Genomic DNA, 227,333 nt, shown 5'->3' with positions numbered 1-227,333 from the left:
TTCGCCGAAGCGGTGGGCGATCGAGGAGACGCTGAGCAGCTCCGGACCGGTGAGGTTGATCACGAAGGGGTCGGTGGAGGCATACACCAGGCTGCGCAGCACGACCTCGTTCGCGTAGCCCTGCCAGATCACGTTGACGTTGGCGGTGGCGACCGAGACCGGCTCGCCCGCGTGCACGGCGCTGCCGATGTCGGCGAGCACCCCGTAGCGGAGGTCGACGGCGTAGTTCAGGCGGATGATCGCGACCTTGGTGCCGCGCTCCTGCGCCCCGAACTCGAAGACGCGCTCCCGTCCGAGGCAGGACTGCGCGTACTCGCCGATCGGCGCGGGCGTGGTCTCCTCGGCGGCACCGCCCGAGGCGGCAGGGACGAACGGGTACACGTTCCCGGTGGAGAGCACCGAGATCGCGCTGTCGCGGTACCGGCGGGCGATGCGGTCGGGAAGGGCCGCGTTGACCTCCCACGCCCAGGAGGCGTTGGTCGCGGCACCGAACTTCGCGCCCACCATGAACACCACGTTCGGGGCGTCGGGGAGACCGGCGAGGTCGTCGTTCTCGATGAGGTCGAACGGCACGACGCGGACCCCCGCGGCCTCCAGGCGCTCGCGGATGGCGGCGTCGCCGAAGCGGGAGACCGCGTACACCGCGTCGTCGGTGCGTCCGGCGGCGTCCAGGCCGCGCCGGGCGAGCATCGCCAGGGTCGGTCCCATCTTGCCGCCGGCGCCGAGGATCACGAGGTCTCCGGAACCCTGGGCGAGGTCGGCCACGAGCCCGTCGCTCGGGGTGGCCAGCGCCTCCTCGAGCTCGGCCTCGGAGGCGAATGCGTACTGCGTCATTGTCGTGCGGTTCCCTTCTTCTCAGCCCTTGATCCCGGTGCCGGTGACGCCCTCCTGCACGTACCGCTGAGCGATGAGGTACGCGAGGAAGATCGGCAGCAGCGCCACGACGGAGCCGGCGAGCATGGTGCTGAGCGGCACATCCTGCTGCTGCAGCGACGAGATGCCCACGGTGAGGGTGAACATCGAGTTGGACTTGGCGATGATGAGCGGCCAGAGGAAGTCGTTCCAGTGCCAGAGGAAGACGAAGATCCCGAGCGTCGCGAGGATCGGCTTGCACAGCGGCAGCACGATCCGCAGGAAGATGCGGAACTCGCCGGCGCCGTCGATGCGGGCCGCCTCGAACAGCTCGTCGGGAAGGCCCTGGATGAACTGGCGCATGAGGAAGACCGCCTGCGCGTTCGCGAGCGTCGGCAGGATGAGGCCCCAGTAGGTGTCGATGCCGCCGAGGTTCGCCATGAGGATGAACGTCGGGATCAGCGTCACGTGGAACGGCACCATGACCATCGCCAGGAACGACCAGAACATGACCTCCTTGCCGCGGAAGCGCTTCTTGGCGAAGGCGTACCCGGCGAGCGCGGAGAGGAACAGCACCGCCACGACCGACACGAGCGAGTAGACGAGCGTGTTGAACAGCCAGACGAGGATGTTCTGCCCGGCGAGCACCTGCTCGTACGCCTCGAACGAGATGTCGTTCCAGGGGAGCAGCGAGCCGGGGAGCTCGACGAGCATGCCCGGCTTCAGGCTCAGCACGACCATGGCGTAGAAGGGGAAGAAGCTGAGGATGCCGGCGAGGCTCAGCCAGATCCAGCGGACCGCGATGCCCCAGCCGGTCGGCTCGAGCGCGCGGAACGAGCGGCGTTTCCGCGCGGCGGGACGCGTCGCGGGCGGCGTCGTCTGCGTCGGCGGCTGCAGGAGGGCGGTCATTTCTGCTTTCCGATCACGAGGCGCTGGATGAGGGCGACCACGAGGGTCATGACGAACAGGGCGACGCCCACCGCGGCCGCGTAGCCGTAGTCGAAGTAGCGGAAGCCCTGGTCGTAGAGCATGTAGACGAGCGAGTAGCTCGCGTTCGCCGGCCCGCCCTGGGTCATCACGTAGATGACGTCGAAGACCTGGAAGGCGGCCGTCGTCTCGATCACCGCGAGGAAGAAGAAGGTCGGGCGCAGGTGCGGGAGGATGATCCACCGGAAGCGCTGCCAGGCGTTCGCGCCGTCGACCAGCGCCGCCTCCTCCAGCTCGCGCGGCACGTCCTGCAGGGCGGCGATGAGGATCATCATCCCGTAGCCGAACCGGGACCAGACGCCCACGACGACGATCGCGGGGATCACGAGCACGGTGCTGCCGAGCCAGGAGCCGCCGAGACCGAGCGGGGCCATCAGCGCGGACCACGGGCCGTTGGCGGAGAAGATCCAGACGAAGATCGAGCCGGCCAGCACGAGCGAGGTGATGACGGGGAGGAAGAAGATCGAGCGGAAGAACCGGGCGCCGCGGAAGGCGCGGCGCACGCCGAGGGCCATGATCGTCGACAGCACGAGCGCGATCGGCACCGCGAAGACCGTGTAGATGAGAGTGGTCCCCAGCGCCCGCCAGAACAGCGGGTCGGCGACGAGGCGCTGGAAGTGGTCGAGGCCGCGCCAGGCGATCTCGCCGGAGATGTCGTAGTCGAAGAAGCTCAGCGCCACACCCGCGATGCTCGGGCCGAAGCGGAAGGCGATGAACAGCAGGAAGGCGGGGAGCACGAACAGGAACGCGACGCGCGCTTCCCGTCGGGCGAGCACCCGGGCGACCCGTCCTGCGGGCTTCGGCGCCGTGGTGGCCGTCGTCATTGTCGATTCCTCACGTGGGGGGCGGGAGAGAGGGGGCGTGCGGCGGGTACCCGCACGCCCCCGGGTGTCACTTCTGCAGCAGCGGGGCTGCGGCGGCCGCGGCGTCCTTCAGGGCGTCGGCCGGGGACTTCTGGCCCAGCAGGGCGGCCTGGATCTCCGGCGAGAGCACGCCCATGAGCGCACGGGAGCTGGCGTCGAGCTCGCCCACCGTGGTGTCGGGGACGTACTTCTCGACCTCGCCGAGGAGCGGGTCGTCGGCGTACAGCGGCTCGGTGGTGCTGAGCGCGGAGAAGTAGCCGGCGGCCTTGAGGTACGGCTCGACGACGTCGGCGCCGGTCGCGAACTCGGCGAACGCGGCTGCGGCCTCGGGGGCCTTCGAGCCCTTGAGCACGGACAGCGAGCCGACGGTGCCGTAGGCCACGGACTCCTCATCGGTCAGCGGCGCGAGGACCTTGACGTTCTCCTCGCCCCAGAACGGCGCGACCTCGGTCACGGCGTTGTTCCAGGTGCAGGCGACCTTGCCCTGGGCGATGGCGGTCTGCTCCAGCGGGACGTTGGTGGTGAGGGCCTCCGGGTCGAGCGCGCCCTCCTCGGCCAGGTCGGTCAGGAAGGTGAGCGCCTCTTCGCCGGCCTTGCTGTCGAAGCCGACCTCGCCGTCCTCGGTGTAGACCTCGCCGCCGGCCTGCCAGAGCAGCGGGTAGTAGGTGAGGTTGAGGGTGTTCTCGGCCGACGCCGGGTAGTTGAGGGCGTACATGCCCTTGTCGATGAACGCCGGAGCCATCTCGGCGATGTCGTCCCACGTCTCCGGGTACTCGGTCACCCCGGCGCCCTCGAACGCGGCCGCGTTGCAGATCAGCGGCTGCGCGCTGGTGAGGATCGGGGCACCGAGGATGTCGCCGCCGAGCGTGACCGACTCCTTGACGTTGGGGAGCAGGTCGCCCTGGCGCTCCTCGCTGAGCAGGTCGTTCAGCGGGGCGATCGACTTCTGGTACGCCGCGAGCTGGTCGGGGATGAGGTAGACGACGTCCGGTCCCTTGCCGGCGGCGATCGCCGTCTGCAGGGCCTCGTCACGGTTCGCCCACGGGAAGATTTCGTACTTCACGTTGACGTTCTCGTTCTCCTTCTCGAACGCCTCGATGGTCGAGTCCCAGAAGTCCTTGTGCACCGCCTCGTCGGCGATGACGGGGTAGAGCCAGACCGTGATGTCCTGCTCGCCCTCTGCGGTGTTGCCTCCGCCGGCCGAACATCCGGCCAACAGGGTGGCGGCCGCGACTCCCGCGACGACGCCGGTGATCTTGCTGACGCGCATGGTGCTCCTTTGCGTAAACCGTGCTGAGTACGGTTCATTATGACATTGGCTTTGGATAATTCGTCAAGCATAAGTTCTCAGAGCCTTGTTTCCGCCGTGTTTCTCGGCCGTGAACAACAATCCCCGATCTGAGAATCGGGTGTGCTAATTTGATCGCACCAACGGCGGAGACGAAGGAGGGACCCGATGGGCGCGACCAGTCCGCTCTCGATCGTGGCGCGGTCCGCACTCCGGCTGCGCGATGCCGGACCGGCGACCGTCAGCGACCTCTCCCGGTCGCTCGAGGTCTCCCGCACCTCCGTCGAGAACGCCGTGGCGGTGCTCTCCGACTCCGGACTCCTCGTCGACGCCCCGGCGCAGAACGGCGGCGGCGCGGGGCGCCCGGCCCGCCGCTACTCCTTCCACGCCGCCGCCGGTGTGGTGGTGGGCGTGGACATCGGCGTCGCGAGCGTGCGGGTCGTCGTCGCGGACCTCGCGGGGGTGGTCATCGCCCAGCGGGCGTTCCCCGGCGTCGCGGAGCAGCCCGACGGCCCGGCCAAGCTCGCCGCCGTGATCGACGACGTCCGGGGCACTCTCGCCCCGCTCTCGCTGCCGCGGACCGGTCTGCGGGCGATCGGCGTCTCCCTGCCCGGCATCGTCGACGACGACGGACGGGTCACCACCTCGGTCGTCATCCCGGAGTGGTCCGGTATCGACATCGGCTCGCAGTTGCGCCAGGCGTTCGGCTGCCCCGTGGCGGTCGACAACGGTGTGCGGCTCGCGGCCGTTGCGGAACATCACCTCGGCGTCGCGCAGCTCGTCGACGATGTCATCTACCTGTCGGTCGGCAACCGCATCGCCATGGGCCTCATCCTCGGCGGCCGTCCGCGGCGCGGCATCCACAACGCGGCGGGAGACATCGGCCGCCTCGCGTTCCGGGGCCTGAACACCGAGACCGGGCAAATCTCGTGGCGCACCGCCCCGACCGCCGCCGAGGTGTTCGCCCTGGCGCGCAGCGGGGAGCAGGCCGCCCGGCAAGAGCTCGACGGCTTCATCGACGAACTCGCCCACGGGATCGCGACGCTGATCATGACGGTCGACCCCGCCATGGTGGTGATCGGCGGTGGACTCTCGGCCGCGCACGAGCAGCTGCTCGACCCCCTGCGCGCCGCCCTGCCCGGCCACCTCGGACTGCCGTTCCAGGTGCCCGTCGCGGAGGCACGGCTGGGTGCGGAAGCAGCCGCCCACGGCGCCGTCGTGCACGCGTTCCAGCGGCATCCGGGCGACATCTACGGCATCGAGGACATGCCCGCCCCACCGATCACCCCCCTGCCGCACGACCCCGCGGCCGGCGTCGACCCCGAGGAGAAGCAGTGAGCACGTTGAAGGTCGGACTCATCGGCGCGGGCGGGATCTCCCGCGTGCACGCCGACGCCTGGCGGGCGCTCGGCGTGCAGGGCTTCGTCACCTCGAAGGAGGGCGCGGAGGAGATCGCCGCGGAATACGGGTTCGAGGTCGTGGCGGACGTCGACGCGCTCCTGGAGCAGGTCGACGTCGTCGACATCGTCACGCCGAGCAGCACCCACGCCGACTTCGCCCTTCGGGCCATCGCCCGGGGGATCGACGTGATCTGCGAGAAGCCGCTCGCCGCGACCGCGGAGGCCGCCGCCGAGGTGACCGCCGCCGCAGCCGCCGCGGGAGTACGGCTGTTCCCCGCCCACGTCGTGCGCTACATGGGGGAGTACGCCCGGATCAAGGCCGGCATCGACGCCGGGCAGATCGGCACCCCTGCCGTGCAGCGCTTCCGTCGCCTCGGCGCCGCACCCCAGGCCCCCTGGTTCTTCTCGGAGCGGGCGGGCGGCGGCGTCATCCGCGACCTCATGATCCACGACATCGATCAGGCGCTGTGGTTCGCCGGGCCGGTCGACAGCGTCTACGCGGTGCAGAACCCGCCGACGGTCGACGACCGCGTTCCGGCCCCGGTCACGGCGCATGTCGTGCTCACCCACCGCAACGGGGTCATCAGCCACGTGCACGCGAGCTGGGTGCAGCCCGGCATGCCGTTCCGCACCAGCGTCGAGGTCGCCGGATCCGAGGGGCGCCTGCGCTACGACAGCGCCGAGGACCACACGCTGCGCACCGACGCCGTGCTCGTCGAGGGCGCGACCGACTACCTCCCGCCGATGTCACCCGAGGAGAGTCCGTACTACGCGGAGATCGCCGACTTCGTGGCCGCCATCGCGGAGGGACGCGATGCCGCCGTCACCCCGGAGGACGGCATCCAGGCGGTCGCGGTCGCCGAGGCCGCCTACGCCTCGATCGCCTCCGGAGCCCCGGTCGCCCTCCCCGCTTCGTCCCCCGCCGTCGCCGTCGCCGAGGAGGCCACCCGATGACCGCTCCCCGCCCGCTGCGGATCGCCGTGCTGTCCTTCGCGCACACGCACGCCCTCAGCTACGTGCACGCGCTGCAGCAGATGCCCGGTGTCGAGCTGATCGCCGCCGACCCCGACGGCGCCTCCGCCCCGGACGACGCTCCGCGCGGTGCCGCCCTGGCCGCGGAGCTCGGGGTCGCGTACGTCGAGACCTACGACGAGGCCTTCGCGTGGGGCCCGGACGCGGTCGTGGTGGCCGCCGAGAACTCCCGTCACCGCGCCCTCGTCGAGCAGGCCGCCGCGGCCGGCGTGCACGTGCTGTGCGAGAAGCCGCTGGCGACGACCGTCGAGGACGCGATCGCGATGCGCGACGCCTGCGACCGGGCGGGCGTGCTACTCATGGTGGCGTACCCGGTGCGCTTCTCCCCCGCGGTGCGCGACGCCGTCGCCGAGCTGCGCAGCGGACGCCTCGGGAAGATCCTCGGCGTCACCGGCATCAACAACGGCAAGCTCCCGCAGGACCGGGCCTGGTTCACCGATCCCGCGCTCGCCGGCGGCGGTGCCCTGGTCGACCACGTCGTGCATTGCGCCGACCTCCTCGACGAGCTCCTGGGTGAGCGGGCGCAGACCGTCCGCGCGGTGTCGAACAGCATCCTGCACGGGGAGCGCGACCTCGCGGTCGAGACCGGGGGCCTCGTGACGATCCAGTACCCGAGCGGGGTGATCGCCACGATCGACTGCTCGTGGAGCTGGCCGCTGAGCTCGCCGACCTGGGGCGGCCTCACCCTCGAGGTCGTGGCCGAGCGCGGGACCGTGACCGTGAGCCCCTTCGCGAAGGGCGTGGCCGGACACGATGCCCACGGCGAGACCTGGACCCCGGTCGGGGCCGACCTCGACGCCCTGCTGCTCCAGGAGTTCGTGCAGGCCGTGCGTGCGGGCCGTCAGCCCCAGCCCGACGCCGGTGTCGGCATCCGCACCGTCGAGATCGTGAAGGCCGCGCAGGAGTCCGCGTCCCGCGCCGGCACCCCCATCCCCCTCTAGCCCCCGCGCCCCGCACCCCGCCCACCTCGCGGGATCAAAATCGCTCCCACTCCCGTCCCCCCAGGCCCGTTTCCCGTCCCGCACGCGGTCTCGTCCCGCCGTGCGGGATCAAAACCGCGCCTTCCACTCCCGTCCCCGGCCCGTTTCCCGTCCCGCACGGAGACGGCATGTCCCACTCCCGCCCCTCCCGTGGCGGGGAGCGGGCGGGCATGAAACCGGCGCGGCGGGCGTTGTACCCGACGCCGCAGCGACACGGAGGAGACATCATGCGCATCGACCTCGCCGGGAAGACGGCCCTCGTCACGGGTTCGACCCAGGGCATCGGACTCGCCATCGCCACGACTCTGGCCGATGCGGGAGCTCGGGTCGCCGTCAACGGCCGGAACCCCGAGACCGTGTCGTCGGTCATCGCCGCGCTGCAGGAGGAGAACCCGGACCGGAACCTCGTCGCCGCGCCGGGCGACGTCACCACGGAGGACGGCGCCGCCCGCGTGCTCGCCGCCACCGGAGACGTCGACATCCTCGTGAACAACCTCGGCATCTTCGGGGCCACCCCCGCGCTCGACATCTCCGACGACGAGTGGCGCCGGTACTTCGACGTGAATGTGCTCGCCGCCGTCCGGCTCATCCGCGCGACCCTGCCCGGCATGAAGGAGCGCGGCTGGGGTCGGGTGCTCGACATCGCGAGCGACTCGGCGGTCGTGATCCCGGCGGAGATGATCCACTACGGGATGTCGAAGACCGCGCTGCTCGCCGTCTCCCGGGGGTTCGCGAAGGAGGCGGCCGGCACGGGTGTGACGGTGAACTCGGTGCTCGCGGGCCCGACCCACACCGGCGGCGTGGAGGACTTCGTCTACTCGCTCGTGGATCCGCAGCTGCCGTGGGAGGAGGCCCAGCGCGAGTTCATGCGCGTGCACCGCCCCCAGTCCCTGCTGCAGCGGCTCATCGAACCGGAGGAGATCGCGAACATGGTCGCGTACCTCGCGTCCCCGCTCGCCTCGGCGACGACGGGTGCCGCCGTCCGGGTCGACGGCGGCTACATCGACGCGATCGTCCCCTGACCCCTTCGAATCGCGCACTTCGCGGCATCTGCGGCCGGAATGGGGCCATTCGGGCGATTCGAAACGGAGGAGTAAGCTGGCCCCGGAGAAGCACGGAAAGGCGGTGATGGCGATGTCCGACGATAGTAACGACGCCGCCCTCGCTGCGTCGCGCTTCCCGGCACCCACGCGTTGAGCTCCTGCTCCGCGTCCGTGCCTCTCGCCTCGCAGTCATCGGCGGCGTCTCCCGCCCCCTGACGAATCCGCACGCGAGACAAGCGTCTGCGTGCGCCCGCGAGAACGGAGCCGCATCATGGCGCTCATCGACAACGGCGTGTACGTCCACGGACGTCGCGTGGAGACCCCGAAGAACCTGGACGAGACCTACCGGATGCTGGACGCCGCCGGCGGGATCGCGTGGATCGGCCTGTACCGACCGAGTCCGGAAGAGGTCGCGTCCGTCGCCCGCGAGTTCGATCTGCATCCGCTCGCCGTCGAGGATGCGCTCTCGGGGCATCAGCGCTCCAAGGTGGAGCGCTACGGCGACACGCTCTTCGCCGTGCTGCGCCCCGCCCGTTACCGCGACAAGGAGGAGTCGATCGAGTTCGGTGAGCTGCACCTGTTCATCGGCCCCGACTTCGTGGTGACGATCCGCCACGCGGAGTCGCCGAACCTCGCCGCGGTCCGCCGCCGGATGGAGGCCAACCCGGAGCTGCTCGCGATGGGACCGGAGGCGGTCTTCTACGCGATCCTCGACGAGGTCGTGGACGAGTACGAGCCCGTCGTGGCGGGCCTGGAGAACGACATCGACGAGATCGAGGACCAGCTCTTCGGCGACAGCGACGACGACGCCCTCTCCCGCCGCATCTACGAACTCTCCCGCGAGGTCATCAACTTCCAGCGCGCGGTGCACCCGCTGAGCGGCATGCTGGAGTGGCTACGCCGCGGGTCGGAGAAGTACCGCATCGACGAGGAGCTGCAGCGCTCCCTCCGGGACGTGCTCGACCACACGATCCGCGTGAACGAGCGCGTCGACTCGTTCCGCGCGATCCTCGAGAACGCCCTGACGGTGCAGTCGGCGCTGGTCGCGCGGCGGCACTCGGAGGCGGGGCTGGCTCAGAACGACGAGATCAAGAAGATCTCCTCGTGGGCGGCCATCATCTTCGCGCCCACGCTCGTCGGCACGGTCTACGGCATGAACTTCGACGTGATGCCCGAGCTGCACTGGGCGTTCGGGTATCCGATGGCGATCGGGGCGATGGCCGCGTTCGCGGTCGGGCTCTATGGAGTGTTCAAGTACAAGAGGTGGCTCTGACACGCAGGCCGTCACGCCGGTTCAGGCCATCGCTTCCGGAAAGCGCCTGAACCGGCGTGACCGCCTGTCTCATCGAACAGCGATCACGGGGAAGGCCGGCTCGTCGCCGGAGGTCGCGGGGATCTGCAGCTGGGCCTTCTCCGCGGATTCCAGCGTGAGGGTCCATCGCAGCCCGCGGGCCGTCCGCTCGACCTCGCCCACCGTCGGTACCGGGACCTCGACGTCCCCGAAAGCCGTCAGATCGATGTCGACGACCGCCCGTCCGCCCGCCGCCCCGGCGTTGGCGAGGTCGAGGAGGATGAGCGTGTCGTGCGTAGCCCCGGGCTGCGGGGAGAGCTCGACCGAGTAGCCGATCGCCGACTTCGTGTGCACCGAGAACCGCACGGGCGCCGTGAGGGCCGAGGTGTCGCCGCCGACGATCGTCCTGGCCACGACCTCATACGTCCCCTGCGTCAGCGGTGCGTCCACGGTCCAGGTGCCGTCGTCGCGCACGGTCACGAACCGCAGGAACGGCGTCAGCTCCCCGTCGCGCACGTCCACGCGGACCCGGGAGCCCGGGACGCCGGTACCCGAGATGGTCGTCGTGGTCGCGGTGATCGTGGCCCCGGCCTTCGGGGTGAGGATGGTCGGCGCGGCCGGGGAGGTGCGGATGACGATGGGAGCCCTGGCCTCGCCGGCGATCAGGGTGCTCGGCCCGGCCGGAGCATCCGCGGGGACGGGGAACACGGTCGCGAACCGTCCCTGCGCATCGGTCTGCACCGGCATGGTGGCGGTGCCCACGCGGAGCTCCACGGTGCTCCGCGGCGCATGCCCGCTGCCGGTCACCCGGAAGGGCTGCCCGGTGAGCGCCACGCGGGAGTAGACCCCGACAGCGGGGACGGAGGTACCGATGTCGGCATCCATGAGTCCGGCGCCCACCCGATCCGGTCCCTCGTCGGCGACGCCGTCGGCCGTGGCCCTGATGCGACGCGTGACCTCGTCGGGAGTGAGCGTCGGGTCGGCGGCGAGCATGCGAGCGGCGAGCCCCGCGACGTGCGGCGAGGCCATGGACGTACCGGGGAACAGGGCGTAGATCGAGCCGTCGTCCTGGCGGGTCACCGCGGACCAGACGACTCCCGGGGCGGTGACGGTCACCTTGCCTGCGCCGTAGTTGGAGAATCCGGCCATGACGACGGCGCCGCTGGTCTCGTCCTGATCGGCGGCGGCGACGGAGATCACGTCCGGCAGCCCGGCAGGGGCCTTCAGGCAGGAGGAGTCGACGGCACGCGGCTCCGGGGCCCCGTCGTCCGGGCTGAGGACGTCGGTGGTCATGGTGGCGAGGTCCTGGCTCTCGTTCCCCACGGCGGCGACGTTGACGACGCCCTGCTCGTGCGCATAGGCGTACGTGCGGCGGAGGGCTTCCAGCGCGGCGGACTGCGTGTCCTCGCCGGCGCACCAGACGTACCAGGGGTCGACGTAGTAGCTGTGGTTCACGACGGGGATGTCGTGTCGGACCGCCCACATCGTCGCGCAGATGCTGGCTTCGGGGTAGATGTGCCCGGTCTGGTTGTCGACCTTGATGGCGGCGACTCGCGCATCCGGGGCGATGCCGCGGACGCCGGAGCCGTTCGCGGCACCGGCGATGCTCCCTGCCACATGGGTCCCGTGGGCACCGACGAGCCCCGCGCCCGGCTGCCACGCGGCAGGCCGGGTGTCCGGGACGCCGTTGACCCCGCACCCGACGGAGAGCGCCGGGTCGATGCGGTCGGCGAGGTCGGGATGCCCGGCGTCGATGCCGTTGTCCGCGACCCCCACGACCACGCCTGCGCCGCCCGGGGTCGTCGCGCCGACGGCGACGGTGTCCCACGCGGTGCCCTCGGCGGGCATGGCCTCCGGCTCCTCGGTGACCCCGGCTGCCGATACCGCCGGCTCGGGAAGGCGATCCGGCGTGGTCGACGTGCGGGTAGGGCCGACGGACTGCACCCACGGCTGAGCGCGGAGCTGCGCCGCGAACTCCCCCTCGGGCGCCCGGACGACGGTGACCCCGATCTCCGGGTACGAGATCAGCAGCGTCCCTCCCGCGTCGGCGATGGCCGCGCGCAGCGTCTCGTCGCTCGCCGCACCGGGGGCGGTGTTCACGACCCAGTTCAGGGCGGGGGCGTCGGGGGCGACCTCCGCCGCCGCCGGAAGCGCGGATGACGGGATCGCCAGGGCGAGAACGGCGCCGACGGCGAGCGCGACGCCGATGCAACGGGAGAGGGGACGGGTCACAGCAGCCTGCCTTTCGAATGCGGCCGGGGGCCGTCGAGTCGGGATGGTCCGGTGAACAAGAGGCGGAGGGGGCGGATCGATTACGCGCGTCCGAGATTCCGGTCGCGGAAGAACCAGGGCCCACGGCGGGCGAGATGCGCGAGACTGGAAGCATGGCGCTCGATCTCCTCCTGTCCCGCATCGTCGAGAGCGGTCTGCTCGAAGACCCCGTGTCCGAGAACGGTCTCGTCTACGGCCGGGCGAGCCTGGATGCCGCCGGCACCGTCGTGAACGTGAACGTCGACCCCGAGCTGGAGGGCGACGAGACCGCGGAGGACCTGGATCCGGACGAGCTCGTCGCGGCCATCGCGCGCGTGCTCTCGATGAGCGAGAAGCGCTGGCGGGCGATCGTCGAGGAGGTCGCGCTCGACATCGAGGACGCGGTGCAGGACGAGCCCGTCGTCGAACAGATCGACCTGCGGGACGACCTCGAGGCCACGTCGGTGGTCGTGTTCGCGGACGCCGTGCTGCTGGCGTTCGTCGCCCCCAAGCAGTTCCCGGAGTCGCGCATCCTGGTGCAGCTCGATGAGGAGCTGGAGGTCGACGGCATCGAGGTGCGCGAGCCCGACGGCACCGAGGTCATCGACGTCGACACGCTCGACGAGCTGATGGACCTCATCAGTCGCGCCGACCGCGACTGACTCACTCACACGCGGAAACAGGCGAACGCGCGAGCACAGGCCACCCCCAGAAGAGGGGCCTGCACCCGCGCGTCCGCCTGAGTGCCGGCTAGCGCGCGCTGCCGTAGTAGGTGACGTTCGGGAAGGCGAAGCCGTCGCCGTTCCCGTTCCAGACACCGGTGAAGGTGATCACGACCGTCTCACCGGAGGCGAGGGGTCCCTTCCAGTCGATGCTGTCGCCGCTCACGGTGACGGTGCCGCGGTTGGCCGTCACGCTCGACGGGTTCCAGCTGGAATCGTCGAGGATACCGGCCAGCGTGTACGCGATCTCCGCGTTCGCCGAGTCGACATTGCCGTTGTTGCCGAACTCCATCCGATACGTCACGGCCTGACCCGGCGTCGGGTCGGTCGGGTTCGAGTTGAACGTGTACTGGAAGAACTCGCGCTTGACGGTGTCGGTGTCGGTCGCGCAGACGTTCGCCGCGTTCCCGGCGACCGCGCAGGCCTGGTTGGTCAGCGCCCCGGGAGGAGCCGACTGGTTGACCTTGGCGTTCACCTTCAGCGTGACCGACTGCCCGGGCGCCAGCGTGCCGAGGTTGGCGGTCACGTTGCGCCCGGAGGCGCTCACCGTCACTCCCGACGGGCCGCTGCCCGAGACGAAGTCGAGACCGGCCGGGAGCGGGTCGCTGACCACGACGTTCGTGGCTGCGCCGTCTCCGGTGTTCCGCACGACGATGTCGTACGTGAGGTCCTGGCCGAGCTTCACATCACCCTGGCCGTCGTCCTTGCTGATGGTCAGCACCGGCGTCGTCTTCTTGGTGATGGTGGTGTCGTCCCAGTCGCACGCCTGGTTCGTGGAGGTCGCCACGGCGCACGCGTTGTTGCGCAGGTTCCCGATCGGCGTCGCATCGCCGACGGTGGCCTTCACGGTGATCGTCGAGGACGCCCCGGGAGCGAGCGACGGGATGGTCCCCTGGACGCGCTGCCCGCTGACCGAGACCGTCCCGGTCGTGCCGGCGGTGTACGCGGCGGTGATCCCGGTGAGCCCGGCCGGCAGGTCATCGCTGACGACGACGTTGCTCGCCGCACCGGTGCCGGTGTTGCGCACCACGATGTCGTACGAGAGCTGGTCGCCGATCACGGCCGTGTCGCGGTGGTCGTTCTTGTCCACCGTCAGCGCGGGCGCCGTGGGCTTGTCCACGTCGATGTCGATGCTGTGCAGGTCGCTCGGCACCTTCGTCCACGTCGGCACGAGCCCGAGGAACGCGCCCTTCGAGCGCATGCTGAGCTGGAACTCGACCTTCGAGACCGTGCCGTTGACCTGGACCGTGCCGGTCTTGGCGGCGAAGGAGGTCGAGGTGATCGTGTTCGACGTCACATCGAGGTTCCCGCTCACGGTGCTCAGGCTCACGCCGGAGGTCTTCAGCGTGTACTTCGCCGACGACTGCACCACGCCGCCGATGGAGTAGACGTCGCCGCCGAGGTTCGCGAGGGTGATCTTCGGGTTCGTGACCTGCTGGCCGAAGTCGATCACGACGTTCCCGCGGACGCACTCGATGCCGTTCTTGCAGGGGAACCCCTCGTTGAGACCGATGACGTTGAGGCCGAGCTCTCCGCCGTCGCGGACCGTGGCGAGGTTGACGACGTCGCCGGAGCCCTTGATCTGCACCTTGTCGGTGGTCGTGATGCGGGCGGTCGCGCCGGCGGCCGACGCGGTACGGGTGTCTCCCGATCCGCTCCAGCCGTTGACGTCGGCCGCCGAGGCGGCGGGGGCACCCGCGAGGGCGCCCGCCGCCAGAGCGGTGAGCACCCCCACGGTCAGCGCACCCCGAAGAAAGGATGTCTTCTTCACAGGTCTCTCGTCCTCCGTTTCTGTCCGGCGCCCGTCACCGGTTCGCCGAGGGACGACGGCGCAGCGCGAACGCGCCCGCGGCTCCGACGGCGATCACACCGGCTCCGGCCAGCCCGACGGCCGGATCGGCCAACGGTACCGGGGGACGCTCGGCGAAGGTGTGGCCGTAGTTGTAGGTGAAGCGGTGGTCGTCGGTGAAGACGCCGCCGGTGTAGAGCACCTTGGCGCTGTTGGTGATCTGCGGACCCCAGTAGTCGGCGTCGACGGTGAACGTCGCCATCGGGGTCACGATGCTGGCGCCTCCGTCGTGCGTGACGTTGAAGGTCCAGACGACGTTGCCTCCGACGAGCTGACCGCCGCTGGTCGCCGATGCGAAGGTCGTGTGCGCCGGCACGGGCAGGATCACCTTGTAGACGCCGTCGATCTGCTCGTCGTTGACGAGCTGCACGATGGCGCCCTCCTTGATCTCCGATCCCGGCGTCACGCCCGTCGCAGCCGTCTGGGTGGCTCGACCCAGGTAGCCGCGGGTCGAGGCCTGGCCGTCGACGTCTTCCGTGCTGCGGACCGAGGAGACCCCGCCGCTCGACGTGGTGCTCGGGGAGTCCGGCTCGTCGGCGGCCATGGCCCCCTGCGTGCCGAGGAGCGAGCCCCCGACGATCAGCAGGCCGACACCGGCGCTGCACGCGGTCTTGAGGATGCTCTTCATGATGAAGCCTCTTTCTTGATGTGGACACGACGAGCAGAGTGCTTCGCCGCGAATGAGACGGAGGGGGCGACGGTCGATTACGTCCGGGGACGACGAGTATTCCGGCGCTGAGGGGCACGGACTCCGATGATCAGGAGCATGACGACGAATCCGACGACGTAGCCGAGCACGCCGACGAGCGACCCCACGAAGACATGGCTCACCTTGTACCCGGGATCGAGACCCCAGGTCTGGGTGGCCCAACCGATCAGCACGAGCCGCAGCATGTTGACCGCGAAGACGATGCCCCACATCGCCGCGAGCCCGCCGAAGAGCCGGCTCCACCGCACGCGGGTGAAGGCGAGGATGACCGCGGCGACCACGGTGAGGGGGAGGCCGATCAGGAGCGCCGTGCACTCGACCGTGATCTGCAGGGCGATCAGGTCTCCGGTCGGGGTCCAGACGAGGTAGTGCTCGCCGATCGCTGCACGCTGTCCCTCGACGAACGGCGAGAGCAACCACGTCGCGGCGACCGCCTCGATGGCGCGGAAGGAGGTGTTGACCGCCAGGAGCGCTCCCCCCGCGGCGAGCATCAGCAGCGCCACGACCACGCGCGCGGCACGGTTCGGCGGCGACACCCGATCCAATCGGCGAGCGCGGAGGGCGGGCAGGGTTTCGGTGACGGCGGTCATCAGGCCTCCACGGCGACGGATCCGTTGACGACGACGTGGGCCTCCGCATTGCGGCGTGTCTTGGCCCATCCGTTCTTGCCCCGGACGATGCGCAGGAACGCCCGCGCGATGCAGATGTACATGTAGTAGACGTAGAGCCACACTCCGAGCCCCCACCCCAGCGCCGTCAGCCAGCTCGCCTGGGGTTCGCAGCGGATCTTGTAGACGAACCCCCAGACGGCGAACGGGGCGACGGAGAAGGCGAACAGCAGTCCGAGGACGCCGAGGGTGTCGCCGAGCGCGACCTGGAAGAGCTCCGGCTGCTGCACCCAGTACCCGACCTGGGCCCCGAAGAGGATGAGGAACGAGAGTCCGCCGAGCATCTGGAGGAACGGCAGCACGAGGTAGTACACCGTCTCGATGACCCCGGCGTTGTCGACGTACGGCGACTTCACCACCTCGCGGATGTACTTGACGCACTGGATGTTCCCCTGCGCCCACCGGGTGCGCTGCGTGAGCAGGCGACGGATCGACGGAAGCGCCTCCTGGTTCACGTGCGTGTCGTAGACGTGGCGCACCTGGTAGCCCGCCAGCACGACGTGCACGCCCAGCTCGTAGTCCTCGAGCAGGGCGCCGTGCCACGGTTCGCCGAACGTGTCGCCGATCGCGTCGAGCACGGAGAGCCGGGTGAACTGCCCGTTGCCTCCCAGCCCGACCGTCCCCGTCTTGGCCCGCAGCGACTGCATCGCGGCGATCGTGGTGCGGAACTCGAGATCCTGCATCCGCAGCAGGAACCGCGCGAACATGTTCGCGAACCGACCACTGTGCGGGTACGGCTTCGGGTCGTCGCGATTCTTCATCCACACCGCGATCTGCGCCGCCCCCACGCTCTCGTCGCCGAAGATGTCGTCGGCCGCGCAGATCTCGAGGGCGTTGGGCTCCATCTCGCCGTCCGCGTCGATGACGACGACGACGATCCGATCATGGTCGGCGTCGGCGGGGAGCCAGCCGAGGAGCTGATGGTAGGCGGCGTTGAGGGCATCGCCCTTGCCGGTCCGCGCCTGGGGTCGCCGCCGCTGGACGAGATGCACGTGCTCGTCGGCGTCGGCCCAGCGGGTGACGATCGCCGCCGTGGCATCCTCGCTGTCGTCGTCGATCACCCAGACGTGGGCCCCGGGGAAGTCCCGCCGCGCCCGCGACACGGTGGTGTCGATGACCGCTTCCTCGTCCCGACACGGGATGAAGAAGTGCCATTCGAAGTGCGCGGGGTCCCCGGGAACGGTCTTCGGATAGCGCAGATAGGGGATGAGGATGAACAGGACATACGTGACGAACGCGACGCCGAGCAGGACCGTGAACGCGTTGAGCACCGGGAACATCAGGGAGTCCTCCCCCGCACGGGATCCTCTTCCGGCGCGACGGATCGGCGGATCGGGCGAGGAGCCGGCGACGATCGCCGCAGCAGGCGGGTGCGCAGGAGCAGTCCCGCCCCCACGGTCACCGCGATCCCCGCCGCCATGACCACGGTGGTCATGGATTCCGGCCCGGTGGCGGCAAGGGCGCCGACCGTGGCGAGCGGAGTGGTCAGGGCGTTGCTGTACATCAGGACTCCTCGGGGCGGGGCGGGGCGACGGTGGTGCGGATATGCGCCGCGATGCGCGCAGTGGCCTGGCCGTCACCGAAGGGCGACGGCACGGTGGCGAGTCGGGCGAGGGTCGGCTCCACCGCATCCAGCAGGGTGGCGGCCGCAGCGGCGAGCTCCTGCGGTGAGACCAGCCGCGTGAAGGAGCCCAGCGCCTCGGGGCGCTCGGTCGAGTCCCGGACAACGAGGACGGGGCGCCCGATCACCGTCGCCTCCTCCTGGATACCTCCGGAGTCGGAGACCAACAGGGCGGCATGCGCGGCGAGCGCGAGGAACCGCTCGTAGGGAAGCGGCTCCTCGGCGATCAGCGCGTCCAGGAGATGCGTGGCGTCCAGCGTGGTGAGCATCGCCCTGGTGCGTGGGTGCACCGGGAACACGACGGGCCACCCCGATGCCGCGATGGCATTGAACGCACGGAGCGTGGCCAGGAGGTTCTCCGGCGTGTCCACGTTCTCCTGGCGGTGCAGAGTCGCGAGGACGTAGCCGGCGCGAGTCAGTCCGAGCTCGGCGAGCACCTCGGCATCGCCGTCCGCCCCGGCGCGCTGCGCACGCACCGCCTCCACCACCGGGTTGCCGGTGACCAGGATGCGGGCATCGTCGATGCCCTCGGCGAGGAGGTTGGCGCGGTTCGCCTCGGTCGCCGCGAACAGGTCGTCGGCGATGTGGTCGACCATCACCCTGTTGTGCTCCTCGGGCATCCGGCGATCGTTCGCCCGGAGTCCTGCCTCCACGTGCCCGAGGCGGACTCCGGCGGCGTTCGCGGCCAGAGCGGCGGCGAACGTCGCGTTCGTGTCCCCCTGGACCACGACGTACCGCGGCTCGAAGCGCGTGACGGCCTCGGCGATCTGCTCGGCGGCCCGCCCGATCTGAGCGGCCCGCGGGAGACCTCCGACGTGCAGCTGGAGGTCGACCCGCTCGATCCCGCAGGCCCGGAGGAACACCCGGGACATCCCCGGGTCATAGTGCTGACCGGTATGGACGACGAAGGCGGCGTCTCCCAGTTCCCGGACGAGGGGGGCGAGTTTGATGATCTCGGGACGGGTCCCGAAGACGATCATGACGGAGCCTTTCGGCAGCGGAACGGACGAAGTGGACTGTGAGAAGTGCATTTCTGGGTACCTCGATCAGCCCCCGGAGGGAGGTCCCCCGTGGCTGACGCGATCAGTGGTTATCGGTGGGTCGCGCGACGCGCGGAGACGATGAGGAGCAGAGCCCCACCTGCCAGCAGCGCGATCGCGGGGAGGACGGAGAGCGGCGTGCCACCGGTCTGGGCGAGCCCTGCGGCCGCAGGGGCACGGACGACGGTCGCTGCGCACGACCACTGCGCGTCGTCCGCGCAGGCGTGCGCCGCCGACAGCGGCGGCAGCGCCGGAAGGCCGGACAGGTCATCCGGGACGGCGATCCCGGCCTGGACCGCTGCCGCCCGCAGACCGGCGATCATCGACTCGTCGTAGGCCACGGTGGCGCGGTTGACGATGGTGCCCTCCGCGTCGCGCGGCAGCTGGGCACGCAGGGTCATCGTGGCGGACTCCCCCGGTCCGAGCTCGGGCACCACCCAGCCCACACGGTCCTGCACCGCGACCCCGCCGGTCGAGGCGGCGATGAACCGTGCGCCGTCCGGGAGATCGTCGACGACGGGGACCTGGGTCGCGGTACCGGGGCCGACGTTCGACACGGTGATCGTGTAGTCGAGGATGGATCCGGCGACCGCCGCGGATTGCGCGACCGTCTTGTCGATCTCGAGCGAGGCGAGCGCGGCCACCGCGGTCAGGGCGCACGCCTGCTGCGGGTCGTCAGGGCACGGGGTGGTCACCGTCGGCGCCGGGGTTCCGGCGGGCGCATCCGCAGGGTTCTGCACGGTGGCGCGGTTGAGGAGCTGCGCCTCGTCCAGGCCCCCCGGGGTGGTTCCGGTCACGTGCAGCGCGACCTCGCCCCCGGCGGGGACCTCGGGCAGCGTCCAGCGGACGGTGCCGTCGGCGACCACGCCGCCCTGATCGGCCGAGACCGCCGTCAGGGCCGGCGGCAGGAGGTCGGTCACCGGGACGTCGTTCGCCGGACCCGTGCCGGCGTTGGCGACGACGAGGGTGTATGTCAGCACCTCATCGTGCCCGGCGACCTGCTTGTCGACCGTCTTCGCGAGCGACAACGCCGGCAGGGCGGCGACCGTCGTGGCGGCGCAGGCGGCACCCGCGTCGTCCGCACACGGCGTCGCCGACGTGGGTGCGGGCGTCTCGGCCGGGGCATCGGCGGGATTCTTCACCACGGCGCGATTGACGAGCGTGCTGCCCGCACCCGCGCGATCGACCGTCCCGAAAACATGCAGGGTGCTCGTGCCGCCGGCAGGAAGGGCGTCGATCGTCCACGTGACCGTGCCGTCCGCGACGACGCAGCCCTGATCGGCCGTCACATCACGCAGCCCGGCGGGAAGGGTGTCGGTCACGGGCACCTGCCGGGCGTCCGCCTCGCCGGAGTTCCGGACGGTGATGGTGTAGTCGAGGGTCTCGCCGGGCGCGGCGGCCGCCTTGTCCACGACCTTCGCGATCGAGAGACCGGCGAGCTTCGGGTCCGGTGTGGCGGTGGCCGTGATCCCGAGCGCGTAGCCGTCGGTCGCCGTCGTCTGCATGCCGCCGAGGGCGAAGCGGGCGACGTCGAAGACGATGCGCGTGATCTTGGTGCCGGGGACGGTGAAGCTTCCGCAGCCTCCGGGGCGGGAGGCTGCGGTGCAGGAGATGCGGAGGTCGCCACGGACGTACCCGTCGCCTCCGTCCACGAAGGTCGCGCCGTCGGAGACGACCGCGCGGGTGGCGCCGCCGTCCGCGGAGGCGAAGCGCATGCCATCCGCGATGGCGATCCCGCCGAGCCCGGTACCTCCGGTCCCGGCGCCGAACTCGGCGATGTGGATGGCGGGATCGTCGACGGGGCGGTCGAACGTGATCGTGAGCTGTCCCTCACCGCACCGCGACGCCGTGCCGCAGTTCGCCTTCGAGTGCACGTCGAGCGTCGCGAGGTCCTTCGCCGAGACACCGGCGGCGTACATCGCGTCCGTGCCACTCCAGGAGCTCAGCGTCTTGCCCTCGCCCCCGAAGATGCGCGAGCCGCCCGACAGTGTCGCCGTGGCGACTGTGCCGTCCGGCAGCGTGAACCTGCCGGTGTTCGCGTCGACGATGGTCGCCGCTCCCGACGCGGCGGTCGCGGGGGCCGCGGCGACGACGGCACCGAGGGCGAGCAGCAGTCCGAGCACGAAGGCGCCCGATCGTTTCCTCATGGCGATGTGATTCCAATCTCGATCTCTTCATCCGCTGGTATCCGGAGATGGCGGACTCCTACAGGACAGCGAGGCGCAGGGGTGATTACGCGCGGTTCCGAAATCAATCCACGATGACCACCTCGGCCGTCGCGGCCCCGGAGACTCCGGCGATGTTGGACTGCGCGAAGCTCAAGGTCACCGCGGTCCCGGCCGGGACCGGGTAGGCGTCGACCTCGAAGCTCGCCTGCCACCGTTCGTTCGCCGCGCAGGTACCCGCCGCGAGCGTGGCGCCGTACGCGGACACCGTCAGGTCGGCGCCGGCCTCGCAGGCCACGGTGACAGACAGGAGCTTGGTGCGTGAGACCTGGCCCGGGACGGAGATGAGGACCGGCGGGCTCGGCACGGTCGCCTCGGGAACCGGGTCCGGCGCCGGCTCCGGATCCGGATCCGCCGGAGGCTCCGCCGGGGCCGGCGGCTCGGATTCCCCAGGCGGCTCCGTCGTCTCGGCAGGCGTCGCCACCGGGGCGGGGGCCGCCGAGGGCGATGCCGTCGGGGTGGGCACGCTCCACGTCACGACCTGACTGGCGGCGGGGGTCGCGACCACCGCGGTGCCGCCCACGACCGTGGCGACGACGGTCGCCGCCAGAGTCGTCGCGGCGACCGCGGTCACGATGGCGACGGTGGCCTTCGCCGCGGCGATGCCCGCGACCGGAGCAGCGATCGCCGGCGGCAGCGGTGCGGCGCTGGCGGAGAGTCCCGCCGAGGTCAACGACTGCCAGATCTGCGCGCCCGCCCCCACGGCGATGCCGGCGGGGAACAGGACCGACAACATGCGCGAACTGGCGTGACGGGCTTCGTCGGCCTTCGCGCGGCAGTCGGCGCACTCGTCGAGGTGGGCGTGCACGCGGGCGGTGTCTCGAGAGGTGAGTCGCTGGCGGGCGTGCGCGCCCAGCTTCCCCATCGTCCACTGGCACTCTCGCGATGCCGGCGGACGAGCGGCGACGTGCGCGGTGATCCAGGCCTGCCGGAGCCCCTCTCTGGCGCGGAAGGCGAGGACCGCGGCGGCGCGCTCGCTGATGTCGAGGCGCTTGCCGATCTCGTGCATCGACAGGTGCTCGACCTCGCCGAACCACAGCACGTCCTGCCACCGCTCCGGCAGGGCCAGGATGGCCTGGGAGACGAGGGAGGCGTCGAAGTCGGCGTCCGCGGCGGCGTCGGTGCTGTTCGGATCCTCCACCGCCTCGATGTACTCGATCGGCACTTCGCGGCGGGCACGGCCCCAGCTGATGGCGAGGTTGCGCATGGTGGCGAACAGATAGGGCTTGAACGCGGCCGTCGGCCCCTTCCCTGCCTGGATCGCCTGGTAGATGCGGGTAAACGACTCCGCGACGAGGTCGTCGGCATCGGCCGACCACCAGTAGCTGCGCGCCACAGCCGCGGCCGCGGGCGCGTACCGCTCCCACAGTTCCGCATAGGCCTGCTCGTCCCCCCCGCGGACGCGGCCCAGCAGGTCGGCATCGCGTTCTCTGTCTTCGTCTCTGCGTTCGTCGCTCATGGTGTTCCCTTCCCCCAGGGCATCAGTCGGCGAGGTGACGGACCTCGCCCGTGCGTTCTCGCGCCGACGCGGGGTGCGGCCGACAGACGTCGGCCGCACCCCGCACGGCACGTGCGATCAGCGGTTCCCGCGGCGTGCGCGTCGCGCGGCCGCCAGGGCACCCCCCATCCCCAGCAGCAGCACCCCGGCGACCAGACCCGTGACCGCGATCTCCCCACCGGTCGAGGCCAGCGATTTGCCCGGAGTTCCCGGCGTGGTCGGCGTGCCGGGCGTCGTCGGAGTGCCCGGCGTCGTGGGCGGCGTGGTCGGAGTGCCCGGCGTCGGCGGCGTGGTCGGCGTCGGCGGCGGCGGCACGACGGACACCGGGTTCTGCACACTCACGGCGACCGTCTCGTCCCCTACGGTGAACCGCTCCGGACTGATCGTCGGAGTGCCCCAGGCGATGCCGGCCACCGACTCGGGCGTGCGCTCGCGGACCGTGACCTCCGCACCGACCGGCAGCGCCGGGCTCGTTACCGGCGATCCCGCCTCGAGCGTGAGCACCCCGGAGCCCGCCGGGAAGCCCCGGCCCGCCGGATACGCGTACTCCAGCACATACCGGGTCTCGGCAGGGATCCGCTCGGTCGCGGCCGCCTCACCGTCGAGGGTCTTCAGCGCCGTGAACCGCCCGACCCGCGTGCCGTTCCCCGTCCCCGAGCCCCCGTGGCGGGTGACCTCCGACGTGACCGTCGACGAGGTCTCGGTGCCGACCCGGATCTCGGCCGCGTTGCGGTAGCTGCCGGCCGCGCCGTCGTCGGTCACGCGCGAGAGATAGTGCACGTTGTAGAAGGCCCCCTCGCGGGCGGTGAAGGTCACGGTGGTGCCGTCCGCGGAGACGGTGTAATCGGAGGCCGGGGCCTCGGTGATCGGCCCCGGCACGACAAGACCGCTGGGGAGCGTCTCCAGGCCGGTGGCCACCCAGAGCGACGGGTAGCGCTCGCCGGCGGCGGATTCGCGCAGGAGTTCCTGATCCGGACCGATGATGTCGGTGACGACGACCTCTTGACCCGCGACCATGCCCTTCGCTCCCGCACCGACGGCGACGTCCCAGGCGATGGTGTCGGAGGAGTTCTGATACTCCCCGCTCTTGAAGTCGGTCCGCCCGCGGAAGTCGCAGTCCGTCGAGCAGGCGAAGGGGTCCGGCTTCACGTCCACGGCGGCCGTGACGTCGCCGAAGTCGTAGGTGACCGTGGTGGTCTCCGTCACCTCGGTGGTCACGGTCGCCCAGAAGGAGAAGCCGCCGGAGAGACCGACGGGGTGCTCCTGCAGGTAGGTGCCGTCGATGTCGCAGACGAGCTGGGCGGCGGTCGTGACGCAGCTCCCGGCCTCCTGGCCATCGTCGTCGAGCAGCGGGAACGCGTCCGGCAGCCCGCGGAGACCCTCGGGGAGATCGACGACGAACCCGGCTGGTGCCACGGGGTCGTCCGGCAGAGACCAGCTCCCGGTGAGCTCGGCCTTCGTACCGCTCGCGACGGCCTTCTCCGTGAAGGCGAGCGACGACACCGTCGCGCTGGTCGTGTACGGCGGCGCCGCCGTCGCGACGACGGGGGCGAGCAGGGCTCCGACGATTCCTCCGACGATCACGGCGAGGGCGGCGACGCGGCGGGCGACGCGGCTCCTCCGCCCCGAGCGGGGTCGGACGGGTGGCGAATGGGTCAGCATGTGTTCCTCCGGTGACAGCCGCGCGCACGCGACGTGGGCACGGTCGAAGATGAGACACGTCGAAGCCCGGCGTACTACGCGCGCTCCGCAGGATTGCGGAACCCGACGACGCTCGCCGCGCGCGTCTCCACGCCGCACGCGAGCGGCGCACCCTTGCTCGCGGCGATGCCGCGAGCTCTCCCCCGGCCCGCAAGGTTCCCCTCCCTCGAACAGGCCGCGAACGACGGTACCCCTCATGCGGCGGATCACAGGTGTTCGCAGCCGCGCGTATATCGGCGTTCCGGAATGGGTCGACGGAACGCCCCCGAGACCGGGGATGTGCGGCGGGCCGGGGGAGCAGCCCGCCGCACGAGGGACTCGATTTCTCCACATCGTCGGGTTGGGGATTCGACGATGTCCTGGGCCGCGGATCCCGTCCGCGCTCACATGCCCAGCCTCGCCCCTCGGGAAACAGGACGGGAACGATGCCGGGGCATTACGCCACCCCGTCAGGAAGCAGGTCGCGGGCGACGGATAAGCTCTGAGGCGTGCCGATCGCCCCCTCCGCCTCCCCCGCCACCGCCTCCGCCGACCTGGGCCGCCTCGCCGCCGCCCTCCGCGACCCCGCACCGTTGAACTGGATCATCACCGGCGACTCGATCACCCACGGCCTGGTTCACACCCAGGGTGGGCGCAGCTACCCGGAGCACCTCCACGAGCTGGTCAGGGGCGAGCTCGAGCGCGTCCGCGACATCGTCCTCAACACCGCGATCAGCGGCAACCGGATCGTCGACATCCTCGACGACTGGGAGCGTCGGGTCGCGGGCTGGCAGCCGGATGTCGTGACCCTCATGGTCGGCACCAACGACGCCTCCGACGGCGGACCACGACCGGTCATCTCGCCGGAGGACTACGCCGCGTCTCTGCACGACTTCGTGCGCCGGGTACGCGGGCTCGGCGCCATCCCGGTGCTCCAGACGCCGCCCGCCATCGACGTCCGCAATGCTCCGGAGCGGGCGCGGATCGCCGACTTCGCCGAGGCCGTCCGCCGGGTCGCTTCCGCGGAGGACGTGATCCTCGTCGACCAGCACGCGCACTTCGCGGAGCTGGGGAACGGCGGCGTGCCGTGGGGCCTCATGAACGATCCGTTCCACCCCAGCGCGGTCGGCCACGCCGCCCTCGCCCTCGAGCTCGCCCGCGTGCTCGGCATCGCGCCGGAGGGCCCCCGCGCCCGCACGACCGCCCTCCTCGAAGGCATGGTGGGCACGGCCCGCGTCTTCGGCTGAGTGGCCCGGATTCACCCGGCCAGGGTGACCGCTCTGGACGGCGGTGACGGCGCGACGCTAGGTTGAGCGCATTCACATCCGACAGTGAGGTGGGGGCATGTCGCACGTCGTCGCAACCGGGGCCGGCAAGGCCATGATGGAACGTCGGAACGATCCGACGCACGAGTACATCCTGAAGCTCACCGGCAAGGAGCGTCCCCGGGTCCTCTTCGTCGGGACCGCGACCGGCGACGACACCGCCTACATCGTGAGCTTCTACTCCACGTACGACTCCGACAGATGCGCGCCCCATCATCTGCCGCTGTTCCACCGCGCGGTCGACGACCTCGCCGGCTTCGTGAAGGGCTTCGACGTCATCCACGTCGGCGGGGGGAACACCGCCAACATGCTCGACGTCTGGAAGCGTCAGGGGCTCGACGTGGTCATGCGCGAGATGTGGGAGGACCCCTCTTCGAACGTCGTGTTCACCGGAGGCAGCGCAGGCGGCATCTGCTGGTTCGAGGGCGGCACGACCGACAGCTACGGCCCCACGCTGCAGGTGCTCCCCGAGGGCCTCGGGTTCCTGCACGGCAGCTTCTGTCCGCATTACGACGCCGAGGACCAGCGCCGGCCCCTCTTCCACGCCTCGCTCCTCAGCGGCGAGCTGTCGACCGGGTACGCGGTGGGCAATCTGCAGTCGCTCCACTTCGAGAACGGCGAGTTCGTCACCGCGGTCAGCCCGGTCGAGAACCCTCTGGCGCTGAAGGTCCAGGCGGTCGACGGGAAGATCGTCGAGACCGAGCTGCCCGTGCAGGTCCTCGCCGGATCCGCGCCGATCGTGAAGGGGCCCTCGTCGTGAACGACAGCGTCTGGATCCTCGTCGCGGAGCTCATCGTCGTCGTCCTGGCGATCTTCATGGGCACCCGCACGAGCGGGATCGGCCTGGGCGTGTGGGGCCTCGTCGGCGTCGCGGTGCTCGTGTTCGTGTTCGGGGAGGCCCCCGGCAACGCCCCGGTCGATGCCGTGTTCATCGTCATCACGGTCATCACCGCGGCCTCGACCATGCAGGCCGCTGGCGGCATCGACTGGATGGTGTCGGTGGCCGCCAAGGTCATCCGCAAACGGCCGAAGTCCGTCGTCTTCCTCGCACCGGCGATGTCGTTCCTCTTCACGGTCGGCGCGGGCACCGGCAACATCTTCTACCCGCTGCTGCCGGTGATCCACGACGTCTCCTACCAGCAGAAGATCCGACCGGAGCGGGCGCTGTCGGTCTCGGCCGTCGCCTCGCAGGTCGGCATCCTCTGCTCTCCGGTCTCCGCCGCCACCGCATCGATGGTCGTGCTGCTCGCGCCGCAGGGCGTCGACCTCGGCGGCCTGCTCCTCATCATGTGGCCGGCCTCCATCGCGGGCCTGCTCGTGGCCGCGCTGGTCATGATGCGCCACGGCAAGGACCTCGAGGACGACCCGGAGTACCAGAGGCGCCTGGCGGAGGGACAGATCAAGCCGCCCGTGGTCGACGCGCACGAGAACAAGCTCCCGGCGACCGCCGTACTGTCGGCCTCGCTGTTCCTCGCCGGTGTCGCGGTGATCGTGTTCTTCGGCCTGTTCGAGAACCTCCGTCCGGTCATCGGCACCGACGACGACGGCGATCCGCTGCGCCTGAGCGTCACCGTGATCATCGAGGTCGTCATGGGCATCATCGCCGCACTGATCTTCGTGTTCTGCAAGGTGAAGGCCGCCGACGTGCCGAAGCAGTCCACCTTCCCCGCGGGCATCGTCGGCGCCATCGCCCTGTTCGGCATCGCCTGGCTCGCGAACACGTTCGTCGCCGCGAACCAGACCCTCATCGTCGACGGGCTGGGCTCGGTCGTCTCCGGCTCGTCCGCCTTCCTCGGTGCCCTGCTGTTCGCGCTGGCGCTGTTCGCGGTCGCCATGCTCACGACCAGCCAATCGAGCGCCACGAACGCGATCGTCCCGATCGGCATCACGATCGGGCTGCCCGCCTCTCTGCTGGTGGGGCTGTGGCCGGCGGCGATGGGCATCTACACGCTGCCCGCCAACGGCAGCCAGGTGGCCACGGTCGCGTTCGACCAGACCGGGACGACGAAGATGGGCAAGTTCGTCCTCGACCACTCGTTCCAGCTGCCGAACCTCGTCTACGTCGGCACGGCCATCATCGTCGGGGTGGCGCTGTCGTTCCTGTTCTGGTGACATGACCGACGTCGTCGACCGTTCGGCGCTGCGGCAGTTCCTGCTGGGGTTGGCGCAGGGGATGAACGCGTCGGCGGAGTCCGTCGACCGCATCCGGGACACGATCGCCGAGGTCGCCACGGCGTCGGGCGGAGACGGCGCCGACTTCGTCGTCCTGCCCACCATCATCATCGTGGAGACGGGGGACGCGGAGGAGCAGCGGGTCGCGTTCCGCTCGGCCACGAACGCCTCGTTCCGCTTCGATCAGATCGCCGCGCTGTACGACCTCATCGCGCAGGCGAAGACCGGCGACGTGGACCCGCTGGACGGCATCCGGCGGCTCAACGAGATCGGGGCGATGCGTCCGCGCCTCGGCTGGTTCACCCGGACGCTCGGCCACGCCATCCTCACGACCGGCCTGGCGCTCCTGCTCGCACCGACCTGGCAGGGCGCCCTCGTCGCCTTCGTGCTCGGATTCGGGATCGGCCTGCTCAAACTCGTGCGCTCCCCCACTCTGCAGCTCGTCATGCCCATCGCCGCGGCCTTCGTGTGCGCGGCTGCGGTGTTCCTCCTCGCGGAGGTCATCGAGATCGGCGACCCGATCCGGCTGTTGATCGCCCCGCTGGTCACCTTCCTCCCCGGTGGTGTGCTGACCACGGCGACGGTTGAGCTCGCGGCCGGGCAGATGATCTCCGGTGCATCCCGCCTCATCTACGGCTTCGTGCAGCTCGCGCTCCTCGCCTTCGGCATCCTCGCCGCCGGTGCCGTGGTGGGCGTCTCGAGCGATTCGTACGAGGCCCTCGACGCCTCCTCGTCGTATCTGCCCTGGTGGGTGCCGCTGCTCGGCATCCTCGTGTTCGCACTCGGCAACTACCTGCACTTCTCCTCCCCGCCGTCCACGTTCGGGTGGGTGCTGCTCGCCCTGGTCGTCGCGTACCTCGGCCAGTGGGCGGGAACGGAGTTCATCGACCCGGCAGTGGACGGGTTCGTCGGTGCGGTCGCCGTCACCCCGGTGGTGTTCTGGATCGCCGGGCTGCGTCACGGAGCCCCCTCGCAGCTCACGTTCCTCCCGGCGTTCTGGCTGCTGGTGCCCGGCGCCGCCGGGCTCGTGGGGCTCACCGAGGCGGTGGCGACCGACAACGGCCTCGCCGACTTCACCGCGGCCCTGGTGTCGGTCATGTCGATCGCGCTCGGCGTGCTCATCGGCACGGCGCTCTATCGCGTCGTGCACCATGGCGCGGAGGAGTTCGTCCAGTTCGCCGTCGCCCCGCCTCCCACCGAGGACGAGGAGCCCGCGCCGACCCTCTGGCACCGCCTCTCTGCTCCGCTGCGCCGCCTGCGCCGCCGCGACGGCTAGCGGTACACCTCGCGACGGTGGCCGGCATGCACGACGACGATCGTCAGGATCCCGTCCTCGATCCGGTAGAGCACCCGGTAGTCGCCCGTCCGCACCCGCCACTCCGGTCGGCCGGTGAGCTTGCGGGCCGCGGGGGGCCGCGGGTCTTCGGAGAGGAGCTCGATGACGGCCTCGATACGTCGCCTCCCCTCGGGAGGGAGCTTGCGGATCGCCCGCACGGCGACCGGCAGGACCTGGACGTCGTAGGTCACGGCACGAGCCCGAGGTCCCGCTTCACCTCTTCCCAGGGGATCGGCGTCTCGTGGAGCCGCGCGGTCTCGTCCCAGGCGGCATCGACCGCGCGGATGTCGGCCAGTTCCTCCGCATCTTCGAGGAGTCGCTCCAGCAGGCTGGCATCGACGACAGCGGCCACCGGGACGTTTCGTCGGGTGAGGTAGACGGGCTCTTCACGCGCCTCGTCGATGATGGACGCCAGCCGCGCCCTGGCCTCCGTGATCGCGATCTCGCTCATGGGTACATGATAGTGCGAAATGTACAGAACAGCGCGGAATGGACAGATCGCGCACGGGCGACGGGCCCCGCGTCGCCTGCGCGACGCGGGGCCGGCTCCGATCAGAGCGTGGCGAGGATCTCCTTCATCTCCGCGATCTCGGCGGTCTGCGCGTCGACGATGTCCTGCGCGAGGGCGACCGCGTCGGCGTTCTCGCCGTCCGCGACCTCCGCCTCGGCCATCTCGACCGCGCCCTCGTGATGCGCGATCATCTGCTCCAGGAACAGTCGGGACGCCTCCGCGCCCGCGGCGGCCTCGAGCGCGGCGAGGTCGTCGTCGCTCATCATGCCGTCGCCGTGATCCATGTCGGCGGGGTCACCCGCCTCGGCACCCCAGTCGTCGAGCCAGCCCTGCAACTGCTCGATCTCGGGCCCCTGAGCGGCCTTGATCCGCTCGGCGAGGTCGGCGACCCGCGGATCGACGTCCTCCTTCGCGAGCACGATGTCGGACATCTCCACGGCCTGCTCGTGGTGGACGACCATCATCGACGCGAACATCGCGTCGGCCTCGTTCGCTCCGGTCAGCGGGGCGTCCGAGGTGGTGTGATCCATACCGGAGTGGTCGGCCGGCCCGGCAGGTGCGGTCGAGGCGCACCCGGCGAGGGCGAGGGTCCCGGCCAGCACGAGGACGGCGGCGGCAGTGGTTCGATTGGTCATTTCTCTCTCATCTCTGTCTGTCGGAAGGGCGTCCGCGGTCGCGGCGCCCGGGCGCATCGGCGCCGATCAGGTCCGACTGATGCAGAGGATGTGGAGTGAGGGAGGACGAAGCGGGGCGGCGGCCGGCTCCACGGGCGAGCGGAGAGCGCGGAGCAGGGGTCCGGTCAGGAGAGCGCGAGAGGGGCGCAGCAGCAGGAGGAGCCCGCCGAGCAGGGCGAGGACGCAGGCCGCCCCGCCATCGTGCACAGGATCACCCGGGACGACGGCCTCGTCCGCTCCGCCCGCCTCGTGCGCTGCCGACGCTGCGGGGTGCGCGGGGGCCGCGTGCCCCGCGACGGCGTGCGCCCCCGGGGTGCCGTGGGTGTCGAGGGCGTGCATGCCGAGGAGGCCGAGGAGGACGCCGCCAACGAGGAGGACGGCGAGCATCGCTCCCTGGAACGCGCGACGACCGACCATGTGTCCATGGTACCCGGTGGGGGTATGTCGACCGGCATGCCGGCTCAGCGGGCGACGCCGGCGCGCCGCAGCAGCCGGCGGACGGCGAGGACGACACCGGCCACCGCGAGCTCGCCGACCACCCGCCCCAGCAGCGTGCCGATGAGCACCGGCGGAACGAGGTGCTCCGGGGAGAAGACGGGGAGGGCGACGACGAAGAGCACCGCACCGGTCACGGCGCCGGCGAGCAGGACACGGGCCGGGCGGACGGGGGCGTCGCGCCGGAACGGCAGCGCCAGGTCGAGGACCACGCCGCCGAGGACGAGCGGAACGACGCCGAGCAGCCCGATGGGCGACACCGCGACCGTCAGCACACCGGTCACGAAGGCGGCCAGCGTCGCCATCCCCGGCACGCGGGTGACGACGCGCGCGAGGAAGGGCAGTGCGGTGTGCACGGCCGCGACCAGGGCATACGCGGGAGGGGAGGCGGCGGCGAGCACGCTCGTGATCGGCACGACGGCCAGGAAGACGAGGGCCTGGACCGCGCCGAGCGCGGCGCTCACGAGGAGGGCGCTGGTCGGCACGCGGCGGGAGGACACGGGGGCTGTCGGACCACTCACCCCTCCGAGCCTAGAACCGTGGGCGGGTTGGATATCGTAGGGGTGGGGATGCGTACCTGGGGAGGGACGATGCCGGCTTTCGGCGCGCAAGGGGACAAGAGGTTGCCGCGGGTTTCCGCGCACGTCATCGGACGTCCGCGGGTGAACGCCGCGCTGGACGACGGAGCTCCGCTCACACTGCTGCGCGGAGCCGCGGGCTCCGGGAAGACCACCGCCTTGGTGGGCTGGGCCTTCACCTCCCCCGACCGCGTCGTCTGGCTCACGGCCACGCCCGCGCTGGCGACGAGCGCGGCCCTCGCCGCCGCCCTGCTGCGGGTGCTGCGCGGCGCGGGGGAGGCCGTCGGCGGCGGCCATCGTGCCGCGGACACCGGGGAGGGGTGGCCGGCCGTCGCCCAGTACCTGTGCGATCACCAGGAGCCTCTCGTCCTCGTGCTCGACGACGCCGCCGCGCTCGACCGGGATGCGGTCTTCGACCTGTGCCGCACGGTCGCCGTCCCGCCGCACGTCCGCCTGATCGTCGCCACGAACCGCCCCAGCCCGTTCGACAGCGAAGGCATCGGCCTGGTGATCGACACCGCGCTGATCTCTCCGGAGGACCTCGCGTTCGACACGGACGAGATCCGTCGCGCGCTCGACGTCGACGGGGACACCGCCGTCGCCGTGCGGGAGGCGACCGAGGGGTTCGCGGCGGTCATCCGCGCCGTCGCCCTCCGCGGCCGAGTCCCCGACGGCGCGACGATCGTGGAGGTCGCGACCGCGGCGGTCGACGACTACCTCCGCAGCCGCATGGAGGAGGGCACGTTCGGCGCCGGCGTCCTCGAAGGCCTGATCCGGATCAGCATCACGGACACCGTCGATCTCCCGTTGGCCCAGGCCCTCAGCAGTGATCCCGACATCGGCGCCGCCCTCGACGAGGCCGAGGCGTTCGGCTTCGGGCGGTGGTCGACGGAATCCGGGCGCCGGACCTTCACGATCGCCGCGCCGGCTCGCGCACTTCTGCGCCGCGACCTCCTGGAGCGCTTCCCGGCCGAGGTCCGCCTGCTCCGGCGCCTCGCGATCGAGGGTGCGCTGCGGCGCGACGCCCCCTTCGAGGGGCTCCGCCTGGCGATGGAGGAGGACGACCTCCACCTCGCCGCCCACGTCATCATGTCGGGCTGGAGCCACCTTCTGGATCACGACGGCCGCCGGGTCGTGGCGCTGCTGGGCGACCTGCCCCTCGCGCGGCTCAAGCAGGAGCCGCTGGTGGCGATGCTGCTGGGCATCTGCCTCAACGCCAACCGACTCCGCCGGGTGCGCGGCCTGCAGCTGCTGCGGATGGCGATCTCCGCCGCGAACGCCCGGCGGAGCGCCCTCTCGCCGACGGAGCGCCTGTTCATCTGGACCGCGGAGAGCGCGGCGCTGCGGGTGGTCGGGATGCCCGAGCGGGCCGGGCAGGTCGCGGCCCGCGCGCTCGCGCTGTACACGGAGACCTCGGAGTCGCAGTGGCAGCAGTACGCGATCGAGATGCCGCTGCTGTGCACGCACCTCGGGATCTCGCTGTACTACGGCGGTCGCCGCGATCAAGCCCTCCGCCTCTTCGACGAGGCCGCCGCCCTCGCCGCATCCCAGGGCACAGGCAACGCCTTCCACGCCGTGAGCCTGCTCAGCGGGATCCACGCCCTCAACGGCGACCTCCCGGAGGCGCGGCACTACGTCGAGATCATCCGGGACGGCTCGTGGGACCCCGCCCTGCTGGACGGGTACCGCGGCACGTTCTACCGCGTCGCGGAAGCGATGCTCGCCGTGGAAGAGGGCGACCTCGCCACGGCCAAGCAGCACGTGCGGGCCTTCGAGCCGCACCGGGCGACGAGCGAGCACTGGACGACGATGGCGACCGTGGAAGCCTGGATCGCACTGCACGACGGCGACGCCGCCGCCGGACTGGAGCGTCTGGAGTCGTTCGGGAGGATGCGCGGGCGGGAGGCCGGAGCGGCGTCGGCACGCCAGGCATTGAGTCGCCCCCGGATCCTGCTGCACCTCGCCCTCGGCGACGTCCGCGCCGCGCGCAGCGTCAAGCAACGCGACGCCGGGACGGACCGGTTCGGCACCCTCCTGGAACGGGCCAGGATCGCCCTGATCGACGGTCGCGCTCCGGACGCGGTGCGACTGCTCGCCACGACGCGCCTCGAACCGACGACCTCCCGCGAGCGCGCCGAGGCCGCCGCGGTGCACAGTGCGGCGCTCCACCGCGTCAGCCCCGCCGCTGCGCAGGCTGTGACAGAGGCGCTGCACGCCCAGCTCGCCGATCGGGACCTGCGCACTCCGCTGGCCCTGCTCGGCGCCGAGGACTTCGCCGCCGTCCGGGCCGACCTGGCTCCGGTCGGCGACCCGCCGCCGCCCACCCGCTCGGCGTTGCCGTCGTTCGCGGCGCGCCCGAAGCTCTCCTCGCGGGAGCAGGTGGTGCTGCACGCGCTCACGACCGGGGCACCGCTGCCCGAGATCGCCGCGGAGCTGCGGGTCTCGCCGAACACCCTGAAGACGCAGCTCCGCAGCATCTACCGCAAGCTCGACGCGGCCAACCGCACGGAGGCGCTCGAGCAGGCCGCCCGGCACGGACTCCTCCCGGGATGACGAAGGCCCCGCCCGTCGGACACGACGGGCGGGGCCTCCTTCTTCGGAACCGTCAGCTCTGCATGCGGCGACGTCGCACCACCAGCAGCACCGCGCCGCCGATCAGCAGGGCGATCGCGAGGCCGAGGATCCACGGCGCCAGCTGTCCGCCGGTGAGGGCGAGCGGCGTCAGCACCCGGTTCTCGGTCGTGCTCGTCGGCGGGGTGATCGTCTCCCCGCCGGGAGGCGTGGCCGAGGCGGTGGCCACGTTCCGTAGCGTCGCCCCCGCCGCGTCGGCGTGCACGGTCACCGCGTAGGTGATCACGACGCGCACTCCCTCGGCGAGGCTGCCGGTCCAGCGCAGCGTCGTGCCGTCGATCGTCGGCGCGGCCACCACACGGTCACCCACCGTGGCGGTCGCCGTGCCGCGGAGGTCGGCATGCCGCAGCACTCCGGTCAGGTCGTCCGTGACGACGACCTCGTCCAGACCCGTCTCGCCGGTGTTGGTGCCGGTGAGCGTGTACGTCACGACGCTGCCCGTCGCGACGGCGGAGCCGGATGCGGGGTCGGACGACTTGACGAACGTGAAGCCCGGGGTGCCGACGGGGTTCTCCGTCGTCACCGGCGGCGGGGTCAGCTCGGCGCCGCCGGGAGGCGTGGCCGTGCCCTCGACGGTGTTCGCGATGATCGCACCGCCGGCGTCGCCGTGCACGGTCACCGAGTAGGTGATCGTGACGCGCTGGCCGACCGCGAGGTCACCGGCCCAGGTGAGCTCGTCGCCCGCGACGACGGGAGCAGACGTGGTGCCGTCGCTCAGGGTCGCCGTCGCGTCGCCGTTGTAGGCGGCGTGGGCGAGCACGGCCGACAGGTCGTCGACGATGCGGACCGGAGCCAGCGCCGTCTCCCCCGTGTTCACGCCGGTCACCGTGTAGGTGACGACGCTGCCCGGGTCGACCCGGGTGCCGGACGCGGGATCGGCGGACTTGCGCAGCTCGAAGCCGGGCTTGTTCACGGGATTCTCGGTCGTCGCCGGCGGCGTCTCGATCGGCGACACCCCACCCGGCGGGGTCGCCGAGCCGGAGGCCGAGTTCTCGAGGACGGCGCCGCCGGCCTCGGCGCGCACGGTCACCGAGTACGTGATCGTGACGCTCTCGCCGACCTGCAGCGCACCCGTCCAGGACAGCCGGTCCTCGGCCACCGTCGGCGCGGTCGTCGCCGTGCCGCCGATCGTCGCGGTCGCGTCGTCGTTGTACTCCGCGTGCGCCAGGACACCGGAGAGGTCGTCGGCGATGGTGACGGGGTCGAGAGCCGTCTCGCCCGTGTTCACACCGGTCACCGTGTAGGTGAGGACGCTGCCCGGGTCGACCGCCGTGCCCGCAGCCGGGTCGACGCTCTTCGAGACGGAGAATCCGGGCTCGTTGACCGGGTTGGTCGTGACACCGGGCGGCGGCGTGATCGTCGATCCTCCCGGCGGGGTCGCCGTCGCGGACGCCGCGTTCTCGATCACAGTGCCGACGCCCTCGGCGCTCACGGTCACGGAGTAGGTGACGGTCACGGTCTGGCCGACCGCGAGCGCCCCCGTCCACGACAGCTCGGTGCCGTCCAGGGTCGCGGGAGCCGCAGCGGCACCCGCGATGCTCGCCACGGCATCCGCGTTGAACGTCGCGTACGGCAGCACACCGGACAGGTCGTCGGTGATCGTCACCGGGTCGAGCGCCGTCTGGCCCGTGTTGGCCGCGGTCAGCGTGTAGGTGAGCACGTCACCCGGGTCGACAGCGGTCCCGGCGGCGGGGTCGACGGTCTTGGCGAACGTGAAGCCGGGCTCGTTCACCGGGTGCTCCGTGCTCGACGGCGGCGGCGTGATCGGCGTGCCGGGAGTCGTGGGACTCTCGGGGTCGCTCGGGTCGGCGGGGATCAGCGGGGTCGCCTCTCCGGTCGCCGTGTTCGCGATGGTCTCGCCGCCGGCGGTGGCGTCGACGGTCACCGAGTAGGTGATCACGACGTCCTGGCCGGGACGCAGCACGCCGTTCCACGAGAGGGCGCCGTCGGCCACGCGGACGTCGCCGCGGGTGGCGGACACGTCGTCGTTGTACGACGCGTGGGCCAGCGCCGCGCGCAGGTCGTCGCCGATCTCGATCGGGTCGAGGACGGTGTCGCCCGTGTTGCGGCCGGTCACGGTGTACGTGATCACGCTGCCGGGGTCGACGCGCGTGCCCGTCGCCGGGTTGGCCGTCTTGGTGACGGTGAACCCGGGCGTCGCGACGGGGTGCTCCGTCGTCGCCGGCGGGGCCTCGACCGGGGTGCCCGGCGTGGTCGGGCTCTCCGGGTCGGTCGGGTCGGTCGGGATCAGCGGGGTGCCCTCACCGGACACCGTGTTGCGGAGCAGCACGCCGGTCGCATCCTCGTCCACCGTCACCGTGTAGGTGATGTCGACGCGGTCGCCGGGAGCGAGCGTTCCGGTCCAGGTGAGCGTGGTGCCGGAGAGCGCGACGGATCCGGACGAGGCCTTCGCGTCGCCGCCGTACTCCGCGTTCGCGAGGACGGCCGAGAGGTCGTCGACGATGGTCGCGGGGTCGAGGACCGTGTTGCCGGTGTTGACGCCCGAGACCGTGTACGTGAGGGTGTCGCCCGCGCGGACGGCGGTGCCGGAGGCCGGGTCGGCCGACTTCGAGACCTCGAAGCCGGTGTCGACGACGGGGTGCTCCGTCTCCGCCGCGGGCGGGACGATCGGGGTCCCCGGGGTCTTCGCTCCGGAGGGGTCGGCGGGGTCGGTCGGGATCTGCGGCGTGGCCGATCCGGTGACGACGTTGTGCAGCAGGGCCTTCTCGACACCCGCATCCACCGTCACCGTGTAGCGGATCGTGACCGATTCCCCGCGCGGGATGGCCCCGGTCCAGGTGAGGGTGGCGTCGGCGACCCGCACGGAGCCGCGGTCGGCCGTGACGTCGTCGTTGTAGCCGGCGGAGCCGAGCACGCCCGACAGGTCGTCGACGATCTCCGCGGGATCGAGGTCGGTGTCGCCCGTGTTGGTGCCGGTGATCGTGTAGGTGATCGTGTCGCCCGCGGACACGGCCGTGCCGGAGGCGGGGTCGGCCGACTTCGAGATGGTGAAGCCGGAGCCGATCACGGGGTGCTCGGTGGTGACCGTCGGCGGGACGATCGGCTCACCGGGAACCTGCGGCCCGGTCGGGTCGCCGGGATTCGGGGTGGTCGGCGTACCCGATCCGGTCACGCTGTTGCGCAGGATCTCGCCGGAGGTGTCGTCGCCCACGGTCACCGAGTACGTGATCGTCACGGTCTGTCCGGGCTGGAGCGTTCCGGTCCAGGCGAGGGTGTTCCCGGTCAGGGTTGCACCGCCCGTGGTCAGGGTCGTGCCGCCGACCGTGGTCGTGATGTCGTCGTTGAAGGCGGCGTTCGCGAGCACGCCGGAGAGGTCGTCGGTGACGGTCACCGGGTCGAGGACGGTCGCGCCGGTGTTCGTGCCGGTGACGGTGTACTCAATGGTCTGGCCCGGCTCCACCACGGTGCCCGCGGCGGGGTCGGAGGTCTTCGCGACCTCGAAGCCGGCGACCGGGTGCTCGGTGGTGACGGCCGGAGGCGTGGTCGGGGGCAGCCCCCCGGGCGGGGTGCCGGATGCGGTGACGCGGTTGGCGATGCGCTCGCCCTCCACGCCCTCGTCGACAACGACGGAGTACGTGATCGTGAGCACCTGCCCGGGCTCGAGAGCACCGGTCCAGGCCAGGTCGTCGTCCGTGACGGTGGCGGCGCCGGACGACACCGGGTCACCGTCGATCGCCGTCGCCACGTCGCCCTGGTACTCGGCGTTGGCGAGCACACCCGACAGGTCGTCGGTCACGGTGACCGGGTCGAGGCGGGTGTTGCCGGTGTTCTCGGCCTGCACCGTGTAGGTCAGTCGCTGGCCAGCCTGCACCGCAGTGCCGTCGGCGGGGTCGGAGGTCTTGCGGAGAGCGAGGTCCGGCGCGAGGCGGACGTTCGTGTACGTGCACGTGACGTCGGTGCCGAGCGGCCCGGCCGGCTGGGTGACCTGCCCGTCCGCGGTGACGGCCACCGGGGTGGTCGAGCCGTCGGCGTTCACCTGCCGGCAGACGAGGGAGGCGTCGTACTTCGTGAGGTCGGTCGAGCCCGCCGCCGATTCGGACAGCCGGAAGGTGTCCCCCTGGTTCGTGAAGACGGGGCCGGCGTAGTCCGGCTGCAGACCGGAGCGGTCGCCGCGGGTGACGGCGTCGGTCTGCGCGACCTGGTAGCCGGCCGGCGACTGCACCCGGAGGCCGAACTGATCGGTCGCCGCGTGACGGCCCTCGGGGAGGTCCTTCTTCAGCGTCAGCGTGTTCGGGAACGTGCAGCTCGCCATGTCGGTCGGCGAGAAGGTGCCGAGCTGGGTCGTGTTGACCGTCTGCCCGCGCGGCAGGTCGACCTCAATGATGCGGTTGCCGCCGCCGGAGACCGAGACGAAGATGTGGCCGAGGTTGCCGAACGCGATGCCGTTGCCCTGCACGCCGGCGCCCATGTCGTGCACCTGCTTGGCGTCGATCGTCGCGGTGCTGGGTTCGAGCGTGGCCGGGAGGTCGGAGGAGTAGATGAAGTTGTCGGCGACGAGCACGAGCTGACCGGAGGCGCTGAAGGCCATGTCGCCGTTGGCGCCGAACGCGCTGCTGCCCGTGGTCGGACGGAGGGTTCCGACCTGCACGTAGTCCTGCGGCGTGACCTTCTCGTTCCACGCGTAGAGGTTGATGGCGCCGTTCACCGTGCCGCTGGCGAAGTAGTAGACGCCGGTCACGGGGTGCACGGCACCGCGCAGCACCGAGGAGTTCAGCGTGAACGTCGTCTGCGCCGTCGTGTCGGTGACGCGGTCGTGCTTGGCCAGCGTCTTGGTTCCCGCGGCATTGGTGACCGTGTAGGCGTACCGCCCGGTCGAGGAGAGCCCGAGGGCGTTGTTGGAGTGGTTCGCGCCGAGGTTGATGGAGCCGAGCGTGCCGCCGTCGCCGGGGGCACCGCCCTGCTCGTTCACGGCGAACTCGCGCACCTCGGTGGCGCTCTGCACGTACACCGCTCCGGGCGTGCACAGGAACGGCTCCGCCGCGGCGGCCGGTGCGGCGGTCAGCGTCCCGCCGACGACGATCATCGACGACGCGACGAGCGCCGTGCTCACGGCACCGCCGATCAGCCTCTTCGTCCGGCCCCGCCAGCGGCTGTGCCGCTCCGGCGGAAGGCCATCGGACGTGCGGTCCTTGCGGGCAACACGGAATCCCATGACTGCTCTCCCCATTCATCGCGTTCCGGCACGCATCCGCGCACACGGAAGCCCCCGCCCCCTCAGGCGACCGCCGAGCACCCTTTCGGGCAGGGTGGACTCGGTCCGGGCCTCCGCCAGCCTGCCGGTCCGCCGCGGAGCCCTCCGGCCGAAGCGGGGGAATTCACCCCTCGTTTTCACCCCGGGCGCACGCCGGAGGGCGCACCGGGATCCCGATGCGCCCTCCGGTGGTCGCGGAGCTACTCGCGAGAGCCGATCTCCTCGATCGGACGACGGCGCAGCGCGGCCCCTGTCGCGACCCGCAACGCGACGAGGGCCAGGGCCCCCATCCCGCCGATGATCGCGAGGGAGCCGAGCACGGGCATCGCCGGGAGCGGCTGCCCGGAGATGCCGTAGCTCATGCCCATCAGCGGCGGGATCGCCACCAGCACGCCGAAGACCATCGAGAGGACGGCGATCATGATCGCCTCGGTGCGCATCGTGGCGCGCACCTGGCCCCGGGAGGCGCCGATGAGCTGCAGCAGGGCGAACTCCCGGGACCGCTCCCCCGTCGCCATCACGAGGGTGTTCACGACGGCGATCGCGATATACCCGAGGATGACCAGCAGGCCGATGAGGCTCACCCACCCCTGCTGCGAGACGGCACCGGTCGCGCTCGCCTTCTGCCCCGACCCCGGGGCCACCTGCAGACCGTCGGCGGCGAGGGCGTCGGCCGCGCCCGAACCGTCCACCGACACGAGCGCGAACGAGTCGAGTCCTGCGGAGGTGTGCGCGCGGATGTGGTCGGCGGCCATGGTGAGATCCCCGAAGCCGAGACCTCGTTGGTAGATGCCGACCACGGTCGCCTCCAGGGGTGAGCCGTCGCCGAGCGCGCCCGTCACCGGGTCGCCGATGTCGAGGCCGAGCGTGTGGGCCATATCGGCGCTGACGGCGACGGTCGCACCGCCGTCGAGGGCGGCGAGAGACCCTTCCCGCACCCGCAGGTCGAGCAGGCCGTCCACCGTCGCCGGGTCGACACCCTGCAGCACGTACTCCGTGCGTTCGACCTTGCCTTCGATGTCGAGCGAGTCGATCACCGCGGTGCTGACGACCACGCCGGTCGCGGCAGTCACCCCCGGCTTGCCGCGCAGCCCGCCGACGACGTCGGGGGAGAGCCCGGCCGGGGCCGCCACCCGCAGGTCGGCGATGACCCCGGCCCTCGCCTGGGTCGCCGCCTCGTCCGCGACGATCGCCGGCCCGCCGATCTGCACGAGACCCAACCCGATACCGAGGGCGATCGGGAGGACGGCGGCCGCCATGCGCCGGCTGCCCGCGGTGGTGTGGGCGGCGGCGAGGAATCCAGCCGCCGAGGAGCGGCGCAGCACGGGGCCGACGAGGCGCACGCACAGGGCGACGAGCCACGGCCCCAGCAGCGCGAGAGCGACGATGAGCAGGATCGCCGCACCGGCCGACGCACCGACGGCGGCGTCTCCGCGGACGGTCAGAGGGACGGTGGAGACCGAGACGCCGGCGGCGGCGAAGACGATCCCGGTGATGACGCGGGGCAGGCCGATCGGACCCGGACCCGTCGACGACTCGCGCAGCGCCTCGATGGGATCGAGGCGGGCAGGACGCCGCGCGGCGATGCGCGCCGCACCCCAGGCCGAACCGAGCACCAGCACCAGGGCGGCCAGTGCCGGGAACGGGCTCAGCGCGAGGGCGAAGTCGCCGGGGATCACGCCGCCCGCGACGAACGCCGACTGCAGCGCGGAGGACAGCAGGTACCCCGGAGCGATCCCGAGCAGCGCGGCAACGACCGCGATCGTGAGCACCTCCCTGGCGATGAGGGAATGCACCTGCGACGAGGTGGCCCCGACGGCACGGAGCAGCGCGTACTCGCGCCGACGCGCCTGCACCGACAGCGACAGCGTCCCCGCGACGATGAAGAGGGCGACGAGGATGCAGGTGCCCACGAAGGCGCTGCCGATCGCGACGAGCAGGGTGCGTGCCGCCGCCGAGTCGAGGAACTCCACGTCGCCGCGGGCGTCTCCGGTCCGGGCGACCAGCTGCGGGAACGCCTCGCGGATCGCGGTCGCCACCGGTTCGGGGTCCCCGTCGACGAACACGCCCAGCGCCTGCGGGGCGCCGCCGTGCGGGTCGAGGTCGCGGATGCGCTCGTCCGTCAGGAACACCGGTACCGCGCGCTCCGGCACGCTCTCCGCGGACACCAGACCGACGACCGTGTACATCGCCGCGATGCCGCCGTGGGCGAGCGGAAGGGTGTCGCCCACGGCATGGCCGGCACCGGCGAGCACCACGGCCTCGTCACCGGCAGCGGGTTCTCGGCCCTCCGCGAGCGTGAAGCCGGTGAGCGCCGTCGCGGACCAGGGGTGCGCCTCGACCACGGCATCCGTCGTCCCGTTCCGGAGCGCCAGGGGCACGGTCACGTCGGCGACCACGGCCTCGACTCCGGGCAGCGCGGCGATCTCCCGCGCGGCGTCGTCGGGAACGGGGGCACGCTCACGCAGCGGCACCGGCAGGTCCTCCGGCACGTCGACCTGCTGCGCGGCCCCGACGACCACCTCGGCGGCGGTGTAGCGCTGCGGGGCGAGGCCACCGCGGATGCCCGACTCGACGAGCACGCCGAGCCCCGTGACGAGCGCGCTCGCGACGAAGATGGCGACGAACACCCCGGCCAGACTGCGCCGATGGTGACGGAGGTCGGCGCGGACGATGCGCCCGAGCCCGAGGGTCGAGGCGGACATCACCACTCCCCCAGCGTGCTCATGCGATCCGTGATCTGCTGCGGGCTGCCGCCGTCGAGATGTCCGGCGAACGCCCCGTCGGCGAGGAAGATCACCCGGTCGGCGTGGGAGGCCACCACCGGGTCGTGGGTGACGACCACAACGGTCTGGTGCAGCTCCTTCGCGGTGTGGGCGAGGAGATCGAGGACCTGCTTCCCGGTGCGCGAGTCCAGGGCGCCGGTGGGCTCGTCGCCGAACACGACGTGCGGACGCGTGATGAGCGCCCTGGCGATCGCGACGCGCTGCTGCTGTCCGCCGGAGAGCTCGGCGGGGCGGCGGTGGCGACGGTCGGTGAGGCCCACCGCGTCGAGCAGGGTCTCCAGCCAGCGATGATCCAGGCCCTGCCGGCCGAGGCGCAGCGGGAGGGTGATGTTCTCCTCCACGCTGAGCGCCGGAAGCAGGTTGTAGGCCTGGAAGACGAACCCCACGTGGTCGCGGCGGAAGGCCGTGAGCTGCCGGGGCGCGAGCGCGGAGATCTCGGTGCCACCGAGGTGCACCGTGCCGCTGGTCGGACGGTCGAGCCCTGCGGCACTGTGCAGCAGGGTGCTCTTGCCCGAGCCGGACGGCCCCATGATCGCGGTGAACGAACCCCGCGCGATGACGAGGTCGATGCCGCGGAGGGCGGTCACCCGGGCGCTGCCGGAACCGTAGGTCTTGACGAGGCCGCTGAGGCGCAGGGCCTCGGCCGGTGCCGCTTCGACGAGCGGCGGAGAGGAGAGGAAGGTCATGCTTCGACGGTAGGAACGCCGGGCGACCGCCCCCATCCCGCACGGCCCCGCATCGATGGTGGAGCTGGCTCTACCGCGGGCGGCGGGACGCTCGGGCAGACTTGCAGGGTGAAGGACGGATGGATGCGCCGCTGGCTGCGCGGATGGCTGCCCGATGCGCGGTTCCTCGCCGTCGAACTCGGCGCCTCCGTCGTGTCCCTCGCGCTGTTCTGCGTCATCCTCGTGCTGCTGCCGCTCATGCTCATCACCGGCGGGGTGCTGTTGCTTCCGCAGGTCGTGCAGGTGCTGCACGCCTGGAGCGACCGCGCGCGGCGACGGATCGGACGACGACGCGGGGAGGATCTGCCGCCACTCGGGCGCACGCTGCCGCGCGGCGCGACGATCGACGAACGGCTCCGCTTCGCCTTCTCCCGCACCACCGCCCGCGACGCCCTGTGGCTCACCGTGCACGCCTTCCCGGTGATGTGGCTGTCGCTGCTGACGCTCGCGCTGCCGTTGTCCGCCGTCAATACACTCGCGGTCACCTGGTACTGGCAGTTCGCGCCCGCCGACGACCCGGTCGGCTCGCCGTACCCGGTCACGTCGTGGGAGCTCGCGTGGACCATGCCGCTCGTCGCCCTCGCCTACGCGGTGGCCGCGCTGTTCCTCGTGCCGGTGGTCGCCCGACTTGTGGCCTTCGTCTCGGCGAGGCTCCTCGCGACGCCGCAGAAGTCGCGCCTCGCCGCCCGCGTCGACGCGCTGACGCTCAGCCGCGCGGCCGCGCTCGATGCCCACGCCGCCGAGCTCCGGCGCATCGAGCGCGATCTGCACGACGGCGCCCAGAACCGCCTGGTGAACGTCGTGATGATGCTGGGGATCGCGGAGCGCGCCCAGGAGACCGGCGGCGATGTGATCGAGCCGTTGCACCGTGCGCAGGATGCCGCGGCCGATGCCCTCGCCGGCCTCCGGCGCACGGTGCACGACATCTATCCGCCGATCCTCGACGAACTGGGTCTCGAGGGGGCGCTGGCCTCGCTCGCCGGGCGCAGCGTCGTCCCGTGCACGCTCGACGCCGCGGACATCGGCCGGGTGCCGGCGGCGGTCGAGTCGGCGTCGTACTTCGTGGTCGCGGAGGCGCTGACCAACGTGAACAAGTACAGCGCCGCCACGCGAGCTGCCGTGCGAGTGGAGCGGGAGGGCGAGCTGCTCTTCATCGCGGTGGAGGACGACGGGGTCGGCGGCGCGATCGAGCGTCCGGGCGGAGGTCTCGCCGGGATCCGGCGCCGGGTCGAGGCGTTCGAGGGCACGATGGAACTGTCGAGTCCCGCCGGGGGACCCACCATCCTGCGGACGGAGCTGCCATGCGGATCGTGATCGCGGAGGACGACACCCTGCTGCGGGAGGGCCTCGCGCTCCTGTTGCGCAGCGAGGGCTTCGACGTGATCGGCGCCGTGCCGGACGCGGACGGGTTCCTCGCCCTCCTCGACGAGGCCGATGCGGCGGTGGTCGATGTGCGGATGCCGCCGACCTTCACCAGCGAGGGGCTCAAGGCCGCGGCCGAGGCGAGAGCCCGCCGCCCCGGCTTCCCGGTGCTCGTGCTCTCGGCGTATGTGGAGGACCGTTACGCGGGGGAGCTCCTCGCGGCGGGGGCGGACGGCCTCGGCTACCTGTTGAAGGAGCGCGTGGGCAAGGTCGCGGCGTTCGTCGACGCGCTTCGCCGCGTGGCAGCCGGCGGCACGGTCATGGACCCCGAGGTCATCTCGCAGCTCATGAGCCGACGTCGCGCCGACGACCCCGTGCAGACCCTCACTCCGCGGGAGCGTGAGGTGCTCAGGCTCATGGCCGAGGGCCTGGACAACACCACCATCGCCGCACGCTTGTTCGTGACGGAGACCGCGGTGAGCAAGCACATCGGCAACATCTTCGCCAAGCTCGGGCTGGCCGCCAGCGACAGCGGCCACCGCCGCGTCCTCGCCGTCCTCGCCTATCTCCGCGGCTGACGCTTCCGCTCCCTCCCCTCTTTCGCTGAGACCCCGGGTTGTCGTCGACACCCCGGGGTTTTCGCGTCTGCAGCCCGGGGTCTCGCCGCGTACCCGGGGTCCCGGCGAAAAGATTCAGTATTCGGTGTTGCTAAGTACCGGTACTCAGTGTTACTTTGTACCGGTACCCAGCAATACTGAGTACCGAACGGAAGAAACAGGAACGAGAGGAGGGGACGATGGGCAAGCAGATGACCGAGATGCTCAAGGGAACCCTGGAGGGCATCGTGCTGGCCCTCCTCGCCGAGCAGCCGGCCTACGGGTACGAGATCACCGCGCGCCTGCGGGAGCACGGATTCACCGACACCGCGGAAGGCACCGTCTACGCCCTGCTGGTCAGGATCGAGCAGAAGAAGCTCGTGGACGTCGAGAAGGTGCCGAGCGAGAAGGGCCCGCCCCGCAAGGTGTACACCCTCAATGCGCAGGGCCGACAGGAGCTGGAGGAGTTCTGGACGACCTGGGACTTCCTCCGCACGCACATCGAACGACTCAACACGAACACCACGGACAAGGGGAACTGACATGGCCGCCAAATGGATCGAAGCGCTCACCGGATCGCTCGAGCAGAAGAAGCAGTACAAGCAGGCGAAGGCGCGGATCGAGGCTCTGCCGGAGCCGTACCGCACGGTCGCCAACGCCCAGCACCGCTACACGATGTATTACGGGGGGATCACCGACGGGGACACCCTCGTGCAGATCTTCCTCGACCTCGCCGACCTGTGGGAGCGCGCCGCGATCGACGGCACCCCGATCGACGACATCATCGGCGACGACCCCGTGGAGTTCGCCGAGAACTACGCCGAGGCCTACGGCGGCACGCAGTGGGTCGACAAGGAGCGCGCGCGGCTGAACAACGCGGTCGCGGAGGCGAGGAAGAAGGAGGACGAGTCATGACGACGCCGGCCCTCTCGGTGCACGGCATCGAGAAGTCGTACAAGGATCTGCACGTGCTGCGCGGCGTCGACTTCGAGGTGGAGCGGGGATCGATCTTCGCCCTCCTCGGGTCGAACGGCGCGGGAAAGACCACCATGGTGCGCATCCTCTCCACGCTGCTCACGGCCGACGCGGGCACGGCGACGGTGCAGGGCATCGACGTCGCGGCGAACCCGGTCGGAGTGCGCGAGCGCATCAGCCTCACCGGACAGTTCGCCGCGGTCGACGAGATCCTCACCGGACGCGAGAACCTGGTGCTGGTCGCCAAGTTGCGGCATCTCCCCGACGCCGGCGCCGTGGCCGATCGGCTTCTCGCGCGCTTCCGGCTCACCGAGGCCGGGGGCCGCAAGGTCGGCACGTACTCCGGAGGGATGCGGCGCCGGCTCGACATCGCGATGAGCCTGGTCGGCGACCCCGAGGTCATCTACCTCGACGAGCCGACCACGGGCCTCGACCCCGAGTCGCGCATCGAGGTGTGGGACGTCGTGAAGGAGCTCGCGGGCGGCGGCACGACCGTGCTGCTCACCACGCAGTATCTCGATGAGGCGGAGCAGCTGGCCGACCGCATCGCGATCCTGCACGAGGGCCGCATCATCGCGAACGACACGCTCGCCGGACTGAAGCGGCTCCTTCCGCCCGCGAAGGTCGAGTACGTCGAGAAGCAGCCCACCCTCGAGGAGATCTTCCTCACCCTCATCGGCCCTTCGACAGGCTCAGAGACCCAGGCCGGGACCCGGGCGGGGACCCAGGTCCAGAGAGGAGATGCAGCATGACCACGCACTTCGCCGCCGACACGGCGACGCTCACCGGCCGCTCCATGCGGCACATCTTCCGCAGCCCCGACACGATCATCACCACCGCGGTCACCCCGATCGCCCTGATGCTCCTGTTCGTGTACGTCTTCGGCGGCGCGCTCCAGCAGAGCACCGGCGCCGAGAACTACGTGAACTACCTGCTGCCGGGGATCCTGCTCATCGCGATCGCGTCGGGCATCGCCTACACGGCGTTCCGGCTGTTCACCGATATGCAAAGCGGCATCTTCGAGCGGTTCCACTCCATGCCGATCGCCCGGTCGAGCGTGCTGTGGGCCCACGTGCTCACGTCCCTCACGGCGAACGCCATCACCCTCGCGATCATCTTCGGGGTCGGGTTCCTCATGGGCTTCCGCACCGACGCGAGCGTCTGGGCCTGGCTCGGCGTGATCGGCATCCTGATGCTGTTCACGCTGGCGCTCACCTGGTTGGCGATCATCGCGGGCCTGAACGCGAAGACGGTCGACGGCGCGAGCGCCTTCTCGTATCCCCTGATCTTCCTGCCGTTCATCAGCTCGGCGTTCGTGCCGACCGACACCATGCCGGCACCGGTGCAGTGGTTCGCGGAGAACCAGCCGGTGACCTCGATCGTCGACACCATCCAGGCGTTGTTCGCGGGGGAGCCGGTCGGGTCCGACATCTGGGTCGCTCTCGCCTGGTGCGTCGGGATCCTCGTGGTCGCCTACGTGTTCGCGATCATCTCGTACCGGAAGAAGGTCAGCTGATCGACGTCAAGCGAGACGGAACGCTCCGACCGGGGACTCTCCCCGGCCGGGGCGTTTCGCCGCGCTCGGCGGCCGTCCGAATCGCCCGAATGGCTCCATCCGGCCCGGATTTGCCGCACAGCGCGCGACTCGAAGTCAGCGGAGACCGACCGGACCGAGCACCACGCGCCGACCGGTCCGCACCCAGACAGCGCCGTCGACACGGTGCTCGGCGCGGGTCGTGAAGCGGTAGCGGTACGACACGGCGCGCACCCACCGCGGCCGCTCGCCGTCGAAGGGGTCCACGCGCAGCATCCGCAGCGTCGGGGCATCCGCCTCCAGGAGCCGCACGAGGAACACGGAGAACCAGTCGTCCAACGAGTGGCCGAGCGGCAGGAACCACATCAGCCAGTCCAGCCGCAGGTGATACGGGGCGAACTGCCGCGGGATCCGCCGCACGTCCCCCGGCTTCCCGCGGAACTCGTACTCGCGCCAGTGCCGGCCCTCCTCGTCGTCCGACCCCTCCACGACGATCTCGATCCGCTCCCGCGTGACCGTGCCGAAGGCTCCGTAGGCGTTGGCGAGCTGCCAGCGGTGAAAACTCGCGTTCATGAGCTGCCGTCGCGCGAAGAGGTTGCGCACGGCGGGCACGCTCAGCACGACGAACAGCACCCCGACCGCCGAGGTCACCACGACCCACCACAGCGGCATACCCGACACCGTCCACGGCAGCGAGGTCTCCGGCGCCCGCTCCGGAGTCCCGATGCCGGGGAGGCCGATCGCGGAGAACCCGAGCACGATCGTCGCCCAGTTCAGCCACGCGAAGTTCCCGGTGAGCACGAGCCACAGCTGCGTCGCGATCACGATGCCGCCGGCGACGGCGCCGACCCACGCGACCCCTTCGACCCCTTCGACAAGCTCAGGGACCCACGCGCGGTCGGGGAGCCACAGCGACAGCAGCGGGGCGAAGAGGAAGAACGGCACGACCAGCTGCGCGACGTGGTTACCGACGACCTCGAGCTTGTGGAACCACCGCGGCAGCAGATGCGCCTGGCGGCTCAGCGGCCCGGGCATCGGCTGGGTCTCGTGGTGGAAGGTCATCGCGGTGAGGTCGCGCCACTCGCGTCCGCCGCGGATCTTGATCATCCCCGCACCGAACTCCAGCCGGAACAGCAGCCACCAGAACAGCACGATCACCACGGTCGGCGGCGGCTGGTCGTTCGAGCCGAGGAAGGCCGCGAGGAACCCCGCCTCCAGCAGCAGCATCTCCCACCCGAAGGAGTAGAACGTCTGCCCGATGCTCACGACCGACATATAGCCGAACCACAGGGCGAGGAAGGCGAGCATCGGCACCCACGGCGGTCCGAGCTGCGGCACCCCGGCGATGAGCAGGGCGGCGATGACGATCCCCGCCCCGCACAGCGCGACCAGGCGCCGGTCGGTGTAGCGGACGCGGGTGAAGAGCGTGGGGTGCAGCAGCTTCCGGCGCTCGCGCTTCTGCGCCACCCAGTCCAGCAGCACGGGCGCGGGCAGGAGCCCGTGCTCACCGAGGAGCGGACGGAACTGGTTGAGCGTCGAGACGAATGCCACGAGGTACAGCGCCGCGATGCCCCGCTGCAGGACCTCGCGGGCGAACCCGAAGTCGACCGCCGCGAACCCGTCCACGGCCACAGGCTACGCCGCGGCCGCCCGCCCGATGAGGGGGTTGCGCGGAGCGGAGATCAGTTCTGCATCGCGATCTGCTGCCCCTTCACGAGCGGATACGCCGCGAGCTCGGACCCGTCGAGATCCTCCTTGTGCATGTCCACGCCGGTGATCTGACTGTTCTCGTAGGTCGTGTAGTAGTACACGCCCGTGGCGGTGTTGGCGCACGACGAGTAGATGGTGATCTCGTACTTCTCCTCATCGCCGACCTGCACGCACCCGCGCTGCTGGGCGACAGAGCCGAGGATCTGGAAGAACTGGCTGATCGACTCCGACTCCGTCGTCCCGCACACCGAGTTCATGCGCGTGAACACCGCCTTCACGAACCGCGACGATGACGACAAGTCGCCCGGCAGCCCGATCCCTCCCATGCCGCGACTGTAGAGGTCCATCGGCACGTCCGAGGCGAACGTGTTCTCCGGCTGCCGCTTCGAGAGGTGCTGATAGTCGTTGAGCCGGAAGCTCTGGATGTCGAACGTGGGGTTGTTCGTGAGCACGCCCCAAGGGTTGTCGTAGACCTTGAGGCCGCCGCGCACGCTCTCGACCGTGATCGATGCGCTCTTGTCGGCGATGATCCAGTGCAGCGGCGACAGCGGGAACTCCGGGCTGAAGTCGATGTCGACGAGACTCACCGACCGCAGCGCCTCTTTCACCTCGGCCACCGTCTCGAACTGTCCGAGGACCCAGGGGATGAACTCGAACGGCGTGACCTCGGTGTCCCCCGACCCCGGCGCCGGATAGTGGGCGTTGTCCGGGAAGTTGAGCCCCGCCATGCCGAGCCCCTTCTCGTTGACCGCGTCGTAGTAGAGCGGGTAGCCGTCGGCGATCGTGGCGATCCCGATGATCGCGTGGTGCGTCGGCAACGACGGCAGCCGGTGGAACGGGAACGGGAAGTTCCGCGGTGTGACGGTCACGGTCTCGTTGTACGAGAACTCCAGATCGAGATTCCTCCCGAAGTAGTGGTCGGCGGTCGTGAAACTCAGTCCTGTGCACATGGTCGTGTCCCCCCATCCGCGGGCCGGTCGACCCGCCGGTTTCGCGCCATGCTTCCACCTCCCGTACCGGAATGTAAGTGGGGTCACCCACGACGAAGGAGGGCCTCCCGGCGCGGGAGACCCTCCTTCGAGACGTGCGACGGGTGTCAGCTGGTGACGGTCCAGTCGAACTGGTCGCCGTACTCCTCGAGCCACGCGTCGACCGCGTCGGCTTCCTTGCCCTCGCCGTACTCGTTGACCACGAGGTCTTCGAGCGCGCCGTACTGCTCGTCGTCGAGCTTGATCTTCTCGATCAGCTCGGCAGCCTCGGGGAACTCGTCCGCGAAGCCCGCGGTACCCAGGAAGTGCAGGGCCTCGGCCTCGCCCATGGCGCCCTTCGGGTCTTCGAGGTCCTTCACGGGGAAGGCGTCGTTGGCCCAGAACGGACGCCACAGCGTGACGACGATGTCCTCCTTCTTGTCGGTCGCGGTCTTCAGCTCGGTGAGCATCGCCGCGGTCGACGAGGTGACGAGCTCGTACTCGCCGTCGAGGCCGTACTCGGGCATCATCTTCTGGGTCTGGGCGGTCAGGCCCGCACCCGGCTCGATGCCGTAGATCTTGCCGTCGAAGTCGGCGCCCTTGCCCGCGAGGTCCTCGATCGAGGTGAGCTCGGAGTACTCCGGCACCGCGAGGGTCAGCTTGGCGTTCTCGTAGTACTTGCCGAGGTCTTCGATGTCGTCGCCGTACTTGTCCATGTACGAGGCGTGGGTGAGTTCCGGCCACGCCGACGGGTAGATGTCGACATCGCCCTGCGCGAGCCCGGTGTAGAGCGGGCCGGCCTCGGTGAGCGTCTTCATCTCGACCGTGTAGCCGATCTTCTCGAGCTGGTCCTGCAGGAGGTAGGCGGTGCTGAGGCCGTCGGTCCAGGAGGGCAGGAACCCGAGGGTGATGGTGCCCTTGTCGTCGGCGCCGTCGCCGCCACCGCTCGTGCCGCCGGCGCCGTCGCCGCTGCATCCGGCGAGGGTGAGCGCTGCGGCAGCCCCGAGGGCGGTGATGGTCAGGATCTTCTTCTTCATGTGACTCTCTCTCTTGCGTTCCGTATGTGATTCAGGAGGTGCGGACGAGGCCGCGGGACAGCTGTGCCGGGATCGAAACCGTGCCGGGATCCGCGCCCCCGCGCCCCTTTTCCGTCCCGCACCGGACGAAAGGGGGTGGGGGACGCGGGGGCTCAGGCGCGGGCGAGCTCGGATTCGGTCGAAGCCTCCTCGGCGGGCGCGGAGGCTGCGGGCTCCGACGCCACGGGGGCGGAGGGCCGGGACGAACCGCGACGCTTCAGCATGCCGAGGAGCGAGGAGCGATTCTCGCCGGGGGCACCCAGAGCGGCGGTCACCCGGTCGAGGAACACGGCGATGAGCACGACGCCCAGTCCGGCCTCGACACCCTTGGGGATGTTGATGGTCGAGATCGCCTCGACGACCATCTTCCCGAGCCCGTCGGCACCGGCCATGCCGGCGATGACCGCCATCGACAGGGCGAGCATGATGACCTGGTTGACGCCGGCCATGATGGTCGGCATCGCGAGCGGGAGCTGAATGCCGCGGAGGATCTGCCCCGGCGTCGCTCCGAAGGCGTGGCCGGCCTCGACGGTCTCCGCGTCGACGCCGCGGATGCCCAGCTCGGTCAGGCGCACGCCGGGAGGCAGCGCGAAGATCACGGTGGCGACGAGTCCGGGCACCACACCGATGCCGAAGAACACGATCGCCGGGATCAGGTACACGAAGGCCGGCATGGTCTGCATGAAGTCGAGCACCGGCTTGAGCGTCGCGCGCACGGTCGCATTGCGCGCCGACCAGATGCCGAGCGGCACCGCGATCAGCACGGCCACGACCGCGGCGACGAGCACCAGGGCGAGCGTCTGCATCGCCGGGACCCAGAGGTCCATGGCGACGATGAGCCCGAACGACAGGATCGTGCCGATGGCGAGCTGCCACGAGCGCACGAGCCAGGCGATCAGCGCCGCGATCACGATGATGACCGCGAAGTGCGGCGTGAGGAGCAGGCGGGTGAGGCCGTCGACGAGGAAGCTCACCACGAACGAGACCGCGTCGAGCAGGCCGTCGAGGTTGGCTGTGATCCAGTCGACGCCGGCGGCGACCCAGTCGCCCACGGGGATGCGGAAACCGTCCATCAGCGCACCTCCTCCGTGTCGACCTGGGCCCCTGAGGCGAACCCGCCCTGGGTCCCTGAGGCGAACCCGCCCTGGGTCCCTGAGGCGAACCCGCCCTGGGTCCCTGAGGCGAACCCGCCCTGGGTCCCTGAGCTCGTCGAAGGGCCGGGCTCGGCCGTCCACCCGTCGTCGAGCACGGCGTCGATCTCGGCCTGGGGCATGGGGGTCATCGGCAGCAGGATCTCCTCGGTCGCTCCGGGCCCGGGACCGAGCGCCGCGAGCAGCGTGACGCGCGGGATCACGCCCGCGAGGCGGCCGTCGGCATCCGTCACCGCGAGGGGCAGCGGCGACTCGACGGCCGGGACGAACAGGTTCATGAGGACGTCGTCCTCGCGGACGCTCTGCAGCACCGGCTTGATGATCGAGTCGAGGCGCGTGGCGCCCTGACGGACGAGCTTCACGGCGTCGCGATCGGTGACGACGCCCACGAGCTGGCGGTCCTTGCCGACCACGTAGGTCGCCGACATGTAGGCGTCGCGCATCTGGCGGAGCGCAGTGCGAGGACCGGCCGACTCGGCGACGACGGGGCGCGGACGCTCCATGACGTTCGCGGCGGTGAGCACGCGGGCACGGTCGACGTCCTGCACGAACTGCTCGACGTAGTCGTTCGCCGGGTCCATGAGGATGTCCTCCGGCGTGCCGATCTGCACGATGCGACCGTCGCGCATGACGGCGATGCGGTCACCGAGGAACATGGCCTCGTTGAGGTCGTGCGTGATGAAGACGATGGTCTTCTGGAGCTTCTGCTGCAGCTCCAGGAGCTGCTCCTGCATCTCGCGGCGGATCAGCGGGTCGAGCGCGCTGAAGGCCTCGTCCATGAGCAGGATGTCGCTGTCGGCGGCGAGGGCGCGGGCGATGCCCACGCGCTGCTGCATACCGCCGGAGAGCTCGGAGGGCAGCTTGTCGCCCTGACCCTCGAGCCCGACGAGGGCGAGGATCTCCTCGGCCTTGGCCTGGCGCTCGGCCTTGCCGACGCCCTTGAGCTCGAGCGGGTAGGCGACGTTCGCGGCGACCGTGCGGTGCGGCAGCAGCGCGAAGTGCTGGAACACCATCGAGATGCGGTCGCGGCGGATCTCCCGGAGGCGCGCGGCAGGGATCCCGGTGATGGGGTCGCCCCCCACGGTGACGGTGCCGGCGGTGATGTCGTGCAGGCCGTTCAGCATGCGGATGATGGTCGATTTGCCCGATCCGGACAGGCCCATGATGACGAAGATCTCACCGCGGTTGACGGTGAAGCTGGCGTCGATGACGGCGGCGGTCCCCGCGTCGGCGACGGCGGCACGGCTCTCCCCGGCCTTCAGTCGACGGACGGCGGCGCTCGGATTCCTCCCGAACACCTTGTACAGATGGCGCGCTTCGAGTGCTGTTTCGGACACGTTTCCCCTGCGGCTCGGCCTTCGGGTGGCTGAGCCTGCTTCGGTCACGTCCGGGTGATCCTCACGAGGCCGTTCGACGTCTTCGCTGTGGCGGCACAGGCGGCGGATTTCGGATCCGCCGCAGAGGGGATCGACCGTACGCCCACGCCTCTTCGCCGCACAGCTCATCGAAGGAAGGACGTGACCGCGGACTGGTCTATGGGCCGTCAGGCCCGCCAACCAACGTAACGAAATGGCCGGTCAGCGGCAAATCCTGCGCCACGGAGCCGCCCGGGTTTCCGCCGCTGACCGGGGGATAGTACGAGCGTCTAGCAATCTCGGCGCACCGCGTTCACGGGCGTCGGACGGTGCGAGTCACGGTGAACTTCGGGGTGCGCCGGAGCTGCTCGGTGGGGCCGAGGAGCCGGGTCAGCTCGGCCCGATAGCCGAGGCTCGAGTTGTACACGGTGAACAGCTCGCCGCCGGGGCGGAGCAGACGCGCGGCGGCTTCGAACAGGCGGGTCGCGGCGCCGGTGTGCACGCTGGCACCGAGGTGGAACGGCGGATTCAGGAGAACCGTATCGAAGCTCCCCGCGGCGAGCGCCGAGCCCGCGTCGTCGTGGGTGACCTCGACCCGATCGGCCACCCCGTTCGCCGACGCGGTGCCACGGGCGGAGGCGACGGCGGCGGCCGAGCGGTCCGTGGCGACGACCCGGTCCCGCGGGGAGGCGAGTGCCCAGGACGCGGCGAGCGCGCCGGTCCCGCAGCCGAGGTCGAGGACGCGGCGCCCGCCGTTCACAACTCCGGAAGAACGGCTGCTCTCGCCGCCGTTCCGCTCGTTCTCGGCGCGTGTCACCTCTGTTCTCCTGAGTTGTGGACCGCCCAGGCCGAGCACCTCGAGCAGGACCCGGGTGCCGATATCGAGGCGGGACCCGGCGAAGGCGCCGCCGTGGGCCACGAGGACGAGGTCGCCGTGCCACGCGGAGACCGGGAACGGCGGCGACTCGGGCACCGGGAGCGGCTCGGAGGCGACGAGCAGCCGCGACTTCCGCTCGGCGCGCTGCGCCTGTACCTGGGCGAAGCTCCGCGCCAGGACATCGTTCTGCGCCAGAGTCATGTGCTTCACTCGACCGCCGGCGACGAGCACCACGTCAGGCGCAGCCCACCGGGCGACCGCATCCGCGATCTCCTCCAGTTCGGCGAGGGCCTTCGGGAGCTGCAGCAGCACCAGTTGTGCACCGGCGAGCAGGCCCTCGTCGAGTTCGTGCGGGGTGAACCCACCGCTCCCGAGCTCCTCGGCGTTGCGGGCGAGCGCGCGGCGTCCGGTCGCGAGGTCCTGGTGCACCCGGATCCCGCGCCGCCCGGCCGCCGTGAGAGCCAGCGTGATCGCGCCGTACTCGTCGCCGATCACGACCGTCTCGGACCCCGGCACGTCGAGCGCGAGTGCGCGTTCCACGAGCAGGAGGTCGGTCGCATCGTGGGCCTGGAGGTTGTCCGCCTCGACGTCGGGCCAGCGACGCAGACGACTGTGGGGGAACTCCGGCACCAGCCCACTGTACGCGGCCTGCCTCACCCCCTCCCCGTGCACAACTTCGGAGCTGACGGCCGACACGCCGCCAGAACCGACCGACGGGCGGCATGTCGACGGAGATCTCCGAAGCTGCGCCCGCCCACATACAGAGGGATTGACACCGTGGCTGGTTCCGTGGTTACTTAGTCAAGTAAGTAACCCAGCGACCACGGAGGACTCGTGATCGAAGAAGGCAAGCCGCTCTTCCTCCAGATCGCCGAGCAGATCGAGGACTCCATCCTCGACGGCTCGCTGGCCGAGGAGGCGCAGGCCCCTTCGACGAACGAGCTCGCCGCGTTCTACCGCATCAACCCCGCCACTGCCGCGAAGGGAGTCGCCATGCTCACCGACAAGGGAGTGCTACACAAGCGCCGAGGCATCGGCATGTTCGTCTCGGAAGGCGCCAGGGACCTGCTCCTCGGCGAGCGCCGCGCGGCCTTCGCCGACCGCTACATCGACCCGCTCCTCGCGGAGGCCCGCACGCTGGGCCTCGGCGCGGAAGACCTCGCGGACCTGCTCCGTCAGCGCGCCGCATCCGCCCCCACCCCAGAAGGGAAGAACCCCGCATGACCGCCGTCATCGAGGTGCAGAACCTCACCAAGCGCTACAAGGAGAAGCGGGCGCTCGACAACGTGTCGCTCGCCCTCGAGGGAGGCTCGATCTACGGGCTCCTCGGCCGCAACGGCGCCGGGAAGACGACACTCATGTCGATCCTCACGGCCCAGAACTTCGAATCCTCCGGCACCGTGAAGGTGTTCGGCGAGCACCCGTACGAGAACGCGCATGTGCTCGGCCGGATCTGCTTCGTCCGGGAGAGCCAGAAGTACCCGGACGACGCGACCCCGCGGCACGCGTTCGCCGCCGCCCGCCTGTTCTTCCCGCACTGGGACCAGGGCCTCGCGGACGAGCTCATCGCGGAGTTCCAGCTGCCGATGAAGCAGACCATCAAGAAGCTGTCCCGCGGGCAGCTCTCCGCGGTCGGCGTGATCATCGGCCTGGCCTCCCGCGCCGAGATCACGTTCTTCGACGAGCCCTATCTGGGACTCGACGCGGTCGCTCGGCAGATCTTCTACGACCGCCTCGTGGAGGACTACGCGGAGCACCCGCGCACGATCATCCTCTCCTCGCACCTGATCAACGAGGTCGCGAACCTCATCGAGAAGGTCATCGTGATCGACAACGGCCAGATCCTCCTCAACGAGGACACGGATGCCGTCCGCGACCGCGCCGTGACCGTCGTCGGGGATGCCGCGAAGGTCGACGCCTGGGTCGGCGATCGCGAGGTGCTGCACCGGGACGAGCTCGGTCGCGTCGCCTCCGTCACCGTGCTCGGCGCCCTCACCGCCGACGATCGCGCGGAGGTGCGGGCCGCCGGCCTCGACCTCGCCCCCGTCTCGCTGCAGCAGCTCATCGTCCGCCTCACCCAGAAGGCGGAGACCCGCACCGGCACCAGAGCCGACGCCACCACGGAAGGAGTCCGCTGATGCGACGCACACTCAACGTCATCCGCCTGCAGCTCATCAACCGGCAGACCTTCGTCTGGGTGCCGCTGATCATCCTCGCTTCGGCTGTGGTGATCTCGGTCCTCATCTACGCGATGATTCCCGGCGACGCCCCCAAGTACGGCGGAGGCGGCCAGGCACCGCTGTGGTACTTCTTCGCGATCGGGCTGTCGGCCATGACGCTGACCTTCCCGTTCTCCCAGGCCATGAGCGTCACCCGGCGCGAGTTCTTCATCGGAACCCTGCTGACCGCGATCCTCGGCAGCGCGCTGCTCGGTCTGCTGTTCCTCCTCGGCGGCGCGATCGAGCTGGCCACGAACGGGTACGGCGTGAACGGCTGGGTGTTCCACCTGCCGTGGCTGTGGGAGGCCGGACCGCTCGGAGCCTTCGTCGTCTACTTCACCCTCGCCCTGTTCTTCTTCGTGGTCGGGTTCACCGGCGCGACGATCTACAAGAGCTGGGGCCCGATGGTGCTCACCATCGTGGGCGTCGCCCTGGCGCTCCTCCTCGTGGGGGTCGTGTTCCTCGTGACGCGGCTCGAGCTGTGGGGCGACGTGTGGCTCGGCATCCTCGACCTCGGCGCCGTGGGCCTCGCCCTCTGGGGGCTCGTGGTCGTCGCCGTCCTCAGCGCCGTCTCCTTCCTCGCGTTCCGCCGGGCCACGCCCTGACGCGACGACCGGAATCCGCCGATGCCGCGGCCGCGCACCCCGCGCGGTCGCGGCATCCGCGTTCGGCCGCCCTCTACCCGGCGACCCGAGGCGGGGCAACCCGGTGGCCGCGCGCCGCCTACCGCCCTATCCTCGCCAGAGATGGACCACCCGACCGCCGCGAGGAGAGGATGACGTGACGCCCGACCTTGCGCGCCTGCGCGTCCGCGAGCGCCGCTCGTACCTCGCCCGCACCGTCCGTGAGGCGGTCCGCCCCGCCCGTCTGCTCCTCGTGGTCAAGACGGCGCTCGCCGTCGGACTCGCGTGGACGATCGCGCCGCACATGCCGGGGGTCACCGACGAGTACCCGTATTACGCACCCCTGGGTGCGCTCGTGAGCATGTACCCCACACTCATGGGGTCCATGCGGTCGAGCCTGCAGACCCTGTTCGGTCTGGCCACCGGTATCGGTCTGGCCGCGGTGATCGTGCTCACCGTCGGGCCGACGTGGTGGACGATCCCGCTCGTTGTCGGGCTCGGAGTCCTCGTCTCCGGCACCGGCTGGTTCGGCGTCGGCAAGGAGTACGTCCCGATGGCGGCGCTGTTCGTGCTCATCATCGGCGGTCAGAACGCGGACGACTACTCCCTCGGCTACCTCGCCCAGATGGGGGTCGGGATCGTCATCGGTCTGGTGGTGAACCTCCTCTTCGCCCCCGCCCCGCTCATCGGATCCGCCGAGGCGCGGGTGGAGGAGTTCCGACGACAGCTCGCCGGGCACCTCCACGACATCGGCTCCGCGGTCTCGGAGTCCTGGCCGCCGGAGACCGCACAGTGGGCCGACGATGCCGCGGCGCTCGCCGAGACCACCGCCGACCTCCGTGCCGCCCTGGCCGAAGCCGACGAGAGCGTCCGCTACAACCCGCGCGCGCGACGCCGGCATGCGGGCACTGCCCACATCCACGAGCAGCTCTCCACCCTCGACCGGATCGCGCACCTCATCCGGGACATCGCCGACGCGACGGCCGACACGATCTGGGAGCGTCCGGCGGCCATGCCCCTGGATCCTGCCCTGCCCGAGCCGTTGTCGGCGGCCTGCCACGCCGTCGCCGACGTCATCGCGGAGGACGACCCCGCCTCGAGCGCGGCGCATCGCCGCCGCGCGGAGGCGGCGCGCGCGATCCGGCTGCTGCTGGAGAAGGTCGACGACCGCACGTTCGACGTGCGCAGCTCGATGGGACCGGGCGTGCTGACGGCGATGCACCTCCGCCGCATCCTCATCCTCAGCGGCGAGCGCCTCGACGACGAAGACGAGTGAGTCAGATGGTGTCGTCGGCGACGACGATGTCCAGCTGCCAGTGACGGCCCGCGGGGTCGGTGTCGTCGTGCGCGTCGTCGGCGGCGGAGAGCACGTCATCGATCTTGTGCATCACGTCGTCGAACTCGGCCTCGGTCAGTCGGATGGTGCGCTGCACGAACGACGCGTGCACGTCGGCGGTGCGACCGGACACATACTCGGGCGTCCAGGCCACCACACGGCGGAGCAGGTCGACGTGGTCCTCTGCGAGCGCGGCCACCACCGCATCGCCGAGCGCCTCGTCCGCGACCGGATTCTCCGGACCGCCGACGGTGAGGGCGCCCTTGCGTCCCGTCCACACGCGGTCGCGACGGTCTCTGGCCTGCTCCGGAGCCTCCTCGATGAGTCCCGCCTCGGCGAGCACCCGCAGGTGGAAGCTGGCGCTGTTGGCCGGCACGTCGAGCGCGCCGGCGATGTCCGCGGCGCGCAGGAAACCGCGGCGCGCGATGAGGCGGAGGATCTGGCGGCGCAGCGGGTGTGAGTAGGCCTTGAGCATGGCCGACGTCATGAAGGCGGCGTCCTCCCGAGAGGTCTTCTCCGCGTCGTCAGCCATTCCCCGATCCTAGTCACGCAAATGCGCACGAACAGTTGCGCAATTATTCTTGCGGAACTATCGTCGAGCCATGAGCACGACGAGCACTCCGCACCGCCTGTGGCAGAACACGCGCTACCTCACCTGGCTCGTGAGCGACACGAGCAAGGGGCTCGCCTCGGCGCTCTTCGGGTTCGCGGTCCCGCTCCTCGCGCTCGTCATCACGAACGACCCCGCACAGGCCGGCATCATCGCGGGGGCGGGCATGGTGGCGCGTGTGCTGCTCACCCTCGTGGGCGGGATCATCGCGGACCGGCACCAGCGCATCGTGCTCATGCTCGTCGGCTCGATTCTGGGGATCGTGCTGGCCGGGGCCTTCACCCTGCTCGCCCTCGGCGGCGCCCTCACCTTCGCAACTCTCCTCGTGATCGACGTGCTGCTGGCCGCGCGGAGCGGCCTCTTCGACGTCGCCGGGGAGAGCGCGCTGAAGGAGATCGTCCCGGACGACGCGATGGGGCGCGCGCAGGCCGCGAACCAGGGGCGCGATGCGGCCCTTCAGCTCGCCGGCGGCCCGCTGGGCGGGCTGCTGCTCGGCGTAGGCGGCTGGCTCGTCGGCGCGGTCATGACCCTGTGCCACCTCGTCGCCGCCGTGACCGCCGGGCTCCTCGGGCGACAGGTCCGGCGCGCGGGCATCGCCGACGTCGGCGCCCTGGACGAGGACGACGGCGGCGCGCCCCCCGCGCGCCCGAACGCCTGGCGGGAGTTCCGCGAAGGCTTCGGCTGGCTGCTGTCCCGTCCCGACCTCGGCGGCGTCATGCTCATCATGACCATCGTGAACCTCGGCTTCAACGCCGCGATCACCACGGCCGTCTATGCGCTGCAGCAGGCAGGCCATTCCGAACTCCTCATCGGAACCGTCAGCGCGGCCATCGGCGCCGTAATGCTCGTCGGCGCGATCGTCGCCCCGCTCCTCGTGCCCCGGATCCCGGCGGGCGTGCTCACGATCGGCGGGCTCGCAGTGGTCGCCCTCGGCGCCGTCGTGCTGTCGTTCGCGTCGGCACCGTGGACCGTCTCCGCCGTCCTCGGTGCCACGGTGCTCCTCGTCCCCGCCCTGAACGCCGGGATGATGGGCTACTTCATGGTGGCCACGCCATCACGTCTGCTGGGGCGCGCGAACAGCGCCATGGGGGTCCTCGCGATGGGCGCGATGCCGCTCGCCCCGCTCATCGCCGGCTTCGGCCTGGCCGGGCTCGGACGACAAGGCACCATCCTCATCTGCGCGGCCCTCTGCGTGGTGGCCGCCGCCCTCGCGATCGGGAACCGCGCCCTCCGCAGCCTCCCGGTCGAGTCTCGCTGGGCCGCGCACGCCGCCCGGTACGAGGGGGACTGAGGTGGAGACACTGCGCTAGGGCGCGACCGCGAGCACGGTGATCCCCGCCGCCGCGGAGGCCACGGCCAGCACCAGCGCGATCGCGATGAGGATGCCGTGCACGCGGAGGAACGGGGTGGCCTTGCCGTTCTCGTCCCTCGCACGCGGGTCCTTCGCGACGCGGGTGTAGAACCGCGGCCAGACCAGCACGTTGAAACCGGCGTTGAGGAACAGCACGACGACGAGAGCGATCACCCCTCCACGCTAGCGAGGGCGGCGTCGCACCACGGATCCGGCCGTCGGAATTCTTGGACGGCGACATGTATCACCGAGCCCTTGCCGTGCTCCTAGTAGGTGTGATCACAATGGGCTTCATGATCGACGGTGCCCCCGGCGCCGCCTTCGATCCGGCATCCGACGACGGGCGTGCACGCTGGGAACGCGCCGCGGACCTGTTCGATGCGTGGCGCGATGGCGACGGCCGCTCGATGGACGACCTGGTACGGCTGATGACGCCCGTGCTCTGGCACGTCGTGCGCGCCTACGGCCTCGAACGCACCCTCGCGGAAGACGTCGTGCAGACGACCTGGCTCCAGCTCGTGCGTGGCCACGGCGCCATCGCCGACTCGCGTGCCGTCTCCGCCTGGCTCACGACCACCGCCCGCCGCGAGGCCTGGAAGGTCGGCAAGGCCGTTGGTCGCGTCGACACCGCGGAATCCGACGACCTGGACGCCCTGCTTCCGGAGCAGGCGTCCGCGGAGGAGCACGCCGCGCTCGACGACGAGAACCGCCGACTCTGGGCCGCCGTCCGCCGCCTTGCCGAGCGCTGCCAACGACTGCTCCGCGTGATCGCCTTCGAGGACCGTCCTGACTACGCCCGCCTCGCCCGCGACCTCTCCATGCCGGTCGGCAGCATCGGCCCGACCCGCAGCCGCTGCCTCGCGAAGCTCCGCGACCTCCTCGACGCCCCGGCCACCCGGACGGAGGGACAATCATGAGCGATGAGGACGACGCCCGACTGTTCGCCCGCCTGCGCAGCCTCTGGAGAGAGGTCGATCCGGTCCCTGCCGGGCTGATCGACCGGATGGTCGCCGCGGTCGCCGCGGACGGGCTCAACCGCGAGTACGCGCTGCTCACGCTCGTGGAAGGCCAGCTCGGCGCGGTCCGCGGCGAGACCGACGCCCTCACGCTGCAGTTCAGCGACGGCAGCACGAGCATCCTCCTCCACGTCACGACGACCGCGTCCGGGCGACGGCGGATCGACGGCTGGGTGGACACCGCCGCCGCGGAGATCCTGTTGCTGCAGGGCGAGCGCGAGCGCCGCACGACCCCGGCGGAGACCGGCCGATTCGTGTTCGACGAGGTGCCGTCCGGGCTCAGCCGCGTGCGCCTGACCGCGACGGTCGGCGACGAGACCCGCACCCTGGAGACCCCGCAGTTCGAGTTGTGACCCCGCGTCGCCGGCGCCGTCGCCGGCGATGCCCACGGAGAGGATGACCGATGGAGCAGCCCCAGGGATGGACCTGGCAGGACCGCGCGGAGGGATCGATCCGCCGCGGCACCGCCCTCGACCCCAGCACGGAACCGGTGGACGGGATCCGGGCGTTCCCCACCGCGTACCTGCCCGAGCGGCTGCTCATCACGCGCGCCCTGGACGAGCAGGAGGCGTACGACCGCGAGCTGCGCGCCTTGAGGGATGCCGCGGACTCCTTCGGCTGGCGGCTGGAGGTGGAGTCGCCGGAGCGCGAGATCGGGAACGGCGAGCTCGTGCCGGGTGTCGCGGGGTTCCTGCGGGCACGCCTGACCACGCCGGATGAGCCGACCAGGGGCGAGTCCCCCGTGGCGCCCGACGCCTGGCGGGTGCTGCAGCGCGCGCGCCGGCTGTCGCGCTCGACCATGCCGCGGACCAGCCTGGAGCACGTGCTCTCGATCGACCCGGTCGGACTCAACCCGTTCACCCGGACGAACCCGTTCACGCGGACGAACCCGTTCACGCGGACGAACCCCGTCCGCGGTGCCGCTCCCGGCGGAGGCGGCAGCGACGACTACCTGGAGCCCGGACGCGGGGCGCGGCAGCCGGTCACCTGGCTCGGCCCCGCTCCGGCTCGAGCAGCCGCTCCGAAGCGCGGACGACGACCGGTCGTGGCGATCCTCGACACCGGCTGCGGGGAGCACGCCTGGCTGCCGTCCGACATCGTCACCCGGCACGTCGAACTCGACGGCGTCCCCGTGGGCTTCACGGACGACGCCGACCCCGAACGCTACCCCGACCTGTACGGGCAGCTCGACGGCGAGATCGACGCGGTGGCCGGTCACGGCACCTTCATCGCGGGCCTCGTGCGTCAGGCCGCCCCGGACGCCGACATCCTCTCGATCCGCGTCGCCGGGGCGCTCGGGGTGGTCGACGAGAGCACGCTCCTGGAAACCGTGGCACAGGTCGTGGAACTGCTGCGGCGGCACCGCGAGGACCCGACGACCGGCTACCCGATCGACGTGCTCAACCTCTCCCTCAGCTACTACCACGAGACCCCGACCGACGGACTCTTCAGCAGGACTCTGTACGAGCTGCTCGCGAAGGCCAGGGAGCTCGGCTGCGTGGTCGTCTGCTCGGCCGGCAACGACGCGATCGATCGGCCCTCGTTCCCCGCCTCGCTGTGGCCGTGGCCGGGCGCCGACAACGGGCTGCCGTCCGACGACGGCGCTCCGCACGTGTCGGTCGGCGCCCTGAACCCGTCGGCGCACTCCGTCGCCCTGTTCTCGAACGTCGGCCCCTGGGTGCAGGTGTTCGCGCCGGGCGCCGCCGTGGTCAGCACCTCGCCCGCCTTCGTCGGCGGCGCGCAGGCCGCGACCCGCGCGGACATCGACGGGCTGCCGCGCGAGACGCTCGACCCGGACGACTACCGCGGCGGCTTCGCGGTGTGGAGCGGCACCTCCTTCGCGGCTCCGTACATCGCCGGTCGGGTCGCGGCCCAGCTCGGCGCCGTCCCGGCCGCGGGGGTGAAGCCCGCCGTCGCCGGGAAGGCCGTCGCCGCCGTGCTGAAGTCGCTGCCGACGCCGCACGAGCGGCTCTGACCCCTCGCACCCTTCCGCACGACCGCTCCGGCACGGCATCCTGGACGGATGCCCCTGTCCGCGAGCGCGCTGCACCGACGCGGCGTCGAGGCGGCCAACGCCCGGCAGTTCACCCGTGCCAGGCGGGAACTGGAGAAGGCCGCCGCCCGCACCGACGACGCCGACCTCCGCGCCCGCATCGACGGGACGGCCGCCTACGTGCTCGCGCAGACCGGCGAGCCCGCGGCGGCGGAGGCGCTGTGCCGGGAGGCGCTGGCCAGGGACGGGCTGCAGGCCGAGACCATCGCCCTCCTCGGCGGGCAGCTCGGCGCCCTCCTCATGCACGGGGGCCGGATGGAGGAGGCCGAGGCGAGCCTGACCGCCGCGATCGACGCCCTGGCCGCGACCGGGAGCGAGACCCCCGCGCTCGCCAACTGCCTGATGAACCGGGCGGTCGTGCGGATGCAGCGCCATCACCTGGAGACCTGCATGGCCGACCTCCGTCGTGCGATCGGGATCTACGAGGCGCACGACGAACGGGACTCCCTCGCCGAGGCCATGCACAACCTCGGTTACGCCGCGCTCCTCGGCGGCGACCTCGTCTCGGCGCTGCGCCTGATGGCCGAGTCCCGGCCGACATTCGCCGCCACCAGTGCCCTCGCCACCGCCATCAGCGACCTCGACCGCGCCGAGGTGCTCCGCGACGCCGGGCTGACGACCGAGGCGGAGGCGCTGCTCGCCCAGGTGGCCGTGCAGTTCGGCGCCCAGCGGATGCGTCAGGCCCGCGGGGAGGCGGAGTTCCACCTCGCCCGCTCGCTCGTCCGCCACGATCCGCGGGCCGCGGCGCGGGCGGCGCGGACGGCCGCCCGCCGCTTCACCGCCCTCGGCAGCAGCGGCTGGGCGGCCCGCGCCGCGGCGGTGGAACTGGAAGCGCGACAGCGGATCCGGCCCGATCGCCCCCTCGACGCCGCCGCGTGGGAGCAGGTGGCGCAGGAGCTCGACCGGAGCGGCTTCCGCACCGAGGCCACGGCCCTGCGGTTGAGCGCCCGCCGCGACGGCACCGGTCGTCTCCCCCGCATCCCCGCCTCGGCCCCGACGCCGCTGCGGCTCCGCGCGCAGGAGGTGCGCGCGGCCCGCGCCGCCGGACGCGGTCGCGACGGGGAGGCGCTGCGCGCCGCGGCCACCGGGCTCGACCTGCTGTCGGCGTGGCAGCGGTCGTTCGGCGCCCTCGACCTGCAGGCCTCCGTCGCCATGCACGCCAGCGACCTCGTGTTCACGGGACTCGCCGCCGCCGTCCGCCGCCGCGACCCGGCCACGCTCTTCGAGTGGTCCGAGCGCGCCCGGCATCTCAGTCAGCAGGTCGCCCCGGTCCGCCCGCCGCACGACGACGCCCTCGCCGCCGACCTCGCCGAGCTGCGGATGCTGCGCGCCGACCTCGCGGGGGCGGACTGGACGACCGACCCCACCGTCCGCGCGCTCCGCGACCGGGTGCGGGAGCGGCAGTGGTCGGCCACCGGCTCCGGGGCGATGCGGGAACGTCGGACGCTGACCGAGGCCTCCGCGCTCCTGCCGGCCGACACGGCAGTCCTGGCCTACGTCTATACCGGCGCCGACCTGCACGGGGTGGTGGTGCAGCCGGACGGCGCGACCCTCGTCGCCCTGTCCTGGCCGCGAGTGCGGGCCGCTCTCGACGGCCTGCGCGCTGACCTCGACATGGCCGCTCTCACCCGGGACGGCGCGATGGGGCCGGTGACCGCGCGCGCTCTGACGGCGCGTCTCGCTGTCCTCGACGAGGAGCTGCTCGCGCCGATGCGCCGGGCCGCCGCGGGCGCCGCGCGGTTCGCGATCACCGTTCCCGGCATCCTCGGCGGGGTGCCGTGGGCCATGCTCCCCGGCATGCACGGAGTGCCGTTCACCCTCGCGACCTCGGTCTCGCGCTGGCTCGACGGGGAGGCTTCGGCCGCCTCGACCCCGCGCGTCGGGTTCGCGGCGGGACCACGGGTGGCGCGGGCCGCGGAAGAGGTCCAGCGCGCAGCGGAATCCTGGGCGAGACGAGGGACGACCCGGACGCTGCAGGGCCCCACCGCGACCGTGACCGCCGTCACGGAGCTGGCGGCCTCCGTCGACGTGCTCCATATCGCTGCGCACGGACGCCACGCGGTCGACAATCCGCTGTTCTCCGGGTTCGAACTCGCCGACGGGGTGCTCTTCGGCTACGACGTCGACCTCATCGCCCGGGTGCCGCGGACCGTGATCCTCTCGGCGTGCGAGCTGGGTCGCTCCTCCGTGCGCTGGGGCGAGGAGGCCCTGGGCATGACGCGGGTGTGGTTGCACGCGGGCGCGGAGGCGGTGATCGCGGCCCCCGTCACGGTGCCGGACGACGACGCGTGCGAGCTCCTGACCGCGGTCCACGAGGGTCTCGCCGGCGGCGCGTCCCCCGCCGACGCCCTGGCGAGCGCCGCGCTCATGACGGGGGTTTCCGCCCCGTTCCAGTGTCACGGCAACGGATTCTGACTTTTTTCCCGGATCGAGGTATCAGAATCGCACCCGCCTTCTCCTGTTCTTCGGAAGGTGTCGAGCGAAAGGCCTCGAAGGGAGAGGCACGAGGGAGGCGCCGTCGGTTCTGGGGAAACGCCGCTGGGGAGCGGGAAGACGAGACGGACACCATCTGCTCCGGGAGCGTCGCGGTATGCAGCCGCGATGCTCCCGCAGGGCCTCGGCGATCTGGGGACGCCGAGGCCCTCGGGGCGTCCGCGTGCGGCCGGAGGGCCTCAGGCGAGGAGGACGGAGTACCCCGCGGCACGCAGCGCGTCGACAGCGGCCTGGTCGGCTCCTCGATCGGTGATGACCGTGGCGAAGAGCTCCGGCCCGCCGACGGTGGAGAAGGCCTCGGCCCCGAGCTTGCTGCCGTCGGTCACGACGACGGCCCGCCGCGCGCGCTCCGCCATCATCCGGTTCACCGCCGCCTCGCGCTCGTCCTGCGTGGTCGCCCCGGCTGCCGCGTCCATCCCGTTCACGCCGATGAACGCGAGGTCCAGCCGCACCCCGCGGAGCAGCTGCTCGACGAACGGGCCGACGAGCTCGTAGGTGCGCGAGTGGATGACCCCGCCCGTGACGACCACCTTGATCTCCGGCCGGGTCGCGAGCTGGGCGGCGATGTTCACGGCATTGGTGACCACCGTGATCCCGCCCTCCGCCGCCAGATCCTCGCGGGCGGCGAGCGCGGCCGCGATGGCCGTGGTCGTCGTGCCTCCGGAGAGCCCGACCACCATGCCGGGGGTGACGAGCCCCGCCGCGGTCTGCGCGATGCTCTCCTTCTCGTGCGTGCGGAGATGGCTCTTGTAGCGGAGGGGCAGTTCGTAGGCGACGGTCTGGGCCACGGCACCGCCGTGCGTGCGGGTGAGCAGCCGCTGCTCGGCGAGGGAGTCGAGGTCGCGGCGGGTGGTGGCCGGGGAGGCCCCGAACCGCTCCACCAGCTCCTCCACCGTGACCTCTCCGTCCGCCGCGAGGAGGTCGAGGATCGCGTGCAGTCGGGCCGCGCGCTTCACCGGTCGTCGTTTCGCGTCGAGGTCGCAGCCGTGCCCGGAACCTCTGCGACCGGAGCGGGATTCTCCGACGGCAGCAGGGCGAACAGTCGCAGCATCCGGGCGGCTTCGTCCGCGAGGGCGGCGCGTGCGGGAGCGAGGTACTTGCGGGAGTCGACGAGACGCTCGTCGGCGGCGAGCACCTCGCGGACCGCCCGCGTGAAGAAGCCGTTGAGATGGGTGGAGACGTTGACCTTCGTCATCCCGGCGCGCACGGCATCGGCGATCACGGCGTCGGCCACCCCGGACGAGCCGTGCAGCACGAGGGGCACATCCGTCCCGTCGGCGGCGGCACCACGCAGGGCCGCACGCAGGCGGGCGATGAGGTCGAGGTCGAGGGAGGCGGTGCGGTCGGTCATGGCGTGCGAAGACCCCACGGCCACGGCGAGGGCGTCCACACCGGTGGCGGCCACGAACGCCCGCGCCTCGCCCGGATCGGTGCGGACACCGGGGGCGTGGGCGCCGTCCTTCCCGCCCACCTCGCCGAGCTCGCCCTCCACGTACACCCCCGCCGCGCGGGCCCGGGCGGCGACCTCGGCTGTCAGCGCCACGTTCTCGTCGTAGGGCAGCGCGCCGCCGTCGAACATCACCGAGCCGAACCCGAGGGACACGGCTTCGTCCACGAGCTCCGGTCGCTCCGCGTGGTCGAGGTGCACCGCCACCGGGGTCTCCGCGCGTCGTGCCGCGGCGAGCGTCGAGAGGGCGATCGGCTCCAGACCGCCGTGGTAGTCGGCGCAGTTCTGCGAGATCTGCAGGATCACGGGGAGCTGTGCGAGCGCGGAGGCTCGGACGAGGCCCTCTGCGGTCTCCAGATGGATGACGTTGAACGCGCCGATGCCGGTGCCGGCGGTGGCAGCCGCGGAGACGAGCTCCCGAGCGGAGACGAGGGTCACGAAGGGTCCTTCCGGAAGGAGGCGGGGTCGGGGCGGGAGACGCGGAGCCGCTCCTCGAGCGCGCGCCAGCGGGGGGAGATGTCGCCGGCGAGCGGCATGAGGACGGCGGCTGCCGACCACGCGGTCGCGCGACGGAGGATGACCTCGGGGTTGCGCTCGCCCTCCGCGGTGAGCACGGCGCAGGCCGCGACCGCGGCGTCTCCGGCGCCGGTCGGGTTGCCGGAGAGCGGCTCGTCGAGTCGGGCGTGCAGGAGATCGGTCGGGGTGACCGCGAGCATGCCGTCGGCCCCGAGCGACAGGAGCACGAGCTCGGCGCCCCGGGCCAGCAGCGACCGCGCGCCCTCGACGGGGTCGCTGATGCCGGTGGCCTCGGCGAGCTCGGCGGCGTTGGGCTTGAGCACGGCGGCGCCGGCGTCGGCGGCGCGCAGGAGGGCCGGGCCGGAGGTGTCCACGATCACGGGGACGCGGGCGTCCGCACCCACCGCGACGAGCATCGGCACGAGCGAATCCGGCGCTCCCGGCGGAAGGCTCCCGGAGACGACGAGGACCCCGGCGCCGGGAAGCCGGTCGACGATCTCCGCGAGGAGCCCGCCCCACTCGGCATCGGTGGGGTTCACCCCTCGCTCGTTGACGATCGTGGTGTCGCCCGCGGCCTCGTCGACGAGGGCGATGCTGCGACGCGTGTCGGCCGCGACGGGCACGAGCACATGGGGCACGCCGCTGGCCGTGAGCTCCGCGGCGAACTCCGCGCCGACCGGACCGCCGGCCGTGGTCAGCGCGAGGACGGACGCCCCCTCGGCGTGTGCGACCCTGGCGACGTTGAGGCCCTTGCCGCCGCCGCGGGACGCTCCGGTCTCGGCGCGGTGCGTCCCGCCGGCGACGAGACGGTCAACCTGCCACGTGAGGTCGAGCGCGGGGTTCGGGGTGACGGTGAGGATCATGCGAGCTCCCTGGCGCGAAGGGCGGCGCCGATCAGTCCCGCGTTGCCGGACAGCTCGGCCGGGACGAGTGCGGGGAGGCGGTGGAAGCTGAGGCGGGCGGCGAGGCGGGACCGCAGCTCGTCGAAGAGCGCGCCGCCCGCCCGCGACAGTCCGCCGCCGATCACCACGGCCTCGGGGGCGACCACGGCGGTCAGCTGCGCGAGCGACAGGGTGAGCGCGTCCAGCGCCGAGTCCCAGATGTCGGCGGCGACCCGGTCCCCGGCGGCCGCTCGGGCGATGACGTCCTTGGCGCCGTCCGGCGCCGTGCCCGTCGCCTCCCGGTAGCGGCGCGCGATGGCTCCCGCCGAGGCCACGGCCTCCAGACAGCCACGGGCACCGCACGGGCACACCGGTCCGTCGGCGATCGGGGAGTGCCCGATCTCACCGGCATAGCCCCCGGCCGTGTAGGGGCGGCCGCCGACGAGCAGGGCCCCGGCGATCCCGGTGCCGATCACGAGGATCACCGCGTCGTCGTAGGCCCGCGCGCCGCCCAGCTCGTGCTCGGCCCAGCTCGCGGCACGCACGTCGTGGTCGAACGCGACGGGGAGGCCGAGACGCTCCGCGGCGAGCGCGCGCAGCGGCGCGTCCCGCCAGCCCATGTTGCTCGCGAACACGCCGATCCCTGCCGCGGCGTCGACGATCCCCGGCACCACGAGCCCGGCGGCGCGGGGCACCACGTCGGGATGCTCGTCGCGGAGCTGCGCGGCGAGCACCTGCAGCCGGTCGAGCAGCGCGGGGGTGCGGTCGCCGTCGGCCGTGGGAGTCGGCGTGCGGCGGAGGCCGAGCGCCCGTCCTTCCGCGTCGAACAGTGCCGACTTGATGTCCGTCCCGCCGACGTCGAAGGCCAGGACCGGCGACCCGGCGCCGAGCGTGCGCACCGCGGCGAGCTTCTCGCCGGCCTCGTCCCTCGCGACGTCGGGGATGGCGTCCGCGGCGTCGTTCGGGGTCATCGCTCGGCTCCGGGGATCGCTGGCGTCATGCATCCAGGATGACGGATCGCGTGAGGTTGCGCGGCTGGTCGGGGTCGAGCCCACGGGCCACGGCACGGTCGAGGGCTGTGCGGTGCAAGCGCACGAGGTCGGCGAGCGGGTCGATCGCGCGGTGCTCGAAACGGGCGCCCGTGGCGCGCACCTCCGCGGCCAGTCCTTCTGGTGCCTCTCCGAACTGCCACGTCACCCGGCCCGGCGCGGCGATGGCGATCGGACCGTGGCGGTAGTCCATCGACGGGTACGCCTCGGTCCACGACTGCGACGACTCGCGCAGCTTCAGGGCGGCCTCGTGGGCCAGGCCGATCGTCCAGCCCCGCCCGAGGAACGTGTACTGCTCGGCGTCGCGCAGCTCGGTGTCGTCGCCCTCCTCGGCGAGCACGGCCGTGGCGTCGGCGATGGCCCCGGAGAGGTCCTCGCCCAGCGACGCCCGGAAGAGAGCGAGCGCGGTCGTGGCGAAGCGCGTCTGCACCACCGACTGCTCGTCGGCGAACGGCAGCAGCACGGCGTCGTCGACGAGCGAGACGAGCGGGGAGTCGGGGTCGCCGATCACGCCGATCGTGCGGGTGCGCCCCTTGATGCGGTCGACGAGTTCCAGCACCTCGGTCGTGGTGCCGGAACGGGTGAGGGCGACGACCGCGTCGTAGCCACGGTCGATGAAGGCCTCGGACGCCGCGAACGCATCGGTCTCGCCGTGACCGGACGACTCGCGCAGCGCGGCGTACGACTGGGCCATGAACCACGAGGTGCCGCAGCCGACGACCGCGACCCGTGCCCCGCGAGCCGGCAGCAGCGCCTGCTCGGCGGTGAGCTCGGCGGCGGTGGCCCACATCTGCGGCTGGGAGCGGAGCTCTTCGCGCATGTGCGCGCCGGGCAGCGAATCGGTCATGATGAGGCCTTTCGGACGAGTTGTTGCGTACTTGTGATTGTTTCGAGCTTGATCCGATCATAGTATTTCGTCCCAAGAGAGCAACATCTTGATTTGTTTGTTTGCCTGACAAATAATCGGGACGAGTTCCCCCGAGCCCCCGCTCGGACGATCGCGACCACCTCGGCGGCGTGATCATCACGCACCGTCGCGTGGAGTGTTCTGCGACTGTGCACCACCCCCCTCTCCGGAGAGCGGATCCCGCCCGCTGGAGCAGCACCCACAGTGAGGAATGCAATGCCCATGAACAAGTCACGGCGATACGGGGCCGCAGCGGTCGCGGCCGTCGCCACGCTGTCGCTCGCATCCTGCGGTTTCGGTGGATCGGGAGGAGACAGCGGCGGCGACGACGCCAGCACGCTCGACCTGCTCGTCCCCAGCTACTCCGACGCCACGAAGGGCCTCTGGGAAGACGTCATCGACGGTTTCACGAAGGACAACCCCGACATCAAAGTCAACCTCGAGGTGCAGTCGTGGGACAACCTCGAGAAGGTCATCTCCACGAAGGTCCAGGCGGGCGAGGCGCCCGACATCTACAACGGCGGCCCTTTCGCGGGCTTCGTCGAGGACGAGCTGCTCTACCCGGTCGAGGAGGTCGTGTCCGACGACGTCTACTCCGACTTCCAGGACTCCTTCCTCGCCAACGCCGAGGTCGATGGCACGGCCTACGCCCTGCCGATGATCGCCTCCGCGCGTGCCCTGTTCGTCAACAACGAGCTCCTGTCCCGGGCAGGCGTCGAGGCGCCGACCGACTGGGACTCCCTGCTCGACGCGGCGACCAAGGTGTCCGGGCTCGGCGGCGGTGTCGCGGGCTACGGCATGCCGCTCGGCTCGGAGGAGGCGCAGGCCGAGGCCGCCGTGTGGCTCTGGGGCGGCGGTGGATCCTTCGGCGACGCGTCGGAGATCACCATCGACACCCCGGAGAACCTCGTCGGCGCCGAGCAGATCAAGAAGATGATCGACGCCGGGGCGACCCAGGCCGACCCCGGCTCCACGCAGCGCTCCCCGCTGATGGACATCTTCATCCAGGGCAAGATCGGCATGCAGGTCGGCCTGCCGCCGACGGTCGGCCAGATCGCCGACAACAACCCGGACCTCGACTACTCGATCGTGCCGATCCCGACCAAGGACGGCTCGCCGTTCACCCTCGGCGTCATGGACCAGCTCATGGCGTTCGAGAACGACGGCGACAAGCAGGAGGCGATCACGAAGTTCCTCGACTACTTCTACTCGCCCGAGGTCTACGTGCCGTGGGTGCAGGCGGAGGGCTTCCTCCCCGTCACGAAGTCCGGCGCCGAGGAGCTGTCCGGCGAGGAGGCCCTCAAGCCGTTCCTCGACGTGCTGCCCGACGCGCAGTTCTACCCGTCGACCAACCCGAAGTGGTCGGCAGCGGACGGCGCCTTCAAGTCGCTGTTCGGACAGATCCAGGATCAGCCGGCGGCGGACGTGCTGAAGCAGATCCAGGACCAGGTGGACGCGGGCTGACCCGCGGAACGGAGAGGTTCGGGAATCCCCCATGAGCCAGACGACAGAATCCTCGAACCTCGCGGGGGCGGCCACCGGCCGCCCCCGCACCCCGGACGCCGGGACGGCCGTGCGCGGTCGCCCCGGCGGGCGGGACCTCCTCCAAGCGCTGCCGTGGATCGCCCCCGCGCTGGTGCTCATCATCGGCGTGGTGCTGTTCCCCGCCGGTGTCATGTTCTTCAACTCCACCCGCGACATCTCGCTCTCGGGCCTGGACAAGGGCTCGGTCGGCTTCGACAACTTCGTGACCGTCTTCACGTTCCCGGAGTTCTGGCCGATCTTCGTCCGCACGATCGTCTGGGTCGTGTCGGTGGTGCTGTTCACGGTCGTGATCTCGCTCGGCCTCGCGCAGATCCTCAACAAGGCGTTCCCGGGGCGCCAGCTCGTGCGGATGGCGGTCATCGTGCCGTGGGCCGCGTCCGTGGTGATGACCACGATGGTCTTCTACTACAGCCTCGAGCCGTACTTCGGGGTCTTCAACAAGTTCCTCTACGACATCGGGCTCTCCGACGACGCGGTGGGCTACGGCTGGACGAAGAACCCGACGACGGCGTTCGCGTGGTCGATCGTCATCGCGGTGTTCGTGTCGCTGCCCTTCACGACCTACACGATCCTCGCCGGGCTCCAGGCGGTCCCCGCCGACGCGATCGAGGCCGCGAAGATGGACGGCGCCGGGGCCGCCCGCACCTACTGGTCGATCGTCCTGCCGCAGCTGCGCAGCGCCCTCGCCGTGGCGATCCTCATCAACATCATCAACGTCTTCAACTCGCTGCCGATCCTCAAGGTGATGACCGGGTCGATCCCGGGCTACGGCGCCGACACGATCATGACGCTCATCTTCAAGTACATCGAGCTGCAGAAGAAGGTCGACGTCGCGAGCGCCCTGTCGGTCGTGGCCTTCCTCATCGTGATCGCGATCGTCGCGGCCTACGTCAAGATCGTCAAGCCCATGAAGGAGGTCTGATCATGACCGTGACCGAGACCGCCCTCGTGACCACCGCCGACTCCCGCGGACGACGCACCCCGCCCATCCCCGGCCGCCGGCGCCGCTACACCGCGGATCAGGTGTCGCTGCCCCGCGTGATCCTGCGCACCGCCGCCGGGTTCCTCGTGCTCGCGATCTTCGTGCTGCCGTACCTCATCATGTTCTTCGGATCGGTGAAGACGAAGGCGCAGATCCGCTCGGTCGACCCGACCTACCTCCCGGTGGAGTGGCACTGGGAGAACTACCTCACGATGTGGTCGACGCCCGAGACGCCGCTGCCGTACAACCTCGTCTCGACCATCGTCATCTCCGTGTTCGCGACGCTCCTGGTGCTGCTCGTGTCGCTCCCCGCGGCGTACTACACGGCCCGGTTCCGCTTCCCCGGCCGCATGGTGTTCCTGTTCCTCGTGATCGTGACGCAGATGCTGCAGCCGGCGGTGCTCACGTCGGGTCTGTTCCGGCAGTTCACCGTCCTCGGCCTCGGCGACACCTGGACCGCCATGATCTTCATCAACGCGGCCTTCAACCTGTCGTTCGCCGTGTGGATCATGCACTCGTTCTTCGCCGGCATCCCGAAGGAGGTCGACGAGGCGGCGCAGATCGACGGCGCCGGACGCCTCACGGTCCTGTTCCGGATCAACCTCCCGCTCGTCTGGCCGGGCATCGTCACCGCGATCGTGTTCACGTTCGTGGCCTGCTGGAACGAGTTCGCCGCTTCGCTGGTGATCCTGTCGACGGACAAGAACCAGCCGCTGTCGGTCGCCCTCACGAAGTTCGTCGGTCAGTACGAGACGAGCTGGCAGTACGTGTTCGGCGTCTCGATCGTGGCGATCCTGCCGGTCATCATCCTCTTCATGCTCATCGAGAAGCGCCTGGTGGGCGGCCTCACCGCCGGCAGCGTGAAGTAACCCAGTAACGCGTCCGGAACACCTGCACGACCGCGGCATGCGTGCAGGGGTTCCGGACGGGTCCGGTCGTGCACCCGTATCCGGGTCGTGCAGCCGGAACGTCGGGGACGGCGAGGTCAGGGGCGGGGGCCGCCGGCGCGGAGCTGGTCGGGACTCCACCGCACGCCGAGGACGGCGGTGAGGGCGGCCTGCGCGGTACCCGCGGACGGGGTGACACGCGGATCGGCATATCGGATGGGGACGTCGGCGGTGCCGCGGGCGGGATAGCCGCTCTCGGCGCGGACCCGCTCCAGGAACCGGGGGCCGAGCTCCGTCGCAGGACCGCCGATGACGACCTCGATGGGATCGAGCAGCGCCCCGATGAGTTTGATGGCGCGGGCCAACGCGCGGGCCCCATCGTCGATCAGTGCCTGATCCGCACGGGAGACGAGAGCGCGGACGGCCGGCACGTCCAGCGCGTCCGAGAACTCCTCCCCCAGCATCGGTCCCATCGCAGCCGCCGACTCCAGGCAGCCGCGACGGCCGCAACGACAGGGACGCGCGGCATCGCCGAAGACGACCTGCACGTGACCGATCTCCCCGGCCCGATCACGGGGCCCCGGCGCGAGCTCGCCGTCGAGGGTGACGGCGGCGCCGATGCCGCCTCCGCTGTGGATGAACAGCCGGTAGCCCGAGGGCGCGGCATCCAGCCCCGCCTCCGCGATGGCCTCGGCGTCGACGTCGTTGACGAGGAGGACCGGGACGCCGGTGATGCTCTCGAAGCGGTCCGCGAGCGGGACCTCGTGCCACTCCAGCTGCACGCTCTCCAGCACCGTGCGGCCGTCCGTCGTCCCCGGGACCTGCACACCGACCGCGAGCAGCCGTTCCCCGGAGGTCGCCACGACCTCCGCGACGGTCTCGTCCAGGACCCGGTCGCGCGTCTGCACGGTGTACGCGATGCTGCGGCGGGCGACCTCGGAGCCGTCGAGGGCGACGAGCGCCAGGTACGCACTGGTCGGCTGCACGACGAGCACGAGGATCAGATGATGCTCCGCGTCGATGCTGAGCGTGGTCGCGCGTTTGCCCCCCGTGCTCACCGCCTGCTCGCCCTCCGCGATGAGCCGGTGCTCGATGAGTTCCGCGACGAGGGACGATGCGGTCGCCGCTGTCAGGCCGGTCGCCCGCGCGATCCCTGCGCGCGTCTGCGAACCGGACGCCTGGAAGACGAGTTGGAGCGCCCGCCGCAGGTTCGCTCGCCGAACCGCCGCCTGGGTGTCCAGCGCGTCGTCGTGGGTGAACATCTGCGAGTTCCTTCTCGGGGCCGAGGTCCGTCGATTGACAGCGCGCGTACCGCTCCGTACGCTCGGTCCGTTAGTTTATTCATTGAACTTAGTCAGCCCGAGCGTCGATCGGGAGGAGCATCATGCGCTACCCCCAGATCCTAGAGCGCCCCGCCGATCGGGCACGAGCCGCGCAGGCGTCGTCCAACGGCCACGCTCGCGGCATCCGGGAACGCAACCGCGCCCTCGTCCTGCGCACGCTCATGGAGCAGTCGGCTCTCAGCCGCGCGGATCTCTCCCGGCTCACCGGCCTCGCCCGCCCCACCGTCTCCGACGTCGTGCGCGATCTGCTCGCCGACGGCGTGATCCGGGAGAGCGGACCCAGTCAGGAGTCCCGGCCGGGAAAGCCCGCCGTGATGCTCGAGTTCGACCAGCGGGCCGTGCAGGTCATCGCGCTCGACCTCTCCGTGCCCGGTGAGGTCATCGGGGCGCTGGCCTCGCCCGACGGCCGCCTCTCGCATCGCCTCCATCGGCCGCGTACCCCCGACGCCGCGGAAGCCGTCGCCGGTCTCGTCGCGGAACTGCGCAGCCTCACCGACGGGCCCGCGCTCGGGATCGGCATCGGTGTGCCCACCGGCTCCTCCGCGCTGCTCGGTCTCGGACCGCGACTCGCGGAGATCCTCGACGCCCCCGTGCACCTCTTCGACGACGCTGATCTCGTGGCCGACGCCGAGCAGCGGTTCGGTGCCGTCGGCACCGACTTCCTCCTCGTCCGCCTCGGGACCCGCATCGGCACCGCGATCCGCGTCGTCGGCGACGACGGCGCCCCGGTCGAACGATCCATCGGCGCCCGTGAGCTCGCGCACGTCGGTGCGGGTGGCGACCCCGGCGAGCTGTGCCTGTGCGGCCGCGACGGCTGCGTCCATGCGTGGGCCGCGGCTCCCGCGATCGCCCGGCGCCTGGAGACCCCGGGCGCAGACCACGCGACGGTGCTCACCGCCGCCGGCGCCCGGCTCGGCACGTCGCTCTCGGTCATCGCCGCCGCCGTCGACCTGCCCACGATCGTCCTCAGCGGTCCGGACGGGATCGTCTCCCCGGAGTTCGTGGACGCGACGGCCGCCGCGGTCCGTGCCGCCTCGCACCCCTCGCTCGGACCGGCCGTGGTGCCGAGCGCGCTCGACGACGCCGTCCTGCTGGGCGCGGCGACCCGCGTGGTGGCCGCCGAGTTCAGCCCGCGCTGACGGACGCGCCCGTCATCCGTCCTCTCCCGCCCGGAAGGGATGGGAGACTCGATCCCGCGGGGCGGCGACCCGTCGCCTCGGTCCGTCCTGGGAGAGGAATCCGCATGAAGGCACTCGTGATCGGCGCGACCGGCAGCATCGGCGGGGTCGTCGCCGCCACCCTCGACGTTCGCGGACACGAGGTCGTGCGGGCGTCCCGCTCCGGCGAGCAGAGCGTGGACGTGACCGACCCCGCCTCCATCCGCAGCCTCTTCGAGCGGGTCGGCCCGGTCGACGCCGTCGTGGTCGCCGTGGGCTCCGTGCCCTTCAAGCCGCTAACCGATCTCGACCGCGACGACTATCTGTCCGCCTTCACCGGGAAGACCCTCGCGCAGCTCGACGTCGTGCGGATCGCCCTCGACCACGTGACCGACGGCGGCTCCCTCACCCTCACCAGCGGCGTGCTCGCGCGAGAGCCGATCGCGTCGGGAGCGGCGGCGGCGATGGCCAACGGCGCCCTGGAGTCGTTCGTGATCACGGCGGCAGCCGAGGCCCCGCGGGGCATCCGCATCAACGCGGTCTCGCCCGACGTGCTGGCGAACTCCCCCGGGTACTTCTCGACCTTCCCCGGGCACCGCCCGGTCACCGACGACGAGGTCGGCCAGGCGTACGTGCGCGCGGTCGAGGGCATCGTCACGGGGCGGGTGCTCACCGTCTGATGGCGCTCTCCCTCACTCCCGTCCCCGCTCTGTCCACCGAGCGACTGGACCTCGTGCCGCTCGGACCCGAGCATCTCGACGGCACCTGGGCGGCGCTGCAGGAGCCCGAGGTGCTGCGGTTGACCGGCACCCACGCGCGCTTCACCCGCGAGGGCGTCGAGACCTGGCTCCGGTCGCTCGACGACCGGGACGACCGGGCGGATTGGGCGATCCTCCGTCGCGAAGACGGCGCGCACATCGGCGAGGTGGTCCTCAGCGACCTGGACGAGGACAATGGCTCGGCCGGTTTCCGCATTGCTCTCGCCGGCCCGCAATGGTTCGGCGCCGGATACGGGACGGAGGCGACGCGCGCGGTCATCCGTCACGCCTTCGACACCGTAGGACTGCACCGCGTGGAGCTCGAGGTGTACGCGTTCAACCCGCGGGCGCAGCGCGCCTACGAGAAGGCCGGGTTCATGGTCGAGGGCCGGCGCCGGGAGGCGCTGCGCTGGGACGGCGAATGGGTGGACGCGATCGTCATGGGCATACTCGCGGACGGGTGACTGCACGCCGAGCGGTGGTGAGCGCAAGGGGGAGGCGGAGCACAGGTCCATGTCGGAGGATGAGGGCATGACCGACGCGCCGCTGTCTTCCCGTCCCTGGCTCCGCTCCTATGCCGAGGGCGTGCCGGCCGACATCGACGAGCCGACGCAGACCCTGCCGCAGATGCTTGCCGCCGGCATCCGGCGGTACTCGCGTCGCCCCGCCCTCGAGTTCTTCGGCGCCGTCACGAGCTATCGGGAGCTCGGCGAGCAGATCGACCGCGCCGCGGAGGGACTCCGCCACCTCGGGGTCACGAAGGGCGACCGGGTGGCGCTGGTGCTGCCGAACTGCCCGCAGCACGTCGTCGCGTTCTACGCGGTCCTGCGTCTCGGCGCGATCGTCGTCGAGCACAACCCGCTATACACCGCGCGCGAGCTGCGGCATCAGTTCGAGGACCACGGGGCCCGCGTCGCGATCGTGTGGGACAAGGTCGCCGATACCGTCGCGGGGTTCCCCGACGATCTCCGGGTCGGCCACATCGTGAGCGTCGACCTCACGGCGGCGATGCCCCTGTCGAAGCGCCTCCTGCTGCGACTCCCCGTCCCGAAGGCCCGGGCATCGCGGGCGAAGCTGACCAGCACGCCACGCGCGCGCCACCTGACGCCGTGGAAGAAGCTCGTGTCGCACCGGCGGCTCCCCCGCCGCACCCCCGGGCCGTCGCTGGGCGACACCGCCGTCCTGCAGTACACGAGCGGGACGACCGGGCTCCCCAAGGGCGCCATCCTCACCCATGCGAACCTGCGGGCCAACGCGATGCAGGGGCGGGCCTGGGTGCCCGGACTCCGCAACGGCGAGGAGACGTTCTACGCCGTGCTGCCGCTCTTCCACGCCTACGGACTCACCCTGTGCCTCACGTTCGCGTTGAGCATCGGGGCGAAGGTGGTGCTGTTCCCGGCCTTCGATGTGAGCCTGGTCACAGACGCCGCCCGCACGAGCCCGCCGACCTTCCTCCCCGCGGTGCCGCCCATCTACGATCAGCTGGCCCGCGCGGCCGGACGCGGAACGGTGGACCTCTCCACGGTGCGGTTCGCGATCTCCGGGGCCATGAGCCTCCCCGTGGCGACGGTGCGACGCTGGGAGGAGGCCACCGGGGGACTGCTGGTCGAGGGGTACGGGATGACCGAGGCCTCCCCCGTCGCGCTCGGAAACCCGATGGGTCCGACGCGGCGCCCCGGTACCGTCGGCGTCCCGTTCCCGAGCACGGAGATCCGTGTCGTCGACCCCGACGACCCCGATGTCGACGTACCCACGGGTGAGCCCGGCGAACTGCTGCTGCGCGGACCGCAGGTCTTCCAGGGGTACTGGGGGCGCCCCGGCGAGACGGCCGAGACCCTGTTGCCGAACGGCTGGCTCCGCACCGGCGACATCGCCGAGGTCTCTCCCGACGGGTTCGTCACCATTGTCGACCGCCGCAAGGAGCTCATCATCACCGGCGGCTTCAACGTCGCGCCCAGCGAGGTGGAGAGCGCGCTGGAGGCCCACCCCGACGTCGTCGCGGCCGCCGTCGTGGGGCTCCCTCGGGCGAGCGGCGGCGAGGAGGTCGCCGCCGCAGTGGTGCTCCGCGAGGGCGCGGCGGCGGACATGGACGCGCTCCGTGACTTCTGCCGCACCCACCTGACCGCCTACAAGGTGCCGCGCCGGATCACCGCCGTCGACGACCTCCCCCGGTCGCTCATCGGCAAGGTGCTGCGGCGCGAGGTGCGCGACCGGCTGCTCGCCGAGCGCGGGGCCTGACGCGCGGGCTCAGCGCCCCTCGGCGGCCTCGGTGTGGTGGCGGATGACCTCGGCCACGACGAAGTTGAACCACTTCTCCGCGAACTCCGGGTCGAGGTGGGCGTCCTCCGCGAGCGCGCGGAGCCGAGCGACCTGCTGCTCCTCGCGGTTCGGGTCGGACGGCGGCATCGCGTGCTCGGCCTTGAGGTGTCCCACCTGCTGTGTGGCGCGGAACCGCTCCGCGAGCAGGAAGATCAGGGCCGCGTCGATGTTGTCGATGCTCGCACGCAGCCGGAGCAGTTCGGCCTTCGGATCCTCAGCGGCAGTCATGCCCCTACTCTAGAGCCGCGGATCACCCGGCCTCCGACGAGGGGCACCGCTATCGTGTGCTCATGAGCAACGACCAGTCGCCGGCCTCCGCTCCGCATGACGGCCAGGGCGGTCCCGCCCCGGACTCCGTCCCCGCCCCCGTCGACGCCGCGCTGGTCGGTGCCGCGGTGGAGGCGCCAGACGCCGCCGCGAAGCCGTCCGTCCCCGTGGTGATCGAGCCGACCACGCCCAGTCGCTCATTCTGGACGCGGATCGATCGGCCGTTCGTCTTCGGGTTCCTCGTGACCCTCGGCGGTCTCGGGGCGATCGTGATCGGCAGCGCGCTCTACAGCCTCTCCACCGTCCTCATCTACATCGCTCTCGCCCTGTTCGCCGCGCTCGGTCTCGACCCGGCCGTCCGCTTCCTCGAGCGTCGCGGCATCTCCCGTGCGCTCTCCGTCGTCGTGACCATCCTCGCCCTCATCGTCGTCGTCGCCCTCGTCCTCTGGATGATCGTGCCCATCGTCGTGGATCAGATCGCCGGGTTCGTGAAGTCGGTTCCCGGCATGATCCAGGACTTCACGAAGTCCGACCTCTACGCCACCCTCGACGACCAGTTCGGCGACCAGTTCCAGGACCTCGTGTCGGAAGTGGAGGATTTCCTCTCGGACTTCAGCAATCTCGCGACGATCGGCGGCGGGGCGCTCCAGGTCGGCGCGTCCATCGCGAGCGGTATCTCGGGCGCGATCGTGGTGCTCGTGCTGACGCTGTACTTCCTCGCGACCCTGCCGGCCATGCGCCAGGGGCTGCTGCGCCTGGTCCCGGCCCGCGACCGCGGCCGCGCCGGCGACATCTCCCAGCAGATCACCGACTCCGTGGGCGGCTATGTGATGGGGATGGTCGTCCTGGCGTTCTGCAACGCGACTCTCGCCCTCATCCTCTACACCGTGCTGGGCTTGCCGTTCCCGCCGCTCATGGCCGCGATCGCCTTCTGCGTCACGCTCATCCCGCTCGTCGGCTCGGTGCTGTTCTGGATGATCGGCACCATCCTCGCGCTGTTCACGAACCCGATCGCCGCGCTGATCTTCGCCGCCGTCTACCTCGTCTACATGCAGATCGAGGCGTACGTGCTCACCCCCCGGGTCATGAACAAGGCGGTGGCCGTGCCGGGCTCGCTCGTCGTCATCGGCGCCCTCGCCGGCGGCACGCTCCTCGGGCTGCTCGGCGCCCTCGTGGCCGTGCCCGTCACCGCCTCGATCCTCATCATCGTCAAGCAGGTGGTCGTGCCGAAGCAGGACTCCCGCACCTGATCCCACCCCCGCCCAGGGCACAACTTCGGAGATCCGGGGCGACACACCGTCAGGCCGGGGTCCTCCGCGGCGTGTCGGGCGCGATCTCCGAAGCTGTGCACGCCGGCGGTCGAGGACGACGAAGCGCCCGCCCCCTGAGGGCCGGGCGCTTCGCGGGGAGACGATTCAGACGAGGTCGTTGTCCGTCAGCCACTGCTTCGCGATGTCCTCCGCCGACTTCTGGTCGACCGTGCTCTGCACGTTGAGGGCGACGAGCTCCTCGGCGGTCAGCTTGGCGCTGATGCCGTTGATGACGTCGGCGATCTCGTCGGCCACGTCGCTGGAAGCGATCGGGACGACGTTCGAGGCCAGGATGATGTTCTCCGGGTCTTCCAGCGCCACGATGTCCTCGGTCTGGAATGCCGGATCGGCCGAGTAGATGTCCGCGACCTGGATCTCGCCGGCGAGCAGCGACTCCAGCGTCGTGGGACCGGTAGCGGAGAACGCCAGGTCGACGCCGTAGACCTCCTTGGCCGCCGCGGGACCGTACGGACGCTGCTCGAACTCGGGAGCCGCGCCGATCGTGACCGGGGTGGTGACGTCTGCGAGGTCGGCGATCGAGGTGAGGTCGTTCTCCTCGGCGAAGCTCTTGAGCACCGTGTAGGTGTCCTGGTCGGAGGCCTCGGCGTAGTCCAGCGCGGTGAGGCCGTCCGGGAGCGCGTCTTTCAGGGCCGCGTAGACGTCGTCCGGGCTGGTGGCGGTCGCATCCTTGTCCAGGTACTCGAGCAGGTTGCCCGTGTACTCGGGGAACAGGTCGATCGCCCCGGACTCGACGTCCGGCATGTAGGCGTCGCGCTGGCCGATGCTGAACTGGCGGTCGACGTCGAAGTCGGCGGCCTCGAGCGCCTGCGCGTAGATCTCGGCGATGATCTCGTTCGAGTAGTAGGCCTGCGAGCCGATGACGATGGTGTCGCTGCCACCACCGTCGCCGGCGTCGTCGGTGGGCGCGTCCAGCGGGTTGCTGTTGGCGCAGCCGGAGAGGGCGAGGGCGGCGGCGAGCGCGACGCCGCCGGCAAGGGCGAGGCGGGACTTTCGTGCGGTGAACATGGACTTCCTCTTCTCTGGGGGACGATGCTGTGGTTCAGGCGGGGGCGGCCGCGGGGGCGGTCGCCCGAGCGCGGCGTCGTTGCGGACGGGTGCGCACACCGCGGGGCACCGCGGCGTGCTGGGCGAGCGCGAGCAGGAGGTCGACGAGGAGCGCGAGCACCGCGACGAGGATCGCGCCGCCGAGCACCTGGTCGAAGCGGCGGAGCGGGATGCCCTGGATGATCGGCCAGCCGAGGCCGCCGAGGTTCACGTAGGCCGCGATCGTCACCGTGGCGATGACCTGCAGCAGCGCCGAGCGGAGGCCGCCGACCAGCAGCGGCATGCCGAGCGGCACCTCGACCTTCCAGAACACCTGCCAGCCGGTCATCCCCATCGCCCGCGCGGCGTCGATGGTTCGGCGGTCGACCGCCTCCAGGCCCGTGTAGGCGCCGGCCAGCAGGGACGGGATCGCCAGGACGACGAAGGTGATGATCGCCGCGAGGGGCGTGCGCAGCACCCCGAGCAGGAGCACCAGCAGCACCATGAGGCCGAAGGACGGGATGGCGCGGGCCGCTCCGGAGACGGCGACCGCGATCTCCCGCCCTTTCCCGGTGTGCCCGATGAGCCAGCCGAGCGGTACGGCGATCACCGCGGCGATCAGCACGGAGATGACCGTGTAGAAGACATGCTGGCCGAACAGGACGGGGAGGGAGTACGTCCCGACCCAGCGGTCGGGTGAGAACAGCCAGGCGAAGGCCTCGGTGAACACGTTCATGCGGCCGTCCTCAGCGTGATCGTCCGCCGCGCAGCGGCAGGGGTGGCCGCCGCCCGCGTCCACGGCATGAGGGCCCGCCCGAGGAGGACCAGCAGGAGGTCGATGACCAGGGCGATGACGACGACGGCGACGATGCCGGTGAAGACCTCGGCGAGGATGCGGCGCTGGAGGCCGTTCGTGAACAGGTAGCCGAGGTTCGTGACGCCGACGAGGATGCCGACCGTCGCGAGCGAGATGGTGCTCACCGCCGCCACTCGGAGGCCCGCGAGGATGACCGGCCCGGCGAGCGGGAAGTCGACCGTCCAGAAGCGGCGGAACCCGCCGTAGCCCATCGCGACCGCCGACTGCCGGATCGCGGGGTCGACCGAGTCCAGGCCGTCGGATACCGCGCGGACGAGGATCGCGATCGCGTAGATCGTCAGGCCGATGACGAGGTTGGCCGGGCTGCGCGCCGGGTAGCCCGCCACCGACGGCAGCAGGATGAGGAGGGCGAGGGAGGGGATCGTGTAGAGCAGCCCGGTGAGGACGATGACCGGACCCTTCACGAGCTGATAGCGCCAGGCCACCCACCCCAGCGGGAGCGCCAGCACGAAACCGAGCACGATCGCGATCGCGCTCTGCTGCAGGTGCACCGCGGTGAGCTCGAGGATCAGCCCGAGGTTGTCGCCGACCCAGTTCACGGGGCCGCCCTCACCGTGTCGGCTTCGTCGACCGCGCCCTCCGGCGCGTCGACGATCGCTCCCTGCGTGCGCCCCTCGGAGTCGACGACGACGGTTCCCCGCGGAGTCTGCTTGAGGTGCAGCGCACGGCGGCCGCGGTCGGCTCCGATGAAGGACGAGACGAAGTCGTCGGCCGGGTTCTCGATGATCTCGCTCGGGCTGCCCACCTGCACGATCCGGGCGCCCTTGTCGAGGATGACGACCTGGTCGCCGAGGAGGAAGGCCTCGTCGATGTCGTGCGTGACGAACACGACCGTCTTGTCGAGCTCGTGCTGCAGCCGCAGGGTCTCCTGCTGGAGGTCGGCGCGCACGATGGGGTCGACCGCACCGAACGGCTCGTCCATGAGGAGGATGTTCGGGTCGGCGGCGAGTCCGCGGGCCACCCCGACGCGCTGCTGCTGACCACCCGACAACTGACTCGGATACCGCTCGGCGAGCGCCTGGTCGAGGCCGACGGTCGTGAGCAGCTCGCGAGCACGCTCATGCGCCTGCTTACGCTTCACCCCGTTCAGCCGCAGCACGGTGGCCACGTTGTCGATGACGGTGAAATGCGGCATGAGCCCGGAGTTCTGCATCACATAGCCGATGCGCCGGCGCAGGGCGACCGGGTCGCCCGACAGCACGCTCTCCCCGTCGATCTCGACCTCCCCCGACGTCGGCTCCACCATGCGGTTGATCATCCGGAGCAGGGTGGTCTTCCCGCAGCCGGACGATCCGACGAACACGGTGGTCTTGCGGGAGGGCAGCACGAGGCTGAAGTCGTCGACGGCGAGCGTCCCGTCGGGGAAGCGCTTCGTGACGTTGCGGAACTCGATCATGAGGGTGTCTCTCCGACGGTCGTGCGGACGTGCGGTCGTGCGTCGTGCGGGACTAGGCCGAGACCTCGACGCCCGGGGCGAAGGCGACGTAGCCGGAGAAGTCCTTGCCGACCCGGTCGAACGCCGACGGATACGGATGCGGATACGACCACGCGAGATCCTTGTGCAGCTCCCCGTCGACCTGGACGGAGTAGTACTGGCACTCGCCCTTCCACGGACACGTGTACGGGGTGGGGCTCTCGACGAGGGCGTCCGGCGCGACGGATGCCGGCGGGAAGTACCAGTTCCCCTCGATGCGGATGAGGTCGTCCTGGTCGGCCTCGGCGATGACGTTTCCTGCGAGTACAGCCTTCATGGTCCTGCCTCCTCGGATGTGGGTTCGAGCGTATAAGACGGGTGCGACATCCGGCACCGGGTTGCGCGCGGGGTCGTCAATCTGGGACACAATGCGCGTTCTGTTCGTCACGCGACCGGAATCGGATTGCCCGGATCAGGCCGAGTCGCGGCCGTAGCCCTCCAGCAGGCGCAACCAGATCTCGCTGATCGTGGGGTAGGAGGGCACGGCGTGCCAGAGTCGGGCGATCGGGACCTCACCGACGATCGCGATGGTCGCGGCCTGCACGAGCTCGGCGACCTCGGGGCCGACGAACGTCGCACCGACGACGACGTCGCGGTCGGTGTCGACGACCAGGCGCGCCTGCCCGGCGAAGCCATCCTCGTACAGGCTCGCGCCCGCCACCCACCCGAGGTCGTAGTCGACGACCCGGACGGCGGTGCCGGCGCCCTTCGCTGCCGCCTCGGTGAGGCCGACAGACCCGACCTCCGGGATCGAGAAGGTGACCTGGGGCACCGCGGCGTGGTCGGCCGTGGCGGCGTGACGCCCCCAGGGTGCGTCATCCACACTCTCGCCCTTCGCCCGCGCGACGATGACGTCACCCGCGGCACGCGCCTGGTACTTGCCCTGGTGGGTCAGCAGCACGCGGCCGTTGACGTCGCCCACGGCGTAGAGCCAGTCGTGCCCGGGGACACGGAGGGTGTCGTCGGTCTCGATCCAGCGGCCCGGCTCAAGGCCAGCCACGTCGAGCCCGATGTCGGCGCTGCGCGGAGAGCGCCCGGTCGCGACGAGCACCTCCGCCGCGGTCACCGTCTCCCCGTTGTCGAGGGTGATGGTCACCCGGTCCCCGTCGCGGTGCACCGCCGTCGTGCCGGTGTCGGTGCGGACGTCGACGCCGAGCTCACGCAGGCCGTCGGCCACGCGCTCTCCGGCGAAGGGCTCCATCCCGCCCAGCAGCCCGCTGCGCGCGAGCAGCGTCACCGACGAGCCGAGCGCGGCGTACGCGGTGGCCATCTCGACCGCGACCACGCCGCCACCGATGACCGCGAGACTGTCGGGCAGCTCCTCGGCGCTGGTCGCCTCGCGGCTCGTCCAGGGCGAGGCCTCCCGCAGGCCCTCGATCGGCGGGATCACAGCATCCGAACCGGTGCTGATGGCGACGGCATGACGCGCGCGCAGCACCCGGGTGCCGCCGTCCTGGTCGGTCACCGTGACCTCGCGCTCCCCGGTCAGCCGGCCGTGACCCCGGGCGAGGTCGATGTGGGCGGACTCCAGCCACTTCACCTGCCCGTCGTCGGACCAGTTGCTCGTGAAGGAGTCGCGGCGCTCGAACACGGCGCGCACATCGAGGGCCCCGGTCACGGCCTGCGCGGCGCCCGCGACGTGCTGCGCGGCACGGAGCGCCTGGGCCGAGCGGAGCAGCGCCTTCGACGGCATGCACGCCCAGTAGGAGCACTCCCCGCCGACGAGCTCGCTCTCCACGATGATCGCGGTGAGACCGCCCTGCACGGCACGGTCCGCCACGTTCTCCCCGACCGGACCACCGCCCAGCACGATGAGGTCGTATTCGTCGGTCTTGTCGGCAGCAGTCATGCTCGCCCCTCTCGTGGCCGCGGCGGTCCGTGGCCCAGTCTCGCTCATGAGGAACGTCGAGTCACGGGTGAGTTGTTCCCGTCCGCCGATATGCCCGTCCTTCGCGGTGTCGGATCCGGTTTCCGACCTTCCGGGTGCACGACGGGGAGTCGACGGGACGAGCAGGGGCGGCCCGAGGGTCAGGCGACGACGGAGGGGACGGTGCGGGGGTCCGCGAAGGCCCGGGGATAGGCGCGACGGAGGGCCATGACGATGAGGGTGGCTGCGGTCACCTTGATGAGGTCGCCGGGCAGGAAGGCCAAGGTCGAGAGGGCCGTGAGGTCGAGGGGGACGCCGGTGACGAGAGCCTGGACGGGGATGCCGAAGGCGTAGACGACGAGCACACCGCCGACGAAGGCCGCGAGCGCGGTACGCCACCAGGTCGGGCGACCGGTGCGCATCAGCAGTCCGATGACGACGACGCCCACGATCCAGCCGAGCAGGTACCCCGCCGTGGGGCCGACGAAGACCCCGAGACCTCCGCGCCCACCCGCGAGCACGGGGAGTCCGACCGCCGCGAGCAGGAGGACGAGGGCGACCGACCACGGTGCGACCCGCGGGCCGAGGACGAGACCGGCGAGCATGACGGCGAGCGTCTGTCCGGTGATGGGCACCCCGCCGGGCAGCGGGACGACGACCGTGCCGAGCACGATGATGAGCGCGGCGAAGACGGCGACGCGGCCGAGGGTCGCGGAGGTGTCGCGGGGGGTGGATGCCATCGGGTGTTCCTTCCTGAACGGTGTTCACCTGAACACCGTTCACCAGGGTAGAGGTGCCCGCACAGCCCGCGCAAATCACTCCGCAGCGGGCTCCGTGCTCCTTGTCCGCGGGGCGAGGACGGCCGCCGCCGCACCGATCACCGCGGCGAGCGCGAAGACTCCCGCGAACGCATCCACGCCGGCTACGGCCCCGAGCGTGACGAAGAGCGAGCCCGTGACGGCGAGGGCGAGCGCACTCCCGAAGGAGTCGGCCACGGTCATGGCTCCGCTGTTGAAGCCCTGTTCCGCCGGGGAGGACGTCGCGAGGACGAGCGCACTGGATCGCGGGCTCATCAACCCCATGCCCGCACCCGCAACGACCCAGGCGAGGGCGGCGAGCAGCGGGGCGGCCTGCGTGACCGTGATCACCAGGATCAGGGCGATCCCGACGACCACGAGGATCGTCCCCGCCCGCACCGCGGTCACGCTCGACAGGCGCTCGCCCATTCGCCCCTGGACAGTCGCCGCCGCCGACCAGGCCAGCGCACCCCCGGTCAGCGCGAGCCCGGCGAGGGTCGGCGACAGCAGGTACCGATCAGTGAGCAGGTACGGCAGGTAGATCTGCGCCCCGAAGAACGCCGCCGCCCCGAGACCACGGACGAGGATCACCGACGGCAGGCCCCGGCGGGCGACGAGCGCGCCCCGCGGAAGGAGCGGGCGCACCGCCGCGATCGCAATCACCACCGCGGCCGCCGACAGGAAGGGCCCGGCGACCGGGACCTCGCCCACGAGGTCGAGGGCGAGCACAGCGGCGGCGGCGAGCACCGACCACCCCAGCCGCCCGAAAGCCCACGGCGTGGTGGCGTCTCCGCTGCGCGCGAGCCCGCGGAGGGCCGGGACGACCATCAGCAGCGCGAGCACGACGAGCACCACGACCCCGAGGAAGACCCAGTGCCAGCTCCACACCTCCGTGACCGCACCCGCGATCGTCGGACCGATCAGGGAGGGGACGACCCACGCGGCGGCGAACCCGGCGAAGATCGCCGGATGCAGGGACGTCGGGTACACCCGGGCGACCACGACGTAGAGAGCCACCATGCGTCCGCCGTTGCCGAGACCCTGCGCGAAGCGTCCCGCGACGAGCACCTCCATGGTCGGCGCGAGCCCCGCGACGAGCAGCCCCACGGTGAACAGGGCGACGGAGGCGTACAGCGGCACCACGGGACCCCGCCGATCGGACCAGTTGCCGGCGACCACCATGCCGATCACGCTCGTCGCCAGCGGTCCGGCGAAGGCCAGCGCGTACAGCCGCTCGCCGTCGAGATCGGAGCTGACCGCCGGCATCACGGTGGTGACCGCCAGCGATTCGAAGGCGCCGAGGAACACGAGGGCGCACGCGCCGATCGTGATCCAGACGTACTCGCTGCCGAGGATGCGGGGCGGAGCGGGCGTGGACGGCGCGGTGCACCCGGTCTCGGTCGTCATGAGGACGACGCTAGAACCTCAAGAATGGTTGAGGTCAAGCCTCTAAAGAAGAGTACGACCGGCCCGGCGTCAGCGGAGCGGGAGGATGCTCGTCGGCGCGGGAGCCTGCGCCTCGTGCCGGATTCCGAGCGGGACCCCGGTGCGGTCGTCGAGGTCGAGCAGCGTGACGGTGTCGGAGCGCTGACCGGCGACGAGGAGCTTGCCCTGGTAGACGAGGTGGTGTCGCGGCCAGTCGACTCCGGAGTCGGCGAGCGCGACCGGTTCCAGGGCCTCACCGCTGCCGCGCACTCGCAGCGCCGCGATGGTGTTGCTGCCGCGGAGGGCGGTGTAGAGGAACTGGCCGTCCTTCGAGCGGGCGAGCTCGGCGGGGAAGTCCACGCCGATCTGCGCGATGGGGCTCGCCGGAGCCGAGGAGACGACGCCCCAGGTGCCGTCGGCGGCCGCCGCAAGTGTGAAGACCTCGCAGGAGTACTCGGTCACGACATGCAGGTGACCACTCGGATGCACGACCATGTGGCGCGGACCGGTGCCGCGCGGAAGCACGACCTCCTGATCGAGGACGAGCCCGGTGCCCTGCAGGCGCCAGAACCGGACGAGATCGAAGCCGAGGTCGGTCGTCGCCACGCGCCCGTCCGGCAGGAAGGCTGCGGCGTGCGCGTGCGACGCGCGGCCCGCGTCGCCGTACGGGTCGACCGCCGCGACGCCGTCCCCGGCGGGAGTCGCCGGTGCCGCATCCGGATCGCCGTCGCCGAACAGGGCGGCGCGCAGGGCCGCGGCGGCGTCCTCCTTGGCCGGCACGAGACGACCATCGGCGGCGAGTGCGAACCGGACGACCCGCCCGTCGCCGTAGCAACTGGCGACGAGCGTCTGGCCGTTCGGCGACACCGCGAGATGACAGACGCCGTCCCCCGTCGCCACCGGATCGCCGAGCGGCGTCAGCGCCAGCTCCCCGGTGCGCGCGAACGCCTGCACGGCGGCATCGCCCTCCAGCGCCGCGTACACGACGTCGAGGGACGGATGCGCCGCCAGCCACGACGGCGACGGCGTCTGCGTCACGGGCCCGCGGTAGGCCAGCGTCGTGGCCTCCCGACCCTCGTCGCCTGCCAGCACGCCGATCCCCTCGGCGGAGCCCTCCATCGCCGGGCCGTAGCCCCCGAGCCAGAACCGCGTCATGCCGGTCAGTCGAGCAGGTCGTGGCGCACGATCACCTGATCGCGCTCCGGACCGACGCCGATCACCGAGATGCGCGTGTTGCTCATCTCCTCCAGCGCGAGCACGTAGTCCTGCGCCGTCTGCGGAAGGTCCTCGAAGGTGCGCGCGGTCGAGATGTCCTCGCTCCACCCGGGGAAGTACTCCAGGATCGGCTTCGCGTGGTGGAAGTCGGTCTGGTTCACCGGCACCTCGTCGAACCGCTCCCCGTCCACGTCGTAGGCGACGCACACGGGGATCTTCTCCAGGCCCGTGAGGATGTCGAGCTTCGTGAGCACGAGGTCGGTGATGCCGTTGATGCGCGTGGCGTACCGGGTGATGGGGGCGTCGTACCAGCCCACGCGGCGGGGACGCCCGGTGGTGGTGCCGAACTCGAAGCCCTGCTTGCGCAGCCAGTCACCCTGCTCGTCGAACAGCTCGGTCGGAAACGGACCGGAGCCGACGCGGGTCGTGTAGGCCTTGACGATGCCCACGATGCGGTCGAGGGCGCCGGGGCCGACCCCGGAGCCGGTCGAGGCGCCACCGGCCGTGGCCGAGGACGAGGTGACGAACGGGTAGGTGCCGTGGTCGATGTCGAGCATCGTCGCCTGACCACCCTCGAACACGACGACCTCGCCGCGGCTCAGGGCCTGGTCGATGAGGTAGCCGGTGTCGGCGACCATCGGACGCAGACGCTCGGCGTAGGAGAGCAGGTCGTCGACGATCTCGTCGCAGGTGACGGCGCGGCGGTTGAAGACCTTCACCAGGAGGTGGTTCTTCTGATCGAGGGCGCCCTCGACCTTCTGGCGCAGGATGTTCTCGTCGAAGAGGTCCTGCACGCGGATGCCGACGCGGTTGATCTTGTCGGCGTAGGCCGGACCGATGCCGCGGCCGGTCGTGCCGATGTTGCGCTTGCCGAGGAAACGCTCGGTGACCTTGTCGAGCGTGCGGTGGTACTGGGTGATGATGTGCGCATTGGCGCTGACCTTGAGCCGCGAGACGTCGATGCCGCGGGCGGACAGGGCCTCCAGCTCGGAGAAGAGCACCTCGAGGTCGATGACCACGCCGTTGCCGATGACCGGGTTTACGCCCGGCGACAGGATGCCGGAGGGCAGCAGGTGCAGGGCGTACTTCTCATCGCCCACGACGACGGTGTGCCCGGCGTTGTTGCCGCCGTTGAACTTCACCACCCAGTCGGTGCGCTCACCGAGCAGATCGGTGGCCTTGCCCTTTCCTTCGTCGCCCCACTGCACGCCGACGATAACGATTCCTGGCATGGGTAACCCCCTGGATGATGCCTCTCGCCGGGATTCCACCGGCGGATGAGCTGGCCCGATCGGGCTCTCCCATCCTATCGGCAGGCCTCCGACAGCCCTCGGAAGCGCGATACGGGACGGAATACGCACCGGCCCGAGGCCCTGGAGGCGCGGTTTCGATCACGTATCAGGCGCTGGCGCGCGTTCGTCGACGAAGGCTCACCGAGGACCAGCACTTCCGCTCACGAGGAAGGGACTCGTAGCGATTCCGGCACGACCTTCGCCTGTGCGATCCCACGGGGACCGCCTGGTGTGGTGTGGACCGAGCCCACGAGATCGGGTGGCGGCCATGTGGTGCGGCGATCTTCGCCAACTCACGAGGGCTCACTCTCACGCTCCCGAAAACGTCAAGATCGTATGACACCTGTCTTCTCCCCTCGCACTGGCCAGGAAGCTTGCCCTCCGAGCGGCCCCACCGACGCTATCGTGCGAAAACTCGCGTTCACCGGACCTTGACGAAGTAGTCCAATGACAGGAGCGCGACGGGCATCTCGCTCGCGCGAGCCGTCGATTTGCGGGGATTGTCAGGATCCGCCTGAACAGGAACGAACTCGGAGGGGACCCAGGCCCCCGGCTCCGTCCATGAAGCGCTGACGCTCGTCGCGGGCATGTTCGAGCGATAGACCATGCCGCCGCTCAGCTCGCGATGCGCACCCGCGGTCAGATGCGGGCGGACAAGGTCGGCGTACTCCGTGGAGAACCAGCTCAGCCACGGAGGGCTCTGCGGCAGCCCCGGCCACTCACCCCATTGCGGCAGCGCCATCGTCGGTGAGAAGCGGGACTGCGTGACCTCGGCGTACGAGAAGAAGCTGCTCGAACGCCGTGCCAACTCGATGAAGAAGCTCTCGAAGGCACTGACGAACCGAGGCTTGGAGAGCGCCGCCGCGTCGAAGACGAGCCGGACGCGCTGCTGTTCAGCGATGGACTGATCGGACCACCCACTGACAAATCCCGAGATGAGCGGCTTCCGCCCTCGGAGGACCAGTCTGCTGCGGTCACCATCCTCTCGGTAGATGCGGTCGACCCCTTCCGCCCCCTCCGCTGCGAGCTTTCCTCGTAGTGGCTCGCTGAACCCGAACACGGTGGGCAGTGCGGCCGGAAGATGCTCCTTCGCCGACTCGAGATACATCTGGGCAAACGAAGGGCTTTCCTCGTCGAAGCGCCGGAACCACTCGACGTGCAGGAACTTCTCGCGGCTGGGCCCGGTCCTCCGTGACACGTATCGAGGGTCGGACGTCTCCTCCACGACGACCTGTGGGTCGTGCACGACCCCTCCCACCACCCCGGCAAGCTCATCCGCGAAACGCAGCGCGTGTCCGATATGCGGCTGCGCAGAACCTTCGACGACGACTGCGTACCGGAAGCGCACGTTGTCGGGGAGACCGGTGGGAACACTGTCCATGTCTTCGCCGCCGACGTCGTGGGGCCCGTCGACGATGAAGCAGTACTCCCCTGAATCATGAGTGAAGGCCTGAACGAGCCCCTCGCCAGCGATCTCGCTCGCTGTGACTGAACTCGTCCCGGTCTGCACCTCGGACGGTGCGAGCCGGAGCTTTCCATACACTTCGATGTCGTACGACATGACTACCTCCGGCGGGTCCGTGGCCTTCGTGACGCCATCTCGACCATCATTGCCGAAGCTTGTCCGCCGGGGAAGCGCGATACGGGACGGAATCTGCTCCTCCCGGGGTCGCCGGAGGCACGGTTTCGATCCCACACCCGGGGGGGGGGAGGCACGGTTTCGATCCCGCTACAGTGGCGACGGAGGTGGCGATGATGCGGTGGTGGCCCTACATCCGACTCGCGGCGGCGGCGCTCGCGGTGGCGGCGATCGTCGCGCAGCTCGTGCGCACCCTGGAGATCGCCCTCGCCGCAGACACCGCGTGGGGCGCGCACCTGCCCACCGTGTTCGCGAACTTCTTCAGCTTCTTCACGATCCTCTCCAACGTGCTGGCAGCGGTGGTGCTGGCCGTCGGCGGGGTCTGGGGGCTGACGCACCGCGACGCGAGAATCGAACCGACGTGGCTGGCGACGCTGCTCGTGTGCGCGAGCACCTACATGATCGTCACGGGCGTCGTCTACAACACGCTGCTCCGCGGGATCGCGCTGCCGCAGGGGGCCACGGTCGCCTGGTCGAACGAGGTGCTGCACGTCGTCATCCCGCTCGTCCTGCTCGCCGACGTGCTGTTCGCGCCGCGTCGTCGTGCCCTCGGCCGGGGCACCGTGGGGATCGCCGCGCTCTTCCCGATCGTGTGGGTCGTCTACACCCTGCTCCGCGCGAACCTCGTGACCGCACCCGCGACCGGGAACCCGTGGTGGTACCCGTACCCCTTCCTCGATCCCTCGTTGAACGGCGGCTACGGCGGCGTCGCGCTCTGGGTGCTCCTCATCGCCGCGATCATCCTCGCCACCGCCGCGCTCGTCGTGGGGATCGGGCGGCGTCGGGCCAGGCCGTGAGCCACCCCTTTCCGTGCGCCCCACCCCCTTGCGAACGTACGAAAAGGGGTGGGACGGCCGGAAGGGGGTGGGTCGGCGATCAGACGAGGAGCGCGTCGGCCTCGAGATAGCGCTCGAGGGAGTCGTCGAGCTCGTCCAGCCACGGGGTGTGGTGTGCGGCGGCGAGCGTCCCGGTCATGACCGAGGGGTACACGCGGTCGCGGTAGCCCATGATGTCGGCCTTCTTGTCGTGCTTCCAGGCGAGGAAGATCTCCACGACGCGATCGAGGTCGAACGCCGGATAGTCGGTGCACTCCAGCAGGTCGCGGATGTAGTCGGCCTGGAAGCGGATCTCTGTCGCCGCCGAGTCGATCTCAGCGAACCGCTTCCGCCACGCGGCGATGGACGCGGCACGCTCGCCCTCGTCGGGGAGGGCGATCCGGCCGAGGATGACGTCGCGCACGAACCAGGCCTGCGCGTCGAACATGTTGAAGGTGAACCACTGGTCCTGCGCGCCGAGGTAGGCCAGGCGCGGGTTGCCCTGCCAGAGCACCCCCCGGTACAGCCCGTCGGGGTAGACGTTGTTCGGCGAGGACAGGGCGAGCTCCGCGGGCAGGAACGGGTACTTGTGCAGGTAGCCGGTGCAGAGGATGACCGCGTCCACCTCCTTCGAGGTGCCGTCGGCGAAGTGCACGGTACGGCCCTCGAAGCGCTCGACGCACGGACGCTCCTCGAAGCCCTCCGGCCAGTCGTATCCCATCGGCGCGGTCCGGTAGCTCGCGGTGACCGAGCGGGCGCCCATCTTGAACGCCTGGCTGCCGATGTCCTCCGCCGAGTAGCTCGACCCGATCACGAGCACGTCCCGCCCGGCGAGGGCCTCCGCGCCCCGGAAGTCGTGCGCGTGGGCGACGGATCCGGGGAAGGTCTCGATGCCGTCGAAGTGCGGCACGTTCGGGAAGGAGAAGTGACCGCTGGCCACGACGACCCGGTCGAACTCCTCCGTGGTCGTGCGTCCGGTGGGCAGGTGCTCGCTGGTGAGGCGGAACACCTCACGCTCCTCGTCGAACTCCACCCAGCGCACCGCGGTCTCGAAACGGATGAGGTCGCGCACCTGCGTCTTCGCGAGACGCCCGGCGATGTAGTCCCACAGCACCGGACGCGGCGGGTACGACGAGATCGGCCGTCCGAAGTGCTCGTCGAAGGTGTAGTCGGCGAACTCCAGGGCCTCCTTCGGGCCGTTCGACCACAGGTTGCGGTACATGCTGGAGTGCACGGGCTCGCCGTACTCGTCCAGCCCGGTGCGCCAGGTGTAGTTCCACTGGCCGCCCCAGTCGGCCTGCTTCTCGAAGCAGACCAGTTCGGGGATCTCCGCCCCCGCACGGGCCGCGGACTCGAAGGCCCGCAGCTGCGCCATCCCCGAGGGGCCGGCGCCGATGATCGCTACTCGTTCACTGTTCGTCACGTATCGTCCTCAAACTCTTCCGTCATGTATCGGGCGCAGCCGTATCCGGGAGAGGAGGACAGTTCTTCCCCGGTGGGAGCGGAACGCTCGACCCGCCCGGACAGTGGCTGCTCTTCGACGTTAGCAGTGCCCCGCGGCGACGCTGGCGGGAATGCGACGACGGCTGTCGCTTCCGCGCATGGCCGATGTCGGCGGCCGGTGCCAGGATCGGACGGTGCGACAGGACATCAGGGCATCGGAGCGGCTCGACCCGCAGGGCTCGCCGGCCCGATCGCGCGGCGCCCTGGTCCTGCTCGCGGCCGCGGTGACGGTGGTGCTCTGGGCCTCGGCCTTCATCGGGATCCGTGGCGCGGGGCCGCACTACGACCCCGGGGCCTTGGCGCTGCTGCGCATGGCCGTGGGCACCCTCGTGCTGACGATCATCGCGCTGCGGCACGGCATCCGGCTCCCGGAGCGCCGCCGCTGGCTGCTGATCGCCGTGTGGGGCGTCGGATGGTTCTGCATCTACAACCTGGCCCTCAACAGCGCCGAACGCACCCTCGACGCCGGAACCGCCGCGATGGTCGTGAACCTGGCGCCGCTCATGGTCGTCGTCTTCAGCGGTCTCTTCCTCCGGGAGGGATTCCCCCGCCCCCTCGTGATCGGCGCCCCCATCGCCTTCCTCGGGGTGGTCCTCATCGGCATGAACTCCACCAGCAGCACCGGCCCCGACCTCACGGGCCTCCTGCTGGCCCTTCTCGCCGCGGTCATGTACGCGGGGTGCACCCTGCTGCAGAAACACCTGCTCACCTCGGGGGCCGACGCCACCACGCTGACCTGGCTCGGGGCGGCCGCCGGCACGATCGCCCTGCTTCCCTGGCTCGGCGCGTTGATCGCCGACGTGCAGACGGCGCCCCTCGACGCGACGCTGTGGGTGGTCTACCTCGGCATCTTCCCCACCGCGATCGCCTTCACCACCTGGGCGTACGTGCTGCAGCGCAGCACCGCGGGGAAGACCTCAGCGACGACGTACGTGGTCCCGGCCCTCACGATCCTGCTGTCGTGGCTGATCCTCGGGGAGGTGCCCACCCCGCTCATGTTCGTGGGGGGCGCGCTGTGCCTGCTCGGCGTGCTCATCACGCGTCTGCGATGGCACCCGCGGACAGGGGAAGCGGTTCGACCTGGTCGAACTCGCTCCTCCGGGGAATAGCTCCGACCGCCCTGGAGAGCGCAGCGGCCACCGCCGTGCCCGCGAGGATGGCGAGAGGCACCCCGACCGCAAGGTAGTAACCGGCGTACTCCAGAAGCGCTCCGGCCAGCAGAGGCGCGGCACCGCCGGCGAGCGCTCCGAGCAAGGACGAAAGCGACAGCACGCGACCGCGGATCTGGTCGGGGATGATCAACGCGAGGTACGACCCCTGCACGGCGTTGAGAGGTATCAACGGCATCGAGGCGACGAAGCCGATGACCGCCACAGCGGGAACGCTCTGAGTAACGAGAAGAGCGGTGAACGCCAGAGTGATCATGCAGATCGATAGGCGCACGATCGCGCGCCCGCTGTATCGGCGGAGTATCCATCCCGCGACGGCTCCACCTGCGAGCACGCCTGCGCCCTGCATGGTCTGGATGGTTCCGATCTGCCACGCGGGGGTGCCTGTCTGTTGCTGGCTGAGCACGATGGTCATTCCACAGGCACCCAGGCAGAAGTTGACCAGCACGATCAGACCGATGAGGGTTCGCGGTTGACGCCACACCGCCAGCCAACGACGACCTGCGGCGAGCGATCGCACCCCCGCTCCGTCACCGAGGCCCTCGGGGCTGAGGTCCTTGCGTATCGCGAGGGCGGATCCGACTTCTCCGAGCCGAGCGACCGCCGAGACGATCAGCGGCAACGAAGGGTGCACACCGAAGAGCAGCCCCGATACCGGTGCCGCCGCAAGCCGGATGGCTGCGTCGCGAGACTGGTTGGCTGCGGATGCCTCGGCCAGGAATCGCTTCCCGACGATGCGCGGGAGCGCGACGTCCGTGACCGTGAAGAAGAGCCCCACGACGAGCCCCTCTCCTGCCGCGATGACGATGAGCGCAGCTGTCGTCAGCGTGCCCGTGACGTACATCGCCGACAGCCCTGCGTAGATTGCGAACGCGGACGCGCCCGACCAGATCATCAGCCTTCGGGCGTCGAACCTGTCGGCGAGAACGCCACCAGGAAGGGTCGACACCGCCCGCGCGACGGCCGAGACAGTGCCGATCAGCCCTGCGAGAAAGGCGTCGGATGTGACGTAGTAGCCGAGAAGAGTGAAGGCGAAGGCCCCGATGCTCAGGCCGACTTGGGTGAGCGTGTCACCGGCGAACCACGCCCGATAGTCGCGGACGCGCCAGAGACCCAGCCGAGGCGGATTCACAGCGGGTCGGCATCGAAGATGTAGTCGAACTGGGAGTCGCCCGATCCGCACGTCGGGCAGCCCGGGTGTCGATCCCAGTTCATGATGATGCGGAGCGCTCCTGAGATGTAGTTCACCTCGACCTGTCGGCCGAGACCCAAAGGGGCCGCGTATCCGGTGATCAGGCGCATCGCCTCGTCCACGCCGAAGGACGTGAGCCTCTGAATGTGCGGCGCAATCGCCGCGGTCGCCGCGTCTCTCGCCGGCGACATCAGTGCATGGAACTGCCGCAGGAAGCCATCCGTGTTGAGTTCGTCGAAGATGTGCAAGCAATCGAGGCAGCCGGACTCTCGCGGAACCACCGAGAAGAAGCGGCCGCTGGTGTGCTGAGTGAGCATGATGACGACGGGGATTCCGAGCCGCACCGCCGCGGCGTTCGCACGGCGTTGGGCAATGAACCGAGGCTCATCGATGGCGCAGATGATGACGTCGGCTCCCCGCGCGACCCGAATGATGTCGTCCACCGAGGCGACCTTCAGATCGAACACCTCGACATCGACGTCCGGAGCGAACGCTCGACAATACTCTGCGCTTACGTCGGTCTTCTTCCGCCCGATATCACTCGTCCGGAACAGAGTCTGCCGGTTGAGGTTGCTCTCATCTACGACGTCGTAGTCGAGGATGGTGAGCTTACGGAGGCCGCACGCCAGAAGCTGCGGGAGGCTTGCGCTTCCGCCCCCTCCGAGCCCGAGCAGAACGACATGAGACTCGCGGAGAACGTGCTGGGCACGATTCGCCGCTGCCTGCGTATTCTCGGCGGCGGCCGCAAAGAACGTCTGATTGGCCTCCAGCCGAACGGGCAGGCTGTCGTAAGAGCACGCGTCCTCGATGAGGCCGCTTGCGTCGAGATACTGGATCCCCTCGCGCACGTCGTCTTCAGACAGGTCGACGAGGGCTTGGCACGCCTCTCGAAGGACGTCGCCGTACTCACGCCTGCCGTCGAGCAGCGGTAACAGGACGCGCAATTGGCCCTGCGGGTCGGTGAGCTCCTTCGTGATCCCCTGCTGCGCGCCGATGCGGACGACATCGTCAGCGAGCCAATAGATGGGTAGCGCTCTTTTGATCTGCGGTCGCATGAAGTTCCTTCCGGCCCCGTATCGCTCGACCGAGGAGGCCGAGCGATACGGGGTGGCGTGCGCGTTCTCAGAGAACACCCCAGCTGATGTCACGTTCCTTGGTTGCCCGAACTGTGAACGACATAGCTCCTCCTCTCGCATAGTCGGGTCGGTATCTAACGAGCCAAGTATCAGCGGGTAAAACGTTGCATGTCAATGGAGGCGTTGGAGCAGACTCATCCGGCCGCTTAGCGGCGACCTCCGCGCAGGTTGCGATTACGCTGGTCGGCGGAGGGGCGCGCCGTGCGGGCCCGCGTGTGACCGAGGGAGACGAAGACCGATGACCGACGCCGACGCGCCGACCCCGCCGACGATCTCCGCACCCCCGCCACCGCCCGCGTCCGCCGCGCCGATCGCCGCAGCGGCCCCCGCCGCCGCTCCGACCGACGCCGAGATGGCGCGCGCCGGTTCCGTGCTGCAGACGATCTCCGACGCGTACTCCGCGAAGATGGTGGGCCAGGAGCGCCTGCGCACCAGCCTGCTCGTGGCGCTCATCGCCGGCGGTCACATCCTCCTCGAGAGCGTGCCTGGCCTCGCCAAGACCACTGCCGCCAGCACGCTCGCGGACACCGTGAAGGCGAAGTTCAAGCGCATCCAGTGCACGCCCGACCTCCTGCCGAGCGACATCACGGGCAACCAGATCTACGACGCCGCGACGGGCAGCTTCCGGACGGTGCTCGGCCCCGTGCACGCGAACTTCGTGCTGCTCGACGAGATCAACCGCTCCAGCGCCAAGACCCAGAGCGCCATGCTCGAGGCGATGCAGGAGCACCAGACCACCATCGGCGGCGAGATCCACCCGCTGCCGAAGCCGTTCCTCGTGATCGCGACGCAGAACCCCATCGAGCAGGAGGGCACGTACGAGCTGCCCGAAGCGCAGATGGACCGGTTCCTCCTCAAGGAGATCGTGGAGTACCCGAGCCCGGCGGAGGAGTTCGAGATCCTCAGCCGCATCGACTCAGGCGTGCTCGACCCCGACCGGCACGTGCACAGCGCCGTCACGCTGGACGACGTGCACCTGCTGCAGGACGTCGCGAGCCGCATCTACGTCGACCCCGCGATCCGCAACTACATCGTGTCGATCGCGTACGTGACCCGGAATCCCGCGCCGTACATCGGGGACGAGCGCGCCCGCTTCATCAAGTACGGCGCGAGCCCGCGGGCCAGCATCGCCTTCCTCCAGGCCTCGCGCGCCCTCGCCCTCCTCAGCGGCCGGACCCACGTCCTTCCCGAGGACATCCGCGCCCTGCGACACCTCGTGCTGCGGCACCGCGTGCTGCTGACGTTCGAGGCTGACGCCGAGGGCATCCGCAGCGAGGAGATCATCGACCAGATCTTCGCCGCCGTGCCCACCCCCTGACCCGTCGACACGTTCAGGGATCCCGCGCCAGATGCCCAGCCTCATCACGCAGGTGAAGAGCAAGCTCTTCATCCACTCGAACCGCAAGTCGCTGCACGCGCTCGACGGCGCCTACGCGTCGTTGCTGCACGGGCGGAGCCTCGACTTCGAGGACCTGCGCAAGTACGAGTACGGCGACCAGGTGCGCGACATCGACTGGCGCGCGACCGCCCGCCTCGGCACCCCGTTGGTCAAGCGGTCACGGGCCACGCGCATGCACACGGTGATGTTCGTCGTCGACACGGGACGCTCTATGACCGCTCTCGCCGCGGACGAGCGCTCGAAGAAGGACCTGGCGATCCTGGCGACCGGAGCCCTCGGCGTGCTGACGCTCCGGCACGGCGACGACTTCACGGTCGTCTACGGCGACGCCTCCCGCGTCCGTCGCCTGGCACCGGGGCGCAGCGAGGGCGCCCTCGAACACGCGCTGCGGACGATCGACCGCGCGGTCGACGACGCGGCGGCCCCCAGCGATCGCGACGCCCTGCTGTCCTTCGTCACGCGGACGATCGCACGGCGCATGATCGTGGTCGTGCTCACTGACGAGGCCCCGGTCACTACCGAGACCGAGCGCCTGCTTCGCCGCCTGCGGGTGCAGCACGACGTGCTCTGGCTCACCCTGCGCGACGCCGAACCGGTGCTCAACCACCGTTCCGCCCGGCTGCGCGCCGACGTCGACAGCCTCTGGGAGGTCCCCGATTTCATCCAGGGCGACCGGGCGATCGTGAACGAGCTCGGTGCGCAGCGGGCTGCCGACGCCGCCCGGCTCGCCGACCTGCTCACGCGGATGGAGATCAGTCACGGCGCGCTCGACGGTCAGGACGACGCCGTTCCGCAGCTGCTGCACCTGTTGAACCGGAGGTCCGATGCCCGGTTCTGACGAGCTCTACCCGCCCGCGCAGTACGGGTGGGGATGGATGCTGCTCGCGCTCGGCATCCTCGCCCTGCTGATCGTCGGCGCGTGGCTGCTGTTCCGGCTCACTCGCCCCCGCACCGCCGCCTCCGGAGCGGCCGCGGATGCCGGTCAGCCGTCCACGCTCGACGTGCTGTCCGCTCTGCGCTCGGAGTACCTCGACCGCATCGATCGCGTCGAGCACGACTACCGTGACCGCCACCTCTCCGCGCGGCAGGCGAACCTGGAGCTGAGCCGCGTCGTGCGCACGTTCGTCAACGAGTACAGCGGCCTGGAAGCACCGGTGCTCACCCTCGACGACCTCGTCTCCCGCGGCGTGCACCCTGCGCTCATCGACGCGATGGGCCGCCACTACTATCCGAGCATCTTCCGGCAGGGGCCCGCCATCGATCCGGCCGCCGGCGCCGAAGCCGCCAGGACGGTGGTACGCGCGTGGCACTAGCGAACGTCTGGATGCTGGTCCTCGCCGCGGCGGTCGTCGTCGCCGCGGTGGCGATCGGTCTCGCGGTCGGCCTGCGCCGCCACCGGGACCGGCGCGCCGCGGACACCGCTCGCGTGGCCAGGGCGGAGCGGCTGCGAGCGCTGCCGTCCTTCCGCCAGGCGCTATCCCGTCGCGCCGTCGCCCTGACGGGTCTGCTCGCCCTCGGTGCGGGGGCCGCGCTGGTCGCCGGCGTCGTGGCCGCGCGTCCGATGTCCGCCCAGACCGTCCAACCCGTCGACACGAGCCGCGACATCATGCTGTGCCTGGACGTGTCGGGTTCGATGTCGGAGGTCGACGTCGAGGTGCTCTCCGTGTTCGACGAGCTGCTCGACGGCTTCGAGGGCGAGCGCATCGGCCTGACGATCTTCAACAGCTCTCCCGTACAGATCTTCCCCCTCACCGACGACTACGACTTCATCCGCGAGCACCTCGCGAGCATGATGTCGAGCTTCGACTACGTGGATGAGATCCCGGAGCACTGGCTGGGCACGCTCAACGGCGACGGCGCCTCCCTCATCGGCGACGGACTCGCGGCCTGCACCATGGGCTTCGATCACCCGGACGACGACCGGTCCCGGTCCGTGATCTTCGCGACGGACAACGAGATCAACGGCGCCTCGATCGTGACGCTCGATGAGGCCGCGGCGTATGCGGCCTCGAAGGATGTCCGGGTGTTCGCGATCAACCCGGTCGAGGGCAAGGACGCCGCCGTCAGCGCCGAGCTGGCCGCCGCCGCCGAGGCCACCGGGGGCGCCGCCTACGGGCTCCGCGACACGACCACGGTCGGGGACATCATCGACGAGGTGCAGAAGCAGGAGGCCACGGCACTGCGCGGCGAGGCGCAGGTGGTCTGGACGGACACTCCGAACCTGTGGATCGCCGTCCTGTCGGTCCTCGCGCTCGGCTTCGTCGTGCTGGTCTGGAGGGTGCGCCTGTGATCTTCCAACCCGTGCTCCCCGTGTTCCTCATCCTGCTGCTGTGCGCCGGTGTCGCCGGCGTGGCCGTCTGGATGCTCGTGCGTGCGCCGCGTGCCGGGGGCGAGGTCGTGACCGACCGACGCGCTCTCGCCGTGCATCGGTCCCTCTGGGCGCTGCGCCTCGTGATGGTGCTCGCCTGCGCCGTGATGCTGCTGCGGCCGGGGCTCCCCGGCGGCTCCACGCAGACCCTGGCGACCGACACCGACATCGTGCTCGTCGTCGACACCACCGCGAGCATCGTGGCCGAGGACTGGGACGACGGCGCTCCCCGGCTCGACGGTGTGCGCGCCGACGTGCGCGCGCTCGTGGAGGAGTACCCCGGAGCCCGCTTCGCCCTCCTCACCTCGGATGCGGCCGCCGAGCTGCGGATCCCGCTGACCACCGACACCACCGCCCTGCTCGGCTCACTCGACGTGCTGCGCCCCGAGGTCACGAGCCAGTCGCGCGGCAGCTCGATCGGCGTGGCCGCTCCGCTGCTGAGCGAGACCCTCGCCGCCGCGGCGGAGTCGTCGCCGGACCGTTCGCGCATGGTCTTCTACTTCGGCGACGGCGAGCAGACCACGGGGTCCGCCCCGGAGTCCTTCGCCGACAGCGCGCGCTACACCGACGCGGGTGCCGTCTTCGGGTACGGCACGACGGAGGGCGGTCCCATGCGCGTCACGACGGGCGGGCTCGACCAGAACGGCTCCGAGTACATCCAGTACCAGGGTGCGGATGCACTCTCCGTCATCGACGAGGGAAACCTCGAGACGATCGCCGGGCAGCTCGGCGTCGGGTACGAACACCGGGAGGCGGATGTCGCCCCGTCGCTCCCCGCCGCACCGTCGAGCACCACCGCCTACGCCGACGCCGGCGAGGTGGGGAACGTGATCGAGCTGTACTGGGTCGCGGCACTCGTGGTCCTCGCCGCGCTGGGGGTGGAACTCACCCGCGCGACGATCCTGGTCGCCCGACTCCGAGGTCTTCGCGCGCCTCGCGCGGGGCGGCCCGCTCCGCTCGACGCCCCCTGACAGCACGCGAGACCCCAGGATCCCTGCGGGTACGGCGTGTACTCCGCTCCCGGCGATGGTATTGTGTTACCCGTCGGAGGCTTCTGCGCCTTCGACGGGGGTTCGTCGGAACGAACCGCCGCGGTCCGAGCATCTCTGGGGGAGCTCTCGCGGTCGGTCGTCCGACGATGACGTGCCGACGTGGGGTCGGCCATCGAATGACTGGGGAACACACATGGGGAACAGTGCTGTCTGGAAGAGCGCGCGCACGGGCGTGGCCGGAGTGATCGCGGGGGTGATGGTCGCCGCGGGGCTGGTAGCCCTCGGCGGCGGAGCCGCCGCGGCGGCCGACGATCCGGGCGGGATGCCTCCGCTGCTGCAGCGGGACGAGAACGTCGTCACATCCGATCCGATCCCGACCGTGCAGATCGACAACGGGTATGTCTGGGCCCAGACGGCGATCGGGTCCATCGTGTACGCGGTCGGCAAATTCGACAACGCCCGCGAGCCGAAGGCCCCTCCCGGGACCGCACTGACGGCACGCTCGAACGTGCTCGCCTACAACATCGACACCGGTGCGCTGCTGCCGTTCGCCCCACAGGTGAACGGCGTGATCAAGGCCGTCGCCGCCTCGCCCGACGGCTCCCGCATCTACATCGGCGGCTCGTTCAACAAGGTCAACGGCAAGGACCGCTGGAACATCGCGGCGATCGACGCGAAGACCGGTGAGCTCGTCCCGGGCTTCGTGCCTTCCATCGGCGGATCCGGCGTCTACGCGCTGGCGACGTCGGGGACGACCGTCTACGCCGGCGGCCTCTTCACCCAGGCCAACGGCACGCCGCGGAAGAACCTGGCCGCCTTCGACACCACCAACGGCGCGCTCCGTCCCTGGGCTCCACAGACCGACCTCCAGGTCGATGCCATGGTCATGGACCCTGCGGGCGCGGACACCATCGTGGGCGGACGCTTCTCCCAGGTCAACGGCAACACCGAGATGCGCGGCAGCGCCTCCGTCGACAAGACCACCGGAGCCCTGAACACCGAGTGGGAACTGGCCAAGACGGTCAAGAACGGCGCCGGATCGGGCATCTACGCCGGCAAGGCCGGAACCTTCGGTCTCGCCACCGACGCGACCGGCGTGTACGGCACCGGCTGGGGCTTCGCCGACGCCGCGACGGGCAGCCTCGAGGGCACCTTCGCCGCCGAGGCCGGCACCGGCAAGGTGCGCTGGATCGCGGACTGCATCGGCGACCACTACGGCGTCTACTCCACCGGCAAGGTCGTCTACACCACCAGCCACACCCACACCTGCGTGACCCTCGGGCTCCACCCGGAGCAGGCTCCTCGCATCCACCGCTACTCCGAGGCCTACACCGCCGACGCCAGGGGGACGCTTGCTCCCCAGCCCGCGGCACCGGGCCGCAAGGACTGGGGCGGCACGCCGGCGCCGTCGCCGTACGCGTGGTCTCCGGACTGGGCGGTCGGCGTGACGACCGGTCTGGGTCAGGCCGGCCTCTCCATCACCGGCACCGGGAACATGATCTCCATCGGCGGCGAGTTCCGCTCGGTCAACAACGGGCAGTTCGAAGGACTCGTGCGATTCTCGACGACTCCTCCCGGCGGCCCGAAGGACGGACCCCGCCTCTCCGGAGACAAGTGGGAGCCGACCGCGACCTCGCTCGTACCCGGCCACGTGAAGGTCTCGATCCCGTCCAACTGGGACCGGGACGACCTCACGCTCACCTATGAACTGCGCCGCGCCGGCTCGACCGCGCCGGTGTTCACCACGAAAGCGGACTCCACCTGGTGGAACCTGCCCGCCATCACCTTCGAAGACACGACGGCTCCGGCCGGCTCGCAGCAGAGGTATACGTTCACAGCCACGGACGGCGACGGCAACACGGTCACGAGCAAGACGGCGACCGTCACGGTGGCCGGTTCGACCCCTCCGTACTCCGACGCCGTGCTCGCCGACGCACCGCAGCTCTACTACCCGCTGGGAACCGTCGGTCAGGACGTGGCCGGCACGAACAACCCCATCTTCCGCGCGGGGGCGAAGCCGTCGACGTCGGGCGTGCCGAAGGGAGTGGCGGGTGCCACGGCCCTCGACGGCACCGAGACGGGGCGCGTCGACACCACCACCAAGATGCCGACGCCCGGGGCGTACTCGGCCGAGATGTGGTTCCAGACGTCGACGACCAGCGGCGGTCTGCTGTTCGATTTCGAGAGCTCGGCCGCGGGCTTCTCGAGGAACCACGATCGCAACGTGTACATGTCGAACGACGGGCGCCTGAACTTCGGGGTGTACAGCGACGGCACGAAGGTCATCACGACGAAGTCGGCATACAACGACAACCAGTGGCACCACGTCGTGGCCTCGGTGAGCCCGGAAGGCATGAAGCTGTTCGTCGACGGGCAACTCAACGATCAGATCACCGGAGTGACCAAGGGCCAGGACTACGAGGGCTTCTGGAAGATCGGCAGCGGCAAGCTCGCCAACTGGCCGAACACCCCGAAGTCGGTCTCCCTCACCGGCAACGTCGACGAGTTCGCCGTGTACCCGTACGGACTGAGCGCCGCCCAGGTCAAGACGCACTACCTGGTCGGCAAGGGCTCGACAGCTCCGGTCGCCGCCTTCACCACAGCCGTCACCGGGCTCGATGTCGCCTTCGACGCGAGCACCTCCGTGCCGCCGGGGAACACCACGATCTCGGACTACCGCTGGGACTTCGGGGACGGTACGACGGGTACGGGCAAGACGCCGTCGCACGCCTACGCGAAGCCCGGCACGTACGTGGTCAAGCTCACGGTCACCGACAGCCAGAATCTCGTGGGCTCGGTCGCGAAGCGTGTCGTCGTGCAGGGCGCCAACGCGCTGCCCACGGCTTCGTTCACGCTCTCGGCCTCGGGGCTGACGGTGTCAGCCGACGCGTCTGCCTCGACGGACGCCGACGGCACCATCCGCAGCTACCGCTGGGACTGGGGTGATGGCACGACCGGTGAGGGAGCATCGGCGACGCACACGTACGCGGCGGCCGGGACGCGCACGGTCACCCTCACGGTGACGGCCGACATCGGCGGCTCTGCCACAACCACGCGGGAAGCCGTGGTGGCGGAACCCGCGCCGCTCGCGAGCGACGAGTTCGACCGCACGGCCGGTCCCGGCTGGGGAGAAGCCCTCACGGGCGGAGCATGGAAGATCGCCGGCGGGTCCGCAGCCGCGGCCAGCGTCGCCGAAGGCTCAGGGCAGCTGAAGCTGGCCGCGGGAGACACCCGCCACGCGACGCTGAACGCACCGTCGGTGCTGAACCCGGCGCTGGAGACGACGTTCCGCGTCGATCAGCCGTCGAGCACGGGAGGCTCCTACATCGGGGTCATCGCCCGCGACTCGTCCGCCGGCCGGTACCTCGTGCGCGCGTGGCTCCGCCCGGACGGCACGGTCTGGCTCGTGGCGCACAGAGACGGCACCGTCCTCGCGACCCGGGCCCTGAACGGCGTCACGGTCACCCCGGGCACCACCTACACGCTCAAGGCGGCCGTGACGGGGGCGGACAAGGCCTCCCTCGTCGCGAAGCTCTGGACGAGCGATGCCGCGGAGCCCGCCGACTGGCAGCTGCGGGCGACCGACGCCGCCCCGCTTCCGGCGGGTGGCGTGGGTCTCAGCGGCAGCCGCTCGGCGAGCGCGACTGCGCCCCTCGGCGTGTCCTTCGACACGTTCCGCGTCAAGGCGGCGGAGTAGCCGGACGGGCACTCCCCGTCACGAACGCCGGCCTCGATCGGGGCCGGCGTTCGTCGCACACGCCAGCCCGGACGGACCGTCGCGGATAGGATGTTCAGACGCCGACGACAGGGGAGGAGGTGGGTCGTGACGCTTGCGCAGGACGACGCCGCCGCAGCCCTCCTCCGCTCGAACCGCCGTCGGCGCCTCATCCGCCGCTGGGTCGCGATCGGGACGATCCCGCTCACCCTCGCCGCCCTGCTCTTCGTGGGCAAGCTGCTGAGCATGTACGCGTTCGCCCACCAGGCCATCACCGCGTACGTCGTCGACGACTTCGCCGGCTCCGCGGCCTCGGCGCGCGGACAGGACGTCCTGAACTGGTTCGAGCCGTACAAGGCGCCGTACAACATCGGCACCGCGATGGCCGGCGCCGAGGAGCTCCCTGCCGCCCGCGCGGAGCTGGAGCGCTCACTCGACCTCGCGACCGGGCTCGAGGTGTGCCCGGTCCGGATCAACCTCGCCCTCGTCATCGAGCGGATGGGCGATGCCGCCAGGGCCGAGGGAGACGGCGCCGCCGCGACAGCTCTCTACGGCGAGGCGCTGACTGTCACCGTCGAGACCCCGGAGGAGTGCCACAGCGAAGAGGCGCAGCAGCAGTCCCCCGATCCCGAGCGCGACATGGCGGACACCCTCGACAGCACCGAGGACCGCCTCAAGCAGAAGCAGCAGGAGCAGGAGCAACAACAGCAGCCCCAGGAGGAGCAGGAACAGCAGGAGGAGCCGCAGCCGTCCGAGGACAAGCTGCAGGATCTCCAGGACAAGCTCGAGCAGGGGACGCAGGAACGCGATCAGCAGCAGGGCGACGAACCCGGCGGCACCGGAGCGGACAAGCCGTGGTGAGCGATCACGAGCGACAGCGCGCCCGGTATGTCGGCGGCACCGAGGGCGCCCCACCCGTCCCGCCGCCCGGGGGCTATCGCGGCGCCCGGCGGCAGCAGCAGATCGGTCCCACGCGGCCCGTCCTCTCCCCGCTGCCGCCCCAGGAGAAGAAACCAGCGGCGAACGCCCTCGGCTGGATCGCCCTGGTGGCCGCGATCCTCTTCGTCCTGATCCTGTTCGGCACGCTCGTGGTCGGCGGCACCGACCTGCTGTACGGCGTGACGATGATCACACTGCAGCTCTTGGTGCTCGGCGTGATCGTCGCCGCACTCGTCACCACCGGCGGGCGCCGCCTGGGCATCGTCGCCCTCGTTCTCACCATCTTGTTCAACGTCGCGACCGTCGGGGCGCTCAGCGCGCTGCGCACCTCGGCATCCGGCAACTACGAAGGCGTGAAGACCGCGGAACAGCGGCACGCGGAGGCCTACCCGGGCATCAAGGGCACGGCCCCGCAGGAAGCGCTCACCCAGCAGTCCATGGAGGAGGTGCGCGCCGAGGCCGACGCTCTCTTCACGGACATCCGGGAGCGGCTCTCCGCCGACTTCGGGTTCACGTGGGTTCAGGTGGGTGACGAGGACATCCGGCCGGAGCGCAACGGCTACGGCGGGGAGTCGATGCTGTCCGAGTACACGTCCGCGGCCTGGGCGACCGAGCAGCCCGTGCAGGGCTACGCGCGCAAGCTCGAGGTGATGGCCGCGATCGACGAGGTGGTGGCGGCGCACGGCCTGTGGAACCTGTACTCGTTCAACGACCCCGCGAACTCCGGCATCGACCCGTCCATGATCGCCAAGCTCTACGGCAGCGACGACCCGCGCACGCAGACGACATGGGAGTACTACACGGAGAACTACCCCGATCCCTTGCGCTTCTACGCGAACATCTACGATCTGTCGAACGATGCCGACGGCGGCTTCCGCGCGTCGCGGGAGGCACAGAGCGCACGCACGGGCGAGCCGGTCGAGGGGCTCCAGCTCGTGGTCATCGCCGGCAAGGTGTTGAGCGAGGCCGACCGCGCGGAGTTCGAGAAGCGGCTGCAGGACTACCCCGGCTTCGAGTGATCACCCGCCCGGTGCGAGGATGACGGGATGAGGCAGGGAGCGGTCGGCGCGGTGCGGCTCGTCGAGCGCGGCGGACGACGGCTGGTCGAGAAGCGCCTCGCCGATCCGGCACGGCACCAGAACGAGCTTCGGGCCCTCCGCGGTCTCGTCGGCTCCGGACTCCCGGTACCCGAGGTGGTCGAGGAGCGGCCGGGCGCGATCCTCATGACGGAGCTCCCCGGCGCCCGCCTCGACGACGCCGACGCCGAGGCCCGGCTCGCGGGCCTCGGGGCATCAGCGCCCCTGCTCCGTGCCCTGCATCGGCTCGCCGCTCCGGACGACCTCCTTCCCGCACCCGACGATGCGACGATCATCGAGCGGTACCGCGCCGCCGGCGGGCCTCGCCTCCCGCTGCGCATCCCGCCGTCGTCCGGGGTCGTCTTCTGCCACGGCGACTGGACCGACGGCAACCTGCTCGCGCAGCACGGACGTGTCTCCGGGGTCGTCGACTGGGAGGCGGCGCACTGCGGCGACCCGCTGCGGGAGCTCGCCCGAGCCGCGTGGGGAGCCGCCAGGAAGGACCCGCGGTCCGAGCGGGCGCTCATCGATGGCTACGGCGCCGATCCCGACCGTGTCCGCGCGTGGTACCCGGTGATCGCTGCGGAGCTGTGGCTGTGGTTCGCGGAAGCCGGCCCTCCCGCGTACCTCGCTGCGCTCACCGCCGAGCTGGAGGCATGGTCGTCCTGACACCTCACCGGGTGATTCCGGTCGGGCGCCCTCGATGATCTGCGGCGCCGTGGCTACACTGGCGGCACAGGGGGAGGGAGTGTCCGCATGATCCACGAACTCGACGAGCAGCAGTCCTACGAGTTGCTGGCGACCACCACGGTGGGCCGCATCGGATTCGTCGACGAGGGCCTGGTACAGATCCATCCGGTGAACTTCGTCGTCTCGGGGCACGAGCTGCTCCTGCGCACGTCACCGGACGGCCACCTGGCGACGCTCTCCCGCGAGTCGGCCGAGGTCTCGTTCGAGGTCGACTACCACGATCCGATCGGCGGCCTGGGGTGGAGCGTGCTGATGCACGGTGTCCTGTCGCAGGTGCCCGAGGAGGACGCTGCCGGGGCGGCTGCGCGGGTGCACCCGTGGGCCGGAGACGACCGGGACCTCCCGCTGTCGTTCCGTATCGAGCGCATCACCGGCCGCAGCGTCCGTCGCGACGCCCGCACCGGCGGCGTCTGAGCCGCAACCCCCTCGATCCGTTCAGGACGCGAAGGCGAGACCCGCGGCGAGCGCGAATCCGAGGACGGTCGCCAGCCCCGTGGACTCCTTCGCCTTCGACTGCGCCTCCGGGACCATCGAGTCCACCAGCATGACGAGCAGGGCGCCCGCGGCGAAACCGCTCGCCCCGGAGCGGAAGACCTCGCCGGTCACGCTGGCCAGTGCGAATCCGGCGACGGTGGCGAGCGCGCACACCACGGCGACCCCGGCCCACAGGAGCAGCACCCTGCTCCGTCGCATGCCGCCGTCGAGCAGGTCGGCGGCGGAGCCGATGGACTCCGGGAGGTTCGAGACGAGGATGGCGACGACGAGCGCGATGCTCACCGGCTCCCCCGAGGCGAGACCGATGCCGAGGACGAGCTGCTCCGGGGTCCCGTCGAGGAGGGCCCCCACCGCGAGCTGACCTCCCCCAGCTTCGCCCTTCTTCCTGGCAGCCCTGGCGTCGAGGATGCGGGCGGCGATGTAGTAGCTGAGGGCACCGAGGGCGACGCCGGTGACGAGCGGGATGGGACCGCCGCGGTCGAGCCCCTCCTCCCAGAGCTCGAAGGCGATCGAGGCCATCAGGGCTCCGGCGCCGAAGCCCAGGACGATGCCCAGCCACCGCGGCGGCCAGGTGCGCAGCATCGCGAGCACCGCACCGACGAACAGCGGCGCCGCCGCGACGGCTCCCCACAGAATCGCTCCACCCATGCGCCCATCTTCCCGTCGACCCACCCCTTTTCGCGCGAGCCACCCCCCTGCGTGCGTGCGAAAAGGGCCGGAACACACGAAAGGGGGTGGGTCGCGCGCCGATAGACTGGGAGCCATGTCCAAGGTCCTCCAGTCCCTGCCCGTCGGCGAGCGCGTCGGCATCGCCTTCTCCGGAGGACTCGACACCTCCGTCGCCGTCGCCTGGATGCGCGACAAGGGCGCTGTGCCCTTCACCTACACCGGCGACCTGGGGCAGTACGACGAGGACGACATCGCCTCGATCCCCGGACGCGCGCTGGAGTACGGCGCCGAGGCCTCGCGCCTCATCGACTGCAAGACGGCGCTGGTCGAGGAGGGCTTCGTCGCACTCTCCTGCGGTGCCTTCCACATCCGCTCCGGCGGCAAGACCTACTTCAACACCACGCCCCTGGGCCGCGCGGTCACCGGCACGCTGCTCGTGCGCGCGATGCGCGAGGACGGCGTCGACATCTGGGGCGACGGCTCGACCTACAAAGGCAACGACATCGAGCGGTTCTACCGCTACGGTCTGCTCGCCAACCCCCGCCTGCGCATCTACAAGCCCTGGCTCGACGCGGACTTCGTCACCGAGCTCGGCGGTCGGCAGGAGATGAGCGAGTGGCTCGTCGCACACGGCTTCCCCTACCGCGACTCGGCCGAGAAGGCCTACTCGACGGACGCGAACATCTGGGGCGCGACCCACGAGGCGAAGACGCTCGAGCACCTCGACGTCTCGCTGGAGACCGTCGACCCGATCATGGGCGTGAAGTTCTGGGACCCGTCCGTCGCCATCGAGACCGAGGACGTGTCGGTGACGTTCGAGGGCGGCCGTCCGGTCGCGATCAACGGCGTCGAGTTCAGCGACCCGGTGGCCCTGGTGCAGGAGGCGAACGCGATCGGCGGGCGCCACGGCCTCGGCATGAGCGACCAGATCGAGAACCGCATCATCGAGGCGAAGTCGCGCGGTATCTACGAGGCCCCGGCCATGGCGCTGCTCTTCATCGCGTACGAGCGCCTCGTCAACGGCATCCTCAACGAGGACACCCTCGCGACGTACCACGAGCAGGGTCGCCGCCTCGGCCGCCTCATGTACGAGGGCCGCTGGCTCGAGCCGCAGTCGCTCATGCTCCGCGAGTCCATCCAGCGCTGGGTCGGCTCGACGATCTCGGGCACCGTGACGATCCGCCTGCGCCGCGGCGACGACTGGACGATCCTCGACACGGTCTCCCCGAACCTGTCCTACGGGCCGGAGAAGCTGTCGATGGAGCGCGTCGGCGACGCCGCCTTCGGCCCCGTGGACCGGATCGGCCAGCTCACGATGCGCAACCTCGACATCGCCGACTCCCGTGCGCGCCTGGAGCAGTACGCGGGCCTCGGCCTCGTCGGCGGCGCGACGGGCGAGCTCGTCGGCCGGGTCACCGCCGGCGAGTCCGCCGAGATCACCGAGTCCGTGCACGGCTCGATCTCGGAGGCCGACGAGAACCTCGCGGACGCCGTCGACACCGCTTCCGAGCGCGCGGCCTTCGACTCCGGCACCGACTGAGCACACGGGACGGGCGCCGGGGTCACCGGGGCGCGCGTCCGGCGATCAGGACGCCGCGGCGAGCGGGAGAGCCGGCGTCACCGCACGGTCCACGATTCCCGGCAGCACATCGTCGAACAGGTCCATGAGGGCGGTGCGCATCGCCGTGGCGTCGCGTTCGGCGAGCACCACGGCGATCCGGGCGACCGACGTACGCACATCCGACCAGTCGAAGACGCTCCCGGCACGACGGGCGACGCACTCGAGAAGCGTCCCGAGACTCCCGACGAGCTCAGCCCGCTCCGTGTTGCCCTCGATCCGGGCGAATGCGACGGCGAGAGCGCGCAGGCCGCTGCCGAAGGCCGAGCCGTCCCGCCACCGCACCGCCAGCGCCACATCGTCGACGAGCTCGTCGAGATACGCGAGGTCGTCGGTGCGGAGCAGCGCCATCGTGCGCCGGACCGAGCCGATCCAGACGTCGCCGAACAGAGCCACCACATCGCGCGCCCGGTCGCCATCGAGCGCGGTCACCCACCGTGTGCCGTCGCGGCGCACCGCGATGAGGCCGGCGGCGGCGAGGCCGTCCAGGGCCCGGAGGACCTCTGCCGGCCCGGCACCGAAGGCGGCCGCGAGCCCGCGCTCGTCCACCCGTGTCCCCGGAGCGAGCGCGCCCGAGACGATCGCATCGGTCAGCCTGCCCTGCAGACCACCGTGCCGATCCCCCGCCGGTGCCCCGCTCCCGGCATGCACGTCGTTCTTCTTCTCGATCATGGCGTCCCCCCGCCGTTCCAGGACCGATCCCGCCGGAGTCCCGGTCCGGACCGGTCTCTCCTCTGAGAATGCGCCGAAGCGCGACGCGTAACATACCACGGTGCACCCCTGAGGAGACCCGACGGCCGGCCGCGGGAGCAGCACACTGCGAGGTTGCTGAATTATCTTGCACAGCTCTGTGCATGTTATTACCATGGACGGATGACCACTCGCGCCCTTCGTCGCGACGCCGCGGAGAACCGCGCCGGCATCCTGTCCGCCGCCCGCAGCGCCCTCGCCACCGACCCGCACGCCTCCCTCGACGCGATAGCCAGGGCCGCGGGCCTGTCCCGCCGCACCCTCTACGGGCACTTCGAGGATCGGGACGCCCTGATCCGGGAGCTCGTCTCCACCGGCGCCCAGCGCTTCAACGCCATCGCGGCCTCCATCGACGAGCCGGACGCCCGCCTCGCCCTGGCCCGACTGGCCGCCCGGCTCTGGGAGGAGGCGGCGCACATCCAGGTCGCCGCCGCGCTCGCCCTCGACGAGGCGCACGTGGAGCACACCGCCGCCGCCCTGGCGCCGCTGCGCCGGAGTGTCGCCGCCCTCGTGCGAAGGGGGCAGCAGGACGGCAGCTTCCGGACGGACCTCGCCGGCCCCACGCTCGCCCGACTGATCGAGGAGATGGCGCGCACCGTCGTCTCCCGCACCGACGTGCAGAGCAGCGGCGCCGAGGACCTCGCGGTCCGGGCCGTGCTCAGCATCGCCGGACTCTCCTGGCGCGAGGCGGACGAACTGCTGAGCGCCCATCCGGACATCGCCGCCGACCATGAGGAGGTCCGCGCATGAGGATCACACTGAACGGCGTCAGCAAGGGCCGCGCCGGCCAGGCGCTTCCGTCCATGAGTCTCGAGTTCCACTCCGGCGCCGTCCGCTACGCGCTCGCGGAGACCGAGCAGCGGCCGACCGTGCTCGGCCTCATCGCGAGCGGGCGGATGCGTCCGGACACGGGCCGCGTCACGATCGATGCGGCGGCGAGTCCGAAGGAGCTGCGCCGCCGCGTCGCCCTCGTGGACGCCCCGGACGTCAGCGATCCGCACCCGGACATCACCCTCGCCGGGGTGGTCGGCGAGGAGCTGATGTTCGCCGGACGTGGCGCGACCCCGCTTCACGCTCGCCGCTGGCTCGGGCGGGTCGGATACCAGGAGCTCGCCTCCGTCCCCATCGGCTCGGTCGACCCGGCCGCCCGCGTGCGCATCCTGTGCGAGCTCGCCGTGCTCCGCGAGGGCGTCGAGGGCATCGTGCTCGTCGCCCCGGATCGTCACGGCGGCAGCCCGGACGGATGGTGGCGCATCGCGGCCGAGTTCGCGGACCGCGGGTACGCGATGCTCGTGATCGTCGGCGGTTCCGCCGCCGTCGCCCTCGAGCGCATGCACGAGTTCGATGCGATCAACGCGTCCGGACCGATCGAGCCTCTGGTGCTCGAGCGTCCGGAAGCGACCGACGATCCCGAGGAGAGCGAACCCGCGCCGGACGAACCAGCGACCGAAGACGAACCCACGACCGAAGACGACCCCACGACCGAAGACGACCCCACGACCGACGACGAACCCACGACCGACGAGGAAGGAGAAGCGCGATGAAGGTTCCCGCCATGATCGCCGCCGAGCTCCGCCGCCTGACCGCGAGCCGGATGGGCATCCTCGCCCTCGTGGCCCTCATCTGCGTGCCGATCCTCTACGGCGGCCTCTACCTCTGGGCGAACCAGGATCCGTACGCGAAATTCTCCGAGGTCCCCGTGGCCCTGGTGGTCGACGACGAGGGCGCTCCCGCCCCGACGACCGGCACGGAAGCGGCGACCGATGAGACCGTCAACTACGGCGAGGACGTGGCGGAGAACCTCATCGAGGGGAACGCCTTCGACTGGCAGCGTATGACCGAGGACGAGGCCGCCGATGCGCTGCGCCACGGCGAGGTCGATTTCACCGTGACGATCCCCTCGGACTTCTCCGCCGCCCTCACCTCCGCCGCAGGCGACGATCCGCATCAAGCCCGAATCGAGCTGGAGACCAACGACGCGAACAACTACCTCGCCTCGTCGATGGGATCGCAGGCCGTCGAGAAGATCCGCAGCTCCGTCGCCGAGATGGTCGGCAGCGAGGCCGCGGAGCGACTGCTGACGGGCCTCAGCGACGTGCGCGACAACCTGATCTCCGCGACCGACGGCGCCACACAGCTCGTCGACGGCGCACGCAGCGCCGCCTCCGGGAGCACGACGCTCGCCGAGGGCACCGCGAAGCTCGCCGATGGCTCGGCACAACTCGCCTCCGGCGCCAAGACGCTCGCCGACGGTGCCCAGCAGGTGAGCGCGGGCAACCGCCAACTCGCCGACGTCGCCGATCGGGCCGGAGCCGCGGTGCAGGAGGCGACGAATGCGCTGCCGCAGGTGCGCGCGGACATCACCGACGTCCTCACCGAGCAGGGACTCGCACCCGAGGAGATCGATGCGGTGCTCGCCCGCCTGGACCCTCTCGGCGCCCGGATCGAGGAGGGCAACGCCCAGGTGCAGGACGCCGTCGGGAAGGTCGACCAGCTCGCCGCCGGGTCTGCGTCCGTGGCATCGGGGGCGAGCGAGCTCGCCGGCGGCGCCGGCACCCTCGCGACGGGAGCGGCCGCGGCGAACTCAGGCGCCGCCCAACTGCGCGACGGCCTGCAGACGCTGTCCTCCGGTACCGCGGAGCTGCGGGACGGGCTCGCCGACGGCGTGCAGGCGATCCCCGCCTCCACCCCCGGCCTGCGCTCCCTGCAAGCCGACACGATCGCGGACCCGGTGAAGGTGTCCAGCGACAAAGTCGCCTCCGCCGAGGACTACGGCGCGGGCCTCGCCCCCTTCTTCGCCGCCCTCTCCGCGTGGATCGGCATCTACGCGCTGTTCCTCATCGTGAAGCCGATCTCCCGTCGCGCCGTCACGGCGCTGCACTCCCCGATCCGGATCACGCTGGCGGGCTGGCTGACCCCGGCGATGCTCGGTGCCGTGCAGATGCTCGGGTTGATGGGCATCCTGGCGCTGACGCTCGGTTTCACGTTCGACCATCCGCTCGGCACGCTCGGGGTGATGATGTTCGCCTCGGCCACGTTCGCCGCGATCATCCTCGCCCTCAACGTCTGGCTCGGCTCCGTGGGGCAGTTCCTCGGCCTCGTGCTCATGGTGCTGCAGCTCGTCACAGCGGGCGGCACGTTCCCCTGGCAGACGCTGCCCGCCCCACTGGCCGCGCTGCACCATGTGCTACCCCTCGGCTACGTCGTCGACGCCATGCGACAACTCATGTACGGCGGCGACTACGCCCGCGCGGGCTGGGACCTGGCGGTGCTCGGCGCCTGGCTCGTCGGAGCGCTGCTGCTGGCGATGATCGGGGTGACCCGCATGACGCATCGCCGGACGCTCCGCGATCTGCAGCCCAGCCTCATCGGCTGAGCCCTCCCGCTCGCCGCGGACCGTCCCGCGGCGAGCGCGGGGCGGCTATGATGCGAGAGCGCGTACCCGTGAAACGCGTACTGGGGCTCGGTGGGACTGAGTCCCACCTGGCTACCCGAAAGAGTTCTCGACGATGATGACCGATTCGACGGCGTCCGCTGTTTCCCCGCGTCCTTCTCTGGCCGCCCGCATCGGACGCATCGCGTTCGTCGTGATCGCCGCGCTGGTGGTGGTGGCCGTCGCAGGCGCGTTCTTCGTGACCTGGACCATCCAGCGCTCCTTCCCGCAGACCTCCGGGTCGACCGCGCTCGCAGGGCTGAAGGCGGACGTCACCGTGCAGCGCGACGCCAGCGGCGTGCCCACGATCACCGCCGACTCCTCGGACGACCTCTTCTTCGCCGAAGGTTTCGTGCACGCGCAGGACCGGTTCTTCGAGATGGACTTCCGCCGACACGTCACCTCCGGCCGAGTCGCCGAGCTGTTCGGCGCCTCCCAGGCCGGTACCGACGCATTCCTGCGCACGCTGGGCTGGCGCACCACCGCCGAGGCCGAGGTGGAGGCGATGGACGACGTCACCCGCGGCTACTACGAGGCCTACGCGGACGGCGTCAACGCCTACCTGTCCTCCCGTTCGGGCGCGGAGCTGTCGCTCGAGTACGCCGTCCTCGGGCTGCAGAACCCCGACTACGAGCCGGAGCCGTGGGAGCCGGCGGACTCGGTGGCGTGGCTGAAGGCGATGGCCTGGGATCTCCGCACCAACGTCGAAGACGAGACCGAGCGCGCACTGCTCGCGGGGCAGCTCGCCGACGACCCGGACGCCGACGTGGACGGGCTCCTCGGCACGCTCTACCCGGACTACCCCTTCGACCGGAACCCGGTGATCGTGCCCACCATCTCCACCGTCCCGCCGCTGGAGACCGGCGCCGAGCCCGCGGCGTTCACGGTGTCCGAGGGCGACGGCGAGGCGCAGCAGGCGCTCACCACGGTGGAGTGGAAGGAGACGGCCTCCGTCATCGAAGCGGCGAGCGTGCTCGTGGGCGATGTCGGCGAGGGCATCGGCTCCAACTCCTGGGTGGTCTCCGGTGACCTCACCGAATCCGGCATGCCGCTGCTCGCCAACGACCCGCACCTCGGCGCCTCGCTCCCGTCGGTCTGGTACCAGGTGCAGCTCAAGTGCTCGACGGTGGACGAGGACTGCCCGTTCGACGTGGGCGGTTTCTCGTTCTCCGGCCTGCCCGGCATCGTCATCGGCCACAATCAGCGCGTGGCGTGGGGCTTCACCAACCTCACCACCGATGTCACCGACCTGTATGTCGAGCGCATCGAGGGCGACTCCTACTGGCGGGACGGCGAGCTCGTGCCGCTGGAGGAGAGCACCGAGACCATCGAGGTCGCCGGCGGGGACGACATCGAGCTCACCATCCGGTCCACCGTGCACGGACCGATCATCTCCGGCCTCACGGGCGACTTCACGGCGATCGCGGACGATCCGACGCCTGGGCTCACCGCCGGGGGCAGCGTCCCCGCCGTCCCGGGCTCCGATGCCGCCGAGTACGCCGTGAGCCTGCGGTGGACGGCGCTCGACCCGGGCACGACCGCGACGGCGATCTTCGCGCTGTCGACCGCCCAGGACTTCGAGGACTTCCGCCGCGCGGCCTCCCTGTTCGACGTGCCGGCGCAGAACCTCATCTACGCCGACGTCGACGGCAACATCGGCTACCAGACCCCCGGCCGCCTCCCGATCCGCGGAGCCGGCGACGGCTGGATGCCGCAGCCCGGCTGGGACAGCAGCTACGACTGGACCGGCTACATCCCGTTCGAGGAGCTGCCCGTGTCGTACAACCCGAGCTCGGGGTACATCGTCACCGCCAACAACGCCATCGTCACCGACGACTACGAGCACTTCCTCTCCCGGGACTGGGACCAGGGCTACCGCGCCGCCCGCATCGCCCACCTCATCGAACGACGCGCCGCCGCCGGCCCGCTGACTGCGCAGGACATGCGCGACATCCAGATGGACGGCGAGATGTGGATCGGCAAGCAGCTCGCCGCCGCGATGGGGGACATCGAGGTCGAGGGCGAGGGACCGCAGCAGGCCGTCGAGCTGCTCCGCGGCTGGGATGCGCAGAACAGCGCCTCCTCGGCCGGAGCCGCGTACGCGAACGTGCTGTGGTCGAACCTGGTGCAGAACATCTTCGCGGAGCGCGAGCAGCCCCTGCCCATCGACGGCCAGGGCCGCCTGTTCACCGTCGTCGGAGCGATGCTCGATGACCCCGAGGACCCGCTGTGGAGCAACCCGCGTCTCGACGTCGAGGGGCGAGACGCGATGCTCGCGCTGTCGGCTGAAGAGGCGTACGACGAGCTGTCCGGGATCCAGGGCACGGATGTCGCCCGATGGAACTGGGGCGACCTGCACGCCCTGACACTCACCAGCGACACCTTCGGGTCGTCCGGCATCGCGCCGATCGAGGCCCTGTTCAACCGTGGCCCGTATCCGGTCGGGGGCGGGGCTTCCGTGGTCGATGCGACCGGGTGGCAGCTCGGCGTCTCGTACGCCACCACCACCGTCCCGTCCATGCGGATGGTCGTCGACCTCGCGGACTTCGACGACTCGACCTGGATCCACCTCACGGGCGCCTCCGGCCACGCGTTCCACGAGCACTACGTCGATCAGACGAAGGACTGGTCCACGGGAGTGCAGCGGCCATGGGCGTTCACTCCGAAGGCCGTGAAGGCGGCCACGGTCGACACCCTGACGCTCACCCCCGCCGGCTGAGAGGCGCGTGGAGGGTGCTCGGCTAGCGTGGACAGGTGCCCACCAGCTACCTCGCCCCGAAGGGGACGCCGGCCACCCTCCTCGAGTTCGAGCACGCAGGAGCGACCCTGATCGCCGAGACCTTCGGCGACGGACCGCCCACCTACCTCCTGTTGCACGGCATCGGCATGGGCCGCAGCGTCTACCTCGACCTCACCCAGCGGCTGCAGGGGCGGGTGATCGCGCTCGACCTCCCGGGCTTCGGTGAGGCCCCCGAGCCGACGCGCACGCTGACCATGCAGCGGCACGCCGACCTCGTGGCCGCGTACCTCCGTCACGTCGACGCGGATCCGGTCGTGGTGATCGGGCACTCGATGGGGAGTCAGATCGCCGCGGAGCTCGCCGCCCGGCATCCCGAGCTCGTCGCCGGCGTCGTGCTGGCGGGACCCACCGTCGACAAGGCGGCCAGGAACGTCGGCGCGCAGGCCCGATACCTGCTCCAGGACCTCCTGGGCGAACGGCCGCTCGTGATCTGGCGCGGCGCCCGCGAGTACCTCCGCGGCGGCCCGCACCTGATCCGCAAGATGCGGGCGACCATCGTCCACAAGCCGGAGAAGGCCTTCGTCCGCATCGCCTGCCCGGTCCTGGTGCTGCGCGGCGAGGACGACCCGCTGGCCCCGATGAGCTGGTGCCAGGTGATCCTGGATGCGATCCCCGGCGCGGAGCTGGCCGTCATCCCCGACCACGGCCACGGCACCCTCATCAGCGACTCCGAGCCCGCCGCCCGCCTCATCGAGGCCTTCGCCGCCCGCACCTGACCCTTCGAATCGCTCACTGTGCGGCATCGGCGGCCGAAATGGAGCACAGTGCGCGATTCGAAAGGGTCAGCCGGCGGCGGGAGGGGTCTGCTTCGACTCGGCGAGCTCGTCGACGACGAGACCCCGCTGCTCGATCGTGCCGTTGCGGTAGGCCTGGCGACCGACCATGTGCGCGGACAGAGGCGCGGTCGCGAATTGCATGAGCACCACGGGGGCGACGAGCACGAGGCCGAACAGCACACCGCCGACGGACCGCTGCGACAGGGCGATCGCGACACAGATCAACAGCAGTCCGAGCACCTGCGGTTTCGTCGCGGCGTGCAGTCGCGTGGGCACGTCGCGGAAATGCAGGAGCCCCACGGAGGCGGAGAGGCAGAGGATCGCCCCGAGCAGGATGAGCACGAGCACCGCCACGTCGACGACGGCGTCAGGGATCATCAGACCGAACACGTTCATGGTGTCGTGTTGTCCCTTCTCGCGACGAACCGGGCGACCGCGATCGATCCGAACACACCGACCGCCGCGATGATGAGGAGCACGGGGATGTTGCGGGTGTGGCCGTTGATGGCCATCTCGGCGCCGAGCACGCACATGACCTCGGTCAGCAGCACGTCGGCGGCGACGGCACGGTCGAGGATCGACGGACCGCGGACGATGCGGATGACGGCGAGGATCGCGGCCACACCGAACACGGCGAGGATGATGAGGAGCAGGGTGTTCATCGGGCACCGCCGATCGTCGCGGGGTCGATGCGGCCGGCACGCTCGTCGGCCTTGAGCGCCCGGTACTGGGTCGGATTGCCGAGCGCCCGGACGATGCGCTTCTCCCAGCCGAGCACGCCCTGCCGCTGCTTCTCGACATCCTCCCGGTTGCGCACGCCGATCACGTGCAGGTAGAGGATCCCGCGGTCGCGATCGGCCTCGACCACCAGGGAGCCCGGGATGAGCGACGACACCACGGCGACGTGCGTCATGACGAGGTCGTCGGCATAGCGAAGCGGCACCGCGATGATGGCGGTGCCGGGCTGCCGGCGGAAGTCGAACACCTGCACGGTCACCGAGAGCGCGCCACGGAGGATCGCGAAGAGGAACTGCACGACGAACAGCGCGCCGTACCAGAGGTTGATGCGCCCGGAGAGCTCGACCGTGGGCAGGCGGAACACCCGCGTCACGAAGATGGCCACCACGAGTCCCGTGAGGAAGGACAGCACGGTGAACTGGGCCCACAGCAGCATCCACAGCACGATCAGCCAGGCGAGGAACGGCAGCTGCATGCCGATGTCCCGCCAGACGCTCTTGGTCTCGGGGCTCATCCCTCCACCTCGTCTTCCAGCTGGACGAGGTTGACCGGCTGCAGCAGGCCCGCCCCGATACGGTCGCACAGAGCGTACAGCGGTCCGGCGAAGATCGTCAGGGCCACCGTCACGGTGACCATCCCGGCGGTGGCCACGGTCATGATCCTCGGGATGTGCCGGCGCTCCTGCTGCTCATCCGCAGCGGGGGCTCCGGTGAGGTACGAGATGCGCCCCTCGGTCTCGGTCGAGTCCTCCTCCTCACGCCAGAACGCGAGGTTCCAGGCCCTCATGAGCGCGTAGAGGGTGAGCAGCGACGTGATGATGCCGCCGAAGATGAGCACGATCATGAGCGGAGTGCCCACGGAGGCCGCCGCCTCGAACAGGGCGAACTTGCCGATGAACCCGGAGAACGGAGGCAGACCACCGAGGTTGATCGCGGGGATGAAGTACAGCAGGGCGATGACGGGGGCGATCTTCAGCAGGCCCTTGACCCGGAGGATGGAGGTGCTGCCGGCCCGGCGTTCGATGAGCCCCACCGCGAGGAACAGGGTGGTCTGCACGACGATGTGGTGGACGATGTAGTACACGGTCGCGCCGATCGCCGCCGGGGTCGCGATCGCGAGACCGAAGATCATGTAGCCGACGTGGCTGACGAGCGTGAACGACAGGATCCGCTTGAGCTCGGCCTGCGCGACGGCGCCGAGGACACCGACGATCATCGTCGCCAGCGCGATGATGAGCAGCAGCGTGTCGATGCTGTTCGAGGCGAAGAGCTGGGTCTCCGTCCGGATCAGCGCGTACACGCCGACCTTGGTCAGCAGGCCGGCGAACACGGCGGTGACCGGCGCGGGGGCCGTCGGATAGGAGTCGGGCAGCCAGAACGACACGGGGAAGATCGCGGCCTTGATCCCGAAGGCGACCACGAGCATGAGGTGCAGGACGAGCTGCGTGTCCTGCGGGAGCTCCGACATCCGCTCGGCGATCTGGGCCATGTTGACCGTGCCGAGGGCGCCGTAGATCATCGCGATCGACGCGAGGAACAGGATCGACGACACGAGCGAGACGACGATGTAGACGGCACCGGTGCGGATGCGGGACTCGGTGCTGCCCAGGGTGATGAGCACGTAGGAGGCCACGAGGAGGATCTCGAACCCGACGTACAGGTTGAACAGGTCGCCGGCGATGAACGCGTTGAAGATGCCGGCGGCGAGGATCAGGTACGAGGGGTTGAAGATCGAGATCGGGGTCTCATCCGCCCCGTCGGCCACACCCTGACCGATCGAGAAGAGGAGGACCGCGAGCAGCACCACGCTGGAGACGAGCACCAGGAGCGCGGCGAGACGGTCGACGTAGAGGACGATGCCGAACGGCACCGGCCATCCGCCCACGGAGACCGCCAGAGGGGAGCCCGCGTCGACGACGACGAGCAGCACGGCCGCGATGACGGACACGACCGCGAGCGTGGCGACGGTGACGAACACCTGCAGGCGCGCGTTGCGACCGAAGACGAGGGTGATCGCCGCACCGAGGAGCGGCAGGGCGACGAGGAGCGGGACGAGCGTGGTCATGGCCTGCCCTCCCCGTCTGTCGTGTCGTCGTCCCGGTCTGCAGCGCCGTCGGGTTCGGGCTCCGGCTCGGGCACGTAGGGCGCGTCATACGGCGCGTCATCGTGGATGGCCGGGTTGTCGCGCATGTGCAGGACGGTGATCGGCGCGGTCTGCACGCCCACGAAGTCGGTCGTGGCGTCGTCGTCGTCCGTCTCGGACTCGTCGTCCATGAGGTCTTCGTCTTCGTCGGTGCGCGCGCGCAGCGCGATGTCGGCCTCGTCGTCCTCGACCGTGTCCGCCTGGCCGAGCTGCCACGACCGGTAGATCAGCGCGAGCAGGAACGCGGAGACCGCGAACGTGATGACGATGGCGGTGAGCGTCAGGGCCTGCGGCAGCGGGTCGCTCAGATCGCCCTCGGTACCGAAGAACGGCGCGTTGCCCGGCACGCCCATCACGATCAGGAGCAGCAGGTTCGTGGCATTGCCGAGCAGGAGGAAGCCGATGAGGACGCGGGTGAGGCTGCGCTCCAGCATCGCGTACACGCCGCAGGCGAAGAGCACGGCCATGATCGCGATGAGGGCGAGCGAGACGTCCATCAGCCGTTCCCCCCGGTCCGCGAGGAGAAGTCGACGGCGGTGCTCTCGCCGGGGCGGAGCGCCGCCTGCCGGTCGACCTCCGCACCGAGGCTGCGCAGCACGTCGAGCACGAGCCCGATCACGACGAGGTAGACGCCGATGTCGAAGATCGTCGAGGTGACGAACTCCATGTGCCCGATGCCGGGGATCTCCCACTCCCAGAAGGTGCTGGTGAGCGGTGCGAGGCCGAAGAACAGCGGCACGACCGCGGTGCCCACGGCGAGGATCAGGCCCGTGCCGAGGAGGCGACCGGCATCGGTCGGCGCCGCGGCGCCCAGCTCCCAGCGCCCTCCCGCGATGTAGCGCATGACGAGCGCCATGCCGGCGACGAGCCCGCCCGCGAAGCCGCCGCCGGGGAGGTTGTGCCCGGCGAAGAGCAGGAAGATCGACACGACGATGATCGTGTGGAACAGGATGCGGACGATGACCTCGAGCAGGATCGACCGGTTCTCCGGCTTCATCTTCTGGCCGCCGACGAGCCAGGCGCGCGGCGCCGATCGGTTCTCCGCGGTCTGGAAGCGCACGCCGTCCGTGGTCTCCACGAGTGGCCGACTGCGCGCGGACTTCCGCACCGAGCGTGGCAGCGTCTTCGTGGCGGCGAGGAGATCGGCGCGGTGCGTGACGAACACGAGTGAGGCGACACCGGTCGCGGCGAGCACGAGCACGGAGAGCTCGCCCATCGTGTCCCAGCCGCGGAGGTCGACGAGTGCCACGTTCACGACGTTCTTGCCGTGGCCGATCTCGTACGCGATCTCCGGGAAGATCGCCGAGATCGGGTCGGCCACGCGGGACTGGGTCGCGACGACGGCCACGAACGCCATGGTGAGGCCGACGCCGATGCCGAGGAGAGCGCGGGGGATGCGGCTCACGGAGGCGTTGTGCTCGCCCATGCGTGCCGGCAGTCGGCGCAGGACGAGCGCGAAGGTCACCATCGTCACCGTCTCGACGAGGATCTGGGTGAGCGCGAGATCCGGTGCGCCGCTGGTGGCGAAGAGGACCACCATGCCGAGACCGGTGACCGAGGCGAGCACGACGCCGGTGTAGCGCTTGCGGGCCCGCACCGCCACGACGCCGGCCACGGCCATGATCGGGGCGACGGCGAGCTGGGCCGGCGTGTGCCACAGCGAGAGCTGATAGCGGTCGATGTCGCTCGCCACGAGCGCGGTGACCTCGGCGGCGACGAAGACGACGAAGATCGTCCCCACGTACACGGGCAGCGAACCGCGCTGGGTGAGCGTCGTGCTCAGCACCGACAGCCGGTCGATGCCGCGCATCACCATGTAGTAGGCGTCGGCGGCCGTGAACGGCAGCAGTCGCGGGCGCCGGTCCCACCCGGTCCGCCTCGTGAGGAGGAAGAGCCCGATGCCGAGCAGGATCGAGAGGATCGAGATGCCGAGGGCGGGCTCGAGGCCGTGCCAGAGCGCGAGGTGCCCCGGTCCCTCGACGGCTGCCCCCTCGTGGTCGAGTCCCGGCGTCGCGGTCAGCGCATACGGCTGGAGGGCGACGTCGAGCGCGGGGGCGCCGATACCGGCGGCGAGCGTCACTCCGGCGAGGATGATCGGCGCGGAGAGGAAACCCACCGGGGGGTCGGGCCAGACCGTGTCCGGCTGCCGCCGTCCTTCGGCATCGCGCTTGGTCCAGAACGCCCCCCAGAGGAAGCGGACGCCGTATGCCGCAGTGAGCATGGATCCGAGAGCGACGCCGATCAGGGCGACGAGGCCCCACGCCGACCCGCCCAGCGCATCGTCCAGCAGCGCCGTGAGCGTCGACTCCTTCGCCACGAATCCGATGGTCGGAGCCACTCCGGCCATCGACGCCACGGCGATGAACGCGGCCGTGGCCATGACCGGTGCCTGGCGGCCGACGCCGGAGAGCTCGGTCACGTCACGCGTGGAGAGCTGCCGATCGATCACGCCGACGATGAGGAAGAGCGCCGACTTGAACAGCGCGTGCCCGATCACCAGCGCGAGGCCGGCGAGCGCCGCCGCCTGCGTGCCGTAGCCGACGACCACCGCGAAGAAGCCGAGCTGGCTCACGGTGCCGAACGCGAGCACGCGCTTGAGGTCGGTCTCCCGCAGCGCCTGGATGCCACCGAGCAGCATGGTGAGGATGCCGAGCGTGAGCACGATCGGCCGCCACGTCGGGCTGAAGGCGAAGATGGGCGCGAAGCGGGCGATGAGGTAGATGCCGGCCTTCACCATGGCCGCGGCGTGCAGGTAGGCGCTGACCGGGGTCGGGGCCGCCATGGCGCCGGGAAGCCAGAAGTGGAAGGGGAACAGCGCCGACTTGCTGATGGCGCCGATCAGGAGCATGACGATCGCCGCATCGACGATCGGGCCGGTCGGCGCGATGGCGAGGATCTCCCGGATGCTCGACGTCCCGGTGTCGACGACGAGCAGCACGACGCCGACGAACATCACCAGTCCGCCCAGGGTGGTCACGAGGAGGGCCTGCAGCGCGGCACGGCGGCTGGCGGCGCGGCGACGGTAGTGACCGATGAGGAGGTAGGAGAGGATGCTCGTGGCCTCCCAGAACATCACGAGCATCACGAGGTCGTCGGTGAGGACGAGGCCGTACATCGCCCCCGCGAACGCGAGGAGGACGCCCGCGAACTGCCCGATGCCGGCGGCCTCGTCGTGGAAGTACCAGCGGCAGTAGAGGAGCACGAGCGCGCCGACGCCCGTGACGATGAGCGTGAGAACCCACCCGAGGACGTCCATGTTCATGGACAGGTTCAGTCCGAGCTGCGGGATCCACGGCACCGAGACGAACGGCACGGGGCCGTCGAGCACCTGCGGCGTGAGCACGAGCGCGTGCACGAATGCGGCAGCCGGGACGAGGGCGGCGACGGCGAAAGCCTGAGCTCCCAGCCAGCGCACCAGAACGGGCATCAAGAGCGACCCGAGAAGGAACACTGCGAGGAGCATCAGCATATACGCGGCTCCTCGGGGCTCGTCGGCCGTGCGGCTCAGGCGGGCGGTGTCGGTCCAGTTTACCGGGCCGAGACGCCTGTCGGCCCCGCGAGCTCCGAGATCGCATGTCAGAGTGGTCGCATGCGGCGGGTCTGGGGACGCGAACTGGCGGGGTGGGCGGCCGCGCTGGCGCTGGCGCTCGTCGCCGTCGGACACCTCGCCTCCTCGCCGCGCTCGGTCCTGATGTTCGACGACGGGGACTCGCTGATCGTGGCCCTCGTCGGCCGATCGGTCCTGGATGGGGGCGGGGGCTACTGGGCGCTGTCCAGCGTGCTCTTCCTCCCCGAGATCGCGGTGTTCACGGCCCTCGACGCCGTGCTGCCGTTCGACGTGAACGGCGTGCTCGCGGCCAACGCGGTGGTCAACGTCCTCGCGCTCTACGGGGCGATCCGTCTCGCCGCCGGGCGGCGCGTCGAGGGTCGCGCACCGGTCGCCTGGGCGGTCGGCGCCCTCGCCGTGTTCTGTCTCCTCATCGTCACGGAGTCCTCGCCGTCACGAGACGCGCTCGAGCTCGCGTCGCTGGTGCTGACGACGACGTACTACTCCGCGACCGTCGTGGCCGTCGTACTGGCCGTCGGCCTGTGCCGGCGGTTCCTCGATCGCCCTGCCGGCACCGTCGCGCTCCCACTCGGACTCGGGGTGGTCGCGGCGGTGGCGACCCTCAGCAATCCGCTGTTCGCCGCCTGGGCCACGGTGCCGCTCTCCCTCGTTCTGGGCGGCCTCTGTCTCACCACGCTCGCGATCCGGCGCCGCGGTCTCGCGCTGATCGTGTCGCTGGTCGGCGGCAGCATCCTGGGCTTCCTCGGTCGCATTCCCTTCTCGGCATGGATCGCGAACTCCGGTGCCGGCTACATCCAACCGGCGGAATGGATCCACTCCGCCGCGTACTACGCCGACCTCGCGATCGATCGGCTGCCCTCCCCCGGCGGGGTGCTCGGCGCGATGGCCGTGCTGGCGCTGATGGTCCTCGCGGTCGTGCGGTCGGCCCGCTCGTCGGACGCGGGTGACCGCCTGGTGACCACCGCCGCCTGGGCACTCCCGCTCGTCGTGCTCGTCGGCGGCATCGCGGCGGGAACCTACGCAGCGCGGTACCTGCAACCTCTCGCCTTCGCCCCGGTCCTCGCCCTCGTCACCCTGCCGCGCGTCCGGATGCGGCGAGCCACGCTGCCGCGGGTCGTCTCCGCCGTCGTCGCCATCGCCCTTCTCGCCGGCGGCTCCGTGTCCGTACCCCGCATCGTGCAGGCGGCGAGCGCGCCCGACGCGGACCTCGCCTGTGTGACGGACTGGGTGGATTCGTCAGGGCGCACCGGTGCCGGACAGTTCTGGACCGTCCGGCTCCCCAAGCTGCACGCGGCCGATCCGGCCCGGCTCGTGCAGGTCGATCATGAGCTCCGCGGTTACGCGTGGCTCGTCGATCGTCGCGACTTCGCGGCGGGGGAGGTCTCGTTCCTCATCGAGGATGCGCAGACGGTGGCGTGGAACCTGCCGACCGCTGCGGCCCCGACAGCCGTCATCGCGTGCGGGCGGTATCGCATCCTCGACTACGCGCCGGCGACGCTTCCTCTCGGACCCGCCCACTCCTGACCGGTGCGCGCCGTCAGCGCGACGGAGGCGGTGCGGTCGTGGTGCCGGCGCGGAAGACGCAGTGCAGGTCCTGCGTGACGCCCGGCTCACCGCGCAGCATCCGGGCGACCTGCTCTCCCGCCGCCCTGCCCTTCTCCACCGCCGGCTGCACGCTCGTGGTGAGGGTGAGATCGCCGAGGCCGTCGAGGGGGATGCCGTCGAAACCCGCGACCGAGAGGTCTTCGGGAACGCGGAGTCCGAGCTCCTCCGCGGCGCGGATCACTCCGACGGCCAGCAGGTCGCTCTGCGCGAGCACCGCGGTCGGGCGGGTGTCGGCATCGGTGAGCAGCATCCGCCCGACGAGGATGCCCTCGTCGATGAGGCTGCCCGAGGCCGAGATCGCCGGAGCGTCAGGGAAGACCTCCCGCATGCCGGCCAGGCGGTCGACCGTCACGTCGACGGTGGCGTGGGCCAGACGCTCCGGCGTGATGAGGGTGCGCTCGCGCTCGGCGTCCAGCGAGAGCGTGACGAGCGCGACGTCCCGGTGTCCGAGGTCGCGCACGTGGCGGGCGATCTCGGCGGAGGCGGCGACGTTGTCCAGGGTGATGCGCGGGACGTCGAGCCCCGCGTCCCCCTCGATGACGACGACGGGGAGACCCCGTCCACGCACGATCTCGAGAGACGCGCGGGTACGGCCCGAGCAGCCGATGAGCACCACCGCGTCGACGGGGGCGCTCGCGATGGCCGAGCCGTCCTCGCCGGGCTCGTCGCGCATGAGGAGGATGCCGGCGCTGAGATCGGCCAGGCCGTCGGTGAGGCCGTCCATCATGGCGGTCGTCACGGGGTCGAGGAATGCCGCGCGCAGGTGCCCCTCGAGGACCACCGCCACGATGCCGCTGCGACCGCGACGGAGGGAGGCGGCGCGCGGGTCGGGCCCCGTGTAGCCGAGGTCGGTCGCGGCGGCGAGCACCCGGTCGCGGGTGGCGGGTGCGACCTTGGCCTTGCCGCTGAAGACGACCGACGCGGTCGAGGTGGCGACCCCCGCCTCGCGAGCCACATCGGCGATCGTGGGCCGGCGCGGCGTCTCCCTGGTCATACTCCGAGGATAGCCCGGTTCGGTCGCGCAAGGTCGAATCGATTCGATAGGCTGTCCGCCATGGACACCGCCCTCACCCGCTCGCAGTTCGTGCGCTGGCGCACCGCGATCTTCGCCATCTTCCTCGCCAGCGGACTCTCGATTGCGACCTGGGCGTCCCGCGTGCCGGGGATCAAGGAGGCGCTCGACCTCGACAACGCGCAGGTCGGCCTCATCCTGCTCGGCATGGGCGTCGCGTCCATCCTCGGCATCTCCACGAGCCCTGCCGTGATGGCGCGGACCGGTGCGCGGCGCGGCATGCTCCTGGCGATGCTCACGTTCGCCACGGGCATCGCCCTCGTCGGCCTCGGCGCAACCGTCTTCGGGTCGGTGCCTGTCGTCCTCATCGGCATGGTGCTCTTCGGCTTCGGCAACGGCTGCGTCGACGTCATGATGAACGTCGAGGCCACCGCCATCGAACAGCAGATGGGCCGCACCATCCTGCCGGTCTTCCATGCGTTCTTCAGCTTCGGCACCGTGCTCGGCGCCGGCATCGGCGCCCTCGCCGCTGCCCTCAAGGTCGACGTCGGCACGCACGCGGTGTCGATGGGCGTCCTCATCGCCGTCATCGCCGTCGTCTGCTTCTTCCAGGTGCCCGTGCGGGAGGCCGCTCTCGACCCCGAGGACCACGAGAAGCCCCCGTTCCGTCAGCGGATGCACACCGCGCTCGAGGCCTGGCGCGAGCCGCGCACGTACCTGCTGGGAACCGTCATGCTCGGCATGTCCTTCGCGGAGGGCGGCGCCAACGACTGGATCGCCCTGGGCACCGAGCAGGGACACGGCTTCGCGGAGGGCACAGGGGCCGTCGCCCTGGCGGTCTTCTCCGTCGGCATGACCGTGGTCCGCCTCTTCGGCGGGCCGCTCGTGGACCGCTTCGGCCGGGTGCTGGTGCTGCGCATCCTGGCCGCGACCGCCGCCACCGGAATCCTCCTGTTCATCCTCGCGCCCACGCTGCCGCTGGTCCTCGTCGGCGCGGCGCTGTGGGGCATCGGCGCGTCGCTCGGCTTCCCCCTCGGCATGTCGGCCGCGGCGGACGATCCGGCCAAGGCCGCCGCACGGGTGAGCGCGGCCGCGACCATCGGCTATGTGGCGTTCCTCGGCGGCCCGCCGGTGCTCGGGGTCATCAGCGAGCACATCGGACTGCTCAACACGCTCTTCGTCCTCGTCGCGCTCGTGGTGCTCTCGGGTCTGTTCTCCGGCGCCGCCCGACCGCTGCGCGCCGAGGAGAAGGCTCCGGCGGTCCCGACCGTCGAGCGCTGACTCAGTCCTCGACCCCGCGGACGAGCGCGGCCGCGTGCGACCGGCTGCGCGCGCCGAGCTTGGTGAGGACGTTCGAGACGTGCGTCTTCACCGTCGGGATGGAGATCCGCAGGCGCGCGGCGAGCTGGGCGTTCGACCACCCCTGCAGGATCCCGTCGAGGACGTCGCGCTCCCGGGGCGTCAGCTCCGGCAGCGCGAACGTCGTCATCGGCGTGGGCTCCGGAGCGGACGCCGCCACTGCCGCGAGCGCGCGGCGGGTGACCCGCGGGTCCAGCGCCCCGTCTCCGACGGCGACGGCGCGCACCGCCTGGAGGAGAGTCGGCGCATCGACGGTCTTCAGGAGGAACCCGACCGCTCCCGCCCGGATCGCCGCGAGCACGAGCTCGTCCTCGTCGAAGCTCGTCAGGACGAGCACATCCCCCAGTCCGCGCTCGACGATCTCGCGGGTGGCCGAGACCCCGTCGCGCCCCGGCATGCGCAGATCCATGAGGACGACATCCGGCCGGAGCGCTGCGGCATTGCGCACGGCCACCTCGCCATCCGCGGCCTCCCCGACGACAGTGATGTCGTGCGTCTCCAGCATGATGCGCAGGCCGGCCCTGATCGCGCCGTGGTCGTCGGCGAGCAGCACGGTCGGTGCGGTCATGACCGGCCCCCCACCGGCAGTCGCGCCTCGACCAGCCAGCCGTCGGGTTCCGCACCGGCGCGGAACGTCCCGCCGAGGGCGGTGATGCGCTCCCGCAGCATCTGCAGCCCCCACCCCTCGCCGCCGTGCCCGGCGGTGACGGTCGGCGCGCCGCCCCGCGAGCGCACCGCGACGCGGGCCTGCTCGTCGACCGGGCCGATGGTCACCTCGACCACGGCACCGTTGGCATGGCGGACACAGTTACCCAGTGCCTCGCGCACCACCCGCACGACTGCCTGCTCTCCGCCACCGCCGAGCGCACCCGGGTCCTCGACGGCGAGGCGCACGTCCAAGCCCGAGCGTCGGGCCTCCGCGGCGAGACCCGCGAGGTCGGCCCATCCCGGGGTCGGCGCGAGCGCCCCGTCGCCGCGGCGCAGCACCCCGATCATGGTGCGCAGGGCTCCGTGCGCGTCCAGCCCGGCATCGCGCACGGCCTGCAGAGCGGCGCGATCGTCCGCCCGCGTCGGGGGCGCGGCGAGCGCCGCCTCCGCCCGGATCGCCATGGCCATCACATGCCCGGCCACCACGTCGTGCAGTTCGCGCGCCATCGCCTCGCGCTCGCGCTGCACGGCCTGCGCCCGGTCCCGGGCGGCGGTCGCTGCGGCGTCCTCCGCCCGCTGACGGTGCAGGTCGGCCAGCTCGTGCGCCTGCGACACCGCCACCGCCCACCAGTAGTCCGTACCGAAGATCGCGCCGAACTGCACCGCGAACAGCACCGCGACCGCGGGAGTCGCCGCCGAGACGAGCAGGGCGGCGAGGAAGAGGGCGACGGTCGCCACGCCCAGGAGCACGAGCAGCACGCGGCGCCCGCGGGGGCCGGCGAGGAAGGCCGCCGTCCACAGCACGTCCAGCAGCACCACGAGCGTCCCGACGCCGCCGACGGTGAGGAGGTCGGCGACGAAGAGCCCGGCGACGAGCGCGAGCACCGTCCACGGATGACGCCGCTTGCCGAGGGCGAGAGCGCAGGCCGGGATCGCGAGAACCAGCGCCCACCACGGCGAGACGTCCTCCGGCAGCAGGGAGAACGGTCCCCAGATGCCGTGGAACCCGAGCGCCGCCATGACCGTCGCGAGACCGGCCATGCCCAGCGGGTCCACCCACCACCGGTGCCGCCGGTACCAGGCGGCGGGCCCTCCGTCGGCCGGATCGTGCATGCCCTCATGCAATCACGGCGCGGACGGCGTCGCATCCGACCAAAGGATGAGAGCATCCGGACGACCCCGACTTTCGCCCGATCCGCGCATGCCGAGCCGTCGCAATCGTGGAGGCATGGAACTCTTCGGCGGGCTCCCGCTGCCCCTCTCCCTCGCCGTGCTCGCGCTCATCGACGGCCTGAGCGTCGGGACGCTGCTCATCCCGGTCTTCCTGCTGCTGCATCCCGGCCGGGTGCGCGCCGGACGGATCCTCCTCTATCTCGCGACGATCGCCGTGTTCTATCTCGTGGTCGGCCTCCTCTTCCTCTGGGGCCTGGTGAACCTCGTCGACGTCGCCTCCGCCTTCCTGAGCTCTCCCGCGGGCATGATCACCCGTCTCGTCGTCGGCGCCGCCCTTCTCGTCACCGCCTTCGTGATGCCGACGAAGCCTGCGGAAGCGGCGCCGGGCGGAGCGCACGGGGCCACCACCGCGGCGACCGGCTCCGGCGACCCGGGCAGCGAACCGCTGTCCGGGTCGATCGCCCCGGCACACCCACCCGTTCCCTCGACCGCCACTGCGACGACCGCACCGCGTCCCGGTCGGATCGCTCGGTGGCGGGAACGCCTGCTCGACCCGCAGACCCGGGGGTTCGCGGTCATGGCCGTCGCCATCGCGGCCGGGCTCGTGGAGGTCGCGACGATGCTCCCCTACATCGTGGCGATGACGATGCTCGCGGACGCCGGCGTCGACACGCCGCTCCGGGTGCTCTCCCTCGCCGGGTACTGCGCGCTGATGATCCTCCCGGCGCTCGTGCTCCTCGTGCTGCGACTGGTGGCGGCCCCGCTCGTGCAGCGCCCGCTGGAGCGCTTCGCCGCCTGGATGGAGCGGACGGGCGCCGAGAACACGGCCTGGATCATCGGCATCATCGGCTTCCTCATCGCCCGGTCGGCCGCCACCGAGCTGGGACTCTTCGACGCGATCTTCTGACCGCGACCCCGGCGACGACGAAGTAGGCTCGTCGGGTGCGTCTCGTCATCGCCCGCTGCTCGGTCGACTACACCGGCCGACTCAACGCCCACCTTCCGCTCGCCACCCGCCTGCTCGTGCATAAGGGTGACGGGAGTCTGCTCGTGCACTCCGACGGCGGCAGCTACAAGCCGCTGAACTGGATGAGCCCGCCGTGCGTGCTCGCGACCGAGGAACCGGGCGAGGAGGAGGCCGGCGCCGGCGTCGTCGAGGTGTGGCGCGTGACCCACAAGAAGACCGGCGATGCCCTCCGCGTGCAGATCTACGAGGTCATCCACGACTCCAGCCACGAACTCGGGATCGACCCCGGGCTGCAGAAGGACGGCGTCGAGGCCGACCTGCAGCGCCTGCTCGCGGAGCAGGTGGACCGCGTCGCCGAGGGCGCCACCCTGGTCCGTCGCGAGTACCCCACGGCCATCGGCCCGGTCGACCTGCTGGTGCGCGACGCCGACGGCGTGGCGATCGCGGTCGAGGTCAAGCGCCGCGGCGACATCGACGGCGTCGAGCAGCTCACCCGTTACCTCGAGCTCCTGGGACGCGACCCCCACCTCGCCCCGGTGCAGGGCGTGTTCGCCGCTCAGGAGATCAAGCCGCAGGCCCGCGTGCTCGCCGAGGATCGCGGTATCCGCTGCCTCGTGCTCGACTACGACGACATGAAGGGCATCGAGTCGGGCATCCCCCGCCTCTTCTGACCCTCAGCGCGTCGAGACCAGGCGCGGCCGCGGGCCCTCCAGCCGCGCGATCGCGATCTTCACCTCGGTGAGCTCGTGCTCGATCCGGTCGAACTTCGCGTCCTGGATCGCGAACCTCGCGTCCACCGCGGCGAAGCGCGCGTCCATCCGACCGATCATCCAGCCGAATCCGCTGATGATCGCGACGAGAGTCGTCGCGGCCGTCGCCAGCATCGTGATGACTTCCACCGACACGTACATGGCCCCCATTCTCACCCGTGATCCCGCCGCTGTCACGACTCTAGATCGGCGTGAAGGGCCTTCCCGCGTTCGGTGGATGAACCCGTTTCGTGCACACCTGTGCAGGACGGGCGGGCACCCGTTCGCGGGACCCTAGGCTGGAGGCATGCCCTCTTCGCCTTACTCGTGTGTGCTCTGGGACGTCGACGGGACCATCGTTGACGCCTCGGTCGGGATCCTGCGTCGCCTGAACATCGCCCTGACGCACTTCGGCCACCCGGCGCCGACGCGCGAGGAGCTCGTGCACTGGATCGGCCCTCCCATGTTCCAGTCGTTCCAGGACCAGGCGGGGATGACGCCGGAGCAGTCGGCCGAGGCGGTGGCGTTCTACCGCACCCTCGGCAAAGCCGACGGGTACACGACCGACGTGCAGACGTATCCGGGCGTCGCCGAGCTGATCCATGACCTGCACGCGGCGGGCGTGCCCCAGGCGACGGCGAGCTCGAAGCCCGAGAACCAGGTCGACGCGCTGGTCGATCACTTCGGACTCCGGCCGTCGTTCCTCACGACCGTGGGCGCCACGCCGGACGAGGCCACGCTCGCGTCCAAGACGGACATCGTGGCCGAGGCGCTGCGACGGCTGCGCGCGCTCGGTGCCGACACCTCCCGCCCGGTCCTCGTGGGCGACCGGCACCACGACGTCGAGGGCGGTCTCGCCAACGGCGTGCCCGTGATCTTCGTCGGCTGGGGCTTCAGCGACCCGCACGAGGGCGACGACGCGGCGTTCCGCGTCACGACCGTCGACGAGCTGCGCGCACTCCTGCTGCCCTGACCGGCTCCAGGGCCATCAGGGAAGACGAAACTCCCCGCCGGGTCAGCGCCTGCGCGTGGATCCGACGGGGAGTTCCCGGTGTTGCTTCCGCCTCAGACGGGGCGGATGTTCTCTGCCTGCAGGCCCTTGGGACCCTGCGCCACATCGAACTCGACCCGCTGGTTCTCTTCGAGAGAGCGGTAGCCGGATGACTGGATGGCGGAGTAGTGCGCGAAGACGTCAGCGCCTCCGTCGTCGGGGGAGATGAAGCCGAAGCCCTTCTCCGAGTTGAACCACTTGACCGTGCCCTGGGTGCTCATGTACTGCCTGTTCTGCTGATGTAGAAGCCGACGCAGGGGTGCACCGACATCGCTAACGCTAGTGGAGGGGACCCCCGGCGGAATAGCCGTTGCGAGAAGGTAATCCAAATGTTGCATGAGCGGATGCGCCCGGAAAATGGTGTGGCCCTCACCGCGGGGGGAGCGATGAGGGCCGAAGACGACCGGAGGGTGCGTCAGGAACAGCCTAACCCCTCCGCGAGCTTCTTGTCCCCCTTTTGGGGGACAAATCTGAAAAAACTTCGTGGCGAGCAGCCGGAGAGCGGCCCTCTCGAGGAGTCCATTGGGGACTGAACTACTCGAGAGGGCCCAATCGCATGCACGGATCGTCCGGCCCGTGGGGAGGGCCTCCGCCTCCTGGGGAGAGGCGTAGACGATCGATCCCCTTGCATGCACTTTCACCCTAGGGGAGGAGGCGATCTCCCGCCATGGACCTTGACAGACTCGGGGGTAGCCTGATTCGGTGACCATGCTGAACAAGGACATGACGCTCTGCATCTCGCTGTCGGCACGGCCGAGCAACAACGGCACCCGCTTCCACAATCACCTGTACGAGGCCCTCGATCTGAACTGGATCTACAAGGCCTTCGCCCCGACCGACCTCACGCAGGCCATCGCGGGGGTGCGCGGCCTCGGCATCCGCGGGTGCGCGATCTCGATGCCCTATAAAGAGGACGTCATCGAGCTCGTCGACCGCATGGACCCCTCGGCGCAGGCCATCGACTCCGTCAACACGATCGTGAACGACGACGGCGTGCTCACGGCCCACAACACCGACTATGCGGCGATCGCTCAGCTGATCACGGAGAACGACCTCGACCCGGCGTCGTCGGTCCTCCTCCGGGGTTCGGGCGGCATGGCGAAGGCGACGGCCGCCGCGTTCCGCAACGCCGGCTTCACGGACGTGACCATCGTCGCCCGGAACGAGACGGCGGGCCGCTCCCTCGCCGAGCTGTACGGGTTCGCCTGGCGCGCCGAGGTCGGAGACGCGAGGGCCGACGTGATCGTGAACGTCACCCCGATCGGCATGGCCGGGGGTACGGAGGCCGACGCCCTCGCCTTCCCGGAACAGGCCATCGACGCCGCCGAAGTCGTGTTCGACGTCGTCGCGCTGCCCGCCGAGACGCCGCTCATCGCCGCCGGCCGAGCCGCGGGTAAGACGGTGATCACGGGAGCCGAGGTCGCGACCCGGCAGGCGCTGGAGCAGTTCGTCCTGTACACCGGCATCCGTCCGTCCGCGGAGCAGGTGCGCGCCGCCGAGGAGTTCATGCGCGCCGGAGCGTGACGCGCTGAGCGCGTGTCAGGACGCGCGGCCCTCGGCGAGGTAGCCGAGACGGTGCAGCGTCTCCGCATTCCGCCAGCGGAGCATCGGCGTGGTCAGGAATCGGGGCAGGATCGTCGCCGGGCCCTTGACGGGCTCCTCGTCGATGCGCACCTGGCATCCCGTCGGGGTCGTCCGCGCGCGGATCGTCACCTGCGCCTCTCCCACCGGCCAGCCGCGCGCCCGCATGACCGCACGGTGCGGCGGGTGCCACTCCACCAGTTCGGTGGTGTCGTCCAGGAGCGCGGGCCACGTGCCGACCGAATGGTGCAGCTGGGCCCCGGCCGCGGGCCAGGAGTCGTCCACGTCGCGCATGCGGGAGGCGCCGACCACCCACGCGGGGTAGAGCCAGCCGTTCGCCAGCACGCGGAACACGTCATGGGTGGTGCACGTCAGGTCGCGGGTGTTGGTGGCCATGGTTCCTCCGTTCTGCCCCCATCCTGCGCGCCGCGAACCTCACTCGGGCAGGTGCTTGACATCGGCGACACCGACCGTCCCGGCTAGCACAATCGGTCCGAGGACGCCTCCCCCTTGGGCTGCCGCACGGGCGCGTGACAGGGTCGGATCATGCTTCAGCGACTGACTTCCCGACTCTCCGACGGTGTCGACGCGGCCCTGCACGAGGACTCGCCGGCGCTGCTCACCCGCGGCTACGACTTCGGCGAGCGCATCTGGCGCCGAGTCCGCCCCGGCGCCCGGTCGGCCCCGATGCGCCTTCTCGGGCACCCGGCGGCCTTCGTCCGCGGTGCCGAGGGTGTGGAGCTGTTCTACGACGAGAGCCGCATCGCCCGTGCCGGCGCCATGCCGGGGATCGTCCGCGAGCCCCTGTTCGGGCACGGTTCCGTGCACGCGCTCGACGGCACCGCCCACCGCCACCGCAAGGCCACCTTCGTCCAAGCCGCGTACGAGGACGCGCAGGTCGAACGGCTCACACCGTTCCTCGAACGGGAATGGGCGGCCGAGCGCGAGGACTGGCGCGCCGGCGGCACCCGCAGCGCCTACGACGCGGCCGTCGGCGCCTTCGGGCGCGCCATGATGCGCTGGGCCGGGCTCCCGGGCACGCCGGCGGCGCAGACCCGCTGGGCCGCGCGCCTCGCGCAGATCGTGGACGGGTTCGGCGCCCCCTACTCCCCCGCCTACGTCGAGGCGTTCGCGAACCGGATCTTCTCGGACCGTCACGCGCGCCGCCTCATCGAAGCCGTCCGCGCCGGCGACCTGGCGGCGCCGGAGGGCACCGCGCTCGCCCTGTGGGCCGCGCATCGCGACGAGAACGGCGAGCTTCTGCCCGCCCAGGTGGCCGGCGTCGAGCTGCAGAACAGCATCCGTCCGATGATCGCCGCCGCGCGGTTCGTGGCCTTCGCCGCGAAGCAGCTGCACGACCACCCCGAGTGGCGTACCCGGATCGCAGCGGAGACGACGGAGCGCGGCGCCCTGGTCGGGGGCACGCTGGCCGTCCTGTTCGCGCAGGAGGTGCGGCGGACCGGACTGTTCGTGCCGATGCTGCCTGGTCGTACCATCGCCGAGGTCGAGATCGACGGCGTCACGGTCCCGGAGGGCGGCCGGGTCGTCCTCGACATCCTCGGCACGAACACCGACGAGCGGTCGTGGTCCCACCCGGAGCGCTTCGCCCCCGAGCGGTTCACCGACGTGGACGACTACGAGGAGATCACGACCTTCGTCCCCCAGGGCGGGGGCGACGTCGCCTCCGGCCACCGCTGCCCCGGCGAGAAGCTCGTCATCGCCGGGCTCTCCGCCGCCGTCGCCGTCCTGAGCGACCCGGAGCTGACGGTGCTCGACGAGGGGCTCGACGTGAATCGCCGCCGCCTGCCCACCAAGCCCACGTCCGGAGCGCGGGTGCGCGCCTCCGGCTCCGGGCGCGGCTGCCCCTTCCACTGAGTCCCGGGGATCGCACGTCGTCCACGGCCTGTCAACCGGGTGGCCATGCTGCGGCGCGCCCGAGAGCGTGGAGGGACGACGGACATCGAGACGTGGAGGACATGATGAAGGCACTCACCTGGCAGGGCAAACGGAACGTGACGGTGGAGGAGGTCGCCGACCCGGTCATCCAGCAGCCGGCGGACGCCATCGTCCGGATCACCTCGTCGGCCATCTGCGGATCCGACCTGCACCTCTACGAGCTCCTGGGGCCGTTCCTCGACCGCGGCGACATCCTCGGGCACGAGCCGATGGGCGTCGTGGTGGAGGTCGGCGCGAACGTCACGAAGCTGAAGCCCGGTGACCGCGTGGTGATCCCCTTCAACATCTCCTGCGGGGTGTGCTTCTTCTGCCTCCGCGGGCTGCAATCGCAGTGCGAGACGACCCAGGTGCGGAAGTACGGCAGCGGCGCAGCTCTCTTCGGCTACACCAAGCTCTACGGCCAGGTCCCCGGCGGGCAGGCCGAATACCTCCGCGTGCCGCTGGCGGACTACAACCACATCCCGGTCGCACCGGACCTGCCGGATGAGCGCTACCTCTTCCTCAGCGATATCCTGCCGACGGCCTGGCAGGGCGTGGAGTATGCGCAGCTTCCCGAAGGCGGGACCCTCGCGGTGATGGGCCTCGGCCCCGTCGGGCAGTTCGTCAGCCGGATCGCCCGGCACCGCGGCAACCGCGTCATCGCCGTCGAACCGGTGGCGGAACGACGGGCGATGGCGGAGCGGCACGGCATCGAGACGCTCGACCTCACCGACACGACCGTGGAAGAGATCCGCGACGCGACCGAGGGACGGGGTGCGGATGCCGTGGTGGATGCGGTGGGCCTGGAGGCGCACGGCAACAGCGGTGTGGAGTTCCTGCAGAAGGCGGTCGGCCTGCTGCCCGATCCCGCAGCGCGGCAGATGCTCGACAAGGCCGGGGTGGATCGGCTCGCTGCCGTCTACGCCTCGATCGACGCCGTCCGCCGCGGCGGGACGATCTCGCTGAGCGGTGTGTATGCGGGCGATGCCGACATCCTGCCGATGAAGACCCTCTTCGACAAGCAGATCAGCCTGCGGATGGGCCAGTGCAACGTGAAGAACTGGATCGACGATCTCCTCCCGCTCGTCGAGGACCCGTCGGATCCGCTGGGCGTGATGGATCTGACGACGCATCACGCGGCGCTGGAGGACGCCCCGGAGCTGTACCGGACGTTCCAGGAGAAGAAGGACGGCTGCATCAAGGTCGTACTGCACCCCTCCGCCGCCTGACGGGTCGGTCGAGGGACTCCTCGAGCAACCGCGGTTGACAATCTGCCCGTCAGCAACCTAGGTTGACAGCATGGAGTCCCTCGACATCGCCCGCGCCGCCGCGGACACGACCGATCCGCGTGCCGGGCTGCGCGCCGTGGCCTCGCTGCGGACCCTCGCCGACGCTCTCGAGCTGCGGCAGGTGGAGGCCGCCCTTCGCGCCGGGATGAGCTGGCAGACCATCGCAGACGCCCTCGGCGTCACGCGACAGGCCGCGCACAAGAAGCACAGCCGCCGCATCGACCCGACCATCCCGGTCCCGCGGCGGAACGCATGAGCCGCTTCACGGACGCCGCCGCGGCCATGCACACCCTCTCGCTTGCGGCGATGGAGGAGGCCTCACGCCTCGGACTGCGCGACGCGGACATCGACCACCTGCTGCTCGCGCTCACGATCGACGCCGACACCGGCGGACAGGTGCTCCGACGGGCCGGCGTCCGCCTCGATGCCACCAGGGCCGCTGTCGAGGCGCAGCACGCGGGGCAGATCCTCGCCATGGGGATCGACGCTCCGGCGGTGGGTCCAGGGCGCATCGTGTTCCATGAGACCGACGGCTACGACTGGACCGAGCGTGCCCTCGCCGTGCTCCGAGCCGCGTCTCAGGGAGGTCGCCGCGGGGACTCCGCCGCCGTGCTTCGTGCCCTGCTCGCAGAACCCAGCGGCCTGATCGCCGCCATCCTCGGTCGGCTCGCCGTGACGGAAGACGACCTCACGGCCCAGCTCGACGAGGTCAAGGGCACCGCGCGCTCGCCTCAGCCGGGCCGAAAGCCGGCCGCCGGGGGGATCACCGGGTCCCGCTCGATGTTCGTGCCGGCCGCGGAATCCGAGGTCCGGGCGGTGCTCGCCGATCCTGAACGGCTCCCGGAGTGGGAGCAGAGCGTCGCCGGCGTCCTCCCCGCCGGGAACGACGGTCCCTGGGAGGCATTCGCCCCGACCACGGCGCCGGACGGACGACCCCTGCGCCGCAAGCCCGAGTTCCATCGCCTCTGCGTGATGCGGGAGGAGGAGTCCGGGGCGCTCACCTGGCGTTTCGAGTACCCCGACGCGCCCCATGCGAATCCGCGCGCCCTCACGATGGCACTCGAACCGGCCGCGGGCGGGACGCAGCTCCGCGCGACGATGACGTGGGAGGCCAGGCCGCGCGGTCCGGTGCGACGGGCACTGCGGGCACCGCTGCTTCCGCTCTGGCGCGGCCTCGTCTTCATCCAGCTCGCGCAGGTCGAGAGCGGGATCAGCCGCCTCTTCCGCTGAGCGTCGGCTCAGTCGCCCTCGTGCCGCGGACCGACGCCCGGCTCCTTGCTGTGGGTCGACTCGTAGGCGGGCTCCGGCGGGTTCTTCGACGACGGGTCGACGCGGGCCGCGTTTCCGGCCCCGGCGTCCGCACCGGCGCCGCCGGCGGGCACGTCCTGCAGGGCGTCGGGGTCGTCGCCGCCCCGTTCGGCGAGATGTGCCGCGATGCCCTCGCGGGACGGTTCCTCCTTGGACTCGGCGGCGGCGTCCTCCTCCGCGAGCCGCAGAGCCTCCTCCGACAGCAACGGCTCGTCCGGGTACATGAAGGCTTCCGGATTCGACATGACGCGCTCCTCTCGTAGCGGAGACTCCAGAGTGCGTCGGATCCGCGCTGAGGACAAGGCCCGTTGACAGCTCGCCGTCGCCCCGGTATCCCCGGTGGGCGCAGCGGAGGACCGCCACGCCCACCGGGCCGGAGCCCTCAGCTCTTCGCGCCCTTGCGAGGCTTGAGGAACTCGTCCGGGGCGTTCTTCGCGCGCTTCGCCGCCCGCTTCTCCTTGAGCGAGAGCTGCGGCGCCTTCTTTCCTGCGCGACCCGGTGTGGACTTTCCTGACATGGCGCTTCCCCTTTGTGACTGGCTGGCGTAACCCCCGACCATACCCGGAAGCACAGGGAAGTCAAATTTCCCGCTGAACGGGAGAAAAACGCGCCCGGGAATCGCTCAGGACCCCACTCGACGAGCGGATGACCCAGCCACTTCTTTTGAATGACTCAAAATAACGTGGTACCGTCGAAGGACAGCAACCGGCCAGGCCGACCGCTCCGCACGCCCCTCACCGGGCCGCCGGCGGAGCGCGCCACCGCACCACGCGCACCGACCCCGGGGAGACCACCCCGCCGTCCGACGTGCGTCTCGCGAGGGACCCCCGTCCCTCGGCGCGAGCCTGCCCATACGCCCCGAGAGAGGAACACTCATGCCAGAGACACGACCCACCGAGCAGCGCAGGACGGGGTTCACCTCGATGCCGCACGCCCTCGGCCGCGGCGGCCGCGAGGACATCGTCTGGGAGGCGCTCGAGCGGGTGGACGGCAAGCCGGCGCCCGCGATCGGCGTCATGCAGGCGGCGATGGGCACGGAGGCGCAGATCCGCCTGACCGCGGACGTGATCCGCGCCTACCTCGATGCGCACGGCCTTCGGGACACCCGGGAGTGGGCGGCACGCCAGGGCGGTGCCGCATGAGGCGCCGGCTCCGCGCGGAGACCCAGGAACCGGCCGACGCCGTGCTGCGGCTACAGCCGGCGGAGCTCCATGACACGGCACCGTTCGCCCCCGGTGGCGATCGCTTCGTCGCCGAGCTCGCCTCCCCCGGCCTCGGGGCGTGCTCGTTCGTGCTCGGCCCGCAGGGCACGCCCCCGCCCGCGTGGATCGTGCTCGACTACGCCGACGGGCAGCAGCGACGGTGGCGACGCGCGCGGCGCGCGGGCGGTCGGCACTTCTTCACGCTCGCGGAGGACACGGCGAGCGCGGGATACGTCACTACTGTTGCCTGAGGCAACTTTGAGGCGTACCATGGACACATGACCACCGGCGAGGACGTCGCCGGCATCCACCTGGCACTCGTCCGCGTGGTGTCGGAATGGAGTGAGAGCGACCTGCAACGTCAGGTCGCGGAAGCCGTCGACGTCGCCCTCGATCCGTCCGCCATCCGCGCGCTCTACCTGCTCGGGATGAACGGGGGTGCGATGGGCTTCGGCGACCTGGCCGCGCACGCGACACTGTCGCGGCCGACCACGTCGAAGCTCGTCGCCCGCATGGCGACGCAGGGCGTCGTCGACCCCGTGCGCTCGGGACGCACGGTCGAGGTGCGCCTCACGGACGCAGGCCGGACGGCCTATGCGCGCCTGGTCGAGGCAGGCCATCGCATGGTCGACGATGCGCTCGCAGGCTGGTCACCGGACGAGATCGACGGATTCCGCCGCCAGCTCGGCCGCTTCGTCACCGCACTGTCCGGCACGCCGCCGGTCGTGTCCATCAAGGAGGAAACCCCATGACCCGCACCTATGTCGTCACCGGATCCGCATCCGGGATCGGCGCCGCCACCGCCGAGCTGCTCCGCTCCCAGGGCCACACCGTCATCGGCGTCGACCTCGCCGGCGTCGAGGTCGACGGAGATCTTTCCACCCACGAGGGGCGTCTGGCCGCGGCGAGCGCCGTGGTCGAGGCGGCCGACGACGGGATCGACGCCGTCATCGCCTGCGCCGGCATCTCGGCTCCGATCTCGAAGACGATGTCCATCAACTTCTTCGGCGTGACCGAGTTCCTGACCGCGCTCCAGCCCACGCTGAGTCTGGCCGACGCACCCCGCGCCGCCGTGGTGTCGTCGATGGCCTCGCTGCAGCCGGTGTCGCCCGAGCTCGTCGACGCCGCCCTCGCCGGCGACGAGGCGCGCGCGATCGAGATCGGCGACCGCCTGGCCGCGACGCCCGAGGCCGGGTTCCTCAACTACTCGTCCAGCAAGCGCGCCCTCTCGCGCTGGGTCCGTCGCGAGAGCGTCACCCCGGCGTGGGCGGGAGCGGGCATCCCGCTGAACGCCGTCGCCCCCGGAACCGTCACCACGGCGATGACGGCTGGCCTGCTCGACTCGCCCGAGGGCCTGGCCATGGTGGACGCCGCCGTGCCGATGCCGCTGAACTACCACCAGCCGGCGTCCTCCATCGCCGAGCTGCTCGTCTGGCTGACCAGCCCGGCCAACACCCACATGGCGGGACAGACGATCTACTGCGACGGCGGGGCCGACGCCGTGCTGCGAGGCGACGACATCTGGTCCTGGAACGACGCACCGCAAGGCTGAGTCCGGCTCTGCTCAGCCGCTGTTCCGGGAGCGCGGGTATCCTGGAGGTGTCTCCGGCACCCGGAGCAGCGGACGAGGGAGCAGTACCCGCACACGACGACTGACTCATGAAGGAGTCCGTCATGATCCGGTCGTTCATCACCCGCACCGACGTGCTGCGCGTGGCGCTGGGGTGGGCCGCGTTCGCCGCCCTGCTGGCCCTGCACCCGCTGCTCGCGCCGCCCGTGCCCGGACCCCTCCTCGTCGTCGCCCTCCTCGTGATCGTCGCCGTCATCCTCGTGTGCGCGTTCGGCGTCGTGAAGCAGGCGGAGGCCCTCGCCCACCGGCTGGGCGATCCCTACGGCTCCCTGGTGCTGACGCTGTCGATCGTGCTCATCGAGGTGATCCTCATCTCGGCCGTCATGCTCGGGCCGGGCGAGCACGCCACGATCGCGCGGGACTCGGTCATGGCCGTGTCGATGATCATCCTCAACCTCGTCATCGGCCTGGCCCTCCTCCTCGGTGGCCTCCGCCATCGGGGGATGGCGCACAACCGCACCGGCACATCCGCGTACCTGTCGATGCTCGTGGTCCTCGTCGCTCTGGCGTTCGGCCTCCCCGGTCTCATCGGCGACAACGGTGCGTACACGATCGGGCAGGAGATCCCGATCATCCTGCTCACCCTCGCTCTCTACGCGTTCTTCCTGTTCCGGCAGATGGGTGCGCAGGCCGACGACTTCACCGAGGTGGACGAGCGACTGCGGTCGGGGGCCCGCGCTTCCGAGGGCGCGGCGGCGCCGCGGACCCCCATCCGCGAGGTGCTCGCGGCCCACCGCGTCGAGGTGCTGACCCGCCTCGTGCTCCTCGTCGTCACGGTCGTCCCGATCGTGCTGCTCTCGCACGACATGGCGGCCCTGCTCGACGACGGTCTCGGCCGGCTCGGCGCTCCGGTCGCCCTGGCGGGACTGCTGATCGCGGGCATCGTGTTCCTCCCCGAGTCGATCACCTCGATCCGCGCGGCCCTGAACGGCGAGGCGCAGCGCGTGAACAACCTCTGCCATGGCGCGCTCGTGTCGACGGTCGGCCTCACCATCCCCGCTGTCCTCCTGATCGGCATGCTCACCGGGCAGGAGGTGGTGCTCGCCGAGTCGCCGGCGAACCTCCTCATGCTCGCCGTGACGCTGCTGCTGTCGGTGACGACGTTCGCGGCGAAGCGGGTCACGGCGATGCACGGCGCCGCGCACCTGGTGACCTTCGCCGTCTACGTCCTCATCCTCTTCAGCTGAGCCGCCTCAGCGGGTCAGGATGCCGCGCCCGCTCCGCGCAGCGCGCAGCGGAGGTCGCTCGGCGGCACGAAGTCCGCGGTGAGGGACCAGTCGGCCTCCTCGCCGGCGGGGACCTCCACCGTCACCTGACCGGACCCGACGACCGTGGCCGCATCGGTGGTGAAGAACACGGTCACCACGTAGGCGGCATCCTCGTCGGTCGGATTGCCGACCACGCCCTCCGCCGTACCGCCGTCATCCTCCGTGGTGCAGGTCGTGATCTGGGTGCCGGCGCGCACCTCCGGAGCGTCCGGCACATCCTCCGGCACGCTCGTCGCTCCGACGACCCCCTCGTCTTCACCGGGGATCTGCGGCGCCCCTTCCGCGGCCGTGCGCGTCGGGGCCGGATCCTCCGCGGCGGGCGTGCAGCCGCTGAGAAGGAATCCGAGAATCAGGATCGGGGCCGCGAGGCGGGCGATGCTGCGGCGGCGTGTGGACATCATGGGCTCCTCCTTCGACCAGGAGCGGCCCGTGGCGGGCGATCACCCGCCACGGGCCGCCTCTCGGTCAGCGCTGTTCCTGCTCTTCCTCTCGCCGTCGCATCCGCGTGAGGCCCAGGCCCAGTCCGGCGAGGACCATCACCCCGCCCAGCAGCAGGCCGCCGGCGGCGAGCGTGCCACCCGTGACCGCGAGTCCGGTCGGCGGCGTCGGCACCACGCGGGTGACCGTCTGCGAGGTCGGCGGATCGATCGGCCCTGCCGGCGTGTTGCCGGTCACGGTCGCGACGTTGCGCACCTCACCGCGACGCACGTCCGCGGCGTCGATCGTGTGCGGAGGCACCGTGCACGTCATCTGCTCCCCGGAGGCGAGGCTCGTCGCCGGGCAGGTGACCGCACCGGCCGTGGGATCCGACACGACGATGTCGGAGACCGTCTGCGCCCCGGTGTTGGTGACGATGATCGTCCACTCCACCCGGTCGCCGAGGTCGATGAGCCGGTTGGCGTTCACGTCGACGGTCGTCGCCCGCTTCTCGATCGCGAGGGAGTTGGTCCCGTCGAACGGCACCTCCACGGTCGAGGGCGGTGACACCGGCGGTTCACCCGAGGGCGGCGTGCCGGTGGCCGTCGCGGTGTTGGTCAGCCGTCCGGAGTCCACGTCCGCTTGTGTGGTCGTGTAGGTCGCCGCGCAGGTCACCGTTTGGCCCGGAATGATGCGGGCGGCGTCGTCCGGGCAGGTGATCGCCGACAGCTCGCCCTCACCGGAGAAGTCCGTGTCGTCCACCGCCACGTCCGCCAGGGTGACATTTCCCGTGTTGGTCACGACGAAGGAGTACTCCAGAGTCTCCCCCACGGTCGTCATCACGGCCGGGGTCGCCGACTTCACGATGCTGAGGCCCGGAGTCGACAGCGCGGGGACGCGCGCCTCGGACGGCGGCGACACCGGGGGCTGCAGGTCCCCGGGCGGCACACCGGTGGCGGTCGCGGAGTTCGTCACCTGGCCGGCGTCGATGTCCTCCTGCGTTAGCACATACGTCGCCGTGCAGATGAGCTGGGCACCGGGGGCCATCGACGCGGTCCCGGGCGGGCAGTCGATCGCCGACAGCGGACCCGTCCCGGAGAAGTCGCCCTCGGTGATCGTGACGTCCGTCAGCGTGACATTGCCGGTGTTGGTCACCACGAAGGAGTAGGTGATGTCCTGGCCCACGACGTAGGCCGCTGCCGTGTCAGGGCTGGCCGACTTCACCACGGCGATCGCCGGGTTCCGGTCACCGGGCAGTTCCACCGTCGACGGAGGCGTGAGCGGCGGCTCGCTGGTCGGCGGAGCCGTCGGCGGCTCTCCCGTCGCGACGGCCGTGTTCGTGAGCTGCCCTGCATCGACATCCGCCTGGGTGACCACGTACGGCGCCGTGCAGGTCACGGTCGCACCGGGGGCCAGCGAGGCGGCCGCGGCCGGACACGTGATGACCGGCGCGGTTCCCGTCCCTGAGAACGACACCTCGTCCACGCCGACGTCCGTCATCGTGACGTTGCCCGTGTTGGTGATGAGGAACGAGTACGTGATCGTCTGCCCTGCGGCGCTGATGCGCGTGAGGTCCGCGGTCTTCGCGACCGTGAGGGCCGGCAACCCCTCCGAGGGCACCTCGACCGTCGACGGCGGCGAGACGGGTGGCTGCCCCGACGGCGGTGTCCCCGTGCCGGTGGCGGTGTTCGTGACGCCACCCGCATCGACGTCGGCCTGGGTCACGACGTACGGCGCGGTACACGTCACCTCCGCTCCCGGAGCGAGCGACTCCGCTCCCGCGGGACAGGTCACCACCGGAGCCGTGCCGGTGCCGGTGAAGGAGACCTCGTCCACACCCACGTCCGTCAGCGTGACGTTGCCCGTGTTGGTGAGGAGGAAGGAGTACGTGATCGTCTGGCCCGCCGCGGTGATCTCGGTGCGGTCGGCCGTCTTCGCCACGGTCAGCGCGGGTGCCGGGTCGCCGGGGACCAGCACGGTCGAGGGTGGTGACACGGGGGGTTCGCCCGAGGGCGGCGTGCCGGTCACGGTCGCGGTGTTCGTCACCCCGCCGCCGTCGAGGTCGGCCTGCGTGACCACGTACGGCGCGGTGCAGGTGACCTGAGCACCCGGCGCGAGCGACGCGGCCCCCGCCGGGCACGTCACGACCGGAGCCGTGCCGGTGCCGGTGAAGCCCGTCTCCTCGACCGTCACGTCGGCGATCGTCACGTTACCCGTGTTGGTGACGAGGAACGAGTACGTGATCGTCTGACCCGCTGCGGTGATCGTCGACCGGTCGGACGACTTCACGACCGACAGGCCCGGCGACGGCTCCGACGGCACCTCGACCTCGGAAGGCGGCGACACCGGCGGCTCCCCCGACGGGGGAGTACCGGTCGTGGTCGCGGTGTTCGTCACACCACCCGCATCCACGTCGGCTTGCGTGACGACGTACTCCGCCGTGCAGGTCACCTCGTCCCCGGGAGCGAGCGACGCCACCGCGGCCGGGCACTCGATGACCGGCGGGGTCCCGCTGCCGGTGAACGAGGCCTCCGTCACCTCGACGTCCGTCAGAGTGACGTTGCCGGTGTTCGCGACGAGGAAGGAATAGGTGATCGTCTGGCCGGCGGCCGTGATCTCGGTCCGGTCCGCCGTCTTCGACACCGACAGGCCCGGCGACGGCTCCGACGGCACCTCGACCTCGGAAGGCGGCGACACCGGCGGCTCCCCGGACGGCGGCGTGCCCGTCACGGTCGCGGTGTTGGTGACTCCACCGGCGTCGATGTCCGCCTGCGTGACGACGTACTCCGCCGTACAGGTCACCTGCGCACCGGGAATCATCGTGGCGGCACCCGCAGGACAGGTCACGACCGGAGCAGGACCCGTACCGGTGAAGGTGCCCTCCTCCACCGTGACGTCGCGCACCGTGACATTCCCGGTGTTCGTCACCAGGAACGAGTAGGTGATCGTCTGTCCCGCTGCCGTGATCTCCGTCCGGTCAGCGGTCTTCGCCACGGTCAGCGCCGGGGCCGGGTCACCGGGGATCTCCACCGTCGTCGGCGGCGACACCGGTGGCGTCCCCGACGGCGGTGTGCCCGTCGCCGTCGCCGTGTTCGACAACTGCCCGGCGTCGATGTCGGCCTGCGTCAGCGTGTACGTGGCGGTGCACTCGACCTGCGCCCCCGGTGCGAGCGATGCGGCCCCCGCCGGACACGAGATCGCCGACACCTCTCCCGAGCCCGTGAACGCCGTCTCGTCCACCGTCACGTCGGTGAGGGTCACGTTGCCCGTGTTCGTCACGACGAACGTGTAGGTGATCTCCGTCCCCACCGTGTAGCCGGCAGCGGTGGAGGGGTCGGCCGACTTCACGACGGTGATGCCCGGCGTCTCGATCGACGGCACCTCGACCTCCGACGGCGGCGACACCGGCGGCTCGAGGGTTCCGGGCGGGTCGCCCGTCACGGTGGCGGTGTTCGTCACGCCGCCTGCATCGATGTCGGCCTGCGTCACCTCGTAGGTCGCGGTGCACGTCACCTGAGCTCCGGGTTCGAGGGACGCGGCCGCTGCGGGGCAGGTGACGACGGGAGTCGCACCGGTACCCGAGAACGACACCTCGTCCACGGTCACGTCCGCGATGGTCACGTTGCCCGTGTTCGTCACGAGGAACGAGTAGGTGATGACGTCCCCCGCGGCGGTGATCTCCGTCCGGTCGGCCGTCTTCGCGACCGTGAGGGCGGGCGCGCCGGGCACCGTGACGATCGCCGTGGAGGGTGCGGACACCGGCGGCTCGAGGTCGCGCGGCGGCGTGCCCGTCGCGGTGGCGGTGTTGGTCACCTGACCCGCGTCGACATCCGCCTGCGTCGCCTCATAGGACGCGGTGCAGGTCACCTGGGCGCCCGGAGCGAGTGTCGCCGCGGCGGCCGGGCAGGTGATCTCCGGCGCCGTGCCCGTGCCGGAGAACGCGGTCTCGGTCACGGTGATGTCGGTGAGGGTCACGTTGCCCGTGTTCGTCACGAGGAAGGCGTAGTCGACGGTCGCCCCGGCGGCGGTGATCGACGTCGGATCGGCCGTCTTGACGAGGGTGATCGCGGGCGTCTCGTCCGCGGGGACCACCACGGTCGAGGGCGGTGACACCGGTGGTTCGCCCGTGGGCGGCTCCCCGGTCACGGTCGCGGTGTTGGTCACCCCGCCCGCGTCGATGTCGGCCTGGGTCACCACGTAGGGTGCGGTGCACGTCACCTGCGCGCCCGGGGCCAGGGAGGCGGCGGCCGCGGGGCAGGTGACGACGGGGGCGGTTCCCGTTCCGGTGAACGACGTCTCCGTCACGCCGACGTCGGCGATCGTCACGTTCCCCGTGTTCGTGATGAGGAACGAGTAGGTGATCGTCTGTCCGGCCGCGGTGATCTCCGTGCGGTCCGCCGTCTTCGCCACCGTGAGCGCCGGGGCGGAGGTGACGGGGATCTCGACCGTGGACGGCGAGGACACCGGTGCCGTACCGGTCGGCGGCGTGCCCGTCGCGGTGGCCGTGTTCGTGAGCGCCGAGGTGTTGTAGTCCGCGGCCGTCACGGTGTAGCTCGCGGTGCAGGTGACCTCGGCCCCCGGCACGAGGGAGGCGGCGCCGGCGGGGCAGGTCACGTCGAGGGCTCCGGTGCCGGAGAAGGACTCCTCGTCGATGCCGACGTTCGTCAGGGTGACGTTCCCGGTGTTGGTGACGAGGAAGGAGTAGTCGATCGTCTGCCCGGCGCCGGTGATCGCGGTCGTCTCGGAGCTCTTCTCCAGCGAGATCGCCGGAGCCGGGTCCACCGGCACGCGCACGGTCGAGGGCGGAGACACCGGAGGCGTCAGCGACCCGGGCGGCACACCGGTGGCGGTCGCCGTGTTGCTGACCGATCCCCCGTCCACGTCCGTCTGCGTCAGGGTGTAGCTCGCACGACAAGTCGTCTGCGCACCCGGGGCGAGGGGGCGACCGGGCACTCGATCGTCGACAGGGAGCCGGAACCCGTGAACGCCGTCTCGTTCACCGCGATGCTCGAGACGGTCACGTTGCCCGTGTTGGTGACGATGAACGAGTAGTCGATCACCTGTCCGACCGTGAAGTCGTCCGGTCCGGACGGGGTCGCCGACTTCACGACCGTGAGCGCCGGGGTGCGGGTCGTGGTGACCGTCGCGGTGCTCGGGTTGCTCTCCACGCCGGTGTTGGCCTCGGAGGTTCCGGTCGCGAGCGCGGTGTTCGTCACCGTCCCCGCGTCGATGTCCGCCTGCGTCAACGTGTACGCCGCCGTACAGGTCGTGTTCTGCCCCACGGCGAGCGTCGTCGCCGCACAGTTCACCGCCCCGAGCGTCCCCGTGCCGCTGAACGCGGACTCGCGGATGCCGAGCCCCGAGACGGCGACGTTGCCGGTGTTCGAGACCGCGAACGAATAGGTCACCGTGTCCCCCGCCGCGCTGGCGGTGGTCGGCGTGACCGTCTTCGTCAACGCCAGAGAGGGCGCCGGAGCCGTGATCGTGACGGCGTAGTCCTCCACCTCACCCGGACCGCCCGTCCCCGTCGGGGTCGCCGCGGTCAACCCTGTCCCGCTCTGGATGCGGAATCGGGCGAACGTCTGCCCGCCCACCGTCTGCGAGGCGATGCCGGACCAGTTCAGCGTCACCGACGAGCCGTCCGCCGTGCCCGCCGGGACCGTCGCGGTGGCACCCTCGTTCGCATCGAACACGCCGTTGCGATTGAAGTCGATCCAGCCGACCAGGGTCGCCGGCACCCCCGGCACCTTGTTCGACGCCAACACCGACACCGAATAGGTGTTCGTCACGCTGGCCATGATCGGCCCGAACGACGCCACCCCCGTCTCGTCGTTGATGGTCTGGTTCGGGGCCGTGCCGCCGACCACGTTGTCGCCCGTCGCGTTCGCGCTGTACTGCATCGCCGTCTCGGCATCGGCCGACCACCCCAGATACGTCGCCGCATTCAGCTCATGGGAGACCGAGCCGTAACTGGCCGGCGCATCGCCGAAGTCGTCGGGAATCGTCGTACAGGAGGGGTTGAAGCCGTCGATGCCCTCGCCACCGCTCTGCGCGCGGTAACCGCGCACGACGATGTCGCTCGTCCCGGTCGTGTCCCCCGGACCACAGCGAGGAGTCGGCGTATCGAGACCGCCGTTGGTGTTGAAGTTCTCACCCGCGGTGAGGACGGTGGGGGTCGCCGCGAGGTTGATCCGCAGCTCCCCCGCGGCCGTGAAGGTCATCGGGCGGCACGTGATCTGCACGGAGGATGGCCATCGAACGCCCTGGCCGACGAAGGTCGTGCCGGTGATGCGATGCGCGAAGGTGTTCGCCGGACACGTCGCGGTGGACACATTCCCGCGGCTCTGATCGTAGACCGGCCCATCGATCCAGGTGGGGTTCACCGTTCCCGTCACGACGCCCGTGTTGCTCACCGTGATGGTCGAACACTGCAGCGCGAATCGAGTGAGGATGGCGTTCGCTCCGGACGGTGCCTCCGCGGTCCTGTTCTCCGTCCGGACGCCGGTGAGTACCGAGTTCGCCGGGCACTCCGTCGGTGCCGTCAGGTCCTTGTCCGTACCGACGATCGGACCCTCGTAGGAGACGCCGAGGTACAGCTGCGCCGGGTCGCCCGGGGCCGCCGTCGCCGGGAGCACGGGCGCGACGAGGGATCCCAGCACGAGGGCGAGCATGGTCGCCACCGCCCACGGGCGTCGCGGCGACAGCAGCCGCCGTCGCGTTCTCCGGTCCTTCTTCTCTTCGCGCTCGGAATTCGTGTGCAGAGAGAACTGCATGAACACTCCCCTGTTCCGTGCCCAGTCCACCCACCCCTCCGAACTGGGATACGGCTGAGAGTAGGGCGGCGCTTGACGGAACTCCAGGCCACCTTTCGTCGCTAAAGGATGAGGACTTTGGTCACTGACCGGGAGAGGAAGGCGACTCGAGTCGACGGCGCAGAGCCGTCGCGCGTTCCTCGAGTTCCGCACGGATCTCGTGGGCGGCGAGCGAGCCGCCGGAGAGGAAACCGGCCTCCAGCGCCTCCCGCCACCGGCGGTTCACCTCGTCCAGCTCACGGGTGAGGCGCTCCCTCTCCTCGGCCGAGATCGGCTCCGGCGGGACGGCGCCCTCCGCGTCGTCCTCCGGCACGACGTACCACCGGAAGTCCTCGCGACCGCGGGCATTGTTGAGTCGCCAGAGAAGGAGGAGGGAGAGAAGGAACCCCGCTCCCCCCGTCGCGATCATCACCCACGCGAACCCGGGCGTCTCGTCCAGCATGCCGAAGCCGTACCAGAGGAGCAGCAACGCCGTCAGCGCCAGGGCCCCGGGGAAGACGATGCGGACGACGATCAGTCCGACGGTGTGCATCCAGGGGCTCATGCGGGAGACCGTTCGTGGGTGTTCGCGGGGAAACAGAAAGAGCCGGTCAGACTCTGACCGACTCTTTCATGAATGTCTCGCTGTGCGCGAGGGGGGACTTGAACCCCCACGTCCATAAGGACACTGGCACCTGAAGCCAGCGCGTCTACCATTCCGCCACTCGCGCGAGCGTCTCGTTCCGAAGAACTCAACTTTCCGAGGATATCACGCGTTTTCGACCGCGATGCACACCCCGGCAGGGGCGTCGGCGGCGTTCCCCCAGGTCACCTGGCTACGATGTCCCTACCGGTCGGCATGCCAGAGGAGCCCAGTGGGACTACTTGACAGCTTTGAGAAGGGTCTCGAGCGCGCAGTGAACAGCGCGTTCGCGAAGACCTTCCGCAGCGGCATCCAGCCCGTGGAGATCGCTTCGGCGCTGCGACGCGAGGCGGATACCACTGCGGCCGTGGTGAGCCGCGACCGCATCATCACGCCCAACAACTACGTCGTGCGCCTCAGCCCCGACGACGCGGAGCGCATGCGCGGGCTCGGCGGCGCGCTGACGGACGAGCTGCACGCCCTCCTCACGAAGCACGCGAAGTCGCAGGGGTACAGCTTCGCCGGCCCTCTGTCCATCACGCTCGAAGCGGACGACAAGGTCGCCACCGGCACCGTCCGCGTCACCTCGGGCACCGTCGAGGGACGCGTGAGCTGGCAGGCCGTGGTCGACGTCGACGGGCGCCGGCACACCCTCACCCGTGCCCGCACGGTGATCGGCCGCGGCTCCGATGCCGACATCACCATCGCCGACGCGGGCTCGAGCCGTCGTCACGCCGAGATCCTCTGGGACGGCGAGCGCGCCATGCTCCGCGACATGGGGTCCACGAACGGCACGAAGGTGGACGGGCAGAAGCTCCGCGAAGCCGCCCTCCCCTCCGACACCACGATCACGATCGGTCGCACCGATCTCGTGTTCCGCATCGTCCCCGTCGCCACCCCGTCGCGGTCGTCCCGACCGGACGACGACGCGACCCGCGTGTTCGGAGCCCTCGGATGAGCGAACTGGTCCTGCTCCTGCTCCGCGTCGGCTTCCTCGTGCTGATGTGGTTCTTCGTGTTCGGGGTCGTCTACTCCCTGCGCGCCGACCTGTTCGGAGTGCGCGCCCGCAAGCTCCCCGCCGAGGCGACCGCGGGAGCACCCGCCGCCGCTCCTGCCGCGGCCCCGGCCGCCCCGCCCCGTCCCTCGTCGGCGCGACCGTCGACCGGTCCCGCGACCGTGGCGACGGCGAAGCGCCTGGTGATCACCTCCGGACCGAAGGCGGGTCTCGAGCTCCCCCTCGGCTCCGACGCGATGACGATCGGCCGCTCCAGCGAATCCGCCCTCGTGATCCGGGACGACTACACCTCCAGTCACCACGCCCGACTCCTGCTCCGCGGTGACACCTGGGCGATCCAGGACCTCGACTCGACGAACGGCACGTTCGTCGCCGGCCAGCGGGTGACGGGCGGTCCGGTCTCCCTGAGCCTCGGCACCCCGGTCAAGGTCGGCGCGACGACGTTCGAGTTGAGGGCCTGACGCCGGCATGGTCTTCGAAGGCTCGAGCGCCGCGATCTCCCACACCGGGAAGGTCCGCTCCAACAACCAGGACTCCGGGTACTCCGGGGCGAACCTGTTCGTCGTCGCCGACGGCATGGGCGGACACGCGGGCGGCGACGTCGCCTCCAGCATCGCCATCCAGCGCATGGAGCCGCTGGACCAGCCGTACTCCTCCACGGAGGACGCGCAGGCCGCCCTGCAGGCCGCGGCCACGACCGCCGCGGGAGACCTCATCCGCGCGGCAAAGGACCGCCCGGAGCTCGCCGGACTCGGCACCACGCTCAGCGCCATCATCATGGTCGACGAGTACGCCGTCATCGGCCACATCGGCGACTCCCGCATCTATCTCTACCGCGACGATGCGCTGACGCAGATCACCGCCGACCACACCTTCGTGCAGCGCCTCGTCGACTCCGGCCGCATCACCCCGGAAGAGGCCAGGTACCACCCGCGGCGCTCCGTCCTCATGCGGGTGCTCAGCGACATGGACGCCGACCCCGAGCTCGACATGTTCGTCATGCACGCGCAGCCCGGCGACCGCTGGCTGCTGTGCTCCGACGGTCTCTCGGGAGTGGTGGACGAGGCCCGCATCCTCAAGGCCATGCAGCTCGGGCTCGCGCCGGGGCGCACGGCCGACAACCTCCTCAAGCAGGCCCTCGACGGCGGGGCCCCCGACAACGTCACAATCGTGATCGTCGATGTGGGCGGACAGCACCCCGTCCATTCCGGCACCGCCACGATCGTCGGCGCGGCGTCGAACCCGTCGGGTGTCTACGTGCCGCCGGTGCGGGCCCCGCGGAGCAACTGGCTGCACCCGGTCCGCCAGGCTGCGAACGAACCGAGCCACTTCGAGCCGGCACCCGAGTACCTCGAGGAGCTGATCGAGGAGGACCGCCGTCGCGCCAAGCGCCGCCGGCTGGGCTGGATCGCCGGAACGCTCGTGGTGCTGGCCATGCTGGGCTTCGCCGCGTTCGCCGCCTACAGCTGGACGCAGACGCGCTACTTCATCGGCGCGGATGAGGACAGCGTCGTGATCTTCCAGGGTGTGCAGCAGAACATCGGTCCGATCACGCTGTCGACACCGGTCGAGGACACCGAGATCCTCCTCGCCGACCTGCCCCCGTACCAGCGGGCCTCGGTCGAGCGCACCATCAGCGCGCGCTCGCTCTCGGACGCCATGGCCATCGTGGACCGTCTCCGCACGGGCGCCGAGGCGAACATCATCGAGCAGACCCCGTTGCCCACGCCGCTCCCCTCCCCGAGCGCGACGCCCTCGGGAGGTGCGGGGTGAGCACCGACGTCCAGGCCGACACCACGGTCATCAAGGCTCTGCGCCGCCTGCGCATGCCGCAGACGCAGCGCAACCGCGAGTTCTGGCTGCTCCTCTTCGCCTGTGCGATCAGCGGCGCCGCCCTCACCCTCGTCCAGCTCGGCGCTCTCGGCACCATCGACCCGATGATCCTGGCGATCGGCGGCGGGCTGGCGGCCCTGGCCTTCGCCCTGCACATCGTGCTGCGCTTCGTGGCAGCCGACGCCGATCCCTTCGTCGTCCCGATCGCGACGCTGCTCACCGGACTCGGCGTCGCGATGATCTACCGGATCGACATCGCCTTCGCGAACACCGGGTGGAACGCCTACTCCACCAAACAGCTCGCCTGGACCGCAATCTCCCTCGCCGGAGCGATCACGGTGGTCATCCTGCTGCGCAACTACCGGATCCTGTTCCGGTACACCTACATCTTCGGCCTCGCCGGAATCCTCCTGCTGCTCCTGCCGTTCGTCCCCGGCCTGCGGATCCCCGATGCGAACGCGCAGGTGTGGGTCTCGCTCGGCGGCATGTTCGCCTTCCAGCCCGGAGAGCTCGCCAAGATCTGCCTGGCGATCTTCTTCGCCGGCTACCTCGTGCGGACGCGGGAGAGCCTGACGTCGGTGGGCAAGCGCGTGCTCGGGATCACCTGGCCGCGCATGCGCGAGCTCGGACCCGTGCTCGTCGTCTGGCTCGTCTCCCTCGGCATCATCGTCGTCCAGCGCGACCTCGGCACCGGAACGCTCATCTTCGGCATGTTCGTGGCCATGCTCTACGTCGCCACCGGCAAGACGAGCTGGGTGCTCATCGGTCTCGGCCTCGTGGTCGCGGGCGTCGCCGTCGCGTCCCAGATCCTCAGCTACGTGCAGGGTCGTTTCATCAACTGGCTCTTCCTGTTCGACTCCTCCAAGGTCGACCCCGACGTCGCCGGCTACCAGCCCATGCAGGGGCTGTTCGGTCTCGCCCGCGGCGGCCTCATCGGCACCGGCTGGGGGCAGGGTCGCCCGGAGATCACGCCGCTCGCGCACAGCGACTACATCATCACGAGCCTGGGCGAGGAGCTCGGCCTCATCGGGCTCTTCGCGATCCTCTGCCTCTACATGGTGTTCGTCAGCCGCGGCGTGCGCATCGGGCTCGCCGGTCAGGACGACTTCGGCAAGCTGCTCGCCACGGGCCTGTCGTTCACCATCGCGCTGCAGGTGTTCATCATGGTCGGCGGTGTCACGCGGGTCATCCCGCTGACCGGCCTGACCACCCCGTTCCTGGCCGCGGGCGGCTCGTCGCTCGTCGCGAACTGGCTCATCGTGGCGCTCCTCCTCCGCATCTCCGACGGCGTCCGCCGTCAGCCCCGGGTGGTGATCGGCTGACATGACCAAAGAGCTCCGCAGACTCAGCATCGTTATGCTGTTCATGTTCATCGCGCTGTTCGCCGCGACGAGCTGGATCCAGGTCGTCGAGACGGACGGCCTGTCGCAGAACCCGCATAACAAGCGCACCCGGCTGGACAGCTACGAGATCCAGCGCGGCGCGATCATCGTCGACGGCACCGCGATCGCCAACTCGGTCCCCAGCGACGACCAGTACCGATTCCAGCGCGTGTACACCGACGCCGAGATGTGGGAGCCCGTCACCGGCTACTTCAACCCCGCTCTGGGCTCGGCCACCGGCATCGAGGAGGCGATGAACGCCGACCTCTCCGGCACCGGCTCGAACGCCTTCTTCGCGGAGATCGAGCGCATCCTCTCCGGCCAGCCTCAGCGCGGATTCAGCGTCGAGCTCTCGTTGAACACGGCAGCGCAGCGCGCCGCCACCGAGGCCCTGGACGGCCTGCAGGGCGCCGTCGTGGCGATGGACCCGAAGACCGGGCGCATCCTCGCGCTGGCGTCCACTCCCGGCTTCGACACCAACAGCATGGCGACCCACGACGCGAACGCCGCCAACGCCACCTACGACCAGCTCGTGGCCGACCCCGGCAAGCCGCTGTCGAACCGCGCGATCGCCGGTGACCTCAATCCCCCGGGCTCGACGTTCAAGATCGTCGTGGCGGCGGCCGCCTACGCCAGTGGCGAGTGGACGCCGGAGTCGACCCTCCCCAACCCCGCCTCGTACACGCTGCCGGGGTCGAACAGTCGTGTCTCCAACGCATGGGGCGGCACCTGCGGCTCCGGTGCGACGGTCACGATCGCCGAGGCGATCCGTCTCAGCTGCAACATCCCCATGGCCGAGCTCGCCGTCGAACTCGGCGACGACACGATCAGGGAGATGGCGGAGAAGTTCGGGTTCAACCGCAGCTTCGACATCCCGCTCACCTCGACGCCCTCGAGCTACCCCCAGGGACTCGACGACGCGCAGACCGCCCTCACCGGATTCGGTCAGGGACAGGTGACCGCGACGCCCCTGCAGATCGCCATGGTCTCGGCCGGCATCGCCAACGACGGCGTCGTGATGAACCCGCAGATGGTCGACGCCGTCATCGGCAACGACCTCTCGGTGATCCGGTCGTTCGACAGCACCGAGTTCGGTCGCGCCATGGAGCCGGACGTGGCGGACGAGGTGACCTCCGCCATGGTCGCCAGCGTCTCAAACGGCGCGGCGCAGGGTGCAAGAATAGACGGGGTCGACGTGGCCGGTAAGACCGGAACGGCGGAGAACGGAAACAGGCCGCACACGCTGTGGTTCACGGGGTTCGCCCCCGCGGACGACCCCGCGGTCGCGGTAGCGGTCGTCGTCGAGAACGGCGGCGGACAGGGTCAATCAGGAAGCGGGGACACCATCGCCGCTCCGATTGCGAAGAAGGTCATAGAGGCGGTGCTGGGCAGATGAGGCCGACGCAGGGTGTGTCGTTCGGTGGTCGCTACGAGCTGCAGTCGCGGATTGCGATCGGCGGCATGGGCGAGGTGTGGGAGGCGACGGATCACGTCATCGGACGCACCGTCGCCATCAAGATCCTCAAGGACGAATACATGGGGGATCCCGGGTTCCTCGAGCGGTTCCGCGCGGAGGCGCGTCACGCCGCGCTCGTCAACCACGAGGGCATCGCCAGCGTGTTCGACTACGGCGAGGAGAACGGCAGCGCCTACCTCGTCATGGAGCTCGTTCCGGGTGAAGCCCTCTCGACGATCCTCGAGCGGGACGGCGCGCTGAGTGCCGACAAGACGCTCGACATCGTCGCGCAGACCGCTTCGGCCCTCCAAGCCGCGCACGCGGCGGGTCTCGTGCACCGCGACATCAAGCCCGGGAACCTCCTCATCACGCCGGACGGCCGCGTGAAGATCACCGACTTCGGTATCGCCCGCATCGCCGACCAGGTACCGCTCACGGCGACCGGGCAGGTCATGGGCACGGTGCAGTACCTGTCGCCGGAGCAGGCATCGGGTCACCCTGCCTCCCCCGCGACCGACACGTACTCGCTGGGCATCGTCGCGTACGAGTGCCTCGCCGGCAAGCGCCCCTTCACCGGCGAGTCGCAGGTCGCGATCGCCATGGCGCAGATCAACGAGCAGCCCCCGCCGCTGCCGCCGACGGTCCCGATCCCCGTGCAGAACCTGGTCATGGCGATGATCGCGAAGAAGCCGGCGGACCGCCCGTCCTCCTCGGCCACGGTCGCCCGCGCGGCCCAGGCCCTCCGCCGCGGAGACCTGAACTCCGCCGCCATCGCCGTGCCCGCCATCGCGACGGGCGGCATCGCCGGGGACGACGACGCCACGCGGATGCTGACCGCGACCGGCGACGACGGCACGACGCGAATCCTGCCCACCACCGCGCAGCTGCCCACCGACGAGGCCGCGGCGGACGAGCAGGAGAAGAAAAAGAAGAAGAAGAGTGCGTGGACCTGGCCGCTGATCGCGCTCCTGGTCCTGCTGCTCATCGTCGTCGCCGGCACACTGTGGGCGCTGTTCGGCAACCAGGGCAAGGACACCGACCCCGACCCCACCGGGTCCGCGAGCCGCACCCCCACGCAGACCCAGACGCAGACGCCCTCGCAGGAGCCCACGCCCGACGAGACCCGGGTCGACGTGACCGCGCTCGGGCTCAACGGCATGGACTGCGGCACGGCGACCGCGACGCTCAAGGAGGCCGGGTTCTCCGACATCGCCTGCGGTGAGGGCGACCCCGCCCCGAGCGACGGCGATGTCGGCAAGGTCTACCGGGTGCAGCCGGAGGGGAACGTCGCGACGACGACCCCGATCGCTCTCACGGTCTACGCCGGCCGCACGCCGCTGCCGACGCCGACGGACGAGCCGACGATCACCGGCGACCCGATCGCCGGCAGCACCGTGACGATCTCCTGGGGCACCGGTTTCACCTGCCCCAGTGGCACCACGCTGTCCGGCTACGTCGTTTCCCTGCAGAACGGCACCTTCGCTTCGGGCGGGCCGAACTTCCAGCCGACGGAGCGCAACGCGCAGGTGACGGTCGGGGACGCCGTGGGGAAGCAGCTCATCGCGACGTATCAGGGCCTGTGCTCCGGGGGCGACCAGCGCACGTCGAACGCCTCCCCGCCGCTGTCCGTCACGATCGTGGCCCCGGAGGACGGCGAGGGTGACAGCGAGGACGGCGCCTAAGGGTAGCCTGGGTATCCAGTCCAGCCGCAGTCGTTTCCAGGGGGTCATCCGTGTCCACAGAGCCACAAGTCATCGCGGGCCGGTACCGCGTCGACGAGCTCATCGGGCACGGCGGGATGGCGAAGGTGTACCGCGGGTACGATTTGACGCTCGGCCGCGAGATCGCGATCAAGATCCTCGACCCTGAGCTCGCCCGCGACACCAGTTTCCGTACGCGGTTCCGTCTGGAGGCGCAGTCGGCGTCACGCATGTCGCACCCGTCGATCGTGCGGGTGTATGACGCCGGCGACCCCTCAACGGTCGACAGCTCCTCGGCCGAGCCGCCGTACATCGTGATGGAGCTGGTCAAGGGCACCCTGCTCAAGAAGATCATCGCCGATGGCCCCGTACCCGTCGAGGATGCGGTGCGCTACGTCGACGGGATCCTCGAGGCGCTGGACTACTCGCACCGCGCCGGCGTCGTTCACCGCGACATCAAACCGGGCAACGTCATGGTCACCGACAAGGGCCAGGTGAAGGTGATGGACTTCGGCATCGCCCGCGCGGTGTCCGACTCCTCCTCGACCGTGGCCGAGACCACCCAGATCATCGGCACCGCCGCCTACTTCTCGCCCGAGCAGGCCAAGGGCGAGCCGGTCGATGCTCGTGCCGACCTCTACTCCACAGGCGTGGTGCTCTACGAGCTGCTGACCGGACGGCAGCCGTTCCGCGGCGAGTCGCCGGTCGCCGTCGCCTACCAGCACGTCAGCGAGACACCGGTCCCGCCCTCCGAGGTCAACGAGGAGTCGCCCGCAGCCCTGGACCCGATCGTGCTGCGCGCCCTCGCGAAGGACCCGTATCAGCGGTATCCGGACGCCGCCCACTTCCGCGCCGCTCTGGACGCCGCGGTGACCGGCGCCGCCCCCACGCGCAAGCAGATCGGCGCCCTGACGAGCGAGCTCTACGGCCCGAGTCCGCGCCAGGCGCAGGAGACGGCGCGGTCGCTGCGTCAGCTCAGCACCGACACCACGATGGCCCGCACACAGTCGGGACCGCCCGTCGCGTGGATCTGGGCGGGAGTCGCGCTGCTGGCGGTGCTCCTGGCGTCCGTGCTGTTCTGGGTCTGGACCATCAGCATGCGCCCCGCCGACGTGCCGAGCACCTCGAGGCTCGTCCCTGATCTGACGAACGTCGCCTCCGAGCGCGCGCAGGACGACCTCGCGGAACTGGACCTCTCCTCGAAGATCGTCATCGAATCGAGCCCGTCGATCGCCGAGGGCAACGTCATCCGCACCGATCCCGAGGGCGGCGTGTCCGTGGAGAAGGGCTCGACGGTCACCCTCTACGTGTCGTCCGGCGAGGAGACGGTGGTCGTGCCGAAGCTCGAGGGGATGTCCCTCGATGCCGCGACGAAAGCGCTGAAGGCCGCCGGCCTCGAACTCGGCACGGTGACGCAGCGCAATGACAAGGGTCTCGCCGCCAACACGGTGATGACGGCGAGCGAGCAGGCGGAGGCCGAGGTGGCTCCGGGCACCGTCGTGAACCTCGAGGTCGCCAGCGGGAAGGTGACGCTGAACAACGTCGTCGGCTGGTCCATGGACTCGGCGACGCAGGCGCTCGACGACCTGGGCCTCACGCCGGTGCCGACCGAGGCGCCGGAGTGCCCGGCGACGGATCCGGCGACGGTGCACTCGATGTCCATCGCTCCGGGCGATGTCCCCGTCGGGTCGTCGGTCGAACTCCGCTACTGCACCGGGTCCTGACGCGGGACGCGCCGCGGCTCAGCGCGTCAGCGGATCGAGGAGGGCGGAGCGGGCGACGGCCTCCTCGTCGCCGCAGAGGCGGAGCCAGTTGGCGAGGAGCCGGTAACCCCCTCGGGTGAGGACGCTCTCCGGATGGAACTGCACCCCGTGCAGCGGCAACGTCCGGTGCGCCAGCGCCATCACGGTGCCGTCGGGGGCGGTGGCGGTGGCCGCGAGGTCATCGGGGAGGTCTGCCGCGGACAGCGCGAGCGAGTGATAACGCCCGACGTCGAAAGGTGAGGGGATCCCCGCGAACAGGGCGGAGCCGTCGTGGCGGACCGCCGAGACCATGCCGTGCATGACCTCGGGAGCAGACCGGACGGCCGTGCCGAAAGCGGCCGCGATGACCTGATGCCCGAGACACACTCCGAGCGTGGGGATCCCCCGCCGCACCGCGATGCGAGCAGCGTCGATCGAGACGCCGGCATCGGCAGGAGCCCCGGGACCGGGGGAGAGCAGGAGCGCGTCATGCGCGCCGAGAAGCTCCTCGAGCTCGGCCGCGTCGGTCGCGTCGGACTCCACGAGCGTGGTGTCCGCACCGAGCTCGCGGAGATATCCCACGAGGGTGTGCACGAAGCTGTCGTGGTTGTCGACCACCAGGACGCGCGTCATTCGACGTCGACCTCGCCGGGGGAGATGAGGGGGCTGACCCAGGGGAACACGTACCAGAACAGCGCGTAGAGCACCGCGGCGATCACCACGAGCAGGATGAGGACGCGCAGCCACCAGGGACCGGGCAGCAGGCGCCAGAGTGCGGCGTACATGGGTCTTCTCTCTCCTGGAGGCGGGTCACACGGACGGTGCGGCCGGCGGGGGCGGCGGGTCGGTCAGAGCGGACGGGGGTCCCTCGGCTCGCGGCTGGAAGCTCTCGAACACCCCGTACGCGACGATGCGCTCGGCGAGCGAGTACAGCGGTGAGCAGGCCGTCAGGGTGATGTACTGCTCCCCCGTCTGCTGCTCCGGCATCTGCGGCACATCGGCGAGCACGTCGGTCTGCGTCGGCTTCACGTACTCCAGCGTGCGGAACCGATAGGTGTACCAGCCGTCAGGGGTCTCCACGACGATCGCGTCGCCGACGTGCAGCTTGTCGAGCTGGTTGAACGGCTTGCCCCAGGTCGTGCGGTGGCCGGCGAGCGAGAAGTTGCCGACCTCTCCAGGCATCTTCGACTGCGTGTAGACGCCGATGCCCTTCTGATCGAGGGTGCGCGCGCGACTCGTGCCGCCGTAGATGCCGAAGTTGTAGTCGGCGCCGAACCGAGGGATGTGCATCTGTCCGAACCACTCCCCGTCGGCCGGTGCCGCCGGGACGGGCGCCTCGTAGACCGTCTCACCGTCGTCCGTCTCGACCAGCGGCGGCAGTTCCGGTGCCTCCCCCGCGGCGAGCTGCTGCGAGATCGCGGCCCCCTCCTCGTTCTTCTGGGCCGCGATGATGATGTCGCCGATCCACATCTGCCAGGCGACGAAGAGGAGCACGACGACGCCGGCGGTCAGGAGGAGTTCGCCGAGCACACTCGCGAACGTGGCGCGCGACCGGGGTCGCTGCCGCCGCTCGCGCCGCCCCCCAGGCACGACAGATGCAGTCATGGGCGTGATCATATCCGCCCGACCTGTGCAGCAGGAGTCGGGGCGCCGCCGATCGACGTCCTCACGTCTCGTCGGCGCCGAGGTCTCCCGGGTACAATGACGGCATGGCACGTGACCGCAAGACCGAAGAACCCGCCGTCGAGCGCGCCGAGGGCGACGCCGCTCCCAACGCCGTCTGGTTCAAGCCGGTGATGATCGGCTTCATGCTCCTCGGCCTCGCCTGGATCCTCGTCTTCTACATCTCGGGCATGCAGTTCCCCATCCCCGGCCTCGACAACTGGAATCTGGCCATCGGTCTGGGCATCGCCCTCATCGGATTCCTCATGACCACTCGCTGGCGCTGACCGCTCAGAACGAAAGGAACCCCTCGCCTCTTCGGCGGGGGGTTCCTTTCGTCTGTGCGGCAGGCGTCGAGTTATCCACAGGTTATCCCCACACTGGGGAGAATTACACCGATGTTATTCACAGGGGTTAACAACCCTGTTAACAACTCAGGATCAGGCCAAAAGGATGAGGGGCGGCACCACGGCGACCACGACGATCAACAGAACCACCAGGGCGGCGAGCGACACGACCTGCCAGGTCCGCTGGTCACGGCGCTTCGTGCGGACGTAGATGAGGGCGACGAGCGCGCCCGTGATCGCGCCGCCGAGGTGCGCCTGCCAGGAGATGCCACCGGCGAAGAACCCGAAGGCGAAGTTGATGCCGAGGATCACGAGGATGCCGGTGACGTTGGCCCCGATGTGGCGTCCGATGATCAGGAGGGACGCCAGGAGCCCGAAGATCGCCCCGGAGGCGCCGACCGTCCACGTCTCCGGAGCGAGGACGGCCACCGCGACGGATCCGCCGAGACCGCTGATGAGGTACAGCGCGAGATAGCGGACACGACCGAGCATCGGTTCGAGGTTCTGTCCGAGCATCCACAGGGCGAGCATGTTCAGCGCGAGATGCACGAAGCCCCCATGCACGAACAGCACGGTCAGCAATCGCCACGGCTCGAACGGCAGGAGGGAGAGGTTCGGGTAGAGGAACGGCGCGTAGAAGCCGAGAGCCTGGATGATCGGGGCGTTGAGCCCGGGGATCAGCTGCACCAGGCCGATGAACGACGTCACCGCCAGCAGGACGTACGTGACGACGGGCTTGCCGCTGCGCACGGCACCCATGGTCGTGGCCCCACCACCACGCCACCGACGCGCGGCCTTCTTCTGGGCGGGGGTGCGGTTCTTGCGCTCCGCGTTCATGCACTCCGGGCAGATGACGCCGACCGGGGCAGGCGTCTGACACTCGGGGCAGATGGTGCGCAGGCACCGCTGGCAGAGCACGAAGGACTGCCGATCCGGATGCCGGTAGCAGAAGTTCTCACGGTTGTTCGTGAACTCGGGCGTCGTCATCCGGATCGGCCGTCGCTGTCGTCAGGCGGCGACGATGTCGATCGACTGCAGCACCACGGGCTCGATCGGGCGGTCGCCCGCCGCCGTCGGGACCGCGGAGATCGCGTCGACGACCTTGCGCGATGCGTCGTCGGCGACCTCCCCGAAGATCGTGTGCTTGCCCTGCAGCCACGGGGTCGGGTCGGTCGTGATGAAGAACTGCGAGCCGTTGGTGCCCTCGACCTTGCCGGTGATGGCGTTGCGGCGGAGGCCCGCGTTGGCCATCGCGAGGATGTAGGGCTCGTTGAAGTTGAGCTCGTTGTTGATCTCGTCGTCGAAGTTGTACCCCGGACCGCCGACGCCCTGGCCGAGCGGGTCGCCGCCCTGGATCATGAAGTTCGGGATGATGCGGTGGAAGATGACGTCCTTGTAGAGGGGACCCTCGCCCGGCTTGCCGGTGGCGGGGTGCGTCCACTCCTGGGAGCCGTCGGCGAGGCCGACGAAGTTCTTGACCGTCTTCGGGGCGTGGTCGCCGAAGAGGTTGATGACGATGTCACCGTGGTTGGTGTGCAGAGTTGCGACGTGGGAAGCGTGAACCATGCGTTCATTCTCGCAGAGCTTCCGGTGAGCGAGCCGGGCATGTACAACGCGGGAGCCGATGATGCAAGGGGCGGGCGATTCCCTCGCCGCATCCAGCCTCTCGTGGCAAGATGGGGAACCCGTACTCCAATGGACAGGAGAGCATCGTGAGCCTCAGCCGCAAGCGGAAGAAGCAGCTTCGTCGTCTTCAGAAGGACGCGAACCAGCTGTGGGAAGACCAGCAGGTGCTCGTCGGCCACGCTGCCGACGTCGCTCGTGAGGCGGGTCGCCAGCTCGGCAACTTCAATCGCGAGCAGATCGTCCCGGTGGTCCAGGACACCTACAACCGCCGCGTCGCCCCGGTCGTGGACCGCTCGGTCAAGGCCGGCAAGCACGTCGTGGACGACAAGGTCGTTCCGATCGTGGGCGGCGTCGTCGGTACGGCGCTGACCGCCTGGGACGTCGCGAACGCCAAGCGCCACGGCGTCGAGTACAAGGCCCGCAAGGCCGTCTCGCAGAAGAAGGGTCCCGGTCTCGGATCCGTCATCGCCATCGTCCTGGGTGCTGCGGCCGCCGTCGGCGTGCTGTACGCCGCCTGGCAGGCGCTGCGGGCCGACGACGAGCTCTGGGTCGCCGACGACCCGCTGTCGGCTCCCGACGCGTGACCACTCCCGACCCGCACGCGCGGGTGAGGGATGCTGCGGCCGCCCGCGGACTCGACATCGAGATCCGCGAGCGGCCGCAGGCGCGTAGCCTCGTCGAAGCCGCCGAGATCCTCGGCATCCCGCCGTCCGGCATCGTGAAGACCCTCGTGGTCAAGCGCTCGGACGACACCTATCTGTTCGCGCTCATCCCCGGTGGTCGGTCCATCTCCTGGCCGAAGCTGCGGGCCGTCGTCGGAGTGAACAAACTCCGCCTGCCCGAACCCGAGCTCGCTCTCGCGGCGACCGGTTACGAGCGCGGAACCATCGTCCCGATCGGCAGCACCACGGATTGGCCTGTCTACGCCGACGCGTCCATCGTCGGCGAGCGGGTCGCGATGGGCGCGGGCGCGCACGGATACAGCCTCTTCGTCGACGCCGACGCCCTCATCGCGGCGTACGGGGCGACCGTCGCCGACATCTCGGTGCCCGAAGAGCGCTGACCGTCGCCGGAGCCTCAGAGCAGGCCGGCCATCCGCAGGGCGATGTCCACCAGCCGTACACGCTGCAGTCCGGCGACAGCGGAGAGCGCGAACCACTCGGCGCGATCGGTGGAGCCGTCCGTCTCCCAGCGCAGCTTCCCCCCGGTGACCTCGGCCCGATAAACGATGCGCAGGGTATGCAGGGGGTCGGACGACTTCTGCACGCGCCGTCCGGCCGGGATGACACGGGAGTGGATGCCGAGGAGTTGCCCGACCCGGACCGTGTACCCGGTCTCCTCGCGGAGCTCCCGCCGCACCGCATCCTCCGGCGCCTCGCCCGGTTCCAGGCCGCCGCCCGGGAGCGTCCACGCCACGCGTCGGCCCTCCGTCCACCGCGCCAGCAGGAGGCGCCCACCCTCATCGGTGACGACCCCGTATGCGGCGACGCGCAGGTCCATGCGTCACACCTTATCCGGGTCTCGGGCCGTCCCTCGCCGCGTGACGATCGGGGTGATCGATCACGAATCGAGAAGCCCGACATCACGCGCCGTCCCTACGCTGGGAGCATCATCCGGCCCACGAGAGGAACATCATGGCTGACACCGAGAAGAACTTCACCGCCGAGGAGCGCGAGGCCATGCAGGCCGCCGCCAAGGAGGCCCGCACGCGACGCTCGCGAGCGAAGAAGTCGCCGGAGGAGCTGCGCGCGGCCGGAGAGGCCGACCTGAAGGAGGCCGTCGCCAAGCTCACCGATGAGGACAGGGCCCTTGCGGAGAAGCTGCACGCGCTGGTCTCCGAGGTGGCGCCGGACCTCGTGCCGCGCACGTACTACGGTATGCCCGCGTGGGGGCGCGACGGGAAGGTGCTGTGCTTCTTCCAGCCGGCCAGCAAGTTCAAGGTCCGCTACGGCACCTTCGGGTTCGAGCCGATCTCCAACCTCGATGACGGCACCGTCTGGCCGACCGCGTACGCGGTGACCGCGCTCACGGAGAAGGACCTCGAGTTCCTCGCCGGACGCATCCGCCAGGCGATCAGCTGATCCCGAAGTGGATCTGACGCAGCGGGGTCGCGCGCGTTAGCGTGGTGCCTGTGAGCACCCTTCCCTTCTCCGCCGCCGTCTACGCCCGCCGTCTCGCACGCGCGCAGGAGCGCGCCAAGGAGGCTGGCCTCGACGCGATCATCGTCGGTCCCGGCCCCGACCTGCAGTACCTCCTCGGTGTCGAGGGTGACACCATCGAGCGGCTGACCGCCCTCGTCCTGCCGCCGCAGGGCGCGGCGACGGTCATCGTCCCGCGGATGGAGCTCGCCAAGGTGCGCAGCACGGCCGTCGGAGAACTCGGACTGACCGTCGCCGATTGGGTCGACGGCGACGATCCGTACGCCCTCGTCGCCGCGGCGACCGGTCCCGTCTCCCGCGTCGGGGTGTCGGATGCGCTTCCCGCGCTGCACGTCGTCCCGATCGGGGAAGGGCTGCAGGCCCGGCTCGAACTCGCCACGCCGGTGCTCCGCGAGGGCCGGATGACCAAGGACGACGAGGAGATCGCCGAGCTGCGCCGAGCCGGCGCGGCGATCGATGCCGTGCACCGCCGCGTGCCCGGCTGGCTGCGCGCCGGCCGCACCGAGCGGGAGGTCGCCGCCGACATCGCCGCGGCGATCGTGGAGGAGGGGCATCGGACCGTCGAGTTCGTCATCGTCGGGTCGGGGCCCAACGGGGCCGACCCGCACCACGAGGTCTCCGACCGGGTCATCGAGGACGGCGATGTGGTGGTCGTCGACATCGGGGGTGCCGTTCCGAGCGGCTACAACTCGGACAGCACGAGGACCTACGTCGTCGGAACGCCCGATCCGGCAGCCGCGGACCGGATCGCCACTCTCGTCCGGGCGCAGCAGGCCGCCGTGGATGCGGTGCACCCCGGGGTCACCGCGGCGGAGGTCGACGCGGCCGCCCGCTCGGTTCTCGCGGAGGCGGGGCTCGGCGACGCGTTCCTGCATCGCACGGGTCACGGGATCGGCGTCTCGGTGCACGAGGAGCCCTACATCGCGCCCGGCAACGACCTCGTGCTCCGCGAGGGCATGGCCTTCAGCATCGAGCCCGGCATCTACTTCGCCGACGAGTGGGGAGCCCGCATCGAGGACATCGTGGTCGTGACGGCAGACGGGGCCGAGCGACTGAACACGGCGCCGCACGAACTCACGCCGGCCGACCGGTGAGGGAGAGGATGGTGGAGCCTAGGAGATTCGAACTCCTGACATCCTGCTTGCAAAGCAGGCGCTCTACCAACTGAGCTAAGGCCCCGTGAGGGAATTCTTGAATTGAAAGGGTGGGGCTACCAGGACTTGAACCTGGGACCTCTTCATTATCAGTGAAGCGCTCTAACCGCCTGAGCTATAGCCCCGTCAACCTCCAGAACTTTACCGGAGTTTCGGCGAAAATCCGAATCGAGGGCGAGGACCCCCTCCGGGATCCTCGCCCTCGGCCGGGTCACCGTCCCGGACTGACGTCCACGCTGCCGGCCGACACGGACACGTCGATCGTGCGGCGAGCGCTCGGGGACTCGTCGACCCGGGCATCGAACGAGCCCGCGTTGACGTCCTGACTGATCCGATACTCCACGTCGGGAAGGGTCAGATTCAGCGATCCGGCGCTCACGTCGATCGTGGTCGTCGTCGGCGCATCGCCGGTCAGCTCCACCGTCAGATCGCCTGCAGCGATGCCGAGATCCGCCTGGTCGACGCCGTCCAGGAGGACGTCCGCGCGTCCCGCATTCATCTGCACATCGAAGGCCGAGGCCGCACCGGAGACGTCGAGGGATCCGGCGTTGATCTGGACCTCCAGCGTGCCGAACTCACCGGAGACGTCGAGAGCGCCGGCATCGAGCGTGAGACTCGCGTCGAGGTCGGAGCCGCTGAGCTCCTCCGGAAGGGTGAGGACGGCACGCTCGTCGTCGCCGAACCAGTTGCCGAACCACCAGCCGAAGGCCGGCCGAGGACTCCGGACGACGAGCTCGTCCGCCTCGCGCTCGAACGTCCACGAACCGCGGCCGTTGGTCACGGAGAGCTCCGCCGCGTCCACATCGCCGAAGTCGATGCGGACCATACTCGCGTCGGCGTCGAGATCGATCGCGGTGACGCCGTCGACGTCCACCGTCTGCACCGAATCCGGCCGGCTGGAGGAGAGGAGGGTGCCGGTCGCCGCGACGGCCGCCGTGCCTCCGGCTCCGAGCAGGGCGATCCCACCGACCACGGCGGTGACGATCATCACCGCCGTCGCTCCGGACGAGCGCTGGGGTCCGGGCGCGCCGGGCGCCGGCGTGGGTAAGGCCGCGGACGGCGGCGGGGGAGGAGTGATCGGGGTGTGTCCCCCCTGTGCTCCGGTGTTCTCGGTGGTCATCGTGTGACTCCTGTCTGGCCGTTCGGCGGCGTCGTGCCGCCCGTGTTCTCGAGGTGGGCGAGGGCGGCGAGCACGCGGCGGTTGCCCGACTCGTCCTGTTCGAAGCCCAGCTTCTGGAAGATGGAGGTGATGTGCTTCTCGACGCTCGCCGCCGAGAGGAAGAGGAGGCCGGCGATCGCCTGGTTCGACTTGCCCTCGGCGAGCAGGGCCAGCACGGTGCGCTCCCGCTCGGTGAGCCGCATCATGCGGTCGTCGCGGTTCCGCCGGGTCAGGAGCTGAGCCACCACTTCCGGGTCCAGCACCGTGGCGCCGTCGGCGATGCGCTGCACCGAATCGATGAACTCGGCGACGTCCGCCACCCGGTCCTTCAGGAGATAGCCGAGCGGACCGCCCTGCGCGGCGATGAGGTCGGACGCGTAGCGCTCCTCCACGTACTGCGAGAGCACGAGGATGGCGAGCGCCGGGTGCATGGCCCGCAGATCCAGGGCCGCGCGGATGCCCTCGTCCGTGAAGGTGGGCGGCAGCCGCACGTCCAGGATGCAGAGGTCGGGCGTGGTCGAGAGCACGGCCTCGCGAAGACCGGTCGTGTCGGTGAGCGCGGCGACCACCTCGTGGCCTGCGTCTTCGAGGAGGCGCACCAGGCCCTCGCGCAGGAGGACGGAATCCTCGCAGATCAGGATGCGCATGGCACGTTCACCTCCAGGCTGGTCGGACCGCCCTGGGGGCTGTCGAGTCGAAAGGTCCCGCCGGCGGCGAGGATCCGGTTCGCGATGCCGTCGAGGCCTCCGCCCGGGATCACCTGGGCGCCGCCCATGCCGTTGTCCTCGACCCGCGCCCAGAGGGTGTTCCCCTCACGGAGCCGGACCGTGACGCGCGCTTCGCTCGCTCGGGAGTGCTTCGCCGCGTTGGTCAGCGACTCGGCGATGGAGAAGTACACCGCCGCCTCCGCATCGCGCCCCGGCCGCGCGGCCCCGGAGCCGTAACCCTGGCTCCCCGAGCCGCCACCCTGGGTCCCTGAGCCGTACCCCTGGGTCCCTGAGCCGCCACCCTGGGTCCCTGAGCCGTACCCCTGGGTCCCTGAGCCGCCACCCTGGGTCCCTGAGCCGCCACCCTGGGTCCCTGAGCCGCGACCCTGGGTCCCTGAGCTTGTCGAAGGGTCCATCCGCACGTCCAACTGCACGGGGATGGGGGAGCGGCTGGCGAGCGCCGACAGTGCGGCGTCCAGGCCGCGGTCGTCGAGCACCGACGCGTGGATGCCTCGTGCGAGCTGCCGGAGCTCGGTGATCGCTGCCTTCGTCGACGTGTGCGCCTCGGAGATGAGCTCCTTCGCGGCGTCGGGGTCGGTGTCTATCTTCTGCTGGGCGAGGCCCAGCGTCATCCCGACCGAGACGAGCCGCGGCTGGACGCCGTCGTGCAGGTCGCGCTCGATCCGCGTCCGTTCCAGGTCGGCCGCGCGGACCGCTCCCTCCCGCTGGGCGGTGGATGCCCGCACACGCTCGGTGAGCTCGACCTCCCGGGCCCGGGCGACGATCGCCAGCGCCAGCGTGCGAGCCAGGAGCGCGAGGCCGATGATGCCGGCCGCCGAGGCGAGCGCGCCGAGGATACCGATCAGGAGCGCCCAGGACACCGGGATCTGCCCGCCACCGAAGGGACCGATGATCGTCTCTACCGACGTCAGCGGGGCGAAGGCGATGAAGATCGACCAGAGGAAGGCCCAGAACAGCCGGAGCACCACGAACCCGAGGACGGCGGTGATGGCGAAGTTCGCGACCGCGCGCCACATCCGTCCGTCGATGGCCTGCCGCCCGAGGGAGCGGAGCCAGCCGCCGAAGCCCGGCTGGTCCCGGGGCTGGAGCCGCAGCGGGGCGTTCGGCACCCGGTACAGGCCGGCGATGCGGGCGATCTCGAACCAGCCGACGCCGAAGAGCGCGTACACGAGGCCTACGAGCACCACGATGCCGACGCCGAAGACGAAGAGGAGGCCGAGCCCGGTGCCGAGGAGCCCGCCGAGCATCCCGAAGATGGCGCCCCCGATCACCCCGACGCCGGCGAGATGCAGGATCGTGAGGGGGATGCGCAGCGGCGGCCTCCCGGTCGCAGCGGCCGCGGGGGTCGCAGTCTGTGTGGTCATGCTTCCACGGTAGGGCCGCCGCGCGACCGCGCCCACCGAGTCAGCCGGACACTCCCGTTCGGGTTTTCCCTACCCCCACCCGTCGAAACCCCGTCCTATCGCCGAAACCCCGGCCTGCATCCGTGTGCAGGCCGGGGTCTCGGCGGGAAGACGGGGTCTCGGAGGCTCAGTTCGACATGAAGCCGACGAGCAGCCCGCCGGTGACCTTCACGGCCAGGTTGTAGATTCCGGCGACGACGGCGCCGAGCACCGTGAACACGATGAGGTTGAGGATCGCGACGACGGCGGCGAACGCCATGACCTGCGGCAGCCCCACCAGCTCGGACAGCGGGATGGCGCCGTCGGTGAAGCTGCGCACGAACTCGTCGGCGGTGGACATGATGCCGGTGGCCTGCAACACGAGGAAGATCAGGAAGAACGACACCATCGTGACGACGGCCAGCGCGACCGCTCCCAGGAAGGAGAGCTTCACGGCGGACCAGAAGTCGACGTAGACGAGCCGCAGACGGACCTGCTTACCGCCGGTTTTCCGTGTCGACTTCTTCGCCAGCTTGTCGGCCACTGTGCTCATGCGTCTGTATCCTCGGGTGTCTCAGTCGTCTGGGGGGCCTCGGCATCGGCATCCGGCTCGGTCTCCTCTTCGGTGAGACCACGCTCACCGTTCCGGGCGATGGCGAGGATGCGGTCGGCCTCCGTCGTGCGGGCGAACACCACTCCCATGGTGTCGCGACCCTTGGCGGGGACCTCGGCCACGGCAGAGCGTACCACCTTGCCGCTGGACAGAACCACCAAGACCTCGTCGTCCTCGGACACGATCAGACCGCCCGCGAGAGTGCCCCGATCGTCGTTCAGCTTGGCGACCTTGATGCCGTATCCGCCGCGCCCCTGGACCCGGTATTCCTTGACGGCGGTGCGCTTGGCATAGCCGCCGTCGGTCACGACGAACACATACTTCCCGAGTGCGGCGACCGAAGCGGACAGCAGGCTGTCGCCCTCGCGGAACTTCATGCCCTTCACGCCGGCGGTGGCGCGACCCATCGGGCGCAGGGCCTCGTCGGTCGCCTGGAACCGCACCGACATGCCCTTGCGGCTGATGAGGAGGATGTCGTCCTCGGCGTTGACGAGGAGGGCGCTGACCAGCTCGTCCTCGTCGTTCAGCCGGATCGCGATCACGCCGCCCTGGCGGTTGGTGTCGTAGTTGTCGAGGCGGGTCTTCTTGACCAGGCCTTCGCGCGTGGCGAGGACGAGGTAGTCGGCCACCGCGTAGTCGCGGATGTCGAGGACCTGCGCGATGCTCTCGTCCGGCTGCAGCGCGAGGAGGTTCGCGACGTGCGTGCCCTTCGCGTCACGCCCGGCCTCCGGCACCTCGTACGTCTTCGCGCGGTAGACCCGGCCCTTGTCGGTGAAGAACAGCAGCCAGTGATGGGTCGTCGTGACGAAGAAGTGCTCAACGATGTCGTCGGCGCGGAGCTGGGCGCCCTTGACGCCCTTGCCACCCCGGTGCTGCGAACGGTAGTTGTCGCTGCGCGTGCGCTTGATGTAGCCCTCGCGCGTGACGGTGACGACCATCTCCTCCTCGGCGATGAGGTCTTCCATCGAGACGTCGCCGTCGAAGCCGTGCAGGATGTGCGTGCGCCGCTCGTCCCCGAACCGGTCGACGATCGCGGTGAGCTCTTCGCGGATGATCGTCCGCTGCCGGCCCTCATCGGCGAGGATCGCCTTGTAGTCCGCGATGAGCGCCTCGAGCTCGTTCGCCTGGTCGATGATCTTCTGACGCTCCAGTGCGGCGAGGCGACGGAGCTGCATCTGCAGGATCGCATCGGCCTGGATCTCGTCGATGTCGAGGAGCTTCTGCAGACCCTCGTTCGCATCTTGGGTCGTCTGCGACCGGCGGATGAGCGCGATCACCTCATCGAGCGCGTCGAGCGCCTTCAGGTAGCCGCGCAGGATGTGCATGCGCTTCTCGGCCTCGTTCAGCCGGAACTGCGTCCGTCGCACGATGACGTCGATCTGGTGGGCGATCCAGTTCGAGATGAAGCCGTCGATCGCGAGCGTCCGGGGCACGCCGTCCACGATCGCGAGCATGTTCGCGCCGAAGTTCTCCTGCAGCTGCGTGTGCTTGTAGAGGTTGTTCAGCACCACCTTCGCCACGGCATCGCGCTTGAGCACGACGACGAGGCGCTGACCCGTGCGGTCCGAGGACTCGTCGCGGATGTCGGCGATGCCGGTGATCTTGCCGTCGCGCGCGAGGTCGCCGATCTTGACGGCCACGTTGTCGGGGTTCACCTGGTACGGCAGCTCGGTGATGACCAGGCAGGTCCGCCCCTGGATCTCCTCGACGTTGACGACCGCGCGCATCGTGATCGAGCCGCGGCCGGTGCGGTACGCCTCGTGGATGCCCTTCGTGCCGAGGATCTGCGCGCCGGTCGGGAAGTCCGGTCCGGGGATGCGCTGGATCAGCCCGTCCAGCAGCTGCTCCCGGGGGAGGTCCGGGTTGTCCAGCGCCCACAGCGCGGCATCGGATACCTCACGGAGGTTGTGCGGCGGGATGTTGGTCGCCATGCCGACCGCGATGCCGACCGAGCCGTTGACGAGGAGGTTCGGGAACCGGGACGGCAGAACCGTCGGCTCCTGGGTCTGACCGTCGTAGTTGTCGGCGAAGTCGACGGTGTCCTCTTCGATGTCGCGCACCATCTCGAGCGCGAGCGGGGCCATTTTCGTCTCGGTGTACCGCGGTGCCGCCGCGCCCATGTTTCCGGGGGAGCCGAAGTTGCCCTGGCCGAGAGCGAGCGGGTATCGGAGCGACCACGGCTGCACCAGGCGGACGAGCGCGTCGTAGATCGCCGAGTCGCCGTGCGGGTGATACTGACCCATGACCTCGCCGACGACGCGGGCGCACTTGGAGAACGACTTGTCGGGGCGGAATCCGCCGTCGTACATGCCGTAGATCACGCGCCGGTGCACGGGCTTGAGACCGTCGCGCACATCGGGGAGAGCACGGCCGACGATGACCGCCATGGCGTAGTCGAGATAGCTGCGCTGCATCTCCGACTGCAGATCGACCTGGTCGATCTTGCCGTGCTCGTGGCCCTCAGTGATGTCGGGGCGTTCTTCGTCAGTCATGTGTCTTTCCTGGTTGGCTGAGCTTGTCGAGGCGTCGGATCCCCTGGCACACGCTCAGGGGCCCCGCGGTGATCAGATGTCGAGGAACCGGACGTCCTTGGCGTTGCGCTGGATGAAGCTCCGACGCGATTCCACGTCCTCGCCCATCAGCACGCTGAAGATCTCGTCTGCGGCGGCGGCGTCCTCGATGGTCACCTGGCGGAGCGTCCGGGTGGTGTGGTCCATCGTGGTCTCCCACAGCTCCTTGGCGTTCATCTCGCCGAGACCCTTGTAGCGCTGGATGCCGGCGTCCTTCGGGATGCGCTTGCCGTTCTCCAGGCCGTAGGCCAGCAGCGCGTCGCGCTCGGCGTCGCTGAACACGTACTCGTGCGCCGCGTTCGACCACTTCAGGCGGTAGAGCGGGGGCATCGCGAGGTACACGAAGCCGGCCTCGATGAGTCCGCGCATGTAGCGGAACAGCAGCGTGAGCAGCAGGGTGGTGATGTGCTGGCCGTCGACGTCGGCATCGGCCATCAGCACGATCTTGTGATAGCGCGCCTTCTCGATGTCGAACTCCTCGCCGATGCCCGTGCCGAAGGCCTGGATCATCGCCTGGACTTCCTTGTTGCCGAGCGCCTTGTCGAGACGCGCGCGCTCGACGTTGAGGATCTTGCCGCGCAGCGCGAGGATCGCCTGCGTGTGCGGGTCGCGACCCTGCACCGCCGAACCGCCGGCCGAGTCGCCCTCCACGAGGAAGATCTCGCTGATCGACGGGTCCTTGCTCGTGCAGTCCTTGAGCTTGTCGGGCATCGCTGCCGACTCGAAGACGCTCTTGCGGCGAGCCGTCTCGCGCGCCTTGCGGGCGGCGAGCCGCGCGGTCGCCGCGTCGATCGCCTTGCGGATGACGTTCTTCGCCTGGGTCGGGTTGCGGTCGAACCAGTCGCCGAGCTGATCCCCGACCACCTTCTGCACGAACGCCTTCGCCTCGGTGTTGCCGAGCTTGGTCTTGGTCTGGCCCTCGAACTGGGGCTCGCCGAGCTTGATCGAGATGACGGCGGTCAGCCCCTCGCGCACGTCGTCGCCGGAGAGGTTGTCGTCCTTCTCCTTAAGGAGGTTGTTCGCACGGGCGTAGCGGTTGACGAGCGTGGTGAGCGCCGCCCGGAAGCCCTCCTCGTGCGTGCCGCCCTCGTGCGTGTTGATCGTGTTCGCGTAGGTGAACACGTTCTCCGTGTAGGACGTGGTCCACTGCATCGCGACCTCGAGAGAGATCTTGCGGGCCGTGTCCTCCGACTCGAAGGCGATGATCTCCTCGTTGACGACCTCGGCGTGGCGCACCTTGTTCAGGTACTCGACGTAGTCGACGAGACCGCGCTCGTAGAAGAAGACGTCGCTCGGCTGCTTCGTGACCGCCTGGCCGTCCTCCTCGGTCTCGTACGCCGACTCCGGCCGCTCGTCGGACAGCTCGATGCGCAGTCCCTTGTTGAGGAACGCCATCTGCTGGAACCGGGTGCGGAGCGTGTCGTAATCGAACTCGACCGTCTCCTGGAAGATCTCCGCGTCCGGCCAGAACGTGATGCTCGTCCCGGTCTCCTCGGTGGCCTCGCCCTTCTCGAGCTTCTGCTGCGGGACGCCGCCGTCGGCGAAGCTGTGCCGCCAGACGAAGCCCTTCTGCTTGACCTCCACGTCGAAGCGGGTCGACAGGGCGTTCACCACCGAGGATCCGACGCCGTGCAGACCGCCGGAGACGGCGTAAGCGCCACCGCCGAACTTGCCGCCGGCGTGCAGGATCGTCAGGACCACCTCGACGGTGGACTTCGACGGGTCGGAGGAGTGCGGATCGACGGGGATGCCGCGGCCGTTGTCGACCACGCGCACGCCGCCGTCGGCGAGAAGGGTGACGAAGATCGTGTCGGCGTAGCCGGCCAGCGCCTCATCGACGGAGTTGTCGACGATCTCGTAGACGAGGTGGTGCAGGCCGCGGGGTCCGGTCGAGCCGATGTACATGCCGGGGCGCTTGCGCACGGCCTCGAGTCCTTCGAGGATCTGGATCGAGTCGGCGCCGTACTCACCGGGCTGCTGCTTCTTCGGTGCGGGTGCCGCCGATCCTCCGGCCTGTGAGCCCGACGAAGCGTCGTTGTTCGGTTCCGTCTCGTCAGCAGGGGATTCAGGCGTCATCAGAGGGCATTCTCCAGATCGATATCTCGAATTCCCATTCTAGCGGGGTTTCGAGTCGAAATGCCGCTCAACGGCCGCGTGTGGCCCTCTGAGCGTTTCGGACCCCTTGCATGGTGCCCTACCCGTAGGTATCGCGCGGGCCCCGCCCTGGAACGGCTCTGGGACCCCATTTCCAGGAGGGGACGTCCGGTCCGATGAAGCGGAGGTTCTCCACCCCCGCCTCCGGATACCGTCGCCCGATCTCCGTGAGGATGGTCGCGCGCATGAACTGGAGGTTCTTCGCCCAGGCCGTCGAATGGCACTTCACGGTGAGCAGTCCGCGCTCGAGCGACACCGGCTCCGAGTGCTTCGCGGTGTCCGCCCCGGCGAGGTCGGCCCACTGGCGGACGAGGTCTTCCCGGGCGAGCGTCGTCTCCCACCCGGACTCGCGGCTGAGGGTGTCGAGCACGGCACCGAGACTGCCCGGATCGCGCCCGGGGGTGAACGGCGCGTTGTCGTCGTCGACGGTGATCCGTCGCTTGCGCTTCCAGTTCTTGGCACTCGGCTGGAGTCCCCGCAGTCGCAGGTAGGTGGCGACGGTCTCGGGAGCCTCCGGCGCGGCCGCGCTGTCGGTGAGCACATCAGTCATGGCTGGCACCCTCCTCTGCCTGCGATCGGTTCCGTTCGTCGCTGATGGTGCCCGCCGCGATACGGACCACGTGAGCACGGAGCACGTCGGGGATATCCTCCTCCACCGCCGCGGTGACCACCACCTGCTCGTAGCCTGCGGTGAGGGTGGCGAGTCGCTGGCGCCGATCCGCGTCGAGCTCGGCGAAGACGTCGTCGAGGATGAGCACCGGGTCGCCGGCGGGAGACTCGCTGCGCAGGAGTTCTGCGGAGGCGAGACGCAGAGCGAGTGCGACGGACCAGGACTCGCCATGCGAGGCGTAGCCCTTCACGGGGAGGTCGCGGACACGCAGCACCAGATCGTCGCGGTGCGGTCCGGTGAGGGTGAGGCCGCGGTCGAGCTCGTTCGATCGCTTCGCGGCGAGGGAGGCGCGGAACATCTCGGCGATGCGACGGGTGTCCCCGCGCACGTCGTCGCCGGGAGCGGTGCCCTCTGTGTCGTCCCGATCGTCGTCGTCCTCCGGATCGCCGCCGGCAACGGACAGGGCCCAGTCCAGCTGCGGCCGGTGGTCGGCGCCCGCGATCGCCGCGTAGGCGTCGGCCACCGGCTGCTGCAGGTCGGCGGCCAACCGCTGCCGCGCGGTGATGATCTCCGATCCGAGGGACACGAGCTTGTCGTCCCAGACGTCCAGCGTGCTCAAGGCCTCACCGCGGATGCCGCGCGCCCGCGCCGACTTGAGAAGGGCATTGCGCTGCTTGAGCACGCGATCGTAATCGGCCAGTACCGCGGCGAGACGCGGGGTGCGCTGGATGAGGAGCTGGTCGGCGAACCGGCGACGGGCCGACGGGTCTCCGCGGACGATCTGGAGGTCTTCCGGCGCGAACAGCACGACGTGCGCATAGCGGGGGAGCTCGTTGGTCTTCGACGGGGAGCCGTTGATGCGAGCCTTGTTCGATCCCTGCCGATTGAGCTGCACCTCGACCAGCACGCGCCGCTCGCCGTGGGAGAGCCGAGCCCGGATGACGGCGAAGTCCTGGCCGTCCCGCACCATCGGGGCATCGGACGACACCCGATGCGACCCGAGTGTCGCGAGGAAGACCACAGCCTCGGCGAGGTTCGTCTTGCCCTGGCCGTTCCGCCCGACGAGCACGTTCGGCCCTCGGTGCAGCGCGAGTTCCGCGGTCGCGTAATTGCGGAAATCGACCAGGCTGAGGTGCTCCACAATCACGGAGCCAGCCTACCTCCCGGGTCGGACACTCCCTCGGGGCGAGAGCTCGCGCTCAGCGCAGGAGCAGGTTGGGCTGCAGCAGGTACTTGAACGAGTCCAGACCGGCCTGGTCGACGGAGGTCTGGCTGGTGATGAGGACCGGGCTGAGCTTGTTGGCGTTGTCGCTGGAGGTGAACGTCACCCGCACGAACTCGCTCTTGACCGCGCCGAGCGCCTCGATGAGGTACTGCGGGTTGAGCCCCAGGGTCACCTCATCGCCGCCGGAGAGGATCGCGTCGACCGACTCGGACGCGCGGGCGTGCTCGCTGCCGGACGCATCCATCGTGACGCTGTCGGTCGAGAACGTGAAGCGGAGCGGAGCGGCACGATCGAGCACGAGGGACACACGACGGACGGCTTCGATGAGATCGGCGGTGTTGACGACGGCGTAGTGGTCGGTCTGCTCCGGGAAGAGGCGTCGCACCGGGGGGAAGTTGCCCTTGATGAGCAGCGAGGTCACGGTCTTGTTGCCTGCGGTGAACGCGATGATCTCGCGGTCTCCGGCTCCCGAGAACGCGATCTGGATCGTGCCGGCGTGACCGAAGGTCTTCCCGACCTCGACGAGCGTGCGAGCGGGGACCAGCGCGGTCGCCTCGACGGCCTCGCCGTCCCACGGCACGTCGCGGAGCGAGACCCGGTAGCGGTCGGTGGCGACGAGGCTGAGCGTGTGGCCGGTGACCTCGAGCTGGACACCCGTCAACACGGGAGTCACATCGTCGCGGGATGCGGCGAAGCCGACCTGCGCGATCGCGGTGCCGAACTCGTCGGCGGGGACGACGCCGGAGGATCCCGACACCTCGGGGATCGACGGGTATTCCTCGACCGGCATGGCGGCGAGCGTGAAGCGCGCCGAGCCGCAGGTGACGGCGATCCCGCCGTCATCCTCCACGGCGATCTCGATGGGAGCGTTCGGGAGTCGGCTCGCGATGTCCGAGAGCAGGCGGCCGTGGACGAGGATCGTGCCCGGGGTCTCGACCGTCGCCTCGATGGTCGTCCGTGCGGAGGCCTCGTAGTCGAAGGCCGAGAGCGTGAGTCCCGAACCGTCAGCCTCGATCAGGACTCCGGCGAGGATCGGCTGCGGATTGCGCTGGGGGAGCAGCTTGACGACGAAGGACACAGCCTCGCTGAAGACATCGCGGTTGACCTGAAACCTCACGGGTGCTCCCTTGTCGTCGAACATGACGGGTCGTCGTCGGGTCCTGCCAGTGCAGGGAATCCCATGCTAGCCCCACAGTCCTGCGCTTCCCTACGCCGGAGGACTTGTCATGCCTCGGACGGTTCTCCCCACCGTCTGGTGATCGGATCGCACCCTGAATGACTTAACTCCTTAACGGTGTTAACAGTTGTGGATACTGTGGATAACTCGGTGGAAAGCAGACGCGAGTAGGGAACTACAAGCCTGTCACTTGTGGAGACCCTGAGGAATCCGCGGGTGGAGAGGGGGCGGTCAGCGTTTCTTCTTCCCGGGGTTATCCACAGGTTTGCTGGATTGGCCCACATCCGGCACGGCGCGTTCCACGGTCATCCACAAGTTATCCACATGTGCATAGACGCATCTATCCGGCCATGCGGATGGTCGGGGAAAGCCGAGAGGGACGCCGTCCGGGTATCGGATGCGGCGTCCCTCTCGTGAGTGCAGGTCGTCAGCGGCGGCCGAGCTGCGTGGTGATCTCGGTCACCTGGTTGTAGATGGAGCGACGCTCTTTCATGAGCTCGCTGATCTTCTTGTAGGCATACATGACCGTCGTGTGGTCGCGGTTGCCGAAGAGCTGGCCGATCTTCGGGAGGGAGAGGCTGGTCCGTTCACGACAGAGGTACATGGCGATCTGCCGGGCGGTGGCGATCTGCTGCGAACGGCTGGACCCGTAGAGGTCGTCGACGGTGAGCTTGAAGTACTGCGCGGTCGCCGTGATGATGTCGGTGGGCGAGATGATGTTGTCCTCGGCCGTGTCGATGATGTCCCGCAGCACGGTCTGGGCGAGGGAGATGTCGAGGGCCGAGCGGTTCAAGCTCGCGAACGCCGACACCCGGATGAGTGCTCCCTCCAGCTCGCGGATGTTCGAGGACACCACCGTGGCGATGTACTCGAGCACCTCGTCGGGGATGTGGAGGGCCTCGCTCTGCGCCTTCTTCCGCAGGATGGCGATACGGGTCTCGAGATCGGGCGCCTGCACGTCGGTGATGAGGCCCCACTCGAAACGGCTGCGCATGCGGTCCTCGAAGCCCGTGAGGTGCTTCGGCGCGACATCGCTGGTGATCACGACCTGCTTGTTGTGGTCGTGCAGCGTGTTGAACGTGTGGAAGAACGCCTCCTGCGTCTCCGCACGCCCCTGGAGGAACTGGATGTCGTCGATGAGGAGGATGTCCACCTCGCGGTACCGGGCTTGGAAGGCGGCGCCACGGTTGTTGGCGATGGAGTTGATGAAGTCGTTCGTGAACTCCTCGCTGGAGACGTAGCGCACCTTGACCCCGGCGTAGAGCGACTGTGCGTAGTCGCCGATGGCGTGCAGGAGGTGGGTCTTGCCCAGTCCGGAGTCGCCGTAGATGAAGAGCGGGTTGTAGGCCTTGGCGGGCGCCTCGGCGACGGCCACCGCGGCCGCGTGGGCGAAGCGGTTGGACTGGCCGATGACGAAGTTGTCGAAGGTGTACTTCGGGTTGAGGCGTGACTCGTGGCGTAGCGCCGTCGGCTGCTCCATCGGTGACTCGGCGCGCACCGGGTCCTGCCGACCATAGTCCGCCACGGCGATGGGAGCGGTGGGCTGATCGGCGAGCTCGTGGTTCACGACCACCCGATACGACGTCACTTCCTCGCCGACATGAGCGAGGGCCTCCATGATGGGCAGGCGCAGACGCTTGTTGATCTGTGCCGCGGTGAGGTCGTTCGGCACCTCCAGATACAGCGTCGCCGACATCACGCCGGCCGGCACCGCGAGGCTCAGGAAGCCCTGGAGCTGCGGGGTGACCCGGTCATCGGATTCCAGCAGCTCCTGCACCGTGGTCCAGATCGGGACATCGGGCTGGGCTGGTGAGGACATGGTGCTCCGGACGACGGATCGGGAAGGGGAGCGCGGGAGAGGCTGCCCTGTGGATAACTACGGATGCCCACGCTAGTCATCGGCGTCGGGAACGGCAACCTGCCGCAGAGAATCAGGTCGTGTGACGGTTCGGTCGGTTGCTCGGGGTTGTGGATAGCTCCTGTGTGGAGGGGAGCCGGGCGCCGTCAGTCGGCGTCGTATTCGCAGCTGACCGTGCCCGAGTCCGAGGTCTTCTCGACGACCAGCTCATCGTTCCAGTAGATCCTGCAACCCACCGTCTGATCGTCGCTGTCGGTGGGTGCCGTGATCGTGATCCAGGCCGACGAGTCCGACGTGGTGTACTGCGCGTTCCCGACCGCCGGCCAGGGGAGAGTCCTGGTCTCGGTGTCGCTGCTGAAGGTGGCGGTGACGGATAGCATATCGACGGCCGGATGGCGCCCTCGCGCGCGGAGCGGCCGAGAACGGCCGTACGGTAGATTTGCCCTGCGCGCCGCCAAGACGTACCCTTAATCGGTTGACTTATGCCTGTATGGCAGTTCCCTATGTCTCCGGTCGAAGTGAATCCGGTGGCAGCATTCCCGGAGTGATCTCATGAGCAAGCGCACCTTCCAGCCCAACAACCGTCGTCGCGCCAAGAAGCACGGCTTCCGCGCCCGCATGCGCACCCGCGCCGGTCGTGCCATCCTCTCGGCACGCCGCGCGAAGGGCCGCACCGAGCTCTCCGCGTAAGCAGCTGTGCTCGCCCGCCCGTTCCGTTTGACCCGCGGGAGCGACTACCGACTGGTCGTTCGACGCGGATCGCGTTGTGGCGGGGCCCGCGTCCTCACCTCCATGCTGGCGACGGGCGAGAGCAGGGCAGCGCGGTTCGGTTTCATCATCAGCAAGCAGGTGGGCACCGCAGTGGTGCGCAACACCGTGCGTCGGCGACTCAAAGCCGTCTGTGCGGAGGCGTTGCCGCGTGTTCCGCAGGGCACGGATGTCGTCATCCGTGCCCTTCCTGCGTCCGCGACCGCGTCGTACGCCGAACTCCGCAGCGACGTTCATCGCTGCCTGGCTCGGCTCACGCCGGCCGAGGCCGCATCATGACCGCCTTGCCGGCGTCCTCTGTGGGGTCCGGGGAGATGCGCGGGCGAGACGCGGTTCGGAGCATCCCGCTCCTGCCGCGCAACGCCGTGCTCGCGTTCCTCGCGGGGTACCGCAAGGTGGTCTCGCCGATGTACGGGGACGTGTGTGCGTACTACCCCTCCTGTTCCGCCTACGCTGTAGGTGCGGTGCAGCAGCACGGCGCCGTGCGGGGGGCTCTGCTCTCGGCGTGGCGCATCCTCCGCTGCAATCCCTGGTCTCGCGGAGGCGTCGACGACGTCACACCGCATCGACACTTCCGCTACGACCTGACCGCACACGGTTTCGTCGTCCCCTCCCGAAAGGACTGATCGGTGGGTCTTGACCTTCTGTTCGCCAGTGCCACCCCCAGCCCGGAACCGGCATCCGGCGGATTCGACCTGCTCGGCACGATCCTGTGGCCGCTGAAGTGGGTCGTCGAGCTCATCCTCGTCGCCTGGCACTGGCTGCTGACGGCCGTCGGTCTCCCTGCGGCCTCCGGAATCACCTGGGTCCTCTCGATCGTCGGCCTCGTGATCGTGGTCCGTGCAGCGCTCATCCCGCTGTTCGTGAAGCAGATCAAGAGCCAGCGGAAGATGATGGAAATTGCTCCTGAACTGAGGAAAGTCCAGGAGAAGTATCGCGGCAAGAAGGACCAGCTCTCTCGCGAGGCGATGAGCCGCGAGACGATGGCGCTGTACAAGAAGCACGGCACGACGCCGATGTCGAGCTGTCTGCCCCTGCTCGTGCAGATGCCGATCTTCTTCTCGCTCTACAGCGTGCTGAGCGACGTCAGCAAGCACGCGACGCAGGGCGTCGGCGGTGTCGGGCTGCTGAGCGCGGAACTCACGCAGGAGTTCTACGACGCCAAGCTCTTCGGGGTCGCGTCCCTGCACGAGAACCTCGGCAACGCGATCGAGGCCCAGAACGTCACGGCGATCATCATCCTGATCACCCTGGTCGTCCTGATGATCGCGTCGCAGTTCTTCACGCAGCTGCAGATCATCTCGAAGAACCTCTCGCCGGAGGCCAAGACCGGCCAGGCGTACCAGATGCAGAAGATCATGCTCTACGTTCTGCCGCTGGGTTTCATCTTCTCCGGTGTCTTCTTCCCGCTCGGCGTGGTCGTGTACTGGTTCATCTCGAACCTCTGGACCATGGGGCAGCAGTTCCTCGTCATCCGTGAGATGCCGACTCCCGGCTCTGAAGCCGCCAAGGCTCGCGAGGAGCGGCTCGCCCGCAAGGGCAAGGCGATCGACTCCTCCGGCAAGGTCGTCCCGATGGCTGCCTACGAGGCCGAGCAGCAGCGCCTGCTCGAGGAGGCCGAGAAAGCGAAGGCGGCGGCGCCGAAGCGACAGCAGCCGGTCGGCAAGAAGCGTGCGAAGAAGAAGGGGAACGCGTCATGAGCGAGGTCGTGACCGGGAGCACAGAGCCCACTGTGGCGCAGCTCGAGAACGAGGGGGACGTCGCGGCGGACTACCTCGAGGAGCTGCTCGACATCGCAGACATCGACGGTGATCTGAACCTCGACGTCCGTCAGGGTCGTGCCTACGTCTCGGTCGAGGCCGAGGGTGACGGACTCGCGCTGCTCTCCGCTCCCGATACGGTGCAGGCGTTGCAGGAGCTCACGCGTCTCGCCGTCCAGAACAAGACCGGCTCGTTCTCGCGCCTCATCCTCGACATCGGTGGATCCCGCGACGCGCGGCGCCGTCAGCTCGTGACCCTGGTCGAGGCGGCGGCTGCCAAGCTCGATGAGGGCTCGTCGCAGGCCTCGCTGCCGGCGATGTCGAGCTATGAGCGCAAGCTGGTCCACGACATCGCCGCCGAGCGCGGGCTCGTCTCCGAGTCGTACGGCGAGGGCGCGGACCGCCACACGGTCCTGCGGCGGCACTGACACACGGAAGGCGAGCTCTGGCACGTGTCCGAGACGCAGGATCCCGGCGAGAAGACCGTCGAGCAGGAGCCGGCAGTCGCTGCCCAGATCTTCGGGGAGCGCCTGCAGCTCGCTCGACGGTTCACAGAATCCCTTGCGCGTGAGGGGGAGGAGCGGGGCCTGATCGGACCGCTGGAACTGCCCCGGTTGTGGACCCGTCACATCCTGAACAGCGCGATCGCCGCGCCCCTGTTCCACGGCTCCGTCGCGGACATCGGGTCCGGAGCCGGACTTCCTGGTCTGGTACTCGCGATCGCGCGACCCGACGTGTCGTGGACCCTCGTGGAGCCGATGGAGCGCCGGATCAATTGGTTGACTGAGCAAGTGAATGACCTGGGACTCACCAACGTCACCATTCTCCGCGCGCGTGCCGAGGACGTGCGTGCGAAGGGCGCCTTCGATGTCGTCACGGCTCGTGCGGTGAGCGCATTGCGGACGTTGATCCCTCTGACAGCGCCCCTAGTCCGCGATGGTGGGGAGCTGGCCCTGTTGAAGGGGATGAACGCCGCGAACGAGATCGAAGCGGCACGGAAGCAGATCGCGAAGTTCAAGCTCGCGGATGTTCGGGTCGAGGTGCTGGGTGAGGGGTTGCTCCCGGAGACCACGCGGGTCGTTCGCGCCTCCGTGCGCTGAGGAGGTCGCCGCTTCCCGTGAAACGGGGGGCTGACCCGGGGTCCGAACGTGCACCCATGTTCCCGGCGCCGTCGATACGTCGCCGGGAAGGCAGTCTCTACGGCGAGATGTCGGGCGAGCACGTCACGGAGGCCGCTCAGGCTGCGGCTGCGGCTGTCTTCGTCCGGATCGGAGTCGGAGCTGTCGTCGTTCCCGGCGCCCACCATGGTTCGTCCTGTCGTCGTATCGATGGACTCGCTCCGCGGGTCGACGCGCTGGGCTGGGATGCCCTGTGTCGGTGCGTCGCGCAAGGTGCCTTGCTCCGATTCGGACTCCGAGCTGTTTCACGTGAAACAGCTTCCCGTCTGCACCCTTGTATCGCCTTGGGGATAGGAACGCGACGCAGGGGGAGTGGGCTATCGTCACACTGCCGTGCGCCGATGCTTCGACATTCGTCCTTCTCCGGGCTCGTCAGTGGGTGCCGTGAACGCGGATGGGCGAACGGGACGATGGCGAGGTGGAGGTGTTGCCGAGGCAGGGCGGGATGGCACCCGTGAGGTTGAGGGGTGGGCCGTGTCCGTCGACCGTTGGGATGGGGCGACGTCCGCGCGGTGACTGCCGTGATGCCCTGTCTTCCGAGCGCTACCAAGGCAAGGCTCCGGTGCCTGCATGAGTAGGGCCCGGCAGCGCCCAGGCGATATCCGCGAACCGGGGCGACTCCGCTCGTCACGAACGCCTGGCTCCATGCGCTGTGGGCCCCCCATCCGGATGGCCGCGCCCCGATGCGAGGTCGGGTGGCAACGCGAGCGCTGCCCCGCTCAGCGCGTACTCGCGATGGCGGGCGGACGACTGGCTGGGCTCGGCCGCTCGGATTCACTCAGGAGAGGGCTGTGCGTCGCTTCGGCCGGCACCTGTCGGCTTTGCTCCGTTTCACGTGAAACAACGGCGACGACGTGTAGCGAATGCGGCGGACCAATGTCCGGGCGGCACGGTAGGCCTACGGAGACGCCTTGTGGGTAGGCGCAACTTCTGGCGTCCGACCCCTTCGGTGCGCTGAGGAGGAGACGCCGCCGACGTTTATGTGAAAGGGCGGCTGAATGCAGCTGGGGTCCAAGCGCTGGCGGCTAGGGGAGATCTCGGCTCACTGCCTGAGGGCGGTAGGTACGGCTGGGCGGCGATATTGGCTAAGAGGCTTGGCGCGAATGGCCGAGCATCGGGAGCCGTGCGGCGGTTTCACGTGAAACGGTGGCGACAGTTACCCGGGCGAAGGACTCTCGGTGCGTAAGGCAATCGTCTTGCTGCTCGAGCCCAGTGTTCGATGCTGCTGGCGGAGTTGGCAGGGAGCGCAGCGCGCAGGGCAGAGCGTCGGGCTGGTACCGCTGTTTCACGTGAAACGTTGGCCGTCAGGCGCCGCGCGAGCACCGCCGGCAGGGCGACAGCCGTCTCCTTATCTAGGAGAGGGCCTGATGCTGCGCGGCAGCGCTGAACCAGGATCGCAGCGCGCAGAGCCGAGAGTTCGGCGTCTTTCCGTGGTTTCACGTGAAACGGTTAAATCCAGTCGCTGTGGAAGCACGTGGGCAGGGGGGAGCAGCCGCGTCCCAATCCACGGTCGGTGTCCCATGCTCCCCGGCGACGACGGCCACGGATCGCAGCGCGCGGAGCCGAGCGTCGGGCTCCGTACCGCCGTCTCCCCTGAACGTCGTCCAGGGTGAGCCTGCGGCGGTCAGGGCGGTTGCGTGATCTGACGAAGCCCGGCCCAATGACAGTCAGGTGGTTTCTGGGCGTCAGTCTTGGTGATCGGTCGTGGGTTGCGTCGCACTCACGGTGGCGCTCTCCATCTATGCGGCGGCTGGAACGCGGTCGTTCGTGGGTGCGGGTGCCCCTGTAGTGAAGGGTTCGGCGTGGGCTGTCTGATTGTCTGGTTGTAGGCGGCCGGGATTTAAGGAGGTGTGCTCTCAGGGATTGGCGGACCGCGTGGAACCCTCGTGCGTGACCGAGCACCGACCGGTGGCCGTGAGCTCGACGACGTGCGCACGGTCACCCGCGTATCGTTCTGGGGGTGTCGCGGAGGATCCCGGGCCGTGCCTGGCGAACACTGGTGCCGAGCTTCTCGATTGCGCCACGGCATGCAGGGCGCACTCCAGCGGGCGCCACCGCTCCCGGTCCCCAGAAAGTTCACGCCAGGTCGGCCTACTGGACCACCTGCGGGATCCAGCGACACGGAGTTCGCGTTCGCCTGAAGATGGAGGACCGCGGGACGTTTCACGTGAAACAGGGCCGAGAGTGTGGACTCATCAGCTCTCCTCACGCACGAAGAGCAGCGGACCGGAGGATCCCGCGTGCCGGGTGACCGGCGTGCGCCGCGTACGACTCCCTACGGCAGCGACGGGTGGAGGCAGGCGCGGACGGAGCACCACGGGGGACCCGGGCTACGCCGAGTGCCTAGGCCGACCAAGGGTCGTGCGGAGGTTCACACGACGATGGCATGGTGCAGGTGAGCTGGACCGGTGCAGGGGGCCGTTCAGACACGGACAAGGAAGCAGTCCTCCGAGGCGCTCCCGTCTGGCGGCGTAGCGCTCGTCGTGCCTGCCCCGTCTTGGGGGAGCGGCGCGCAAATGTCGAGCCTGCGCGTGCCGGAGTGCCCATCGCGGGTCCCCGAAGCCGGGGCTCTTATGGGTTCAGGGCTGTATGACGGCGTGGAAGGACGGCGGAACGGGGAGGAATGTCCTCGATCTGGCCGAGGCGGGCGTGCCACCCGACGTGACCCTGGGACACGGATGAAGACGAGGCCCCAATTCCGCCCGCTACCCCGGACGACACGCCAGAGAAGTGAGGCAAGGAGGCCAATCTGCAGGACGGGAGTGCAACCAGGCGTTCCACGTGAAACGTCCAGGTTCTGCGTCCTGCAGGCCATCCGGCGGACGAGGTACGCGAGGCACGTATCCTGCTGCCTGGTCGTGCCGGTGATGCGAGGTCCGTCCCTGCGATTAGAGTGGAACGCGGCCCCGAAAGGAGTGGATGTTTCACGTGAAACAGTCCGAGAAGGCATCGTCGAACGAGTCGTTCGGGATGGATACACCCCTCGCGCGAGAAATCGCGGATCTCTCCGCCCGGCGCCGCGCGCTGGAAGGGGTCTCCGTTGAGTTCAGTGGCGACACCCGCATCCTGACGGTGTCGAATCAGAAGGGCGGCGTGGGTAAGACCACCAGCGCCGTGAACATCGCATCCGCGCTGGCGGGACTGGGCGCGAAGATCCTTGTCATCGACCTCGATCCGCAGGGGAACGCCTCCACGGCCCTCGGGGTGCCCCACAACGCCGACACCCCGAGCGTCTACGACGTCCTCATCGACGAGTTCCCCCTCGCGGAGATCGTGCAGCCGAGCCCGGAGAGTCCGAATCTCTTCTGCGCGCCGAGCACCATCCACCTCGCAGGCGCTGAGATCGAGCTCGTCGCGCAGGTGGCGCGAGAGCACCGCCTCCGTCGGGCTCTGGAGGACTACCTCGCGGACCATCCGGTGGACTTCGTCATCATCGACTGCCCTCCTTCCCTCGGGCTGCTCACGATCAACGCTTTCACCGCCGCGAACGAGGTCTTCATCCCGATCCAGTGCGAGTACTACGCGCTGGAGGGTCTGAGCCAGCTGCTCGGCAGCATCCAGATGATCCAGAAGCACCTCAACCCGGGTCTGCATCTGTCGACCATCCTCCTCACGATGTTCGACGGACGGACGCGGCTGGCCCAGCAGGTGGCGGAGGAAGTGCGGTCCCACTTCCCTTCGCAGGTGCTGGACACCGTGATTCCGCGCTCCGTCCGTGTGTCGGAAGCCCCCAGTTTCGGCCAGACGGTCATCGCCTACGACGGTCAGTCCGCCGGGGCGATCGCGTACCGCGAGGCCGCCGTCGAAATCGCGTCGCGACAGACGCAGAGCAAGGAGAGATAATGGCGAAGCGCACTGGACTCGGCCGCGGTATCGGCGCCCTCATCCCGACGGCGGACCAGACCGAACGTCCCGTCGACGTGTTCTTCCCCGGCGCGAAGATCGCTCCGACCCCCGAGGCTCCCTCCACGAGCGCCGACGCCGCGCCCGAGACCGAACTCGAGGCGGTGCCGGGGATCCACCTGATCCAGGTCGACCCGCAGGCGATCGTCCCCAACCCGCGGCAGCCCCGCACGCACTTCAACCCCGAGGACCTCGCGGAACTCGTGCACAGCGTCCGTGAGTTCGGCGTGCTGCAGCCGGTGGTCGTCCGGAAGAACAACGACGGCGAATACGAGCTCATCATGGGGGAGCGGCGTACGCGGGCTGCCCGCGAGGCCGGACTCGAGGCGATCCCCGCCATCGTCCGCGACACGGCCGACGAGGATCTCCTGCGTGACGCGCTGCTGGAGAACCTCCACCGCTCGGAGCTGAATCCCCTCGAAGAGGCGTCGGCCTACCAGCAGCTCCTCGACGACTTCGGCATCACCCAGGAGGAGCTGGCCACGCGCATCGGGCGCTCCCGTCCCCAGATCAGCAACACCATCCGCCTGCTCAAGCTGCCGGTGCCGGTGCAGCAGCGGGTGGCCGCCGGCGTGCTGACCGCCGGGCACGCCCGCGCGATCCTCAGCGTGGACTCGCCGGAGGCGATGCAGCGTCTGGCGGACAAGGTCGTCAACGAAGACCTGTCCGTTCGCGCGACGGAGGAAGCCGCCAAGTCGCAGCCGTCCGCAGGGAAGACTCCCAAGCCCACGCCGGGTGCGCGGCGGGCCTACCTGGACGAGGTCGCCGGCAAGCTCGGAGACCGGCTCAACACGCGCGTCCGGATCTCGCTCGGTGCCCGAAAAGGCCAGGTCACGATCGATTTCGCATCGATCCAGGATCTGAACCGCATTCTCGAGGAGCTGGGCGAAGAAGGGTACGGCTCCGCGCGGTGACCCCGCCCCTGGTCGGGGCTGGCATAGACTCGCGTCATCTTGACGATGCGAGGGGGATGCCATGTCCAGACCAGCTGATCCAGCCACCATCAAGCGTCGCGTGATCGCCGTCAGTATCGCGGCGGCTCTGGGTGGATTCCTCTTCGGATTCGACACCGCGGTGATCAACGGCGCCGTCGACGCTCTGGCCGGAGACGTCTCCGGATTCGATCTCGGCACGGGCCTCAAGGGCTTCGCGGTGTCGTCGGCCCTGATCGGCTGCGCCGTGGGCGCCTGGTTCGCAGGACCCGTCTCGAACAAGTTCGGTCGCATCCCCGTGATGGTGGTCGCCGCCGCCATGTTCTTCGTCTCGGCGATCGGCTCCGGCCTCGCCTTCAGCGTCGTCGATCTCATCATCTGGCGTGTGATCGGCGGCCTCGGTGTCGGTGCGGCTTCGGTGATCGCACCCGCGTACATCGCGGAGGTGTCGCCGGCAGCGATCCGAGGGCGCCTGGGATCGCTGCAGCAGCTCGCCATCGTCCTCGGCATCTTCGCCGCGCTGCTGTCCGACGCCCTGCTCGCGGGCATCGCGGGGGAGGCCGACCAGCCGCTGTGGGGCCTGACCGCGTGGCGATGGATGTTCATGGTCGCGGCCATCCCCGCGCTCGTCTACGGGCTGATGTCGCTCCGGCTGCCAGAATCCCCGCGCTATCTGGTCCGCAAGGGCGAGGTGAAGCGCGCCGCGGAAGTGCTCCGGACCGTCACGGGGACGATCGACACCGAAGTGAAGATCAAGGAGATCACGGGCACGATCGACACGGAGCGCTCGGAGTCGCTGCGGGACCTGCGGGGAAGCCGGCTAGGACTCAAGCCGATCGTCTGGGTCGGCATCCTGCTGTCGGTGTTCCAGCAGTTCGTCGGCATCAATGTCATCTTCTACTACTCCACCACGCTGTGGCAGTCGGTGGGCTTCGACGAATCCAGTGCCCTCCTCACGTCCGTCATCACCTCCGTCACGAACATCGTCGTCACGATCGTCGCGATCCTCCTCGTCGACCGGGTCGGTCGTCGGATCATGCTCCTCGTCGGCTCGGTCGGCATGACGGTGACCCTCGGACTCATGGCGCTCGCCTTCTCGTTCGGTACGCTCGACGCCTCCGGAACCGCGACGCTCCCGGACCCCTGGGCCACCGTCGCCCTCATCTGCGCCAACGGCTTCGTCGTGTTCTTCGGTGCGAGCTGGGGCCCGCTGGTGTGGGTGCTCCTGGGCGAGATCTTCCCGAACTCGATCCGTGCCGGTGCTCTGGCCGTCGCCGCGGCGGCGCAGTGGGTGGCCAACTTCTTCATCTCGACGACGTTCCCCGCATTCGCCGAGATCGGCCTCACGTTCGCGTACGGCTTCTACGCGTTCTTCGCGTTGCTGTCGTTCTTCTTCGTGTTCTTCAAGGTGCCGGAGACCAAGGGCCGCGAGCTCGAAGACATGAGCGAGGATGCGAAGGTGGAGCGCCGACCCCGTCGCGCACGCGCGTAGGCTGGAGGGATGACCGAATCCGTCCCCCGTCGCGCCAGCCTGGAAGTGCTGCGCGCCGAGGCGTCGGACGAACTCGCCGTCCTCGTCCAGGAGCGCCTTCTGGGCGGTGAGGACCCCTGGGAGTTCATGGAGGAGCTGCCCAGCGTCGACGAACTCGTCGTGTACCTGCTCCGTGCGGACAACATCGCGGCGAATGACGGTGTGCGACCCAACGCCGCACGACACTACCGCGTGCTGCGGCAGATCGCCCTCGAGTACCCGGAGCTCACACCGGCCGTCTGGGGGCTTCTGGACGAGAAGCAGCGCCACCGCCGCTGGGATCCCCGCATCGCCGACGCGTCCTGACGACCGATGCTCCTCGTTCCGTATGATCCGTCGTGGCCGCAGCGGTTCGAGGAGTTCGCGACATCGATGCGCGCCGCCGGGGCCGAGGAATGGATCATCGAGCACATCGGCTCGACCGCTATTCCCGGGATGAGCGCGAAGCCGGTCATCGACCTCGCGGTGCGCGTGGAGACAGGGGAGCAGTTCGGCGACCGGAGCTCCGCACTGGAGGAGGCCGGCTGGCGCATCGGCAGCGGGGTTCGCACGCATCCGGTGATGATCCGGGAGTCGGCGGGGGAGCGCCTCGCCATCGCGCATTTCTTCCCTGTCGCGGAGTGGGATCTCGCGCCCCAGCGTCTGCTGCGGGACTGGCTGCGCGCGCATCGGGCAGACGCGGAGCGATACGAGCGCGCCAAGCACGACGCAGCGCGGGCGGCGGCGGACGGGGTGTCCTCCTACAACGCGGGAAAGACGGCCGTCATCCAGGAGATCGTGAACAGCGCCCGGGCCGCGCGCGGTCTCGAGCCCGTGGACGTGTACGACAAGCGCTGACCGGGCGCAGGCGTCCCCGGGAATGCCAGAAGGACCGCACCCGGAGGTGCGGCCCTTCTCGTGGTCGTGGGGGATCAGCCGAGGAAAGCGGCGAGATCCTGCTCGAGGGCGAACTTCGGCTTGGCGCCGATGATCGTCGTCTTGACCTCTCCGCCCTGGAAGACCTTCATCGCCGGGATCGACGTGATCTGGTACTTCATAGCCAGCTCCGGGTTCTCGTCCACGTTGAGCTTGAGGATGGTGATCTTGTCGGGGTTGTCGGACTGGATCTCGTCCAGCACCGGCGCGACCATACGACACGGACCGCACCACTCGGCCCAGAAGTCCACCAGCACGGGACCATCGGCCTGCAGCACGTCCTGCTCCCAGGTCGCCTGGCTCGTTGCCTTTGCACTCATCAGAGTTCTCCTTGTTCGAGGTTCGCCTGTTGCAACAACGGGCGGGGGGAAAGTGTTCCCGGCCGTTGTCAGGCCGTGATGACCTCAGCGGCCTCGGCCGCAGGGACCTCGACGGAGGAGTCCTCGAGGTCGGCGAGGAAGTGCTCGGCGTCGAGGGCTGCGATCGTGCCCGTCCCGGCAGCCGTGATGGCCTGGCGGTAGGTGGGGTCGATCACGTCGCCGGCGGCGAAGACACCGGGGACCGACGTGCGCGAGGAGCGACCGTCGACCCAGATCGTTCCCTCGGGCGTGAGCTCGAGCTTCTCGTGGACGAGGTGGGTGCGCGGGTCGTTGCCGATGGCGATGAACAGGCCGTCGAGGGGCAGGTCGCGGAGCGAGCCGTCCTCCGTGGAACGCAGCTGCACGCCCGAGACGGCGTTGTCGCCGAGGATCTCCACGACCTCGCTGTTCCACACGAACTCGATCTTCTCGTTCGCGAAGGCACGCTCCTGCATGATCTTCGAGGCGCGGAGGGTGTCCTTGCGGTGGATGACGTACACCTTGTCCGCGAAGCGCGTGAGGAAGGTGGCCTCCTCCATCGCCGAGTCGCCGCCGCCGACGACGGCGATCGTCTTCTGACGGAAGAAGAAGCCGTCGCAGGTGGCGCACCAGGAGACACCGAAGCCGGAGAGACGCTCCTCGCCCTCGATGCCGAGCTTGCGGTAGGCGGAACCCGTCGCGTAGATGATGGTCTTCGCCTCGTGGGTGGCGCCCGAACCGAGGGTGACCTTCTTGACGGGACCGGCGACGTCGAGCTCGGTGACGTCGTCGTAGAGCACCTCGGTGCCGAACTTCTCGGCCTGCTCCTGGAACTTCGCCATGAGCTCGGGGCCCTGGATGCCCTCCGGGAAGCCGGGGTAGTTCTCCACCTCGGTCGTGTTCATGAGCTCTCCGCCGACCTCGACGGAGCTCGCGATGAGGAGCGGCTCCAGGTTCGCGCGCGCCGCGTAGATGGCAGCCGTGAATCCGGCGGGGCCGGAGCCGATGATGATGACCTGACGCATGTGATCTCCGTTAGAAAGGCGGTGCCGTCGAAAGACGTCCGACTGCTTCAACCCATGGTAACCGCGGGGCATTCCCGCGTCAGCGGCCGGGCAGGAAGCGGCGGACGAGCCCGCCGGCGGCCTTCAGCTCCGGGGCGCGGAAGACCGCGAGGATCGCGACGTAGACGAGCACCACGACGAGTCCGATGACGGCGGTGCCGAGCGCACCGAGCATCGCGCTGCCCATCATCCAGCCGTCCGCTCCTCCGCTCAGCACGAACACGCCCCAGCCGGCGAGGCCCGCAGGCACCGCAGCCAGACCGAATCGCCCCACGGCGGCCAGCCAGGAGCGCACTCCCAGACCACCGATCTTCCGGTGCAGGAGCCAGACGGCCAGGACGGTCTGCAGGATGCTGGCCACGGACTGCCCCAGGGCGACGGCGGCGGCCAGCAGGGACAGCGGCAGCACCTCGGCCTCGAACAGCGCCCAGGCGAGGAGGGCGGTGGCCACGATGAGCGTGCACTGCACGATCGTGAACCAGAACGGGGTGCGGGTGTCGTCGTAGGCGTAGAAGGTGCGCTGGACGATGAAGAGAACGGTCAGAGGGATCAGGCTGAGCAGGTAGCAGAGCAGGACCAGCGCGGCGGACCTCGCCGCGTCATCGGCGGTCACGAACTCGGTGTCCTTCGTGAAGACCCGCGAGGCCGGAACGGCGGCGGCGGCCACGGCGGCGACGGCGGCGGCGATGAAGAAGAGGAGCGTGCGGATGCTCCGGGAGATGTCGCTGCGGACCTCGTCGTCCCGGCCACTCGCGGCGTGCTCGCTGATCTGGGTGAAGTAGGGGGTGCCGATCGACAGCACGATCACCGAGTAGGGGAGCATGAAGATCAGCCAGGCGTTGGTCGTGACCGTGGCCGAGGCCTCGAGTCCCGCCGCCTCGCTGACGATGAAGCCTTGCAGGGTCCCCGCAGCCAGGCTCGCGAACGCCATCAGGAAGGTCCATCCGGCGAGGCGGCCGACCGTGCCGAGCCCGACGCCGCGCCAGCGGAAGTCCGGCTTCAGAGCCAGCCCCGTACGACGCCAGAAGACCAGCAGCACCACGGCCTGCAGGGCGATGCCGAGGGTCGCGGTCCCGCCGAGGAGCGAGATCATCGTCGGCGTCCACTCCGCCGCGCGCGTGGGCACGGGTCCGAAGAGGGCGCCGAGCGCCAGGAACCCGATGATCGAGACGACGTTGTTGACGACCGGCGCCCACGTGAAGGGCCCGAAGATGCGGCGGGCGTTGAGCGCCTCGCCGATCATTGCGTACAGGCCGTACAGCAGGATCTGCGGGAGGCACCAGTACGCCAGCGCCGTGGCGAGGGCCAGTAGCTCCGGGTTCGCACGACCGGCCACGATGTGCACGAGCCACGGTGCGCAGGCCGTGGCGATACCGGTGACCACGACGAGGACGACCGTACCGAGGGTGAAGAGCTTGGAGATGAACGCGTTGCCGCCGTCCGCATCCGCCGTGGCCTTGACGATCTGCGGCACGATGACGGCTGTGAGGATGCCCACCGAGATCAACGAGAAGACGCTGTTGGGCAACTGGTTCGCGTAGGTGAAGGCGTCAGCGGCCTCGGAGGCGACGGAGCCGAGCACACCGACGAGGACGATGCTGCGCAGCAGCCCGGTCACGCGGGAGACCAGGGTGCCCGCGCCGATGATGGCGCTGGCGCGCCCGAGACTAGTCACGCGACTCCTTCGCGGAAGGGGCCTCAGGGCCGTCGAGACGCTCCTGCACCGCGGCCTCCGCCTCCTTCTCCTCGATCAGTTCCTCGACGGCCGCCTCGACGGCCTGCTCCTCGATCGCCTCCCGGCGTTTCCGACGCACCGTGCGGACCACTCCGAGAGCGATGAGGAGCACGGCGAGTCCGCCGAAGACGACGAGGCCGATGGTCTCCCACTCCGCGCGCACCGCGACTCGGACGGTCTGCTCGGACTGGATCGGCACCCCGGTCGGGCTGGTGAGGCTGAGGCGCAGATCGAGTTCGCCGCTGCCGACACGGGCCGACACCGGCACCTTCGCCCGCGTGGTCGAATTCGCCTGCACGGCGACGTCGATCACGGGCGTCACCTCGAGGCGCGGATCGGTGGGGGCGGCATACAACCGCACCGTCACCGGCCACGGGAGGTCGTTGCGCACGGCGATGGGGAGGTCGGCGTTGGCCGTGAGGAGCTGGATGGTGCTGGAGTCGGGGATGCTGACGGCGCCGAGCGTCTCGGTGGTGCGCGCGCGATGTGCCGCTACCTTCTGGGCGAAGGCTTCCGCGGACGATCCGACCGCGATGGTCCGCAGGATCCGGATCCGCTCGGGGCTGAGCAGCACGAGGGGGTCGCTGAGGACGGTGGCGAAGGCTGTGAGGGAGCGCTCGTCGGCGAGGAGATTGGTGAGGTCGGACGCCCGGGTCGCCGCGGCCGTCTCGGGCAGCGTCACCGAGGCGGCGGGAGCCGCCCGTACCGTCGAGAGCTCGAAGCCGATCGAGTCGGCTGCTGAGATCGCGTCGCGGAGGGCGTCCGCGGAGCGGTTCTCGTCGCGCTCCAGGCCGATGAGGATCGGAGCGCCGGGGGCCCGGGCGCCGGCGAGGAAGAGCCGCGCGGCCGCTTCCGCCAACAGCCCCTGGCGGGGAACCGAGGCGGATTCTGTCGCCGCAGCAGACAGTGCGGCCGACGTGGCGGCGTCGGTGACGAGCAGGTCCTGACCGTCCGCTGTCGCATGGGCCGCACTCTTGTCGCCGACGGTCTCGGACGACACGATGGTCGTAGCGGGGCGGCCCAGATAGCCGGTGAACGCCGCGAGGTCGGCCTCTGTGAGGTCGCTCTCCGGCCAGACGATCCCCGGGATCGCGCCTTCGATCTCCGTGAGCTCCTCGTCGGTGGGAAGAGCCGGTCCGTCGGTCGGCGTCGCCGACGGTTCTGCGGTGGTGCCCGGAGTGCTCGTCGGTGTCACGGCTCGCTGCTGAGGGAACGCCGCGGGATCGAGCAGCGAGGTCAGCGGCAGCGGTGCCAGCGCCTCGGGCAGACCGGCCTGCGCCTGCACCGTGAGGTCGGCATCGCCGAACTGCAGGGCGAAACGGGCGTTGGGGAGTTCGTCGAGCCGCTGCAGCCAGTCGGTCGCCGCCGAGGGGGCGGCGGTGCCCAGCGCGCGGATCGACGTGAGGATGGCAGGGTCGACCGCGAGCACCGCCGTCGTCCCGGCCACGCCGTCGAGCTGCGCGGTGAGATCGCCGTCCGGGGCGGTCAACTCCGTGAGCTCCTCGGCGCTCAGGAGGGCACCGCCCGTCGGCGTGGCGGTGATGGGCACGATGACCCCGACGGGGCTCGTGGGGCCGGAGGTGACGACGAGGACGCTCGTCGCGGTGGTGTCCCAGGTCGTGGTGCGCTGCCCCTCACCATCCTTCGTGCCGGCTTCGCTCAGGGCGGCCCGCAGCGGGTACACCCCGGGTTTCAACGGCTTCAGGGTCTCCTGCGGCACGAACACGGTGGTGCCGACGGATCCGCCCGCCTCCGCCGGCTTCGTGGTCTCCTCTCCGAGGGGGAGGAAGGAGCCCGCGGCCTGGCCCTCGTCCAACCATTCGGTGACGGCGTCGTCGTCGGTCAGTGGCGTGCTGCCGAGCTCGATCTCGACGCGGCCCGCGGAGAGCTCCGCCTCGGTGCGGTTGTCGATCGTGACCACGGCCGACGTCGAGGTCCCCGGGGCGACGGTCCCGCGCAGGCCCGCCGTGACATGCAGTTCGACCCGTTGATCGTCGTCGGCGGCTGGCTGGTCGGCCGCCACAGCGGGACCGGCGACACCGATGGCGCAGAAGCCGGCGGCGACCACGAACGCCGCGAGCCGGCGCACGCGCGCGCGGAGGCCCGTCTCGGGTGTGATCGCGGTCATGAAGGTCTTCCTCGAACGCCGGGGAGAGGCGGATCGTGAGTACTGACTCTGCGATTCTAGGAGGCCGGACAGAGGAGAACCCTGAAGACGCGTAGAGTGACGGCCGTGTCCGACACCCCCGCCCCCCGCCCCGACCCGCTCCGCAGCGCCGCGCTCGCCGTTGATCTGGATGCTGCTGACCTCCGATCCGAGCCGCTGCGACAGCTCTGGGGCGAGGAGGCGGACGACGCACTGGGCCGTGGCCTGCGCGAACCCATCCTGCGGGCGATCGCCGGGGACGAGGGCGTGCTCGCGACCCTCGGGCGGCTCCTGGTGCTCGGGCTTCCCCAGCCCCGAGCGGCGGTGGAGCGCGCCCTGCCCACCCTCGGCGTGGACGGTCTGGAGGCGCTGGGCCTGGCGACGATCGACGCCGACTCCGTGATCCCGGTCGCGCTGCTGCGCCCGCAGTCGTTCGTCGACGAGGACGGTGTCGGGGAGTGGTGGATCGCCAGCGATCTGGACGAGGTCGCCCTCGACGGTCCGCTGCCGGCCGATCACGTCCTCGGCGTGGGCGGGGCCTCGCGCACGCTCGCCGAGACGGTCGTGCCGCTCGCGGTGGATCGTGCGCTCGACCTCGGCACGGGCTGCGGCATCCAGGCGCTCCTCGTCGCGCGGCGGGCCGGCCGGGTCGTCGCCACCGATGTCTCCCACCGCGCACTCGCCTACGCCGCGTTGAACGCGCAGCTCAACGGGGTCACGAACATCGAGTTCCGCCACGGGAGCATGTTCGAGCCCGTCGCCGGGGAGGCGTTCGACCTCATCGTCTCGAACCCGCCGTTCGTGATCACCCCCCGAACGGAGGGCGTCCCCGCCTACGAGTACCGCGACGGCGGTCTGGTCGGCGACGCGCTGGTCGAGCAGTTCGTGCGCACGGCACCGGCCCACCTCACCCCGCGCGGCATCGCCCAGCTTCTCGGCAACTGGGAGTCCCGCACGGGGATCACCGGCCTCGCCCGGCTGGACGCGTGGGCGCCCGCCGACCTCGACCTGTGGGTGGTGGAGCGGGAGGAGCTGTCCCCCCTCGCGTACGCGGAGCTGTGGATCAGGGACGGCGGGATCACGCCGCGCGACGCCGCGTTCACCCCGCTGCTGACCGCGTGGCTCGACGACTTCGCGGCGCGGGGCGTGACCGCGATCGGCTTCGGCTACGTGCTGCTCCGCCGGGGGCAGGGGGAGCCGCTGCGGCGGTCGGAGCGGGTCTCGCAGCCCGTGGCGAACGTGGGGGCGGCGCTCGGTCTCGGCCTCGCGGCCCACGATGCGCTCGCCGGGGGACTGCCGGACACCCTCGTCGTGGCCCCCGACGTCACGGAGGCGCGCCACCTGCTTCCCGGCAACGACGACCCGAGCGTGATCGAGCTGCGTCAGGGCGGCGGATTCGCGCGGACGGTCGCAGTGGATCCTGCGCTCGCCGGATTCGTCGGCGCCTGCGACGGCGAGCTCCAGGTGCTGCAGATCGCCCCCGCCCTCGCCGACCTCTTCGAGGTGCCCTTCCCGCAACTGTGGGCGGAGCTCGAGCCGCGGATCCGGGAACTCGTGCTCGACGGCTTCCTCCTCCCGGGGGAATAGTCCCGGCTTCCATGCGTTCGAATACACCATGAAGGCTTTCGGATTCCTCTCGTTCGGTCACTATGCCGACGTGCCCGGCTCGGCGACCCGCACCGCGGGCGACATGCTGAAGCAGACCATCGAGATCGCGGAGGGCGCGGACGAGCTCGGCGTCAACGGCGCCTATGTCCGCGTGCACCACTGGGCCCGCCAGGCGGCGTCCCCGATGCCGCTGCTGACGGCCATGGCCGCGCGCACCGAGCGGATCGAGGTCGGCACCGGCGTGATCGACATGCGCTACGAGAACCCGTTCCAGTTCGCGGAGGAGGCCGCCGCGCTCGACCTCATCGCCGACGGCCGGATCGCGCTCGGCGTGAGCCGTGGGTCACCCGAGACGGCGCTGCGCGGCTACGAGACCTTCGGCTTCCGCGACGAGGAGGACCCGGAGCGCGGCAGCGTGCTCGCGCGGGAGAAGTTCGAGATCTTCCTGCGGGCCATCGACGGCGAGCGCCTCGCCCCCGGCGACCCCCGGATGGTGGGCGCGGGACAGTACCTCGCGATCGAGCCCCAGTCGCCCACGCTGCGCGACCACATCTGGTGGGGCTCGGGTTCGCGTGCCACGGCCGAGGAGACCGGACGCCAGGGGCTCAACATGATGAGCTCGACGCTCGTGACCGAGGCCACGGGGCAGCCGTTCCACGAGCTGCAGCGCGAGCAGATCGAGCTGTTCCGCTCCGCCTACCGCGAGGCCGGTCACACCGGGTCGCCGCGGGTCTCGGTCAGCCGCAGCGTGTTCCCGCTCGTGTCGGACATGGACCGCGCCTACTTCGGGCTGCGCAGCGAGGAGAACGCCGACCAGATCGGCATCATCGACGGGTTCCGCTCCACGTTCGGCAAGACCTACGCCGCGGAGCCCGATGTGCTCATCGAGCAGCTCCGACAGGACGAGGCGGTCATGGCCGCGGACACCCTCATGCTGACGATCCCGAACCAGCTCGGGCCGGAGTACAACCTCCATGTGCTCGAGGCGTTCGCGGAGCACGTGGCGCCGGCCCTCGGGTGGAAGCCCAACACGGAGGGTCCGGTCCAGGGCGACCCCGTGGCCTGATCCGGCACGGCGGTCCGGCGGATAGTGTCGGATCCATGTCCGCAGGAAGTGCCCCGCTCATCATTCGGCCGTGTCGAGGGGAAGAGGAGTACGCGGCACTCGTCGAGATCTGGCGCAGTGCCGTTCGTGCCACGCATGACTTCCTCGACGAGGCCGACTTCGCCCGGATCGAATCGCATCTCGCGTCCGACTACTTCCCCGCGGTGACCCTCACCGTGGCCGAACAGGACGGGATTCCCGTCGGGTTCGCGGGTGTCCACGACGGCGGGCTGGAGATGCTCTTCGTCTCCGATGCCCTCCGCGGCCGCGGTGTGGGCTCCGTGCTCCTCGCCGAGGTCGTCGCCCATCAGGCCGTGGTCAGGGTCGATGTGAACGAGGACAACCCGGGCGCGCGCGGGTTCTACCGCAGCCGGGGCTTCGTGGAGGTGGGTCGGAGCGCGCTCGACGGCGACGGTCGTCCCTACCCGACCATCCACATGGCGCTTCCGGGAGATCCCGGGGCCTCTTGACAGGGGCCGCGTGACGCCCGACGCTGGGGACGGCGCGCCGACCGGCGCCCGTCCCCACCGCTTCGGAGGCACCATGACCCGCGTGCGCGTCGACCTCAACATCACCCTCGACGGCTTCGCCACGACGACCGATCAGACCCCGGAGAACCCCTTCGGCGAGGACTGGGGACGCCTCACCGCGGCCTACACCGCGACCCGCACCTTCCAGGAGCGCGTCTTCCACGACACGAGCGGCGCGGGCACCACCGGGGTGGACGAGAAGTACGCGGCGCAGTACTTCCAGGGCATCGGCGCCGAGATCATGGGCGCCGGGATGTTCGGGCTCCACGCGAACCCGGACGACCCGGAGTGGCGCGGCTGGTGGGGCGAGGAGCCGCCGTTCGAGGTTCCGGTGTTCGTCCTCACGCACACGCCGCGCCCGCCGATCGAGTTCGCGAACGGCACGAGCTTCCGCTTCCTCTCCGCGACCCCGGAGGAGGCGCTGCGGGAAGCCGTAGCCGTGGCCGGAGGACGTGACGTGCGCGTCGGCGGCGGGGCGACCACGGTCCGGGAGTTCCTGCGCGCCGGGCTCGTCGACGACCTGCACGTCGGCATCACCCCCATCCTCACCGGCAGCGGCATCCGGCTGTGGGACGACCTGCGTGGTCTCGAGGCCGGCTATCGCGTGACGTCCGAGGTCGCGGAGTCCGGAGTGACCCACGTCACGTTCTCCCGCGAGGGCTGAGTCACCGGCGCGGGGTCGCAGAATCGCACCGAGGTCGCGGGCATTCCCGGAGACTCTGCGACCTCGTGCGGAAGTGCGCTGTCAGAGCGGAGGGCCGAACAGCTCCTCGCCGTGCTCGTGGAGGAGCCGGTACGCGTCGGCGAAGGTCTCCGGTTCCTTCTCGCCCGCCGCGCCGTAGCGGGCGAGGAGGAGCCCGAGCAGCCCCCGGGCGGGAGGCGTGAGCGGCTTGAGGTGATCGGCCTCGTTCGGCTGCGGGGTGCCGTCTTCGGGGTTCGGCGGCGTGTACGCGGGTGTGGTGACGGGCCAGTCGGCCGGGTGCCGCGGCTTGTCGAGGTTCACGACGTTGAGCAGCGTGTTGGCCGACTGATCGCGGTCGTTCAGCGGCTCCAGGCCGTGCAGGCGTGACAGCGTGACCGTGACCGACCCGTGGTGCATCTCGTCGTGGACGATCGTGCCCCGCCGCGTGTACGCCGACACCGCGATCGCCGGGACGCGACAACCGAGCCGGTCGAACGTGAAGCCCATCTCCCCGGCACCGGTGTCCTTCGTGGGTTTCGTGGCCGCGGGCGGAGGCACGTGGTCGTAACAGCCCCCGTGCTCGTCGAAGGTGATGAGCAACAGGGTGTTCACGGCGTTCGAGCCGCCGGGCGTCGCGCTCGTGCGCACGGCCTCGTAGACGTCGTGGATGAGCCGGTCGCCCGCCCGCACATCGGAGATGGCGCTGTCGAACACGGGTTCGCCGTCGACCACGCTCTCCCGCGGCTTCCCGAACGGCGGATGGAAGTCGTTGTGGTCGTAGACCATCCGGGGCTCGATGAACGCGTAGGCCGGGAGGGTGCCGTTCTTCGCGTCGGCGTAGAAGTCCTCCATCGTGCCGAAATGATCCGTGCGCCAGTACTTCTCGAGCACCGCCGCATGCAGCATCCCCGTGAAGGAGACCAGCTGGAGCTCGTCGATGTAGATCCGCCAGCTCACCTTGCGGTCTTCCAGGCGGTTGAACACCGTCGGTGCGGCCGGGGCGTCGAGCCACTTCCGGTAGCCGCCGCCACCCTGATTCGTCACGAAGCCGTGCGAGGTCGAGGCGTGGAAGAAGGAGCGGTTGCAGAAGGTCTGGGAGGGCACTCCGGCGTACCAGTGGTCGAACACGGCGAACTCGGCGGCGAGGGTGGAGAGCACCGGGAGCATCTCCGGCGAGAACGAGCCCATGATGTGCCGCGCTTCGTCCAGGCTCGGCTCCTTCCCGTCGCGCAGTCGGCGGAAGTTGATGATGTAGTCCTCGAGGAAACCGGACATCGTCGCCTTCTCGCCGTGGGTGGGGGCGTTGAAGGGCGTGGTCATCTCGTCGACGAACAGGTCCGCGTTGGTCTTCGGATCGACGGTGCCGAAGATCTGCGTGTTGACGTGCGGGTACTCCTCACCCGGGTCCGGATCGGGGAGGCTCATGATGCGGTCCGTGTCGCCCCGGTAGACGTGCGCCTCCACCACCGTGCCGTCCGGGGCGGTGTTGCTGTGGGTGCCGAATGCGAGACCTTCGAAGGTCTCGCCCGCCGGCAGCGTCTCGGCCGTGTAGAGGTAGCCGAGGAGGTTGTCGAAGGAGCGGTTCTCGCCCATCACCACGACCATGTGATCGAAGCCGGGCTCCGAGCGGGGCGTGAGTGCGGCGAACGGATCCGGGTCATCGGCGAAGCCGTCCCGGCCGCCGGCTCCGGCGACGGAGGCTCCGATCGCCGCCCCTCCCGCGCCCCCGATAACCGCTCCCGCCAGGGCGGCACCGCCCACGGCGAAGAATCCGCGCCGTGAGGGGTCGCGGGGAGAGGCGTCGGAGGGGGTGTCGTCGTCGACCATGCCGCGATCCTACGGCCGGGCGAGCCCACTCAGCATTCCGGTATCCCAGGAATGTCGCGGAACGGGTCTGGAAGGATCGGGGAGTGCATTCCGCGGTCGTCCCCTCCGAAACCGTCCCGTTCGTGGCTCGCCGCCCCGTGGTGCTCGCCGCCTTCCTCCTCCCGCTGGCACTCGCGATCGTGCTGTTCACGATCGAAACCGGCCCCGTCTTCCTCCTGTGTCTCGCCGCCGTTCTGCCCGCGGCGGCCGTGACGATGTTCGCCGCCCGCTGGACCGCTCCGCGGCGTGCGCGGTCATGGGCGTCGTCCCTGCTCGCCGTGGCCTGGGGCGCCGGTGCCGCCGTGCTCCTCGCGGCCGCGATCGGCGCGTGGTCGTCCGAGCAGGCGATCTATGTCGACGACCAGGGCATCGTGCGTGAGGCGGTCCCCACGATGTGGGTGCTGACGCCCATCCTGGAGGAGATCGGAAAGGGTCTCGGCGTGCTGCTCGTCCTTCTGCTCGCACGACGCCTCGGCCTGCGCGGCGTGCTCTTCGGCGCGATGGTCGGCGCACTGGTCGGCGTGGGCTTCGCAGCCGTGGAGGACGCCTCCGCGATCGCGGCGGAGATCGCGGCGAACGATCCCGGCTCCGGCATCGCGACCTGGATCGTCCGCACCCTGACGTTCCCCACCCATGCCGCGCTCACCATCTGGACCGGGGCGGCGCTCGGTCTCGCTCTCGACGCCCGGCGCGCCTGGTCGCGCCCGCTCCTCGCGCTCGCCGGACTCCTGGTGGCGATCGCGGCCCACGGCGCGATCAACTACGGGAACGTGGCCGGCGCCACCGATCAGGCCTCGTTCTTCATGGCCCTGGGCACGGCCTTCGGCTGGATCGTGGTGTCGACGGTCCTCGCCGTGACCCTCCGCCTCGTGCTGACCCGTCGCCGGGTCTGAGCCGCCCGGACGGGGCACAGCTTCGGAGATTGCCGCCGACACGCGGTCGTGCGGGGTGGCCGCACGGCGTGTCGGGGCTGGTCTCCGAAGCTGTGCGCGGGGTGGTTCAGGCGGCGGGGATCCAGAGGACGGCGCCGTCGCGCCAGCCGAGACCGGCCGCGCCCTCGGGGAGCGGGTCCTCGTGCCGCGGACGGACCACGCGGAGGCGGCGCCCGGCGAGCTCGACGATGTAGACGACGTCGGCGCCGCGGTAGACGTGCGCGATCACCTCGACCGGGACGGGGGCACCCGGACCCACCGCGGGCGACAGATGCAGATCCTCCTGCCGGAGCACGACCTCGCCCGAGCCGTCCGGCCCGGCGCCCGTGAGCGGGACCTGCACGGCGGTGCCGTCGAGGGTCGCGATCGCGCCGGAGCGCGTGGCGGGAAGGAGGTTCGCGGCACCGATGAAGTCGGCGGCGAAGGTGGTGAGCGGGGCGCTGTACAGCTCCGCCGGCGCGCCCTCCTGTTCGATGATCCCGCCGTTCATGAGCACGATGCGGTCGGAGAGGCTCATCGCCTCCTCCTGGTCGTGCGTGACGAACACCGTCGTGAGACCGAGCGTTCGGTGCAGTTCCTTGAGCTCGACCTGCATGTCCTCGCGCAGACGCGCATCGAGGTTCGACAGCGGCTCGTCGAGCAGGAGCACGCGCGGCTCGAACGCGATGGCGCGGGCCAGGGCGACGCGCTGCTGCTGTCCGCCGGAGAGCTGCGCGGGCATGCGATCGGCGAGGTGGCCCATCTGCACACGCTCCAACGCCCGGACGGCGAGCTCCTTCTGCTCGGCCTTCGACTTCTCGCCCGACATCCGCAGCCCGAAGCGCACGTTCTCGGCGACGCTCATGTGCGGGAAGAGCGCGTAGCTCTGGAACATCATGCCGAGGTGACGCTTCTCGGGCGGCAGCTTCGTGACGTCCTGCCCCGCGATCTCGATCGTGCCGCTCGTGGGCGACTCGAGCCCGGCGATGCAGCGGAGGAGCGTCGTCTTCCCGCAGCCCGACGGGCCCAGGAGCGAGACGAACTCGCCGGACCGCATCGAGAGGTCGATGCCCTTGAGCACCTTCGTCCCCTTGAAGTCCTTGGTGAGTGCAGTGATGGTGAGCGTTGTCATCAGACGAACAACCTTCCCAGGCCGATGATGCGTTCGAGGACGATCATGAGGACGACGGTGAGCAGGACCATCAGGGTCGAGACGGCGGCCACGGTGGGCGACGTGCTGAACTCCAGCTGGCCGTAGATGGCGATGGGCAGGGTCTCCAGCTGCGGGGTGCGCAGGAAGAGGGCGATGACCGCATCGTCGAACGAGATGTTGAAGGCGAAGAACGCTCCGGCCGCGATGCCGGGGCGGGCGATGGGCAGCACCACGAGGCGGTAGCGGTTCCAGGTGCCGGCGCCGAGGGTGCGCGCGGCCTCCTCGGTGAAGTGGTCGGCACGGGTCATCACGCCGGTCACGGTGCGCATGACGTAGGGGATCGCGATGACGACATGGATCGCGATGAGCACGCCCACATTCGGGGAGCCGATCGTGAGCGAGGCGATGGAGAGGGCGCCGATCGCGAGGATGATCGTGGGGATCGTCAGCGGCGACATCAGCAGCGCCTGGATCGCCGCGCCTCCCGGAACGCGGAACCGCGTCAGCGCGAGGGCCGCCGCGGTGCCGATGGAGGCGGCGAGGATCGCGACCGACACACCCACCACGAGGCTCAGGCGGAACGGCTCCAGGTAGGTGTCGGAGGTGAGCGCCTCCACGTACCAGTCGAGCGTGAAGCCCTGTCCGGGGAACGTGAGGAAGCGGTTCTCTCCCACCGAGGCGCCGGCGACGACGAGCAACGGGACGAGCATGTAGAGCGTCACGATGACGCCGAGGAGGATCGCGAGGATACGGCCGAGGATCGGGACGGAACGGACCATGGTCACACCTTCTGCTTCCCGAGCCGGGACGTGGCCGCGAGCACGAGCATCACGCCCGCGAACAGCAGCACGGCCTGCGCCGCCGCGAACGCCCAGTCGAGGTTGGTGGTCGCGTCGACGTAGATCGTCTGTGCGAACACGGGGATCTGCGAGCCGCCGATGAAGCGGGGGGTGATGAAGGAGCTCACCGAGAGCACGAACACCAGGGAGGCGCCGGCGACGATGCCGGGCACCGACAGCGGCAGCACGACGTGCCGTAGCGTGCGCCAGAATCCGGCGCCGAGGGTGCGGGAGGCCTCCTCCAGCTGCGGACGGATGCCGGAGATGACGCCGAGGATGCTGAGCACGGCGAACGGCAGCAGCACCTGCACCATCGCGATCACGACGCCGGTCTCGGTACCGAGGAATCCCTGCGTGCCGCCGACGAGGAACTCCGCGCCGGGGATCTGCATCATCAGGCCGGACGGCCCCATGAGCACCACCCAGCCGAAGGTGCGGACGACGACGCTCGTCATCAGCGGCAGGATCACCACGATGAGGAGGAAGGAGCGCACCTTCGAGCCGGCGCGCGCCATGATGTACGACAGCGGGACGGCGATGACGAGGGTGATCACCGTCTGGATCACCCCCAGGCGGAGCGATCGCAGGGCCGCCTGGAGGTGATACTCGCTCGCGAACAAGCGAGTGAAGTTGTCGAGGGTGAACCCGCCTGCCGGCGATTGCACGCTCATGAGCAGCATGCCGGCCACCGGGGTGACGAAGGCGAGCGCGAGCAGCACGATCGCCGGCAGGAGCAGGAGCCAGGGCTCCTTACGGGTTCGGACGCTCATTTGGTGATCAGCGCATTCCACTCATCGGTCCACGCCTGACGCGACGCGGCGATGTCTCCCGGGGCGTAGACCACGACGTCGTCGAGCTCGTCGCCGGTGAGCACGGCCTCGGCCGCCTCGTCCGACAGCTCGGCCTTCGTGTTGACGGGGGAGTAGCGCATGTTCTCCGCGAAGACGGCCTGCGCTTCGGGGCGCAGCTCATAGTCGATGAAGAGCGTGGCCAGCTCGGGGTTGTCCCGGCCCTCGACGACGTTCGCCGTGATGAGCGACGCGGTGGCGCCCTCCTCCGGGACGATGAACTCGACGGGGAGACCCGCGTCCTGCAGGGTGCCTGCGTAGTCCATCGCGTACGGGGCCAGCCAGGTGCCGCGCTGGGCGAAGGCGGTCTGCAGGTCCGGCGAGGTGGGGACGACGATCGCGTCGCCCGAGGACGCCAGCGCTCCGAGGTCGGCGATGGCCGCGGACGGGTCCTCGATGCCACCCCCGAGCGCATCGGCCACCCGGAGCATCGACAGCACCCCGTAGGTGTTCGAGAAGTCCGTCAGGGCGACGTGACCGGCGTAGGCGCCGTCGAAGAGGTCTTCCCAGGACGTCGGCGCCGGGGCGTCCGCCTCGGTGTTGTAGACGAGCCCGATGGGCGCGAGCTGGATGACCGGACCCTCGCCGCGCTCGAGGCCGGCGGTCGCGATGTCGATGAGGTCTCCCGACGCAGACAGGTCGTCGGCGGCGATCGGGGCGATGAGGCCCTGCTCCGCGGCGGTGAACTCCTGTCCGCCGGAGAAGTGCACGACATCGATCTGCGGGCTCGCCTTCTGGGCGGTGACCTGGGCGAGGGCATCGGCGCTGTACAGGGTGATCAGCTCGACCTTCGCTCCGGTCTCCTCCTCGAACGGGTCGACGACGGCCTCGATGAAGGCCTTCTCCCAGTCTCCGCCGAACGACGTGACGACCAGGGTCTCGCCGGCGAACTCCTTGTCACCACCGGACGAGGACTCGCCGTCGCCGGACGCGCAGCCGGCGAGGACGAGGGCACCGGTGGCGACGAGCGCGCCGGCGGTGAGGATTCTGCGGGTGTTCATGCACTGCTCCTTCGGGATGGGTCCAGCACGGGGGGTGGACGCCTAGACCAGGCGTCCGATGGTGAGCTGCTTCGCTCCGTCGATGCGGATCGCGGCGCTCTCCTGAGCGAACTCCGCGAGTCCTTCGGTGATGCCGGCCCAGATGTTGACGGGTGTCCATCCGAGGGGGCCGAGAATACGGGCACCACGATCGTAGAAGACTCCGATCTCGTACCACTCGAACGGCAGTCCGCCCATCTGCATGGGGCGCTGCCAGTACCACTGCAGGTCACCCGGTGCGGGCACGACCTGCTGGTTCTCCGCGGGCACGGCTTCGGGGTCGAAGTTCTGGGCCTCCTCGGGAAGGCCGACCATGACCTCGGGTCCGGCGTACATCGCGTGCATCGCCTGCATGGTGACCGGCTTCTCCAGCGCGCCCCACATCGCCTCGCACGTGCGAGGGGCGAGGTCCTCGAACAGGGTGGCGACGGCGCGGACGCCGTTCTCGTACTCGAGGAAGACCTGCTTGGTCATCGTGTTCCTTTCTGGCCAGCGGACGGTTCCGCTGCGCGTTCACGGGCGGCCGCGACGAACGCCGCGAACAGCGGGCGCTCCTCGGCGGCCTCTTCGGGGGCTGTCATCTTCTCGGGGTGCCACTGCACCGCCCAGAAGGCCCAGTCGTCGCCCGCCTCGACGGCTTCGACGATGCCGTCGGGAGCCCAGGCGACGGGGCGAAGCCCGGGGGCCGGGGTGTCGACGGACTGGTGATGGATGGTGTTGACGGTCCTCGTCGTCGTCCCGTAGAGCGCGGCGAGCCTGCTGTCCTCCGCGAACGCGACGGCGTGCCGGGCGGAGAGCTGCTCGTCTGCTCCTCGCACCGGGTGATGGTCGGCCGTGGCGGGGATGTCGACGATGAGGGAGCCGCCGAACGCGACGGTGCAGACCTGGAGCCCGCGGCAGATCGCCAGCACCGGCAGGCCTCGTTCCCGGGCGCCGAGGGCGAGCGCGATCTCGTAGCCGTCGCGGGCCGAGTCGTACGACTTCCCGTCCTGGGGCTCGGCGCCGTAGTGCGAGGGGTGCAGATCCTCCCCGCCGGAGAGCACCAGTCCGTCGAGCCGATCGAGGACCTCGTCGACACCGGCGGTCGGCGGCAGCAGCACGACGGCGCCGCCGGCGGCCTCGATCGGCGTGGCGTATTCGGTGCCGAGGCTGTGCGCGGGGCGGCCCGTGCCGAGGTCGGTGTCGATGGCGCGGCGCCAGGTGGTGATGCCGATGAGCGGGCGGGTCACGACAGCTCGATCCACGTGGTCTTCAGGTCGGTGAACTTCTCCATCGCGTGCAGACTCTTGTCGCGTCCGAAGCCGGAGCCCTTGACCCCGCCGAAGGGGATGGTCATGTCGCCCTCCTCGAAGCAGTTGACCCAGACGACACCCGCGCGCAGCCGCCGGGAGAGGGTGTGCACGGCGTTGAGGTCGGTGCTCCACAGCGCGGCGGCGAGGCCGTACTCGGTGCCGTTGGCGATGGCGAGGGCGTCGTCGACGTCGTCGTACGCGATGACCGACAGCACGGGGCCGAAGACCTCGCGCTGCGCCACCTCGTGCGCGGGGGTCACGCCGAGCACGACCGGGGCGAAGTAGCTGCCGCCGTCGACGGCGGAGAACCGCTCGGCGCTCCCGGCCGCGAGCTCGGCGCCCTCGGCCGCCGCGCGCTCGACGAACCCGGCGATCCCGGCGAGCTGCTTCTCGCTGACGATCGCCCCCATCGACGTGGACACGTCGAACGGGTCTGCGGGAAGGCTCGTGCGGGCGACCTCGGCGGCGATCTCCAGGGCCCTGTCGTACTGCGCGCGGGGGACGAGCAGCCGGGACGAGGCCGTGCATATCTGCCCCTGGTTGTAGAAGCAGCCGTCGGCCGTGGCCCGGACCGCCCGCTCCAGATCGGCGTCCGGCAGCACGAGGCTCGCCGTCTTGCCGCCGAGCTCCGGCCACACGCGCTTGCCGTTCGACGCGGCGGCGTAGCCGAGGAACCGGCGGCCGACCTCGGGCGAGCCGGTGAACGTGACGACGTCGACGTCAGGGTGCTCGCCGAGTGCGCGGCCGGCGACCTGGCCGGCGCCGGGGGTGACGTTCAGCACGCCGGCCGGGATGCCGGCCTCGTGGGCGAGCTCGGCCAGGCGCAGGGCCGAGAAGGTGGTGTGCTCGGCGGGTTTGAGGACGACGCTGTTGCCGACGGCGAGAGCGGGGGCGAGCTTCCAGGCCGTCATCGTGAGCGGGAAGTTCCACGGCACGACCGCGGCGACGACGCCGGCCGGTTCGCGGGTGACGAGCGCGAGGCTGTTCGGGGCGGTGACGGGGAGCTCGTCGAGCACCTTGTCTGCGGCCTCGCCGTACCACCGGAAGCAGTTCACGACCGCGCGGAGTTCGGTCTGCAGCGCCTCGCGCACGGGCTTGCCCATCTCGAGGGAGATGGTGAGGGCGAGTTCTTCGGCGTTGTCGTGGATCTTCTGCGCGAAGGCGATCAGCAGCTGGCCGCGTTCGCGGGGGGCGATGCGCGACCAGACGCCCGCGTCGAACGCGGCACGGGCGGAGCGGACCGCGCGGTCGATGTCGGCGGCGGAGGCGGCCGCGATCGGGGGCAGAGCCCGGCCGTCCCGGGGGCTGATCGGTGCGAGGGGCTCGGCGGTCCCGTCCTCCCAGGAGCCGTCGATGAACATGCGGGTGTGCAGCGACAGTGCCGCCGCGCGGTCCGCCCAGTCGTCTCCAGTTGCCGTGAACACGATCGTCCTCTCCAGGGGTGAAGGCCCTGGAAGGGATACTCGCTCTATTTCGCCATCACGTCAAGGCAATGCGAACGATCTCGCCATTTCTTTACACGTCCGTAACAGAATCGGCCTACAAGCGGATGGCTCCCGTCGGCATGTCCTGCGCCAGCGCCGCCGGCGCCTCGTCCACGATCAGCGACCCGCGCAGCACCGGAGTGATGACGACGAGCGACTCCACGACCTCCAGCCCGTCGTGGCCAGCGACCGCGGGACCGGTGAGGAACTCGTAGAACTCGTCCGCGTCGCGCACGAGTACGTTCATGAGGAGCTGCGACGTGCCCGTCGTCGCGACGATGAACTTCACCTCGGGGGCGGCGGCGAGGGCGGATCCCACCTTCTCCAGCCGATCCATCGGCACCCGCAGCCACACGAGTGCCTCCAGCCCGAGGCCGAAGAGGCTCGGGACGATCTCCGTGCGAGGGTGCATGAGCCCGCGGCGGTTGAGGGATTCCATCCGTCGACGCGTCGTGGTGACGTTCAGTCCGAGCGCGCGGGCGAGCTGCGCCACGGGCATCCGTCCGTCGTTCAGCAGGAGCCGGATCAGCGCTTCCTCGTCCTCGCTCAAGGCGTCCGCCGGGTCGACCTCGGATCCCGAGGACTCGTCCAGCATGCGCACCTGTTCGTCGGACAGCACCCCCACCCGCCAGTCGTGCCCGGAGCGGAAGAACTTCAGCACCGTGGTGACGTTGATCGACGCGATGCCCTCCACCTCGGGGAAGTCGGTGAAGAGCAGCTCGCGGATCGATGCGTCGTCGTGCGGGAGGAGCATGCCGGCGATGTCGCTGCTGCCCTCGAGGACCGACACGGACGACGCATCGGCACGACGGGCGAGGGTGCGGGCGACGTGCCAGAGCGCATGCGGTTCGGTCGTTATCCGGAACAGGACGGCGCGCGCATGGAGCACGCGCGCGGGGTCGACGTAGGTCGAGACGCGCACGAGCCCGCGGTCCAGGAGACGCTGTCCGCGGCGGGCGACCGTCCGCTCCGGGAGGTCGACCACGCGGGCGATCTCGCCCCAGGACGCGCGGCCGTTCACCTGCAGGGCCGCCGCGACGATCCGATCGGTCTCATCGGCCAGGGCATCGTTCGCGGGCACGGGTTCTCCTTCGCGGGTCGGGCACGTGAAGGTTATCCCAGACCCGGAAGGGACCGGTGCACGGTCCGAGGCGAGAGCCGGGGGAGACGGCACGGGCGCCGCCGGAGGACCGGTGGCGCCCGTGGAGGGACAGACGACCGGGTTACCCGGCTTCCGTCGTCTCGACCACCGCTGTCGCACGGCGGCGACGCAGGGCGAACAGGCCGAGGCCGGCGGCGAGCAGCACGATGGCCCCGATGACGAACGGCATGCTGTCGGCACCGGTCGTCGCGAGGTCGCCGTCGGTCGCGCCACCCGAGTCGCTCTCATCGGGGACGACCGCTCCGCCCCCGGCCGCCGCGGTGACGGTGAGGGAGGCCGTCACCTCCGTGCCGTCGGGGAGGATCACGGCGAGGGTGTGCGTGCCGGCCGGGGTGCCGGCGGGGATGGTGACGGTGCGCGAGAACGTGCCGTCGGTCGCGACCGTGACCGTACCGAGCGAGACCGGATCGGATCGCAGCTCGAGCGCGAGTTCGGCGCCGGCCGCGAAGCCGCTTCCCGACACCGCGAGCGTGCCGCCGGCCGCAACCGAGGACGCGCCCAGTCCGACCGTCGCGGGCTTCTCCGGCTCCGGCTCCTCCGTGACCGGCGGGGTGACACCGGCCTCGGTGACCCACTTCTCACCCGCGTCGGACTTCGTCACGGTGAACGTGTCGTAGACGGCGCCGACGGGGAGGTCGGTCGTGGCGTCCGGCTGCTTCTCGGCGAGGTACGACCGGTAGACGAGCTGGTTCTTCGAGACGTCGATCACCTGGTACGTCGTCACGCCCTGACCGCGCAGCACCTGGGTGGCGCCGTTGTTGGTCCAGACGTTCTTCTCCGGGGTCTCCAGGTCGTAATGCTTCGCGCCGGAGTTCGACACGACGTAGACCGGGCCCGTCGTGAGACCGGGGGTCTCGGTCGCATCCGTGTTCACGTAGCCGCGGGCGTACGTGTGGTCGTGGCCCATGAGCACGAGGTCGATGTCGTTGCGCTGGAAGACGGGCAGCCACTCGGCGCGGAGCACCGGCTCGTCACGACCGGCCGAGGCCGAGAAGACCGGCTGGTGGAACGTGACGACGTTCCACTTCGACGGGCTGTTCTGCAGCAGCAGGTCGAGCCAGGCGGCCTGGAAGCGCGTCCACAGGGTGCCGATCTGCGACGACGGGCACTCCGCGCCCGTGCAGGACGGGAGCCCCGCCGGGGTGAGGAAGGTCGTATCGCGGGTCGCGTTCAGGGTGATGAAACGAACGCCCTGGTAGTCGGTGTAGTACGCGGTCTCGGCGGCGAACGAGCTCCAGTGGTCGAAGAACGCGCGGTACTGCTGCGCGACCTCGGAGTCGCCCTTCGCGAGGTTCGCGAGTTCGCCGATGGAGCTCGTCGACGGGTTGTTGTGCGGGTACTCGAACGCGGCCTTCCAGGCCGTGAGCAGCTTGTCGCCGGAATACTCGTGGTTGCCCGGAGCGGCCATCACGTTGGTGCGCACGGCGGAGTCCTTCATGCCCTTGAACCAGTTGACCCACTCGTTCTCGTTGCTGGAGGTGTTGATCAGGTCGCCCGCGTGGACGGAGCCGATCGAGCGAGGAGCCTGCGCCTCGGCCTGCTTCACGACGCTCGGCCAGGTGGTGTCGAGACCGATCTGGGCGTCGCCGTAGTAGATGAACTGGAAGTCGCTCGCCTTCGGGTCCGCCGTGCGGAACTCGTACCAGTCGCTCCAGCTCCCGGGGAGACCCACCCGGTAGCGGTAGGCGGTGGCGGGGGCGAGGTCGGTGACCGTGACCGAGAAGTGCTTGTTCGGGTTGCCGTTCACCACACCGGCGTCGTATGCGTCGACCGTGCGGGTGGCACCACCGGTCGCGAGGCCGATCTCGACCTGGCCGACCGTGTGCGAGGCGTCACCGGCGAGCCAGGAGAACGACTGCGACACCTCCGGCTTCTCGGTCGGGGTGAGGATGACGCGGGTCGGCGGGGCGACCACGGGCGTGCCGGGGTCGGAGGCCTTCACGAGGGTGAGCGACGACATGTCGAAGTAGATGTCGGAGCTCGACGCGCGGTCCTGGAACAGCGACACGGCGATCGTGTTCGTGCCGTCGCGGAGCAGGTCGCCCTCGGCGCTGAACGTGCTGGTGAGCGGGTCGCCGTTGGAGTCGCCGGCGTACTCGACGTTTGTCGTGTCGGTGATCCGGCCGTCGACGTAGCGGGCCACCTCTTCGCCGTTGATCCACACGATGAGCGCGTCGTCGAAGGTGACGGTGCTCTGCAGGGCGGCGACCTGGTCGGCGACCCCGGCCTCCAACTCGAATGTCGTGCGGAAGAAGTACGTCGGCACCGTCGGCGCCGCCGAGCCGTCGAGGTAGTGGTTGAGGAGCGTCTTCGGGGTGTGCGGCCCGACGGGGGCGAGCGCCCCGCTCTTGGCGCCGAACGAGCCGGGTGCGGTCTTCCACGCGCTGTCATCGTAGGCGGGCAGGGTCCAGTCGCGCAGCGCGGCCGGGGCGGGGGACGGGTCGGAGCCGTCGTCGAGGTAGTGCCAGGGCGTGTCGCCGGTGACGAGCGATCCGGTCGGCACCTCGGGGTCGGGCGCGGCGAGGGCCGCGGGGGCGACGACGGCGCCGCCGAGCACGGCGAGCAGCGCGACGGACGTCAGTCCGCGACGCCGCCACCGCACCGCAGGGGTGGGGGAGGTCATGTCTGTCCTTCGTGGGTGGGTGTCCGTGCTCAGCCGCACGGGGCGTCCCCAGCCCAGCGGAGCCGGATGACGGAGGTCTGACATCGAGGCGACGGGGAGGTGAACGGGGCGCAGGCGGGCACAGCTTCGGAGATCGCCCGTGACACGCCGGGGGTACCGGCTCGGAGCCGGCGCGTCGGCCGGAAGCTCCGAAGTCGTGCCCGGGCCGGGAGGGGTGGAAAGCGGGCCGGTACGCTGGAACCCATGCTCAACATGGCCGACGGCCTCGCCCGTCTCGGCGCGCTCGCCGAGAATCCCGTCGTCCGCACCCTCGCGGAGGCCTTCGACGAAGCCGGTTTCGAGCTGGCCGTCGTCGGCGGTCCGGTGCGCGATGCGCTGCTCGGCCGCGAGACGCACGACCTGGACTTCACGACGAGCGCCTCGCCGGACGAGATCCTCGCGATCGTGAAGCCGGTCGCCTCCGCGCACTGGGACATCGGCCGGGCCTTCGGGACCATCGGCGCCCGGGTGCGGGGCGAGCAGGTCGAGATTACGACCTATCGCGCCGACAGCTACGACGGCGTAACGCGCAAGCCCACGGTGGAGTTCGGCGACTCGATCGACGGCGACCTCGTCCGCCGCGACTTCACGGTCAACGCGATGGCCCTCCAGGTGCCCGCGGTGAAGCTCGTCGACCCGACCGGCGGGGTCGAGGACCTCGTGGCGGGCGTGCTGCGGACACCGACGGACCCCCGGGTGTCGTTCGGCGACGACCCGCTCCGGATGCTGCGTGCCGCCCGGTTCAGCGCGCAGCTCGGCTTCACGGTCGAGGAGGACACGGAGCGGGCGATCACCGAGCTCCGCGAGACCCTGAAGATCGTGAGCCCGGAGCGCGTGCAGTCCGAGCTCGTGCGCCTCATGCAGACCGACGACCCCGTCCGCGGCATCCGGGTGCTGGTCGAGACCGGACTCATCGAGGAGTTCCTCCCCGAGGTCAGCGCCCTCAAGCTCGAGGTCGACGAGCACCACCACCACAAGGACGTCTACGAGCACTCCCTCACGGTGCTCAGTCAGGCCATCGCGCTCGAGCACGCCAGGAACCCCGGGGCCGCGCCGGACGTGCCGCTGCGGATCGCGGCTCTGCTCCACGACATCGGCAAGCCCCGCACGCGCAAGCTCGAGCCTGGCGGCGCGGTGACCTTCCACCACCACGACGTCGTCGGCGCCCGGATGGCCCGCAAGCGGCTGCAGGCCCTGCGCTTCGACTCGGCGACCACGGATGCCGTCGCGACCCTGATCGAGCTGCATCTGCGGTTCTTCGGCTATGCGGAGGGGGCGTGGACGGATGCCGCCGTGCGCCGCTACGTCCGCGATGCCGGGGACCTGCTGGAGCGCCTGCACATCCTCACCCGCGCCGACGTCACCACGCGGAACAAGCGCAAGGCCGCCCGGCTCGCCGCCGCCTACGACGACATCGAGTCCCGGATCGCGGCGCTCCGCGAGCAGGAGGAGCTCGACGCGATCCGTCCTGAGCTCGACGGCAACCGCATCCAGGAGGTCCTCGGCATCTCTCCGGGCCGGGAGGTCGGCGAGGCGTACCGCTTCCTCCTCGATCTGCGCCTCGATGAGGGCGTGCTGGGCGAGGACGTCGCGGAGCAGCGTCTCCGGGAGTGGTGGGCTTCGCGCGGCTGACTCCTGCCGACCCACCCCCTTCCGCGCACCCCGGCCCCTTACGCACGCACGCAGAGGGCCGGGAGGACCGCAGAGGGGTGGGTCGACCTCAGTTGATGATGGCGGCGGCGTCCGGGGGGAGAGTCAGGGACGTGAGGGTGCGCGACGGGGAGGCGAGCGGGAGGGTTGTGAGGAGGATCTCGGCCGTCGAGGGTACCGCGAACGAGGCGGGGGTGGGGGAGAGGTTCACGAGCACCGACACTCCACCGCGATCGATGCGGTAGACGCGGTGCTCGGGGCGGCCGTCCGTCTCCCGGACCTCGACCCTCCTGTGCGCGGAGTCCGGGTCGGTGAGCTCCGGTCGGGCTCGCCGCAGTCGTGCGAGGTCGCGGTACAGCGCCAGGAGCCGGGCGTGCACCGGGGCCTCGGCCTCCGCCCAGTCGAGGTGCGAGCGGCGGAAGGTGTCGGGATCCTGGGGGTCGGGGACCGCATCCGGATCCCAGCCCATGCGGGCGAACTCCGCCGTGCGGCCCTCGGCGACCGCGCGGCCGAGCTCCGGCTCCGGGTGGGAGGTGAAGAACTGCCAGGGTGTCGTCGCGCCCCACTCCTCGCCCATGAAGAGCATCGGGGTGCCCGGGGCCGTCAGCGTGAGGACGGCGGCCACCGCGAGCCGATCGGGGGACAGGGTCGCGGAGAGCCGGTCCCCGGCCGCGCGGTTCCCGATCTGGTCGTGGTCCTGCGCGAAGGTCACCAGCCGCCAGCTCGGCACCTCGGCGGGGATCGGGGACCCGTGCGGACGGTCGCGGAAGGACGAGAAGGTGCCGTCGTGGAAGAACCCGCCCTCCGTCACCTTGGCCACCGCCTCGGCCGCGGCGAAGTCGGCGTAGTACCCGGCGGTCTCCCCGGTGAGCGCGACGTGCACGGCGTGGTGCCAGTCGTCCGACCACTGCCCCGTGAGTCCGTAGCCCCCGGCTTCCCGCGGCAGGATGAGCGTCGGGTCATTGAGGTCGGACTCGGCGATGAGGGTCAGCGGCCGGTTCTGCTGCGCGGAGAGGGCGTCCACCCGTTCGGAGAGCTCTCGCAGCAGGTGCACGGGCCGCCGGTCGTGCAGGGCGTGCACGGCGTCGAGCCGGAGTCCGTCGACGTGGAAGTCGCGCAGCCACATCAGGGCGTTGTCGAGGATGTACTCCCGCACCGCGGGCTCGTCGAGGTTCACCGAGTCGCCCCAGGTGTTGGTCTCGCCCTCGCGCAGGTACGGACCGAAGAGGGGGAGGTAGTTGCCGCTCGGGCCGAGGTGGTTGTAGACGACGTCCTGCACGACGGCGAGCCCGTGCGCGTGGGCGGCGTCGACGAAGCGCTGGTAGGCCGCGGGGCCGCCGTACTCTTCCTGCACCGCGTACCAGAGCACGCCGTCGTATCCCCAGTTCCAGGAGCCGTTGAAGGCGTTGACGGGCAGCAGCTCGACATGGGTGACGCCGAGCTCGACGAGATGCGCCAGGCGGCCGATCGCCGCGTCGAGCGTGCCCTCCGGCGTGAAGGTGCCGAGGTGCAGCTCGTAGATCAGCCCGCCTGCGAGCTGCCGTCCGGTCCAGGAGGCATCGGTCCAGGCGAAGGCCGCGGGGTCGAACGCCGCCGAGGCGCCGTGCACGCCGTCCGGTTGCCACCGCGAGCGAGGGTCCGGGCGCAGGTCGTCGCCGTCGTCGAGCAGGAAGCCGTAGCGCTCACCGTCCGCGAGGGCGAGGTCGGCGGTCCAGTGCCCCTCCGTCGCGGCCGTGAGTTCGCGCTCCTCCACGATCGTGCCCGCGTCGTCGAGGCGTCGCACCCGCACACGACTCGCCCGCGGAGCCCACACCGAGATCATCGGGCCAGCTCGATCAGGGCGACCGGATACGTGTCGAGCAGTTCCGCCAGCCGCACCGGTCCCGGCGGGATCCGCCGACCGGTGAGGAGGTCGGTCCCCGGCAGCTCCGGGCGCATCAGGACCGTGTCACCCCAGCCGCCGCGGCGCGCCAGCGTCACCGGCAGTCGCGTGGCCACGGCGGTCGCGCCCCCGCGGTGCACGGCGACGGCGTGGTCCGCGGCCGCACCCTCGACCACGGCCGGCCGGTAGAAGCGGAAGAGCTCTGGGTTGTCCCGCCGCAGTCGCAGGGCCCGCGAGGTCACCAGCAGCTTGGCGGCACCGGAGTCGTCGATCGGGGGGACCACACCGCGGGCGTGGTCCGCGTCGAGCTCCCGCAGCATCCGAGCGCGCAGAGCGAAGTCGACGGGTCGACGGTTGTCGGGGTCGACGAGCGAGAGGTCCCAGAGCTCGGTGCCCTGGTAGACGTCGGGCACGCCGGGACCGGTGAGCTGCAGCAGCTTGGCGGAGAGGGAGTTCGAACGGCCGGCATCGACGATCTCCGCCACGAACCGGTCGAGGATCGGCGCGGCGTCACCTTCCACGGATCGTGCGATCGCGGCCAGACCCTCCTCGAAGGCCGCGTCCGGATGCTGCCATGTGGTCCGCTCGGCGGCCTCGCGCGCGGCCTTCGTGGCGTAGGCGAGGAGCCGGTCGGAGGGCAGAGGCCACGCGCCGACGGCAGCCTGCCAGATGAGCGCGTCGAGGGGGCCGTGTCCGGTGGTCGCGACGGCGCGCAGCTCCGCCAGCACCTCGCCCCACCGCTCCGGGATCTCCGAGAGCACGGACAGGCGCGCCCGCACGTCCTCCGAGCGCTTCGTGTCGTGCGTGGAGAGCGTCGTCATCGAGTACGGCCAGGCCGCCAGTCGTGTCCGCTGTGCGTCGTGGAACTCCTCGACCGACAGGGCGGGGATCGACGGGTCGGCGCCGACCTCGGTCAGCGTTCCGAGGCGGGTGAACCGGTAGAACGCGGTGTCCTCCACGCCCTTCGCCATCACGGCGCCGCTCACCTGGGGGAACCGCTGCGCGACCTCGAGGGTGGGCTCGACCAGGAGCGGTTCGAGCGCGGCGAAGGCGGCGGAGAGGTCGGGGCGTCGGCGACGGGCCTCCGCGAAGGCGGCGCGCAGGTGCTCGCGGCCCTCCGGGAGATAGGAGCGGTACACGGGGAAGCAGGCGAGGAGTTCCGCCAGTGCGTCGTCCGCGTGCACGATCCCGTGGGGAAGCGTGCGGACCAGCCGGCGCACCTCGGCGGCCAGGAGCGTGTCGGCGATCATCCGCTTCGTGTCGTGGATGAGGTCGTGCCAGGGGAGCGCGTCCGGGAGGCCGGTCTCCGCGCGGAGCCGGGCGTCCAGGCGGTCCAGTGCGGCCACCCCCTCCGCGTCGACGAACAGACGATCGAGCTCGGCCAGCGCGTCGTATCCGGTCGTGCCGTCGGTCCGCCACCAGGCGGGCAGGGCCTCGCCGGGCTCCAGGATCTTCTCCACGAGCGTGTACGCGCGCCCTGTCGCGTCGGCGAGCTGCTCCAGATACGCGCCGGGGTCGACGAGGCCGTCCGGATGATCCACCCGCAGCCCGTCCGCGAGTCCGGTCCGGAGCCAGCGGAGGATCTCCCGATGCGACTCCGCGAAGACGTCGGGGCGCTCCACCCGGATGCCGGCGAGTTCGGAGACCGCGAAGAATCGGCGGTACGTGAGATCGGTGTTCTGGTCCTCCCAGAATCGCAGCTCGTAGTTCTGGGCCGCCAGGAGTGCCGGGAGGTCGTCGGCCAGCGCCGCCGTGCCGGGGGCGAGCGGCAGTTCATGCTCGAAGTAGCGCAGCACCCCGTCCGGCGCATCGGCGGCCGGGGTGGTGTCGACGTCGAGCTCGCCGTTGGCGACGACCTCCTCCGGGCTCGCGCCCAGCAGCGGGAGCAGGAGGCGTCCGTCGCCCGCCGCCCAGTCGATGTCGAAGGCGGCGGCATGACGGGTCTTCCGGCCGAGTCGCAGCACCTCCCACCACCATCTATTCTGCCGCGGCACCGCGACGCCCACATGGTTGGGGACGATGTCGGCGAGGATGCCGAGGCCGGCCGTGCGCGCCGCCGAGGCGAACCGGACGAGACCGTCCTCGCCCCCTCGGTCCGGATCGATGCGCGCGTGGTCGACCACGTCGTAGCCGTGGTTCGAACCCGGCGTCGCCGCCAGCAGCGGCGACAGATACACCCAGGACGCGCCGAGCTCGGCGAGGTAGCCGACCACATCGGCCGCCGCTTCGAGGGGGAAGCTGCCGCTGATCTGGAGGCGATAGGTCGACAGAGGCCGGTCGGTCATGAGGCGGCCTGCTCGCTCTGCGCACGGAGCGAGGCGTCGACGGAGTCGTCGGTGTCGACGGGCTCGCCGTCGATCTCCTGCAGCACGAGCATGGCCTTGCCCTCGAGCGGCACGGTGTCGCGGGCCCGGAGGTTCCGATCGCCCAGCTCGCCGGCGGTGTCCACCGCGACGAGCCATTCCGCGCCGTGGCGGTCGTCGGGAAGAGCCAGGTCGACGGGCTCGTCCCCGCTGTTGAAGTAGACGAGGAAGTTCACGTCTTCCACGGGTCGCCCTCGCCGGTCGTTCTCGCGGATCCCGCGACCGTTCAGGAACATGCCGACCGAGCGGCCGAAGCCCGAGTCCCAGTCCTCCGGGGTCATGCGGGCGCCGTCCGGTCGCAGCCACACGACGTCGGGGATGCGCTCGCCGTCCTCGTCCGCGACCGGTCGTCCGTCGAAGAAGCGGCTGCGGCGGAAGGTCGGATGGTCGTGCCGGAGTCGTGCGACCGCCGCTGTGAACTCCACGAGCGGCAGGTCGGCCGCCTCCCAGTCGATCCAGGTGAGCTCGTTGTCCTGCGCATAGCCGTTGTTGTTGCCGTGCTGCGTGCGGCCGAGTTCGTCGCCGTGGGAGATCATCGGCACGCCCTGCGAGAGCAGCAGCGTCGCCAGGAAGTTCCGCTGCTGACGCGCGCGGCGGCGATTGATGTCGATGTCGTCGGTCGGCCCCTCCGCGCCCATGTTGTCGGAGCGGTTGTGGGATTCGCCGTCGTTGTTGTCCTCGCCGTTGTCCTCGTTGTGCTTCTCGTTGTAGGAGACGAGGTCGCGCAGCGTGAAGCCGTCGTGCGCGGTCACGAAGTTGATGGAGGCGACCGGGCGCCGGCCGGAGTGCTCGTACAGGTCGGCGGAGCCGGTGAGGCGGGAGGCGAACTCGCCGAGTGCCTGCGGCTCACCGCGCCAGAAGTCGCGCACGGTGTCGCGGTACTTGCCGTTCCACTCCGTCCATTGCGGCGGGAAGTTGCCCACCTGATAGCCGCCGGGTCCGATGTCCCACGGCTCGGCGATGAGCTTCACCTGGGAGACGATCGGATCCTGCTGCACGAGTTCGAAGAAGGCTGCCAGGCGGTCGACGTCGTAGAACTCGCGGGCGAGGGTCGCCGCGAGGTCGAAGCGGAAGCCGTCGACGTGCATCTCGGTCACCCAGTACCGCAGCGAGTCCATGAGCAGCTGCAGGGCGTGCGGGTTGCCCGCGTTCAGGCTGTTGCCCGTGCCGGTGTAGTCCGTGTAGTAGCGCTTGTCCTCTTCGAGGCGGTAGTACGCCTCGTTGTCGATCCCGCGCATCGAGAGCGTCGGGCCGAGGTGGTTGCCCTCCGCGGTGTGGTTGTAGACCACGTCGAGGATGACCTCGATCCCGGCCTCGTGGAGCGCGCGCACCATGGCGCGGAACTCCTGCACCTGCTGGCCGTCCTGACCACCGGCGGCATAGGCGTTGTGCGGGGCGAAGAAGCCGAGGGTGTTGTAGCCCCAGTAGTTCGACAGGCCCTTGTCCTGCAGCACCGAGTCGTTGACGAACTGGTGCACGGGCATCAGCTCCAAGGCGGTGACGCCGAGGCGCTGGAGGTGCTCGACGACCGCCGGATGCGCGATGCCGGCGTAGGTCCCGCGGAGCTCCTCCGGCACCTCGGGATGCCGCTGGGTGAGCCCCTTCACGTGCGCCTCATAGATCACCGTGTCGGCGTACGGCGTCTTCAGGGGCCGGTCGCCGCCCCACTCGAAGAACGGGCTGACGACGACGCCCTTCGCCATCGCGGCCGCGGAGTCGTCGTCGTTCCGGGAATCGGGGTCGCCGAAGTCGTAGCCGAACAGGGACTGACCCCAGTCGATGTCGCCGGCGACGGCCTTCGCGTACGGGTCGAGGAGCAGCTTGTTCGGGTTGAACCGCTGTCCCTGGGCCGGGTCGTAGGGGCCGTGCACCCGGTAGCCGTAGCGCTGTCCCGGCTGCACCGTGGGCAGGTAGCCGTGCCAGACGAACGCGTCGACCTCCGTGAGCGGCACCCGTGTCTCCGTGCCGTCCGCGTCGAAGAGGCAGAGTTCCACGCGCTCCGCGCCCTCGCTGAAGAGGGCGAAGTTGGTGCCCTGACCATCGAAGGTGGCCCCCAGCGGGTACGCGGACCCGGGCCAGACCTCCCGGCTCATCCGGCGAGGGCGTGGTCGCGCGAACCCGCGGCCATGGCACTGACGATGCTGACGGCATGGTCGTAGTCGTACACCTGAGCGATCTCCACAGCCCGAGGATACGGGTGTCCGAGGTAGCAGACATAGAGCGGCGGCACGACCTCGATGTATCCGACGGGAGCGTCGTGCGCGACGACGTACCGGTCGAAGTCGATCCGCTCGCAGGCCGGCTCGGTCGCGGCGGGGTGGGCCGCGTCGGCGCGCTGCGAGGAGCCAGTGCTGGTGGGGGTGTGGACGTTCATGGCGCCTCCTGACTCGTGATGGGACCACGATAGGAACCGGGAACGGATTCGAGAACGGTATTGCCATCCGGGCCTCGACCGGCTACGCACCCGCTGACGGCAGGATCACTCCCCGCGCCGTCGCACGTACTCCGTCACCACGACGCCCGATTCATAGGGGGTCGTCTCCACGGCATCGAACCGTTCCGGACGATAGGGGCGGTCGCCGAAGAGCGGGATCCCGGATCTGAAGAGCAGCGGCTGCCGTTTCAGGATGAGCCGGTCGATCTCGTCGGCCAGCGTCGCCGCGAGAGAGCCGCCGCCGCACAGCCAGATCGCGCCGCCTTCCTCGCGCTTGAGGCGCCGCACGACCTGCACCGGGTCCTCCGCCGTCACCTCGAGATTCTCGGCCGCGGCGGTGCGGGTGCGGCTGAAGACGATCTGCCGCAGGTGCCGGTACGGGCTCGCGAGCCCGCCCACCTCGTAGGTGTTCCTGCCCATCAGCACGGTGTCGAACACGTCGTTGCGCTGCGGGATGCCGAGGGCTTCGGCGGCCACGGTCGGCAGGGTGTCGGCGAAGCGGGCATTGATGCCGTCCATGTGGTCGCCCTCGACGAGGAAGGCGTCGAACTCCCCGTCCGGCCCGGCGATGAACCCGTCCAGGGTCACCGCTGCGTAGTACACGAGCTCTCGCATCGTTCTCCAATCACTACATCTGTTGCGGTTGAGAGTACAACAGTCGTAGTGATTGCGCTAGGGTGGCGGCATGGCGAGGAATGAGCCGCGACGACGGCAGATCGCGGATGCGGGGCTGGCGGTGCTCGCCCGCGAGGGATCCCGGGGGCTCACACACCGCGCGGTCGACGCCGAGGCGGACGTCCCCGCGGGGACGACGTCGAACTACTTCCGCAGCAGGGAGGCGCTGATCGAGGGTCTCGTCGACCGCATCGGGGAACGCCTGGCTCCGACGCCCGAGGACCTGGAGCGGAGGGCCGAGATCACGCCGAGCCGGGAGCTCTTCGCCGACTACATCCGGGACATCGTGCGCCGCCTCACGGCTGATCGCGACGTGACCCTCGCCCTGTTCGCCTTGCGGCTCGAGAGCGCTCGTCGTCCCGAACTCGCCGCCGTGCTCGGGGCCTGGCAGCGTGCCGGCTTCGATGCGGACGTCGCCTTCAACGTCGCGGCGGGTCTCCCCGGGGGTCGGCGGGAGATCGCCCTGTTCCACTACGCGATCGATGGTCTGCTGCTCGACCGGCTCACCACCCCGATCGACCCGGAGACCTCGACCGACGACGTGATCGACGATCTCGTGGCCGGGCTGCTGCCCTGACCGCCGCCGCTGCTGTTCCGCCCGGTCGATCCTGCTCGTACACTGAGGGCACGCTCCCGGCTCCAGGAACGGAGAACGCGTGTCTGCGACGTGGCACGATCCGCGGGAGGCGTCGCCGACGGCGTCTCGCCTCCTCGTCGAGCGTGCGCACGAGGAGCTCATCGCCGGGAATCTCGACGATCACCGTCTCCGCGAGGTGCGTCCGCTCGTGCGTGAGTCGTGGGAGCGGTCCTGGCGTCGCCGCGTCGGCCCGGAGGGGCTGCCGCCGCTCGATCTGCACGAGGACGAGCTTGACGCCTATCGCCTGGACCATCCACTCGCCTCCGCGATGGAGATGATCCGCGCGCTGCTGCTTCCCGGCGACTCCGAGGACTCGGGGGTCGTGATCGCCGTCGGGGACCAGGCCGGGCGCCTGCTGTGGATCGAGGGCGACGCGCAGCTGCGGTCCCTCACCGAGGGCATGGGGTTCGTCGCCGGCGCGAACTGGGCGGAGGACGCCGTGGGCACGAGCGCCCCCGGCACCGCTCTCGCCCTGGAACGGTCGGTGCAGATCCGCGGGGCCGAGCACTACAACCGACTGGTGCACCCGTGGTCGTGCACCGCGGCGCCCGTGCGCGACCCGGAGACGCAGCGGGTCCTGGGCGTGATCGACATCACCGGGGGACCGGAGGTGGTGACCCCGCAGGCCCGGCTGCTCGTCGACGCGACGGCGCGAGCGGTCGAGTCCGAGCTCCTCGTGGCCCGGCTGCAGAGACGGGCGGAGCCTCCGGCTCGACGACTGCCCGGCAGGACGCCGCCGGAACCCCTCGCCCGCGCGCGACTGCACGTGCTCGGACGCGACCGCGCCCGGCTGGAGACCGTGTCGGCGCACGAGGAGGCGGTCACCGAGCTCAGCGCCCGGCACGCCGCCATCCTCCTGATGCTGGCCGTGCACCGCCAGGGACTCTCCGCCGACCGACTCGCCGAGCTCGTCTACGGCCCTGGGGTCTCGCCGGACACCTTGCGGCCGGAGATGGTGCGTCTGCGGAAGGTCCTGGAGCGGGCGGCCCCCGATCTCGTGCCGGAGTCCCGCCCCTATCGTCTTCCGGTGCCGCTGGAGACCGACGCCCACGACGTGCTCTCCCTCCTGGATCGCGGGGCGCACCGGGTCGCTCTGACGGCGTATCGGGGGCCGGTGCTGCCGGAGTCGGCCTCACCCGGCGTGGAGGAGTTCCGTGACTCGGTCCGGGCGGCGCTGCGGGAGGTGATGCTGTCGGGGGCGAGTCTCGACGTGCTGCTCGCCTACGCGGACACCCCCGAGGGCAGCGAGGACGCGGAGGTGCTGCGGCTCG

The 227,333-nt window shown here is 70.3% G+C and carries 206 protein-coding genes and 3 tRNA genes (2 of these 209 cut by a window edge); 99 read left to right on the top strand and 110 right to left on the bottom strand.

The features are described 5' to 3' along the window. The 4 genes from BLU02_RS10775 to BLU02_RS10760 all read right to left on the bottom strand — a co-directional run. On the bottom strand, positions 1-834 hold the 5' portion of the coding sequence (locus BLU02_RS10775) for an NAD-dependent epimerase/dehydratase family protein (RefSeq protein WP_060923531.1). Its footprint begins 201 nt before the window's first position; the window shows 834 of its 1,035 coding nt (coding positions 1-834); the start codon lies at positions 832-834; its stop codon lies beyond the left edge, outside the window. A gap of 21 nt (positions 835-855) precedes the next feature. Next, a complete protein-coding gene (locus BLU02_RS10770; protein WP_060923532.1) occupies positions 856-1,761 on the bottom strand; it encodes a carbohydrate ABC transporter permease in 906 nt (301 codons plus the stop codon). Then, positions 1,758-2,663, bottom strand: coding sequence for a carbohydrate ABC transporter permease (locus BLU02_RS10765; RefSeq protein ID WP_060923533.1), 906 nt, complete (start codon positions 2,661-2,663; stop codon positions 1,758-1,760). The genes BLU02_RS10770 and BLU02_RS10765 overlap by 4 nt, the downstream gene beginning before the upstream one ends. Positions 2,664-2,730: 67 nt before the next feature. Beyond that, positions 2,731-3,972 carry an ABC transporter substrate-binding protein gene (locus tag BLU02_RS10760; RefSeq protein WP_060923534.1) on the bottom strand — a complete coding sequence of 414 codons (1,242 nt, stop codon included), beginning with the start codon at positions 3,970-3,972 and terminating at the stop codon, positions 2,731-2,733. A 186-nt stretch (positions 3,973-4,158) separates the two neighbouring features. Between BLU02_RS10760 and BLU02_RS10755 the strand changes: the two genes are divergently transcribed. The 5 genes from BLU02_RS10755 (at position 4,159) to corA (ending at position 9,718) form a co-directional block, all read left to right on the top strand. After that, the gene (locus BLU02_RS10755; RefSeq protein WP_083370975.1) at positions 4,159-5,328 is read left to right on the top strand and encodes an ROK family transcriptional regulator; all 1,170 of its coding nucleotides are present in this window, start codon (positions 4,159-4,161) and stop codon (positions 5,326-5,328) included. Then, positions 5,325-6,344 (top strand): Gfo/Idh/MocA family protein, encoded by a 1,020-nt coding sequence (locus BLU02_RS10750; RefSeq protein ID WP_060922749.1) that lies wholly within the window; start codon positions 5,325-5,327, stop codon positions 6,342-6,344. The genes BLU02_RS10755 and BLU02_RS10750 overlap by 4 nt, the downstream gene beginning before the upstream one ends. Further along, positions 6,341-7,363, top strand: a complete 1,023-nt coding sequence (locus tag BLU02_RS10745; RefSeq protein ID WP_060922750.1) for a Gfo/Idh/MocA family protein — start codon at positions 6,341-6,343, stop codon at positions 7,361-7,363. The genes BLU02_RS10750 and BLU02_RS10745 overlap by 4 nt, the downstream gene beginning before the upstream one ends. A 266-nt stretch (positions 7,364-7,629) precedes the next feature. Beyond that, positions 7,630-8,424 carry an SDR family NAD(P)-dependent oxidoreductase gene (locus BLU02_RS10740; RefSeq protein ID WP_060922751.1) on the top strand — a complete coding sequence of 265 codons (795 nt, stop codon included), beginning with the start codon at positions 7,630-7,632 and terminating at the stop codon, positions 8,422-8,424. Positions 8,425-8,716: 292 nt separating this feature from the next. Further along, the gene (gene corA / locus BLU02_RS10735; RefSeq protein ID WP_025104158.1) at positions 8,717-9,718 is read left to right on the top strand and encodes a magnesium/cobalt transporter CorA; all 1,002 of its coding nucleotides are present in this window, start codon (positions 8,717-8,719) and stop codon (positions 9,716-9,718) included. A gap of 69 nt (positions 9,719-9,787) precedes the next feature. Here the strand turns inward: corA and BLU02_RS10730 are convergent, their stop codons facing one another. After that, on the bottom strand, positions 9,788-11,968 hold the full coding sequence (locus tag BLU02_RS10730) for a S8 family peptidase (RefSeq protein WP_060922752.1): 2,181 nt from the start codon (positions 11,966-11,968) through the stop codon (positions 9,788-9,790). 152 nt (positions 11,969-12,120) lie between these two features. Here BLU02_RS10730 and BLU02_RS10725 point away from each other — a divergent pair, with 152 nt between their 5' ends. After that, complete coding sequence (locus BLU02_RS10725) at positions 12,121-12,648, top strand: hypothetical protein (RefSeq protein WP_060922753.1); 528 nt, start codon at positions 12,121-12,123, stop codon at positions 12,646-12,648. An 88-nt stretch (positions 12,649-12,736) separates the two neighbouring features. On the opposite strand, the gene BLU02_RS10720 is transcribed toward BLU02_RS10725, so the two are convergent. The 9 genes from BLU02_RS10720 to BLU02_RS10680 all read right to left on the bottom strand — a co-directional run bounded on the left by BLU02_RS10720 (position 12,737) and on the right by BLU02_RS10680 (position 23,980). After that, positions 12,737-14,479 (bottom strand): DUF7927 domain-containing protein, encoded by a 1,743-nt coding sequence (locus BLU02_RS10720; protein ID WP_060922754.1) that lies wholly within the window; start codon positions 14,477-14,479, stop codon positions 12,737-12,739. Positions 14,480-14,513: 34 nt separating this feature from the next. Further along, positions 14,514-15,185 carry a hypothetical protein gene (locus BLU02_RS10715; RefSeq protein ID WP_060922755.1) on the bottom strand — a complete coding sequence of 224 codons (672 nt, stop codon included), beginning with the start codon at positions 15,183-15,185 and terminating at the stop codon, positions 14,514-14,516. Positions 15,186-15,262: 77 nt separating this feature from the next. After that, on the bottom strand, positions 15,263-15,856 hold the full coding sequence (locus BLU02_RS10710) for an exosortase/archaeosortase family protein (protein WP_060922756.1): 594 nt from the start codon (positions 15,854-15,856) through the stop codon (positions 15,263-15,265). Continuing rightward, the gene (locus BLU02_RS10705; protein ID WP_060922757.1) at positions 15,856-17,214 is read right to left on the bottom strand and encodes an XrtP-associated glycosyltransferase; all 1,359 of its coding nucleotides are present in this window, start codon (positions 17,212-17,214) and stop codon (positions 15,856-15,858) included. The genes BLU02_RS10710 and BLU02_RS10705 overlap by 1 nt, the downstream gene beginning before the upstream one ends. After that, complete coding sequence (locus BLU02_RS10700) at positions 17,214-17,438, bottom strand: LPXTG cell wall anchor domain-containing protein (protein WP_060922758.1); 225 nt, start codon at positions 17,436-17,438, stop codon at positions 17,214-17,216. The genes BLU02_RS10705 and BLU02_RS10700 overlap by 1 nt, the downstream gene beginning before the upstream one ends. Further along, the gene (gene wecB, locus BLU02_RS10695; RefSeq protein ID WP_231919556.1) at positions 17,438-18,535 is read right to left on the bottom strand and encodes a non-hydrolyzing UDP-N-acetylglucosamine 2-epimerase; all 1,098 of its coding nucleotides are present in this window, start codon (positions 18,533-18,535) and stop codon (positions 17,438-17,440) included. The genes BLU02_RS10700 and wecB overlap by 1 nt, the downstream gene beginning before the upstream one ends. A 110-nt stretch (positions 18,536-18,645) precedes the next feature. Continuing rightward, a complete protein-coding gene (locus BLU02_RS10690) occupies positions 18,646-20,742 on the bottom strand; it encodes a DUF11 domain-containing protein (protein WP_082750100.1) in 2,097 nt (698 codons plus the stop codon). A 103-nt stretch (positions 20,743-20,845) separates the two neighbouring features. After that, a complete protein-coding gene (locus BLU02_RS10685; RefSeq protein WP_083370974.1) occupies positions 20,846-22,279 on the bottom strand; it encodes a sigma-70 family RNA polymerase sigma factor in 1,434 nt (477 codons plus the stop codon). A gap of 117 nt (positions 22,280-22,396) precedes the next feature. After that, positions 22,397-23,980, bottom strand: coding sequence for a DUF5979 domain-containing protein (locus BLU02_RS10680; protein ID WP_157547048.1), 1,584 nt, complete (start codon positions 23,978-23,980; stop codon positions 22,397-22,399). Between the two features lie 527 nt (positions 23,981-24,507). Between BLU02_RS10680 and BLU02_RS10675 the strand changes: the two genes are divergently transcribed. The 4 genes from BLU02_RS10675 (at position 24,508) to BLU02_RS10660 (ending at position 28,771) form a co-directional block, all read left to right on the top strand. Further along, positions 24,508-25,245 (top strand): SGNH/GDSL hydrolase family protein, encoded by a 738-nt coding sequence (locus BLU02_RS10675; RefSeq protein WP_231919555.1) that lies wholly within the window; start codon positions 24,508-24,510, stop codon positions 25,243-25,245. A 97-nt stretch (positions 25,246-25,342) separates the two neighbouring features. After that, positions 25,343-26,083 (top strand): Type 1 glutamine amidotransferase-like domain-containing protein, encoded by a 741-nt coding sequence (locus tag BLU02_RS10670; protein ID WP_060923249.1) that lies wholly within the window; start codon positions 25,343-25,345, stop codon positions 26,081-26,083. Then, entirely contained in the window at positions 26,080-27,435 is a 1,356-nt protein-coding gene (locus tag BLU02_RS10665) for an anaerobic C4-dicarboxylate transporter family protein (RefSeq protein WP_060923248.1), read from the top strand. Before BLU02_RS10670 ends, BLU02_RS10665 begins: the two co-directional genes overlap by 4 nt. Position 27,436: 1 nt before the next feature. Next, positions 27,437-28,771 (top strand): threonine/serine exporter family protein, encoded by a 1,335-nt coding sequence (locus BLU02_RS10660; protein ID WP_060923247.1) that lies wholly within the window; start codon positions 27,437-27,439, stop codon positions 28,769-28,771. On the opposite strand, the gene BLU02_RS10655 is transcribed toward BLU02_RS10660, so the two are convergent. The 5 genes from BLU02_RS10655 to BLU02_RS10635 form a co-directional block, all read right to left on the bottom strand. Continuing rightward, positions 28,768-29,022 carry a type II toxin-antitoxin system RelE family toxin gene (locus BLU02_RS10655; RefSeq protein WP_060923246.1) on the bottom strand — a complete coding sequence of 85 codons (255 nt, stop codon included), beginning with the start codon at positions 29,020-29,022 and terminating at the stop codon, positions 28,768-28,770. The genes BLU02_RS10660 and BLU02_RS10655 overlap by 4 nt on opposite strands. Then, a complete protein-coding gene (locus tag BLU02_RS10650) occupies positions 29,019-29,282 on the bottom strand; it encodes a type II toxin-antitoxin system Phd/YefM family antitoxin (RefSeq protein WP_060923245.1) in 264 nt (87 codons plus the stop codon). Before BLU02_RS10650 ends, BLU02_RS10655 begins: the two co-directional genes overlap by 4 nt. Before the next feature lie 101 nt (positions 29,283-29,383). Then, on the bottom strand, positions 29,384-29,977 hold the full coding sequence (locus tag BLU02_RS10645; RefSeq protein ID WP_060923244.1) for a DUF305 domain-containing protein: 594 nt from the start codon (positions 29,975-29,977) through the stop codon (positions 29,384-29,386). Between the two features lie 66 nt (positions 29,978-30,043). Next, positions 30,044-30,433, bottom strand: coding sequence for a DUF6153 family protein (locus BLU02_RS10640; protein WP_083370973.1), 390 nt, complete (start codon positions 30,431-30,433; stop codon positions 30,044-30,046). Positions 30,434-30,477: 44 nt separating this feature from the next. After that, positions 30,478-31,032, bottom strand: coding sequence for an ECF transporter S component (locus BLU02_RS10635; RefSeq protein ID WP_158698490.1), 555 nt, complete (start codon positions 31,030-31,032; stop codon positions 30,478-30,480). Positions 31,033-31,080: 48 nt separating this feature from the next. On the opposite strand from BLU02_RS10635, the gene BLU02_RS10630 reads away from it, so the two are divergent. Then, on the top strand, positions 31,081-33,642 hold the full coding sequence (locus tag BLU02_RS10630) for a LuxR C-terminal-related transcriptional regulator (RefSeq protein ID WP_231919554.1): 2,562 nt from the start codon (positions 31,081-31,083) through the stop codon (positions 33,640-33,642). A 52-nt stretch (positions 33,643-33,694) separates the two neighbouring features. Here BLU02_RS10630 and BLU02_RS10625 read toward each other — a convergent pair whose 3' ends face one another. The 3 genes from BLU02_RS10625 to BLU02_RS10615 form a co-directional block, all read right to left on the bottom strand. Beyond that, entirely contained in the window at positions 33,695-38,893 is a 5,199-nt protein-coding gene (locus tag BLU02_RS10625) for an isopeptide-forming domain-containing fimbrial protein (RefSeq protein ID WP_060923394.1), read from the bottom strand. 239 nt (positions 38,894-39,132) lie between these two features. Beyond that, positions 39,133-41,637 (bottom strand): ABC transporter permease, encoded by a 2,505-nt coding sequence (locus tag BLU02_RS10620; protein ID WP_083371081.1) that lies wholly within the window; start codon positions 41,635-41,637, stop codon positions 39,133-39,135. Continuing rightward, the gene (locus tag BLU02_RS10615) at positions 41,637-42,404 is read right to left on the bottom strand and encodes an ABC transporter ATP-binding protein (RefSeq protein ID WP_060923620.1); all 768 of its coding nucleotides are present in this window, start codon (positions 42,402-42,404) and stop codon (positions 41,637-41,639) included. The genes BLU02_RS10620 and BLU02_RS10615 overlap by 1 nt, the downstream gene beginning before the upstream one ends. 108 nt (positions 42,405-42,512) lie before the next feature. Here BLU02_RS10615 and BLU02_RS10610 point away from each other — a divergent pair, with 108 nt between their 5' ends. The 6 genes from BLU02_RS10610 to BLU02_RS10585 all read left to right on the top strand — a co-directional run bounded on the left by BLU02_RS10610 (position 42,513) and on the right by BLU02_RS10585 (position 46,892). Continuing rightward, positions 42,513-43,757 (top strand): sensor histidine kinase, encoded by a 1,245-nt coding sequence (locus BLU02_RS10610; RefSeq protein WP_231919553.1) that lies wholly within the window; start codon positions 42,513-42,515, stop codon positions 43,755-43,757. Further along, positions 43,745-44,383 (top strand): response regulator transcription factor, encoded by a 639-nt coding sequence (locus BLU02_RS10605; protein WP_060923279.1) that lies wholly within the window; start codon positions 43,745-43,747, stop codon positions 44,381-44,383. The genes BLU02_RS10610 and BLU02_RS10605 overlap by 13 nt, the downstream gene beginning before the upstream one ends. A gap of 218 nt (positions 44,384-44,601) precedes the next feature. Then, the gene (locus BLU02_RS10600) at positions 44,602-44,943 is read left to right on the top strand and encodes a PadR family transcriptional regulator (RefSeq protein ID WP_060923280.1); all 342 of its coding nucleotides are present in this window, start codon (positions 44,602-44,604) and stop codon (positions 44,941-44,943) included. Position 44,944: 1 nt separating this feature from the next. After that, a complete protein-coding gene (locus BLU02_RS10595) occupies positions 44,945-45,316 on the top strand; it encodes a DUF1048 domain-containing protein (protein WP_060923281.1) in 372 nt (123 codons plus the stop codon). Then, entirely contained in the window at positions 45,313-46,128 is an 816-nt protein-coding gene (locus tag BLU02_RS10590; RefSeq protein WP_060923282.1) for an ABC transporter ATP-binding protein, read from the top strand. Before BLU02_RS10595 ends, BLU02_RS10590 begins: the two co-directional genes overlap by 4 nt. Then, positions 46,125-46,892, top strand: a complete 768-nt coding sequence (locus BLU02_RS10585; protein WP_060923283.1) for an ABC transporter permease — start codon at positions 46,125-46,127, stop codon at positions 46,890-46,892. Before BLU02_RS10590 ends, BLU02_RS10585 begins: the two co-directional genes overlap by 4 nt. A 135-nt stretch (positions 46,893-47,027) precedes the next feature. Here BLU02_RS10585 and BLU02_RS10580 read toward each other — a convergent pair whose 3' ends face one another. The 6 genes from BLU02_RS10580 to BLU02_RS10555 all read right to left on the bottom strand — a co-directional run bounded on the left by BLU02_RS10580 (position 47,028) and on the right by BLU02_RS10555 (position 54,677). Continuing rightward, a complete protein-coding gene (locus BLU02_RS10580; protein WP_060923287.1) occupies positions 47,028-48,536 on the bottom strand; it encodes a lipase maturation factor family protein in 1,509 nt (502 codons plus the stop codon). Positions 48,537-48,592: 56 nt separating this feature from the next. Next, positions 48,593-49,570 carry a choloylglycine hydrolase gene (gene bsh, locus BLU02_RS10575; RefSeq protein ID WP_060923284.1) on the bottom strand — a complete coding sequence of 326 codons (978 nt, stop codon included), beginning with the start codon at positions 49,568-49,570 and terminating at the stop codon, positions 48,593-48,595. A 146-nt stretch (positions 49,571-49,716) separates the two neighbouring features. Next, positions 49,717-50,625: a glycine betaine ABC transporter substrate-binding protein gene (locus tag BLU02_RS10570; RefSeq protein ID WP_060923285.1), complete on the bottom strand. Its 909-nt coding sequence runs from the start codon at positions 50,623-50,625 to the stop codon at positions 49,717-49,719. Between the two features lie 152 nt (positions 50,626-50,777). Next, a complete protein-coding gene (locus BLU02_RS10565) occupies positions 50,778-51,737 on the bottom strand; it encodes an ABC transporter permease (RefSeq protein WP_060923286.1) in 960 nt (319 codons plus the stop codon). After that, on the bottom strand, positions 51,737-53,152 hold the full coding sequence (locus BLU02_RS10560; protein WP_231919552.1) for a quaternary amine ABC transporter ATP-binding protein: 1,416 nt from the start codon (positions 53,150-53,152) through the stop codon (positions 51,737-51,739). Before BLU02_RS10560 ends, BLU02_RS10565 begins: the two co-directional genes overlap by 1 nt. Before the next feature lie 331 nt (positions 53,153-53,483). Beyond that, positions 53,484-54,677, bottom strand: a complete 1,194-nt coding sequence (locus tag BLU02_RS10555) for a class I SAM-dependent methyltransferase (RefSeq protein WP_083370970.1) — start codon at positions 54,675-54,677, stop codon at positions 53,484-53,486. Positions 54,678-54,881: 204 nt separating this feature from the next. Between BLU02_RS10555 and BLU02_RS10550 the strand changes: the two genes are divergently transcribed. From BLU02_RS10550 to BLU02_RS10535, 4 genes are all read left to right on the top strand, one after another. Further along, positions 54,882-55,271, top strand: coding sequence for a GntR family transcriptional regulator (locus BLU02_RS10550; protein WP_060923259.1), 390 nt, complete (start codon positions 54,882-54,884; stop codon positions 55,269-55,271). Beyond that, entirely contained in the window at positions 55,268-56,185 is a 918-nt protein-coding gene (locus BLU02_RS10545) for an ABC transporter ATP-binding protein (protein ID WP_060923260.1), read from the top strand. The genes BLU02_RS10550 and BLU02_RS10545 overlap by 4 nt, the downstream gene beginning before the upstream one ends. Continuing rightward, positions 56,185-56,871 carry a hypothetical protein gene (locus BLU02_RS10540; protein WP_060923261.1) on the top strand — a complete coding sequence of 229 codons (687 nt, stop codon included), beginning with the start codon at positions 56,185-56,187 and terminating at the stop codon, positions 56,869-56,871. The genes BLU02_RS10545 and BLU02_RS10540 overlap by 1 nt, the downstream gene beginning before the upstream one ends. Positions 56,872-57,046: 175 nt before the next feature. Further along, a complete protein-coding gene (locus BLU02_RS10535) occupies positions 57,047-58,165 on the top strand; it encodes an FUSC family protein (RefSeq protein WP_157547046.1) in 1,119 nt (372 codons plus the stop codon). Position 58,166: 1 nt separating this feature from the next. Here the strand turns inward: BLU02_RS10535 and BLU02_RS10530 are convergent, their stop codons facing one another. Further along, on the bottom strand, positions 58,167-58,757 hold the full coding sequence (locus BLU02_RS10530; RefSeq protein WP_060923262.1) for an ArsR/SmtB family transcription factor: 591 nt from the start codon (positions 58,755-58,757) through the stop codon (positions 58,167-58,169). A 70-nt stretch (positions 58,758-58,827) separates the two neighbouring features. On the opposite strand from BLU02_RS10530, the gene BLU02_RS10525 reads away from it, so the two are divergent. After that, complete coding sequence (locus BLU02_RS10525; protein WP_060923263.1) at positions 58,828-60,126, top strand: MFS transporter; 1,299 nt, start codon at positions 58,828-58,830, stop codon at positions 60,124-60,126. Between the two features lie 15 nt (positions 60,127-60,141). Here BLU02_RS10525 and BLU02_RS10520 read toward each other — a convergent pair whose 3' ends face one another. Beyond that, positions 60,142-60,360, bottom strand: a complete 219-nt coding sequence (locus BLU02_RS10520) for an SCO4848 family membrane protein (RefSeq protein WP_060923264.1) — start codon at positions 60,358-60,360, stop codon at positions 60,142-60,144. A 119-nt stretch (positions 60,361-60,479) separates the two neighbouring features. Between BLU02_RS10520 and BLU02_RS10515 the strand changes: the two genes are divergently transcribed. From BLU02_RS10515 to BLU02_RS10500, 4 genes are read left to right on the top strand one after another with little or no spacing between them, the layout of a single operon-like run. After that, positions 60,480-61,103, top strand: coding sequence for an RNA polymerase sigma factor (locus tag BLU02_RS10515; RefSeq protein ID WP_231919551.1), 624 nt, complete (start codon positions 60,480-60,482; stop codon positions 61,101-61,103). Further along, on the top strand, positions 61,100-61,555 hold the full coding sequence (locus BLU02_RS10510) for a hypothetical protein (RefSeq protein WP_025104190.1): 456 nt from the start codon (positions 61,100-61,102) through the stop codon (positions 61,553-61,555). Before BLU02_RS10515 ends, BLU02_RS10510 begins: the two co-directional genes overlap by 4 nt. Before the next feature lie 50 nt (positions 61,556-61,605). Further along, on the top strand, positions 61,606-63,177 hold the full coding sequence (locus BLU02_RS10505) for a S8 family peptidase (RefSeq protein WP_083370969.1): 1,572 nt from the start codon (positions 61,606-61,608) through the stop codon (positions 63,175-63,177). Between the two features lie 48 nt (positions 63,178-63,225). Then, a complete protein-coding gene (locus tag BLU02_RS10500; RefSeq protein WP_083370968.1) occupies positions 63,226-65,670 on the top strand; it encodes a CHAT domain-containing protein in 2,445 nt (814 codons plus the stop codon). 257 nt (positions 65,671-65,927) lie between these two features. On the opposite strand, the gene BLU02_RS10495 is transcribed toward BLU02_RS10500, so the two are convergent. The 5 genes from BLU02_RS10495 to BLU02_RS10475 are packed head-to-tail and all read right to left on the bottom strand — an operon-like array spanning position 65,928 to position 70,488. Beyond that, entirely contained in the window at positions 65,928-66,704 is a 777-nt protein-coding gene (locus BLU02_RS10495) for a DeoR/GlpR family DNA-binding transcription regulator (protein WP_060923604.1), read from the bottom strand. Then, the gene (locus BLU02_RS10490) at positions 66,701-67,633 is read right to left on the bottom strand and encodes a class II fructose-bisphosphate aldolase (protein WP_060923605.1); all 933 of its coding nucleotides are present in this window, start codon (positions 67,631-67,633) and stop codon (positions 66,701-66,703) included. Before BLU02_RS10490 ends, BLU02_RS10495 begins: the two co-directional genes overlap by 4 nt. Further along, positions 67,630-68,574, bottom strand: a complete 945-nt coding sequence (locus BLU02_RS10485) for a 1-phosphofructokinase family hexose kinase (protein ID WP_083370967.1) — start codon at positions 68,572-68,574, stop codon at positions 67,630-67,632. Before BLU02_RS10485 ends, BLU02_RS10490 begins: the two co-directional genes overlap by 4 nt. Then, positions 68,571-69,563 carry an ROK family protein gene (locus BLU02_RS10480; RefSeq protein WP_083370966.1) on the bottom strand — a complete coding sequence of 331 codons (993 nt, stop codon included), beginning with the start codon at positions 69,561-69,563 and terminating at the stop codon, positions 68,571-68,573. The genes BLU02_RS10485 and BLU02_RS10480 overlap by 4 nt, the downstream gene beginning before the upstream one ends. Positions 69,564-69,588: 25 nt before the next feature. Beyond that, on the bottom strand, positions 69,589-70,488 hold the full coding sequence (locus BLU02_RS10475) for an SIS domain-containing protein (RefSeq protein ID WP_060923389.1): 900 nt from the start codon (positions 70,486-70,488) through the stop codon (positions 69,589-69,591). A gap of 276 nt (positions 70,489-70,764) precedes the next feature. On the opposite strand from BLU02_RS10475, the gene BLU02_RS10470 reads away from it, so the two are divergent. From BLU02_RS10470 to BLU02_RS10460, 3 genes are read left to right on the top strand one after another with little or no spacing between them, the layout of a single operon-like run. Then, positions 70,765-72,012: an extracellular solute-binding protein gene (locus BLU02_RS10470; RefSeq protein WP_231919550.1), complete on the top strand. Its 1,248-nt coding sequence runs from the start codon at positions 70,765-70,767 to the stop codon at positions 72,010-72,012. A gap of 31 nt (positions 72,013-72,043) precedes the next feature. Continuing rightward, on the top strand, positions 72,044-73,015 hold the full coding sequence (locus tag BLU02_RS10465; RefSeq protein WP_060923387.1) for a carbohydrate ABC transporter permease: 972 nt from the start codon (positions 72,044-72,046) through the stop codon (positions 73,013-73,015). Positions 73,016-73,017: 2 nt separating this feature from the next. After that, positions 73,018-73,944, top strand: a complete 927-nt coding sequence (locus BLU02_RS10460; protein WP_082750161.1) for a carbohydrate ABC transporter permease — start codon at positions 73,018-73,020, stop codon at positions 73,942-73,944. Between the two features lie 116 nt (positions 73,945-74,060). Here BLU02_RS10460 and BLU02_RS10455 read toward each other — a convergent pair whose 3' ends face one another. Beyond that, on the bottom strand, positions 74,061-75,224 hold the full coding sequence (locus BLU02_RS10455) for an ROK family protein (RefSeq protein WP_060923386.1): 1,164 nt from the start codon (positions 75,222-75,224) through the stop codon (positions 74,061-74,063). A 122-nt stretch (positions 75,225-75,346) separates the two neighbouring features. Here BLU02_RS10455 and BLU02_RS10450 point away from each other — a divergent pair, with 122 nt between their 5' ends. The 4 genes from BLU02_RS10450 (at position 75,347) to BLU02_RS10435 (ending at position 79,458) form a co-directional block, all read left to right on the top strand. Beyond that, entirely contained in the window at positions 75,347-76,444 is a 1,098-nt protein-coding gene (locus BLU02_RS10450; protein ID WP_083370965.1) for an ROK family transcriptional regulator, read from the top strand. A 104-nt stretch (positions 76,445-76,548) separates the two neighbouring features. After that, positions 76,549-77,142: a short chain dehydrogenase gene (locus BLU02_RS10445; RefSeq protein WP_083370964.1), complete on the top strand. Its 594-nt coding sequence runs from the start codon at positions 76,549-76,551 to the stop codon at positions 77,140-77,142. Beyond that, entirely contained in the window at positions 77,142-77,684 is a 543-nt protein-coding gene (locus BLU02_RS10440; protein WP_060922330.1) for a GNAT family N-acetyltransferase, read from the top strand. Before BLU02_RS10445 ends, BLU02_RS10440 begins: the two co-directional genes overlap by 1 nt. A 67-nt stretch (positions 77,685-77,751) precedes the next feature. Next, positions 77,752-79,458, top strand: coding sequence for a long-chain-fatty-acid--CoA ligase (locus BLU02_RS10435; protein WP_060922332.1), 1,707 nt, complete (start codon positions 77,752-77,754; stop codon positions 79,456-79,458). Positions 79,459-79,467: 9 nt separating this feature from the next. Here the strand turns inward: BLU02_RS10435 and BLU02_RS10430 are convergent, their stop codons facing one another. Beyond that, positions 79,468-79,767: a chorismate mutase gene (locus BLU02_RS10430; protein WP_025104206.1), complete on the bottom strand. Its 300-nt coding sequence runs from the start codon at positions 79,765-79,767 to the stop codon at positions 79,468-79,470. 62 nt (positions 79,768-79,829) lie between these two features. On the opposite strand from BLU02_RS10430, the gene BLU02_RS10425 reads away from it, so the two are divergent. After that, positions 79,830-81,056, top strand: a complete 1,227-nt coding sequence (locus tag BLU02_RS10425; protein ID WP_060922329.1) for an AI-2E family transporter — start codon at positions 79,830-79,832, stop codon at positions 81,054-81,056. A gap of 165 nt (positions 81,057-81,221) precedes the next feature. On the opposite strand, the gene BLU02_RS10420 is transcribed toward BLU02_RS10425, so the two are convergent. The 11 genes from BLU02_RS10420 to BLU02_RS10370 all read right to left on the bottom strand — a co-directional run bounded on the left by BLU02_RS10420 (position 81,222) and on the right by BLU02_RS10370 (position 92,668). After that, positions 81,222-82,142, bottom strand: a complete 921-nt coding sequence (locus tag BLU02_RS10420) for an ABC transporter substrate-binding protein (RefSeq protein ID WP_060922328.1) — start codon at positions 82,140-82,142, stop codon at positions 81,222-81,224. A 34-nt stretch (positions 82,143-82,176) separates the two neighbouring features. After that, positions 82,177-82,896, bottom strand: coding sequence for an ABC transporter permease (locus BLU02_RS10415; protein ID WP_060922327.1), 720 nt, complete (start codon positions 82,894-82,896; stop codon positions 82,177-82,179). Then, positions 82,893-83,576, bottom strand: coding sequence for an ABC transporter permease (locus tag BLU02_RS10410; RefSeq protein WP_025104210.1), 684 nt, complete (start codon positions 83,574-83,576; stop codon positions 82,893-82,895). The genes BLU02_RS10415 and BLU02_RS10410 overlap by 4 nt, the downstream gene beginning before the upstream one ends. Beyond that, a complete protein-coding gene (locus BLU02_RS10405) occupies positions 83,573-84,433 on the bottom strand; it encodes an ABC transporter ATP-binding protein (protein ID WP_060922326.1) in 861 nt (286 codons plus the stop codon). Before BLU02_RS10405 ends, BLU02_RS10410 begins: the two co-directional genes overlap by 4 nt. A gap of 52 nt (positions 84,434-84,485) precedes the next feature. Beyond that, entirely contained in the window at positions 84,486-84,788 is a 303-nt protein-coding gene (locus BLU02_RS10400; protein ID WP_060922325.1) for a DUF427 domain-containing protein, read from the bottom strand. 135 nt (positions 84,789-84,923) lie between these two features. Next, on the bottom strand, positions 84,924-86,360 hold the full coding sequence (locus BLU02_RS10395; protein ID WP_060922324.1) for a dihydrolipoyl dehydrogenase family protein: 1,437 nt from the start codon (positions 86,358-86,360) through the stop codon (positions 84,924-84,926). A gap of 179 nt (positions 86,361-86,539) precedes the next feature. Continuing rightward, complete coding sequence (locus BLU02_RS10390) at positions 86,540-87,118, bottom strand: biotin transporter BioY (protein WP_060922323.1); 579 nt, start codon at positions 87,116-87,118, stop codon at positions 86,540-86,542. A 75-nt stretch (positions 87,119-87,193) separates the two neighbouring features. Continuing rightward, positions 87,194-88,582 carry an MFS transporter gene (locus BLU02_RS10385; protein ID WP_060922322.1) on the bottom strand — a complete coding sequence of 463 codons (1,389 nt, stop codon included), beginning with the start codon at positions 88,580-88,582 and terminating at the stop codon, positions 87,194-87,196. Between the two features lie 69 nt (positions 88,583-88,651). Beyond that, the gene (locus tag BLU02_RS10380) at positions 88,652-89,755 is read right to left on the bottom strand and encodes a lactonase family protein (protein WP_060922321.1); all 1,104 of its coding nucleotides are present in this window, start codon (positions 89,753-89,755) and stop codon (positions 88,652-88,654) included. Positions 89,756-89,760: 5 nt separating this feature from the next. After that, positions 89,761-91,047 carry an adenylosuccinate synthase gene (locus BLU02_RS10375; RefSeq protein WP_060922320.1) on the bottom strand — a complete coding sequence of 429 codons (1,287 nt, stop codon included), beginning with the start codon at positions 91,045-91,047 and terminating at the stop codon, positions 89,761-89,763. A 481-nt stretch (positions 91,048-91,528) separates the two neighbouring features. Continuing rightward, a complete protein-coding gene (locus BLU02_RS10370) occupies positions 91,529-92,668 on the bottom strand; it encodes a hypothetical protein (protein ID WP_060922319.1) in 1,140 nt (379 codons plus the stop codon). Positions 92,669-92,859: 191 nt separating this feature from the next. Here BLU02_RS10370 and BLU02_RS10365 point away from each other — a divergent pair, with 191 nt between their 5' ends. Next, entirely contained in the window at positions 92,860-93,543 is a 684-nt protein-coding gene (locus BLU02_RS10365) for a Pr6Pr family membrane protein (protein ID WP_060922331.1), read from the top strand. A gap of 79 nt (positions 93,544-93,622) precedes the next feature. On the opposite strand, the gene BLU02_RS10360 is transcribed toward BLU02_RS10365, so the two are convergent. Beyond that, positions 93,623-94,984, bottom strand: coding sequence for a trimethylamine monooxygenase (locus BLU02_RS10360; RefSeq protein WP_082750063.1), 1,362 nt, complete (start codon positions 94,982-94,984; stop codon positions 93,623-93,625). Positions 94,985-95,198: 214 nt separating this feature from the next. Between BLU02_RS10360 and BLU02_RS10355 the strand changes: the two genes are divergently transcribed. Further along, the gene (locus BLU02_RS10355; protein WP_231919549.1) at positions 95,199-96,173 is read left to right on the top strand and encodes a DMT family transporter; all 975 of its coding nucleotides are present in this window, start codon (positions 95,199-95,201) and stop codon (positions 96,171-96,173) included. On the opposite strand, the gene BLU02_RS10350 is transcribed toward BLU02_RS10355, so the two are convergent. Together BLU02_RS10350 and BLU02_RS10345 are read right to left on the bottom strand one after the other, a co-directional pair. After that, entirely contained in the window at positions 96,100-97,365 is a 1,266-nt protein-coding gene (locus BLU02_RS10350) for an MFS transporter (protein ID WP_060922316.1), read from the bottom strand. The two genes, BLU02_RS10355 and BLU02_RS10350, sit on opposite strands and share 74 nt — an antisense overlap. After that, positions 97,362-98,480 (bottom strand): HesA/MoeB/ThiF family protein, encoded by a 1,119-nt coding sequence (locus BLU02_RS10345; RefSeq protein ID WP_167627843.1) that lies wholly within the window; start codon positions 98,478-98,480, stop codon positions 97,362-97,364. The genes BLU02_RS10350 and BLU02_RS10345 overlap by 4 nt, the downstream gene beginning before the upstream one ends. 391 nt (positions 98,481-98,871) lie before the next feature. On the opposite strand from BLU02_RS10345, the gene BLU02_RS10340 reads away from it, so the two are divergent. The 10 genes from BLU02_RS10340 (at position 98,872) to BLU02_RS10295 (ending at position 110,214) form a co-directional block, all read left to right on the top strand. Continuing rightward, positions 98,872-99,879 carry an AAA family ATPase gene (locus BLU02_RS10340; protein WP_370428279.1) on the top strand — a complete coding sequence of 336 codons (1,008 nt, stop codon included), beginning with the start codon at positions 98,872-98,874 and terminating at the stop codon, positions 99,877-99,879. Positions 99,880-99,910: 31 nt separating this feature from the next. Then, the gene (locus BLU02_RS10335) at positions 99,911-100,798 is read left to right on the top strand and encodes a DUF58 domain-containing protein (protein ID WP_060923641.1); all 888 of its coding nucleotides are present in this window, start codon (positions 99,911-99,913) and stop codon (positions 100,796-100,798) included. Next, positions 100,785-101,273 (top strand): hypothetical protein, encoded by a 489-nt coding sequence (locus BLU02_RS10330; protein ID WP_083370963.1) that lies wholly within the window; start codon positions 100,785-100,787, stop codon positions 101,271-101,273. The genes BLU02_RS10335 and BLU02_RS10330 overlap by 14 nt, the downstream gene beginning before the upstream one ends. After that, the gene (locus BLU02_RS10325) at positions 101,264-102,250 is read left to right on the top strand and encodes a VWA domain-containing protein (RefSeq protein WP_231919548.1); all 987 of its coding nucleotides are present in this window, start codon (positions 101,264-101,266) and stop codon (positions 102,248-102,250) included. The genes BLU02_RS10330 and BLU02_RS10325 overlap by 10 nt, the downstream gene beginning before the upstream one ends. Then, entirely contained in the window at positions 102,247-103,299 is a 1,053-nt protein-coding gene (locus BLU02_RS10320) for a VWA domain-containing protein (RefSeq protein WP_060922013.1), read from the top strand. Before BLU02_RS10325 ends, BLU02_RS10320 begins: the two co-directional genes overlap by 4 nt. A gap of 214 nt (positions 103,300-103,513) precedes the next feature. After that, positions 103,514-107,017, top strand: a complete 3,504-nt coding sequence (locus tag BLU02_RS10315; protein ID WP_060922014.1) for a PKD domain-containing protein — start codon at positions 103,514-103,516, stop codon at positions 107,015-107,017. Between the two features lie 126 nt (positions 107,018-107,143). Next, complete coding sequence (locus BLU02_RS10310; RefSeq protein ID WP_231919547.1) at positions 107,144-107,896, top strand: hypothetical protein; 753 nt, start codon at positions 107,144-107,146, stop codon at positions 107,894-107,896. Beyond that, a complete protein-coding gene (locus tag BLU02_RS10305; RefSeq protein WP_231919546.1) occupies positions 107,893-108,993 on the top strand; it encodes a DUF4064 domain-containing protein in 1,101 nt (366 codons plus the stop codon). The genes BLU02_RS10310 and BLU02_RS10305 overlap by 4 nt, the downstream gene beginning before the upstream one ends. A gap of 27 nt (positions 108,994-109,020) precedes the next feature. Further along, a complete protein-coding gene (locus tag BLU02_RS10300) occupies positions 109,021-109,719 on the top strand; it encodes a phosphotransferase family protein (RefSeq protein ID WP_060922017.1) in 699 nt (232 codons plus the stop codon). 87 nt (positions 109,720-109,806) lie between these two features. Further along, positions 109,807-110,214 (top strand): pyridoxamine 5'-phosphate oxidase family protein, encoded by a 408-nt coding sequence (locus BLU02_RS10295; protein ID WP_060922018.1) that lies wholly within the window; start codon positions 109,807-109,809, stop codon positions 110,212-110,214. Between the two features lie 21 nt (positions 110,215-110,235). Here BLU02_RS10295 and BLU02_RS10290 read toward each other — a convergent pair whose 3' ends face one another. Next, on the bottom strand, positions 110,236-110,943 hold the full coding sequence (locus tag BLU02_RS10290) for a ZIP family metal transporter (protein ID WP_060922019.1): 708 nt from the start codon (positions 110,941-110,943) through the stop codon (positions 110,236-110,238). A gap of 115 nt (positions 110,944-111,058) precedes the next feature. Here BLU02_RS10290 and argG point away from each other — a divergent pair, with 115 nt between their 5' ends. Beyond that, the gene (gene argG / locus BLU02_RS10285; protein WP_025105204.1) at positions 111,059-112,504 is read left to right on the top strand and encodes an argininosuccinate synthase; all 1,446 of its coding nucleotides are present in this window, start codon (positions 111,059-111,061) and stop codon (positions 112,502-112,504) included. A gap of 45 nt (positions 112,505-112,549) precedes the next feature. Here argG and BLU02_RS10280 read toward each other — a convergent pair whose 3' ends face one another. Then, on the bottom strand, positions 112,550-113,254 hold the full coding sequence (locus BLU02_RS10280; RefSeq protein ID WP_060922020.1) for a GntR family transcriptional regulator: 705 nt from the start codon (positions 113,252-113,254) through the stop codon (positions 112,550-112,552). 201 nt (positions 113,255-113,455) lie between these two features. Here BLU02_RS10280 and BLU02_RS10275 point away from each other — a divergent pair, with 201 nt between their 5' ends. The 5 genes from BLU02_RS10275 (at position 113,456) to BLU02_RS10255 (ending at position 120,281) form a co-directional block, all read left to right on the top strand. Then, positions 113,456-114,082, top strand: a complete 627-nt coding sequence (locus BLU02_RS10275) for a TetR/AcrR family transcriptional regulator (protein ID WP_060922021.1) — start codon at positions 113,456-113,458, stop codon at positions 114,080-114,082. Continuing rightward, a complete protein-coding gene (locus BLU02_RS10270) occupies positions 114,079-114,876 on the top strand; it encodes a hypothetical protein (protein WP_174521426.1) in 798 nt (265 codons plus the stop codon). Before BLU02_RS10275 ends, BLU02_RS10270 begins: the two co-directional genes overlap by 4 nt. Next, positions 114,873-116,708 (top strand): YhgE/Pip family protein, encoded by a 1,836-nt coding sequence (locus tag BLU02_RS10265; RefSeq protein ID WP_060922022.1) that lies wholly within the window; start codon positions 114,873-114,875, stop codon positions 116,706-116,708. The genes BLU02_RS10270 and BLU02_RS10265 overlap by 4 nt, the downstream gene beginning before the upstream one ends. Before the next feature lie 133 nt (positions 116,709-116,841). Next, the gene (locus BLU02_RS10260) at positions 116,842-119,484 is read left to right on the top strand and encodes a penicillin acylase family protein (RefSeq protein WP_082750038.1); all 2,643 of its coding nucleotides are present in this window, start codon (positions 116,842-116,844) and stop codon (positions 119,482-119,484) included. A 35-nt stretch (positions 119,485-119,519) separates the two neighbouring features. Then, a complete protein-coding gene (locus BLU02_RS10255; protein ID WP_060922023.1) occupies positions 119,520-120,281 on the top strand; it encodes an alpha/beta fold hydrolase in 762 nt (253 codons plus the stop codon). 66 nt (positions 120,282-120,347) lie between these two features. On the opposite strand, the gene mnhG is transcribed toward BLU02_RS10255, so the two are convergent. Genes mnhG through BLU02_RS10225 form a run of 6 tightly spaced genes read right to left on the bottom strand, consistent with a single transcriptional unit; the run spans position 120,348 to position 126,690 of the window. Beyond that, the gene (gene mnhG, locus BLU02_RS10250; RefSeq protein ID WP_025105197.1) at positions 120,348-120,737 is read right to left on the bottom strand and encodes a monovalent cation/H(+) antiporter subunit G; all 390 of its coding nucleotides are present in this window, start codon (positions 120,735-120,737) and stop codon (positions 120,348-120,350) included. Next, complete coding sequence (locus tag BLU02_RS10245) at positions 120,734-121,003, bottom strand: MrpF/PhaF family protein (RefSeq protein WP_025105196.1); 270 nt, start codon at positions 121,001-121,003, stop codon at positions 120,734-120,736. Before BLU02_RS10245 ends, mnhG begins: the two co-directional genes overlap by 4 nt. Further along, the gene (locus BLU02_RS10240) at positions 121,000-121,593 is read right to left on the bottom strand and encodes a Na+/H+ antiporter subunit E (RefSeq protein ID WP_060922024.1); all 594 of its coding nucleotides are present in this window, start codon (positions 121,591-121,593) and stop codon (positions 121,000-121,002) included. Before BLU02_RS10240 ends, BLU02_RS10245 begins: the two co-directional genes overlap by 4 nt. Next, complete coding sequence (locus tag BLU02_RS10235; protein ID WP_060922025.1) at positions 121,590-123,143, bottom strand: Na+/H+ antiporter subunit D; 1,554 nt, start codon at positions 123,141-123,143, stop codon at positions 121,590-121,592. Before BLU02_RS10235 ends, BLU02_RS10240 begins: the two co-directional genes overlap by 4 nt. Next, a complete protein-coding gene (locus BLU02_RS10230; RefSeq protein ID WP_060922026.1) occupies positions 123,140-123,718 on the bottom strand; it encodes a Na(+)/H(+) antiporter subunit C in 579 nt (192 codons plus the stop codon). Before BLU02_RS10230 ends, BLU02_RS10235 begins: the two co-directional genes overlap by 4 nt. Then, on the bottom strand, positions 123,718-126,690 hold the full coding sequence (locus BLU02_RS10225) for a Na+/H+ antiporter subunit A (RefSeq protein WP_060922027.1): 2,973 nt from the start codon (positions 126,688-126,690) through the stop codon (positions 123,718-123,720). The genes BLU02_RS10230 and BLU02_RS10225 overlap by 1 nt, the downstream gene beginning before the upstream one ends. 120 nt (positions 126,691-126,810) lie before the next feature. Between BLU02_RS10225 and BLU02_RS10220 the strand changes: the two genes are divergently transcribed. After that, entirely contained in the window at positions 126,811-128,313 is a 1,503-nt protein-coding gene (locus tag BLU02_RS10220) for a hypothetical protein (RefSeq protein ID WP_060922028.1), read from the top strand. A gap of 13 nt (positions 128,314-128,326) precedes the next feature. On the opposite strand, the gene BLU02_RS10215 is transcribed toward BLU02_RS10220, so the two are convergent. Continuing rightward, the gene (locus tag BLU02_RS10215) at positions 128,327-129,388 is read right to left on the bottom strand and encodes a LacI family DNA-binding transcriptional regulator (RefSeq protein ID WP_060922029.1); all 1,062 of its coding nucleotides are present in this window, start codon (positions 129,386-129,388) and stop codon (positions 128,327-128,329) included. A gap of 60 nt (positions 129,389-129,448) precedes the next feature. On the opposite strand from BLU02_RS10215, the gene BLU02_RS10210 reads away from it, so the two are divergent. After that, entirely contained in the window at positions 129,449-130,687 is a 1,239-nt protein-coding gene (locus BLU02_RS10210; protein WP_060922030.1) for an MFS transporter, read from the top strand. 1 nt (position 130,688) lies between these two features. Here BLU02_RS10210 and BLU02_RS10205 read toward each other — a convergent pair whose 3' ends face one another. Together BLU02_RS10205 and BLU02_RS10200 are read right to left on the bottom strand one after the other, a co-directional pair. Then, entirely contained in the window at positions 130,689-131,333 is a 645-nt protein-coding gene (locus BLU02_RS10205) for a response regulator (protein ID WP_060922031.1), read from the bottom strand. Continuing rightward, positions 131,330-132,526: a sensor histidine kinase gene (locus BLU02_RS10200; protein ID WP_083370961.1), complete on the bottom strand. Its 1,197-nt coding sequence runs from the start codon at positions 132,524-132,526 to the stop codon at positions 131,330-131,332. The genes BLU02_RS10205 and BLU02_RS10200 overlap by 4 nt, the downstream gene beginning before the upstream one ends. Positions 132,527-132,641: 115 nt before the next feature. Here BLU02_RS10200 and BLU02_RS10195 point away from each other — a divergent pair, with 115 nt between their 5' ends. Beyond that, entirely contained in the window at positions 132,642-133,493 is an 852-nt protein-coding gene (locus BLU02_RS10195; RefSeq protein WP_060923427.1) for a GAP family protein, read from the top strand. 35 nt (positions 133,494-133,528) lie between these two features. Then, the gene (nucS, locus tag BLU02_RS10190) at positions 133,529-134,224 is read left to right on the top strand and encodes an endonuclease NucS (protein WP_060923428.1); all 696 of its coding nucleotides are present in this window, start codon (positions 133,529-133,531) and stop codon (positions 134,222-134,224) included. A gap of 3 nt (positions 134,225-134,227) precedes the next feature. Here nucS and BLU02_RS10185 read toward each other — a convergent pair whose 3' ends face one another. Beyond that, a complete protein-coding gene (locus BLU02_RS10185) occupies positions 134,228-134,464 on the bottom strand; it encodes a hypothetical protein (RefSeq protein WP_060923429.1) in 237 nt (78 codons plus the stop codon). Between the two features lie 145 nt (positions 134,465-134,609). Here BLU02_RS10185 and BLU02_RS10180 point away from each other — a divergent pair, with 145 nt between their 5' ends. Continuing rightward, complete coding sequence (locus BLU02_RS10180) at positions 134,610-135,275, top strand: HAD hydrolase-like protein (RefSeq protein WP_060923430.1); 666 nt, start codon at positions 134,610-134,612, stop codon at positions 135,273-135,275. Between the two features lie 92 nt (positions 135,276-135,367). Here the strand turns inward: BLU02_RS10180 and BLU02_RS10175 are convergent, their stop codons facing one another. Beyond that, the gene (locus BLU02_RS10175; protein WP_017203899.1) at positions 135,368-135,574 is read right to left on the bottom strand and encodes a cold-shock protein; all 207 of its coding nucleotides are present in this window, start codon (positions 135,572-135,574) and stop codon (positions 135,368-135,370) included. Positions 135,575-136,055: 481 nt separating this feature from the next. On the opposite strand from BLU02_RS10175, the gene BLU02_RS10170 reads away from it, so the two are divergent. Then, positions 136,056-136,877 (top strand): shikimate 5-dehydrogenase, encoded by an 822-nt coding sequence (locus BLU02_RS10170; RefSeq protein ID WP_174521460.1) that lies wholly within the window; start codon positions 136,056-136,058, stop codon positions 136,875-136,877. A 15-nt stretch (positions 136,878-136,892) separates the two neighbouring features. Here BLU02_RS10170 and BLU02_RS10165 read toward each other — a convergent pair whose 3' ends face one another. Continuing rightward, positions 136,893-137,330 (bottom strand): SRPBCC family protein, encoded by a 438-nt coding sequence (locus BLU02_RS10165; RefSeq protein WP_060923431.1) that lies wholly within the window; start codon positions 137,328-137,330, stop codon positions 136,893-136,895. Positions 137,331-137,480: 150 nt separating this feature from the next. Here BLU02_RS10165 and BLU02_RS10160 point away from each other — a divergent pair, with 150 nt between their 5' ends. The 4 genes from BLU02_RS10160 to BLU02_RS10145 all read left to right on the top strand — a co-directional run bounded on the left by BLU02_RS10160 (position 137,481) and on the right by BLU02_RS10145 (position 141,388). Beyond that, positions 137,481-138,809, top strand: a complete 1,329-nt coding sequence (locus BLU02_RS10160; RefSeq protein WP_083370960.1) for a cytochrome P450 — start codon at positions 137,481-137,483, stop codon at positions 138,807-138,809. Positions 138,810-138,913: 104 nt separating this feature from the next. Beyond that, positions 138,914-140,098, top strand: a complete 1,185-nt coding sequence (locus tag BLU02_RS10155) for a zinc-dependent alcohol dehydrogenase (protein ID WP_060923317.1) — start codon at positions 138,914-138,916, stop codon at positions 140,096-140,098. A 70-nt stretch (positions 140,099-140,168) separates the two neighbouring features. Further along, positions 140,169-140,414 carry a hypothetical protein gene (locus BLU02_RS10150; RefSeq protein ID WP_060923316.1) on the top strand — a complete coding sequence of 82 codons (246 nt, stop codon included), beginning with the start codon at positions 140,169-140,171 and terminating at the stop codon, positions 140,412-140,414. Next, positions 140,411-141,388, top strand: coding sequence for an SRPBCC family protein (locus BLU02_RS10145; protein ID WP_060923315.1), 978 nt, complete (start codon positions 140,411-140,413; stop codon positions 141,386-141,388). The genes BLU02_RS10150 and BLU02_RS10145 overlap by 4 nt, the downstream gene beginning before the upstream one ends. An 8-nt stretch (positions 141,389-141,396) precedes the next feature. Here the strand turns inward: BLU02_RS10145 and BLU02_RS10140 are convergent, their stop codons facing one another. Continuing rightward, positions 141,397-141,711: a hypothetical protein gene (locus BLU02_RS10140; protein WP_060923314.1), complete on the bottom strand. Its 315-nt coding sequence runs from the start codon at positions 141,709-141,711 to the stop codon at positions 141,397-141,399. Between the two features lie 137 nt (positions 141,712-141,848). Beyond that, entirely contained in the window at positions 141,849-141,983 is a 135-nt protein-coding gene (locus tag BLU02_RS17860) for a hypothetical protein (RefSeq protein ID WP_255218720.1), read from the bottom strand. A 358-nt stretch (positions 141,984-142,341) separates the two neighbouring features. Here BLU02_RS17860 and BLU02_RS10135 point away from each other — a divergent pair, with 358 nt between their 5' ends. The 5 genes from BLU02_RS10135 to BLU02_RS10115 all read left to right on the top strand — a co-directional run bounded on the left by BLU02_RS10135 (position 142,342) and on the right by BLU02_RS10115 (position 145,485). Further along, positions 142,342-142,608 (top strand): hypothetical protein, encoded by a 267-nt coding sequence (locus BLU02_RS10135; RefSeq protein ID WP_060923313.1) that lies wholly within the window; start codon positions 142,342-142,344, stop codon positions 142,606-142,608. Beyond that, entirely contained in the window at positions 142,605-142,919 is a 315-nt protein-coding gene (locus BLU02_RS10130) for a hypothetical protein (protein ID WP_060923312.1), read from the top strand. The genes BLU02_RS10135 and BLU02_RS10130 overlap by 4 nt, the downstream gene beginning before the upstream one ends. A 27-nt stretch (positions 142,920-142,946) precedes the next feature. Further along, the gene (locus BLU02_RS10125; protein WP_060923311.1) at positions 142,947-143,420 is read left to right on the top strand and encodes a MarR family winged helix-turn-helix transcriptional regulator; all 474 of its coding nucleotides are present in this window, start codon (positions 142,947-142,949) and stop codon (positions 143,418-143,420) included. Then, positions 143,417-144,220, top strand: a complete 804-nt coding sequence (locus tag BLU02_RS10120; protein WP_060923310.1) for an SDR family oxidoreductase — start codon at positions 143,417-143,419, stop codon at positions 144,218-144,220. The genes BLU02_RS10125 and BLU02_RS10120 overlap by 4 nt, the downstream gene beginning before the upstream one ends. 122 nt (positions 144,221-144,342) lie before the next feature. Then, positions 144,343-145,485 carry a calcium:cation antiporter gene (locus BLU02_RS10115; RefSeq protein ID WP_197676690.1) on the top strand — a complete coding sequence of 381 codons (1,143 nt, stop codon included), beginning with the start codon at positions 144,343-144,345 and terminating at the stop codon, positions 145,483-145,485. A gap of 14 nt (positions 145,486-145,499) precedes the next feature. On the opposite strand, the gene BLU02_RS10110 is transcribed toward BLU02_RS10115, so the two are convergent. The 5 genes from BLU02_RS10110 to BLU02_RS10090 all read right to left on the bottom strand — a co-directional run bounded on the left by BLU02_RS10110 (position 145,500) and on the right by BLU02_RS10090 (position 153,505). Beyond that, positions 145,500-145,967 (bottom strand): hypothetical protein, encoded by a 468-nt coding sequence (locus BLU02_RS10110; protein WP_060923308.1) that lies wholly within the window; start codon positions 145,965-145,967, stop codon positions 145,500-145,502. A 64-nt stretch (positions 145,968-146,031) separates the two neighbouring features. After that, positions 146,032-150,936: a CLIPPER-2 domain-containing protein gene (locus BLU02_RS10105; protein ID WP_060923301.1), complete on the bottom strand. Its 4,905-nt coding sequence runs from the start codon at positions 150,934-150,936 to the stop codon at positions 146,032-146,034. Then, positions 150,876-152,756: a CLIPPER-2 domain-containing protein gene (locus BLU02_RS10100; protein WP_157547044.1), complete on the bottom strand. Its 1,881-nt coding sequence runs from the start codon at positions 152,754-152,756 to the stop codon at positions 150,876-150,878. Before BLU02_RS10100 ends, BLU02_RS10105 begins: the two co-directional genes overlap by 61 nt. A gap of 121 nt (positions 152,757-152,877) precedes the next feature. After that, entirely contained in the window at positions 152,878-153,339 is a 462-nt protein-coding gene (locus BLU02_RS10095; RefSeq protein WP_060923299.1) for a hypothetical protein, read from the bottom strand. 83 nt (positions 153,340-153,422) lie between these two features. Next, positions 153,423-153,505: transfer RNA gene (locus BLU02_RS10090), tRNA-Leu, on the bottom strand. Positions 153,506-153,649: 144 nt separating this feature from the next. On the opposite strand from BLU02_RS10090, the gene BLU02_RS10085 reads away from it, so the two are divergent. Genes BLU02_RS10085 through pknB form a run of 7 tightly spaced genes read left to right on the top strand, consistent with a single transcriptional unit; the run spans position 153,650 to position 162,527 of the window. Continuing rightward, positions 153,650-154,375: an FHA domain-containing protein gene (locus tag BLU02_RS10085; RefSeq protein ID WP_060923298.1), complete on the top strand. Its 726-nt coding sequence runs from the start codon at positions 153,650-153,652 to the stop codon at positions 154,373-154,375. Further along, complete coding sequence (locus BLU02_RS10080) at positions 154,372-154,893, top strand: FHA domain-containing protein FhaB/FipA (protein ID WP_083370959.1); 522 nt, start codon at positions 154,372-154,374, stop codon at positions 154,891-154,893. The genes BLU02_RS10085 and BLU02_RS10080 overlap by 4 nt, the downstream gene beginning before the upstream one ends. 7 nt (positions 154,894-154,900) lie before the next feature. Then, positions 154,901-156,205, top strand: coding sequence for a PP2C family protein-serine/threonine phosphatase (locus tag BLU02_RS10075; protein ID WP_060922719.1), 1,305 nt, complete (start codon positions 154,901-154,903; stop codon positions 156,203-156,205). Next, entirely contained in the window at positions 156,202-157,587 is a 1,386-nt protein-coding gene (locus BLU02_RS10070) for an FtsW/RodA/SpoVE family cell cycle protein (protein ID WP_060922720.1), read from the top strand. The genes BLU02_RS10075 and BLU02_RS10070 overlap by 4 nt, the downstream gene beginning before the upstream one ends. Position 157,588: 1 nt before the next feature. Further along, on the top strand, positions 157,589-159,043 hold the full coding sequence (locus tag BLU02_RS10065; RefSeq protein ID WP_060922721.1) for a peptidoglycan D,D-transpeptidase FtsI family protein: 1,455 nt from the start codon (positions 157,589-157,591) through the stop codon (positions 159,041-159,043). Continuing rightward, complete coding sequence (locus BLU02_RS10060) at positions 159,040-160,785, top strand: serine/threonine-protein kinase (RefSeq protein WP_082750095.1); 1,746 nt, start codon at positions 159,040-159,042, stop codon at positions 160,783-160,785. Before BLU02_RS10065 ends, BLU02_RS10060 begins: the two co-directional genes overlap by 4 nt. A gap of 50 nt (positions 160,786-160,835) precedes the next feature. Then, the gene (gene pknB, locus BLU02_RS10055; protein ID WP_060922723.1) at positions 160,836-162,527 is read left to right on the top strand and encodes a Stk1 family PASTA domain-containing Ser/Thr kinase; all 1,692 of its coding nucleotides are present in this window, start codon (positions 160,836-160,838) and stop codon (positions 162,525-162,527) included. Between the two features lie 18 nt (positions 162,528-162,545). Here the strand turns inward: pknB and BLU02_RS10050 are convergent, their stop codons facing one another. The 3 genes from BLU02_RS10050 to BLU02_RS10045 are packed head-to-tail and all read right to left on the bottom strand — an operon-like array spanning position 162,546 to position 164,150. After that, entirely contained in the window at positions 162,546-163,178 is a 633-nt protein-coding gene (locus BLU02_RS10050; protein ID WP_060922724.1) for an anthranilate synthase component II, read from the bottom strand. Next, on the bottom strand, positions 163,175-163,330 hold the full coding sequence (locus BLU02_RS17595) for a membrane protein (protein WP_036292274.1): 156 nt from the start codon (positions 163,328-163,330) through the stop codon (positions 163,175-163,177). The genes BLU02_RS10050 and BLU02_RS17595 overlap by 4 nt, the downstream gene beginning before the upstream one ends. A gap of 25 nt (positions 163,331-163,355) precedes the next feature. Next, complete coding sequence (locus BLU02_RS10045; RefSeq protein WP_060922725.1) at positions 163,356-164,150, bottom strand: class E sortase; 795 nt, start codon at positions 164,148-164,150, stop codon at positions 163,356-163,358. Positions 164,151-164,254: 104 nt separating this feature from the next. Between BLU02_RS10045 and BLU02_RS10040 the strand changes: the two genes are divergently transcribed. Beyond that, complete coding sequence (locus tag BLU02_RS10040) at positions 164,255-164,494, top strand: cell division protein CrgA (RefSeq protein WP_025102888.1); 240 nt, start codon at positions 164,255-164,257, stop codon at positions 164,492-164,494. Between the two features lie 153 nt (positions 164,495-164,647). On the opposite strand, the gene BLU02_RS10035 is transcribed toward BLU02_RS10040, so the two are convergent. Then, complete coding sequence (locus BLU02_RS10035) at positions 164,648-165,541, bottom strand: rhomboid family intramembrane serine protease (protein WP_060922726.1); 894 nt, start codon at positions 165,539-165,541, stop codon at positions 164,648-164,650. 21 nt (positions 165,542-165,562) lie between these two features. Beyond that, positions 165,563-166,120, bottom strand: a complete 558-nt coding sequence (locus tag BLU02_RS10030; RefSeq protein ID WP_025102886.1) for a peptidylprolyl isomerase — start codon at positions 166,118-166,120, stop codon at positions 165,563-165,565. Between the two features lie 146 nt (positions 166,121-166,266). Here BLU02_RS10030 and BLU02_RS10025 point away from each other — a divergent pair, with 146 nt between their 5' ends. Next, the gene (locus tag BLU02_RS10025; protein WP_025102885.1) at positions 166,267-166,764 is read left to right on the top strand and encodes a hypothetical protein; all 498 of its coding nucleotides are present in this window, start codon (positions 166,267-166,269) and stop codon (positions 166,762-166,764) included. Next, the gene (locus BLU02_RS10020; RefSeq protein WP_231919545.1) at positions 166,761-167,243 is read left to right on the top strand and encodes an aminoacyl-tRNA deacylase; all 483 of its coding nucleotides are present in this window, start codon (positions 166,761-166,763) and stop codon (positions 167,241-167,243) included. Before BLU02_RS10025 ends, BLU02_RS10020 begins: the two co-directional genes overlap by 4 nt. 14 nt (positions 167,244-167,257) lie before the next feature. Here BLU02_RS10020 and BLU02_RS10015 read toward each other — a convergent pair whose 3' ends face one another. After that, positions 167,258-167,680, bottom strand: a complete 423-nt coding sequence (locus BLU02_RS10015; RefSeq protein ID WP_060922727.1) for an NUDIX hydrolase — start codon at positions 167,678-167,680, stop codon at positions 167,258-167,260. Positions 167,681-167,814: 134 nt separating this feature from the next. On the opposite strand from BLU02_RS10015, the gene BLU02_RS10010 reads away from it, so the two are divergent. Then, a complete protein-coding gene (locus BLU02_RS10010) occupies positions 167,815-168,261 on the top strand; it encodes an iron chaperone (protein ID WP_060922728.1) in 447 nt (148 codons plus the stop codon). Positions 168,262-168,311: 50 nt separating this feature from the next. Next, complete coding sequence (locus BLU02_RS10005; RefSeq protein ID WP_060922729.1) at positions 168,312-169,433, top strand: M24 family metallopeptidase; 1,122 nt, start codon at positions 168,312-168,314, stop codon at positions 169,431-169,433. A gap of 9 nt (positions 169,434-169,442) precedes the next feature. On the opposite strand, the gene BLU02_RS10000 is transcribed toward BLU02_RS10005, so the two are convergent. The 3 genes from BLU02_RS10000 to BLU02_RS09990 form a co-directional block, all read right to left on the bottom strand. After that, a tRNA-Ala gene (locus BLU02_RS10000) sits at positions 169,443-169,518 on the bottom strand. Positions 169,519-169,544: 26 nt separating this feature from the next. Further along, positions 169,545-169,618, bottom strand: a tRNA-Ile gene (locus BLU02_RS09995). Positions 169,619-169,704: 86 nt separating this feature from the next. After that, the gene (locus BLU02_RS09990; protein WP_060922730.1) at positions 169,705-170,481 is read right to left on the bottom strand and encodes a DUF4097 family beta strand repeat-containing protein; all 777 of its coding nucleotides are present in this window, start codon (positions 170,479-170,481) and stop codon (positions 169,705-169,707) included. On the opposite strand from BLU02_RS09990, the gene BLU02_RS17770 reads away from it, so the two are divergent. Next, positions 170,471-170,620, top strand: a complete 150-nt coding sequence (locus BLU02_RS17770; RefSeq protein WP_231919544.1) for a hypothetical protein — start codon at positions 170,471-170,473, stop codon at positions 170,618-170,620. The genes BLU02_RS09990 and BLU02_RS17770 overlap by 11 nt on opposite strands. On the opposite strand, the gene BLU02_RS09985 is transcribed toward BLU02_RS17770, so the two are convergent. The 10 genes from BLU02_RS09985 to BLU02_RS09940 form a co-directional block, all read right to left on the bottom strand. Continuing rightward, positions 170,610-171,299: a LuxR C-terminal-related transcriptional regulator gene (locus tag BLU02_RS09985; RefSeq protein ID WP_060922731.1), complete on the bottom strand. Its 690-nt coding sequence runs from the start codon at positions 171,297-171,299 to the stop codon at positions 170,610-170,612. The genes BLU02_RS17770 and BLU02_RS09985 overlap by 11 nt on opposite strands. Beyond that, positions 171,287-172,744: a sensor histidine kinase gene (locus tag BLU02_RS09980; RefSeq protein ID WP_083370958.1), complete on the bottom strand. Its 1,458-nt coding sequence runs from the start codon at positions 172,742-172,744 to the stop codon at positions 171,287-171,289. Before BLU02_RS09980 ends, BLU02_RS09985 begins: the two co-directional genes overlap by 13 nt. A 166-nt stretch (positions 172,745-172,910) precedes the next feature. Next, positions 172,911-173,315, bottom strand: a complete 405-nt coding sequence (locus BLU02_RS09975; RefSeq protein ID WP_025102877.1) for a DUF3566 domain-containing protein — start codon at positions 173,313-173,315, stop codon at positions 172,911-172,913. Next, positions 173,312-175,867 carry a DNA gyrase subunit A gene (gene gyrA, locus BLU02_RS09970; protein WP_060921323.1) on the bottom strand — a complete coding sequence of 852 codons (2,556 nt, stop codon included), beginning with the start codon at positions 175,865-175,867 and terminating at the stop codon, positions 173,312-173,314. The genes BLU02_RS09975 and gyrA overlap by 4 nt, the downstream gene beginning before the upstream one ends. A gap of 72 nt (positions 175,868-175,939) precedes the next feature. After that, positions 175,940-178,021: a DNA topoisomerase (ATP-hydrolyzing) subunit B gene (gene gyrB / locus BLU02_RS09965; protein ID WP_082749948.1), complete on the bottom strand. Its 2,082-nt coding sequence runs from the start codon at positions 178,019-178,021 to the stop codon at positions 175,940-175,942. A 118-nt stretch (positions 178,022-178,139) separates the two neighbouring features. Next, positions 178,140-178,649 carry a DciA family protein gene (locus BLU02_RS09960; protein ID WP_060921324.1) on the bottom strand — a complete coding sequence of 170 codons (510 nt, stop codon included), beginning with the start codon at positions 178,647-178,649 and terminating at the stop codon, positions 178,140-178,142. Next, positions 178,642-179,856: a DNA replication/repair protein RecF gene (gene recF / locus BLU02_RS09955; RefSeq protein WP_060921325.1), complete on the bottom strand. Its 1,215-nt coding sequence runs from the start codon at positions 179,854-179,856 to the stop codon at positions 178,642-178,644. The genes BLU02_RS09960 and recF overlap by 8 nt, the downstream gene beginning before the upstream one ends. Positions 179,857-179,908: 52 nt before the next feature. Further along, positions 179,909-181,051, bottom strand: a complete 1,143-nt coding sequence (gene dnaN, locus BLU02_RS09950) for a DNA polymerase III subunit beta (RefSeq protein ID WP_025102872.1) — start codon at positions 181,049-181,051, stop codon at positions 179,909-179,911. A gap of 487 nt (positions 181,052-181,538) precedes the next feature. Next, complete coding sequence (dnaA, locus tag BLU02_RS09945) at positions 181,539-182,930, bottom strand: chromosomal replication initiator protein DnaA (RefSeq protein WP_060921326.1); 1,392 nt, start codon at positions 182,928-182,930, stop codon at positions 181,539-181,541. A gap of 185 nt (positions 182,931-183,115) precedes the next feature. Next, the gene (locus BLU02_RS09940) at positions 183,116-183,349 is read right to left on the bottom strand and encodes a hypothetical protein (protein ID WP_060921327.1); all 234 of its coding nucleotides are present in this window, start codon (positions 183,347-183,349) and stop codon (positions 183,116-183,118) included. Between the two features lie 172 nt (positions 183,350-183,521). Between BLU02_RS09940 and rpmH the strand changes: the two genes are divergently transcribed. The 11 genes from rpmH (at position 183,522) to BLU02_RS09885 (ending at position 193,878) form a co-directional block, all read left to right on the top strand. Further along, the gene (rpmH, locus tag BLU02_RS09935; RefSeq protein ID WP_022879826.1) at positions 183,522-183,659 is read left to right on the top strand and encodes a 50S ribosomal protein L34; all 138 of its coding nucleotides are present in this window, start codon (positions 183,522-183,524) and stop codon (positions 183,657-183,659) included. A 6-nt stretch (positions 183,660-183,665) separates the two neighbouring features. Beyond that, positions 183,666-184,016 (top strand): ribonuclease P protein component, encoded by a 351-nt coding sequence (gene rnpA, locus BLU02_RS09930; RefSeq protein WP_082749949.1) that lies wholly within the window; start codon positions 183,666-183,668, stop codon positions 184,014-184,016. After that, positions 184,013-184,363: a membrane protein insertion efficiency factor YidD gene (gene yidD / locus BLU02_RS09925; RefSeq protein ID WP_060921329.1), complete on the top strand. Its 351-nt coding sequence runs from the start codon at positions 184,013-184,015 to the stop codon at positions 184,361-184,363. Before rnpA ends, yidD begins: the two co-directional genes overlap by 4 nt. 3 nt (positions 184,364-184,366) lie before the next feature. After that, the gene (yidC, locus tag BLU02_RS09920) at positions 184,367-185,437 is read left to right on the top strand and encodes a membrane protein insertase YidC (protein WP_060921330.1); all 1,071 of its coding nucleotides are present in this window, start codon (positions 184,367-184,369) and stop codon (positions 185,435-185,437) included. Next, positions 185,434-185,925 carry a Jag family protein gene (locus tag BLU02_RS09915; RefSeq protein ID WP_025102865.1) on the top strand — a complete coding sequence of 164 codons (492 nt, stop codon included), beginning with the start codon at positions 185,434-185,436 and terminating at the stop codon, positions 185,923-185,925. The genes yidC and BLU02_RS09915 overlap by 4 nt, the downstream gene beginning before the upstream one ends. 24 nt (positions 185,926-185,949) lie before the next feature. After that, the gene (gene rsmG, locus BLU02_RS09910; RefSeq protein WP_060921331.1) at positions 185,950-186,597 is read left to right on the top strand and encodes a 16S rRNA (guanine(527)-N(7))-methyltransferase RsmG; all 648 of its coding nucleotides are present in this window, start codon (positions 185,950-185,952) and stop codon (positions 186,595-186,597) included. 2,997 nt (positions 186,598-189,594) lie between these two features. Beyond that, positions 189,595-190,518, top strand: coding sequence for a ParA family protein (locus BLU02_RS09905; RefSeq protein WP_060921332.1), 924 nt, complete (start codon positions 189,595-189,597; stop codon positions 190,516-190,518). After that, on the top strand, positions 190,518-191,492 hold the full coding sequence (locus BLU02_RS09900) for a ParB/RepB/Spo0J family partition protein (protein ID WP_060921333.1): 975 nt from the start codon (positions 190,518-190,520) through the stop codon (positions 191,490-191,492). Before BLU02_RS09905 ends, BLU02_RS09900 begins: the two co-directional genes overlap by 1 nt. 61 nt (positions 191,493-191,553) lie before the next feature. Further along, positions 191,554-193,002 (top strand): sugar porter family MFS transporter, encoded by a 1,449-nt coding sequence (locus tag BLU02_RS09895; RefSeq protein ID WP_197676689.1) that lies wholly within the window; start codon positions 191,554-191,556, stop codon positions 193,000-193,002. Positions 193,003-193,011: 9 nt separating this feature from the next. Beyond that, on the top strand, positions 193,012-193,347 hold the full coding sequence (locus tag BLU02_RS09890; RefSeq protein ID WP_025102860.1) for a hypothetical protein: 336 nt from the start codon (positions 193,012-193,014) through the stop codon (positions 193,345-193,347). 6 nt (positions 193,348-193,353) lie between these two features. After that, the gene (locus BLU02_RS09885; protein ID WP_060921335.1) at positions 193,354-193,878 is read left to right on the top strand and encodes a GrpB family protein; all 525 of its coding nucleotides are present in this window, start codon (positions 193,354-193,356) and stop codon (positions 193,876-193,878) included. Positions 193,879-193,952: 74 nt separating this feature from the next. On the opposite strand, the gene trxA is transcribed toward BLU02_RS09885, so the two are convergent. The 4 genes from trxA to BLU02_RS09865 all read right to left on the bottom strand — a co-directional run bounded on the left by trxA (position 193,953) and on the right by BLU02_RS09865 (position 199,221). After that, positions 193,953-194,276 carry a thioredoxin gene (gene trxA / locus BLU02_RS09880; protein WP_025102859.1) on the bottom strand — a complete coding sequence of 108 codons (324 nt, stop codon included), beginning with the start codon at positions 194,274-194,276 and terminating at the stop codon, positions 193,953-193,955. Positions 194,277-194,344: 68 nt separating this feature from the next. Further along, a complete protein-coding gene (gene trxB / locus BLU02_RS09875) occupies positions 194,345-195,319 on the bottom strand; it encodes a thioredoxin-disulfide reductase (protein WP_025102858.1) in 975 nt (324 codons plus the stop codon). 79 nt (positions 195,320-195,398) lie between these two features. Next, positions 195,399-197,033 (bottom strand): murein biosynthesis integral membrane protein MurJ, encoded by a 1,635-nt coding sequence (murJ, locus tag BLU02_RS09870; RefSeq protein ID WP_060921336.1) that lies wholly within the window; start codon positions 197,031-197,033, stop codon positions 195,399-195,401. Further along, positions 197,026-199,221 (bottom strand): DUF6049 family protein, encoded by a 2,196-nt coding sequence (locus tag BLU02_RS09865; protein ID WP_060921337.1) that lies wholly within the window; start codon positions 199,219-199,221, stop codon positions 197,026-197,028. The genes murJ and BLU02_RS09865 overlap by 8 nt, the downstream gene beginning before the upstream one ends. 96 nt (positions 199,222-199,317) lie before the next feature. Between BLU02_RS09865 and BLU02_RS09860 the strand changes: the two genes are divergently transcribed. The 4 genes from BLU02_RS09860 to BLU02_RS09845 all read left to right on the top strand — a co-directional run bounded on the left by BLU02_RS09860 (position 199,318) and on the right by BLU02_RS09845 (position 203,146). Next, on the top strand, positions 199,318-200,826 hold the full coding sequence (locus tag BLU02_RS09860) for a DUF7059 domain-containing protein (RefSeq protein ID WP_060921338.1): 1,509 nt from the start codon (positions 199,318-199,320) through the stop codon (positions 200,824-200,826). 28 nt (positions 200,827-200,854) lie between these two features. Continuing rightward, positions 200,855-201,913, top strand: coding sequence for an LLM class flavin-dependent oxidoreductase (locus tag BLU02_RS09855; RefSeq protein ID WP_060921339.1), 1,059 nt, complete (start codon positions 200,855-200,857; stop codon positions 201,911-201,913). A 35-nt stretch (positions 201,914-201,948) separates the two neighbouring features. Next, entirely contained in the window at positions 201,949-202,422 is a 474-nt protein-coding gene (locus tag BLU02_RS09850) for a GNAT family N-acetyltransferase (RefSeq protein WP_060921340.1), read from the top strand. 73 nt (positions 202,423-202,495) lie between these two features. After that, positions 202,496-203,146 carry a dihydrofolate reductase family protein gene (locus BLU02_RS09845; protein WP_060921341.1) on the top strand — a complete coding sequence of 217 codons (651 nt, stop codon included), beginning with the start codon at positions 202,496-202,498 and terminating at the stop codon, positions 203,144-203,146. 81 nt (positions 203,147-203,227) lie between these two features. On the opposite strand, the gene BLU02_RS09840 is transcribed toward BLU02_RS09845, so the two are convergent. Continuing rightward, the gene (locus BLU02_RS09840) at positions 203,228-204,991 is read right to left on the bottom strand and encodes an alkaline phosphatase family protein (RefSeq protein WP_060921342.1); all 1,764 of its coding nucleotides are present in this window, start codon (positions 204,989-204,991) and stop codon (positions 203,228-203,230) included. Positions 204,992-205,113: 122 nt separating this feature from the next. On the opposite strand from BLU02_RS09840, the gene BLU02_RS09835 reads away from it, so the two are divergent. Then, positions 205,114-205,923 carry a PrsW family glutamic-type intramembrane protease gene (locus BLU02_RS09835; protein WP_157547042.1) on the top strand — a complete coding sequence of 270 codons (810 nt, stop codon included), beginning with the start codon at positions 205,114-205,116 and terminating at the stop codon, positions 205,921-205,923. A 106-nt stretch (positions 205,924-206,029) separates the two neighbouring features. Here BLU02_RS09835 and BLU02_RS09830 read toward each other — a convergent pair whose 3' ends face one another. The 9 genes from BLU02_RS09830 to BLU02_RS09790 all read right to left on the bottom strand — a co-directional run bounded on the left by BLU02_RS09830 (position 206,030) and on the right by BLU02_RS09790 (position 216,382). After that, positions 206,030-207,073, bottom strand: coding sequence for an ABC transporter ATP-binding protein (locus BLU02_RS09830; RefSeq protein ID WP_060921344.1), 1,044 nt, complete (start codon positions 207,071-207,073; stop codon positions 206,030-206,032). Further along, positions 207,073-207,873, bottom strand: a complete 801-nt coding sequence (locus tag BLU02_RS09825) for an ABC transporter permease (protein WP_231919543.1) — start codon at positions 207,871-207,873, stop codon at positions 207,073-207,075. Before BLU02_RS09825 ends, BLU02_RS09830 begins: the two co-directional genes overlap by 1 nt. 2 nt (positions 207,874-207,875) lie before the next feature. Continuing rightward, positions 207,876-208,703: an ABC transporter permease gene (locus tag BLU02_RS09820; protein ID WP_060921346.1), complete on the bottom strand. Its 828-nt coding sequence runs from the start codon at positions 208,701-208,703 to the stop codon at positions 207,876-207,878. Then, a complete protein-coding gene (locus BLU02_RS09815) occupies positions 208,700-209,782 on the bottom strand; it encodes an ABC transporter substrate-binding protein (protein ID WP_060921347.1) in 1,083 nt (360 codons plus the stop codon). The genes BLU02_RS09820 and BLU02_RS09815 overlap by 4 nt, the downstream gene beginning before the upstream one ends. A gap of 42 nt (positions 209,783-209,824) precedes the next feature. Beyond that, on the bottom strand, positions 209,825-210,295 hold the full coding sequence (locus BLU02_RS09810) for a DUF3830 family protein (RefSeq protein ID WP_025102846.1): 471 nt from the start codon (positions 210,293-210,295) through the stop codon (positions 209,825-209,827). Continuing rightward, positions 210,292-211,050 carry a gamma-glutamyl-gamma-aminobutyrate hydrolase family protein gene (locus BLU02_RS09805; protein ID WP_060921348.1) on the bottom strand — a complete coding sequence of 253 codons (759 nt, stop codon included), beginning with the start codon at positions 211,048-211,050 and terminating at the stop codon, positions 210,292-210,294. Before BLU02_RS09805 ends, BLU02_RS09810 begins: the two co-directional genes overlap by 4 nt. Then, complete coding sequence (locus tag BLU02_RS09800; RefSeq protein ID WP_060921349.1) at positions 211,047-212,537, bottom strand: aldehyde dehydrogenase family protein; 1,491 nt, start codon at positions 212,535-212,537, stop codon at positions 211,047-211,049. Before BLU02_RS09800 ends, BLU02_RS09805 begins: the two co-directional genes overlap by 4 nt. A gap of 115 nt (positions 212,538-212,652) precedes the next feature. Further along, entirely contained in the window at positions 212,653-213,678 is a 1,026-nt protein-coding gene (locus tag BLU02_RS09795; RefSeq protein WP_060921350.1) for an Lrp/AsnC family transcriptional regulator, read from the bottom strand. Positions 213,679-213,820: 142 nt separating this feature from the next. Further along, entirely contained in the window at positions 213,821-216,382 is a 2,562-nt protein-coding gene (locus BLU02_RS09790) for a purple acid phosphatase family protein (RefSeq protein ID WP_060921351.1), read from the bottom strand. A 243-nt stretch (positions 216,383-216,625) separates the two neighbouring features. Between BLU02_RS09790 and BLU02_RS09785 the strand changes: the two genes are divergently transcribed. Beyond that, positions 216,626-218,053, top strand: a complete 1,428-nt coding sequence (locus BLU02_RS09785) for a CCA tRNA nucleotidyltransferase (RefSeq protein WP_060921352.1) — start codon at positions 216,626-216,628, stop codon at positions 218,051-218,053. Between the two features lie 88 nt (positions 218,054-218,141). Here the strand turns inward: BLU02_RS09785 and treZ are convergent, their stop codons facing one another. From treZ to BLU02_RS09760, 5 genes are all read right to left on the bottom strand, one after another. Further along, the gene (gene treZ, locus BLU02_RS09780) at positions 218,142-219,893 is read right to left on the bottom strand and encodes a malto-oligosyltrehalose trehalohydrolase (RefSeq protein WP_060921353.1); all 1,752 of its coding nucleotides are present in this window, start codon (positions 219,891-219,893) and stop codon (positions 218,142-218,144) included. After that, a complete protein-coding gene (gene treY, locus BLU02_RS09775) occupies positions 219,890-222,238 on the bottom strand; it encodes a malto-oligosyltrehalose synthase (protein ID WP_083370957.1) in 2,349 nt (782 codons plus the stop codon). The genes treZ and treY overlap by 4 nt, the downstream gene beginning before the upstream one ends. Beyond that, positions 222,235-224,409 (bottom strand): glycogen debranching protein GlgX, encoded by a 2,175-nt coding sequence (gene glgX / locus BLU02_RS09770; protein WP_060922072.1) that lies wholly within the window; start codon positions 224,407-224,409, stop codon positions 222,235-222,237. The genes treY and glgX overlap by 4 nt, the downstream gene beginning before the upstream one ends. Then, positions 224,406-224,690 (bottom strand): hypothetical protein, encoded by a 285-nt coding sequence (locus BLU02_RS09765; RefSeq protein WP_060922071.1) that lies wholly within the window; start codon positions 224,688-224,690, stop codon positions 224,406-224,408. The genes glgX and BLU02_RS09765 overlap by 4 nt, the downstream gene beginning before the upstream one ends. A 105-nt stretch (positions 224,691-224,795) precedes the next feature. Next, positions 224,796-225,365 carry a dihydrofolate reductase family protein gene (locus BLU02_RS09760; RefSeq protein WP_060922070.1) on the bottom strand — a complete coding sequence of 190 codons (570 nt, stop codon included), beginning with the start codon at positions 225,363-225,365 and terminating at the stop codon, positions 224,796-224,798. A gap of 70 nt (positions 225,366-225,435) precedes the next feature. On the opposite strand from BLU02_RS09760, the gene BLU02_RS09755 reads away from it, so the two are divergent. Continuing rightward, the gene (locus BLU02_RS09755; RefSeq protein WP_060922069.1) at positions 225,436-226,002 is read left to right on the top strand and encodes a TetR/AcrR family transcriptional regulator; all 567 of its coding nucleotides are present in this window, start codon (positions 225,436-225,438) and stop codon (positions 226,000-226,002) included. Positions 226,003-226,081: 79 nt separating this feature from the next. Further along, positions 226,082-227,333 carry the 5' portion of a GAF domain-containing protein gene (locus BLU02_RS09750; RefSeq protein ID WP_060922068.1) on the top strand. The gene runs 71 nt beyond the window's last position, so 1,252 of the gene's 1,323 nt are visible here — the first part of the coding sequence; the start codon lies at positions 226,082-226,084; the stop codon falls past the right edge of the window.

It is taken from the genome of Microbacterium paraoxydans (genome assembly GCF_900105335.1).
GTDB lineage: Bacteria > Actinomycetota > Actinomycetes > Actinomycetales > Microbacteriaceae > Microbacterium > Microbacterium paraoxydans.
Note: the sequence above shows the minus strand (reverse complement) of the source record. Positions and strands in the feature narration are given on the sequence as shown.

What these genes read in the sequence shown, in the direction of transcription:
- BLU02_RS10390 (WP_060922323.1), bottom strand. Translation starts at nt 87,118, where the DNA reads ATGGCATCCACCCCCCGCGACACCTCCGCGACCCTCGGCCGCGTCGCC.
- BLU02_RS10500 (WP_083370968.1), top strand. Translation starts at nt 63,226, where the DNA reads ATGCCCCTGTCCGCGAGCGCGCTGCACCGACGCGGCGTCGAGGCGGCC.
- BLU02_RS10710 (WP_060922756.1), bottom strand. Translation starts at nt 15,856, where the DNA reads ATGACCGCCGTCACCGAAACCCTGCCCGCCCTCCGCGCTCGCCGATTG.
- BLU02_RS10440 (WP_060922330.1), top strand. Translation starts at nt 77,142, where the DNA reads ATGGCGCTCTCCCTCACTCCCGTCCCCGCTCTGTCCACCGAGCGACTG.
- BLU02_RS10200 (WP_083370961.1), bottom strand. Translation starts at nt 132,526, where the DNA reads ATGCACGATCCGGCCGACGGAGGGCCCGCCGCCTGGTACCGGCGGCAC.
- BLU02_RS10380 (WP_060922321.1), bottom strand. Translation starts at nt 89,755, where the DNA reads ATGACGCGGTTCTGGCTCGGGGGCTACGGCCCGGCGATGGAGGGCTCC.
- glgX (WP_060922072.1), bottom strand. Translation starts at nt 224,409, where the DNA reads ATGAGCCGGGAGGTCTGGCCCGGGTCCGCGTACCCGCTGGGGGCCACC.
- BLU02_RS10230 (WP_060922026.1), bottom strand. Translation starts at nt 123,718, where the DNA reads ATGGACGTCTCGCTCGCCCTCATCGCGATCATGGCCGTGCTCTTCGCC.
- BLU02_RS10585 (WP_060923283.1), top strand. Translation starts at nt 46,125, where the DNA reads ATGACCACGCACTTCGCCGCCGACACGGCGACGCTCACCGGCCGCTCC.
- BLU02_RS10110 (WP_060923308.1), bottom strand. Translation starts at nt 145,967, where the DNA reads ATGATGTCCACACGCCGCCGCAGCATCGCCCGCCTCGCGGCCCCGATC.
- BLU02_RS10100 (WP_157547044.1), bottom strand. Translation starts at nt 152,756, where the DNA reads ATGCAGTTCTCTCTGCACACGAATTCCGAGCGCGAAGAGAAGAAGGAC.
- BLU02_RS10375 (WP_060922320.1), bottom strand. Translation starts at nt 91,047, where the DNA reads ATGCCAGGAATCGTTATCGTCGGCGTGCAGTGGGGCGACGAAGGAAAG.
- BLU02_RS10245 (WP_025105196.1), bottom strand. Translation starts at nt 121,003, where the DNA reads ATGAACACCCTGCTCCTCATCATCCTCGCCGTGTTCGGTGTGGCCGCG.
- BLU02_RS10150 (WP_060923316.1), top strand. Translation starts at nt 140,169, where the DNA reads ATGGAGTCCCTCGACATCGCCCGCGCCGCCGCGGACACGACCGATCCG.
- gyrB (WP_082749948.1), bottom strand. Translation starts at nt 178,021, where the DNA reads ATGACGCCTGAATCCCCTGCTGACGAGACGGAACCGAACAACGACGCT.
- BLU02_RS10650 (WP_060923245.1), bottom strand. Translation starts at nt 29,282, where the DNA reads ATGAGCGAGATCGCGATCACGGAGGCCAGGGCGCGGCTGGCGTCCATC.
- BLU02_RS10445 (WP_083370964.1), top strand. Translation starts at nt 76,549, where the DNA reads ATGAAGGCACTCGTGATCGGCGCGACCGGCAGCATCGGCGGGGTCGTC.
- BLU02_RS09815 (WP_060921347.1), bottom strand. Translation starts at nt 209,782, where the DNA reads ATGAACACCCGCAGAATCCTCACCGCCGGCGCGCTCGTCGCCACCGGT.
- BLU02_RS10095 (WP_060923299.1), bottom strand. Translation starts at nt 153,339, where the DNA reads ATGAGCCCCTGGATGCACACCGTCGGACTGATCGTCGTCCGCATCGTC.
- BLU02_RS10135 (WP_060923313.1), top strand. Translation starts at nt 142,342, where the DNA reads ATGCCAGAGACACGACCCACCGAGCAGCGCAGGACGGGGTTCACCTCG.
- BLU02_RS10295 (WP_060922018.1), top strand. Translation starts at nt 109,807, where the DNA reads ATGATCCACGAACTCGACGAGCAGCAGTCCTACGAGTTGCTGGCGACC.
- BLU02_RS09865 (WP_060921337.1), bottom strand. Translation starts at nt 199,221, where the DNA reads ATGACCGCGATCACACCCGAGACGGGCCTCCGCGCGCGCGTGCGCCGG.
- yidD (WP_060921329.1), top strand. Translation starts at nt 184,013, where the DNA reads ATGACCGCCTTGCCGGCGTCCTCTGTGGGGTCCGGGGAGATGCGCGGG.
- BLU02_RS10315 (WP_060922014.1), top strand. Translation starts at nt 103,514, where the DNA reads ATGGGGAACAGTGCTGTCTGGAAGAGCGCGCGCACGGGCGTGGCCGGA.
- BLU02_RS10370 (WP_060922319.1), bottom strand. Translation starts at nt 92,668, where the DNA reads ATGTCGTACGACATCGAAGTGTATGGAAAGCTCCGGCTCGCACCGTCC.
- bsh (WP_060923284.1), bottom strand. Translation starts at nt 49,570, where the DNA reads ATGTGCACAGGACTGAGTTTCACGACCGCCGACCACTACTTCGGGAGG.
- BLU02_RS10195 (WP_060923427.1), top strand. Translation starts at nt 132,642, where the DNA reads ATGGAACTCTTCGGCGGGCTCCCGCTGCCCCTCTCCCTCGCCGTGCTC.
- BLU02_RS10640 (WP_083370973.1), bottom strand. Translation starts at nt 30,433, where the DNA reads ATGGTCGGTCGTCGCGCGTTCCAGGGAGCGATGCTCGCCGTCCTCCTC.
- BLU02_RS10030 (WP_025102886.1), bottom strand. Translation starts at nt 166,120, where the DNA reads ATGGTTCACGCTTCCCACGTCGCAACTCTGCACACCAACCACGGTGAC.
- BLU02_RS10525 (WP_060923263.1), top strand. Translation starts at nt 58,828, where the DNA reads ATGAGCACGACGAGCACTCCGCACCGCCTGTGGCAGAACACGCGCTAC.
- BLU02_RS10485 (WP_083370967.1), bottom strand. Translation starts at nt 68,574, where the DNA reads ATGATCCTCACCGTCACCCCGAACCCCGCGCTCGACCTCACGTGGCAG.
- BLU02_RS10595 (WP_060923281.1), top strand. Translation starts at nt 44,945, where the DNA reads ATGGCCGCCAAATGGATCGAAGCGCTCACCGGATCGCTCGAGCAGAAG.
- mnhG (WP_025105197.1), bottom strand. Translation starts at nt 120,737, where the DNA reads ATGAACGTGTTCGGTCTGATGATCCCTGACGCCGTCGTCGACGTGGCG.
- corA (WP_025104158.1), top strand. Translation starts at nt 8,717, where the DNA reads ATGGCGCTCATCGACAACGGCGTGTACGTCCACGGACGTCGCGTGGAG.
- BLU02_RS10465 (WP_060923387.1), top strand. Translation starts at nt 72,044, where the DNA reads ATGAGCCAGACGACAGAATCCTCGAACCTCGCGGGGGCGGCCACCGGC.
- treY (WP_083370957.1), bottom strand. Translation starts at nt 222,238, where the DNA reads ATGACCGACCGGCCTCTGTCGACCTATCGCCTCCAGATCAGCGGCAGC.
- BLU02_RS09895 (WP_197676689.1), top strand. Translation starts at nt 191,554, where the DNA reads ATGTCCAGACCAGCTGATCCAGCCACCATCAAGCGTCGCGTGATCGCC.
- BLU02_RS10335 (WP_060923641.1), top strand. Translation starts at nt 99,911, where the DNA reads ATGCCCAGCCTCATCACGCAGGTGAAGAGCAAGCTCTTCATCCACTCG.
- BLU02_RS09810 (WP_025102846.1), bottom strand. Translation starts at nt 210,295, where the DNA reads ATGACCAAGCAGGTCTTCCTCGAGTACGAGAACGGCGTCCGCGCCGTC.
- BLU02_RS10475 (WP_060923389.1), bottom strand. Translation starts at nt 70,488, where the DNA reads ATGACCGATTCGCTGCCCGGCGCGCACATGCGCGAAGAGCTCCGCTCC.
- BLU02_RS09790 (WP_060921351.1), bottom strand. Translation starts at nt 216,382, where the DNA reads ATGACCTCCCCCACCCCTGCGGTGCGGTGGCGGCGTCGCGGACTGACG.
- BLU02_RS10065 (WP_060922721.1), top strand. Translation starts at nt 157,589, where the DNA reads ATGACCAAAGAGCTCCGCAGACTCAGCATCGTTATGCTGTTCATGTTC.
- BLU02_RS10435 (WP_060922332.1), top strand. Translation starts at nt 77,752, where the DNA reads ATGACCGACGCGCCGCTGTCTTCCCGTCCCTGGCTCCGCTCCTATGCC.
- BLU02_RS10165 (WP_060923431.1), bottom strand. Translation starts at nt 137,330, where the DNA reads ATGGCCACCAACACCCGCGACCTGACGTGCACCACCCATGACGTGTTC.
- argG (WP_025105204.1), top strand. Translation starts at nt 111,059, where the DNA reads ATGTCCAAGGTCCTCCAGTCCCTGCCCGTCGGCGAGCGCGTCGGCATC.
- BLU02_RS10455 (WP_060923386.1), bottom strand. Translation starts at nt 75,224, where the DNA reads ATGTTCACCCACGACGACGCGCTGGACACCCAGGCGGCGGTTCGGCGA.
- BLU02_RS10220 (WP_060922028.1), top strand. Translation starts at nt 126,811, where the DNA reads ATGCGGCGGGTCTGGGGACGCGAACTGGCGGGGTGGGCGGCCGCGCTG.
- BLU02_RS10420 (WP_060922328.1), bottom strand. Translation starts at nt 82,142, where the DNA reads ATGTTCACCGCACGAAAGTCCCGCCTCGCCCTTGCCGGCGGCGTCGCG.
- BLU02_RS09885 (WP_060921335.1), top strand. Translation starts at nt 193,354, where the DNA reads ATGCTCCTCGTTCCGTATGATCCGTCGTGGCCGCAGCGGTTCGAGGAG.
- BLU02_RS10045 (WP_060922725.1), bottom strand. Translation starts at nt 164,150, where the DNA reads ATGACTGCATCTGTCGTGCCTGGGGGGCGGCGCGAGCGGCGGCAGCGA.
- BLU02_RS09915 (WP_025102865.1), top strand. Translation starts at nt 185,434, where the DNA reads ATGAGCGAGGTCGTGACCGGGAGCACAGAGCCCACTGTGGCGCAGCTC.
- BLU02_RS10400 (WP_060922325.1), bottom strand. Translation starts at nt 84,788, where the DNA reads ATGAAGGCTGTACTCGCAGGAAACGTCATCGCCGAGGCCGACCAGGAC.
- BLU02_RS09960 (WP_060921324.1), bottom strand. Translation starts at nt 178,649, where the DNA reads ATGACTGATGTGCTCACCGACAGCGCGGCCGCGCCGGAGGCTCCCGAG.
- BLU02_RS10330 (WP_083370963.1), top strand. Translation starts at nt 100,785, where the DNA reads ATGCCCGGTTCTGACGAGCTCTACCCGCCCGCGCAGTACGGGTGGGGA.
- BLU02_RS10265 (WP_060922022.1), top strand. Translation starts at nt 114,873, where the DNA reads ATGAAGGTTCCCGCCATGATCGCCGCCGAGCTCCGCCGCCTGACCGCG.
- BLU02_RS10480 (WP_083370966.1), bottom strand. Translation starts at nt 69,563, where the DNA reads ATGACCCCGAACGACGCCGCGGACGCCATCCCCGACGTCGCGAGGGAC.
- BLU02_RS10760 (WP_060923534.1), bottom strand. Translation starts at nt 3,972, where the DNA reads ATGCGCGTCAGCAAGATCACCGGCGTCGTCGCGGGAGTCGCGGCCGCC.
- BLU02_RS10015 (WP_060922727.1), bottom strand. Translation starts at nt 167,680, where the DNA reads ATGGACCTGCGCGTCGCCGCATACGGGGTCGTCACCGATGAGGGTGGG.
- BLU02_RS10395 (WP_060922324.1), bottom strand. Translation starts at nt 86,360, where the DNA reads ATGACTGCTGCCGACAAGACCGACGAATACGACCTCATCGTGCTGGGC.
- rpmH (WP_022879826.1), top strand. Translation starts at nt 183,522, where the DNA reads ATGAGCAAGCGCACCTTCCAGCCCAACAACCGTCGTCGCGCCAAGAAG.
- BLU02_RS10625 (WP_060923394.1), bottom strand. Translation starts at nt 38,893, where the DNA reads ATGGGATTCCGTGTTGCCCGCAAGGACCGCACGTCCGATGGCCTTCCG.
- BLU02_RS10715 (WP_060922755.1), bottom strand. Translation starts at nt 15,185, where the DNA reads ATGAAGAGCATCCTCAAGACCGCGTGCAGCGCCGGTGTCGGCCTGCTG.
- BLU02_RS10040 (WP_025102888.1), top strand. Translation starts at nt 164,255, where the DNA reads ATGGCACGTGACCGCAAGACCGAAGAACCCGCCGTCGAGCGCGCCGAG.
- BLU02_RS10620 (WP_083371081.1), bottom strand. Translation starts at nt 41,637, where the DNA reads ATGTCCGCCTCGACCCTCGGGCTCGGGCGCATCGTCCGCGCCGACCTC.
- BLU02_RS10385 (WP_060922322.1), bottom strand. Translation starts at nt 88,582, where the DNA reads ATGACGACCGAGACCGGGTGCACCGCGCCGTCCACGCCCGCTCCGCCC.
- BLU02_RS10130 (WP_060923312.1), top strand. Translation starts at nt 142,605, where the DNA reads ATGAGGCGCCGGCTCCGCGCGGAGACCCAGGAACCGGCCGACGCCGTG.
- BLU02_RS10125 (WP_060923311.1), top strand. Translation starts at nt 142,947, where the DNA reads ATGACCACCGGCGAGGACGTCGCCGGCATCCACCTGGCACTCGTCCGC.
- BLU02_RS10615 (WP_060923620.1), bottom strand. Translation starts at nt 42,404, where the DNA reads ATGACCTTCCTCTCCTCTCCGCCGCTCGTCGAAGCGGCACCGGCCGAG.
- BLU02_RS10670 (WP_060923249.1), top strand. Translation starts at nt 25,343, where the DNA reads ATGTCGCACGTCGTCGCAACCGGGGCCGGCAAGGCCATGATGGAACGT.
- BLU02_RS17860 (WP_255218720.1), bottom strand. Translation starts at nt 141,983, where the DNA reads ATGTCAGGAAAGTCCACACCGGGTCGCGCAGGAAAGAAGGCGCCGCAG.
- BLU02_RS09755 (WP_060922069.1), top strand. Translation starts at nt 225,436, where the DNA reads ATGGCGAGGAATGAGCCGCGACGACGGCAGATCGCGGATGCGGGGCTG.
- BLU02_RS09975 (WP_025102877.1), bottom strand. Translation starts at nt 173,315, where the DNA reads ATGAGCACAGTGGCCGACAAGCTGGCGAAGAAGTCGACACGGAAAACC.
- BLU02_RS10140 (WP_060923314.1), bottom strand. Translation starts at nt 141,711, where the DNA reads ATGTCGAATCCGGAAGCCTTCATGTACCCGGACGAGCCGTTGCTGTCG.
- BLU02_RS10145 (WP_060923315.1), top strand. Translation starts at nt 140,411, where the DNA reads ATGAGCCGCTTCACGGACGCCGCCGCGGCCATGCACACCCTCTCGCTT.
- BLU02_RS09850 (WP_060921340.1), top strand. Translation starts at nt 201,949, where the DNA reads ATGTCCGCAGGAAGTGCCCCGCTCATCATTCGGCCGTGTCGAGGGGAA.
- BLU02_RS10685 (WP_083370974.1), bottom strand. Translation starts at nt 22,279, where the DNA reads ATGAGCGACGAACGCAGAGACGAAGACAGAGAACGCGATGCCGACCTG.
- BLU02_RS09900 (WP_060921333.1), top strand. Translation starts at nt 190,518, where the DNA reads ATGGCGAAGCGCACTGGACTCGGCCGCGGTATCGGCGCCCTCATCCCG.
- BLU02_RS10415 (WP_060922327.1), bottom strand. Translation starts at nt 82,896, where the DNA reads ATGAACGTGTTCACCGAGGCCTTCGCCTGGCTGTTCTCACCCGACCGC.
- BLU02_RS10660 (WP_060923247.1), top strand. Translation starts at nt 27,437, where the DNA reads ATGACCGACGTCGTCGACCGTTCGGCGCTGCGGCAGTTCCTGCTGGGG.
- BLU02_RS10505 (WP_083370969.1), top strand. Translation starts at nt 61,606, where the DNA reads ATGGAGCAGCCCCAGGGATGGACCTGGCAGGACCGCGCGGAGGGATCG.
- BLU02_RS10590 (WP_060923282.1), top strand. Translation starts at nt 45,313, where the DNA reads ATGACGACGCCGGCCCTCTCGGTGCACGGCATCGAGAAGTCGTACAAG.
- BLU02_RS10235 (WP_060922025.1), bottom strand. Translation starts at nt 123,143, where the DNA reads ATGACCACGCTCGTCCCGCTCCTCGTCGCCCTGCCGCTCCTCGGTGCG.
- BLU02_RS09990 (WP_060922730.1), bottom strand. Translation starts at nt 170,481, where the DNA reads ATGATCGTCACCGCCGTGGTCGGTGGGATCGCCCTGCTCGGAGCCGGA.
- BLU02_RS10700 (WP_060922758.1), bottom strand. Translation starts at nt 17,438, where the DNA reads ATGTACAGCAACGCCCTGACCACTCCGCTCGCCACGGTCGGCGCCCTT.
- BLU02_RS10425 (WP_060922329.1), top strand. Translation starts at nt 79,830, where the DNA reads ATGAGCAACGACCAGTCGCCGGCCTCCGCTCCGCATGACGGCCAGGGC.
- BLU02_RS10540 (WP_060923261.1), top strand. Translation starts at nt 56,185, where the DNA reads ATGCGACGCACACTCAACGTCATCCGCCTGCAGCTCATCAACCGGCAG.
- BLU02_RS10690 (WP_082750100.1), bottom strand. Translation starts at nt 20,742, where the DNA reads ATGAGGAAACGATCGGGCGCCTTCGTGCTCGGACTGCTGCTCGCCCTC.
- BLU02_RS10545 (WP_060923260.1), top strand. Translation starts at nt 55,268, where the DNA reads ATGACCGCCGTCATCGAGGTGCAGAACCTCACCAAGCGCTACAAGGAG.
- BLU02_RS10075 (WP_060922719.1), top strand. Translation starts at nt 154,901, where the DNA reads ATGGTCTTCGAAGGCTCGAGCGCCGCGATCTCCCACACCGGGAAGGTC.
- BLU02_RS10035 (WP_060922726.1), bottom strand. Translation starts at nt 165,541, where the DNA reads ATGACGACGCCCGAGTTCACGAACAACCGTGAGAACTTCTGCTACCGG.
- BLU02_RS09820 (WP_060921346.1), bottom strand. Translation starts at nt 208,703, where the DNA reads ATGAGCGTCCGAACCCGTAAGGAGCCCTGGCTCCTGCTCCTGCCGGCG.
- BLU02_RS10745 (WP_060922750.1), top strand. Translation starts at nt 6,341, where the DNA reads ATGACCGCTCCCCGCCCGCTGCGGATCGCCGTGCTGTCCTTCGCGCAC.
- BLU02_RS10470 (WP_231919550.1), top strand. Translation starts at nt 70,765, where the DNA reads ATGCCCATGAACAAGTCACGGCGATACGGGGCCGCAGCGGTCGCGGCC.
- treZ (WP_060921353.1), bottom strand. Translation starts at nt 219,893, where the DNA reads ATGATCTCGGTGTGGGCTCCGCGGGCGAGTCGTGTGCGGGTGCGACGC.
- BLU02_RS10365 (WP_060922331.1), top strand. Translation starts at nt 92,860, where the DNA reads ATGATGCGGTGGTGGCCCTACATCCGACTCGCGGCGGCGGCGCTCGCG.
- BLU02_RS10290 (WP_060922019.1), bottom strand. Translation starts at nt 110,943, where the DNA reads ATGGGTGGAGCGATTCTGTGGGGAGCCGTCGCGGCGGCGCCGCTGTTC.
- BLU02_RS09825 (WP_231919543.1), bottom strand. Translation starts at nt 207,873, where the DNA reads ATGGTCCGTTCCGTCCCGATCCTCGGCCGTATCCTCGCGATCCTCCTC.
- BLU02_RS09855 (WP_060921339.1), top strand. Translation starts at nt 200,855, where the DNA reads ATGAAGGCTTTCGGATTCCTCTCGTTCGGTCACTATGCCGACGTGCCC.
- BLU02_RS09905 (WP_060921332.1), top strand. Translation starts at nt 189,595, where the DNA reads ATGTTTCACGTGAAACAGTCCGAGAAGGCATCGTCGAACGAGTCGTTC.
- BLU02_RS09765 (WP_060922071.1), bottom strand. Translation starts at nt 224,690, where the DNA reads ATGAACGTCCACACCCCCACCAGCACTGGCTCCTCGCAGCGCGCCGAC.
- BLU02_RS10460 (WP_082750161.1), top strand. Translation starts at nt 73,018, where the DNA reads ATGACCGTGACCGAGACCGCCCTCGTGACCACCGCCGACTCCCGCGGA.
- BLU02_RS10515 (WP_231919551.1), top strand. Translation starts at nt 60,480, where the DNA reads ATGATCGACGGTGCCCCCGGCGCCGCCTTCGATCCGGCATCCGACGAC.
- BLU02_RS10645 (WP_060923244.1), bottom strand. Translation starts at nt 29,977, where the DNA reads ATGACCAATCGAACCACTGCCGCCGCCGTCCTCGTGCTGGCCGGGACC.
- BLU02_RS10240 (WP_060922024.1), bottom strand. Translation starts at nt 121,593, where the DNA reads ATGAGCCCCGAGACCAAGAGCGTCTGGCGGGACATCGGCATGCAGCTG.
- BLU02_RS10725 (WP_060922753.1), top strand. Translation starts at nt 12,121, where the DNA reads ATGGCGCTCGATCTCCTCCTGTCCCGCATCGTCGAGAGCGGTCTGCTC.
- BLU02_RS10175 (WP_017203899.1), bottom strand. Translation starts at nt 135,574, where the DNA reads ATGAGCACCCAGGGCACGGTCAAGTGGTTCAACTCGGAGAAGGGCTTC.
- BLU02_RS09840 (WP_060921342.1), bottom strand. Translation starts at nt 204,991, where the DNA reads ATGGTCGACGACGACACCCCCTCCGACGCCTCTCCCCGCGACCCCTCA.
- BLU02_RS10275 (WP_060922021.1), top strand. Translation starts at nt 113,456, where the DNA reads ATGACCACTCGCGCCCTTCGTCGCGACGCCGCGGAGAACCGCGCCGGC.
- BLU02_RS17595 (WP_036292274.1), bottom strand. Translation starts at nt 163,330, where the DNA reads ATGTACGCCGCACTCTGGCGCCTGCTGCCCGGTCCCTGGTGGCTGCGC.
- BLU02_RS10740 (WP_060922751.1), top strand. Translation starts at nt 7,630, where the DNA reads ATGCGCATCGACCTCGCCGGGAAGACGGCCCTCGTCACGGGTTCGACC.
- BLU02_RS10705 (WP_060922757.1), bottom strand. Translation starts at nt 17,214, where the DNA reads ATGTTCCCGGTGCTCAACGCGTTCACGGTCCTGCTCGGCGTCGCGTTC.
- BLU02_RS10430 (WP_025104206.1), bottom strand. Translation starts at nt 79,767, where the DNA reads ATGACTGCCGCTGAGGATCCGAAGGCCGAACTGCTCCGGCTGCGTGCG.
- BLU02_RS10605 (WP_060923279.1), top strand. Translation starts at nt 43,745, where the DNA reads ATGCGGATCGTGATCGCGGAGGACGACACCCTGCTGCGGGAGGGCCTC.
- BLU02_RS10060 (WP_082750095.1), top strand. Translation starts at nt 159,040, where the DNA reads ATGAGGCCGACGCAGGGTGTGTCGTTCGGTGGTCGCTACGAGCTGCAG.
- BLU02_RS09980 (WP_083370958.1), bottom strand. Translation starts at nt 172,744, where the DNA reads ATGACCACACAGACTGCGACCCCCGCGGCCGCTGCGACCGGGAGGCCG.
- BLU02_RS10050 (WP_060922724.1), bottom strand. Translation starts at nt 163,178, where the DNA reads ATGACGCGCGTCCTGGTGGTCGACAACCACGACAGCTTCGTGCACACC.
- BLU02_RS10080 (WP_083370959.1), top strand. Translation starts at nt 154,372, where the DNA reads ATGAGCGAACTGGTCCTGCTCCTGCTCCGCGTCGGCTTCCTCGTGCTG.
- BLU02_RS10570 (WP_060923285.1), bottom strand. Translation starts at nt 50,625, where the DNA reads ATGAAGAAGAAGATCCTGACCATCACCGCCCTCGGGGCTGCCGCAGCG.
- BLU02_RS10300 (WP_060922017.1), top strand. Translation starts at nt 109,021, where the DNA reads ATGAGGCAGGGAGCGGTCGGCGCGGTGCGGCTCGTCGAGCGCGGCGGA.
- BLU02_RS10450 (WP_083370965.1), top strand. Translation starts at nt 75,347, where the DNA reads ATGCGCTACCCCCAGATCCTAGAGCGCCCCGCCGATCGGGCACGAGCC.
- BLU02_RS09785 (WP_060921352.1), top strand. Translation starts at nt 216,626, where the DNA reads ATGCTCAACATGGCCGACGGCCTCGCCCGTCTCGGCGCGCTCGCCGAG.
- BLU02_RS10345 (WP_167627843.1), bottom strand. Translation starts at nt 98,480, where the DNA reads ATGCGACCGCAGATCAAAAGAGCGCTACCCATCTATTGGCTCGCTGAC.
- BLU02_RS10600 (WP_060923280.1), top strand. Translation starts at nt 44,602, where the DNA reads ATGGGCAAGCAGATGACCGAGATGCTCAAGGGAACCCTGGAGGGCATC.
- BLU02_RS10280 (WP_060922020.1), bottom strand. Translation starts at nt 113,254, where the DNA reads ATGATCGAGAAGAAGAACGACGTGCATGCCGGGAGCGGGGCACCGGCG.
- gyrA (WP_060921323.1), bottom strand. Translation starts at nt 175,867, where the DNA reads ATGACTGACGAAGAACGCCCCGACATCACTGAGGGCCACGAGCACGGC.
- BLU02_RS10225 (WP_060922027.1), bottom strand. Translation starts at nt 126,690, where the DNA reads ATGCTGATGCTCCTCGCAGTGTTCCTTCTCGGGTCGCTCTTGATGCCC.
- dnaA (WP_060921326.1), bottom strand. Translation starts at nt 182,930, where the DNA reads ATGTCCTCACCAGCCCAGCCCGATGTCCCGATCTGGACCACGGTGCAG.
- BLU02_RS09845 (WP_060921341.1), top strand. Translation starts at nt 202,496, where the DNA reads ATGACCCGCGTGCGCGTCGACCTCAACATCACCCTCGACGGCTTCGCC.
- BLU02_RS10680 (WP_157547048.1), bottom strand. Translation starts at nt 23,980, where the DNA reads ATGCTGACCCATTCGCCACCCGTCCGACCCCGCTCGGGGCGGAGGAGC.
- BLU02_RS09760 (WP_060922070.1), bottom strand. Translation starts at nt 225,365, where the DNA reads ATGCGAGAGCTCGTGTACTACGCAGCGGTGACCCTGGACGGGTTCATC.
- BLU02_RS10185 (WP_060923429.1), bottom strand. Translation starts at nt 134,464, where the DNA reads ATGTACGTGTCGGTGGAAGTCATCACGATGCTGGCGACGGCCGCGACG.
- BLU02_RS10155 (WP_060923317.1), top strand. Translation starts at nt 138,914, where the DNA reads ATGAAGGCACTCACCTGGCAGGGCAAACGGAACGTGACGGTGGAGGAG.
- BLU02_RS10270 (WP_174521426.1), top strand. Translation starts at nt 114,079, where the DNA reads ATGAGGATCACACTGAACGGCGTCAGCAAGGGCCGCGCCGGCCAGGCG.
- BLU02_RS09890 (WP_025102860.1), top strand. Translation starts at nt 193,012, where the DNA reads ATGACCGAATCCGTCCCCCGTCGCGCCAGCCTGGAAGTGCTGCGCGCC.
- trxA (WP_025102859.1), bottom strand. Translation starts at nt 194,276, where the DNA reads ATGAGTGCAAAGGCAACGAGCCAGGCGACCTGGGAGCAGGACGTGCTG.
- trxB (WP_025102858.1), bottom strand. Translation starts at nt 195,319, where the DNA reads ATGCGTCAGGTCATCATCATCGGCTCCGGCCCCGCCGGATTCACGGCT.
- BLU02_RS10755 (WP_083370975.1), top strand. Translation starts at nt 4,159, where the DNA reads ATGGGCGCGACCAGTCCGCTCTCGATCGTGGCGCGGTCCGCACTCCGG.
- BLU02_RS10510 (WP_025104190.1), top strand. Translation starts at nt 61,100, where the DNA reads ATGAGCGATGAGGACGACGCCCGACTGTTCGCCCGCCTGCGCAGCCTC.
- BLU02_RS10160 (WP_083370960.1), top strand. Translation starts at nt 137,481, where the DNA reads ATGCTTCAGCGACTGACTTCCCGACTCTCCGACGGTGTCGACGCGGCC.
- BLU02_RS10770 (WP_060923532.1), bottom strand. Translation starts at nt 1,761, where the DNA reads ATGACCGCCCTCCTGCAGCCGCCGACGCAGACGACGCCGCCCGCGACG.
- BLU02_RS10765 (WP_060923533.1), bottom strand. Translation starts at nt 2,663, where the DNA reads ATGACGACGGCCACCACGGCGCCGAAGCCCGCAGGACGGGTCGCCCGG.
- BLU02_RS10405 (WP_060922326.1), bottom strand. Translation starts at nt 84,433, where the DNA reads ATGATCGAGTTCCGCAACGTCACGAAGCGCTTCCCCGACGGGACGCTC.
- BLU02_RS10120 (WP_060923310.1), top strand. Translation starts at nt 143,417, where the DNA reads ATGACCCGCACCTATGTCGTCACCGGATCCGCATCCGGGATCGGCGCC.
- BLU02_RS09940 (WP_060921327.1), bottom strand. Translation starts at nt 183,349, where the DNA reads ATGCTATCCGTCACCGCCACCTTCAGCAGCGACACCGAGACCAGGACT.
- BLU02_RS09830 (WP_060921344.1), bottom strand. Translation starts at nt 207,073, where the DNA reads ATGACAACGCTCACCATCACTGCACTCACCAAGGACTTCAAGGGGACG.
- BLU02_RS10010 (WP_060922728.1), top strand. Translation starts at nt 167,815, where the DNA reads ATGGCTGACACCGAGAAGAACTTCACCGCCGAGGAGCGCGAGGCCATG.
- BLU02_RS10630 (WP_231919554.1), top strand. Translation starts at nt 31,081, where the DNA reads ATGCGTACCTGGGGAGGGACGATGCCGGCTTTCGGCGCGCAAGGGGAC.
- BLU02_RS09985 (WP_060922731.1), bottom strand. Translation starts at nt 171,299, where the DNA reads ATGCGCATCCTGATCTGCGAGGATTCCGTCCTCCTGCGCGAGGGCCTG.
- BLU02_RS10205 (WP_060922031.1), bottom strand. Translation starts at nt 131,333, where the DNA reads ATGACCGCACCGACCGTGCTGCTCGCCGACGACCACGGCGCGATCAGG.
- BLU02_RS10215 (WP_060922029.1), bottom strand. Translation starts at nt 129,388, where the DNA reads ATGACCAGGGAGACGCCGCGCCGGCCCACGATCGCCGATGTGGCTCGC.
- BLU02_RS10115 (WP_197676690.1), top strand. Translation starts at nt 144,343, where the DNA reads ATGATCCGGTCGTTCATCACCCGCACCGACGTGCTGCGCGTGGCGCTG.
- BLU02_RS10210 (WP_060922030.1), top strand. Translation starts at nt 129,449, where the DNA reads ATGGACACCGCCCTCACCCGCTCGCAGTTCGTGCGCTGGCGCACCGCG.
- BLU02_RS10180 (WP_060923430.1), top strand. Translation starts at nt 134,610, where the DNA reads ATGCCCTCTTCGCCTTACTCGTGTGTGCTCTGGGACGTCGACGGGACC.
- BLU02_RS10565 (WP_060923286.1), bottom strand. Translation starts at nt 51,737, where the DNA reads ATGGACGGTTTCCGCATCCCCGTGGGCGACTGGGTCGCCGCCGGCGTC.
- BLU02_RS10260 (WP_082750038.1), top strand. Translation starts at nt 116,842, where the DNA reads ATGATGACCGATTCGACGGCGTCCGCTGTTTCCCCGCGTCCTTCTCTG.
- BLU02_RS10530 (WP_060923262.1), bottom strand. Translation starts at nt 58,757, where the DNA reads ATGGCTGACGACGCGGAGAAGACCTCTCGGGAGGACGCCGCCTTCATG.
- wecB (WP_231919556.1), bottom strand. Translation starts at nt 18,535, where the DNA reads ATGATCGTCTTCGGGACCCGTCCCGAGATCATCAAACTCGCCCCCCTC.